General features: G+C 38.5%; 209 protein-coding genes, 4 tRNA genes and 1 pseudogene. 83 read left to right on the top strand and 131 right to left on the bottom strand.

The genetic code is table 11. The features are described from left to right. The first annotated feature begins 109 nt into the window (after window positions 1–109). The 3 genes from EHQ49_RS09470 (at window position 110) to EHQ49_RS09460 (ending at window position 2,160) form a co-directional block, all read left to right on the top strand. Window positions 110–673 (top strand): DUF4256 domain-containing protein, encoded by a 564-nt coding sequence (locus EHQ49_RS09470; RefSeq protein WP_135578743.1) that lies wholly within the window; start codon window positions 110–112, stop codon window positions 671–673. Window positions 674–897: 224 nt separating this feature from the next. After that, window positions 898–1,440 (top strand): SOS response-associated peptidase family protein, encoded by a 543-nt coding sequence (locus EHQ49_RS09465; protein ID WP_244241424.1) that lies wholly within the window; start codon window positions 898–900, stop codon window positions 1,438–1,440. Between the two features lie 96 nt (window positions 1,441–1,536). Beyond that, a complete protein-coding gene (locus EHQ49_RS09460; RefSeq protein WP_135578739.1) occupies window positions 1,537–2,160 on the top strand; it encodes a class I SAM-dependent methyltransferase in 624 nt (207 codons plus the stop codon). A gap of 219 nt (window positions 2,161–2,379) precedes the next feature. Here the strand turns inward: EHQ49_RS09460 and EHQ49_RS09455 are convergent, their stop codons facing one another. The 3 genes from EHQ49_RS09455 to EHQ49_RS09445 form a co-directional block, all read right to left on the bottom strand. Beyond that, window positions 2,380–2,850, bottom strand: coding sequence for an SRPBCC family protein (locus EHQ49_RS09455; RefSeq protein ID WP_135578737.1), 471 nt, complete (start codon window positions 2,848–2,850; stop codon window positions 2,380–2,382). Between the two features lie 65 nt (window positions 2,851–2,915). After that, window positions 2,916–3,374: an SRPBCC family protein gene (locus tag EHQ49_RS09450; protein WP_135578735.1), complete on the bottom strand. Its 459-nt coding sequence runs from the start codon at window positions 3,372–3,374 to the stop codon at window positions 2,916–2,918. Further along, complete coding sequence (locus EHQ49_RS09445; protein WP_135578733.1) at window positions 3,337–3,717, bottom strand: ArsR/SmtB family transcription factor; 381 nt, start codon at window positions 3,715–3,717, stop codon at window positions 3,337–3,339. Before EHQ49_RS09445 ends, EHQ49_RS09450 begins: the two co-directional genes overlap by 38 nt. Before the next feature lie 195 nt (window positions 3,718–3,912). Between EHQ49_RS09445 and EHQ49_RS09440 the strand changes: the two genes are divergently transcribed. The 4 genes from EHQ49_RS09440 (at window position 3,913) to EHQ49_RS09425 (ending at window position 6,999) form a co-directional block, all read left to right on the top strand. Then, complete coding sequence (locus EHQ49_RS09440; protein WP_135578731.1) at window positions 3,913–4,239, top strand: DMT family transporter; 327 nt, start codon at window positions 3,913–3,915, stop codon at window positions 4,237–4,239. Between the two features lie 20 nt (window positions 4,240–4,259). Next, window positions 4,260–4,793, top strand: coding sequence for a MepB family protein (locus EHQ49_RS09435; RefSeq protein WP_135578729.1), 534 nt, complete (start codon window positions 4,260–4,262; stop codon window positions 4,791–4,793). A 76-nt stretch (window positions 4,794–4,869) separates the two neighbouring features. Further along, window positions 4,870–6,084: an adenylate/guanylate cyclase domain-containing protein gene (locus EHQ49_RS09430; RefSeq protein WP_244241423.1), complete on the top strand. Its 1,215-nt coding sequence runs from the start codon at window positions 4,870–4,872 to the stop codon at window positions 6,082–6,084. Between the two features lie 84 nt (window positions 6,085–6,168). Further along, complete coding sequence (locus EHQ49_RS09425; protein WP_135578725.1) at window positions 6,169–6,999, top strand: acyl-[acyl-carrier-protein] thioesterase; 831 nt, start codon at window positions 6,169–6,171, stop codon at window positions 6,997–6,999. Here the strand turns inward: EHQ49_RS09425 and EHQ49_RS09420 are convergent. Continuing rightward, window positions 6,989–7,720 (bottom strand): pseudouridine synthase, encoded by a 732-nt coding sequence (locus tag EHQ49_RS09420; protein WP_135578723.1) that lies wholly within the window; start codon window positions 7,718–7,720, stop codon window positions 6,989–6,991. The two genes, EHQ49_RS09425 and EHQ49_RS09420, sit on opposite strands and share 11 nt — an antisense overlap. A 139-nt stretch (window positions 7,721–7,859) precedes the next feature. Here EHQ49_RS09420 and EHQ49_RS09415 point away from each other — a divergent pair, with 139 nt between their 5' ends. From EHQ49_RS09415 to EHQ49_RS09405, 4 genes and pseudogenes are all read left to right on the top strand, one after another. Beyond that, window positions 7,860–9,638, top strand: a complete 1,779-nt coding sequence (locus tag EHQ49_RS09415; RefSeq protein ID WP_244241422.1) for an ABC transporter ATP-binding protein — start codon at window positions 7,860–7,862, stop codon at window positions 9,636–9,638. Window positions 9,639–9,697: 59 nt separating this feature from the next. Next, window positions 9,698–9,958, top strand: a pseudogene (locus EHQ49_RS18880) (methyl-accepting chemotaxis protein); the annotation flags it as partial. 48 nt (window positions 9,959–10,006) lie between these two features. Then, window positions 10,007–10,822 carry a cache domain-containing protein gene (locus EHQ49_RS18830; protein ID WP_482793345.1) on the top strand — a complete coding sequence of 272 codons (816 nt, stop codon included), beginning with the start codon at window positions 10,007–10,009 and terminating at the stop codon, window positions 10,820–10,822. A 71-nt stretch (window positions 10,823–10,893) separates the two neighbouring features. Beyond that, a complete protein-coding gene (locus EHQ49_RS09405; RefSeq protein WP_135578719.1) occupies window positions 10,894–12,414 on the top strand; it encodes an SDR family oxidoreductase in 1,521 nt (506 codons plus the stop codon). Here the strand turns inward: EHQ49_RS09405 and EHQ49_RS09400 are convergent. Beyond that, window positions 12,393–14,153: an alkyl sulfatase dimerization domain-containing protein gene (locus tag EHQ49_RS09400; protein ID WP_135578717.1), complete on the bottom strand. Its 1,761-nt coding sequence runs from the start codon at window positions 14,151–14,153 to the stop codon at window positions 12,393–12,395. The genes EHQ49_RS09405 and EHQ49_RS09400 overlap by 22 nt on opposite strands. Before the next feature lie 429 nt (window positions 14,154–14,582). Between EHQ49_RS09400 and EHQ49_RS09395 the strand changes: the two genes are divergently transcribed. Beyond that, window positions 14,583–15,695 (top strand): hypothetical protein, encoded by a 1,113-nt coding sequence (locus tag EHQ49_RS09395; RefSeq protein ID WP_135578715.1) that lies wholly within the window; start codon window positions 14,583–14,585, stop codon window positions 15,693–15,695. A 34-nt stretch (window positions 15,696–15,729) separates the two neighbouring features. Here EHQ49_RS09395 and EHQ49_RS09390 read toward each other — a convergent pair whose 3' ends face one another. From EHQ49_RS09390 to EHQ49_RS09375, 4 genes are all read right to left on the bottom strand, one after another. Next, window positions 15,730–16,776 (bottom strand): MBL fold metallo-hydrolase, encoded by a 1,047-nt coding sequence (locus tag EHQ49_RS09390; protein ID WP_135578713.1) that lies wholly within the window; start codon window positions 16,774–16,776, stop codon window positions 15,730–15,732. Then, complete coding sequence (locus EHQ49_RS09385; RefSeq protein WP_167483000.1) at window positions 16,773–17,621, bottom strand: SUMF1/EgtB/PvdO family nonheme iron enzyme; 849 nt, start codon at window positions 17,619–17,621, stop codon at window positions 16,773–16,775. Before EHQ49_RS09385 ends, EHQ49_RS09390 begins: the two co-directional genes overlap by 4 nt. Before the next feature lie 142 nt (window positions 17,622–17,763). Then, entirely contained in the window at window positions 17,764–19,425 is a 1,662-nt protein-coding gene (locus tag EHQ49_RS09380) for a sulfatase-like hydrolase/transferase (RefSeq protein WP_135578711.1), read from the bottom strand. A gap of 167 nt (window positions 19,426–19,592) precedes the next feature. Beyond that, the gene (locus EHQ49_RS09375; RefSeq protein ID WP_135578709.1) at window positions 19,593–20,102 is read right to left on the bottom strand and encodes a DinB family protein; all 510 of its coding nucleotides are present in this window, start codon (window positions 20,100–20,102) and stop codon (window positions 19,593–19,595) included. Window positions 20,103–20,381: 279 nt separating this feature from the next. Here EHQ49_RS09375 and EHQ49_RS09370 point away from each other — a divergent pair, with 279 nt between their 5' ends. From EHQ49_RS09370 to EHQ49_RS09355, 4 genes are read left to right on the top strand one after another with little or no spacing between them, the layout of a single operon-like run. Beyond that, on the top strand, window positions 20,382–21,989 hold the full coding sequence (locus EHQ49_RS09370) for an ArnT family glycosyltransferase (protein ID WP_135578707.1): 1,608 nt from the start codon (window positions 20,382–20,384) through the stop codon (window positions 21,987–21,989). After that, window positions 21,986–22,300 carry a hypothetical protein gene (locus EHQ49_RS09365; RefSeq protein ID WP_135578705.1) on the top strand — a complete coding sequence of 105 codons (315 nt, stop codon included), beginning with the start codon at window positions 21,986–21,988 and terminating at the stop codon, window positions 22,298–22,300. Before EHQ49_RS09370 ends, EHQ49_RS09365 begins: the two co-directional genes overlap by 4 nt. Before the next feature lie 26 nt (window positions 22,301–22,326). Beyond that, the gene (locus tag EHQ49_RS09360) at window positions 22,327–23,085 is read left to right on the top strand and encodes a polyprenol monophosphomannose synthase (RefSeq protein WP_135578702.1); all 759 of its coding nucleotides are present in this window, start codon (window positions 22,327–22,329) and stop codon (window positions 23,083–23,085) included. A 37-nt stretch (window positions 23,086–23,122) separates the two neighbouring features. After that, window positions 23,123–23,500, top strand: coding sequence for an STAS domain-containing protein (locus EHQ49_RS09355; protein WP_244241421.1), 378 nt, complete (start codon window positions 23,123–23,125; stop codon window positions 23,498–23,500). On the opposite strand, the gene EHQ49_RS09350 is transcribed toward EHQ49_RS09355, so the two are convergent. Next, complete coding sequence (locus EHQ49_RS09350) at window positions 23,489–25,108, bottom strand: alpha-glucosidase (RefSeq protein WP_244241420.1); 1,620 nt, start codon at window positions 25,106–25,108, stop codon at window positions 23,489–23,491. The genes EHQ49_RS09355 and EHQ49_RS09350 overlap by 12 nt on opposite strands. 93 nt (window positions 25,109–25,201) lie before the next feature. Here EHQ49_RS09350 and speD point away from each other — a divergent pair, with 93 nt between their 5' ends. Continuing rightward, entirely contained in the window at window positions 25,202–25,963 is a 762-nt protein-coding gene (gene speD / locus EHQ49_RS09345; RefSeq protein ID WP_135578698.1) for an adenosylmethionine decarboxylase, read from the top strand. 6 nt (window positions 25,964–25,969) lie between these two features. On the opposite strand, the gene EHQ49_RS09340 is transcribed toward speD, so the two are convergent. After that, on the bottom strand, window positions 25,970–26,533 hold the full coding sequence (locus tag EHQ49_RS09340) for a hypothetical protein (RefSeq protein WP_167482999.1): 564 nt from the start codon (window positions 26,531–26,533) through the stop codon (window positions 25,970–25,972). Further along, window positions 26,520–28,049 (bottom strand): methyl-accepting chemotaxis protein, encoded by a 1,530-nt coding sequence (locus tag EHQ49_RS09335; RefSeq protein ID WP_135578696.1) that lies wholly within the window; start codon window positions 28,047–28,049, stop codon window positions 26,520–26,522. The genes EHQ49_RS09340 and EHQ49_RS09335 overlap by 14 nt, the downstream gene beginning before the upstream one ends. Window positions 28,050–28,293: 244 nt before the next feature. On the opposite strand from EHQ49_RS09335, the gene EHQ49_RS09330 reads away from it, so the two are divergent. The 3 genes from EHQ49_RS09330 to ileS all read left to right on the top strand — a co-directional run bounded on the left by EHQ49_RS09330 (window position 28,294) and on the right by ileS (window position 33,918). Further along, window positions 28,294–30,465 (top strand): hypothetical protein, encoded by a 2,172-nt coding sequence (locus tag EHQ49_RS09330; protein WP_135578694.1) that lies wholly within the window; start codon window positions 28,294–28,296, stop codon window positions 30,463–30,465. 13 nt (window positions 30,466–30,478) lie between these two features. Further along, window positions 30,479–31,108, top strand: a complete 630-nt coding sequence (locus tag EHQ49_RS09325) for a leucine-rich repeat domain-containing protein (RefSeq protein ID WP_135578692.1) — start codon at window positions 30,479–30,481, stop codon at window positions 31,106–31,108. A gap of 62 nt (window positions 31,109–31,170) precedes the next feature. Next, entirely contained in the window at window positions 31,171–33,918 is a 2,748-nt protein-coding gene (gene ileS / locus EHQ49_RS09320; protein ID WP_135578690.1) for an isoleucine--tRNA ligase, read from the top strand. 192 nt (window positions 33,919–34,110) lie between these two features. Here ileS and murJ read toward each other — a convergent pair whose 3' ends face one another. Genes murJ through lipB form a run of 4 tightly spaced genes read right to left on the bottom strand, consistent with a single transcriptional unit; the run spans window position 34,111 to window position 38,333 of the window. Beyond that, window positions 34,111–35,742 carry a murein biosynthesis integral membrane protein MurJ gene (gene murJ / locus EHQ49_RS09315; protein ID WP_135578688.1) on the bottom strand — a complete coding sequence of 544 codons (1,632 nt, stop codon included), beginning with the start codon at window positions 35,740–35,742 and terminating at the stop codon, window positions 34,111–34,113. A gap of 11 nt (window positions 35,743–35,753) precedes the next feature. Beyond that, on the bottom strand, window positions 35,754–36,614 hold the full coding sequence (locus EHQ49_RS09310; protein ID WP_135578686.1) for an STAS domain-containing protein: 861 nt from the start codon (window positions 36,612–36,614) through the stop codon (window positions 35,754–35,756). A gap of 3 nt (window positions 36,615–36,617) precedes the next feature. Next, a complete protein-coding gene (locus tag EHQ49_RS09305) occupies window positions 36,618–37,613 on the bottom strand; it encodes an LIC_12071 family protein (protein WP_135578684.1) in 996 nt (331 codons plus the stop codon). Window positions 37,614–37,673: 60 nt separating this feature from the next. Next, window positions 37,674–38,333 carry a lipoyl(octanoyl) transferase LipB gene (gene lipB, locus EHQ49_RS09300; RefSeq protein WP_135578682.1) on the bottom strand — a complete coding sequence of 220 codons (660 nt, stop codon included), beginning with the start codon at window positions 38,331–38,333 and terminating at the stop codon, window positions 37,674–37,676. On the opposite strand from lipB, the gene EHQ49_RS09295 reads away from it, so the two are divergent. From EHQ49_RS09295 to EHQ49_RS09285, 3 genes are all read left to right on the top strand, one after another. After that, window positions 38,316–38,849 (top strand): type II toxin-antitoxin system antitoxin SocA domain-containing protein, encoded by a 534-nt coding sequence (locus EHQ49_RS09295; protein WP_135578680.1) that lies wholly within the window; start codon window positions 38,316–38,318, stop codon window positions 38,847–38,849. The two genes, lipB and EHQ49_RS09295, sit on opposite strands and share 18 nt — an antisense overlap. Then, window positions 38,846–39,202 (top strand): aspartate 1-decarboxylase, encoded by a 357-nt coding sequence (panD, locus tag EHQ49_RS09290; RefSeq protein WP_135578678.1) that lies wholly within the window; start codon window positions 38,846–38,848, stop codon window positions 39,200–39,202. The genes EHQ49_RS09295 and panD overlap by 4 nt, the downstream gene beginning before the upstream one ends. A gap of 65 nt (window positions 39,203–39,267) precedes the next feature. Then, a complete protein-coding gene (locus tag EHQ49_RS09285; protein ID WP_135578676.1) occupies window positions 39,268–40,119 on the top strand; it encodes a hypothetical protein in 852 nt (283 codons plus the stop codon). Between the two features lie 69 nt (window positions 40,120–40,188). On the opposite strand, the gene EHQ49_RS09280 is transcribed toward EHQ49_RS09285, so the two are convergent. Beyond that, on the bottom strand, window positions 40,189–40,401 hold the full coding sequence (locus EHQ49_RS09280) for a hypothetical protein (protein WP_135578674.1): 213 nt from the start codon (window positions 40,399–40,401) through the stop codon (window positions 40,189–40,191). A gap of 86 nt (window positions 40,402–40,487) precedes the next feature. Here EHQ49_RS09280 and EHQ49_RS09275 point away from each other — a divergent pair, with 86 nt between their 5' ends. The 4 genes from EHQ49_RS09275 (at window position 40,488) to EHQ49_RS09260 (ending at window position 45,036) form a co-directional block, all read left to right on the top strand. Further along, window positions 40,488–41,297, top strand: coding sequence for a hypothetical protein (locus EHQ49_RS09275; protein ID WP_135578672.1), 810 nt, complete (start codon window positions 40,488–40,490; stop codon window positions 41,295–41,297). 73 nt (window positions 41,298–41,370) lie between these two features. Further along, on the top strand, window positions 41,371–41,682 hold the full coding sequence (gene trxA / locus EHQ49_RS09270) for a thioredoxin (RefSeq protein ID WP_004786415.1): 312 nt from the start codon (window positions 41,371–41,373) through the stop codon (window positions 41,680–41,682). Between the two features lie 18 nt (window positions 41,683–41,700). After that, entirely contained in the window at window positions 41,701–43,854 is a 2,154-nt protein-coding gene (locus EHQ49_RS09265; RefSeq protein ID WP_135578670.1) for a cAMP/cGMP-dependent 3',5'-cyclic-AMP/GMP phosphodiesterase, read from the top strand. Between the two features lie 51 nt (window positions 43,855–43,905). After that, the gene (locus tag EHQ49_RS09260; RefSeq protein WP_135578668.1) at window positions 43,906–45,036 is read left to right on the top strand and encodes an acyl-CoA dehydrogenase family protein; all 1,131 of its coding nucleotides are present in this window, start codon (window positions 43,906–43,908) and stop codon (window positions 45,034–45,036) included. A 158-nt stretch (window positions 45,037–45,194) separates the two neighbouring features. On the opposite strand, the gene thiC is transcribed toward EHQ49_RS09260, so the two are convergent. Both thiC and EHQ49_RS09250 read right to left on the bottom strand, forming a co-directional pair. Next, window positions 45,195–46,706, bottom strand: a complete 1,512-nt coding sequence (gene thiC, locus EHQ49_RS09255) for a phosphomethylpyrimidine synthase ThiC (protein WP_135578666.1) — start codon at window positions 46,704–46,706, stop codon at window positions 45,195–45,197. A 263-nt stretch (window positions 46,707–46,969) separates the two neighbouring features. Then, window positions 46,970–47,341: a PilZ domain-containing protein gene (locus EHQ49_RS09250; RefSeq protein WP_135578664.1), complete on the bottom strand. Its 372-nt coding sequence runs from the start codon at window positions 47,339–47,341 to the stop codon at window positions 46,970–46,972. A gap of 108 nt (window positions 47,342–47,449) precedes the next feature. On the opposite strand from EHQ49_RS09250, the gene EHQ49_RS09245 reads away from it, so the two are divergent. Then, window positions 47,450–48,607 (top strand): Lsa36 family surface (lipo)protein, encoded by a 1,158-nt coding sequence (locus EHQ49_RS09245; protein WP_135578662.1) that lies wholly within the window; start codon window positions 47,450–47,452, stop codon window positions 48,605–48,607. Window positions 48,608–48,729: 122 nt separating this feature from the next. Continuing rightward, complete coding sequence (locus tag EHQ49_RS09240) at window positions 48,730–49,353, top strand: hypothetical protein (protein ID WP_135578660.1); 624 nt, start codon at window positions 48,730–48,732, stop codon at window positions 49,351–49,353. On the opposite strand, the gene EHQ49_RS09235 is transcribed toward EHQ49_RS09240, so the two are convergent. From EHQ49_RS09235 to EHQ49_RS09215, 5 genes are all read right to left on the bottom strand, one after another. Beyond that, window positions 49,350–50,630 carry an MFS transporter gene (locus EHQ49_RS09235; RefSeq protein WP_135578658.1) on the bottom strand — a complete coding sequence of 427 codons (1,281 nt, stop codon included), beginning with the start codon at window positions 50,628–50,630 and terminating at the stop codon, window positions 49,350–49,352. The genes EHQ49_RS09240 and EHQ49_RS09235 overlap by 4 nt on opposite strands. Window positions 50,631–50,713: 83 nt before the next feature. Further along, entirely contained in the window at window positions 50,714–51,079 is a 366-nt protein-coding gene (locus EHQ49_RS09230; RefSeq protein ID WP_135578656.1) for a phasin-related domain-containing protein, read from the bottom strand. 130 nt (window positions 51,080–51,209) lie between these two features. Then, window positions 51,210–51,785 carry a bifunctional nuclease family protein gene (locus EHQ49_RS09225; RefSeq protein ID WP_135578654.1) on the bottom strand — a complete coding sequence of 192 codons (576 nt, stop codon included), beginning with the start codon at window positions 51,783–51,785 and terminating at the stop codon, window positions 51,210–51,212. A 26-nt stretch (window positions 51,786–51,811) separates the two neighbouring features. Further along, a tRNA-Ile gene (locus tag EHQ49_RS09220) sits at window positions 51,812–51,885 on the bottom strand. A gap of 61 nt (window positions 51,886–51,946) precedes the next feature. Then, the gene (locus EHQ49_RS09215; protein ID WP_135578768.1) at window positions 51,947–52,429 is read right to left on the bottom strand and encodes a hypothetical protein; all 483 of its coding nucleotides are present in this window, start codon (window positions 52,427–52,429) and stop codon (window positions 51,947–51,949) included. Between the two features lie 4 nt (window positions 52,430–52,433). On the opposite strand from EHQ49_RS09215, the gene hemW reads away from it, so the two are divergent. The 4 genes from hemW (at window position 52,434) to EHQ49_RS09195 (ending at window position 54,351) form a co-directional block, all read left to right on the top strand. Continuing rightward, window positions 52,434–53,606, top strand: coding sequence for a radical SAM family heme chaperone HemW (gene hemW, locus EHQ49_RS09210; RefSeq protein WP_135578652.1), 1,173 nt, complete (start codon window positions 52,434–52,436; stop codon window positions 53,604–53,606). 80 nt (window positions 53,607–53,686) lie between these two features. Further along, window positions 53,687–53,760, top strand: a tRNA-Ile gene (locus EHQ49_RS09205). Window positions 53,761–53,769: 9 nt separating this feature from the next. After that, a tRNA-Ala gene (locus EHQ49_RS09200) sits at window positions 53,770–53,842 on the top strand. 77 nt (window positions 53,843–53,919) lie between these two features. After that, on the top strand, window positions 53,920–54,351 hold the full coding sequence (locus EHQ49_RS09195; RefSeq protein ID WP_135578651.1) for a CBS domain-containing protein: 432 nt from the start codon (window positions 53,920–53,922) through the stop codon (window positions 54,349–54,351). Here the strand turns inward: EHQ49_RS09195 and EHQ49_RS09190 are convergent. Both EHQ49_RS09190 and EHQ49_RS09185 read right to left on the bottom strand, forming a co-directional pair. After that, window positions 54,348–55,106, bottom strand: a complete 759-nt coding sequence (locus EHQ49_RS09190) for a ribonuclease H-like domain-containing protein (protein WP_135578766.1) — start codon at window positions 55,104–55,106, stop codon at window positions 54,348–54,350. The two genes, EHQ49_RS09195 and EHQ49_RS09190, sit on opposite strands and share 4 nt — an antisense overlap. Beyond that, a complete protein-coding gene (locus tag EHQ49_RS09185) occupies window positions 55,088–56,176 on the bottom strand; it encodes a pyridoxal phosphate-dependent aminotransferase (protein ID WP_135578649.1) in 1,089 nt (362 codons plus the stop codon). Before EHQ49_RS09185 ends, EHQ49_RS09190 begins: the two co-directional genes overlap by 19 nt. 46 nt (window positions 56,177–56,222) lie before the next feature. On the opposite strand from EHQ49_RS09185, the gene EHQ49_RS09180 reads away from it, so the two are divergent. Genes EHQ49_RS09180 through EHQ49_RS09165 form a run of 4 tightly spaced genes read left to right on the top strand, consistent with a single transcriptional unit; the run spans window position 56,223 to window position 60,693 of the window. Next, window positions 56,223–57,977, top strand: coding sequence for a phospho-sugar mutase (locus tag EHQ49_RS09180; RefSeq protein ID WP_135578647.1), 1,755 nt, complete (start codon window positions 56,223–56,225; stop codon window positions 57,975–57,977). After that, window positions 57,974–59,191, top strand: coding sequence for an aspartate aminotransferase family protein (locus tag EHQ49_RS09175; protein WP_135578645.1), 1,218 nt, complete (start codon window positions 57,974–57,976; stop codon window positions 59,189–59,191). Before EHQ49_RS09180 ends, EHQ49_RS09175 begins: the two co-directional genes overlap by 4 nt. Next, window positions 59,188–60,267 (top strand): 3-isopropylmalate dehydrogenase, encoded by a 1,080-nt coding sequence (leuB, locus tag EHQ49_RS09170; RefSeq protein WP_135578642.1) that lies wholly within the window; start codon window positions 59,188–59,190, stop codon window positions 60,265–60,267. Before EHQ49_RS09175 ends, leuB begins: the two co-directional genes overlap by 4 nt. Before the next feature lie 15 nt (window positions 60,268–60,282). Beyond that, a complete protein-coding gene (locus EHQ49_RS09165; RefSeq protein WP_135578640.1) occupies window positions 60,283–60,693 on the top strand; it encodes a response regulator in 411 nt (136 codons plus the stop codon). Here EHQ49_RS09165 and EHQ49_RS09160 read toward each other — a convergent pair. Genes EHQ49_RS09160 through EHQ49_RS09145 form a run of 4 tightly spaced genes read right to left on the bottom strand, consistent with a single transcriptional unit; the run spans window position 60,674 to window position 65,916 of the window. Continuing rightward, the gene (locus EHQ49_RS09160; protein WP_135578638.1) at window positions 60,674–61,414 is read right to left on the bottom strand and encodes a purine nucleoside phosphorylase YfiH/LACC1 family protein; all 741 of its coding nucleotides are present in this window, start codon (window positions 61,412–61,414) and stop codon (window positions 60,674–60,676) included. The genes EHQ49_RS09165 and EHQ49_RS09160 overlap by 20 nt on opposite strands. Beyond that, entirely contained in the window at window positions 61,414–62,973 is a 1,560-nt protein-coding gene (locus EHQ49_RS09155; protein ID WP_135578636.1) for a hypothetical protein, read from the bottom strand. The genes EHQ49_RS09160 and EHQ49_RS09155 overlap by 1 nt, the downstream gene beginning before the upstream one ends. Window positions 62,974–62,976: 3 nt before the next feature. Continuing rightward, window positions 62,977–64,038, bottom strand: a complete 1,062-nt coding sequence (locus tag EHQ49_RS09150; protein ID WP_244241427.1) for a hypothetical protein — start codon at window positions 64,036–64,038, stop codon at window positions 62,977–62,979. 30 nt (window positions 64,039–64,068) lie between these two features. After that, on the bottom strand, window positions 64,069–65,916 hold the full coding sequence (locus EHQ49_RS09145; protein WP_425269844.1) for an extracellular solute-binding protein: 1,848 nt from the start codon (window positions 65,914–65,916) through the stop codon (window positions 64,069–64,071). Between the two features lie 66 nt (window positions 65,917–65,982). Between EHQ49_RS09145 and EHQ49_RS09140 the strand changes: the two genes are divergently transcribed. Continuing rightward, entirely contained in the window at window positions 65,983–67,299 is a 1,317-nt protein-coding gene (locus EHQ49_RS09140) for an alpha-amylase family protein (protein ID WP_341867073.1), read from the top strand. On the opposite strand, the gene EHQ49_RS09135 is transcribed toward EHQ49_RS09140, so the two are convergent. The 7 genes from EHQ49_RS09135 to EHQ49_RS09105 form a co-directional block, all read right to left on the bottom strand. Further along, the gene (locus EHQ49_RS09135; RefSeq protein WP_135578629.1) at window positions 67,289–69,343 is read right to left on the bottom strand and encodes a RelA/SpoT family protein; all 2,055 of its coding nucleotides are present in this window, start codon (window positions 69,341–69,343) and stop codon (window positions 67,289–67,291) included. The two genes, EHQ49_RS09140 and EHQ49_RS09135, sit on opposite strands and share 11 nt — an antisense overlap. After that, window positions 69,343–70,206, bottom strand: coding sequence for a carboxylating nicotinate-nucleotide diphosphorylase (gene nadC / locus EHQ49_RS09130; RefSeq protein WP_135578627.1), 864 nt, complete (start codon window positions 70,204–70,206; stop codon window positions 69,343–69,345). Before nadC ends, EHQ49_RS09135 begins: the two co-directional genes overlap by 1 nt. 71 nt (window positions 70,207–70,277) lie before the next feature. After that, window positions 70,278–71,687, bottom strand: a complete 1,410-nt coding sequence (locus tag EHQ49_RS09125; RefSeq protein WP_135578625.1) for a lipoprotein LipL71 — start codon at window positions 71,685–71,687, stop codon at window positions 70,278–70,280. A 64-nt stretch (window positions 71,688–71,751) separates the two neighbouring features. Further along, window positions 71,752–72,087, bottom strand: coding sequence for an STAS domain-containing protein (locus EHQ49_RS09120; RefSeq protein WP_002975418.1), 336 nt, complete (start codon window positions 72,085–72,087; stop codon window positions 71,752–71,754). A gap of 93 nt (window positions 72,088–72,180) precedes the next feature. Next, a complete protein-coding gene (gene tgt / locus EHQ49_RS09115; RefSeq protein WP_135578622.1) occupies window positions 72,181–73,296 on the bottom strand; it encodes a tRNA guanosine(34) transglycosylase Tgt in 1,116 nt (371 codons plus the stop codon). After that, window positions 73,296–73,733 (bottom strand): Fur family transcriptional regulator, encoded by a 438-nt coding sequence (locus tag EHQ49_RS09110; protein WP_232374076.1) that lies wholly within the window; start codon window positions 73,731–73,733, stop codon window positions 73,296–73,298. The genes tgt and EHQ49_RS09110 overlap by 1 nt, the downstream gene beginning before the upstream one ends. Before the next feature lie 65 nt (window positions 73,734–73,798). Further along, entirely contained in the window at window positions 73,799–74,350 is a 552-nt protein-coding gene (locus tag EHQ49_RS09105) for an LPS assembly lipoprotein LptE (protein WP_135578618.1), read from the bottom strand. A 123-nt stretch (window positions 74,351–74,473) separates the two neighbouring features. Between EHQ49_RS09105 and EHQ49_RS09100 the strand changes: the two genes are divergently transcribed. Further along, a complete protein-coding gene (locus EHQ49_RS09100; RefSeq protein ID WP_135578616.1) occupies window positions 74,474–76,285 on the top strand; it encodes a M23 family peptidase in 1,812 nt (603 codons plus the stop codon). On the opposite strand, the gene greA is transcribed toward EHQ49_RS09100, so the two are convergent. The 5 genes from greA to EHQ49_RS09075 all read right to left on the bottom strand — a co-directional run bounded on the left by greA (window position 76,258) and on the right by EHQ49_RS09075 (window position 81,824). Then, window positions 76,258–79,023: a transcription elongation factor GreA gene (gene greA, locus EHQ49_RS09095; protein ID WP_135578614.1), complete on the bottom strand. Its 2,766-nt coding sequence runs from the start codon at window positions 79,021–79,023 to the stop codon at window positions 76,258–76,260. The two genes, EHQ49_RS09100 and greA, sit on opposite strands and share 28 nt — an antisense overlap. Before the next feature lie 209 nt (window positions 79,024–79,232). Then, the gene (gene flaA1 / locus EHQ49_RS09090) at window positions 79,233–80,219 is read right to left on the bottom strand and encodes a flagellar filament outer layer protein FlaA1 (protein WP_135578612.1); all 987 of its coding nucleotides are present in this window, start codon (window positions 80,217–80,219) and stop codon (window positions 79,233–79,235) included. 16 nt (window positions 80,220–80,235) lie between these two features. Continuing rightward, window positions 80,236–80,952, bottom strand: a complete 717-nt coding sequence (flaA2, locus tag EHQ49_RS09085; RefSeq protein WP_135578610.1) for a flagellar filament outer layer protein FlaA2 — start codon at window positions 80,950–80,952, stop codon at window positions 80,236–80,238. Window positions 80,953–80,963: 11 nt separating this feature from the next. Then, entirely contained in the window at window positions 80,964–81,200 is a 237-nt protein-coding gene (locus EHQ49_RS09080) for a DNA-binding protein (protein ID WP_002975368.1), read from the bottom strand. A gap of 153 nt (window positions 81,201–81,353) precedes the next feature. Further along, a complete protein-coding gene (locus tag EHQ49_RS09075) occupies window positions 81,354–81,824 on the bottom strand; it encodes a cyclic nucleotide-binding domain-containing protein (RefSeq protein WP_135578608.1) in 471 nt (156 codons plus the stop codon). 187 nt (window positions 81,825–82,011) lie between these two features. Here EHQ49_RS09075 and EHQ49_RS09070 point away from each other — a divergent pair, with 187 nt between their 5' ends. Continuing rightward, window positions 82,012–82,632 carry a response regulator transcription factor gene (locus tag EHQ49_RS09070; protein ID WP_135578607.1) on the top strand — a complete coding sequence of 207 codons (621 nt, stop codon included), beginning with the start codon at window positions 82,012–82,014 and terminating at the stop codon, window positions 82,630–82,632. Here EHQ49_RS09070 and EHQ49_RS09065 read toward each other — a convergent pair. Beyond that, window positions 82,629–85,040 carry a hybrid sensor histidine kinase/response regulator gene (locus EHQ49_RS09065; RefSeq protein WP_135578605.1) on the bottom strand — a complete coding sequence of 804 codons (2,412 nt, stop codon included), beginning with the start codon at window positions 85,038–85,040 and terminating at the stop codon, window positions 82,629–82,631. The two genes, EHQ49_RS09070 and EHQ49_RS09065, sit on opposite strands and share 4 nt — an antisense overlap. 170 nt (window positions 85,041–85,210) lie before the next feature. On the opposite strand from EHQ49_RS09065, the gene EHQ49_RS09060 reads away from it, so the two are divergent. From EHQ49_RS09060 to groL, 3 genes are all read left to right on the top strand, one after another. Then, complete coding sequence (locus EHQ49_RS09060) at window positions 85,211–86,794, top strand: helicase HerA-like domain-containing protein (RefSeq protein ID WP_135578603.1); 1,584 nt, start codon at window positions 85,211–85,213, stop codon at window positions 86,792–86,794. A 137-nt stretch (window positions 86,795–86,931) separates the two neighbouring features. Further along, window positions 86,932–87,222 carry a co-chaperone GroES gene (gene groES / locus EHQ49_RS09055; protein WP_004784852.1) on the top strand — a complete coding sequence of 97 codons (291 nt, stop codon included), beginning with the start codon at window positions 86,932–86,934 and terminating at the stop codon, window positions 87,220–87,222. 22 nt (window positions 87,223–87,244) lie between these two features. Beyond that, window positions 87,245–88,891, top strand: coding sequence for a chaperonin GroEL (gene groL, locus EHQ49_RS09050; protein ID WP_135578601.1), 1,647 nt, complete (start codon window positions 87,245–87,247; stop codon window positions 88,889–88,891). Between the two features lie 76 nt (window positions 88,892–88,967). Here groL and EHQ49_RS09045 read toward each other — a convergent pair whose 3' ends face one another. From EHQ49_RS09045 to EHQ49_RS09020, 6 genes are read right to left on the bottom strand one after another with little or no spacing between them, the layout of a single operon-like run. Next, window positions 88,968–90,893, bottom strand: coding sequence for a PP2C family protein-serine/threonine phosphatase (locus EHQ49_RS09045; protein ID WP_135578599.1), 1,926 nt, complete (start codon window positions 90,891–90,893; stop codon window positions 88,968–88,970). Then, window positions 90,875–91,261, bottom strand: a complete 387-nt coding sequence (locus EHQ49_RS09040) for a peptide chain release factor family protein (RefSeq protein ID WP_135578597.1) — start codon at window positions 91,259–91,261, stop codon at window positions 90,875–90,877. Before EHQ49_RS09040 ends, EHQ49_RS09045 begins: the two co-directional genes overlap by 19 nt. Before the next feature lie 50 nt (window positions 91,262–91,311). Next, window positions 91,312–92,004: a hypothetical protein gene (locus EHQ49_RS09035; RefSeq protein ID WP_135578595.1), complete on the bottom strand. Its 693-nt coding sequence runs from the start codon at window positions 92,002–92,004 to the stop codon at window positions 91,312–91,314. Between the two features lie 47 nt (window positions 92,005–92,051). Continuing rightward, complete coding sequence (locus tag EHQ49_RS09030; protein ID WP_135578593.1) at window positions 92,052–93,104, bottom strand: Mrp/NBP35 family ATP-binding protein; 1,053 nt, start codon at window positions 93,102–93,104, stop codon at window positions 92,052–92,054. 9 nt (window positions 93,105–93,113) lie between these two features. Continuing rightward, window positions 93,114–93,977: a metallophosphoesterase family protein gene (locus EHQ49_RS09025; RefSeq protein ID WP_135578592.1), complete on the bottom strand. Its 864-nt coding sequence runs from the start codon at window positions 93,975–93,977 to the stop codon at window positions 93,114–93,116. Further along, window positions 93,974–94,216 (bottom strand): lipoyl domain-containing protein, encoded by a 243-nt coding sequence (locus tag EHQ49_RS09020; protein WP_135578590.1) that lies wholly within the window; start codon window positions 94,214–94,216, stop codon window positions 93,974–93,976. The genes EHQ49_RS09025 and EHQ49_RS09020 overlap by 4 nt, the downstream gene beginning before the upstream one ends. Window positions 94,217–94,303: 87 nt before the next feature. Here EHQ49_RS09020 and EHQ49_RS09015 point away from each other — a divergent pair, with 87 nt between their 5' ends. Both EHQ49_RS09015 and EHQ49_RS09010 read left to right on the top strand, forming a co-directional pair. Then, window positions 94,304–95,140 carry a hypothetical protein gene (locus tag EHQ49_RS09015; RefSeq protein ID WP_135578588.1) on the top strand — a complete coding sequence of 279 codons (837 nt, stop codon included), beginning with the start codon at window positions 94,304–94,306 and terminating at the stop codon, window positions 95,138–95,140. Between the two features lie 14 nt (window positions 95,141–95,154). After that, entirely contained in the window at window positions 95,155–96,999 is a 1,845-nt protein-coding gene (locus tag EHQ49_RS09010) for a bifunctional chorismate-binding protein/class IV aminotransferase (RefSeq protein WP_135578586.1), read from the top strand. 44 nt (window positions 97,000–97,043) lie between these two features. Here EHQ49_RS09010 and hslU read toward each other — a convergent pair whose 3' ends face one another. Genes hslU through xerD form a run of 4 tightly spaced genes read right to left on the bottom strand, consistent with a single transcriptional unit; the run spans window position 97,044 to window position 100,383 of the window. Beyond that, window positions 97,044–98,462, bottom strand: coding sequence for an ATP-dependent protease ATPase subunit HslU (hslU, locus tag EHQ49_RS09005; protein WP_135578584.1), 1,419 nt, complete (start codon window positions 98,460–98,462; stop codon window positions 97,044–97,046). 1 nt (window position 98,463) lies between these two features. Continuing rightward, window positions 98,464–98,997, bottom strand: coding sequence for an ATP-dependent protease subunit HslV (hslV, locus tag EHQ49_RS09000; RefSeq protein ID WP_135578582.1), 534 nt, complete (start codon window positions 98,995–98,997; stop codon window positions 98,464–98,466). Window positions 98,998–99,043: 46 nt separating this feature from the next. After that, the gene (locus EHQ49_RS08995) at window positions 99,044–99,475 is read right to left on the bottom strand and encodes an ATP-binding protein (protein WP_135578580.1); all 432 of its coding nucleotides are present in this window, start codon (window positions 99,473–99,475) and stop codon (window positions 99,044–99,046) included. After that, a complete protein-coding gene (gene xerD / locus EHQ49_RS08990; protein WP_135578578.1) occupies window positions 99,475–100,383 on the bottom strand; it encodes a site-specific tyrosine recombinase XerD in 909 nt (302 codons plus the stop codon). Before xerD ends, EHQ49_RS08995 begins: the two co-directional genes overlap by 1 nt. 97 nt (window positions 100,384–100,480) lie before the next feature. Between xerD and EHQ49_RS08985 the strand changes: the two genes are divergently transcribed. Beyond that, complete coding sequence (locus EHQ49_RS08985; RefSeq protein ID WP_135578576.1) at window positions 100,481–101,002, top strand: tetratricopeptide repeat protein; 522 nt, start codon at window positions 100,481–100,483, stop codon at window positions 101,000–101,002. A 60-nt stretch (window positions 101,003–101,062) separates the two neighbouring features. After that, window positions 101,063–102,004, top strand: a complete 942-nt coding sequence (trxB, locus tag EHQ49_RS08980) for a thioredoxin-disulfide reductase (RefSeq protein ID WP_135578574.1) — start codon at window positions 101,063–101,065, stop codon at window positions 102,002–102,004. Here trxB and EHQ49_RS08975 read toward each other — a convergent pair. The 3 genes from EHQ49_RS08975 to ilvB all read right to left on the bottom strand — a co-directional run bounded on the left by EHQ49_RS08975 (window position 102,001) and on the right by ilvB (window position 106,010). Continuing rightward, window positions 102,001–103,752 (bottom strand): peptidase MA family protein, encoded by a 1,752-nt coding sequence (locus tag EHQ49_RS08975; RefSeq protein WP_135578572.1) that lies wholly within the window; start codon window positions 103,750–103,752, stop codon window positions 102,001–102,003. The two genes, trxB and EHQ49_RS08975, sit on opposite strands and share 4 nt — an antisense overlap. Before the next feature lie 66 nt (window positions 103,753–103,818). Continuing rightward, window positions 103,819–104,307 carry an acetolactate synthase small subunit gene (gene ilvN, locus EHQ49_RS08970; RefSeq protein ID WP_135578570.1) on the bottom strand — a complete coding sequence of 163 codons (489 nt, stop codon included), beginning with the start codon at window positions 104,305–104,307 and terminating at the stop codon, window positions 103,819–103,821. Then, window positions 104,304–106,010, bottom strand: coding sequence for a biosynthetic-type acetolactate synthase large subunit (ilvB, locus tag EHQ49_RS08965; protein ID WP_167482998.1), 1,707 nt, complete (start codon window positions 106,008–106,010; stop codon window positions 104,304–104,306). The genes ilvN and ilvB overlap by 4 nt, the downstream gene beginning before the upstream one ends. A 111-nt stretch (window positions 106,011–106,121) precedes the next feature. Between ilvB and EHQ49_RS08960 the strand changes: the two genes are divergently transcribed. Further along, the gene (locus EHQ49_RS08960; protein WP_135578566.1) at window positions 106,122–107,228 is read left to right on the top strand and encodes a tetratricopeptide repeat protein; all 1,107 of its coding nucleotides are present in this window, start codon (window positions 106,122–106,124) and stop codon (window positions 107,226–107,228) included. 100 nt (window positions 107,229–107,328) lie between these two features. Here the strand turns inward: EHQ49_RS08960 and EHQ49_RS08955 are convergent, their stop codons facing one another. Both EHQ49_RS08955 and EHQ49_RS08950 read right to left on the bottom strand, forming a co-directional pair. Further along, a complete protein-coding gene (locus tag EHQ49_RS08955) occupies window positions 107,329–107,904 on the bottom strand; it encodes a hypothetical protein (RefSeq protein ID WP_135578564.1) in 576 nt (191 codons plus the stop codon). Window positions 107,905–108,018: 114 nt separating this feature from the next. Further along, on the bottom strand, window positions 108,019–109,686 hold the full coding sequence (locus EHQ49_RS08950) for a P83/100 family protein (protein ID WP_135578562.1): 1,668 nt from the start codon (window positions 109,684–109,686) through the stop codon (window positions 108,019–108,021). Between the two features lie 124 nt (window positions 109,687–109,810). Between EHQ49_RS08950 and serC the strand changes: the two genes are divergently transcribed. The 4 genes from serC (at window position 109,811) to EHQ49_RS08930 (ending at window position 113,652) form a co-directional block, all read left to right on the top strand. Continuing rightward, complete coding sequence (gene serC / locus EHQ49_RS08945; RefSeq protein ID WP_135578560.1) at window positions 109,811–110,908, top strand: 3-phosphoserine/phosphohydroxythreonine transaminase; 1,098 nt, start codon at window positions 109,811–109,813, stop codon at window positions 110,906–110,908. Next, entirely contained in the window at window positions 110,901–111,557 is a 657-nt protein-coding gene (locus tag EHQ49_RS08940; protein ID WP_135578558.1) for a hypothetical protein, read from the top strand. The genes serC and EHQ49_RS08940 overlap by 8 nt, the downstream gene beginning before the upstream one ends. After that, window positions 111,554–111,991 (top strand): ribose 5-phosphate isomerase B, encoded by a 438-nt coding sequence (gene rpiB, locus EHQ49_RS08935; protein ID WP_135578556.1) that lies wholly within the window; start codon window positions 111,554–111,556, stop codon window positions 111,989–111,991. Before EHQ49_RS08940 ends, rpiB begins: the two co-directional genes overlap by 4 nt. A gap of 89 nt (window positions 111,992–112,080) precedes the next feature. Further along, entirely contained in the window at window positions 112,081–113,652 is a 1,572-nt protein-coding gene (locus EHQ49_RS08930) for a concanavalin A-like lectin/glucanase (protein WP_135578554.1), read from the top strand. Here EHQ49_RS08930 and EHQ49_RS08925 read toward each other — a convergent pair. Genes EHQ49_RS08925 through EHQ49_RS08910 form a run of 4 tightly spaced genes read right to left on the bottom strand, consistent with a single transcriptional unit; the run spans window position 113,614 to window position 117,545 of the window. Then, complete coding sequence (locus EHQ49_RS08925; RefSeq protein WP_135578552.1) at window positions 113,614–114,003, bottom strand: hypothetical protein; 390 nt, start codon at window positions 114,001–114,003, stop codon at window positions 113,614–113,616. The genes EHQ49_RS08930 and EHQ49_RS08925 overlap by 39 nt on opposite strands. Next, window positions 114,000–114,191: a CopG family transcriptional regulator gene (locus tag EHQ49_RS08920; protein WP_135578550.1), complete on the bottom strand. Its 192-nt coding sequence runs from the start codon at window positions 114,189–114,191 to the stop codon at window positions 114,000–114,002. Before EHQ49_RS08920 ends, EHQ49_RS08925 begins: the two co-directional genes overlap by 4 nt. Beyond that, window positions 114,191–114,799: a tetratricopeptide repeat protein gene (locus tag EHQ49_RS08915; RefSeq protein ID WP_135578548.1), complete on the bottom strand. Its 609-nt coding sequence runs from the start codon at window positions 114,797–114,799 to the stop codon at window positions 114,191–114,193. Before EHQ49_RS08915 ends, EHQ49_RS08920 begins: the two co-directional genes overlap by 1 nt. Next, window positions 114,771–117,545 carry a hypothetical protein gene (locus tag EHQ49_RS08910; protein ID WP_135578546.1) on the bottom strand — a complete coding sequence of 925 codons (2,775 nt, stop codon included), beginning with the start codon at window positions 117,543–117,545 and terminating at the stop codon, window positions 114,771–114,773. The genes EHQ49_RS08915 and EHQ49_RS08910 overlap by 29 nt, the downstream gene beginning before the upstream one ends. A 50-nt stretch (window positions 117,546–117,595) precedes the next feature. On the opposite strand from EHQ49_RS08910, the gene EHQ49_RS08905 reads away from it, so the two are divergent. After that, the gene (locus EHQ49_RS08905) at window positions 117,596–118,570 is read left to right on the top strand and encodes an alkaline phosphatase family protein (RefSeq protein WP_135578544.1); all 975 of its coding nucleotides are present in this window, start codon (window positions 117,596–117,598) and stop codon (window positions 118,568–118,570) included. On the opposite strand, the gene EHQ49_RS08900 is transcribed toward EHQ49_RS08905, so the two are convergent. Further along, entirely contained in the window at window positions 118,567–119,736 is a 1,170-nt protein-coding gene (locus tag EHQ49_RS08900; RefSeq protein WP_135578542.1) for a tetratricopeptide repeat protein, read from the bottom strand. The genes EHQ49_RS08905 and EHQ49_RS08900 overlap by 4 nt on opposite strands. Beyond that, window positions 119,733–121,415, bottom strand: a complete 1,683-nt coding sequence (locus EHQ49_RS08895; protein ID WP_135578540.1) for a tetratricopeptide repeat protein — start codon at window positions 121,413–121,415, stop codon at window positions 119,733–119,735. The genes EHQ49_RS08900 and EHQ49_RS08895 overlap by 4 nt, the downstream gene beginning before the upstream one ends. A gap of 80 nt (window positions 121,416–121,495) precedes the next feature. Here EHQ49_RS08895 and EHQ49_RS08890 point away from each other — a divergent pair, with 80 nt between their 5' ends. The 7 genes from EHQ49_RS08890 to EHQ49_RS08860 all read left to right on the top strand — a co-directional run bounded on the left by EHQ49_RS08890 (window position 121,496) and on the right by EHQ49_RS08860 (window position 127,994). Beyond that, complete coding sequence (locus tag EHQ49_RS08890) at window positions 121,496–122,155, top strand: class I SAM-dependent methyltransferase (protein WP_135578538.1); 660 nt, start codon at window positions 121,496–121,498, stop codon at window positions 122,153–122,155. Between the two features lie 46 nt (window positions 122,156–122,201). After that, window positions 122,202–123,485: a UvrD-helicase domain-containing protein gene (locus EHQ49_RS08885; protein WP_135578536.1), complete on the top strand. Its 1,284-nt coding sequence runs from the start codon at window positions 122,202–122,204 to the stop codon at window positions 123,483–123,485. A gap of 14 nt (window positions 123,486–123,499) precedes the next feature. Continuing rightward, window positions 123,500–123,573 (top strand) — tRNA-Val (locus EHQ49_RS08880). Window positions 123,574–123,666: 93 nt separating this feature from the next. Beyond that, window positions 123,667–124,347 (top strand): DUF6989 domain-containing protein, encoded by a 681-nt coding sequence (locus EHQ49_RS08875; protein WP_135578534.1) that lies wholly within the window; start codon window positions 123,667–123,669, stop codon window positions 124,345–124,347. After that, complete coding sequence (locus tag EHQ49_RS08870; RefSeq protein ID WP_208732192.1) at window positions 124,331–125,281, top strand: LA_2486 family SGNH/GDSL-type esterase; 951 nt, start codon at window positions 124,331–124,333, stop codon at window positions 125,279–125,281. The genes EHQ49_RS08875 and EHQ49_RS08870 overlap by 17 nt, the downstream gene beginning before the upstream one ends. 42 nt (window positions 125,282–125,323) lie before the next feature. Further along, window positions 125,324–126,562 carry an LA_2490 family SGNH/GDSL-type esterase gene (locus EHQ49_RS08865; protein ID WP_135578532.1) on the top strand — a complete coding sequence of 413 codons (1,239 nt, stop codon included), beginning with the start codon at window positions 125,324–125,326 and terminating at the stop codon, window positions 126,560–126,562. 1 nt (window position 126,563) lies between these two features. Continuing rightward, on the top strand, window positions 126,564–127,994 hold the full coding sequence (locus EHQ49_RS08860; protein ID WP_135578530.1) for an MBOAT family O-acyltransferase: 1,431 nt from the start codon (window positions 126,564–126,566) through the stop codon (window positions 127,992–127,994). Window positions 127,995–128,127: 133 nt separating this feature from the next. On the opposite strand, the gene EHQ49_RS08855 is transcribed toward EHQ49_RS08860, so the two are convergent. From EHQ49_RS08855 to EHQ49_RS08760, 20 genes are all read right to left on the bottom strand, one after another. Continuing rightward, on the bottom strand, window positions 128,128–128,718 hold the full coding sequence (locus EHQ49_RS08855; RefSeq protein WP_135578528.1) for a LemA family protein: 591 nt from the start codon (window positions 128,716–128,718) through the stop codon (window positions 128,128–128,130). A gap of 54 nt (window positions 128,719–128,772) precedes the next feature. After that, on the bottom strand, window positions 128,773–129,930 hold the full coding sequence (locus tag EHQ49_RS08850) for a DUF1343 domain-containing protein (protein WP_135578526.1): 1,158 nt from the start codon (window positions 129,928–129,930) through the stop codon (window positions 128,773–128,775). Continuing rightward, the gene (locus EHQ49_RS08845) at window positions 129,927–130,820 is read right to left on the bottom strand and encodes a prephenate dehydrogenase (RefSeq protein ID WP_135578524.1); all 894 of its coding nucleotides are present in this window, start codon (window positions 130,818–130,820) and stop codon (window positions 129,927–129,929) included. The genes EHQ49_RS08850 and EHQ49_RS08845 overlap by 4 nt, the downstream gene beginning before the upstream one ends. After that, entirely contained in the window at window positions 130,817–131,908 is a 1,092-nt protein-coding gene (gene pheA, locus EHQ49_RS08840) for a prephenate dehydratase (RefSeq protein WP_135578522.1), read from the bottom strand. Before pheA ends, EHQ49_RS08845 begins: the two co-directional genes overlap by 4 nt. A gap of 1 nt (window position 131,909) precedes the next feature. Beyond that, window positions 131,910–132,539, bottom strand: coding sequence for an SMC-Scp complex subunit ScpB (gene scpB / locus EHQ49_RS08835; RefSeq protein WP_135578520.1), 630 nt, complete (start codon window positions 132,537–132,539; stop codon window positions 131,910–131,912). A 6-nt stretch (window positions 132,540–132,545) separates the two neighbouring features. Next, window positions 132,546–133,289 (bottom strand): segregation and condensation protein A, encoded by a 744-nt coding sequence (locus EHQ49_RS08830; protein ID WP_135578518.1) that lies wholly within the window; start codon window positions 133,287–133,289, stop codon window positions 132,546–132,548. A 3-nt stretch (window positions 133,290–133,292) separates the two neighbouring features. Further along, window positions 133,293–133,655 carry a response regulator gene (locus EHQ49_RS08825; protein ID WP_002975323.1) on the bottom strand — a complete coding sequence of 121 codons (363 nt, stop codon included), beginning with the start codon at window positions 133,653–133,655 and terminating at the stop codon, window positions 133,293–133,295. A 1-nt stretch (window position 133,656) separates the two neighbouring features. Further along, window positions 133,657–134,724, bottom strand: coding sequence for a protein-glutamate methylesterase/protein-glutamine glutaminase (locus EHQ49_RS08820; protein WP_135578517.1), 1,068 nt, complete (start codon window positions 134,722–134,724; stop codon window positions 133,657–133,659). Further along, the gene (locus tag EHQ49_RS08815; protein WP_135578515.1) at window positions 134,721–137,933 is read right to left on the bottom strand and encodes a chemotaxis protein CheW; all 3,213 of its coding nucleotides are present in this window, start codon (window positions 137,931–137,933) and stop codon (window positions 134,721–134,723) included. The genes EHQ49_RS08820 and EHQ49_RS08815 overlap by 4 nt, the downstream gene beginning before the upstream one ends. A gap of 18 nt (window positions 137,934–137,951) precedes the next feature. Continuing rightward, window positions 137,952–138,455: a chemotaxis protein CheW gene (locus tag EHQ49_RS08810; protein ID WP_135578512.1), complete on the bottom strand. Its 504-nt coding sequence runs from the start codon at window positions 138,453–138,455 to the stop codon at window positions 137,952–137,954. 37 nt (window positions 138,456–138,492) lie between these two features. Continuing rightward, window positions 138,493–139,077 (bottom strand): 5-formyltetrahydrofolate cyclo-ligase, encoded by a 585-nt coding sequence (locus tag EHQ49_RS08805; RefSeq protein WP_135578510.1) that lies wholly within the window; start codon window positions 139,075–139,077, stop codon window positions 138,493–138,495. Continuing rightward, the gene (locus tag EHQ49_RS08800; protein ID WP_135578508.1) at window positions 139,074–139,391 is read right to left on the bottom strand and encodes a cell division protein ZapA; all 318 of its coding nucleotides are present in this window, start codon (window positions 139,389–139,391) and stop codon (window positions 139,074–139,076) included. The genes EHQ49_RS08805 and EHQ49_RS08800 overlap by 4 nt, the downstream gene beginning before the upstream one ends. A 5-nt stretch (window positions 139,392–139,396) precedes the next feature. Next, a complete protein-coding gene (locus EHQ49_RS08795; protein ID WP_135578506.1) occupies window positions 139,397–140,038 on the bottom strand; it encodes a hypothetical protein in 642 nt (213 codons plus the stop codon). Between the two features lie 57 nt (window positions 140,039–140,095). After that, on the bottom strand, window positions 140,096–140,449 hold the full coding sequence (rplT, locus tag EHQ49_RS08790) for a 50S ribosomal protein L20 (protein WP_002975326.1): 354 nt from the start codon (window positions 140,447–140,449) through the stop codon (window positions 140,096–140,098). A gap of 3 nt (window positions 140,450–140,452) precedes the next feature. Beyond that, complete coding sequence (gene rpmI, locus EHQ49_RS08785) at window positions 140,453–140,653, bottom strand: 50S ribosomal protein L35 (RefSeq protein ID WP_002988170.1); 201 nt, start codon at window positions 140,651–140,653, stop codon at window positions 140,453–140,455. 8 nt (window positions 140,654–140,661) lie between these two features. After that, window positions 140,662–141,225: a translation initiation factor IF-3 gene (gene infC / locus EHQ49_RS08780; RefSeq protein ID WP_012389351.1), complete on the bottom strand. Its 564-nt coding sequence runs from the start codon at window positions 141,223–141,225 to the stop codon at window positions 140,662–140,664. An 89-nt stretch (window positions 141,226–141,314) separates the two neighbouring features. Further along, window positions 141,315–142,196: a hypothetical protein gene (locus EHQ49_RS08775; protein WP_135578504.1), complete on the bottom strand. Its 882-nt coding sequence runs from the start codon at window positions 142,194–142,196 to the stop codon at window positions 141,315–141,317. A 48-nt stretch (window positions 142,197–142,244) separates the two neighbouring features. Further along, window positions 142,245–144,158: a threonine--tRNA ligase gene (gene thrS / locus EHQ49_RS08770; protein ID WP_135578502.1), complete on the bottom strand. Its 1,914-nt coding sequence runs from the start codon at window positions 144,156–144,158 to the stop codon at window positions 142,245–142,247. 49 nt (window positions 144,159–144,207) lie between these two features. Continuing rightward, window positions 144,208–144,801 (bottom strand): TetR/AcrR family transcriptional regulator, encoded by a 594-nt coding sequence (locus tag EHQ49_RS08765; protein ID WP_135578500.1) that lies wholly within the window; start codon window positions 144,799–144,801, stop codon window positions 144,208–144,210. After that, a complete protein-coding gene (locus EHQ49_RS08760) occupies window positions 144,786–145,676 on the bottom strand; it encodes an alpha/beta fold hydrolase (RefSeq protein WP_135578498.1) in 891 nt (296 codons plus the stop codon). The genes EHQ49_RS08765 and EHQ49_RS08760 overlap by 16 nt, the downstream gene beginning before the upstream one ends. A gap of 155 nt (window positions 145,677–145,831) precedes the next feature. Between EHQ49_RS08760 and EHQ49_RS08755 the strand changes: the two genes are divergently transcribed. Next, window positions 145,832–147,184, top strand: a complete 1,353-nt coding sequence (locus EHQ49_RS08755) for an adenylate/guanylate cyclase domain-containing protein (RefSeq protein ID WP_135578496.1) — start codon at window positions 145,832–145,834, stop codon at window positions 147,182–147,184. Window positions 147,185–147,358: 174 nt separating this feature from the next. On the opposite strand, the gene EHQ49_RS08750 is transcribed toward EHQ49_RS08755, so the two are convergent. Beyond that, the gene (locus EHQ49_RS08750) at window positions 147,359–147,703 is read right to left on the bottom strand and encodes a P-II family nitrogen regulator (RefSeq protein ID WP_004786287.1); all 345 of its coding nucleotides are present in this window, start codon (window positions 147,701–147,703) and stop codon (window positions 147,359–147,361) included. A gap of 21 nt (window positions 147,704–147,724) precedes the next feature. After that, a complete protein-coding gene (locus EHQ49_RS08745; protein WP_135578494.1) occupies window positions 147,725–149,113 on the bottom strand; it encodes an ammonium transporter in 1,389 nt (462 codons plus the stop codon). Window positions 149,114–149,407: 294 nt separating this feature from the next. Between EHQ49_RS08745 and EHQ49_RS08740 the strand changes: the two genes are divergently transcribed. Beyond that, complete coding sequence (locus tag EHQ49_RS08740) at window positions 149,408–150,898, top strand: deoxyribodipyrimidine photolyase (protein WP_208732190.1); 1,491 nt, start codon at window positions 149,408–149,410, stop codon at window positions 150,896–150,898. Continuing rightward, window positions 150,895–151,179 (top strand): ATP-dependent Clp protease adaptor ClpS, encoded by a 285-nt coding sequence (locus EHQ49_RS08735; protein WP_135578492.1) that lies wholly within the window; start codon window positions 150,895–150,897, stop codon window positions 151,177–151,179. The genes EHQ49_RS08740 and EHQ49_RS08735 overlap by 4 nt, the downstream gene beginning before the upstream one ends. Window positions 151,180–151,181: 2 nt before the next feature. Here the strand turns inward: EHQ49_RS08735 and EHQ49_RS08730 are convergent, their stop codons facing one another. Next, window positions 151,182–152,387: a site-2 protease family protein gene (locus EHQ49_RS08730; RefSeq protein WP_135578490.1), complete on the bottom strand. Its 1,206-nt coding sequence runs from the start codon at window positions 152,385–152,387 to the stop codon at window positions 151,182–151,184. A gap of 47 nt (window positions 152,388–152,434) precedes the next feature. Further along, entirely contained in the window at window positions 152,435–154,495 is a 2,061-nt protein-coding gene (locus EHQ49_RS08725; RefSeq protein ID WP_135578758.1) for an adenylate/guanylate cyclase domain-containing protein, read from the bottom strand. A gap of 46 nt (window positions 154,496–154,541) precedes the next feature. Here EHQ49_RS08725 and EHQ49_RS08720 point away from each other — a divergent pair, with 46 nt between their 5' ends. The 3 genes from EHQ49_RS08720 to EHQ49_RS08710 all read left to right on the top strand — a co-directional run bounded on the left by EHQ49_RS08720 (window position 154,542) and on the right by EHQ49_RS08710 (window position 157,948). Beyond that, complete coding sequence (locus EHQ49_RS08720) at window positions 154,542–155,861, top strand: class I SAM-dependent RNA methyltransferase (RefSeq protein ID WP_135578488.1); 1,320 nt, start codon at window positions 154,542–154,544, stop codon at window positions 155,859–155,861. A gap of 49 nt (window positions 155,862–155,910) precedes the next feature. Continuing rightward, the gene (locus tag EHQ49_RS08715; protein WP_135578486.1) at window positions 155,911–157,038 is read left to right on the top strand and encodes a SpoIID/LytB domain-containing protein; all 1,128 of its coding nucleotides are present in this window, start codon (window positions 155,911–155,913) and stop codon (window positions 157,036–157,038) included. Window positions 157,039–157,105: 67 nt separating this feature from the next. Further along, entirely contained in the window at window positions 157,106–157,948 is an 843-nt protein-coding gene (locus EHQ49_RS08710) for an HDOD domain-containing protein (protein WP_135578484.1), read from the top strand. Between the two features lie 27 nt (window positions 157,949–157,975). Here EHQ49_RS08710 and EHQ49_RS08705 read toward each other — a convergent pair whose 3' ends face one another. The 8 genes from EHQ49_RS08705 to EHQ49_RS08670 are packed head-to-tail and all read right to left on the bottom strand — an operon-like array spanning window position 157,976 to window position 166,229. Further along, a complete protein-coding gene (locus EHQ49_RS08705; RefSeq protein ID WP_135578482.1) occupies window positions 157,976–159,208 on the bottom strand; it encodes an adenylate/guanylate cyclase domain-containing protein in 1,233 nt (410 codons plus the stop codon). Between the two features lie 5 nt (window positions 159,209–159,213). After that, window positions 159,214–160,032: an NADH-quinone oxidoreductase subunit B family protein gene (locus EHQ49_RS08700; protein ID WP_135578480.1), complete on the bottom strand. Its 819-nt coding sequence runs from the start codon at window positions 160,030–160,032 to the stop codon at window positions 159,214–159,216. Further along, a complete protein-coding gene (locus tag EHQ49_RS08695; RefSeq protein ID WP_135578478.1) occupies window positions 160,029–161,459 on the bottom strand; it encodes a hydrogenase large subunit in 1,431 nt (476 codons plus the stop codon). The genes EHQ49_RS08700 and EHQ49_RS08695 overlap by 4 nt, the downstream gene beginning before the upstream one ends. Continuing rightward, window positions 161,447–162,664 carry a proton-conducting transporter transmembrane domain-containing protein gene (locus EHQ49_RS08690; RefSeq protein WP_135578476.1) on the bottom strand — a complete coding sequence of 406 codons (1,218 nt, stop codon included), beginning with the start codon at window positions 162,662–162,664 and terminating at the stop codon, window positions 161,447–161,449. Before EHQ49_RS08690 ends, EHQ49_RS08695 begins: the two co-directional genes overlap by 13 nt. Next, the gene (locus EHQ49_RS08685) at window positions 162,661–163,272 is read right to left on the bottom strand and encodes a formate hydrogenase (protein WP_135578474.1); all 612 of its coding nucleotides are present in this window, start codon (window positions 163,270–163,272) and stop codon (window positions 162,661–162,663) included. The genes EHQ49_RS08690 and EHQ49_RS08685 overlap by 4 nt, the downstream gene beginning before the upstream one ends. 8 nt (window positions 163,273–163,280) lie before the next feature. Beyond that, window positions 163,281–164,159, bottom strand: a complete 879-nt coding sequence (locus EHQ49_RS08680) for an NADH-quinone oxidoreductase subunit H (protein WP_135578472.1) — start codon at window positions 164,157–164,159, stop codon at window positions 163,281–163,283. Continuing rightward, the gene (locus EHQ49_RS08675) at window positions 164,160–165,905 is read right to left on the bottom strand and encodes a proton-conducting transporter transmembrane domain-containing protein (RefSeq protein WP_135578470.1); all 1,746 of its coding nucleotides are present in this window, start codon (window positions 165,903–165,905) and stop codon (window positions 164,160–164,162) included. A 39-nt stretch (window positions 165,906–165,944) separates the two neighbouring features. Further along, window positions 165,945–166,229 carry a hypothetical protein gene (locus tag EHQ49_RS08670; protein ID WP_135578468.1) on the bottom strand — a complete coding sequence of 95 codons (285 nt, stop codon included), beginning with the start codon at window positions 166,227–166,229 and terminating at the stop codon, window positions 165,945–165,947. A 58-nt stretch (window positions 166,230–166,287) separates the two neighbouring features. Here EHQ49_RS08670 and EHQ49_RS08665 point away from each other — a divergent pair, with 58 nt between their 5' ends. The 3 genes from EHQ49_RS08665 to EHQ49_RS08655 are packed head-to-tail and all read left to right on the top strand — an operon-like array spanning window position 166,288 to window position 170,394. Next, complete coding sequence (locus EHQ49_RS08665; RefSeq protein WP_135578466.1) at window positions 166,288–166,992, top strand: ABC transporter ATP-binding protein; 705 nt, start codon at window positions 166,288–166,290, stop codon at window positions 166,990–166,992. Next, window positions 166,989–169,448 carry an ABC transporter permease gene (locus tag EHQ49_RS08660; protein WP_135578464.1) on the top strand — a complete coding sequence of 820 codons (2,460 nt, stop codon included), beginning with the start codon at window positions 166,989–166,991 and terminating at the stop codon, window positions 169,446–169,448. The genes EHQ49_RS08665 and EHQ49_RS08660 overlap by 4 nt, the downstream gene beginning before the upstream one ends. Window positions 169,449–169,485: 37 nt before the next feature. Beyond that, on the top strand, window positions 169,486–170,394 hold the full coding sequence (locus EHQ49_RS08655) for a hypothetical protein (protein ID WP_135578462.1): 909 nt from the start codon (window positions 169,486–169,488) through the stop codon (window positions 170,392–170,394). A 9-nt stretch (window positions 170,395–170,403) separates the two neighbouring features. Here EHQ49_RS08655 and EHQ49_RS08650 read toward each other — a convergent pair whose 3' ends face one another. Then, window positions 170,404–171,153 carry a hypothetical protein gene (locus tag EHQ49_RS08650; RefSeq protein WP_135578460.1) on the bottom strand — a complete coding sequence of 250 codons (750 nt, stop codon included), beginning with the start codon at window positions 171,151–171,153 and terminating at the stop codon, window positions 170,404–170,406. Continuing rightward, the gene (pyrE, locus tag EHQ49_RS08645) at window positions 171,150–171,710 is read right to left on the bottom strand and encodes an orotate phosphoribosyltransferase (protein ID WP_135578458.1); all 561 of its coding nucleotides are present in this window, start codon (window positions 171,708–171,710) and stop codon (window positions 171,150–171,152) included. The genes EHQ49_RS08650 and pyrE overlap by 4 nt, the downstream gene beginning before the upstream one ends. Before the next feature lie 260 nt (window positions 171,711–171,970). On the opposite strand from pyrE, the gene EHQ49_RS08640 reads away from it, so the two are divergent. Beyond that, window positions 171,971–172,612 carry a TetR/AcrR family transcriptional regulator gene (locus EHQ49_RS08640; RefSeq protein WP_135578456.1) on the top strand — a complete coding sequence of 214 codons (642 nt, stop codon included), beginning with the start codon at window positions 171,971–171,973 and terminating at the stop codon, window positions 172,610–172,612. A 5-nt stretch (window positions 172,613–172,617) separates the two neighbouring features. Here EHQ49_RS08640 and EHQ49_RS08635 read toward each other — a convergent pair whose 3' ends face one another. After that, the gene (locus tag EHQ49_RS08635) at window positions 172,618–173,604 is read right to left on the bottom strand and encodes a cytochrome-c peroxidase (protein WP_135578454.1); all 987 of its coding nucleotides are present in this window, start codon (window positions 173,602–173,604) and stop codon (window positions 172,618–172,620) included. A gap of 279 nt (window positions 173,605–173,883) precedes the next feature. On the opposite strand from EHQ49_RS08635, the gene EHQ49_RS08630 reads away from it, so the two are divergent. Further along, window positions 173,884–174,231 (top strand): LEPBI_I2431 family sigma-54 regulated protein, encoded by a 348-nt coding sequence (locus EHQ49_RS08630; RefSeq protein ID WP_135578452.1) that lies wholly within the window; start codon window positions 173,884–173,886, stop codon window positions 174,229–174,231. Window positions 174,232–174,316: 85 nt separating this feature from the next. Then, complete coding sequence (locus EHQ49_RS08625) at window positions 174,317–175,249, top strand: ornithine carbamoyltransferase (protein WP_135578450.1); 933 nt, start codon at window positions 174,317–174,319, stop codon at window positions 175,247–175,249. Between the two features lie 62 nt (window positions 175,250–175,311). Here EHQ49_RS08625 and EHQ49_RS08620 read toward each other — a convergent pair whose 3' ends face one another. Both EHQ49_RS08620 and EHQ49_RS08615 read right to left on the bottom strand, forming a co-directional pair. Beyond that, window positions 175,312–176,037, bottom strand: a complete 726-nt coding sequence (locus EHQ49_RS08620) for a hypothetical protein (RefSeq protein ID WP_208732189.1) — start codon at window positions 176,035–176,037, stop codon at window positions 175,312–175,314. 129 nt (window positions 176,038–176,166) lie between these two features. Beyond that, a complete protein-coding gene (locus tag EHQ49_RS08615) occupies window positions 176,167–176,601 on the bottom strand; it encodes a globin domain-containing protein (protein WP_135578448.1) in 435 nt (144 codons plus the stop codon). A gap of 263 nt (window positions 176,602–176,864) precedes the next feature. Between EHQ49_RS08615 and EHQ49_RS08610 the strand changes: the two genes are divergently transcribed. Then, window positions 176,865–177,857, top strand: a complete 993-nt coding sequence (locus tag EHQ49_RS08610; protein ID WP_135578446.1) for an HpcH/HpaI aldolase/citrate lyase family protein — start codon at window positions 176,865–176,867, stop codon at window positions 177,855–177,857. Window positions 177,858–178,343: 486 nt separating this feature from the next. Next, window positions 178,344–180,161 carry an alginate export family protein gene (locus EHQ49_RS08605; protein ID WP_135578444.1) on the top strand — a complete coding sequence of 606 codons (1,818 nt, stop codon included), beginning with the start codon at window positions 178,344–178,346 and terminating at the stop codon, window positions 180,159–180,161. A gap of 72 nt (window positions 180,162–180,233) precedes the next feature. Here EHQ49_RS08605 and EHQ49_RS08600 read toward each other — a convergent pair whose 3' ends face one another. The 3 genes from EHQ49_RS08600 to EHQ49_RS08590 form a co-directional block, all read right to left on the bottom strand. Then, the gene (locus EHQ49_RS08600) at window positions 180,234–182,306 is read right to left on the bottom strand and encodes a methyl-accepting chemotaxis protein (protein WP_135578442.1); all 2,073 of its coding nucleotides are present in this window, start codon (window positions 182,304–182,306) and stop codon (window positions 180,234–180,236) included. A gap of 374 nt (window positions 182,307–182,680) precedes the next feature. Continuing rightward, on the bottom strand, window positions 182,681–183,814 hold the full coding sequence (locus EHQ49_RS08595; RefSeq protein WP_135578440.1) for a FecR family protein: 1,134 nt from the start codon (window positions 183,812–183,814) through the stop codon (window positions 182,681–182,683). 328 nt (window positions 183,815–184,142) lie between these two features. After that, complete coding sequence (locus EHQ49_RS08590) at window positions 184,143–185,438, bottom strand: chloride channel protein (protein WP_135578438.1); 1,296 nt, start codon at window positions 185,436–185,438, stop codon at window positions 184,143–184,145. A gap of 112 nt (window positions 185,439–185,550) precedes the next feature. On the opposite strand from EHQ49_RS08590, the gene EHQ49_RS08585 reads away from it, so the two are divergent. Beyond that, the gene (locus tag EHQ49_RS08585) at window positions 185,551–185,892 is read left to right on the top strand and encodes an ArsR/SmtB family transcription factor (RefSeq protein WP_135578436.1); all 342 of its coding nucleotides are present in this window, start codon (window positions 185,551–185,553) and stop codon (window positions 185,890–185,892) included. After that, window positions 185,885–186,373, top strand: coding sequence for an SRPBCC family protein (locus tag EHQ49_RS08580; RefSeq protein WP_135578434.1), 489 nt, complete (start codon window positions 185,885–185,887; stop codon window positions 186,371–186,373). Before EHQ49_RS08585 ends, EHQ49_RS08580 begins: the two co-directional genes overlap by 8 nt. A gap of 24 nt (window positions 186,374–186,397) precedes the next feature. On the opposite strand, the gene EHQ49_RS08575 is transcribed toward EHQ49_RS08580, so the two are convergent. From EHQ49_RS08575 to xerA, 5 genes are all read right to left on the bottom strand, one after another. Then, window positions 186,398–187,180 (bottom strand): 1-acyl-sn-glycerol-3-phosphate acyltransferase, encoded by a 783-nt coding sequence (locus EHQ49_RS08575; RefSeq protein WP_135578432.1) that lies wholly within the window; start codon window positions 187,178–187,180, stop codon window positions 186,398–186,400. Between the two features lie 94 nt (window positions 187,181–187,274). Next, window positions 187,275–189,431: a PAS domain S-box protein gene (locus EHQ49_RS08570; RefSeq protein WP_135578430.1), complete on the bottom strand. Its 2,157-nt coding sequence runs from the start codon at window positions 189,429–189,431 to the stop codon at window positions 187,275–187,277. Between the two features lie 144 nt (window positions 189,432–189,575). Beyond that, window positions 189,576–191,018 carry a nitrilase-related carbon-nitrogen hydrolase gene (locus tag EHQ49_RS08565; RefSeq protein ID WP_135578755.1) on the bottom strand — a complete coding sequence of 481 codons (1,443 nt, stop codon included), beginning with the start codon at window positions 191,016–191,018 and terminating at the stop codon, window positions 189,576–189,578. 49 nt (window positions 191,019–191,067) lie between these two features. After that, window positions 191,068–191,751: a TetR/AcrR family transcriptional regulator gene (locus tag EHQ49_RS08560; protein WP_135578427.1), complete on the bottom strand. Its 684-nt coding sequence runs from the start codon at window positions 191,749–191,751 to the stop codon at window positions 191,068–191,070. Between the two features lie 214 nt (window positions 191,752–191,965). Continuing rightward, window positions 191,966–192,901: a site-specific tyrosine recombinase/integron integrase gene (gene xerA / locus EHQ49_RS08555; RefSeq protein ID WP_135578425.1), complete on the bottom strand. Its 936-nt coding sequence runs from the start codon at window positions 192,899–192,901 to the stop codon at window positions 191,966–191,968. A 303-nt stretch (window positions 192,902–193,204) separates the two neighbouring features. Here xerA and recA point away from each other — a divergent pair, with 303 nt between their 5' ends. Both recA and EHQ49_RS08545 read left to right on the top strand, forming a co-directional pair. Then, on the top strand, window positions 193,205–194,368 hold the full coding sequence (gene recA / locus EHQ49_RS08550; protein WP_135578422.1) for a recombinase RecA: 1,164 nt from the start codon (window positions 193,205–193,207) through the stop codon (window positions 194,366–194,368). Between the two features lie 178 nt (window positions 194,369–194,546). After that, window positions 194,547–195,590, top strand: a complete 1,044-nt coding sequence (locus EHQ49_RS08545) for a hypothetical protein (protein WP_135578420.1) — start codon at window positions 194,547–194,549, stop codon at window positions 195,588–195,590. A 20-nt stretch (window positions 195,591–195,610) separates the two neighbouring features. Here EHQ49_RS08545 and EHQ49_RS08540 read toward each other — a convergent pair whose 3' ends face one another. Beyond that, a complete protein-coding gene (locus EHQ49_RS08540) occupies window positions 195,611–196,438 on the bottom strand; it encodes an aldo/keto reductase (RefSeq protein WP_135578418.1) in 828 nt (275 codons plus the stop codon). A 75-nt stretch (window positions 196,439–196,513) separates the two neighbouring features. Then, a complete protein-coding gene (locus tag EHQ49_RS08535; protein ID WP_135578416.1) occupies window positions 196,514–198,901 on the bottom strand; it encodes an ATP-dependent Clp protease ATP-binding subunit in 2,388 nt (795 codons plus the stop codon). A gap of 116 nt (window positions 198,902–199,017) precedes the next feature. On the opposite strand from EHQ49_RS08535, the gene EHQ49_RS08530 reads away from it, so the two are divergent. Beyond that, window positions 199,018–201,135 (top strand): SpoIIE family protein phosphatase, encoded by a 2,118-nt coding sequence (locus EHQ49_RS08530; protein ID WP_244241412.1) that lies wholly within the window; start codon window positions 199,018–199,020, stop codon window positions 201,133–201,135. Here EHQ49_RS08530 and EHQ49_RS08525 read toward each other — a convergent pair. From EHQ49_RS08525 to EHQ49_RS08510, 4 genes are all read right to left on the bottom strand, one after another. Beyond that, window positions 201,132–203,186, bottom strand: coding sequence for a hybrid sensor histidine kinase/response regulator (locus EHQ49_RS08525; protein ID WP_244241411.1), 2,055 nt, complete (start codon window positions 203,184–203,186; stop codon window positions 201,132–201,134). The two genes, EHQ49_RS08530 and EHQ49_RS08525, sit on opposite strands and share 4 nt — an antisense overlap. Window positions 203,187–203,347: 161 nt before the next feature. Then, window positions 203,348–205,273, bottom strand: coding sequence for a hybrid sensor histidine kinase/response regulator (locus EHQ49_RS08520; RefSeq protein WP_135578412.1), 1,926 nt, complete (start codon window positions 205,271–205,273; stop codon window positions 203,348–203,350). A gap of 9 nt (window positions 205,274–205,282) precedes the next feature. Next, window positions 205,283–206,149, bottom strand: a complete 867-nt coding sequence (locus EHQ49_RS08515; RefSeq protein WP_135578409.1) for a patatin-like phospholipase family protein — start codon at window positions 206,147–206,149, stop codon at window positions 205,283–205,285. 37 nt (window positions 206,150–206,186) lie between these two features. After that, window positions 206,187–208,697, bottom strand: coding sequence for a cation-translocating P-type ATPase (locus tag EHQ49_RS08510; RefSeq protein WP_135578407.1), 2,511 nt, complete (start codon window positions 208,695–208,697; stop codon window positions 206,187–206,189). 54 nt (window positions 208,698–208,751) lie between these two features. On the opposite strand from EHQ49_RS08510, the gene EHQ49_RS08505 reads away from it, so the two are divergent. Further along, window positions 208,752–210,113: a C69 family dipeptidase gene (locus tag EHQ49_RS08505; protein WP_135578405.1), complete on the top strand. Its 1,362-nt coding sequence runs from the start codon at window positions 208,752–208,754 to the stop codon at window positions 210,111–210,113. Here the strand turns inward: EHQ49_RS08505 and EHQ49_RS08500 are convergent. From EHQ49_RS08500 to EHQ49_RS08475, 6 genes are all read right to left on the bottom strand, one after another. Beyond that, complete coding sequence (locus tag EHQ49_RS08500; protein ID WP_135578403.1) at window positions 210,078–211,265, bottom strand: glycerate kinase type-2 family protein; 1,188 nt, start codon at window positions 211,263–211,265, stop codon at window positions 210,078–210,080. The genes EHQ49_RS08505 and EHQ49_RS08500 overlap by 36 nt on opposite strands. 9 nt (window positions 211,266–211,274) lie before the next feature. Further along, on the bottom strand, window positions 211,275–213,527 hold the full coding sequence (locus EHQ49_RS08495) for an NAD(P)-binding domain-containing protein (RefSeq protein WP_135578401.1): 2,253 nt from the start codon (window positions 213,525–213,527) through the stop codon (window positions 211,275–211,277). A gap of 40 nt (window positions 213,528–213,567) precedes the next feature. Then, window positions 213,568–214,872 carry a sensor histidine kinase gene (locus EHQ49_RS08490; protein WP_135578399.1) on the bottom strand — a complete coding sequence of 435 codons (1,305 nt, stop codon included), beginning with the start codon at window positions 214,870–214,872 and terminating at the stop codon, window positions 213,568–213,570. Beyond that, window positions 214,869–216,755 (bottom strand): PP2C family protein-serine/threonine phosphatase, encoded by a 1,887-nt coding sequence (locus EHQ49_RS08485; protein WP_135578396.1) that lies wholly within the window; start codon window positions 216,753–216,755, stop codon window positions 214,869–214,871. The genes EHQ49_RS08490 and EHQ49_RS08485 overlap by 4 nt, the downstream gene beginning before the upstream one ends. A 182-nt stretch (window positions 216,756–216,937) precedes the next feature. After that, entirely contained in the window at window positions 216,938–218,365 is a 1,428-nt protein-coding gene (locus tag EHQ49_RS08480; RefSeq protein ID WP_135578394.1) for a catalase, read from the bottom strand. Beyond that, window positions 218,362–218,910 (bottom strand): ankyrin repeat domain-containing protein, encoded by a 549-nt coding sequence (locus tag EHQ49_RS08475; protein WP_135578391.1) that lies wholly within the window; start codon window positions 218,908–218,910, stop codon window positions 218,362–218,364. Before EHQ49_RS08475 ends, EHQ49_RS08480 begins: the two co-directional genes overlap by 4 nt. 135 nt (window positions 218,911–219,045) lie before the next feature. Between EHQ49_RS08475 and perRA the strand changes: the two genes are divergently transcribed. Beyond that, on the top strand, window positions 219,046–219,474 hold the full coding sequence (gene perRA, locus EHQ49_RS08470; RefSeq protein ID WP_135578389.1) for a peroxide-responsive transcriptional repressor PerRA: 429 nt from the start codon (window positions 219,046–219,048) through the stop codon (window positions 219,472–219,474). A gap of 52 nt (window positions 219,475–219,526) precedes the next feature. On the opposite strand, the gene EHQ49_RS08465 is transcribed toward perRA, so the two are convergent. Beyond that, a complete protein-coding gene (locus EHQ49_RS08465; protein ID WP_167483001.1) occupies window positions 219,527–219,898 on the bottom strand; it encodes an LIC11742 family lipoprotein in 372 nt (123 codons plus the stop codon). 105 nt (window positions 219,899–220,003) lie between these two features. Here EHQ49_RS08465 and EHQ49_RS08460 point away from each other — a divergent pair, with 105 nt between their 5' ends. Next, on the top strand, window positions 220,004–220,987 hold the full coding sequence (locus EHQ49_RS08460; protein ID WP_135578386.1) for a ketopantoate reductase family protein: 984 nt from the start codon (window positions 220,004–220,006) through the stop codon (window positions 220,985–220,987). Between the two features lie 13 nt (window positions 220,988–221,000). On the opposite strand, the gene EHQ49_RS08455 is transcribed toward EHQ49_RS08460, so the two are convergent. From EHQ49_RS08455 to EHQ49_RS08415, 9 genes are all read right to left on the bottom strand, one after another. After that, a complete protein-coding gene (locus EHQ49_RS08455; RefSeq protein ID WP_135578384.1) occupies window positions 221,001–221,315 on the bottom strand; it encodes an ArsR family transcriptional regulator in 315 nt (104 codons plus the stop codon). A 53-nt stretch (window positions 221,316–221,368) separates the two neighbouring features. After that, entirely contained in the window at window positions 221,369–221,761 is a 393-nt protein-coding gene (locus EHQ49_RS08450) for a DoxX family protein (RefSeq protein WP_208732188.1), read from the bottom strand. Window positions 221,762–221,913: 152 nt separating this feature from the next. Further along, window positions 221,914–223,122 (bottom strand): Crp/Fnr family transcriptional regulator, encoded by a 1,209-nt coding sequence (locus EHQ49_RS08445; RefSeq protein ID WP_135578379.1) that lies wholly within the window; start codon window positions 223,120–223,122, stop codon window positions 221,914–221,916. Window positions 223,123–223,169: 47 nt separating this feature from the next. Beyond that, on the bottom strand, window positions 223,170–224,561 hold the full coding sequence (locus EHQ49_RS08440; protein ID WP_135578377.1) for an alkaline phosphatase family protein: 1,392 nt from the start codon (window positions 224,559–224,561) through the stop codon (window positions 223,170–223,172). Window positions 224,562–224,564: 3 nt separating this feature from the next. Beyond that, window positions 224,565–225,782, bottom strand: coding sequence for a metabolite traffic protein EboE (eboE, locus tag EHQ49_RS08435; RefSeq protein ID WP_135578375.1), 1,218 nt, complete (start codon window positions 225,780–225,782; stop codon window positions 224,565–224,567). Next, window positions 225,779–226,942 (bottom strand): 3-dehydroquinate synthase, encoded by a 1,164-nt coding sequence (locus EHQ49_RS08430; RefSeq protein ID WP_135578372.1) that lies wholly within the window; start codon window positions 226,940–226,942, stop codon window positions 225,779–225,781. The genes eboE and EHQ49_RS08430 overlap by 4 nt, the downstream gene beginning before the upstream one ends. 9 nt (window positions 226,943–226,951) lie before the next feature. Continuing rightward, a complete protein-coding gene (gene eboC / locus EHQ49_RS08425; protein WP_135578369.1) occupies window positions 226,952–227,818 on the bottom strand; it encodes a UbiA-like protein EboC in 867 nt (288 codons plus the stop codon). Continuing rightward, window positions 227,819–228,847 (bottom strand): TatD family hydrolase, encoded by a 1,029-nt coding sequence (locus EHQ49_RS08420; RefSeq protein WP_135578367.1) that lies wholly within the window; start codon window positions 228,845–228,847, stop codon window positions 227,819–227,821. It lies immediately after the preceding gene. 6 nt (window positions 228,848–228,853) lie between these two features. Further along, entirely contained in the window at window positions 228,854–229,708 is an 855-nt protein-coding gene (locus EHQ49_RS08415; protein ID WP_135578365.1) for an EboA domain-containing protein, read from the bottom strand. Window positions 229,709–229,917: 209 nt separating this feature from the next. Here EHQ49_RS08415 and EHQ49_RS08410 point away from each other — a divergent pair, with 209 nt between their 5' ends. Beyond that, window positions 229,918–230,475 (top strand): DUF1415 domain-containing protein, encoded by a 558-nt coding sequence (locus EHQ49_RS08410; RefSeq protein ID WP_135578363.1) that lies wholly within the window; start codon window positions 229,918–229,920, stop codon window positions 230,473–230,475. Window positions 230,476–230,686: the final 211 nt, after the last annotated feature.

The following is a 230,686-nucleotide window of genomic DNA, read 5'->3' as shown; positions in this document are numbered from 1 at the left end:
TTTCAAATTTACTTTACGAAAATTTTGAACCTTGTTAGAATTTTAAAACAAAATAGTTTAAATATTCTGCATATCACTGTATCGAATTCATCACAGGAATTACTATAGCATGAGTAATACAAAGAAATTATCACAAAAACAATCAGATGAACTACTCCAAGAATTAAAAATCCGTTTTGAAAAGAACAAAAGTCGCCATAAAGATTTAGATTGGGCAAAAGTACAAAGTAAGTTAGAAGCAAATGCACAAAAGTTATGGTCTCTCAGTGAAATGGAAAAAACCGGAGGAGAACCAGACGTCATTGGATACGATAAAAAAACAGGGGAATATATCTTCTACGATTGTTGCGAAGAAACTCCCAAGGATCGTCGCAGCGTCTGTTACGACAGGAAAGCCTTAGATGCAAGAAAAGAACATAAACCCAAAAATTGTGCAATCGATATGGCAAATGCAATGGGTATCGAGTTACTCACAGAAGAACAATACAGGGAATTACAAACCTTAGGTCAATTTGATAAAAAAACTTCCAGTTGGATCCAAACTCCTACGAACATCAGAAACTTAGGTGGGGCTTTGTTTGCAGACTTTCGTTATGGGAATGTTTTTATCTATCACAACGGAGCAGATTCTTATTATGCTGTTAGGGGATTTCGTGGATCACTACGAGTTTGAAAACCTATCAATACTGCAATTGATACTATGAATTCTAACAAGATACGACTCAAAGAAAATCCGTAAAACCTAACATCCGAAAAGAATTAACCTATTAGTTCATTAAACTACCAATGTCAAATTTATTCACAAACAGGCTGGTTTCTCAAAAAAAATACCAAAATCGGTGGAGGAATTTTTCCGCTCAAGACAACAATTATGAAATAGATAGCCAGAAATATATGATGAATGGGTTAGCAGTAAAACCGAATAGTCTATTTTGGTATATTAAAAATCTTGAAGACAAAATAGTAATTTCTCCTGGTATTTGGGGAACAAAACAACCTTGGGCTAATCGTCTTATTACGACAACCCAATCGGAACATATATTTACTTCTACCTTTTGGAAAAATTATTCAACAAATCGATGTTTAATTCCAGTATTATCATACTTCGAATGGCAAACCCAACTCAATGGAGAAAAACATAAATTCAAAATTGAATTTAAAGATAAAGATTCCTACTTTGGTGGAATTTGGGGTTTGTATCCTGACAATACAACCTGGGTTACAATCGTAACACAAGTTGCAAACAAAAGAACGGCAGAAATCCATAACTTCGGTCCCAACAAACATAGACAACCTATAGTCATTGGAAAGGAGAATCAAGATCGTTGGCTTGATCCGAAAACCAATTCGGAATCAGAAGTGAATCACCTCATCACCCAATTCCAACCAGAGGATATCATTACAGAAGATCTCGATTACGAACAAACATTATTCGGTTAAGGTATAACTTAAAAACTACAGGCAGAATTCTTTAATTCTAAAATCCCACTAGATTAATAGTGGAAAATCTAAGTCCTAAATTTTTCATATATGATTATGAACGATGCCTGGACCAAAAGATGGGATGAACGATACAGTAAAGAAGAGTTTGCTTATGGCGAATCGCCAAATCTGTATTTAAAGGAACAACTCGACAAACTCAAAGCAGGTAGTATTCTTTTTCCCGCAGAGGGAGAAGGAAGAAATGCGGTGTATGCAGCAAAAATCGGATGGAAAAGTTTTGCATTTGATATCAGTATAGAAGGGCAAAAAAAAGCAAAACAACTAGCAGAAAAAAATAAAGTATCGGTTGATTATCAAATAGGTGGAATCGAATCTATAAACTACCAACCGAACCAATTTGATGCCATTGCACTTATCTATGCACATTTTCCTGCTGCAATCAAATCAAAATACCATAAGGCTTTAGATCATTTACTCAAACCCAATGGGTATATAATCTTTGAAGCATTTAGCAAACGGCATATTGACTATCTGCAAAGAGATGAGAAGATGGGAGGTCCAAAAGAAATTGATATGTTATATTCTATTGAAGAAATTCAAAGCGACTTCGCAAACTATCATACGATAGAACTAAAAGAAACGGAAATTCAGCTGAAAGAAGGTGCGTTTCATAATGGAACAGGTTCCGTCATTCGATTTGTAGGCCAAAAGAAATAAGATTACTAAGAAAGAGTCTCTATAATTTCATTCTGGAAAAAACAGGTCAAACTACGCGGCTCTTTATTTACATTTTGGAAGTTTCATCTAGAATAAATCGGATCACTATCATCAATTACCAAGTGTATGTTCTCGTTCTTTAATACGAAAACATACACACCTTGGTTACTCCATTTTTGACAAATGGAAGTTTAAAACATCATTCCAGGCAACAATATCTCAATTCATATCGTCAATTTTAATATCACCAGGTGCCGGTCGTCCAACTCCCACTTCGACAAGACTCTTCAAACTGAGTAGAAAAGTGGCCCATTTCATACTACAGTGAGCTGTGAATTCAGATTCCTTTTTCCAATCTTTGTGTCGGAAATAAATGATTGTCATTTTACTACCATCAGGTGCCTTTCCTGAATTCAGCTGAAAGTCTATATGAGAACCTACCCAATCTTCTGGACCAGAAACACATTCACATAACACTCGTTTGGGATCTGATTCTTGTACTTTCATCTCAAAAGCATTTCCATGCCCAAATCCAAACTGAATCGATTCACCCACTGCTGAAACACCCGAAGTAAAACTTCCTTCGACCTCATTCGTCCACCAATTGGCTAATCCCGCTTTTGTTGTCAGCGCATTGATCACTGCATTTGATTCAGCCCTAATTCCTACTTTGTGGTATATCCCGTTCATACAACACTCCTTTTTTAATTCTATTCATTCATTTATTTTTCTTAATTTATGATCGTAACTCGACCCTAATCAATCCATTGGCTCAAACTTTCAAGAATACTTGTCCAACCATGATTATGCATTTTAATTTGTATGTCGTTGATTAGCTGTTCGTGGGTCAAAGTTACCAACGTTTGTGGCTTTTGTTTCGAACTGGTAACAACAGTTGTATCTGTTATTTTTACAAATGTTACAGTAACAAGTGTATCTTGATTTTCTGTAGCATGAGAACGCCAAGTAAATACAAGTTTATTTGGCGAATCGATGGTAATATATTCACCTTCATGCGGAAATATTTTCCCATCCATTGTCATATTAATAATGAATTTTCCCCCAGGTCTCGGATCCATATGAACAGACTCGATCCCAATACCTTCACCTGACAAAAACCACTGGGCAAAATCTTCAGAGTTCAACCAGGCCTGGAAAATTCGGAGTGGATCTGCATTAATTCTTTTTTCTACTTTTAGGATTTGTGGGTTCATGTTCTTTCTCCTCTAAAAAGGCTTCGAGCCTTGCAAGTTTGTTTGTCCAAAACTCTTGATGGTAAGCGATCCAGTTAGTTGCTTCAGAAAGAGTTTGATTCTGTAATTCCAATCGAAAACTGCGACCATCCTCAGGGGCTCTTACCTTTCTTATGAGTTCTGCATCAGCAAGTACTTCAATATGTTTGGCAACTCCTGCAAAAGACATAGCGAAAGGTTCGGCAAGTTCAGAAATGCTTAATGAACCCTTACGAAGTCTGGCCAACATTTGTCTCCGTGAATGGTCTGCGAGAGCCGCAAACACTCGGTCCAAAATTTGTTCTTTTTTCCTTAATTCAACCATTTGGTTGAATATAAGATTCGGTATTTTTTTAGTCAATTATTAAACCATTTAGTTGAATAATTTCTTCTAATTAAAACAAAAAGGCTAAAATAGCTACATATAAGTTATACCGATTTTTCCTAGTCCCAATTGTTTGCCTGATATAGGATTTACTTTTCCTGATTAAGAAAAAAATCTATCCTCTAGAGAGTGCGTATGAACTGGATTTTACTTTTTATAGCCGGTCTTTTTGAAGTAATGTTTGCTGCTTGTTTAGGAAAAGCAAAGGAAACGACAGGGAATGAAGCATATTTATGGTACTTCGGATTTTTTGTATCCTTAACCATTAGTATGTTATTACTTATTAAAGTAACACAAGTTTTACCAATCGGCACAAGTTATGCGATTTGGACAGGAATTGGTGCCGTGGGAACTGTTCTTATCGGGATCTTTTTATTTAAAGAACCAGCCGATTTCTGGAGAATATTTTTCCTTTCCACACTCATCCTTTCGATTGTCGGATTAAAGTCAGTTTCTCACTAATTAAGAAGTATCGAAACCTTATGAACCGTAGTTTTACTGCAATTGATCCGATTCCTCCTTCTTTAAAAATTATCAAAGAAAGAATATTTGATCGCCTCAGTTTACCTATCACAAATATCGAATTTGAAGAAGAAAGTTCTGAGTATGACGCTTGTTATATTCAAACTCCCGATAGAAAAATACGATTTCGAAAAGCAAAAATTACTCCTAAAAAAATTGGACAATTTGTAACTTTATGGAAACGAAGTAAACGAGGCCCAATAGAACCTTTTCACGTTAAAGATGATATCGATTTTTATATTATCGCAACCAATAACAAAACTCGAATAGGTTGTTTTTTATTCACAAAACAAATTTTAGGTGAAAAAGGAATTCTAACGAACAAAAGAGAAGGAAAACGAGGATTTCGCGTTTATCCTGCTTGGGACAAACCAATCAACAAACAAGGATCCACAACGCAAAACTGGCAACTCCCTTTCTTTGTAGAATGCACCGGAACCGAAGGGAATTTGGATTTGATTGTTAAACTTTTAGAGATTCATCAGAAGGTGTAAAAATAAGAACATAATTTTCTCATTGACGTAATGTTTAAATCAGAGTTCCATTCCTGAAATGAAATTCCTAAAGCAAATGTGGACAAATACCCTAAACATTGGTATTACAAAAGATCTAGATGAAAAGGATGCAAAATTCATACGTTTGACCAATGCTCTGGCCATCATTGTTGGTATTTGGTTATTCTCTATTATTCCTTCTCTTCTACCCTACTACCCTTCCAGCCAATTCATTATTTATAATTCTCTACTCTTTCCTGTGCTTTGGTTGTTTGTTTTATATTGTAACCATAAAGGTTGGTATACATTTGCAAAATTATTTTTTTCCTACACAACTATGGCCTGCGTCGTTTTCAATTCCTTACAAGCAGGGAGAGAATCGGACAATCATTTATTTTTACTTTTAATCAGTGTTATGGCATTTTATACTTACCCTCCAAGGCAGCTTAAGTATATTTCACGTGTATCTTTATCGGCACTGATTCTGTTTGTCGCTGTGGAAGTATATTTAACAAATAAAGGTCCCATCATCCAAGCACCACCAGAATTCTTTCAGCTTGGAAGGCTAATTACACTCGTTGCATTTTGTATATTGGTTTATATCGTTACTCTATTTAATTACAAAACATTACATAAAGCACAAGACATGCTTGAAATAGAACATCAAAAATCAGAAAGCCTTCTTCTGAATATCCTCCCACCTGTCATTGCAGACCGACTCAAATCAAAAACTGAAATCATTGCAGATAAAACTAACGAAGCAACCATACTTTTTGCTGATATCGTAGACTTTACTGTCTTATCACAAACTATGGAACCGGAAAAAATTGTTTCTCTTTTAAACGATATTTTTTCCGAATTTGACACAATCATCAAATCCCACAATTTAGAAAAAATCAAAACTATCGGTGATGCATATATGGTAGCTTCAGGAATCCCTGAACCCAGAGAAGATCATTGTGAAGCGGTAGCATTATGCGCAATTGACATGTTATCATCTATTAAAAATGGAATCTCTGATGATTCAAAAAACTTTAAAATCAGAATTGGAATCCATACTGGCCCAGTTGTTGCCGGCGTAATTGGTAAAAGTAAGTTTATTTATGATTTATGGGGTGATAGTGTAAATACAGCCAGTCGTATGGAATCCCATGGGGCTGAAGGAAAGATCCATGTTTCCAAAGAAGTTTACAAAAAACTAAAATCCAAATTTTCATTTGAAGAGAAACGAGAAATTCAAGTGAAAGGAAAAGGTATGATGGAAACCTACTTCCTAATTCAAAAAATCTAAGATTGTTTATCAAAGCAAGGTATGAAAAGAGATAATTCCTCGAATTCTACTTTACCGACTACTTACGACTAGGAAAAAAGTGCAATGAGTCAAATTTTTCGTAAAACCTTAACTACCCACCACTTTGATTTGGACTGGAATCGTCACGTCACGAGTAGGACCTATGAAAGGTTTGGTTATGATGCAAGATGCGAAATCCTAAAGGAATTCGGTTATTCCATAGAACGAATGCTAGACGAAAATTACACCTATCAGCCTGGATCGACCTATGTTCGATTTTTAGACCAACAATTTGCTGGTGCCGAAATGACTGTAGAGTCACAAGTATTTCGAATGCAGAGTGGACTTCTCTTATGGAAACAAAGTATTTTGGGGCCTGGTGGAAAAAAAGCCTGTGAATTAGAGACAACATCTAGCCTAGTCCAAGATGGAAAAATCATTACTATTTCAAGCATTCCAGAAATCAATATAACTCCTTATAAATTCACCATTCATCCGAAACCCAGCAAACAGAATACAGTTGAACATGATTATTATATTCCTTATAGTGATATGAATTGTTTTTGGATGTTACCATCAGATTCAATATGGAAAATTTTTGAAGAAGGTCGGTTTTTATTTTTTAAAGAAATTGTAGATTTAAATTTAATTAAGGAAACCGATGCGACAACCTTCTTTATGGGAGGTGAAATCATCATTCACAAAAAACCCGAACCGGGATCACATGTTAAAATTTTAAGTTGGATAGAAAGTTTCGAAAAGATCAGGTTTTATTTTAGACAAGACGTTATTGATTCAAACGGAAATTTATTAGCTAGCATGAAAGACGAACAACTATTTGTTTCTCTATCAAAAGCTCGCCCAAGGAGGGCACCAGAAGCTTTTTTTGAGAAAATAGAAAGATTCATTGAATGATCGATGTTTTTTGTCTGAGTAGGATTTCCTCGTCCGCAGACAATTCCCGATAACTTCCAAGTGAAAGTGTCGGATCTAATGTCAAGTTTCCCATCTTCATTCGTTTTAGGTAAGTGACTTCCTTACCTAAACTTTGAAACATCCTACGGATTTGTCTATATTTCCCTTCCTTCAACCATACAGTGACTATCTTTTTTTGGTGCGGGTCTGGTATGGCAAGCCTTGCTGGTAGAGTTCTGTAACCATCATCCAATACAACCCCTGATTCAAATGCAAGGATGTCTTCATCGGTCACTTCATCAGAAATTTCTGCATAGTATTCTTTTTCTACAAAATGCTTAGGAGATGTATAATAATGAGCAAGGACACCGTCCGTTGTAAAAAGAAGTAAACCTTCCGTTTCTTTATCCAACCTACCCACTGGGAACAAATTCATGTTCGCATGTCTTTCGCTTAAATAATCCATCACTGTTTTTTCACGAGAGTCTTCTGTTGCAGTGATACAATCAGGCGCCTTATTCATCATAAAATAATAGAACTCTTTTCGAATAAGGGTCTCTTCATAATAGATAACTTCATCAGTTAGAGCAACTTTAAAACCAGGATCCTTAGTCACAACACCATTGACTTTGACAAGTCCTTGGTGAATCTCCTTCTTAACATCGGAACGCGAACCAAGTCCAAAATTTCCGAGAACTTTATCAAGACGATCTTTTGACATATCCTATCATCCTTACAATTCAAAAGGAATATTACAATCAGGAATTTCATTACGTAATGTTGAATTGAATCAAAAAAAGGTATCGAAAACAAATGCCAAAAACAATCTAACTAGTATGTTCGATACCTTTTTAAGGATTTTGAAAACTTCACGAATCGCCTTTGATTTGTCTTACAAAAGTTCCCCAGGTTTAACCGCTCTTATCTCCATTCTGACCATTGCCAACGGTTTGTTTCCTTCCTTTCTTGTATGGATTGGAAAACTAATCATCGATTCCATCCTCCAAAGCCAATCCAAATCCGAGTTGTGGATGGATTTGTTACAATCAGATGCTGTAAGTTTAGTTTATGTCGAAGGGATTTTAACCATTCTCTATTTCGGATCGCAGAAGTTATACAATATCGCTTACACGTTACTACGCATTCGTTTGGGCCAAGAAGTGAACGAAAGGATTCTCTCCAAAGCCATTCGTTTAGAACTTACACAATTTGAAGATTCAGAAACCTACGACAAAATGACACAGGCCAGAACAGAGGCATCTTCAAAACCTTTATCTATGGTCACAAGATTTTTCACCATTGCTCAATCATCCATCACGATCGTCAGTTTTTTTGGGCTTCTCATCAAACTCTCCCCACTCGCATCATTTATTTTAGTCATCGCAGCCATTCCTTCTTTTATCGCTGAGACAAAGTTTTCGAATCATAGTTTCCGATTGTTTCGATGGAAAGCAAAAGAAACTAGAGAACAAGTTTACCTAGAAACTTTGATGGCCAGAGAAGACAATGCAAAAGAAATTTTACTTTTTAACTTAGGAAAAGAATTTCTAAATAGATATAAAAACAACTTTCAAAGAATTTATATCGAGGACAAAAAACTAACCATAACCAAAGGAATCTTTAGTTTTCTCCTCGGATTACTTAGCCAGTTTGCTTTTTACGGTTCTTATATATGGATTGTATGTTTAGCCCTGTTACACAAAATTTCATTAGGTGAAATGACAATGTATCTTGTCATTTTTAGACAAGGCCAAGGTACATTTTCCAATGCCCTTTCTGCCTTTGGCGGAATCTATGAAGATCATTTATATATCGAAAATCTTATGGAGTTTTTGGACCTAAAAATCCTCAAACAATATGGAAATAAAAAAGGAAATCACCAAAGATTAGGAATTGTTTTTGATTCCGTTTCTTTTCAATATCCAGGAGCCAAACAACCTTCTCTTTCTAATGTCAGTTTTGAATTAAAACCAGAAGAGAAACTTGCAATTGTTGGAGAGAATGGATCAGGCAAAACAACTCTTATCAAACTTCTCACTCGTTTATATTCTCCAACGTCCGGGAAAATTTATTTAGATGGAATTCATTTAGAAGATTGGGATGAAGAAACTTTACGTAAGAGGTTCGGAGTTATCTTTCAAAACTTTGTTCAATACCAATTCAAAGTAGGAGAGAATATTGGAATGGGTGATGTACAAAAAGTGCAATCGGAAGCAGAATGGATTCCAGCAGCCAAACTCGGAATGGCACATGATTTTGTTACCAATTTAGAACACGGATATGCAACAAGGCTTGGAAAGTGGTTCCAAGATGGACGTGAATTATCAGGAGGGCAATGGCAAAAGGTGGCACTTGCTCGAGCTTTTATGCGAACCAGTGCAGACATTCTTATCTTAGATGAACCTACATCTGCCATTGATGCGGAAGCAGAAATGAAAGTATTCGAACATTTCAGAGAACATACTCAAGGTAAAACCGTGATCCTAATTTCTCATAGATTTTCTACGGTAAGAATGGCTGATCAAATTTTAGTACTCGAACAAGGTAAAAAAACAGAATGGGGAAGCCATGAAGAACTCCTTTTGAACAAAGGAAAATACGAAAAACTATTTCGCTTACAACAAGCCGGATATCAATAGCTAGGTCATAAAATCCGATAATGAAATTAATGGAAAAGAATATATGAGGAGGATAAAACATGGATGATAGTTATTCTAATTCAGGTATGAGAAAACTTAAAGATCTTATCGATTCCTTCGGTGAAAGGTCAAAAGAAATTGGTTCTGTTGCGGGTTCAATCCAACAAGTAGCAAAACAGACCAACTTACTTGCTTTAAATGCTTCTATCGAAGCGGCTCGGGCAGGAGAACATGGTCGGGGTTTTGAAATTGTTGCAAATGAAGTAACAAAATTATCTTTCCAAACTTCCGAAGCTACAAAAAAAATCTCAGAAATTTTATCTCGCATTAATTTAGAAAATTCATCTGCAAATGTTGACGTCCTTGAGATGGAAAAACAATCCATTTTAGATTACGCGGAACTTTGGACAAACAATATTGCCAAAGAACTCGAATCCAAATTCTACATTATGGCAACATCTCTCTATGGTTTAAAATTTTTGATTCAAAGTTTGGTTCATGCAAACATTGGAATGAAACGAGAACACTTACTTCTCATCTTACAAGAATACTTGATACAAAATGAACAACAACTCGCTTATGCCATTTGTTGTGAACCAAATGCAATTGATCTGATGGACCAAGAATACAAATCCAAGGAAGGTCACGATGCCAACGGAAGGTTTGTCCCCTACTGCCATAGACATACAGGAAGGATTTCCATTGAACCTTTACAAGGTTATGACAAACCAGGAGAGGATGAATGGTACACTCTTCCTCGTGATTTAGGAGAGGACATCATGATGGAACCTTATGATTATCCAATCGAAGGGAAAACAGTCAAAATGACGAGCCTCATGACTAATTTATTTTTACACTCTAAATTTGCGGGAATCCTCGGTGCCGATTTTTCTTTGGAGCAGTTACAATCAGAACTCTCCCCGAAAAAAATATTCGGTATCGGTAAAACATCCCTCATCACTTACAACGGTAATTACGCATCCAATCCAGACATTGAATCTTTAGGTATTGTGGCCGACTTACTCACCGAAGAAGCGAAAAGAGCCGTCCAGAAAGGAGAAAGTTATACCTTTATCGACAAATCCAATAACGCAAGAATACTTAAACCTGTGCGCGTAGGCCAAAGCAAAAGGCCATGGAGTATACTTGTTGAATTCAATTTGATTGCCGTTCTAAAAAAATAATTCACCTATTTTCACTACATAACTTATGATTAGATACTTGCTTACCCTTCCCTAAAAAAAACTCTGGTTCTATGGACATCGATTCCTTGTTACAGGATTTAAAATCTCTTTTGGATTCTCCTAAAGACCTTGTAACCATTTCCGAAGAAAAACGATTGGAACTGATGATCCTTTGTGGCAAAATTTCTCGCCCAGACCGCAACGAGGTTCGCAAAAGAAATCGTACTGTCCGTGTCGAAAAAAAACAAACTCTAAAGATCCAAGAAAAACAAAAAACTGCTCTAACCGGAATCAGGCGAGCAAGAGAAACATCTGTTTTCAAAGCACCTTTACAGATTTCCAACACAGCCGGATGGTCTTGGGACAAAGCGGAAGAACTTTCCAACCCGAAACCATGTTATATTTGTAAAACCCCCTTCAACAAGTTACATTTTTTTTATGACTCTATGTGTCCGAACTGTGCGGAACTCAACTACTCCAAAAGGTTCCAAACAACAGATCTTAGAGGAACAGTGGCTGTCATTACAGGATCTCGTTTAAAGATTGGGTATCAAGCAACCTTACTTTTGTTACGTGCTGGTGCCAGAGTCATTGCTACCACTCGATTTCCAAATGATTCTGCAATCCGTTTCTCTAAAGAAATTGATTTTCACTTATGGAAGGACCGTTTACAAATTTTTGGTTTGGACTTGAGACATACTCCAAGTGTGGAAATCTTCTGTAAATTTTTAGAGAACCATTTGGAAAGATTGGACATTCTAATTAATAATGCTGCACAAACTGTCAGGCGCCCTCCTGGTTTTTATAGCCATCTACTAGACATAGAAAAATTAACAATCTCCGAATTATCACCAGAAGCGCAAAAGTTACTTAGTTTTTACCAACATTGTAAACAAGAATTAGATTCTTACCGATCCGATTCGGAAATGAAAGATACGGCAACCGCCCTTGCCGTCAGTTGGAATCACAAAACACCAGGCGTCGGAATCCGCTCCTCAGCAGCCCTTTCTCAAATTCCCTACTCCCATGATAATTCCCATGAATTGGAAGCAGTTTTTCCCGAGGGACAACTAGATGCCGATTTACAACAAGTTGATCTTCGCAAAACCAATAGTTGGCGATTAAGACTCGGAGAAATTAATACTTCAGAAATGTTAGAAGTACAACTAGTGAATGCTGTGGCACCGTTTGTACTTTGTAATCGCCTTGTTGGTTTGATGAGAAAGGACAATACAGGAAAAAAACATATCATCAATGTTTCTGCCATGGAAGGGAAATTTCATAGATTCAAAAAAGAAGACCGCCACCCACATACCAATATGGCAAAAGCAGCACTCAATATGATGACTCATACTTCGGCAGAGGACTTCGCAAAAGACGGAATCTTTATGAATGCAGTGGATACGGGTTGGGTCACGGATGAAGATCCGGTGGAACTTGCAAAAAGAAAACAAGATCTACATGATTTCCAACCACCCTTAGATATCGTAGATGGTGCAGCGCGAGTCGTTGATCCCCTGTTTGATGGTGTCAACACAGGGAAACACTGGATTGGAAAATTTCTAAAAGATTATTTTCCTATAGATTGGTAAGCCGGAATTTGTGAAGACAGAATTTGTTCCTTTGGTGAAAACTTTTTCAAAAACTGAACAAAAGAGATCAAATTCCCTTTTTTAAACTTAAACTTAAGCACTGTTGTCGCAGGATTTTTCAATCGAACCAACATCTCCTTCCAATCCTGGGAATCAAGTTCAACAACCAATTTAGCATCGTCTAGTAAACCAGGGATCACTTCCGCCACAGCTTTTCGTAAGTGGATGGTGTAAGATTCTTTCGTGTCAGAAAATACAAATCCAACTTTCTCATCAGAATCAAAACTTAAATTTGGATCCAAATTGGTAACAAAACTACTTAAGATCACTTTTACCGGATAACGTCGAAGTAATGCAGGGCTTGGCTTTACTTTGATTTTAGCAACAAACTTCTTTCTTAATTCTAAAGCTTCCGTAAGATAATAATGTTTTGCATTGGCATTCGATTCTGATTGACCGAGTTTTTCCAAAGCTTCAATGCGTAAGGAAACTACTTCAGAAAAGTTTGGATCATTTCGGAGAAGATATCCAGACAAAGTCAAAACGGCTTGGTATTCTTTCGATTGTAACTTACTTTTTGTATATTTTAATAGATTTTCTTTTCCTCCCGCAAGATCCACAATCAAATCAGCATAGGCCTTCCGATCCAGTGGTTGTAACTCTGCCGAGTCACCACTAAACCAACCCAAATTACCGGTAAATGCAGAACGAACCGACCAAGAAACCTTTCCATACACTTCTTGTAAGTATGGTGATTTTTTTAAATGATCGGGAAGTTTTACAAACTCAACTAAATCGTCTGGGTGGTATCCAGCATTAATCCCTCGGAGGGACTGGTCGTGTACAAATTGTACGGCATCTCGATAATCAGTCACAATATCAAAAATATATGTTTTACCCGTTACTGGTTTCCCATGACTAGGAATGAGGTATTCTGGTTTTAAATTTCTAATGATATCAAGGGACTGATACCAATTTTTCAAACTTCGAAACCATGTTCCGCGAATGGTATACAAATTAGGAAAAGCTTTATAAAAATTATCACCTACAAACAATATATTTTTCTCTGAATAATATATATAAATTTGATCGTCAGTTTCACCACGAGCATGAATTAACTTCAACCGAATTCCGGAAATATCAATTTCCAAAGTATCACGAAAAGTTTTTGTAGGTGGAACAAAATCTAATTTTGTATCTGCATTGTATCCTTGATAAGGCCCAATCCCTACATTTACCAAATCACTTTTTTCCAAATAATTTCCAAACATACGAGCACTCCTGGTTCCAATGATTGGAGTGGTTTCACTTGCAAGTTTCTGAACCGCTGGTAATAGACTCTCATGAGCATAAACTTCAGGTGATTGACCATCGACAAACGATTGAGAACCGAAAATATGATCAGGATGGCTATGGGTATAAATGATCGCTTTGATAGGTAAATTTGATATCTTTCTAAATTCTTCTAAAACTTGTTTGGAAGCTTGTATCTCATCCAAAGTATCTATGATAATGAGTCCGTCTTTTCCAACGATTAACATCGAATTAGCAATTCCATATCCGACTGCGGAATAAACACCAGGAACCACTTCATATATTTTTTTTTCAAACTCTGTGTTAAAATTTTCCAGATGAACTTTCTGCGAATTAACTAGTTCTTCTTTTGGTTTGGTCGAATGACAAGCGCTGAATTGCAGTAAAAAAATAAATAGAGTGAGAAAGTTAAGATTCAATTTCATAGATGATTCTATACACAAAAAAGTCAGATAGATGAAAACCTAGTTTTATCGTAAATGAAAGGGAACTTTTCAATTCAACCTACTAGATTGTACGAATTGTATAATCCATAAGCCTTTAACAGGGAGAAAGATTTTCAATCAGGTATACCGAAGTTTATTGGTAAAAAACCTTGGTTTCAAATGCGAAGTCCTTCCCTTGCGAATTAGAATTCTTATCTCACTTAAAAAACGTTAAAAACGACTACCATCTAACGTCAATTACCTGACCTTTTGATTGAATTCAAACGTAACAAAAAAAATACTCCCATCTTAAACCGGGAATTGAACACAAAATACAGTATATTGGATTAATTTCTGTGATAACAGATTTCGGTCTATCGCGGTAGTCTCTTAAGAGAACAGTGTCCAAAAACACTACTGAGAGACCCGATGAAACAAATTCTATGGAGCCTATCCTTCTACCTTCTCGCTTTTTCTCCTCTTTTAGCACAATCTACGACAAAAGATGGGGTCACCTTACCTAAGGCAAACGAAGCTACAACAAGTCCGGTTCTCCCTGGTGAGGAGAAATCGGACAAAGAAAGGTGGAGGTTTCTCTTCTACGCTGGTGCGGGGAAGGCAGAAATCCAAACCAATCCCAATATTCCTTTTGCCCATCGAGATCCGAATACGGGACTTGTGGTCAATCCAGGAATTGGAAAAAGAACAGGACTTACGAATGCCGGCACTACCAATTTTCCATCCGAAGGATCAGGAACCAACCAAGGTTCTGTATTTACATTAGCTAACGACAAATGGTTGTTTGCTTATGGATACACATCCATTGATTTAAAAATGTCACCGTCAAATCAGGGAACCGTTCCTTTACGTTCCTTTGATTCTTCTTCGGAACATGTGGTCCGAAACATCCGCGTGGATTATACTCAAAAAATTACAGATGTTTTCTCAACAGTATTCTCTGTTCGCCAATTCTTACGAACAGGAAATTATCAATGGGACAATGTATTAGAAACTACGAATGTAACAAACCATTATGTTGCTTTTCCTAAAATCCAAGTGAATGATAATATGAAAATTAACATCTTTGCATTGGGACTCAAATTTACTTATTTTAAAAATTGGGAAATAGAACCATACTTTCAATACCGTGATGCAAGGTTTTATGCGAACGTATTCTCCACTGTTGGAATTGTACAAAGATCAGATAATTTACTTTTACCTTCAGATCCCACTGCCATTGGAAATGCATGGGCTTACCAAGGACTTGGAAGTGCATACGCTTACCCACTCTACAATGCGATCAATAAAGAATTTGGAAACGTTGGTTTAAGATTACAATACAATCCTTATAAGTTTTTATTTCTGAGAACTGATGTGAGGCGAAATCCTGTTCTTGCAGCTTGGGAAGTGCGTGGATCTGTAACAGTATTTTTTAATAAATATTTTGGAATCACAGCAGGTGGAGTTTATGCAGAAGCAGAAATCAACCCTTTGAGTTTACGTGGTTGGGAAATTGGTCCTACGTTTACTTATTTATTCTAAAGTAGAACCAATTTCGAATCAAAAACTCAATGAATTATGGTAAAGGAATTTCAATTCTTTTGCCATCATGCCCAATGATCAAATCTCCATGAAATACCTTTTGGATGGGATCTTTATAAATAGCCTTGGTTTGGACATATCCTTTGACAAACGGAATCATATGAGTTAAAACTAATGTTTTTACCTTTGCCGATTCTGCCAAATTACCTAATTCTGTAACATCAATATGATACAACTGAATATCTTTCATAATTTTACCGAGTCTTGGATTAGCAATCGATTCATATGCTTTTTCAACTTTCGCTATCATTGATTTGTTCATCACTTCTGAAATTAAATAATCTACACCGAAAGATTGTTTCTTTAGAAATTTCGAATCCGCAGTATCACCAGAAATAACGATGGACTTTCCTTTGAATTCAACACGGTATCCAACAGCTGGTTCCACAGGTTCATGATTCACAAAAAAACCACGAACGACAACTCCATCTTTCTCATAAATAATTTTAGAAGATCCATCCGACTTAGGATAAAATTCATTTGGTTTGGCACCTTTCCACTGAGATGGCATCACAACTTCACCATGGTGTTTCGTGCGATAGTAGTATTCCGATTGATAACTCTTAAGAAATCCATTCACAAGATCCGTAGTCCCTTTGGGTCCGTAAACTGTCAGAGGTTTTTGTCTTCCGAGTAACCAACTTCGATCAATCACCTCACCCAAGTCTGCAAAATGATCCGAATGAAAATGGGTAATGAATACAGCATTGATCTCTGCAACCGGTAAATTTAGTTTCTCCATCGCCATGGCAACCCCATCCCCACTATCAAATAACAAAAACTGACCATTTACAAATATGGCGGTGGAGTTTTGAATGCTTTCCGAAGGAAGTGGGGAACCAGTGCCGGTAAGGACAATGGTTATTTTATCTTTATTCAAAAGTTCTTTGGCAGCTTCAGCTTTTACCGTTGTACTTTCGTTGACACGACTGAGAACAAAACGATCCCAAGAACAAGAGAGAGTGAACAACAAACTAAAAAGAATGCTGTATTGGAGTGGATGGATTTGACTTAACTTCATAGATTTTCCTTCGTATTTTTTTTGAATGTATCGAAACTGGATCGTATTATAGTTCTAAAACCGATATGGCCTGTGGCTAAGTGGTCTTCTTGTGGTTGTTTTGCAGCAGCTCTATAACGTTTGCAGTAGTTTTGCGAACAAAGATAAGAACCACCTTTAATCGTATGGTATTTGGTTTTATCCCATGTTTGAGATACTTTCCAGGGATCAGCAGTATATTCCCAAACATTTCCGATCATATCATAGAGACCAAATCCATTTTTCGCAAAACAACCAACAGGTGAAATTCCAGAAAAGCCGTCTTGTCCTTCATCATGAAAAGGAAATTCACCCTGCCAAGTATTGGCCTCTTTTACCAATAAATTCTGATTGGGTGATTCTTCTGATCCACCACGAGCAGCCCATTCCCATTCCACTTCTGTAGGTAATGAATGACCTTTCCATTTCGCATACATTGACGCATCCTTGAATGTGACCCCAACCACAGGATAGGAACCCCTTCTTTCAATAGAAGAACTAGGCCCTTCTGGATGACGCCAATTGGCTCCAGGAACATATCGCCACCATTCGAGCGGAGAATCTTTTGTATTTAGGTTTGTTGGTTTTTGAAATACCACAGCACCCGGACTATAGATTTTATTGTCTATACCTCCGTCGAGATCGGGATCCTGATTCGTTTCTGCTTCTGTTTTATATCCCGTTTCAAAAACAAACTTAGCAAATTCATCATTTGTGGTTTCCGTTTCATCCATCCAAAAACCAGAAACGGAAGTGGTATAAATCGGCGATTCTTCTGGATAGACATTGTCCCCTTTTTTGAATTTTCCAGAGGGAACCCAAACCATTCCCCAAACTTTTGTTTTCTCATTTGATTTCGAAAAGTCGCAGAACTTATTCTTAGTTTCAAAACCGTTTGAAACCAAATAACAATGACAAAGGCCACAACAAAAAAACAAAACAATTCGTTTTCGAAACAAAAAATACAAATCAATTCACCCAATAGGTATACTCATCTTCCGGTTCCTGCTTTTGATCCAAAGTTTTATCAATCGAAACTGGAAATTCGATAAAGGAAGGCCAAAGCGGTTTTGGCATTTGACCATTATAATTTACTAATAAGTTTTCTAACTGAATGAGTTTCTCAGGAAAAAGAGAGACCACATTTTTTTTCTCAAGTGGATCTGAATCCAAATGAAACAACCATTTCTTTTTGGGTCTTTCGGTCTGAATCAATTTCCATCCATTCGCCTGAACAGTTTGGTAATATCCATCGCTCCAAAAAAGAGGCCTTGCTTTTTGATTTTGTTCTCCCATAAGATATGGCAAAAGATTCACTCCATCAATGGGCCTATCTTCTGGCAAACTCGCACCAGCGGCACTCGCAACGGTAGGAAGGATATCAATATTGGTAATTGCGTTTTGATATTTTGTACCAGGTTTGATATGACCTGGCCACTTTGCCACATAGGGAACTCGAATCCCTCCTTGAAACAAAGTGAGTTTCCATCCCCTAAAAGGTGAGTTTACATCAGGCAAACCAATGTAGTTAGGAGCTCCATTGTCACTGGTAAAAATCACAATGGTATTCTCATCCAATCCTTCTTTTTTCAATGAAGACAAAATTTTTCCCACACTTCTATCTAAAGAACGAATCATACTCAAATACACTCGTTTCCTGTGATCTTTGATATGAGATAAGGCATCATAATCTTCCTTACTCGCTTGTAAGGGAGTGTGAACCGCCCAGTGTGCTAAAAACAAAAAGAAGGGACGATTTTTGTTTGTTTCGATTACTTTAACTGCTTCGTCAGTAAAATAATCCGTCAGATACCGACTCGGTTCAAACCACTTACCACCATTATAACTCACACCAAATCGCATATTGGGCCATAAAAATCGATCTATAGGGTCAAACTCTTGTTTTGAATTATAAACATTGGGATCATCAACTGGTAAATACAACCCACTCTCCATAAACAAAGTTTCGTCAAATCCTTGCTTGTTGGGGCGCATTTCATCTGTACTTCCCAAATGCCATTTTCCAATATGAATGGAATGATATCCTTTTGCCTTTAATACTTCAGCGATTGTAACTTCAGAGGTAGGCATTCCCAACTCATTAAAACTTTTTGATTTTTCCGCCTTTTCTTTATCGATGATGACAGGATACAAACGATCCGGATCAGAATATAAGTCAGCCCCCACTCGAGCAAGAGCTCCAGGAGTAGGAGTGAACTCGACTCCAAATCGAGAAGGGTATCTACCGGTCATTAATGCCGCACGAGACACAGTACAAACAGCGCTACCAGAATATCCCGAATCAAACCTCACTCCATCCTTTGCAATGGAATCAATATGGGGAGTGGAAACACCAAGATCCGCATAACCACCACCATACGTAGTCACATCATTGAATCCCAAATCATCAGCCATGATCACAATGATATTTGGTGGACGATTATTTAATTTGTCTTTTGTTTCGGTTGGCCCAGCGGACCAAGGAACTGGATGGTTGGAATCCCTGGGATGGCGAATATCAGTAATCCAGCCCAAAGAATAACGAAGTAAAAGTAAACGATTTAAATAGAGAATACCAAATACAACAGTTAAAACCAAAAAAGTAGAGAGCAGAATTTTGAGAAGTTTCATAGAAAACCTAAAGTCTTTTGAATAAAGGTATTCGTTACCTAAAAACGGCGCAAAGAGTTAAGTTGAAGGTTCCTCTAGTAAAAAAGAAAAAAGAAAGAATCCATCCAGTCCAATGCCGAATCGACCAATGAATTAAACAACATCATTGCTTCCAGAAATAGGGATGATTATATTTTAAGATCTGTTGTTGCTTTGGCAAACAAAGTAGCGGGAGAAAAACCAAATCCATTTGGTAAGGTTCCACCATCTAACTTCACCAATATGGAGACAATCGCGTAATGATGAACTGTATGGGAAACAAGAAATTTGAGTTCTCGGTTTATAGAACTCGGAATCATTGGGACAGATTCCCATGGATTATAATTTTGTGAAATGACTACGGACTCTGAAGAAAAAGTTTCCTTTTGAAATTTGGATGTACAATCTAGAAGTGAACTGATGGCATACAAACGATCTGTTTCCAGTTTTGGATTTCGTTTTCTGTTATCGTAGTCTATATGACCTGTTTTTAAACCCTCCCAAAACAAATCGTAATGTTCTAAGATATGGCGAAAGTGTCCTCCAATCGAGGCATCCATAACCTCAAATTTCCGTTCATAACTTTCGTTCGAAATAGACTCTAAAAGTAAAATTCCTTGTTCCAAAATTTGACAGTTTTCTGAGGAATACGGATTCATACAATGGATCTTAGACTCTAGTTTTGTAGTAAGTTTTGTGCAAGATTCAAGTATTTTGACCGAAAATTCTTAGATTTTTAGGTAGAAGTTCAAATTTGCCTTTGTTTTTCGACTCACAGCCAATTGGCCCGGAACATTGTTCTAAACCACTGACCAACAAATCAAAAACTCCGACCAAATAAACATATCTTTTTCTTAGAAAAATTCCATTCACCATTTTTAGATTAAACACATTGACTGACTAGTCAGTATCTTTGTTTATGGATAAAAGGGGTAGAAATGTTTATTGTTCTAATCATCTTTCTTTCTGCAATCTTTGCTACGACCCTTGGGATTCCTGATGCCTCCTTTCCTCAAGGTGACGAAATCATGCACATTCGTTCCATTCGCGAAAGTTTAGAGTTAGGGAGTTATACCCTTCCCGTTCTATCGGGACTACCGAATCCCTACAAACCCCCACTTCTATTTTGGATGGGAATGTTCTTTGATAAAATTTTTGGTGTTGGTTACTTTTCAGAACGATTGGTATCTTTTATATTTGGACTCGGAACTTTAACTTTGTTCTACAAACTTTATCATTCCATCAGCAAATCACCAAAAGAAACAAAGTTAGCTACCTTAACCTTTTTTTTCTCTTTTCTTTCTCTGAAGTTCTTTGGACTTCTCATGATGGAAGGAGCTATGGTATTTTTTACCTTACTCTATATATTTTTATTCTACGAATCCAAAAGAACCAAAAACTTAAGTTACGTAGCTTGGGGTAGTTTTCTCGTAGGATTTGGTTATTTACTCAAAGGACCTATCCTTCATATCTATATTGGATTATTTTTACTCAGTTATCTTTATATCCAAATGATACGAGTGCGAAAAGGAAAATTCCTGATCTCTTTTTCTCCACTAAAAAACGAAAAACCAACCCTGCTACTCTTTGGCCTTTCACTTCTCATTCCTATTTTTTGGATTTCTTATCTGTATTTATTTACAAGTTCAGGTAAAGAATTGTTACGATTCTTCTTTATCACAGAAAATATGGGGAAATTCTATGCGGCCAATCAATCAGGCCTTCGCATTTGGGGAGGTTGGCTTCTCTACACCATCCCATTCACTATCCCTCTCCTTCACATAGGATTTCTCACTATAAAAAATCGATCTAACCATAAAAACCAAATCTTAGCGATGGTAGTGTTGGTGTTTTTATCGCTCGTAACAATCTTTCACCTAATGCCTAATAGGAAAGATCCTTACTATGTAACTCCATTTATTGTTTTTCTATTTTTGTTACCTGCAATGAGAAGAGTAAGTTGGGAAAACCTAATCCTTTCAAAATACAATCGATATACCATTCCTTTGGTTTATTTTGTATTTGTAACTTTGTCTATTGTCCTAAGATTGCCGGTTCTATTTGCGTTCTCTCTTTTGGGAATCTTAATCACACTTGGTGCCAACTTTTCTTTTCCGGAAAACAAATTTCGTTTTTATGGAATTTTTATCCCTCAGCTTCTAGTTGTGCCGATGACAATGATTTTTCTTTTAAGACCGATGGCCGATCCAGATATCACCAAACAACTAATTGGTGCTGAAGGAAAAGAGATTTGTGTGATTGCAGAAAATCCTTGGACAGCGATGGACATCCAAAACAGATTAAAAGATTCTAAAGTAAGTTTTGCTCTTCCTCTTACTTATCAAGAAACCTGCCCGAAGGCTGAAACTCTCGTAGTCTTTCGAGAAGCGACTCTCAGTTCGGATTGGAAGAAAGTGAACTCTTGGTTCCAATGGAAACAACATTTGAATTTAGATTCAAGTCAGATTTTAAGAGCCTTACTCAAGATGGACAAACGTTCCTTCCAGTCGGAAGTCAGCGTTTGGGAACGAGGAGAAAACCAATGAAAAAATATGGAATCCTCCTTCTCCTTTTGGCGCTCGTTACTCTTTGGGATTTCTCCAAAGACAACGCTCCTAAATTTGGAGTAAAAGCCAAGGTAAACCAGTCTTCTGAATGCAAATTACTTTGTGAAAAAGCAAGTCTTTGTTTAAAAGAAGACCAAAAGAAACTACAAGATCCCAAGATGTATCAGTTTGCTTGTGAAATTCTTTGCACCAAACAATACCAATTGTTTTCCGGATGTTCCAAAGCCATTGGAGAGTCTTGCTCCAGTGGTGAGTTATGTATCAAAAATCAAACAAAGGGGCTTTTTTAAAAACAAAAGAAGTTAAATGACCAGTCATGCAACATAAAACAAGCATTATACTCCCAACCTATAACGAAGCCGGTAATATCAAAAACTGCGCCGAAACCATCTCGCAAATTCTTGAAAAGGAGTCCATGGACTTTGAAATCGTGATTGTAGATGACAACTCACCAGATGGAACCTATGAGGTGGCCAAAGTTTTAGCTCAATATGACAAAAGGATCAAACCTTTTGTTCGGACAACGGAAAGAGGACTTAGTTCGGCAGTGACTTATGGGTATGGAAAAGCAGAAGGTGAAAATTTAGTTGTCGTCGATGCCGATTTCCAACACGACTATACGAAAATCCCGGATGTCATTCGCCTTCTTAATGAAAACGACATCGTTGTTGCCACACGCAGAAGTTCAGATGGTGGTTATGGAAACTTTCCCATCTTACGGAAGTTAGCAAGTCAGTTTGCCACAAAAATTTCAGAGTGGTTGTTTCCGGTTCCTATTTCCGATCCAATGAGCGGATTTTTTGGAATTAGAAAATCAGTGTATCTGGAAACAAAAGGAAAACTCCACCCAAGAGGTTACAAAATTCTTTTTGAAATTTTAGGATCGGTTCGAACAGAAAAAATTGCTGAAGTCGGTTATACCTTTGGCCTTCGTACCTGGGGACAATCAAAACTAGACTCAGGAGTTATCTTTTATTTTATCTGGGATTTGATTTCCATCAAATGGAGTCAGTGGAGATCCTCCCACTCCTTCCAATTCAGATCGAAAAGAAGGAATTCCCATATCCATCCGTAAACAAAACTTTAGAGTATGAATCAAAAACTAATGGAAATTGAATAAAAAAATTCCCTCTTTTTTATTCATCAACTCTAAGGTATTTTTTCCTTTTACCGTTCTTTGTTTTGTGAGGGACAACATGGTTGCAAAAACGGCAGAGGAAAATTGTTATCGAATCGAATCCAATCAATTGGATGTATATTCTGCAGCCGGTCTGGAAGAAGACATGACAAGTATCTTTCAAAAAGGGGTAACTTCTCTCTACTTAGATTTTTCTAACGTAGAGGAAGTATCGTCTTCTGTCCTAGGCCTTCTTTTATACAAAAAAATGATCTATAGAAAACAAGGAGTGAGTTTGTATCTTATCAATGTAAATCCACAAATTCAAAAGATCTTAAAAATTCTAAATCTAAACGGATACTTACTTCTTTAAACGAATTTCAAAAACAGCTCCCGAATGTCCAGTGAGTTGGAGTTTGTCCCCTAAAACTTCTGCTCCGCCGAATGAATACAATAACTTTGAACCTTTCGAAACTGTTTCTTTAATTTCTTTCTCCCCAAAATTCAAATAGACAATCACTACTATTTTCCCGAGGGTTCTTTCAAAACAAAGGACATCGGCATGATGACTTAGTTTGGTTTTGATATTCCCTTCTTTTAAAACAGAAGAAGTTTTTCTTAAATGGAATAAGGATCTGTAATGATTCCATAAAGAATCATTTTTCGTTTTTTGGTAAACAACTGTATCTTCAGTTTGGAACTGACCTACCGGTAACCAAGGTTTCCCTTTCGAAAATCCTGCTTGTTCAGTGGTGTCCCATAACATCGGCAGACGACAATTATCTCTATTGATATAAATCCCAAGAAGATTACACAAAAACAAAGGAACAAAACGATTCATTTTGGCAATGGGATCTTTTCCAAAAAAATTAGGAATCCGACCTTCTTTTCTACCAATTTCATCTCCGTAATAAACAACAGGAATTCCCCTTGCTAAAAACTGAAATGCAGAAAGAACTTTTGCTTTCCGAACATCCCCACCTAACCTGTCAATAAAACGTCTCTGGTCATGATTTCCCAAAACATAAGTGGGTGTGTAGGGCGCCGGAAATTCTCGTTCATTTTTTTCCAAAAGATCTTTGAAAAACTGAGCTTTGTAATCGAAGTGAATGAGTTCAAACTGAAAAACAAGATTGAGTCCGTCTGCCTTTTCTCCTAAAAAGGATTTTAAAATTTTGTCTGAACCACTTACCTCTCCGATGAGAAATGGTTTTTGTTTGTATTTCGATATATGTTTTCGAACTTCTTTGGCAAACTGAAAGGATTCCGGTAAATTCAGGTTGTATTGTTTCTTTTGAAAGAACGCCTCATCATGGTTATCTGGTGTAGGGAAATATCGAAAACTAGATGGATTATCCCGAAAACCTTCGTCCTTATAAATTGAATTGAAGATATCGAGCCGAAACCCGTCCACTCCCTTATTAAGCCAAAAATCAAGAACACCAAACATTGATTTTTTGACTTTGGGATTACGGTAATTTAAGTCGGGTTGGAAGGATAAAAAATTACTGTAATAGGATTCGTCCGTAGTTTCGTCATAGTTCCAACCAGAAGTCCCTACCATAGAAATCCAGTTGTTAGGAACTTTCTTTTCTCCTTTGTGCCAAATATAAAAATCTCTTTTCGGATTCTCTTTTGAGGATTTGGATTCCAAAAACCATGGATGTTTGTCTGAGGTATGATTCATCACCATATCGAGTACTACTTTCATTTTTCGTTTGTGGATTTCTCGGATGAGTTTGTCACAGTCATCCATGGTGCCAAACCGCGGATCGATGGAAGTGTAGTCGGAAATATCATATCCAAAATCTTCACCGGGGCTTTTGTAAAAAGGAGAGAACCAAATGGTTTCCACACCCAAATCCCGAATTTGATCCAAACGGGTTAGAATCCCTGGTAAATCACCAATTCCGTCCCCGTTAGAGTCCTGAAAGGACCAAGGGTAAATTTGGTAAATTGAAGTTTGTTTCCACCATTCCATTTTGTTTTCCATGACTTTTCTAAAACTTTGTCGTTATTTCAGTTGCCTCTAACCGAAAATCCAAATTTCTGTTCTTTATACAAGCAGGTAGCAATGGATAAAGAAAAAATCAAACTTTCCGGTTTCAACAATCTGACAAAAGTTTTGAGTTTTAACCTCTACGATTTTTGCATCACTTTGGATGACGAACAAAAGAGTAGATACGTAAGTTATATCCACGACAAATACAACGCTAGCAAAATTACAGAAATTTCTAAAGAGGTTGTCAAACGAATTGATGCCAATATTCTTTCTGTCTCAGCACAAGACTACGATCCTGTAGGTGCTTCTGCTATGGTTCTTATGAGTGATGTCAAAGGCGGAGGAAATCCCATCCCTTCAACCCAAGTCAGTATGCACTTAGACAAATCACATATCACCGTACACACCTATCCCGATGCTGCTGATCCTGATGGAATTTGTTCTTTCCGAGTCGACATTGATATCTCTACTTGTGGAGAGATCATTCCACTGGACTCTATTAACTTTTTATTTGAAGCTTTCGAGTGTGATGTTGTATATATTGATTATGTAGTTCGCGGATACACTCGTTTGGCAGATGGTAGAAAGATTTATAACGACCACCACTTTAACTCAATTTTGGATTTCGTAAAACCGGAACTTAAAAGAAACTATACTTATCTTTCCGATATCAATATGCCACAAGACAATACTTGGCAAACCAAAATGATGATTAAGGAACTCGGACCTGAGAATTATTTACTGAACCCTGAAGATATATCTCACCCAGACGTTCCTAACAAAATGAAACTACTTAGAGAGGAAATGAAAGAAGTTTATCATATGATCCACTAATTAGTATTAGTAGGTTATTGAATCAATTTCATTTCGAATTTCGATCCATTCCTTCTCCCCCAATTTCGGCAAAAGATACATACTTTTGCGATTGGGTGGGACTAAAAAAAACTGAGTTCCATGTTCATCTCGACTTTTTAGCGAAGGATGAACAGGCAAATAAGCACCTAACTTACGATAGAAACGAATTTCTTCTTCCGATTCTGGTTTTAATGCTTGGATGGATAAACTCTTTCGGTAATAAGCCAAATAGGACTGGATATCCTCTTCGGATTCAGAGGGATCTGTCACCAAAAAATAAAACGAAGACTTTACCTCGGGAAACCTTTCCTGAAATCGACGAAGGGCTTCCAAAGCTAAAGGACATTTTTTACCACAGCCCACAAGCCCCGGATAAATCCAAATCCAAGTACCGTTTGGTTCTTTTGAAAATTTTTCCAAACAAAAAGGACAATCTACATACCGAGTTTTGCCACTATAGTAACTAATGCCAAAACTGAGTGAGATGAGTAAACCACTCATCAAAAACAAAATGCTGAAGTTTCGAAAGATAATTTTAGGATTTACCATGACCAATCATAGCAGCTAAAGTTTCCACAGAACCTTTAAGTCCATGAAAAATCACATTCCCCTTTTCAATGAGAGAAATCATATGGGAACTAGTTCCCAAATTGGTTTGGGTTTTAACATTCAAGTCAATGATAGAATTGGAAATCTCATCCATACTTGTGGATTGTTCTTTACTTGAAACTTGCATTTCTTGTGCAATTTGATCCAAGGTAGCAAGGGCGTTTTCTTGCCTTTCGAAAGCCGAAAGAGTTCCTGTAATCTGAGCAGTGAGCTCCCCCATCCCCACTTCTGAAGAAAGAATGGACTTTACAAAACTTTGAACTGTTTGGTTGATTTGATTGGATTGTTTGAAGCTAACTTGAATCGCCGATTTGATCTTTCCTGAAATTGAAGAAATATTCTTTGTAGCTTCGGCAGTGGAGTCCGCTAGTTTAGAAATCTCCGAAGCAACAACGGCAAAACCGCGACCGGCATCTCCGGCACGAGCCGCTTCAATCGATGCATTTAACGACAATAAGTTGACTTTTTCTGCAATATCAGAGATGAGTTCCAAAATTTCTTCCATCTTTTCCGAATCATCCACAGCTACTTCCATCGATTGGTAAAGGCCAGTGAATTCGGATTCTGTTTTTTTGACACTGTCAGCAGATTCTTGAATTTTGGACCGCATCACATCCAAGGAAGTTACAAATCCTTGGCTCAAAGTAAATAGGTTGTGGTTTAATTCCTCTACTGATTTGACTTCTTTGATTTGTCTGTTCGATCCTTCCAAAATCAATTGACTAGATGCTGCTGTTTCTTCTGTAGCAGCAGAGATAGCTTCAATGGAAGAGGACTGATTCTTAAACGAAGTTTCAAATTCACGGACTTTTTGAGAAATGAGTTCTGAGTTTTCCACAAAGGATTGTGTTCTTAAAGAGGCTTCATCGATCGCAGTGGTGACCCCAGCAATGACTGTTTCTAAATTACTTTGGGTTTCGATTTGTTTCTTTAGTTCCAAAACAGAACGATAAGAAAAATAGATCAGAATTCCTGTTTCAAAAACAACAAATAAAGCATGGGTAAGAACAATCTCAAGACCTGTTCCATAACTATACACCATTACCTTGGTTCCGAAAATGACAGTACCAAATTCTTGAATATAATTTCCAACTAAGTGATGTATGGCGATCGTAAGTGCAGCAACAAAAAGAACTCTCCAATCTTCATAAACAAATAGAATGGCAAGAGCACTAAATACATGGAAATGCATCTCAATCCGGCCAAATTGCGCCTGAATCAAAATGGCACTGAACATCATAAGGGTTGCACCGTTCCAAGCTCTTAAAAGGAAGGAACCTCGGCCCAAACGGTAAAATACAAAAGAAACAAAAGACAAAACAACTGCCGATAGAGTAACAACCGTAGTTCCACCATAACCTAAAGAGAGAAAAAAAACAAGAGGAGTGTGAGCAAGGATTGCCCAGAGAAAAAAAGTATCTACTTTCTTTTGGCGTTCTAATAGAACCGCTGCCAATTTTTTATCCATATGATAGTAGACGAAAGAAATGGATAGAAGTTGAATCAAAGAATGGTGTGAAGATAAAATTGAATCACTTGATGCCACAGATTCAACATCATTACGATATCAATTCAGAATCTGCCCTTGGGATCTATACCCATTTGAAATTACTTTTCGACCCTAAGGATGTCCGGAAACCAAACTTTCTCTCTTGATTTGCGGAAAATAGGTTTTGATACTTGTTTGCAGAAGGTATATTTTGGAACAATTCTCGGAACCCACAGATTCAGAAACACCACTCACTGGTGAACCGGCGGATCCAACTTTTTTCATTCCATTACCCAAAAATATAGCGAGTTATTCTATGACCTCGCAGGCAATTTTGGAAGAACTCCGAGTACGCCATAGACGACTCGAAATGCATGGAAGTGCTGAGATCACCCCGTCCCTACTGTTAACTGTCGATTCCATTCCGGAATTACTCTCAAGGCAAGTTCAACTCACAGAAGTACATAAATCGGGAGCTGCCATCGCAGAAGCCTTCAAAGAACTAGCAGGACTTACAGAACACAACCGAGAAGCCGTAGTTTATTTTTATCCTTTCTTTCTATCGGTAGACCAAAAACTCACCATGCGAGTGAGTATGATTGCACCACAAAACAGAGAAAAGACGGACATTGTCCCTTTTCGTAGAGCTTGTTTCAAATACAGTATCGATTTGATCGATCAACTATTCAAAAATAGAGCCGGTCGCGAGTTTATTTTAGATGAGGAAAATCCAGGATCAGGACTTGTTCGTTCTGATCAAAAAGGAAATGTTTATTTTTTTCCCACCAAACTCAGTTATGAAAGTGAATTAGAAGCAATAATTCGCAAAACAATGGAGTCTTTTGGTTATATTCCCATGAAAGACTTTATTTTGGATGTAATCACAAGAGGAAAAGAAACAGCAAAACTTGTAGAGATTATCCCTGGTTACCATTTGATTTTGCCAAATGGTTCACATAACCCAGAATATGCACGCCATCTTGCCGTACAACTAGATGGACTAAAGATCTTTTCCTTTCCTTATCTCAAACGTTATGCAACAGAGAACAAATATTCAGGATTTTTAGAAAAACTAAATGAATTAGAAATAAATTTTCCCAAACGAACCGAAGACTTAATCAAAACAGGAGTGAGCCTAGTTCCAAACATCACTTCTCTCCTTGAGGAATTTCCTTTTGATAAAATTACAACTGATGAAGGGAAACGAGTGGGAAACTCGATAAGGGAAAGTCTTTTTATTTTAGACAAACTAAACAAACGTCTCAAAGAACAAAAAAAAGAAGATGCAGAGGATGCAATTACAGCACTCACCAAACTTTTAGGAACCAAAATCGAAGACAATACGACAAACACACTCACTCTCACAAAACTAGACTTAAACGCTGAAGTGAAAGTCCTCGGACTCAAAAATGAATCAGACAATTCCAAAGCCATTTCTAAAATTATAAATTCACTTTCCGAAGTTTACGGATGTTTGGAAATGAAAGAAGACAAATTCCATGTCCTATTTGCTCTAGATCAAAAAAGTCTTTCGAAAGTCGAAGCCAATACTTTGGCACTAGCAAAAACTGATTCCAATTACCGAAATGAACTTCCCATTCTTGATCAAATCCGAGTGATCCTAAAAAACAGATCCGATGAAAATATAGACAAAGAAGAGATTCCTGAAATTTTCCCGGAAGATATTACAAACTCAAATACCCAAGTTTCCAAAGAACCACGAATTTCCTTTTCGGCCCTCCAAGAAAAATTCCATGTTCCCATTGGTGTGTTTAGTTTTTTAGCACTGGCTTCTTTAACCACAGTGGTTTCTTTACTCTTAGGATCTTTAGAATACATTGTCAGCGGTTTTTGTATCAGCTTTTTTGTAGGCCTCACATTGGGTTATCTCTACCGGTCAGATGGAAAACAAAAACTAACTGTAGAAAAACAACTATCCGCTAGTCCCAAAGAAAATAGATCTCTTGGTATAGCCAAGGTTGCAGAAGGATTCATTTATCCAAAAAAATTCAATAGTATTGCGGAAAAAGTTTATGATTCCAAACGACTCCGAAATCATATCGAAGATTGTGTAGAAGATATCAAAATCCAACTCCCAAGTTCAGATCAAAAAAAAGAATCAAACAAAATTGTAGCAGAGATTGAACATGCGATCTTACAAATTTCAGTTGTTATGAAAATTCCAGAAGCCATACAATTAAAAAACAGGCCAAAAGAACTAATACTATCCAAAGCAGACTTTCGTACGATTCTATTTCGAACGCAATTGGCCGAGTATTACAGAAAGGAAGCAAGTATATACAAATCAGATCGTGACCAGATGGACTACATTCAGTTTATCATCCGAGAATTAGAATTTGGCTATAATAAATATTTGAAATGATAAATCTGGTTCTATGAAGTCTTTTGTATACACGACAATTACGATTTTTTTTCTTACATCCTTACTCTTACAATGTAAAAAGGATGTTGTCAATGCAGAGGAATGGTTCGAGAACCATAAAGAAGACCGGGTTCTAAACCTTTCCAACAAAGAAGTGGGAGTCCTTCCAACCTCTATTGGAAATTTAAACAAGGTGGAGGAACTGACTCTCCAATACGATTCCCTAAAAGAACTCCCTAAAGAAATCGGAAACCTCAAACAACTTAAAATCCTAAATCTCTTTGGAAATCCGATTAGAACCTTACCAGAAGAAATTGGTAATTTAGAAAACCTAGAAATCCTACTTCTTGGCAGAACCGAACTGAATGAAATTCCCGCCGTTATCGGTCGTTTGCAGAAATTAAAAACTCTCGCTCTGGACGAAACTAAAGTCCAACTAACAGAAGCTGATGTGGAAGTGATTGCGAGTCTTCCTAATTTAGAAATTCTTGATCTAACACTGATGCGAGAATACAAAACACTTCCGAAAAACCTCTCCAAATTAAACTCCCTAAAACATCTCGTTTTACAAAAGACCCTACTCGAAAAATCGGATGTTGCCCGGCTTCGGGACGAATTGCCCAAGGTTCGAGTCAAACTCTAAGAACTAAGGAATATTTTTTTTCCGTTTTCTCTTTGGCCTAGACCCCAAAAATTGGTCTTAATATGGCCAAACCAGAAACGGAAAATCCTTATTCTAAAACGGTTCTCCTCCCGCAGACCAACTTCCCCATGAAAGCCGACCTGGCAAATCGTGAGCCTGGTCAAATTAAGATTTGGAAAGAAAAAAAAGTCTTCCAAACCATGAAGGAAATTCGTAAATCCAAACCTTCGTTTGTACTACACGATGGGCCTCCTTACGCCAATGGAAATTTCCATGTAGGTCACTCACTCAATAAAATTTTAAAAGATATCATTGTTAAATCTAAAACCTTAGCCGGTTTTCAAACCGATATGATTCCTGGTTGGGATTGCCATGGACTTCCTATCGAAGTACAGGTGTTAAAGAATCTAGGCAAAGAAGCAAGAAACACCAGCCCAAGTGAACTTAGAAAAAAATGCCGTGAGTATGCTACAGAATTTGTAGGTAAACAAGGTGAAGACCTAAGTCGTTTTTTATGTTTTTGGGAAGAAGATAGAAAATATCTTACCATGGCCCCTGAATTTGAAGCAAGAATTGTAGAAGTATTTGGATCACTTTTCGAAAAAGGATATATCTATAAAGGAAAAAAACCAGTGTATTGGTGTATTGATCTGGCTACGGCTCATGCAGAAGCAGAAATCGAATACCAAAACCATGTTTCTCCTTCTATCTACGTAAAGTTCGCTGTAAAAAGCGAAAAAGATACCTATTGTTTGATTTGGACGACCACTCCTTGGACATTACCGGCAAACCTTGCGATTTGTTTTAACCAAGATTTAGATTATTCACTTTTCCAATCCGATAGCCATGGAAGGCTCATCCTTGCTGATGGATTAAAAGAAGCTGTAGAACAAAAAACAGGAATCACACTTACAAAGATTAAATCTTTATCCAGTGTAGATCTTGGAAAAATGACCTTCTTACATCCGTTTATCGAGAGAGATTCCATCCCCCTTTTCGGAAACCATGTCACACTAGATGCAGGAACGGGTTGTGTTCATACGGCACCAGGCCACGGAACAGATGACTACCGTGTGGGAACTGCTGCAGGCCTTCCTCCACTTTCGCCAGTAGACGATTACGGCCGTTATACGGACGAATTTGAAATGATGAAGGGAATCAAAATTTGGGATGCCAATCCTAAAATTGTAGATCTTCTCAGAGAAAAAAATGCCTTAGTTCACTACTCCGAATTTACTCACTCGTATCCACATAGTTGGAGGAGTAAAAAACCTCTAATCTTTCGGGCCACACCTCAATGGTTTTTTTCCATAGACCACGCCGGCCTTAGAGAAGATTCTCTGAAGGCTATCGATAAAGTGCAGTGGATCCCTGATTGGGGGATCACAAGGATCCGTTCCATGGTGGAATCTAGACCTGACTGGTGTTTGTCGAGGCAAAGGAACTGGGGAGTTCCTATTCCCTCTTTTACTTGCAAATCTTGTGGATTCACTCATCTAGATGATAAAACCATAGGACACTTCATTCAAATTGTGAAAAAAGAAGGAATCGAAGTTTGGTATGAAAGAGAAGCCAAAGACCTACTTCCCGAAGGCACAAAATGTACAAAATGTGGATCAGATGATTTAAAACAAGATAAAGATATTTTGGATGTTTGGTTTGATTCTGGTGTTTCCAGTTTTGCTGTGTTTGGTGATTCACTAGAGCGCGAACCAGCGGACTTATATTTGGAAGGTTCTGACCAACATAGAGGTTGGTTTCAATCTTCTCTTTGGCCGTCAATGGCGATCAGAAAAAAACCACCATATAAATCCGTTCTCACTCACGGTTATGTTTTAGATGAAAAAGGCCACGCAATGTCCAAATCTCTTGGCAACGTGATCAATCCTACAACGGACATCATCAACCAATATGGTGCGGATATCCTAAGACTTTGGGTATCCACTCAAGATTTCCGTGACGACGTCAAAATCGGAAAAGACTCTATCAAAACGGTAGCCGAAGCCTATCGCAAGATTCGCAACACATTCCGTTATCTTTTAGGTAATACAAGTGCAGAAACTCTTCAATGGAATCTAAAGAAAAATGATTTAGAAGAAATCGACAGATACTATTTACATAAACTTGCAAAACTGAATGAGGATGTAAAAAAACTCTACGAGAACTACCACTTTCACCAAGTATACCATCGGGTTTTGGTATTTTGTACAGTCGATCTTTCTCAAGATTATTTTGAAATCATTCGGGACAGAATGTACTGTGACGCAAAAGAATCAAAAACAAGAAAATCTTCTGAATATGTCCTTGCTTTGATTTTAGAAACTCTAACAAAAATATTAGCACCCATCTTATCTTTCACAACAGAAGAAGTATGGAATGAATTTGGTGCAAAAGACTCTGTTTTCTATTCAGACTTTTCCGACTTAACCTCTTGGTTCGATTCCGATTTAGAATCCAAACTAACTCCAGTTTTTCAAACCAAAGAACTGGTACAAAAAGCATTGGAGGAAGCAAGAAAACTAGGAAAACTAGGAAAATCTTTGGAAGCAGAAGTATTTGTTACTGGTGATTCATTAAAGTCCACCGGATTTACTAACGAAGAATTGAGTTTATTCTTTGTGGTTTCCGAAGTAAGTTTTGATACTTCCGAAATCAGAGAAGTATTCTCTGAATGGAAAGGAGAAAAAGACTCGATCCAAATCCGTAAACCTCGTCACCACGAATGTCCTAGATGTTGGCGCCATGTCGCAGAAAAAGAAGGAACTCTTTGTGTTCGCTGCGAAGGAGTTGTTTCTAAACTTTCAAGTTAAGGTTACAAACAAAATCGTAAGTATAATTTACAAATTGTATGTTATACTTATGATCCTTCTCTTTCACAAAAAAATACTGACCTAATTTAAATCTATCAAACAAAATAAAACTAGATCAGACCAAAAGAGCACAGAATATTCCGTCGGAACGTCGGTATCTTTCAAATCAAAACCATCCAAATCCCGATTCGATTATGATTGAATCGATTTCTTCCTAATTTTCTTAAGGAATCTTCCAAGGATAATTTCTGATTCTGGAATCCTGATCAAACTTGCGGTAACAAAATAAATCACCACGGCAGGAAGGATCGAAACCACAAGGCAAATCCGACTCACATTGGCAAATCCAAGCCCCCATTCACTCGTCAAATAATTCACTAATACTGGTTTTGCGACCCATTCAGAAATTATTAACCAGAGAAGTAATCCTAGAAGTGCTGGCATCATTTTAAAAACACGAAGCCAAACTGTGGAAAATGGAATTTTTACTTGGTGCGATTTTAAGTAAAATAATAAAAGTGAAGAAGTTACTGAAGCACTAAGAGCCGATGCCAAAGCAATGGCAGAATGTTTTAAAAAATACATAAGGCCGATACTAACCACGATACTCAAAAAAAAGGAAACTAATTGGATTCGAAGTGGAGTTTTTGTATCCGAAAAAGCATAATAAGAAGATACCAAAACTTTATTAATGCTATAAAATGGAATGGCAAAAGAATAAAAAACCAAAGGATAAAAAGCCGTCATCGTTGCTAAATGATCCCAACGCCCTCCGTAATAAATAGAATCCAAAACGGTTTCTCCTAGAACCGCTAAACCGATGCTTGCCGGTAGAGTCAAAAAGAAAGCAAAAGACAAAACATCAGCAATTTCTTTTGGAACATTTTCTTCCCTACCCTCACGAAGGTCTTTCAAAAGTGAAGGAAGGATAGTTGTTGCTAGGGCCACTCCGATGATTCCTGTAGGCAGTTGGACAAGTCTTTGGGAATAATCTAAACTCACAACCGCCCCGAGGCCTGGGTTTTGGTTTTGAATGTAGTTGGCAAGAAAGATGTCCACGAGTAGTCCAATTTGGTAGAAACTTCCACCAAGTGCGGCAGGTAACATGAGTTTAAAAATTTTACGAATGGCAGGATGTTTCAAATTCAATCGAAAGATCGGACCATATCCATTTTTATAAACATACCACCCTTGAACGAGAAGTTGTAAAATTCCTCCCGTAACAATCCCATAAGCCAATACAAATACTTTGTCTCTGATCTCATGGTAAAAAGGAAATACAAAAATAAAAACAATCAAATAACTGAAGTTAAGGATGATGGGAGAAAGAGAAGGAACAAAATAATTATGGTGGGAGTTGGAAATCGACATAAAAATCGAAGACAAACTTGCCGTCATGATGAGAAAAAATAAAACTAATGAAAGTTCTACGACAAGTGTTCCGTATTCCGGAGATCCACCCACAAGAGCTGGTAAAAAACCTGCTGCAAAAAACCAAAAAAGAGCCACGAAGATCGATAAACAAAGAAATAAAAAACTAAGTACGGTCCCGGACATCACTCGCGCTTCATGAACACCCATCTTTTCGTATTCCGAAAAAATAGGCATAAAGGATTGGCTAAGAGTCCCTTCTGCCAAAAGATTACGGAACATATTAGGAAGTCGATACGCCACACTAAACGCAGAGGCAACCATTCCAGTTCCAAAACTAACAGCCATAAAATGGTCACGAATGAGACCTAAAATACGAGATAAAAAGGTGTAAAAAGAAAGGGCAAGTGAACGCCTGGTGCTTGACTCACTTCCCTTGGCTTGTTTTGTCATAAGACCAGACTTTAGAGTGGATTCAATTTTTCAAGAAAACGGATAGATCCACTTGGGCTCATTTGGAATTGAGTGGAACAACCCGGACATTCATGTTTGCCAAATTTATGAAGTCTGAGCCTTGTCCCACAGACTTCACATTGGATGATCCGCTCAACCGTCTCTAATTGTTTGGTTTTGGATTGGATGTAACTTGGGATTGTCACCGGTTTTTCTTCTAATCCAGGAGATGTTTTATAAACAGAAAATCTTCTTTCCAATTCATGGTTCAAGGTCTCTTTGATTTCTAACCGGAGGCTATTCAGTTTTTCTTCCAAAACAGATTCCATCGGAGAGGTGGGCGTTTTAGAAACAACAGCCGCTTCGTCCGTATCTGCAAAAGATTCCAATCGAGAGACGGGTTCTTTGGTCCTGGAGCCAGACTCCCTATCTTTAGATTTTCCTGTAAAATAAAAACGGATTCGGTTATCGTTTGTTGGACTCGCCTGGGACGTAGTTTCCGTAACGGAAGGTTTTGATTCTGCTACTACCGGTTGTACCGGATCCATTTGTAAAAGAAAGGATTCCGCTTGGGTATGACCCCGAAAGATAGGAAGGCGATCAAAAAGGCCAACGAGACTCAATACATCTTCTACTTCCTGTTTCACACCATAGATGGCATAAACGGCCCCGGTCTTCGTGATCTGTTTATGAATTTTAACAAGGATGCTGATTCCATTTGATGTGATAAAATCCAAAGCACCAAATTGGAATAAAAACTTTCTGTATCCTTTTCCTAGTTGGGATTCAAAGTAACGATAAAAATCTTCGGCACTGGTTCCGTCCAAACCACCTTTCAACTGGATTGAAAATACTTTGTCTTTGGGTTCCATAATCTATCCTAAAAAGATCGCATCGCGAATCGGTGTTTGGTGGGAATCAGGAGAAAGAGAAGAAACAAGAGGGCCTTCTGATAAAATTTCCACTTCGCTCCCGGCTCTAGCAGTTGCCGCAACACCATGGTTTGTCTCTTCCGTTAAATCAAGAACAGGTTCTACTTGGCTCACCTTTGGTTCCAAGGTTTCTACAGTTTTTTTCTCAAAAAGTGGAAGGTTACGAGATTCTTTAGGAGTGATCAATGAATCTCTTGCAACTAACATAGTATAAGCAACAAAAGCACCTGTAAGAATCAAACTCACAACAAAAGCAAATAATATATAATTAAAAACCATCCATTCCACTAGTTTCCATTGGTTTTCAAAAAGTAACCCTAAGTTCCCTCTTTCATAAACCAAAATCACAAGGCCTGATACATCGAGTGTTCCTGGTTTGTAAAGAGGAGAAGTCAGTCTCACTGTATTTGACTTTGCTAATGGCAAAAAAGTAAGAACCCATTCAAATCCGGAACGAACTTTGGGATCTCGTTTGGAATTCAAAATAGGATTTTCTCCGTTTTCTGGTTCCGACCATTCCCATTTTTTCATCCGAATTCCTTTTTTAAAAAAAGTGGAATGTTTGAGTGTTTCGTCTGGAGTTCTTTTTTTTAATTCATCCGGTGTATAAATGGTATCAGTGGAAACAAGGAGAGTGGCATCCGAAGAATACAAACTGATCTTTTGGATACGAAACTCTTCCGGATCATTTTTGGATTGTTCTACATAACGGTGAAACATTTTTTCAAGTTCCACATAACCTTCGTTCTGTAGTCTTTGTTCCGAACTTTTTGCAAGTGCTAGTGTTAAATCGCGAGCTCTATGGTCAGAAACAAACTGCTCTTGGGTGAGAGCGTTTTGTAATGACTCATAAAAGGTCCAAACCACAGCACTCAATGCCAAAGTTTCACAGAGGAAAAAGAAAAGGATAAAGGATAGAAAAAAACGTGAATATTTCATAGATCCCCCTTATACTTTTCGGTCGAATCTTCGAATTTACCCAGGAAAATACGGAGGAAATTAAGAGAGTGAGTCTATAAATGTCCTGGCAAAAACCTCTACAAATTCCTTTCGTTTCTTCAAAAAATCCGTATCTTTCCCCAACCGAAGCAGTGATGTCATATCTTCCGACTTCGCACCACAAGGGTTGATCAGAGAAAAGGTAGATAGGTTGTTCACACCGTTCAAAGCAAATCCAAAACTAGTAAAATAGGACTTCGCATAGATTCCTTCCGAAACAAGTTTTAATTTGGGTTCTTCGGCAGTATACAAACCCGGTGCTTTGGGATTTTCCTCGAGTGTTAATCCCCAAATTTCACGAATGGACTCCACCAAACTTTTGTTTAAAGCCCGTAAAAAATCACCCAAACTTAAATTCCTTTTTTTCAAATCAATATGTAAGTAACCTACAATTTGCCCCGGCTCATGGGCGGTAAAGTCCCCCCCTCTTTGCAAAGTGACAAGTTCCACTCCCAGAGAAGAGAGTGTCTCTGGGGAAACCAAAAGATTTTCCGCTTTCGCACCTATGCCCCCTGTTAAACATGGACTGTGTTCTAAAAAGAGCATGGATTCCCTTCGATTTTTCCTGGAATTTTCCTGGAATTTCACGTATCTTAAGTACGGAACAATCGAAGGAAACAGGTAAGAAGGAAGTCCTTTTCGATGGAGAAACTTTATCATGCGATCCTTTGGATCCTCGAAAAATCACCCAATGGTAGAGCCCGCCTTGATTTGGCGAAACTCCTCTACTATTCGGATGGTGTTCACTTCCAAAAACATGCGGAGATGATCACAAGAGGAGACTATATCCACTTAGAAGACTCCCCTTACCCCGTCAAACTGAACGAAGCCCTTTTATTTTTGAAAGACAAAGGCCATATCGATGCCATTCCCAAAATCGAAGGAAATGGAATCCAAGGATTCACTTTACGATTTCTTAGACCCTTGGAAGGACTCATTCTTTCCCGGGAAGAAAAAAGGGTGATGATGAAAGTTGTGGAAGCATTCCGGGGCCGGGTGGTGGATGAAAATCGCCATTACCCCAACCTATATGAAAACTACGTAGTCACCCCACTTTTCGAGGCCATCCCCTTTTCTGTGGAAAGGATCAATACGAAAATCCATGTTCTCGTACAAAAAAGCCTTTTGAATCTATCGGGCAAAATGTTTAGGGTTTTATTTGAGAGGTCAGAATGATCATCACTGTTTGCAAAGGCAAAATTCACAGGGCCGTCGTTACTGAGGCCGAACTCCACTACGAAGGTAGCCTCACCGTTGACCAAGACCTTATGGATTTGGCCGGAATGAGACCCTATGAACAAGTTTCCGTGGTGAACGTAAATAACGGGGCTCGGTTCGAAACTTACCTGATTGTAGGAGAACGCGGTTCGGGAACCATTTGTTTGAATGGAGCAGCGGCCAGGCTCGGGATGAAAGGTGACAAGGTCATCATCATCACCTACGGCCAAGTGGTAGAAAAAGAGCTTCCCACAGATTACAAACCTAAGGTAGTCTTTGTGGACGAGAACAATCGCCCGAAAAAAGCCTAATTTCCCTAATTTTTCCGGGGCATTTCTTCGATACTAACTGTATAAACCAAATTGGTAGTCGGAACATGAACAAAACAATATTCGCCATTTCATTCACCCTACTCACTTGTGCCCTATTCGCACAAGAAACAGGGAATACGCAAGGGACACAAAACACAGCTGCCTCCAAAGACAACCGTGATCTGTATCCACTTTCTATGTATGATACAAGGATCCGCCTAAAAGGTGTAAACTTTGTTAGACGACATGCTGATACAGGAAAAGGCGAATTTCTAGATGTCCAAGTAGAACTAGAATCTAGAGTTCCAGAGAACAATGAATATGCCATTTATGTTCTTGCTGGATTTGAGGGAGACAGAAGTAATCCAGATGAAAGAAGACTCATCCCTTATCCTGCATGGAGAAAGTCAGATCCGGAAAAAGACGAAAAAACATTATACTTTTCCAATGTAATGCCAACACCAGTGACTGCCAAAGAAATTTGGGGTGAAGAAACTTATGCAAAGAAAAAAGCGGAAGTAGAGAAAAGACACTACTCAGGATTTGAAGCAGAAATGCCAGAACCTACATTTACAGAAGTAGTGGATTATCTATGCAAAAATAATGCAAAGGCACTTCCGTTTACATTATTTGGTGAAACAGGTCCTACAAAAGAAAAACAAGTAATGTATAACTATGTGGCACAAACGGAAGATGAGAAAAAACGCCAAGTGCATGAAACTCTTCCAAAACACACTTATACCATTTACAATAACAAGTATCGCACAAACATTACAAGTCACCACTACACCCAATACCGACCAAACTTTCTTACTTTTAACAAAGTAGCAGTTCTTGTGTTTGATACAAAGAAACCTACCAATAGCCTTCTTTTTAGAAAGTTTATTGATATTTCTGATTTAAAGATTACTTACTAATTGGTAAATCCAAGACCAGGTTTGGTCTTGGAATCTAGGTGCCTTGACCTAAAGAAAAATCCAAAAGGATTAGTGGTCAGTGCCTTCCGGGCGGATGGGGGGGAATTGTTCCGAAGCCCTCACCCTCCACTCGTCTTCCGGATGGTTCAAATGCAACCAACCGTTCGCAAAATCCCAACGACCGTCTAAATCCAAAAAATCCCAGAAAATTGCCTGGTTCATGTATTTGTAGGTATCGAGAAGATCGAGTAGATCCCTTTGTTTCCTGGGAGAATTGTCCATTCTATTCCAGTTTCGGCAAGTTGTCCCCCGGGTCGATGTTTTTTATGGACAAAAGGAATCGAATCTGCCGAAAATGATACCAGACCATGGCAATCACAAAGGAAAAAAAGGCAGACTTCAACGACAAACTAGTAGATTTCAAAAACTACCTGGAGGAATTAAAAAAAGAAGCCAATATCTTCAAGGTCCAAGCCAAAAAAAGTAAGGACATGGAACCTTATTTCAATATCTCCCTTGCCATCAACTCTATCAAAACCATTAACACCTGTATTGTGATTAATGAACTCTCCACTGCTATTTTAGAAATCAACAACAACAACTATTTAGAAACTGCTAGAAAAGAAATTTATAACGCAATCTCTTATATCGAAAAAACGGTGGGAAACAACGTAGATGGTTCTCTTTCCGAAAACAAAGAACAATTAGCAAAAATAGAAAGGTTCACACCTACACAAAGACTGAATCTCGTGAAGGGATTAATGCAAGCCATGAAGAAAACCACTGCTGCATTTGGTACCAACTCAAAGTGGAAATGGTCTTGGCCTGACATCAATTTCCGAGTTGCGGCATGTACCAAAAACCTTTTTGATTTCATTGCTTACGAAAGAGAACAAGACCTCGAAAATCCGTATTACTACATTCGCAAAGAACACTTCAACCTTGTCATAGAACTTGCTAACCAAGCCGCCCAGGATTATAGGACAAAATTTGAAATGTCTACACAAGATTCCACAGATTTGAAACATTCTGTGGAAATGTTGGAAATGAACCGTAAAATTTTCCAAATTACAGGCGAAAATGAAGATTTGGAAAAAACCAAAACACTCATTGAATCCTTTCAACAAAAGATTACGGATCTCGAATCCGACGATAAAAAGAAAAAAAAGAAACAATAATCGACGTTTTTCCCTAGAATCCCCAGTCTAGTTTATAGAAAGGGCAATACTTTTCAAAAGGAGATTTCGAAATATGGCACTTACGGAAGTCACTGACGCCAATTTCAAAGCAGAAACTGCTAAAGGCGTTGTACTCGTGGATTGTTGGGCGGAATGGTGCGGACCTTGTCGAATGGTGGCTCCTGTTCTTGATGAATTATCGCAAGAAATGGCTGATATCAAAATTACAAAACTAAATGTTGATTTCAATCAGAAGACAGCGCAGGAATTGGGAATCCAATCGATCCCGACTCTTCTTCTCTATAAAGACGGAGTTTTAGTGGATAAAGCAATTGGTGCTTTACCAAAACCGCAAATTAAAAAATTTATAGAAAATCACAAGTAGGAAATAAATTATCCCCTAATGGTCAGTTCTGAACCGAATGGTTTTACCGCTCTCCCTAGAGGGGGATATTTAGTCGATACATCCGAAGGGTATATCCAAATTGGATCCCCTCCGGAAACAATTAAAGACACCATGGGGTTGGAAAAGAAAACCCCTCTGGTGTTTGTTCTTCCCAATAAATTCTTCCATGTCGAAAAAGGGATCTCCATTGCGGAGTTAGAATTCCCCATTTACTTCAATTTCTTCTTTCGTGGTGGCAAAAAAACATTTATTGTTTGTTCTCCCGAACAAAAAGAACAGCTAACTATTGTTCTCGGGGAATCTCTTATGGGGCCACAAGAACTGAACCTAGCTTCTGAGTTTATTGATGGAACGGAAAGTTTTGGTTTCCCTGATATCAAGGCCGAGATGGCACATTTCCGTAGTTACAAAACTATGGAGGAAGTGGTTGAATTTGTTTTATTCGACGAAAACCACAAAGCCCAATTCGGAAAAATCACAATTGAACAACTCCCCTCCAATGAATTTCTCATTGTGGATGGAGATAAAAAAATCAAAACTCCTGGAGAGGTCGACTTCCATGTGAAGTATGATATTGGAAAAAGGTTAGAAGAACCTTTCCAACCTCCTCTCATCGGAATCACTTGCCTTGGACCTTCTCATGGTTTTGATCCGACAGACAACACTTCTGGTTTTATCATTTGGTTGAACGGCCAAGGAATTATGGTGGATCCACCGGTGAACTCCACTGAGTGGTTACGGGAATCCAATGTAAATCCCAAGTTCATCAACTCCATCATTCTCACTCACTGTCATGCTGATCATGATGCAGGAACCTTCCAAAAGATTTTAGAAGAATCCAAAATCACCATCTATGCCACAGCAACTGTGATGGAATCATTCCTTAAAAAATACTGTAGTCTAACAAAGATTCCACGCCGTGAAATCACAGACCTATTTGATTTTATTCCCGTTGTTATCGGAAGGCCGACAATCATCAACGGTGGTGAATTTTATTTTCATTATGCCCTCCATTCCATTCCTTCCGTGGGATTCGAATTTTTTTTCCAAGACCAGTCTTTCTATTATACCTCTGACCACTTAAATGACCCCGATGCCTTTGAGGAAATGTACAAAAAAGGTGTATTTACTGAAACCAGATACCAGTTTTTGAAAGATTTCCCTTGGGATCGTAAAATCATTTATCACGAAGCCGGTGTCCCTCCTCTGCATACAAAGATTAGTTACCTTGCCTCACTACCGGAAGAAGTGCAAAAACGAATCACAGTATACCATATTGCTGCCAAAGATATGCCTGAAGGAAACCACCTTACGCTTGCTAAATTTGGAATTGAAAATACGTTATATCCAGAAATCACTCCGCCCAAACACCAAGAGGCTTTCCAACTTTTAGAAATCCTTTCTCAAATTGATATTTTCTCTGGATTCCCAATTGAGAAGGCCAAAGAATTTTTACAAATCGTAAAAGAAGAAAAATTCCGTCGTGGCGAACAAATCATCAAAAAGGGAACTCACGGAGACAGATTTTTTATCATTGCTTCCGGGAATGTTCGTTTTGAAGGACTATCTGGTGATCCTACTGCCGTCAAAAGGTATGGAACTTACGAATACTTTGGCGAAGCCTCCCTGATTTTGGATACGGTTCGTCAAGCGGATGTATTTGCTGAGACAGATGTTGTCGCCCTCACCATTGAAAAAACTAGGTTCTTTCAGTTCATACGCGGATCCAAACTCCACGAAAACCTAACCAAACTCAATAGCATCCGAGAAACCAATACCTGGAAAACACTCACAGAATCCCAAACCTTCCGGGGACTCACCAGTTACCAAGTCACCCAACTTGAACTCATCTTAAAACTAGAAACTGTAAAAAAAGAAGCAGCTCTGATTGAAGAAGGCCAAACCTTTCACAATGCCTTTATTGTTAGGTCCGGAACCGTTGTGGTGATGCAAAATCACAAAACCATTCGAGAACTGGGTGCTGGTGACTTTGTTGGGGAAATCTACTCCCTCACCAAAAACCTCCCTTCTAATTTCAGTTTCATTGCCTGGCCGGGCACGGAATTGTATGTTCTTTCCGAAGAAGATGCGATTCAGTACATCAAGAAAAATCCCGGTGTCTACATGAAGCTGAACACTGTTTATAATTGACCTCAATTCGCCATTTTTGTAACATTTCCATATCAAGGAGTCACAAATCATATGGAGCGTATCCTCCCCTTTACTGAAGAACACCATCAATTCCGCGAGATGGCTCGGAAATTTTTTGAAACAGAAGTAAAACCACACCACGAAGAATGGGAAAAAAACCATATCGTACCCAAAGAAGTTTGGAGAAAAGCGGGCGAAAATGGCCTACTCTGCCCCGATGTTCCCACAGAATACGGCGGTTCTGGTGCCGACTTCCTTTATAACATCATCATCATCGAAGAATCTTCTCGCGTGGGAAATAGTGGTTTTTTTATCTCCCTTCATAATGACGTGATTGCTCCCTACATCTCTACTTATGCCAGTGATGAACAAAAGAAACGTTGGCTTCCGAAATGTGCTTCGGGGGAATCCATCCTTGCCGTAGCAATGACTGAACCCGGAGCCGGATCTGACCTTAAATCCTTACGTACAAGTGCTGTTGATATGGGTGATCATTTTGTGGTGAATGGACAAAAGACATTTATCTCAAACGGACAACTAGCTGACCTTATCATCACTGCCGTCAAACACGACAACGGAACTATTTCCCTTGTGATGATTGAAGAAGGAATGAAAGGTTTTGAAAGAGGACGTAATTTAGATAAAATCGGACTCAAAGCCCAAGACACTTCTGAATTGTATTTCAACGATGTAATTGTTCCGAAAACAAATCTTATCGGTAAACAAGGACAAGGTTTTCGTTACCTCATGCAAAAGTTAGCACAAGAACGATTGGTGCTTTCAGTGGCTGCAGTGGAGGCAACAAGACTTGTCCAATCCTTAACCCTCCAATACATCAAAGAAAGAAAAGCCTTTGGTCAAAAGATCGGATCTTTCCAAAATACAAAATTCAAAATGGCGGAAATGGCAACAGAACTAGAAATGGCACAAGTGTTCTGCGACAAAGTTGTGATGGAACATATGAAAGGTGAAAACACAACAGCCGAAGCTTCTATGTGTAAATGGTACACAACAGAAATGCAAAAACGCCATACTGATGAGTGTTTACAATTCTTTGGTGGATACGGTTATATGATGGAATATCCAATTGCCAGAGCTTACCTCGATGCAAGGATCCAAACCATCTATGCGGGAACCACAGAGATCATGAAAGAAATCATTGGTCGTAGTTTGGGACTTTAGTCTCAAACTGATTCAAGATTTTTTACCTTCAAAACATAGATTACAAAAGTTTTATCGAAAACCCGGCGCATTTGGCCGGGTTTTTTCGTTACTGCGAATCGAATCACTCATAGATCAAATCACGAATCAGATGCAACCAATGAGTGGGAACAAACCAACTAAACTTCAGAGCCGTCCACTGCACCCGCTCCTATCGTTTCCTTTCGTAAATCCGTTGTGAGACGCATGGAACAAAAATGAGGTCCACACATCGAACAAAAATGGGCCTTTTTCATTCCATCTTGTGGAAGGGATTCATCATGGTACGAGCGAGCGAGTTCAGGATCAAGAGAGAGGGCAAACTGGTCTTCCCAACGAAATTCAAACCGAGCCTTACTTAACAAATCGTCTCTTTCTTTGGCACCAGGATGTCCTTTGGCAAGATCGGCAGCATGAGCCGCAATTTTATAAGCAATCACACCATCCTTTACATCTTGTTTATTCGGAAGGCCTAAATGTTCTTTTGGTGTCACATAACAAAGCATAGCGGTTCCATACCAAGCAATCATGGCAGCACCAATGGCAGAAGTGATATGGTCATAACCTGGGGCAATGTCTGTGACAAGTGGCCCGAGGGTATAAAAAGGAGCTTCCATACAAATCTCTTCTTGGAGACGAACATTTTCCTGGATGAGATGCATCGGAACATGTCCTGGACCCTCCACCATCACTTGGACATCATCGGCCCAGGCGCGTTTTGTCAATTCTCCCAAAGTTTTTAGTTCCGCAAATTGAGCTTCGTCATTGGCATCATTGATACAACCAGGCCGGAGCCCATCTCCCAAAGAATACGAAACACCGTATTTTTGCATGACCTTAGTAATGGCATCAAAATGTTCATAAAGAAAGTTTTCTTTTTTATGGTGGTTACACCACTTGGCAAGGATCGAACCTCCCCGAGACACAATCCCTGTGATTCGTTTGTTTGTTAGGTGGATATAATCCCGAAGAACACCAGCATGGATGGTAAAATAATCCACACCTTGTTCCGCTTGTTCTTCTAAAGTTTCTAAAAATACATCGATATTTAGGTCTTCGACTTTTCCTTTTACCTTCTCCAATGTTTGGTAAAGAGGAACAGTTCCAATCGGAACGGGAGAATTCCGAATGATCCATTCTCTGGTTTCGTGGATATTTTTTCCTGTAGAGAGATCCATCACCGTGTCAGCCCCCCAATGTAAAGACCAACGAAGTTTTTCCACTTCATCATCAATGGATGATAAAATAGCCGAGTTACCTATATTGGCGTTGATTTTTACCAAAAACTTCTTACCAATGATCATTGGTTCTAATTCTGTATGACGTTTGTTTGATGGTATAATGGCCCGACCAATTTTCACTTCATTCAAAACAAACTCAGGACTCATTCCTTCCCTTTTAGCCACATATATCATCTCTTCTGTGATGATATCTCTTTTGGCATAATAGAGTTGGGAAAAATTTCTGTCCCCTCTTACCTCCCGAGTTTGGATCCAAGACTCTCTGAGTTTAGGAATCCCTTTTTTATAATCGTATTCGTTTTCATGAATACAAAACATTCCTTCTGTTCGGTAAGATTGAAACTTGGTATTGTCAGAAAGTGTGATGGTATTTTCTGGGATCGCGATAGGATGGTTGGGATTTGTTTCCATGTTCAGTTTTCCTTGGCCGGAACTGATCCATCAGAAATTAGCGGGAAAACAAAAAAGGGTAATTCTAGAAATTAAGGATTCTATATCCTTACACAAGACTTAGCACTTTTCTCGTTTCCCTTCGCAAGCATTACCAGGATCAGGTTCAAAAGGGTATTTCTCAGCCGATTCCTAACACATCCAGTCCTAGGAAACAAGCACCCCTAACGGTTACCTATCATTTCAAATGGTTGTATTTTTTTGACAACCATTATCAAAATATCCTATTTTAATTCACGGCCTTGTCTGACCATTCGGTTGACATAAACTTGTAGGTCTTGTTTGCCTTTGGGACCAATTTCTGTAAATTGTACCCCATAAACTCCTGTTTCCTTAGATTTTTTGCCAATCTGTTTGATCACTCCTCGTGCAAGAAAGTCTTCCAAATCCCCTGGAAGGGCCACAAGGATTTCCACCGTTTCGTTCATATCCCATTCATCAAAGTGGTTCGGAGCAATGACTCCGACCCCGCCAACACTTATGTCGCTCGCTTTTAAGACATCCAAAAGGGCAGTTCCCATCAGATGAATCTCGACTGGATCATTTTCCAGTGGTTGTACGCGTACATATTTCCTTTTTTCTTGGATGGGTGCCATGGCCTCATATTCCACAGAAATTCTAACTTGTAAACTAGGAAATAGAACCACCTCCATTTGTTAAGAAAACATAGACCAATCTCCGATATTTGGTATAATAGGGGCGACATGAAATTCCGTATTGGTGTTCTTTTACTTACAATCAGTTCAAGCCTCCTTGTGAATGTTTCCTTACAGGCAAAAGTGACTTGTACGGGAGATGCTTGTACCATCCTCCCCACTACCATCCAATCACAGATCAATAGCGTTGATACGGCACTACAACTGCAATATACAGACAAAGTGCTCGCCACCATGTCTGAAGCTGCGGTGATTTCCAATATCAACTCTTCCCTTATGGGGCCAGGAATTGTGAACCGGTTTCAAGTCGGTGCAGGACTGACTGTTGCTGGCCAACAAAAAGAAGATATCAATGTCGCTTACCAAAGTTTGAGTTTTCAAAAACTCCCGAACGTAGGAGCCTCCCTGGCACCTAACTTTGTTGTTGCGGTAAACTTAGGTTGGCTTATGGGAGGTGGACCCTCCGATACGGAACCTGAACTCAAAACCTTTCTCCACAGATTCAATTTATACCTTCATGGATTCAAATTCAACTTTGCCCAAGGTGATGTACAAAAAGCCATCGAAGCACAAAACAAAAACGTGGAACTTGGTGGAGACATTACTAACGGTGGTTTTACTTTACGATTTCATATTATCGAAAATTATTCTGATGGAATCGGACTATTTGAATTTTCAGGAATCTCTATGGGCCTCGGACTCCATTACCAAAGGCAAGTCATTGACGTTACCTATAATGATAACAAATCACAGACATTGGCTCTAGGTCCGGCCATCGGAACTTGGGGTGGTTCTACTACGTTTAACTATTCCAGTACGGTCACAAGTATTCCTTTGGACATTCGTACGGGATTTCGAATGTTCTATTTCTTTACGATCTTTGCCGGAGCCGGAACTTCCATGAACTTCGGTAGTTCCACTCTCAATTTATCTCGGTCCGGCCCCTTAACTTTAGCCTTGGATTCTTCGGCTATTTCCGCTTCCCTTTCTCCAGAAATTGCGGCCCTCATTCCGGCATCCGCACTTGGACAGACCAAAACCGGAACTCTCACTATGGATCTAAGTGGGAAGGCACAGGCACCTAACACGACTAATTTTCTTATCGCAGGGATCGAAATCAATGCTCTCATCACCAAACTCACTGTAGAAGCAGTAGTGGCCCAGAATGTCCAATCAGTGATGCTCGGAGCAAAATTTTCCTTCTAACGAACACTTGGCACCTTTTTTGCAAATTCGTTAGAGAACGGCTATATTAGAACCGATTCGGGGATTTCCTAGAATCGTTTGTTTAAGTTCTAAGCAGAATGCCGATTTTAAGGGAGAGCTCTATGGCGCAAATTATGCAAGAAATCAAAAAACCCATCCTACATGTTTCTTGTGTCCCAAGAAAAGATACAACCCTACTCAAAATTTCCCTTTCCCAAGATGATTTGGGAATTCTCTACCGAGTCACCTCTGTGCTCTACAATCATGGTTGGGACATTTTAGAAGCGGTGGCAGAAACGGCGAGTGACGGACATGTCCAAGATCTATTTGTGATTCGTAGTTGGGAAGGAGGAGAAATGACAGAAGAACTTCTTTCTCAAATCCGAACTGATCTCTACGCTTTGTTTTACGAAGGAAAAACAGTAGCTATGTACTTACGTGAGAATGCAAAGGAAGAAGTTTTAGTACGTAAAATTGGAGATTCCGAAGCCACCCTAAAACTTTACAATCCCATTTCTTCTGACTTTACTGTAATGGATTTACGAATGAAAGACACTCCGGGAATTTTATTTCAAATCACGGAATCTCTTTTCCACTTAGGAATTGATATCATTAGTTTTACAGCGAATAGTTTTGACGGAAAAATTCGAGATAGTTTTTTACTCCGCACTTCCCTCACAGGAGAGAAGTTGGATGAAAAAGTAATGTTTCCGATGCTTCGTGCGAAGTTGGAATCTTTTCTTTAAGTTGTTTTTTCTTTTTGTGTAAAGAGTAAAATTCCAAATCCAATGAGAAGGACGAAGGACACAAAAAAAGCCAAACTAGGACCTTTTTGAAAGTATAACAAAGAAAATACGACTGGTGATACGGCTCTTCCGAGGGAACCAAAACTTCGGAAGAGACCAAGAGACCTACCCAAATCCCCTCTCCCACTCTCTAATGAAGCAAATGAAGATAATCCAGGATTCACAAGGGCACTTCCAAAAGCCAAAAAGAATAAAGATACAAATAGTCCTGCAAAACTTGTTCCCAAACTAACAAGTAGGCCCATCCCAATCACAACAAGTAAGGCACCATAAAGAGAAATTCTTTTTTCCGAAATTTTTCCAGAAAGTCTACGAACCACTCCACCTTGCACCAGTATAATGATGATCCCTATGTATAAAAAGGTAAACCCAATCTCTTTGGGAGAAAAATGAAAACTATCAGAAAGAAAAAAATTAACAACAAATTCAAATCCAGAAAAACTAAGAACAAAGAGTAAATTCAAAAGTGAAATTCGAACCAAATTACGAGATTCAATTTTTCCTAAAGAAAGAAAGGGATGGATTTCCTTTTCTGGAATTACTTCTGGTTTGTTCTGTGGTAAAAATATATAAACAAGGATGACTGTAAGAAGCGAAACTAAAATCGCAAAAAATGCGGAAGCAGGGAAAACAACGACACTTCCTTCTTGGTGTAAAAAATCTAAAAAAGTCCACTGGGAACTGATTCCCCCAAGGAGTGGGCCCATCACAAATCCGAGACCAATACCGGCACCAAGAAACCCCATCCCTGCTGCTCTTGATTTTTCATCCGTTTGGTCAGCCATGGCCGCCGATGCCACAGATAAATTTCCGCCCATCATTCCTGTAATGACACGACTGAGCACAAACATCCAAAACTGAGAAGAAAACAACCAAAGGATGTACCCAATAGTATTTCCAAGAGTTGTGAAAATTAAAATGGCACGTCGTCCTGAATGATCAGACAATCTCCCCCAAATCGGAGCTGCTATAAATTGTAAAAAACTATAAATACTACCAAGGATTCCACCAAACAATACAAAGGTATACTTTGTATCTCCTCCAAAGGACAGAAGGTTCGCGGCAGAATAGAACATTCTGAACAGAACATCATCTCCTTTGAATAAGAAGAATTCTAAAGTTTTAGGAAATAAAGGAAACAATAGGGAAAAACCCATCATGTCCGTAAACACTATCAGAAAAAGTATGAATTTGATTCGTTTGGGGGACGTACTCATCTAGGCTACTCTCCCAAAACAAATAAAAAAAGCCACAGAAATCTCTGTGGCTTTTTCTTAAATTTCACTAAGAAACTCTAGTCTTATTTCGATTTTGCTTTATCAATCAAAACTTTCAGTTCATCTAACGTTTGTTTTAACTTTTCCTTCACTTGAGGAGGGATTGCCGTATCAATTTGTTGGTAAATGGATTGGTAATTAGCTTGAAGTTTTGCCAACACCTCATCATAACTTGCGTTAGTTTTACCAATAGCACCTTGAGCGTCTGCAATTGTTTTACTGAGAAGGTCACGAATCTTTTGAGACTCGACCGATTTATCCAATTCCCCTTTTGACTTTAGATCATTGTAAACTTTTTCTAAATCAACAACAGCAGTTTTTAACTTTTCTTCGCCAGAACGAAACAGAGCGATTCCAGCATTGACAACATCCATAACCAATTTTTCCATACAACTTTCCTGTAAAGGGTAAACATCCCTATTTTTGGATTCCAAGTGTATGTAAGAAAAGGTGGGATTACAATTAAAAAATTCGAATGTACCGATTTTCTATGAGACATAGTTAAGAGGAGGATTCGTCTTAACTGTTTTCGATGAGTTTTTTGATTTGGTCTCTAATTTTGGCAGCAGTTTCATAGTCTTCGGTTTTCAATGCGTTTTCCAAAGTTTCTTCTAAAATCTGTAAATTCGACTTAGGTAGGGCTTGGATTTTTTTCTCCGAAGATATATTCTCCCCTTGCATCTCCTCGTCCTTCATAATGATCCCTGTTTCATCTAACACAGACTTGGCGATAAAAATAGGAGCATTGGCTCTTAAGGCCAGAGCAATTGAGTCGGATGGCCTTGCATCCAAAGTGATAATCTCATCCTCTTTTTGGAGTTGGATTTTCGCGTAAAAAGTACTGTCTATGATCTCTTCAATTGTAATTTTTAAAACCGTAGCCCCAAGCGAAGTCAACATGTACAACATAAGATCATGTGTCATTGGTCTCGGAGGTTTGGTTCCGTCAATGACTGTGGTTATGGAATGGGTTTCTAAGGGTCCAATAAAGATAGGAACCACACGTTTGTCTTCTGAATCCTTCGGACGGAGGAAAACAGCAAAGCCTACATTGGTCAGGCTGATATCAGAGATTTTTACTTCATAAAACTCCATATAATATCGATTCCTTTCCTGTTTTGTGGGCCCAGAAGGGCTCGAACCTTCGACCCGCAGATTATGAGTCTGCTGCTCTAACCAACTGAGCTATAGGCCCCACTGACTTCCAATCTTTCGGGGAAATAAGTAGAGACAAGCATAAAACAAAAGATTAGACGTTAAAGCGGAAGAAACAGGTTGGATTCAAAGAATTCGGTGAGGTCTTTACGATCACTCTTCCATTGGATCCAGATCCATAAAGCCGGTTTTGATTCCAAACCAATCCATACTTGGTTCCGAAGAGCATTTTGGTTTCGAACTTGATCTGCCTGAAAAATTTGGAAGTTTTGATTTCCCAGTGACTTTTGGAACTGTTTGGGTTCGATCGCCTTCGTAAATACAGAATCCTTCCAAAGAGTTTTGTCGTCTAAGGGTTCATTCCAAGGAAGAGTTCTTACGACCATAAAAAACCCATCACGTTTGGCAGGATAAACGGTAAGTTTTTTACTCGATGTGCTTTCCCACTTTACCACTACGGTTTCAGGAAAGACAAAAGAAAAACTTTCCCAAACAAAGTTTTGGTTTGGTTCTACAAGTGTCTGTGAAAGGATCGGAGTAGCAGAGATTCCTAAAAAAAACAGAATCGATACAAACCCTCTCATACTCATGGAATTATTAGACAAACAATCCATCTGGCAAGTCCGAAATTCTTATTTGGGAGTCTATGTCCACTTTCCCTATTGTTTTAAAAAATGTGATTATTGTGATTTTTATTCAGAAGGGATTGGAGCGGCACCAGCTAACGATGAGAAGTCTCTATTCAAATCCTACCAAAAGGAAATTTCTGAAAGGGTTATTCATTTCCCAGAAATCAAAAATCGCACCATTGATACGGTATTTTTCGGTGGAGGCACTCCTTCCAAGGCTTCTTCTAAGAGTTGGAAGGAACTCCTCGATTTTTTACGTTCGGAATTCTCCTTCGCAAGTGACACAGAAATTTCCATTGAAGTGAATCCTGAAGATTTAAACGCAAAACTATTGGAAGAGTATCATTCGATAGGAATCAACCGTGTAAATGTGGGTGTTCAAACCTTAGAGCCAAAGGGATTGGAATTTCTGGGTCGTCACTATGACGCAGACCGTTACAACTCTCTTGTCGATGTTCTAACCAGCTCCCCCATAAAACGAGTGGGAATCGATTTGATGTATGGAATTCCTGGAGTCACAAAAGACTCTTTTTATAGAGATTTAAATCTTTTTTTAGAGGCAGACCTACCTCATTTGAGTTTGTATTCCTTAACTTTAGAAAAGGGAACTCAGTATTCTCGTGATGTCACAGATCACAAAAAAAGAGAACCAGAAGAGAACATTCAATCAGAGATCCTCATCCAATTGCCAGAGTTACTAAAAAAGTTTGGGTACAATTGGTATGAAGTTTCGAATTATGCAAAACCAGGATTTGAATCTAGACACAACCTCAAGTATTGGACTTATGAACCCTACTTAGGTATTGGACCCGGTGCTCATGGAATGATCGCTGGCCACAGATATGGCAATCCGAGAAATGCTAGTCTCTATCAGAAAAAAGAAACATCAACTAAGTATGAAAGGATTGATCCATCTACGGAACTAAGCCTTACATTATTTCGATTGTTTTCCCCTTTTCGGTATTTGGATTTTATAGAAACCTATTTGGATTCAGAAACCAAAATAAAATATATAAGAACCATTGAGGGTTGGGAAAAAAAGGGTTACTGTTCCATCGAGGCAGGTGTGTTCCAATGGAAATCTACGGCATTACTCTTGTTAGATGATCTAATCTTAGAAATTTCACTCTAATTTTTCCTGATGACTTTCTTAAAATAATCTTAAAAAAAGATTGCCCAGGCACCCCTGTCGAAAAATACTGTTCGTATCCCGGGCCTGTAGCTCAGTTGGTTAGAGCACTCGCTTGATAAGCGAGGGGTCACAAGTTCAAATCTTGTCAGGCCCATAAAGATACGGGGCGTTAGCTCAGCTGGGAGAGCATCTGATTTGCATTCAGAAGGTCATCGGTTCGATCCCGATACGCTCCAAAAACCCGTGTCTTTCCTCGCACTCCTCCTAAAAATTTCTTGCTATCTCTCTCAATTCCTATAAACCGATAGGAGTCATGTCCGTAAAAGATATTTTAAAAGACAAAGCGTCCTCCGTTCTTTCCATCGAAGAAGATAGAAATGTATTGGAAGCCACCCAAATGATGGTTGGTGCCAAAGTCGGATCTCTCATTGTTACCTTCCAAGGAAAACTTGTGGGAATCTTTACGGAAAGAGATTTGATGCGTGTGGTTGCCAAAGACCATGTGAATCTTGACAAAATCAAACTGAAAGATGTGATGACCACTCAACTCACAGTCGCCGGGCCCGATGAAGATGTGGATGACATTCTAAACAATATGATCACAAAACGTTTCCGTCATATGCCCGTTCTTGATGGGGACAAAATCATTGGCCTTATCTCGATTGGAGATGCTGTCAAAACAAAACTAACTAGAACCCAAGCCGAGATGAGTATACTCAGAGAGTATATGTACGGACCACATTAAAACAAACGGTTTTCTGTAAGCCTATCGATTGTTTTTTCTAATACAATTTCCAAGTTTTTAGTATCTTCTTTATTATAAGCGATTAGTTTTTCCAAGGCTTCTTTGTTATTCGTTCTTTGGTATTCGAACCATAATAGAGGGGCTTGCCTTCCATCCATTCCTGCTATCTCTTCGGGACGAACAAGACCAAGTAATACTTCTGATTTCTTCAAACCGCCTTTGATTCCAATAGAATGTAAAAGATTCATCAAATCTAGTTGGGGATTTTTCACCCGGTAATGAAATTCCCTTTCTAAAAAAGGAACATCAAACCGTTTTCCGTTATACGTTACAAGAATGTCTTCGGGAGAAATAGAATCAAAAAGAAACTCGAGATCTTTTCCTCTCTCAAACGTTAACATTCGTTTGTTTTGATAGAGACTCACCACAGTGGTCACGGAAGAGTCGGAAATTCCCGTGGTTTCAATGTCTAAAAAACAAAATTTTTCGGGGAAGTTTTGCCACAATCTCCAATATTCGAGACTAGGAAGTTCCGTTGTAAAAAATGGAAAATTTGCTTCCGAAAGTTCGTGATCTAATTCGTCTAGGCGTTCTTCTAAAATAGAAACGGCAGGAAGGAGGGGATCGTTTTTTTGTTTTTGGTATTGGATGAGAGATTCCCAATCATAGACACCAACACCAAACAGTTGTTTTTCTTTTCGTTCCCCTATGCCGGGAAATAATTGGAGACTTGATTTTAAATGAGATCCGTACATTCTTTCCATCGAAGGAGACCCTCATTCATTCTTTCCTCTCTTTCACCAAATCCAATTCTTAAAAAACCTTCTTCTTCAAAATTGATTCCAGGCAAAACAAAAACACCAGTTTTTTCGAACAGTTTGTCCGCATAGTCTTCCGAAGAAATTCCTGGTTTTAATTTTAGCCATCCCACAAGCCCACCGGCAGGTGTTGTGAAGGACTCAGTGTAGGGAAGTTCCTTCCATACAGAATCGAAACTTTGGATGTTTTTTCTGACTCGTGATTGGATTTTCGGAAGGAAGGATTCTTTTGCATTTAAAAGCCCGAGAGCAATGCGTTCGGAGATGGGAGAAACAGTATGAGTTAAGTAGTCTTTAAAAGACCTTGCCCTTTTCAGAAAAGATTCCTCTGCCACAAGCCAACCCACCCTAAGACCTGTTACGCCAAAACATTTCGTAAAAGATCCTGTTCCATAAAAAGAATGGTTGGTATCCACACCGGTTCTTCCTATAAAACCTTCACCTGGTAAAAACCGGTAATGTTCATCAAATAGAACTTGCCTCTTTTTTTCCCGAAACTCGGTGATGAGGGAATTCCATTCCCAATCCGAAAAAGTTTTGCCCGTGGGATTGTGAGGGTGGTTTAAAATATAAAGATCGGCATCAATCTCACTCCACGTGGATGCGAGAAATGCTTTTTCATGGGGAACTTTGATGATCTCCGCTCCGAGCATTTTGGGAATTTCATAAAGAGCTTGGAAGGCAGGCCAAATGAGTGCCACTTTTGTTTGGGGCTTAAGCGCCATATGAAATGCCAAGTACAATGCCTCACCTGTTCCCGTTGTCACAAGGACCTGTTCAGGTGAAACTCCAGGATAAAGAGCGGCGATGGTACGGCGAAGTTCCAGGGAACCTTGGTTCGGTGCATCATTCATAGGAATGTCGGCAAGGTCAGAAAATGAAATTTTTGCCATCTCTAAAACTTCTTCCAAACGGAAATGGCCAAGCCCACTCTCCCCTAAATTGCAAAATGCCTTTAGGCGAAACCGTTCCAACCGGTCTTCTATGAAAAATTCTCTAGGTTCCAAAATTGATTTCCAGACAACTTAGCTTCAAAAGATTAGTATGTAAGCTATGTTGAAACCAGAAGACAATATCCTATCTTGGACGAAATCACCTTTTTCATCGGAAATCCAGAATGAAGCCAAAAAGGCTTACGAAGATTGGAAAGCTGGGATCAGTTCGGAACTCGTTGATGCCTATGCCTCTCCTCTCAGCTTTGGAACTGGCGGGATTCGGGGTAAGATAGGAAACGGGATCGGCAAAATGAACCTCTACACTGTAGGTCGTGCCGCGCTTGGTTTCATCAGTTATTTAAGAGATACCAGAAAAAATGCGTCTATTGTCATTGCTTATGATTCAAGAAGACTCTCTAAAGAATTTGCAGAACTCTCCGCTGGCATTGCCGCCAAACTTGGAGTTAAAGTATATATTTTTCCTAAGGTAACACCGACTCCTCTTCTCTCTTATGCCATCCGTTATTACAAAGCGAGTGGTGGGATTGTGATCACTGCATCACACAATCCACCGGAATACAATGGATTCAAAGCTTATCTTGAGGATGGGGGGCAACTTGTTCCCCCAGATGATTCTCTCATCATCAAAAGAATTAGTGAAATTAACGATTGGTCTACCATCCCTCTCGTAAATAAAACCGACAAAGATTACAAAAAATTCGTAAAACCTGTTGGACCAATCGTTTTCAAAACTTATTTAAAGGAATTAAAACAAGCAGGGATTCTATCTTCCGTAAAACCAAAATCTAGGGCTGAGTTAGGAATCGTTTACTCACCGTTACATGGAACTGGCGGTGATTATATGAAAGAAATGTTAAATTTCTTTGGTTATAAGTCTGTATTTCTTGTTCCTGAACAAAAAAAACCAGATGGTGAATTTCCAACTGTCAAATACCCTAACCCAGAAGAAAAAGAAGCCCTCGCCTTATGTGAGTTTTATGCCAAAAAGAAAAAAGCTGCTACCTTCATTGCAACAGACCCCGATGCTGATAGACTTGGTGTAGGAGTTCGCCGTTTAGATGGTGAGTATGAATACCTAAATGGAAACCAAATTGGTTCTATCATGGCAGCTTACCTATCGGAAAGAAAAAAATCTAAAACCAAAACTTATCATTTGGTAAAAACCATTGTAACCACTGATTTACAGGAAGCAATTGCGAAAAAAAACGGAATCAAAATCAAAAATGTTCTTACAGGTTTTAAATTCATCGCAGAAGAGATGAAACAAATTGAATCAAAGAAGAATCATGTATTTTTGTTTGGTGGTGAGGAGTCTTATGGATATTTACCCGTATCCTTCGTCCGCGACAAAGATTCTCTTTCGAGTGCCTTACTTTTTGTAGAGATACTCGCCGAAAAAGGTGATCTACTTTCTTATTTAGAAGCCATCTATTTGAAATATGGTCTTTATCGTGAAAGTTTATATTCTTTGACTCTCGAAGGAAGTTCAGGACAAGACAAAATTAAAAAAGCAATCGAATCACTGAGAGCAGAGAACTTAATTGGGAAATCCATTGGTGGGCGAAAGGTTGTGGGAGTGCTGGATTATGAAACACAAAAAGCAGATGGAAAAGCCAAAGCGACAGTGTTCAAAGGCATGCCAAAATCCAATGTCATTCAAGTGGAACTAGAAGGAAATGCAAAACTCACCATTCGCCCTTCAGGTACAGAACCTAAGGTAAAAGTTTATTCCAGCTTTGCTTCCCTCAAAAAACCAAAAAAACAATCGGAGATTCCAAACCTTTGGGAATCTCTCGGGAAAGAAATTTCCCTGGCAGAAACAGAATTTTTACAACTTGCAGGACTAAAATGAGTAACGAAACCAAAACCAAATTTGAAGAAATCAAAAAACTTTCTGATAAATATTTACTAAACACATACAATCGCTACCCCGTTGCTTTTGAATACGGAGTTGGTGAGATGATTTTTGACCAAGATAACAAAGGTTATATTGATTTTTTAGCAGGGATTGCTGTATCCAACTTGGGTCACGGGGAAGCGGATCTCATTGAAGCCATGCGAAACCAAATGGACAAAATCCTTCATTCCTCCAATCTCTACTACTCGGAAGAACAAGCAAAACTTGCGGAAGTCATAATCGAAAATAGTATTCCTGGAAAAGTATTTTTATGTAATTCGGGAACCGAAGCCAACGAAGCAGCTTTCAAACTTATGCGTAGACATGGAGTGAAAAAAAATATCGATAAACCGGTCATTCTTGCCCTCCACTCCAGTTTTCACGGAAGAACACTTTCTGCGATGACTATGACTGGGAATGAATCGGTTCGTTCTGGATTTGGTGAACTTGCCTCAGATGTTTACTTTGTCGAAGCCAATAACGAAGATTCTCTCATTCAAGCTTTCGAACAGTACGGTGATTCCATTGCCGGAATCATTATGGAACTTATCATGGGGGAAGGTGGTGTCGTACCACTCACCCAATCGTTCGTAAACTTAGCGCGTAAACTCACAGAAGAAACAAACTCTCTTCTTGTTTTCGATGAGATTCAAACGGGAATGGGAAGAACAGGAAAGATGTTTTGTTTTGAACATTACGGAATGTATCCTGATGCTTTCACCCTTGCAAAAGCACTTGGTTCAGGATTTCCTATTGGTGCTCTAGTTGTTGCGAAAGAATATGAAACAGTTTTAGAACGAGGGATGCATGGATCCACATTTGGTGGAAACCATTTAGCTTGTGTGGCAGCATACGAAACATTCAAAATCATTTTATCACGTAACCTGTTAGATCATGTTGCAACTATCTCGGAGCAAATGTTTGCAAGGTTAAAATCCATGATGGAATCAACAGGAAAAATCAAACAAGTGCGAGGACGTGGTTTACACATTGGTGTGGAATTGTATTCCGAATCAAGACCTGTTGTCGAAGAATGTCTGAAACGAGGCCTTGTTGTGAATAGCACAGCAGGGAATGTCATTAGAATTATACCTCCACTCATCTTAAGCATCGAAAAAGCAACAGAAGGATTGGATATTTTAGAATCAGTATTAAAGGATATGAAATGAAAAAAGTAGCAGTACTCGCCGGAGATGGAATCGGGCCAGAAGTAATGGATGTGGCCCTATCAGTGGTCAAAAAAACATTAGGAAATAAATCTTCTGAATTTACCTTTGAACATGCATTAGTTGGTGGTGCAGCCATTGATGCTACAGGATTTCCTCTTCCTGATGAAACCCTGAAACTTTGTGAATCAGCAAGTGCTATCTTTTTTGGATCTGTGGGTGGGCCTAAATGGGAAACACTTCCTCCAGAGAGACAACCAGAACGTGGAGCTTTATTACCACTACGCAAACATTTTGATTTATTTGCGAACCTTAGACCTGCAATCATCTACCCTGAACTCAAAAAAGCAAGTCCCATCCGTGGAGACATCATCGGAGATGGACTCGATATTTTAATCCTCAGAGAATTAACTTCAGGAATTTACTTTGGAAAACCAAAAGGTAGAGAAGGAAGTGGGCCAGAAGAATTTGCTTTTGACACCATGCGGTATTCTCGTCGTGAGATTGAACGCATCGCACGTACAGCCTTTGATGCAGCAAGAAAACGAAATAAAAAAGTAACTAGCATTGATAAGGCAAATGTTTTAACAACATCCGTGTTGTGGAGAGAGGTGGTAGTTGCCCTTCATAAAGCTGAATACTCTGATTGTGTTTTAGAACACCTTTACGTAGACAATGCAGCGATGCAACTCATCGTAAAACCAAAACAATTTGATGTGATGCTTTGCGAAAATATGTTCGGTGATATTCTTTCGGATGAAGCATCCATCATTACAGGATCCATTGGAATGTTACCATCCGCTTCCCTCTCTGAATCCGGATTTGGACTTTATGAACCATCTGGCGGGTCTGCCCCAGACATTGCTGGGAAAGGAATCGCAAACCCCATCGCACAAATCTTATCAGGAGCCCTTATGCTCCGTTACTCTTTCGGATTGGAAACAGAGGCAGTGGCCATCGAAAATGCAATCAGAACCGTTCTAAAGAAGGGATTTCGCACAAGAGACATCGCCGAAGAAGGCACAACTGTCCTCGGTACGAAAGAAATTGGTGTTGAAATCGAAAAGGCACTTGGATAAACTACGGAGAACATCATGCAAGCAGGCATCGGACCGACAGGCAGACCTTATCAAATTCTCATTGCTGAGAATTCCAAATTTCAATCCAAACAACTCCAACAGATTTTGGAATCGGAAGGTTTCAAAATCATAGGAATTGCCGAAACGGGAAAAGAACTTTTACAAATGTACAAAGACAATCGCCAACAGATTGACCTTGTTACTGTTGAAATTTTCCTTCCTGAGGTCGATGGGTATGCTGCTTTCTGGGATATGAAAGAAATGGGAGTACTTCCAAGGGTTCTTTTTATCTCCGAAGAAAATACCCCTTCGGTGATCAAAGCCCTTCTCGAAAATGGGGCAATGGACTACATCGTAAAACCAATCAAACGAGAAAAGATCCTCGAAAAAATCAAAGAAACCTTACTTAAGATTCCCAAAGTATAAAGTTTAAATTTCGGCCCTCTTCTTTGGCTCTATGGCTAAAGTACAGAGGGCTCTGGAAAACATTCGTGTGAGAGTTTTTGATCGCAACCGAAGTTCCAAATCGCTCCCTGACACGCATTTCAATCGCAACTCCCACATCCAATAAAAACTTCCCGTTGGTTTTTGGCCGGCAAACACTATCCCCCAAAGGAAGAAAATGAGTGGCAACATCTTCCCCCACTTCATAATCGTCACTTTGAATATAAGGTCCTAGTTCCATCTGAAGTTCCTCTAGTTTGTAACCCGAACGGAGAACCTCATCTAATAACCTTTCCGTAATTCCAAGATTAGTTCCTTTCCAACCTGAATGAACCACAGCAACAAACGGCTGTTTGTTGGAAAAAACAAATACAGGTACACAGTCAGCTGTGCGAACTACGAGTGCGGTATTTGGTAATTCTGTATACAAACCATCACCTTCGAGGATTAGGTCCTCAATCTTTGTTTTAGGGAACGAGGAAACGGAATGAATGGTATTTCCGTGAACTTGATTTAACGATGCAACTTGAATGAATGCATTTTTCCATTCCCTAAAGATCCAACGATTTGTATATTCCATCCATCCTTCAGGAGTATTTGGATAGAATGGAAACTCAGCCGACGAACTACCCAATTCCTGTTTAGCGGCTGTCCCATATTTAATTTTCCCAAAATTTGTAGATATAACACGTAAAAAATCCATTAATTGTTTCCAAAAGATTTTGTTTGATTAAAATCCCAATGATTTGTTTGAAAGGTTTGGAATAAATCGGCGCAACTCCAATCTGTCCTAACACAAAGTTTTCCAAATTTTTTAGGATCATATGACAAAACATAAAAACGAACGGGAACGGTTCGCCAAGTGTATTGAATGTATGGTAAAGTTGTCCCATGAAGGCGATTGTCGAGAAGGATCTCTATGTTACGTTCTAACAAATCTTTCTTTTCTAGTTCACTCTCATGCCCAATCCTTCCACGGTTAACAATTTTCTTTTTTGCAAATTCCCGATCTGTAAGACCTGACTCCGCTTCAAAGGCAAAAGATGGTCTTAAATAATAAATAAAATGTGCCTGAGCTCCAAAAAAAGCGACTCGAAAGTTGGCAAGAGCATCCTCATCATAACCATTCGTTCGAACCAGGTGATCTTCATAAAACATCCGTTCCTCGACAATTCCATGCCAATCGGGAATTCGCGAACCTTTCAACTTCAAAGGATCGGTATATACTGCCGAAGACAAAATAAAGAAAAAGGAAATAAGAAGTCGGTTTTTGGTATAAAGCTTAGAAAAAAAATTAGACTCGTTGGAATGAACCTGAGAATTCATATCCCACTCATGGATTTTCAAAAACGCAAGGTAAGATAAATAAGGTAAAATAGGAATCCAAAATCGATTTCCCATAAAATCTCCACCCACATACAAAACATACAAAATGTATATTAATACAGAAGAGATAAGAAACCGAAGTTCCTTTCGATAACGAATGGATTTATAAATTTGAATTCCCGCAATAAACAATACCAAAAGATAAAGCGGATATGACTTAATTAAGTAGAGAAAGTAATAGAATCCCTGTAAAAAGTAAGCACCTTTATTTCCCTTGGCATAAAAAGTATTGGGTAGTATGTCCTGATAGTATAAGTAACGGAACCCCAAAAACGATACGAAGAGAAAGCCAATGAGAATGGGTTGCCAGTACTTTCGACGGAAGATCCAATCCAGGGAAGCCACAAACAAAAAGAGAGCCCCTTCCGGACGTACTAGAGCGGAAAGAAATAAAATGGGAAAAAGTAAGTCACTTTCTTTTTCCCATAACAATAAACCGAAACTGATTAAAAAAGTAAATAGAGAGGTTTCGAGTCCAGAAGTAGCAAAAATGTAAAGATGATAGAACAAACTTAAGTGTACAACCAGAAGAGGATACACTTTCCCAAGAGAGATTCGATTTTCTTCCCGAAAAAAAACAAACAGAGTAGATAGATAAAAGAAAAGTCCAAGACCGATGGAGAGAGTTTGTGGCTTAATGTGACTGGCAAATCCTAAAGAAAGGAGAATGGTCCATAAAAAATTGGTATAACCCTCTACTCGCTCTCCCCAATGGAAAACAAGACCTAAACCTTCATAAAAATTTCTAGCATAAATAAAACTAATATAAGCATCATCGCAGATCCATTTCCATGTATAGGCTTGGTAAAACCCAAAGAGGAAAAAGAAGGCAGAAAGAATATAAAAGGACAAAAGATTTTTTTTTAGAAACAACATATATCAATCCAATTCAAATGATTTGATAAACTCTTCAATGATTTGGATATGGTCCATCTCAGGTGTAGGATTTTCTTCTGAGGGTTCATACAAATAGTCATCAAACACATGATAATCGAATATTTTCAATTCAAAATCGGGAAGCGTAATAATGATATTTTCGGCATGTATATCAAAGATCAATTTTTCTTCTTCTGCCAAAAATTTGGTAACTTGAATCACACGATTGAAATCAACGGCAATTTTTTTTAGTTTAGATTTAGAGATCACTCCAAACCGATGAGAATCAAAATTCAATTTCCATTTTGGGAATAGTTTATCCAAGATTGGATTTTGATCCAATTTTTCATTTCGTATCGTAAATTCTTTTAAATGTTTCCCTGCAAGTAGTGGTTGTTGGTCACAAGGAGTGAGTGTTACGTTAGGAATCCCAAACGGATTTTTCCTCACTCGCATACCCATAAAAAAGCGCGTAGGAACAACCAAATCGGGAATTAAAGATTTTAATTTCCAATAATGTAATCTTTCCAAACCCAAACGTTTGAATTTAAAATCAATTTCGTCTTTTTTTGAATCTCTGGATGTTTGGGCTTTTAAATAATCACGTAATTCGATTTCTTCTGGTTTTAAAAATCGTGTTAGATCGCGCCCTACTTCTTTAAAAAGGGTTCCAAAAATCGCATCGGAAGGTAATTTTGACTTTCCAATTTTGACAACTTGGTTCCAAGGGAGTTTGTAAACAAACTTATATGAACCTCTGCCAATATATCCGTCTTTAGACAATGGCATAAAGTTGTCTAAAAATTCACGTTCATATCTATAGGTGATTCGAAATACATGGGAAACAGGGAAAAGTTTTTCGTAGAGATTACGGAAGAAACCAGATTTTCTTAAAACTTCATCAACAGGAAGGTCTTCAAGTGGGATTGGGATTTCTTTTTTATCAGGATCAACAAACAGCTCTTTGTCGAGCCCCTTCTCCAGTAACTCCAAAAACTGAGGAATTTTTCCCCAGCTTGGATATTGGTTCCAGAGTTGGCTGATCTTATCTCGAATCCCCTTGATCGGACCTTTTTTCTCTTGCACTTCTAAATTCTACTTCCAACGAACAATAGCTTCGTAATCGGTGAATTTTTCCTTTTTAGATAAAGCATCGGACAACATTTTATCTTTTTCTTCATCATACCACCAGTAGTCAGAAGAAAAACTTTCATCTCCATATTTACCAAGAGGTAAACTCGGCACTCCATATTTTTGCCAATAAAGAAGACGAGTGCTAGGCAAGTGCCATAACAAAACATAAGGATATTCTTTATAAACAATTCGATCAATTTGTTTCAAAATTTCATTTCTTTTAGAAACAGAAAATTCCGTTTTTTGTTTTTCAATGAGTTTGTCTACTTCACTCTGTTTGAATCCAGGTAAATTTGGTTGTCCTTCTTCGTTTGCATATTTAGAAAGCCATTGTGATTCTGGATCTTTAAATACACCTGATCCCCAAGCAGCCCAAGTCATATCAAAATCATATTTATCCACTCGTTCGCTCCAAGCAGCCAAATCTAAAGTATCAATCGATGCTCTGATTCCTACTTCTTTCGCTTTCTCTAAAAAAACAGTGAAATACTTTTCTGTTTTTTTATCACGATCTAAGATAGAGAATTGAAACGGTTTTCCATCCTTTTCCAAAACTCCTTCTGCATTTGGTTTCCAACCGGCTTCCGCAAGTAACTTCCTTGCTTTTTCAATATTGAATTCTGTAGGTTGGTTTGGATTTTTTTCACCACCTAAATAAAAATCAGGATAGTAACTGTTTGTTGGATCATATTCACCATATGCAAGTTTATCGATCATCAGTTTTCGATCCACAAGTAAGTTCATTGCTTCTCTCACTCGTTTATCAGAAAATATGGAACGCCTAGAGTTCATCGCCCAACCTTGAAATCCAATAGGTTTTAGATTAAAAATTCTTTGTTTGGCAATCCAATTTTTATCAAAAGGTTCACCCTTCGCTTCTTCAATCCAAACAAAGGCCGAATATACAGGATAAATGTCGATGTCTCCCTTTTTAAAAGCTTGGAGAGCTACAGCTTCTTCGTTATAAACTTTATAAACAATTTGATCAAAATTGTTACGGCCCGCATTAAAAGGATATGCCCTTTGCCACCAGTCTCCTCTTCTTTCCAACTTGATATAACGATTCTTTTTTACTTCTGTAATTTTATATGGGCCTGAAACAACAGGAAATTCCATATTTTCTTTATTGAAATCTTTTCCTTCAAAATGGTGTTTCGGCAGAATGAAAATGGAAGAAGCAATATCATTAAAGTTATTCCAATGTACTTCTTTTGCTTCAAAGACAACCGTTAAGTTATCTAATTTCACAGGTTTTAAAAAACGAGACAAAGAAACTCGGAACACCGCAGTTCCGTTTTTTGGATTCATGATTGTATCATAGGTAAAAATAACATCATCTGCTGTAACAGGTTTGTCATCCGACCAACGAGCGTTTGGATCCAAGTAAAAAGTGAACTTTCTCTTATCTGGAGAAATTTTCCAGTCTCTTGCTAAATGAGGAATGGTTTCCAAGGTAAGTGGGTGATAACCGGTAAGAGGTTCATATAAACTGGTAAAAATACGAGCTGTGGTTGTAAACTGATCCAAATAATAATTTAAAGACTTTGGAAACTGGTGAGAATAAATTCTGATCTTCCCACCTTTTTTGGCTTTTGGGTCAGCTACAGGATTTTTCAAACGAAGAGCATTTGGAATCGAAGCCACATCTCCCTGCCAAGGAATATCATTTACCTTGGATATGGATTCTTTCGTATCTTCTTCAGAACAATTCTGGAAGAAAGCCATTGACAAAAGTCCTGTCAAACCAACCAAAACTATCTTGCGCCAGGAGGAACTATACTTGAGTAATTGAACTTTGTTATGAAACATCCCTTCCATCAAATCCATTTGTACGAGATAGGCTCAAGGCTTTTTTGTGCAAAAATGAAGGAACCATTGGAATCTCTGATCCCTAACCTAAAAAAATCCCCAACCTTCCAATGGGCCGATGAAATTTGGCTGATGGGAGTCTGGAAAAATAGCCCCAAATCCCAATCCATTGCGCGAACAATGCCAGAACTCCAAAGAAGTTACCAAACCGTTAAACATCCAATACATTCAGAGGATATTTACGGATCTCCTTATTCGATTTTTGCTTATTCACCTGACCCACTTGTTGTAAGAGAGAAAGATTTAACAAAGATTCACCATATGATCCAAGATCTCGGAAAAAAGCTAATCCTCGACTTTGTACCGAATCATATGGCCATTGATTCTCCTTTAATTGAGGCCAATCCCGATTTGTTTTTAATCGCAGATGAATCGGTCTCTTCAAAAAACGCATTTTTACATCCGAATGGAAATGAGTATGTCCATGGAAGAGATCCTTACTTTGATGGCTGGACCGATACCATCCAATGGGATTTTGCAAATCCGAATGTTGAAGTCAAACATATTGAAATCTTAAAAAACATCGCAAAACAATCTGATGGTGTTCGTTGTGACATGGCAATGTTACTTCTTCCGAATGTCTTCGAAAAAACTCACAAGAGAAAATCTAATTATGATTGGAGTCGAGTCATCAAATCAATAAAAGAAGAATTCCCAAATTTTAAATTTTACGCAGAAGTTTATTGGGGGTTGGAAGAAGAACTTCTAAGTTTGGGATTTGATGCTAGTTACGATAAGTCTCTGTATGATGCTTTCAAAAGTCAAAATTTTGACTTTGTTTCCGAAAACTTAAGAAAAAAATATAGTCCAAAAAAAATTCAATTTTTAGAAAATCATGACGAACAAAGGGCAAAACAACAATTTGGTGAAAAATCAAAAAGTTATTTTGCCCTTCTTGCAACATCTGAATGCACTTTATTATTTCATGCAGGACAAGAATTAGGACTTAACAAAAAAATTCCTGTCCAAATGATCCAAACAGATGAAGAAGATGGTGATGTAACGATAAAAGAATTTTATTCACGAGCATTTGCTACAATTGCAGCAAGAAAACATGATAGTTTCGTTTTGTGGCCGGATTATAAAGAATTTAATGGCAACTCTGTTTTTATCAAATCGATCCAAAGTGAAAATCAAACAGAGATCATTCTATGGAATGAACAAACTTTCGAAGTGTCTGGTTGGATTCCCTTCCAAGAAAAAATCCAGTTCCAGGTAAGTTTAACAGATCTGATAACTGGTGATCACTATCCACAAACGAAGTCTGAACAAGGAATATACTTTAGATTAAAACCCAACCAAGTGCAATGGTTTATTTTTTAACCCTCTCAGCAAAAACCACTCCCTGAATCATTCTTAAATTTTCCAAAATTTCCTTTAATTGATCCAAATGATCAACTTCTAACATAAATTTGGCGGTAAGCGTTCCATTAGGGTGAGAAGAAGCACCTGCCTCCAGGATATTCGTTTCGGTGCTAGAAATGGATTCCACCATAGATAAATAAATCCCTTGTACATCCTTAGCACGCACTTCAATTTGAATCGGGATAGGTTCCCCTGGCCCTTCCCAACGAACAGGAATGGTTTTCATCCACTCAAGTTGTTTGGTTGCAGTGGTACAATCTTTTTTATGAACACTCACACCCCTTCCTCTTGTGATAAAACCGATGATTTCATCTCCAGGAATGGGAGTACAACAAGATGCTACTCTCACTGGAACATCATTCCAACCGGCAACAGAGATTCCGAATTCTTTGGATTCTTCTTGGTGAGGATGTGCCTTGTTAGGTTTTTTGATTTTTACTTTTTTAATTTCTTTAATGGTATTTTCATCAATAACCTGTGATGAAGTTTCCAATACAGAACCAATCGATTCTTTTTGTGAGTCTTCCTGTAATTTCCTAAAATAAGCACGTAACTTTTGTCTTGCGCCTGATGTTTTTACAATTCGTAGCCAAATCGGAGATGGTTTGGAATTTTTTTCGGTGATGATCTCAACTTGATCCCCAGATTTGAGTTCCGTACGCAGTGTAACCATCCGCCCATTGACCTTTCCACCCCGAGCATGAAGGCCTACGTCTGTATGAATCCGAAAAGCATAATCAAGAACCGTGGCACCTTTTGGCATTTCGATGATCTCACCCTTCGGGGTGAAAACAAAAACTTCATCTTCATGGAGATCATACTGAAGTTCTTCCATAAATTCTTTCGAATCTAAACTTGGATCTTGCCAGGATTTCAAGATTTCCAACCATTTCATTCGAAATGCGTTTTCTACACCATTCTGCAAAATAACTGAAGTTTTAGTAAGGTTGGTGGATTCTTTATAAGCCCAGTGTGCTGCCACACCATTTTCGGCAATGGCATTCATATCTTTGGTTCGAATCTGCACTTCCATCGGACGTCCATCAGGTCCGAATACAGTTGTATGTAATGATTGGTATAAGTTTGTTTTAGGAGTGGCTATATAGTCTTTAAATCTGCCAGGAATCGGTGTCCAAAGGGTATGTACAATCCCAAGTACACCATAACAATCTTTGATTTCATTGGTGATAATCCGAACAGCACGAAGATCGAAAATTTCTGAAAAGGATTTTTCCTTAGTGACCATCTTACGATAGATGGAATAAAAATGTTTTGCCCTACCGTCGATCCGAGCATCAATACTAATCTCTGCCAATCTTTGTTTGAGTATGATTTTTATTTTTTCGATGTATTCATCACGTTCGGACTTTTTTGCTGATACACGTTTTTTGATTTCTTGGTATTCTTCTGGATGTAGAGATTGAAAAGCCAAATCTTCTAATTCAAATTTAACTTTATAAACACCCAACCTTCCCGCAATGGGGGCGTATAACGATAATACTTCTTTTGCAATTCGTTTTTGTTTTTCTTCCGGTTGGAACTTCAAGGTGCGGACATTATGGGTTTTATCCGCTAATTTAATCAACATAACCCGAACATCTTTGATGGTCGCAAGTAACATCTTTCGAATGTTTTCAGCTGCTTCTGTTTCTTTGGACTGTGATTTGATTTCGGAAATTTTTGTTACACCCTCTACGAGGGCCGCAATGTCTTCCCCAAATTCACGAGTCATATCCTCTTTGTTATAACTTGTATCTTCTACGACATCGTGCAAAAGCCCTGCAGCAATAGCCCTTTCATCTAGACCCAGTTCATCCAAAACAGAGGCAACATTCATAGGATGAATGATATATGGCTCTCCAGACAAACGTTTTTGTCCTTCGTGCATTTTGTCCGCTATATTATATGCTTTTTCTATAAAACTAGCTTTTTCGGGACCCAACCTTTTTTGAACAGCGTCAAATAACTCCTGTTTGTCTTTTATGTCCTGATACAAGCCCATTATTTGATATCCAAACTTATATCTAAAAACTTAACCGTATGAGTTAAGTAACCCATACTCACACCAATGTCTTGGAAACGAGAAAGAAACTTTAACTTTTCAGGAGTGATCCCTCCAGAACATTCAATACGAATTTGTGGAGAATTTGTTTTGATTTTTTGAATTGCTTGTTCGGTGTCTAAATCAGAAAAATTATCTAACAAAATGATATCAGGATTTGACTGCATAGCTTCATCCAATTGAGAGAGACCATCAATTTCTAGTTCTATTTTTTTCCCTGGGTTAGCATTTCGAACAATTTGCACAGCTGACTGGATAGATCCGACTTTTGCTACATGGTTGTCTTTCAGCATTGCCATTTCGGACAAATTTAACCTGTGGTTTGCACCACCTCCCGTATAAACTGCGTATTTAGCTAACTTTCTATAACCGGGTAATGTTTTTCTTGTATCTAAGATCAGAAGGTTTGGAAACTCCCTTACCACCTTATTTGCGTTTGTTGCAATCCCAGATAGGTATTGAATAAAATTCAAGAGAACCCTTTCCATTTTCAGAACAGAAATCAGAGATCCTTCCAAGGAACCGATGATAGTTCCCCGAGAAAGAGGAGCACCATCACTAAGAATGGGTTTCCAAATTACATTGGCATTTGTTTTTCGTATGAGGCAAGGCAAAACAGCAAGTCCACACAAAACACCCTCTTCTTTTGCAAGAAGGTCTGCCTTACAAATTTCATCGGATTCAAAAAGAGTGTCTGTTGTAATATCGCCTGCCGGTAAATCTTCTTCGAGGGCAAGAGTTACCAGTGAGTCAAAGTCTTTTTCCGAAATTTCCGTAACAGGTGTTGTATATCCTCTTATCATATGATCCTATTCTTTAGACAAAAAAAAAGCTGTCCTTACGACAGCTTTTTTTCAGATCACCTAAACATTGTTTACTGTTTAGGGGCACTTCCGATTTTCCCTGTTTTAGGAGGGATATTCAATCTTTGTTTTGGATAAATCAGATTTTTGTTACGAATCGACTTACGATTGGCTTCAAAAATTCTTGGCCAAAGTTTTGCGTCGTTATAAATGTCTTCTCTATCCGCAATTCTCCAAAGGCAATCTGCCGGATTTGATTTCTCAACAGTATATCTTTTCCAACCACCAGAAAGTTCCTCTACCTGAGCAGACGCAGCTTTATCTCCGTTTGTTTCTGTTGTAGTGGAAGTTTTGGTATCAGCTTGAGGCTCTACTGCCGTACGATCTTTTTTAGCAACAGTCGTTTTTCCTTTTAAAGTTTCTACTTGGTCAATAGAAATTTCAGCCAAACGAATGGCTTCTTCCGACTGTGCGATTGAATCATCATATTTTTCTTGTTCCAAAAGGTTTCCGGATGCTTGAAGGGATTCATTGGAAGCACCTAAATTTTCTTGTGTGCTTGCGTAGGATTCCTTTGCATTGGACTTAAGGTAGTTCTCTGCATTCAACTCACCAAAACGAGCATTTGCATCTTCCACAACCTCGCGTGCTTGACCATTGCGATTTTTAGCGTGATCCTTTATAGAACCTTGTAACAATGATGCAGATGCTAATCGAGCAGTTTTAATTTTCTCATCAGCAGTCTTCAAACGACCAGCAGCAATGTCTTCGCGAGCAGAAGCCACACGAGCTTTTTCCTCATCGATGGCTGGATTTCCACCTTTAGAATATGTATAAGCTTTTTCTAATACTGCATCCACTTCATCTGCCGATTGGCGAATCGAACCAGAACGGTCTAGGGCTACTTTTTTTGCCGATTCACTAAACTTAGTAGCTTCTAAAAAATGATTGTGAGCGTCTTCGTATTCTTGTAGGGCAACAGTGCGTTTTAATTCTTTTGCTGTTTCGTCTTTGTCTTCACGTAAGTAAGAAGCAAGACTTGCATCTGCCTGAGCCAATTTAGTTTCACCGGCATCACGTGCAGTCACTGCATTTTTAAATTCTTCTGGAGTATATTCTGAAGCGTACGCTTCGTCCGCAGCATCAATTGCAGTCACTGCTTCTTCACGAGACTTTGCAGCAAGTTTCGGTAGAGTTTTTTCCAAAGCATCGTAAGCTTTAGAAATGGCATAATCTGCACTCTTTTTAGAATCAGATGCATTTTCTTGTGATGCAAATTCGTTAGCAGAGATGAGGCTTTTTTTTGCTTCTGAATATTCTTCTGGAGCATATTCCTCAGCAGAAAGTCTTTCGGCTCTTTCAACTTGTGTTTTTGCAAGTAATAGTTCTTTCACCGGCATTTCTTGGGCACAATTAACAAATCCAATGGAAAACAATACCAATCCAGAGAGAAAGACGGCTGTCTTTTCCTTTCTTAACATAACAAACTCCTTAATTTTTCTTCGGGGGATTTTGTAAGAGAGAAGCGCAAATACGCTTCCCTGTTTACTTGAAAGCTGTGACGGCTTCGTCTTCGCTGTCGAAAATTTCAAAAAATGAAGTCAACTTAGTCAGTTCAAATACCTTACGAACGGAACCGGCTACGTTGATGATTTTAAGCCCACCTTGGTATTTCTTCAAGTTGGACAAACTTGAAATTAATGCTCCAATTCCGGAAGAGTCGATGTAGGATACCTTCTCGAGATTGATGACGATGCAATACTTTTGTTCTTCGATCAATTTGGCAATTACATCCTTGATCTCAGGCGCGTTATAAAGGTCGATTTCCCCGTTAATATCGAGGACTACGATTTTATCTTTTTCCCTTCTGGTGATTTCCATGTGTGTCTAGAGACTCCTCAATGAAGCTACAATCAATGTAGAAATGACGGTACAATTGCATTCAAAAAAAAGAGATACGTCAACCTAATAATTTTAGCTACCAAACAAATTTTTCCAATGGTCATAAAAACCCTGAAAATTGCCTATTTTTATGGACTTTCGCATCTTTTCCATGAAGCTCTGCATAAAATATAAGTTATGATACGTTGAGAGCGAGAATGCAGTCAGCTCCTTTACCTTATGTAAGTGGCGAATGTAGCCAAGACTATATGTTGTGCATACCTTACACCCACATTCCGGGTCAATAGGTCCATCAGCCAATCGATGGCTTTCATTTCTTAAGTTGAGTTTGCCAAAAGAAGTGAACACTTGGCCATTTCTAGCGTTCCTTGTTGGCAACACACAGTCAAACATGTCCACACCATTCTTAACTCCTTCCAGGATATCAACAACGGTTCCCACACCCATAAGATAACGAGGTCGCGCCTGGTCAAAATAAGGTGCCATACATTCTAAAATACGAATGTATTCTGGCCGGGGTTCCCCCACACTTAAGCCTCCAATGGCAATTCCGGGAAAATTTATATTTTGTAATGTATCTAAACTTCGTTTTCTAAGGGATTCATTGACTCCCCCCTGAACTATGGGGAAAACATTCTGACCATTGGGTCTTTCCATCCAATATTCATAAGATTCTTTGGCCCATCGGTGCGTTCTGTCCAGAGCCAACTCCAATCGTCTCAGATCACTCCCATAAGGTGCACAATCATCAAGGACCATCATAATATCGGAACCAATCGAACGTTGCATATCAATGACAGAGGCAGGTGTGAACTTATGATGGCTCCCATCAATATGGGATTGGAACCGAACTCCATCTTCTTCAAATTTAAAAAGACTAGCGAGGCTAAAAACCTGGAACCCACCGGAATCTGTGAGTAAGGCCCTTTTATAAGACATGAAATTTTTTAGACCATGAAAATGATCTAAGACTTCCTTTCCAGGTTTTAGATATAGGTGGTAGGTATTGGCAAGAATTAGATGATAACCCAGTTCATCAATATCCGAGGAAGAAAGAGACTTGATACTTCCACGTGTTCCCACCGGCATAAAGATGGGTGTTTCGATTTGGATTCCATTTAGGTGGAGAGTTCCGGTTCTTGCATAAGAGCCGGGGTCTTTTGAACTTTCTTTAAAAATAGAAGACACTATTTTTTGATTTTGTGTTCACAATTTGCAAAATTCAAACAATTACCAAAAATATTCAAACTATGCCCAGTGATGGTAAAACCATTTTCAGAAGCCGCTTTGTTTTGTAGTTCTTCAATCCGTTCATCAACAAACTCAACGATGCGACCACATTGCATACAAATGATATGGTCATGATGTTCGTGGCCAATGATATGTTCGTAGTATTTATAATCTTTACCAAAATCATGTTCTTCTAATAATCCAGCCTCTACCATAATCGCAAGGATTCTGTAGATAGTTGCTTTAGAGATACGATCCTTATTGTCCTTTAATTCATCCAAAAGACCTTCTGCGGTAAAATGGTTATGTGAAGAAAAAATCTTTTGTGCAACTAACAAACGTTGATTGGTAATTTTCAGTCCTTTTTCTTTTAGATACTCTTCAAATGCGAGCATCTCTTTTTTTGTGTCGTCGCTGGAAATAGGATCGTTTTGCAAGGTTTATCTCCTGATGATTCAACTTAATTCAATGTTCCAGAAAGAGAATAATACCATGCTCTTTCCGCTTCTTCTGCTATTCGAAGTGCCATCACCCTAAGTAGGCGGTTCTGCGCTTCCAATTCTGATTCCCGAAATCCAATTTGAGTAGAAAAATGAACTCGTCCAGGAATTTCACTGCGTTCCATAGGAATTTTGTTTCCCGTCTCCGCTTCAATGATTTCCACGCGGGTGACCACAAATAATTCCGAGGTAATTTGTCTATCCGCAAGATCCATAAGATCCCCGACTTGTTGGTAGTGAACAATCTCCGAATACAACCGGTATTTCGCGAGAGTTTTTTCTCTCGTTGTGATAAACCTTCCACGTCTGTCAATTTCTTCCATAATCATCTGGGTAAGACGAGTGTGCATACCGGGAGAATAGGTATTGTTTCTTACGTTCTGGATGTAGATCAGCCGTTTGGAATCGGGAATCGGAACCCCATCTATTTTAGGAGGTCTGCCCGGTTCCTTGGATAAAAAGGCACAACCAGAAAAGGCGAAAATGAGGAAGAAAACGATGCCTTGTTTCATACGGAAATGTTCCCTGTCATCTTAGGTCCCAAGTCTAGTTTGTCAAGGGAATCGAAATGATGGGAAATTCTCTCAGTTTCGGGAAAGACATGACAAAGGAAGTGGGAGGATTCTGATTCTCCCATGGAGATCTCTCTTCTTCGTAGTTTTCTACTCCTGCTTTGTTTTTTACCGGCAGCACTAATCGCCGAGTCTAAAATTCCCGATATCCCCGCAAATGAGGTAGGTTTTCCCCTTCCCTACTATTCTCCTGTTTCCGGAACCTTTGCCGAAATTCGAAACCACAACTTACATTTGGGTTCTGACTTTAAATCTTATGGTCTCAATGGTCATAGCATCTTAGCTACGTTTGATGGGTATATTGAAGAAATCAGTTATTCTAAAACAGGGTATGGACTTTCCCTCAATCTTTACAATCCCAAATACAAATTGAAATCAAAATACGCCCACTTACATTCCTTTGGTGGAAGTTTGTATGATTTAGAACTCCTCAGAAGAGCCATTTTACTTATGGGGGATCCGAGTGGATTTCAGCTAAAACTCACTCCAGGATTATTTTCTGCAAAAAAAGGAACTGCACTTGGTAAAACAGGAGAATCGGGATCAGGTATTTCTCATCTCCATCTCGAGTTTCGATCGGAAAAAGGGATCATCAATCCACTCTACTTTCCAGAAATCCACCAAAAAGATACAACACCTCCCACAATCCTTTCTCTGTATTTAGAAGGAGATCATTTAGAAAGTCCGATTCTTCTTACAGCCAAAGAAAAAGCAAAAGGTCGGTATGAACTTTTTACGGATACGGGAGAAGTTTTTGAAACAATTTCTCTCACAGGAAAATTTCGCATCCGTTTGAGTGGTTATGATTTCATTCGTTCTAGAAACAAAAACAATGTTTATGGTATGGATTTGGCTGTAAATGGGGAGCCCGTCTTCAGTCGCAACTTTGACTTTTTAGCATTTGAAGATGGTTCCAAAAAACACCAGTTCTACGACATCAACAGATCTTCTTTGTCACCACCGGTTTATTTCTACCATATATATGAGCAGTCTAAAAACTTTAAAGAAGAAGGGTATTCCTTAGATTTAGATGGATACAAACCAAAGGAAAAATTACCGTTAGAAGTTTCTCTCCGCGACGCCACAGGAAACAAATCCTCTGTATTTTTTACAGTCATTCACGATAAAAATGAAACTGATAGTTCTCGGTTCGCAAAAAAGCAGAAGAATGGAAATAAATTCAATTCTGCTGATGGCAAAGTGAGTGTTGATTTATCTAAAGCTGAAGTTTCTGGTGAAGGAAGTTTACTCATTACTGAGATAAACGAAAAAGATATCCCTTTTAAAATTCCAACAGGTCTTCCACTCAAAGGTAAAATTTACCAATTGGATACAAAAAAAATGAGTTGGAAAGGCGAAGGAATGGGTGAATGGAACTTAAGTTATACGACGTCCACAAAAGAATCTCTATATTTTTATGATACTTCCATTGGGAAATTTCAATCCATCACTCAAAAAAGAAAACCAAATGGTTTTAGTTTTAAACTCACCAAACTAGGGTTTGTGATGGTGTTATCGGATGAAACTCCACCTACAATTTTTCCAATGACTTCCCTTGCTCGTTACATTGAACTTCCAGAAGTCAGGAACCATTGTTTTGAAGAAAGATTTTATGTTATTGGTGATACGGGGAGTGGATTTCGAACCAGTGTAGAACTGACAATTGACGGACAAACATATCCCTATGAATACGATCCCGATAGACGTGCAATTCGGGTATTGATTCCGAAAAGCCTACAAAAAGAAAGGCCTTACCTTCTTTTGGAAGCTAAGGCCTTTGACTTTGCCGGAAATGTTTCCGAACCGTTTGTCGATTTAATATCTACTCGCGGTTGGGCAGAGGAACTTCAGGCCTCTTGCCCTGTCATGGAATAACGAGCAATATCCAAAACTTCGTAAACAGTTTCTGTAGATCCGAAAACTAGGGTAGCTTCGTTTCCTGTGTGTTTTCCAAGAAGGGATTTCGCAAGTGGAGATTGGTAAGAAATGATATTCTTTTCTGTATCCGCATCCCAAGCACCAAGAATAGAGTAAGTCACAACTTCACCAGTTTGTTTGTTTTTCAAACGTACTGTCGTTCCGATTCCCACTTTCTCTGTTTTAACATCACTTAAGTCAAGGATCCTTGCACTTTTCAGCTCTGCTTCCAAACGTTTGATTGCTGCTTGTAACTGAGATTGTTTTTCCATAGCAGCTTTGTATTCTGCGTTTTCTCGTAAGTCCCCTTTCTCTTGGGCCTCTCCGATATCACGAGAGTTCTCAGCCATCTCTACGTTCACAAGGTGTTCAAACTCTTGTTTTTTGGAATTAAAAGCACGGCGAGTTACTAGAACCACATCACTAGGAAGGTTTGCTAAAGGATCATCATCAGCGTCTTCTTCTGAATCGTATTCGTCCCAAACAATGTTTGGTTTGAGTTCGTTGATGAGGGCATACAATTGGTCTTTTTCTAAATCAGTTACATACGGAACTTCTTTAAATAGAGCAAAGAGTTTACGAACATACTCATCGTCTGCGTTGGTTAGGATATCCCGAAGAAGGCTATTGTCCTTTCCAAAAAGAATGTCCATCGCTTGGTTTTTAAGTTTAGTTCCTTTGTCTTCAATCTTCGCAAGGGGCTTTAGGATACGGAACACACGAAGAACTAAATCTTCTTCGCTGACTTTCAACCAATCAAACTTCCAAGTATGAGATAAGATAGACTTTGCCACCCAAAGAAAAACTTCTGGGTTTTCTTTCGATTTGTTAGAAACAGTTTCTACAAATAAATTGAGTTCTGCAAACTTTTCATCCGCTACTAAGTTTTGAAAAACGGAACGATTTACCTTTACCGGAACTTCAAACAAAAGCCCAATCAGGATATTGATTGCTTCTGGATGGTAAGACCGAATGAGATCTTTAAATCCCTTTTTGATATCTGTGTTTTCCAATGCTTTGGAAATTTTCAAAGCTTCGTCTTTCGAGAATGATTGGATAAGTGCCGTTAATTCCTGCTCACGAATTTTATGAGAGAACTCTTCAGTCGGCCAAGCTTTGCTTGCCTCTTCCAAATACAAATAAGCCGAAAGTCTACGAACGGAATCCTTTGCTGATTCTTCTTCACCGTAATGAGAGATAAAAAAATCACCAGCTTCAGCGGCTTCATCTGCATCTCTCACCGCTTCCATTGCAATTTCTAATTTTTTGTTCGTATCAGTTGTTGCTTGGAATTTCTGAGTGAGAGTTTCAGCATGAGTGATCGGTTTTTCATGGTAAACCACTTCATCCTTTTTCTTAGGATTCATACCGATGTTCGCTTCTTTTTTTAGAACCGACTTCACCTTCGCCCACCATTTAGACCATTCGTCAGCTTTTAAGAAGGTTCCGATAAGTTCGTTCTTCATATCACCAATGATCATTCGATTGTCGTATGATGTCAGAAGTTGTTTTAAAAACTCAGGTAAGTTCTCGGCAAACATTGTGTTGATGGCTTGTTTGTCTTCGTAATGTTGCACCCAGATATGATCCTTCTTTAAAGGTTTTAAAGAAGTGATAGCCATTTGGATGGAAAGTTTGTGATCTTTCTTTTCTTCAAAATCAACAAAAATAGAATCTCCTGTTTGGGAGATGGATGTAATTTTACCTACACCCCAGTTCCTATGCATAACATAGTTACCAGTATCAAATACGATATTTCTTTCGAAATTTGTGATACAAAGTTTTACCGGTTTGCGGTTGTTACCAAGTTCACTCATCTTGAGGAAGTCTTCGAGGAGTGAGTGCGCTGTGTATTTTTGTTTGTAAGCGCGGATAAGTTCGTTTCTTGCTTTTTGAGAAGCAGGTTCATGTTCTAAAATCTTTTTTAAGAAGTAGATGACATGATCCCAATCTTCCATTGCCTTAAAAGGTTCAACGATTGGGTAAAGAAGACCAACGAGACGAGTTTTTTCTCTTTGGCCAAGAAGGATACGTTCAATTTTATCAAAGAAAGAAACATCCTCGTAATTGTTTTGAACGATGGTAGGCCAAATTTCCTCCATCTGAACGTATTCTTTATTTTTTGCATACATCTCAACAGCAAGTTTGAGATAGGAGATCGCTTTTGGTTTGTCCTCTTCCATAATGGAAAAACCATACTTCTTTGCAATCTCTGGGTTTTTACGATCTTGTTTGGCAAGTTTTTCAAGAACCACTTTCAGTTCTTTGTTTTTCTTGAGTTTGTCGAGTGCTTCCGCTTTCACACGAAGTGCAAGTCTATGATCGCCAAATCGTAAAATAGAATCAGTAATGTATTCGATGATAGTCCATTTTGCGTGAGCTTTGAAAGAATCCAAAATGCTCTTCACCAAATTAGCATCTCCCATGGAATCTTCCATGAAAGAAATAATCATTAACATATATTTGGCGGAGATAGACTCAGGATGTTCTTTGAAATGGTCTTCAATTTTTTGTTTAGCTTCTGCTAAACGATTTTCTGCCTTATATGCATCAATGACATCGTCAAAGATTTTGAATTTGGAAACGGGAACCGTTCCAGCATCAGCACGTACATAAATCTCCTCATTAAAGAGAGGTGTTAGTTTGTCGTTGTCGGCGATTTTGTTTGATTTGTCTTCGGTAATAGTATCAGGCATGAAAAGAATCTCCCTCTTCGTATTTCCAATAAAGGGTGTTCATTGTTCCTATAAAGTTGTTACGGTAAATTTAGCGATGAATCCGCGAAAAGAACAGTCCTAGAGTTCATTTTTCAGGTCCGTTCGATTCTGTAAAGCCAAAAAACCCAGCCGATTGGCTGGGTTTTCTAGGTTCCCAAAGGGAATCCCCTTGGAGTGAGTGAGGATTCCTATTTGTTTTGGGAAGAACCGTTACTTCCACCACAATCGCGTATTTTCGCACCTGTGGAGATAGCTCCGGACTTCTGAAGCATTTGCTCCATCTTAACTTTGCTTTTACAATCTTCTTCATCAAAGTCTAGGTTTGCCCCATCGAAGTGAACTTCGAAGGTATCAGCAAGAACTCGGAGCTCGTCAAAGAAAAGGTAAACTGTTTCAGGCCCTGTATTGACTCTGGAACGAATTTTGAACTGTTTGAAGATTAGGTTTCTTGTCGCAGGGAAGGCATTTGCCTCTTGCGGGATTCCTGGAGGAATGAGGATGTGGAGAGGTCTCCAACCAACAAAGTCCAAGGATCCGAATGGGAAAATATGGCTATTGCCATTATAGTCTTCCAACCAACCTTCTAAATCGTATTCGTTACCACGGCCAAGAACCCAAACAGAAATGGCTTTCACATTTCCTGGAGCTTCGATTCCATAAACCTTTTCGATTTTCTTTTTGTTGTCAGCATCAATATAAGGTCTTGCACGAGTGACTTCGTACTCCGGAGCACGCGGAGGGCGAACCGTCACAACGTTATTTCCAGGAAAAGTAAATTGAAACTTCACTGCTAAAACTTTTGCGTTTCCAGCATCTACGTTTTTTACGTCGCCAGGTTTTCCTGGAACTAGTTTTACTTCCCTCATCACAAGAGGCGATTTTGCAGGGTCGTTGAGAACAGCTGAATATTTGTTGTTCTCATCGTATTTCATGTCTCCCGTACCATCTTTGTTCACACCATCTTTATCAGTGAACACTTCCCATCCATAAGGAGCAGAAGAAACTGGGTTGTCCCAAGATTCGATAGTAATGGCTTTGAGTTCTAGAGCTCCAATATCGTTTCCAACTGGTGTTGCCACCCCATTAGATACTTTGTATTGCGCTTGTGCAAAACCAATCAAAGCGATGGACATTAGGGCCACTAAAGTTAGGATTTTTGTTTTGTTGTTTTCCATTGTTCCTTTCTCCCGCTTACCAATTGTCCTTAATTTCAGATCCAGGGTATTTTGCTTCGGATCTGTCGGTTCTCACTTGGAGGTCGTCTACATAAAAGTAAAAGTCCCCTGCTACTTCATGAACATCAGATGTCACGAAAAGAGAAACGAAGTGAAGGTTTTTATCTAAAAGTGCAAATCTTGTACTTTGTGGAATAAACCCAGGGATTGTAGCCGTTAGTTTTCTCCATCCGAAGAAATCCAACCGACCCAAACGGATATTATGTGTTACGTCTTTATAATCTCTAAATTTTGCAAATAGTGTATGTCTGAACTTTCTACCAAGAACCCAAACAGATATTTGTCTTACTTTTCCTTTGATGATGTATTCATGTGGAGGATAAAGTTCCACACGATCCAACCCTTTAGCAGCAAAATGTGTTTTGACTCCTAAAATATGGTTTTTTTCGAGTTTATCACCGCCATCTTCTGGAACAGTTTTTTCATCGAATACATCTTTGATAAGCCCGCGTTGAACGAGTTTCAAAGTTCTTGTTTCTCCGAGGGGAGTGGTAGCTTTTACTCTCCAGTCCTCAGCCTCTTCAAAATCATCTAAAACGATTTTTCTAAGAGGGCTATCCTCATCATTTGCAGTGTTAGCTGTATTTTGTCCGCCAGTATCTGCCTGTGCGTACAACATTCCTATTGAAAGGAAGAGGCCTAACAACAGTTTGGTCAATCCTAATTTCCCCATGAAACTCACTCCTAAAAGGCTCCTAACTCCGGGTCTTTCGTATTCTCATTATCGGATATCCGGCTTTTAAATTGATTCAAGATTTCGATCATTCGATCGATTCCTTCTGCCGGTAGAAAGATCGAGGACTTTTTGCTATTCGACCACTCCGATACTTTCAGGTAGAATCCAGCCTGGTTCTTCTTCAAATCCACCAAGAAGGTCTTATTTTGTGTTACGATCTTCTCGGTTAGGATTTCGGGGTCCACCATGCATTCCTTCTCCCTGCCTACGTAAATAGTATCGGATTCCGAAACCCATTCCTTAGCTGTAATAGGAAGAAACTGAGGAATGGAAAAGGTTTTTTCGAAAGCAGTCGATAAAAAATCCCGATTTGTTTGAATTTTGTCTCTTTTTGGCTTTTACGCGAAACGTTTCCTAAGTTCCCGAGCATATGCCAAGTCGTGGGTTAACTTTCGGAGTCTACGGATGTAATAATGCGTCACTTCCTTGTAAAATTTGAGCTCCATTTCTTTGTTTTTGGAAAACATATCGTGCAAATCAGAATAGCGAAGTTCGTATAATTCAGAATTTTCTTTGGCTTCCACTTTCGCGGAACGTTTTTCATCATCAAAAAAAGGCAATTCCCCAAAATGATCCCCTTCTCCGAGAGTGATGAGATTCACATCATCCCCGTCGCTTGTAGCTGTGGAAATTTGAAGGGTTCCGTACTTGATGATGTACATAGATTCCGCTTCCTCACCCATATCATACAAAACATTTCTAGGAGGCAGGTGGACTTCCCGGATCTTCTCGGCAATGTGTAACAATTCGTCTTGGTTTAACTTTTGGAAGAGATATATTTTTTTGAGACTCTCTACTTTAGTATTCATTCATACTCCTAGGATTTCTCTGAAAATGGGGGAAATTCGCCAATTTGCAAGAGAAAATTAAGTAGATTGACTCATGATTTTTTATGGACAAATGGAACGGAATAGTACTAATATTTGCAGTTCTCCTCGTCTACTAGGGGGAAACGCTAGGAACAAAAGGTTCCTGATTCCAAACAAAGGGAAATATATGACACCTAAAAAGAAGGTATTACTGGTTGAAGACCACGCTGTGACTCGAGTCGGGGTCAAACATGTAGTGAACTCATCGGCAGATTTTGAAGTTGTAGGAGAAGCGGAACATTCTTCTCAAATTGTAGGCCTTTTGACCGAAACCAGACCTGACTTTGTCCTCTTAGATTTAAGAATTCCGGGAGAGAACGTTCTCAATATGGTAAAGGATTGGAAAAAAGAACATCCTAACCTAAAGGTAGTCACACTCACGATGCTTGATGAACAACCAATTGTTCATTCTGCCATTGAAGCTGGTGTGGATGGATATCTCTTAAAAAGTGACGATCTCAGTAGCCTAACAAAGAATCTAAATGAAATTGCAGCAGGTAAGACGGTTTATTCCAAAAACCTAAAACTCAGTTTCAATCGCAAACCCCAAGATGGGAAAGTGGCAAACAAAAAGGAAAAACAAATTTTGACCCTTCTTGGACATGGAAAAACCTACCAAGAAATTGGAACAGAGATTGGTTTATCCAAAAGAACCGTGGAGTATCATGTCGGTAGACTCAAAGACCGATTTAACGCAAAAACAGTAGCGGAACTCATCGGACGTGCCAAAGAACAAATGTTAATCTAGGTTTCTAGATCTAACAATCGTTTTACTAGTTCTACCAACTTTGTATCAGGAGATGTTTTTGTAAGGAAAGCATCTCCACCAATTTCAATCACAGTTGCTTCTAATTTGTATCCAGTGTTTGGATCGGTATGAGAACTAGAAACCAATAGAGAACGGATTTCTTCCATTTCAGAATTGGAATATAGATCCCTTAAAAAATCGATTCCTGTCCTCTCTGGCATAGAAAAGTCTACAATGATTAGGTCTGGTTTCAAACGACCCACAGACAGAAGTGCATGATCAGGATATTCCTCTTCCCAAAGAATACAAGGTAGATCCTTTAACACCTTACGAATTTGTTTTCTGTATCCCGGGTTGTCATCCAGAACGAGAACAATCTTTTCAAAATTAGGAAGTAGGAGTTGGACAGAACTGCCCTTGTCTTCTTCGGAATGAACCGTGAGAAGAGCTCCATGACGTTCCGCCACTTCTTTACAAAAGGCAAGACCAACACCAGCACCCATCTCATCGGCAGTTCCTTTACGAACAAAAAGAAATCCTTCTTCCAAAATATGTTCGGCCCAATAAGGAGGCATTCCAATCCCTGTATCAACCACCTTCAAATTCCAATATTTGTCTTTTTCCGTTAAAGAGATTTCAACAGTTCCTGATTCTTTAGTAAACTTCACAGCATTTGTAAGTAAGTTCCAAATCAAATGTTCAATTAAGTTGGGATCACCAATTCCTATGGAGGATTCTTCTATATGAGTGATGATGGAAATGTTTTTTGGTTTTGCCATTTCCTGGACTCGTTCGATGAGTTGGTCTGTGACTTGACGAAAATCAAAAAGTTGGTAATCGGGAAAAACGGAGGCATTTTGGAACCGTGAATATTTGATTAGTTCTTCGACCATACTTAAGATATTTTTTAGTCCTGTGGATGCCTCACCTAATACCTGCTTTGCCCTTTCCGGAGAAAGAGAGGGAGGTGATTCTGTAAGTAAATTGAATACAGAAGAAATTCCAAAAAGTGGAGAGCGAATGTCATGCGAAACGATAGAGATAAATTTATCCTTCAGTTCCCCTGTTTTTTCAGCCTTTTCCTTTTCTTTCTTTAGTTCTAATGTTTTCCATTCCACTTCTTTGCGTAAATTGAGTGTTAGGTATTCGGCGGTTTCCCAAGTATGTGCATTTTGTTTGGAAATCACAATGGCAAGACACATACAAAAGATAGCAAATCCGAGTTCCGTAAGCATTGGTAAGTCCCAACGTTTGAAGAACACAATAGAGTCATAAATGGTCGCAGAGAAAATAACTGCGGTACCAAATAAAATCATACTGCCGATAAATCTAGTTTCTCTTTGAAAACAAGACCGGAAAGCTGCCACCATTGCAACCATAAGAATGACTGCCATATAAGCCTGACTGAAAATTAAAAGTTTTGTGTACACAGCGTACGGTGTTGTGGCGATGATCAAAAATTCCAAAAGGATGGGTATTAATAAATACCGTTTGAACTTCCCCGGTAGGAAGTTCTTTTGATTTTGAAAGAAAAACAAAAGGCTAAAAACTTGGATCCCACAAAATGCCATGTATTCCAAACGAATCTGGAGCATCTCTAACCAATCGGAGGCAACAAACCAATCTCTCGACACTCGGTCAAAAAGCAAAATGCGAACAAGCCATGATAGACAAAGTAAGGAAAACCAAAGGGGTGATTTGTCCTTTCTGCGATGGATGAATAAAAACAAATGAGAGATGGCAAGAACCAAAAATGTGGCAAAGAAAAATGCTTTTTTCCGTTCTTTGAAACGAAGATACAAAAGAGTTTTCCCCACTTCACCGAGTACGGGTGAGTAGTATGGGCCACCTCTCGAATACAGATAATTAGAAATTTGTAGATAAAGAACGGTAGAGGTAGTAGCGCGGAAAGACCGAGCCGTTTCCAAATAATAACCAACAGAGCCTTCTTTGGTTTTGGAAACCTTACCTGCCGATCCCAGTAACACAAGCCCCCTTTCTACATTCAGATAATAAGCCCTGTAAGCCGAGGAAGTTTCTCGGAGGTAGAACATTAGGTTCAAAGGTTCGTTTACTTTTAGCTTCAAACGATAGGTTACAAATCCATGGGCCGGGAGATTTTGGTTCACCCAATAAGCAGGAACAGCCAGTTTCACCGGTTCCTTTTTGTCTAGGGCTCTAAACTCTTCTTCAGTTTCTGGAAGTTCGCCCGGGAAAGCTTCCCACTCTCCGGCTAGAGGAAAGGGATCCAGAGTTTTCGGATCTTCCTTCGAAAGGTCTAGAATTCCCCCCTGGATGGTTTTGGCCGGTGCTAAGGTAGGTATGGAGCGATTGCATTGGATCAAAACGGAGATGGTGATAGAGAAAAGAACCAGTTTAGAAAGAGACAAAAATTGGAAACGTGCCACGTCCTAACATTAAAAAGAATTTCTAAAAACTCAAACCATATTAGTACGAGTACGAGAAATTTATTCTTGGGATTCTACATCCCGATCCATCAGGATCGTTTCCATTCTGATAGAAAACATTGACTTGGGTACGAAAACCAAAAGAAATAGAGGATTCAAAGAGGAAGGCAATGGCTAAAAAATCAGATGTATTTGTTTCTAAAATAAACGAAGGATATCCCTCCAAAGGGTCTCTCTATCTTGGTGCAGGGATCTTCGATGGAGAAACACATAAAGACGCTTCTGTTTCAATTCCCCTTTCGACTCTCAACCGACATGGCCTGATCGCTGGTGCTACGGGAACCGGTAAAACCAAAACCCTCCAACTCCTGACAGAATCATTATCGGAAGCAGGGGTGCCCGTAGTGCTTATGGACATCAAGGGAGATCTTTCGGGCCTTGCAGAACCTGGGGAAGAAAATGATAAAATCAAAGAAAGAACGAAAGCCCTTGGAATTGATTGGAAAGCCGCGTCGTATCCGGTAGAATTTTTGTCCCTCTCTCAAGAACCAGGAGTGCGCCTTCGTGCCACCATTGCTGAATTTGGCCCTGTCCTTATCTCTCGCATTTTAGAATTGAATGATACACAAGCCAGTGTGGTTTCCCTTGTTTTCAAATATTGTGATGATTTGGGTCTTCCGATCCTCGATACAAAAGATTTTAAAAAAGCCCTCCAATACATCAATGATGCAGGCAAAGAAGAATTGGAAAAAGAATATGGAACCGTTTCTTCACAAAGTATCTCCATCATTTTACGAAAACTCATCGAACTAGAAGGGCAAGGTGGCGAAGATTTTTTTGGGGAACCATCCTTTGATGTGAATGATTTGACGCATACAGAATCCAAAAAAGGAAATGTATCCATCATTCGTTTGACAGACATCCAAACCAAACCTCGACTTTTCTCTACTTTTATGTTGTCTCTTCTCACAGAAATTTATGCGACCTTTCCAGAAGAAGGAGATTTGGAAAAACCAAAACTGGTATTATTCATTGATGAAGCCCACTTAGTGTTTGATGAAGCATCGAATGACTTACTCAAACAAATGGAAACGATGGTAAGACTCATTCGTTCGAAAGGTGTGGGTATTATCTTTTGTACTCAATCACCAACCGATCTGCCAAAAGAAATATTAGGACAACTAGGGCTCAAAATCCAACATGCACTCCGAGCTTTTACAGCAAACGACCGCAAGGCGATAAAAACCGCTTCAGAAAATTATCCGGAAACAGAATTTTATGATACCAAAGAAGCAATCACCACACTTGGAATTGGTGAAGCTTTCATTACGGCCCTTAACCCGAAAGGAACCCCCACTCCCCTAGTCCATACCTTACTGGCACCACCGGCATCCCGAATGGGAATTTTAAAACCAGAGGAGCTGGATTCTAAAATCAAAAAATCGGACTTAGTCAAAAAATACCAAACCACACTCGATCGGGAAAGTGCCCACGAAATGCTTTCCAAAAAAATGGAAACGATTGCCGACGAAACCGAAGTCGCCGAAGAGGAGTCAGGTGAGAAACGTAAACCGTCGAAACGCACCAAAGAAAAAGAAGATCCGAGTTTTGTGGAAACTCTTTCCAAAAACCCTCTGGCTCGAGAAGTGGGCCGCACGGTTGCCAAAGAAGTCACTCGGGGACTTCTCGGAATGCTTGGAGTGACTCCGAAACGTGGCTCTAAACGCAAAAAAACGGGACTTTTTGGGTTCTAGCAGCGAATTAGCACTCTTTGGTCCTAAGTGCTTGACGATTCCTTGACCGAATTATTTTATGGTTCTTGAGTTTAGCACTCTTTTCGGATTGTTGCTAAACTCGGAATCATTAGTAGATTGCATACAAGGAGTTACTCATGGCATCAATCAAACCTTTAGGCGACCGAGTGGTCGTAGAGCCAAAGAATGAGTCAGAAGAAAAAATCGGATCCATCATCGTTCCGGATACTGCGAAAGAAAAACCACAAGAAGGGAAAGTTATCGCTGTCGGACAAGGTCGTTATGAAGACGGAAAACTCGTTCCTTTAGAAGTAAAGGTAGGAGATACAGTTCTATACGGAAAATATTCCGGAACTGAAATCAAACAAGGCGGACGTGACCTACTCATCATCCGTGAAAGCGACATCCTCGGTGTTGTTACAAACTAATAATAGAAGGAAATAATCAATCATGGCTAAAACAATTGAATTTGATGAAACAGCACGTAGAAAACTTCTTAGCGGAGTGAACAAACTTGCTAACGCAGTAAAGGTAACTCTTGGACCAAAAGGTCGTAACGTAGTTATCGATAAAAAATTTGGAGCACCTACTATCACTAAAGACGGTGTGACTGTTGCGAAAGAAATCGAACTAGAAGACGCAATCGAAAACATGGGCGCACAAATGGTGAAGGAAGTTTCTACAAAAACTAACGACATCGCTGGTGATGGAACAACTACTGCAACCATCCTTGCACAAGCAATCATCAATGAAGGTTTGAAAAACGTTACTGCGGGCGCAAACCCAATGGCACTCAAACACGGAATTGACAAAGCAGTTCTTTCTGCTGTAGAAGAAATCAAAAAACACGCTATCAAAATCAATAGCAAAGCAGAATACGCAAACGTTGCAACTATCTCTGCAAACAATGATCCTGAAATCGGTAACCTAATTGCTCAAGCTTTTGACAAAGTAGGTAAAGAAGGTGTGATCACTGTTGATGAAGCAAAATCAATTGAAACCACTCTTGATATCGTAGAAGGTATGCAATTTGATCGTGGATACGTATCACCTTATATGGTAACTGATCCAGAAGCAATGATCGCAACTTTTAACGATCCATTCATCTTAATTTACGACAAAAAAATTGCGTCTATGAAAGACCTTCTTCCTGTGTTAGAAAAAATTGCACAAGCGGGAAGACCTCTTGTCATCATCGCAGAAGAAGTGGAAGGGGAAGCTCTTGCAACTATCGTTGTAAACACTCTTCGTAAAACAATTCAGTGTGTAGCTGTAAAAGCTCCTGGTTTTGGTGATAGAAGAAAAGCAATGCTCGAAGACATCGCAATCTTAACTGGTGGACAAGTGATTTCTGAAGACCTCGGAATGAAATTGGAAAACGCTGATGTGAAGATGCTTGGTCGTGCGAAAAAAGTGGTAGTAGACAAAGAAAACACAACTATCATCGAAGGTGCTGGTGCTTCTAAAGACATCCAAGGTCGCGTAAACCAAATCAAAAAACAAATCGAAGATACTACATCTGATTACGATCGTGAAAAACTCCAAGAACGCCTTGCAAAACTTGCTGGTGGTGTGGCGGTGATTCATGTTGGTGCAGCAACTGAAGTAGAAATGAAAGAGAAAAAAGCTCGTGTAGAAGATGCTCTTTCTGCAACTCGTGCCGCTGTTGAAGAAGGAATCGTTCCTGGTGGTGGACTCACACTACTTCGTGCACAAGATGCTGTAAAAGCTCTTAAACTAAGTGGTGACGAACAAACTGGTGCGAACATCATCTTACGTGCATTAGAAGAACCTATCCGTATGATCACTTCCAATGCTGGTCTTGAAGGATCTGTGATTGTAGAACAAGCTCGTGCCCGTAAAGGAAACGAAGGATTCAACGCACTCACTATGGTTTGGGAAGACCTAATCAAAGCAGGTGTTGTTGACCCAGCGAAAGTGGTTCGTTCTGCTCTTCAAAATGCAGCTTCTATTGGAGCAATGATCCTCACAACTGAAGTAACCATTACTGACAAACCAGAACCGAAAGATGCAGGTGCTGGCATGGGCGGTATGGGAGGAATGGGTGGTATGGGAGGAATGGGCGGCATGATGTAAATCATCCCCGATTCGCCATAGGAAAAGATTTTCTTTTCCTACACCAAAGCCTTGGACTTACCATCCAAGGCTTTTTTTATACCTTCACATGCAAATGAATGATGGTGATATCGTCATGGGGAGCCCCTGACAAACCCGTAAAGTAATGGAAGTTTTCTAACATATTCGCCATAGGATCGATTGATTGTTTGGCGATCGTTTCCAAAAATGATTTAGCGAGACGTTTTTCGCCGTATTCCAATCTATCAGCATTTTCTTCTTCTGTAAGACCATCTGTATAAAACAAAAACTGGTCTCCTTTCTTAAAAGAATACTCTTCTTCTCCATAAGTAAGCCCCGGTAAGATACCGAGAGGTTTACCTTTGGGTTTAATTTCAACAAGTTCTTTGGAATCTGCTTTCCAATGAAAAAAGGAAGGATGGCCAGCACTCGAAACCATAAATTTCTGAGATTCCAAATCGATATGAAAGTAGGTAGCGGTTGTAAAACGACCAAAAGATTTTTTGACCAAATCTTCGTTCATTGCAGAGAGTAAAAAGGAGGGATTCGACCAATGTTTGTAATGTTGAAAAAAAGCAAACTTGGAAAGTGAGGCTATGATAGATGCTCCGAGTCCATGCCCTACTACATCAGCGATGAGTATTCCAAACTTTCGACCACCTAATGCTTGAAAATCGTAAAAGTCTCCTCCAACTTCATGGGATGGTTGGTAATAAACATGAATGTCCATTGGTTCCCAACGAGGTGGGGATGGCGGTAAAATAGCACTTTGAATTCTCGCAGCAGTCACAATTTCTTTTTGTAAAGTACCAAACTTGATTTCGGAATTTCGAAACAAGTTTTCACCATAAAGTGTAAGACAAATTACAAAAATAAAAAATCCCCAATGAGAAGACCTTGGTACCGAGTCCAAAATCCCCAGTGAAGAAAGAATATCATGTGCATTGAGGATAAAAAGAGCAGAAGCACCGATGACAAGTAAGATGGCTTTTGGTTTTTTTGCCACCATTTGGCTCCAAGCAACAATGATTTGAATGACTAACGTTGGCAAACACAACCAAATGAATGTAACAAGAGCGATGGTCATCGAAATGGTTTCTGTAAATGCCAAAGTCAAAATAACAACAGAAAACAAAACATGAAACTGCCATAACATCCGAATGACATTCCAACGATTGGATCCAATCAATTGATCAAAAAAATATAAACAACTGATTGGTATTAAGAATAATGTAAAAATAAAAATAACGAAACTGGGAAGAATAGAATCATAATAAAATAATCCAAAAAATCCAGATTGTGACAAAAAATGAACACCCGATATAGAAGAAAACCAGGTAAACGCAAGTAGTTGTTTTTTCTTTCTCCTTTCAAAGAGATAAAAAGAAAAAAGTCCTAAAATCAAAAATAAAAAACCTAGAGAGGCAAAGGACTGGGTCCTGTTAGCGATGGCTTTATGATGGTGTGTGGGATCACCATACAAGGGAGGTTCAGAAAAACCCAAAGGCAGAATCCCTTCGGAAAAAAATACAATGTAGATATTCCTTCCTAAACATTCTTTCGGAAGTTGTAAAATCGGTATAAAATTTCTATTGTAGGTGATGGTCCCCTCCACTTTTGAAGGATCCGATGGAGGTGTATAAAAAAACTCAGACTGCAATTTTACATCCCCACAATAAGCATCAAAAAAAGTAACAAGACCCCGAAGAAGGAGGGAAGATTCTTTGTATCCCAAGGGATCTCGAAATCGAATCCGAGCCGAAAGGAATTTTGGCATCGGTTTTTCTAAACTAACATAGGGAATGTGATACGGTTGATAATCTAAGGAAAGGTCTTCGATCGCTGGTTGAAAATAAGGAATCTCCTCTTCTGTGAGAAACCGATATTCCCAACCATTGGACCACTTAACAGATTTATAAGGTAAAAGGGAGTCAAAACAAGATCCAAAACAAAACAATGGGAAAAGGACGAAAAGAATTCGTTTTACATAGGATCGTTCCATTCTGGTTTTTCTTTCTCCAATTTCTTCTTCACGGATTTACGATGTTTGTCTTGTTTCTTCTTTCGAAGTTTTTGCAAGGCATCATCCGTACGTTTGGGATTCAATTCCCGTTCCAACTCCAAACACAACAAATCTCTCGCTTTATAACGATTGAGACCTTGAGTTCTATAGACGGAACATTTGATTTGTTTCCCCGATGGTTTGTGAATCAAATGCACCGCAGTGGAAACTTTATTTACGTTTTGTCCACCCTTTCCGCCGGACTGAATGAATCGTTCGCTTAGATCTTTTTCAGAAATTCCTAGTACTTCCATCCGTCTCTGTAGTGAATGATTTTTTTCAACAGAAACAGGAAATGATAAGGGCATTTGAGGATAGACTTTAGATAGAATTGGTCAAGAAATTTTTTTCCTAAAACTTAAGGAGAAGAGGACTCAATTTCTAAAATGCGTTTTCGCAAATCAGAAGCTGTTTCATAATTTTCGATTTGGATGGCATTGAACTTTTGAATGTACAATCCGACTAGTTCATCTCCCATCTTTCCTGGCACAGACAATGCCTTTTTAAAATTATCAATATCAAGGGCCGGATGGTTGTTATGGAAGTAATCCACAATCCGCTCCATCTTAAGCCTAGTAGCTTCACGAGCAATCCCTGAAGTATTTCTAAATTCTAGGGATAAACTCGCTAATGTTTCTAAAGGTTCGCTGACCTGTTCGAGATGTTCTGTTAAGCTTGTGGTTTGTGTTTTCTTTTCTTTGGCCTTACAAAATTCCACATAACGCATGACCATCGAGTTAAACTGTTCCATTCTTTCTTGGATGTATTGGTTTGCCGATTCTTTGTTCTCAGGCATTTGAAAGTCTGGGAGTTGTACTACATCATAAAGATGAATATTGTCCGAGAGGATCTTCATGAGTTCTTCTTTCGAAGGCAATGCTACCGGTGGAAAGGTAACCACTGGGTAGTTGTCCCCAATTTTTAAAAAACTCACCACCACATTGGATGCTATGATTTTGCCACCGGGCGCAATCGGGTTCTCACCGAATACATGGCAATATGCGATTAAGTTACCGGTAGGGTTGGGTTTGGAACCGCGTTCAAAATTCATAACGTATCCTTTAGACTAAGAAAAAGCCCTGAAGAAACAAGTGATTTTTAATCTTCCCACTCTGCGATTTGGTTTTCCAAATTTTTTGCAATGCGGAAATAGGCTTCTTTTAAAGCAGACTCACCGGCGTCAAGTAGGGCAGGCTTTCCGGTCTCCCCGGAACTCATTACGTCCAATGTCAGCGGAACCGAGCCAAGCTCCGGAACTCCGACTTGTTTGGAGAGTTTTTCCCCTCCCCCTTTCGAGAAAACATCTGTTACATGACCACATTTGGGACAAGCAAATCCAGACATATTCTCAACAATTCCAAGAATAGGTACTTTTACTTGTTTGAACATGGCTGCAGCGCGACCTGCGTCTAGGACTGCCACTTCTTGAGGAGTTGTCACAATCACGGCCCCGTCCAAATCAATCAGCTGCGCCAATGAAAGTTGTACATCACCCGTTCCCGGAGGTAAGTCTATAAAAAGGTAATCCAACTCTCCCCAAACAACATCATATAAAAACTGTTCGATAGCTTTTCCAAGCATGGGTCCACGCCAAACAACAGGTTGGTCTTCTGTTACAAGGAAAGAAAAAGAAATGAGTTTGATTCCATGTTTTTCGATAGGATAAATTTTATCCTCTTCCGACTTTAATGCCACACGACCATTGATTCCAAACATCTTACCAAGAGAAGGTCCGTAGATATCGGCATCTAGAATTCCCACCTTCTTTCCGTTACGTGCCAAAGTTGAGGCAAGGTTTGCAGTAACAGTGGATTTACCCACCCCACCTTTTCCAGACCCAACGGCAATTACCTTTTTAACACCAAAAATGCGGTTCCCATCTTCCATTTTTAGGTTTTGGTCCACTTCAAATTTAATTTTGACCTTACCTGCACCTTCAATTTTGGAGATGAGTTGTCTTGTTTGTGCTTCAAGCCCAATTTGTAATCGTCTGTCGGCGTTCGGAGTTTTAATTAAAATTTCAATCCCATCATCTGTGGGTGTCACTGCGGCAACCATTCCCAAACTTACGATGTCTTTTTTTAACTCAGGATGTTTCACCTGCATAAGTTGTCTTTGGATGGTTGTTAAATCGATTTTTGAATTAGCCATATTTGTCCTTTAGATGACTCCTTCCGATTCTTCGTAAAAAATCGGATTCGTCTCAATGAATTTGTCTTCTGAATAAATAAAACGACGGTATTGGACAGACTTCTCTATTTCAATGATGTGAAATCCACATTCATGGCTTCTATCGGAGAGTCTTGTACTGGATGCAGAATTCACAATGGCAAACGGTGCATCTTTGCCTGGAAGTTTGACCCAGTTGGTATGAGTATGCCCATGTAAATAAAGGAAAGGTGGGTTGGTTTTTAACTGTTTTACCACTTCTCCACGGTTTGCCATCCAGTGACCTTTGGATTCTATTTCATTGGTTGGATTCCATAAAGGATGATGGCAAACAAGAACGTAAGGTTCTTTCACCAAACCGAGAGTTTTTTGAACAACTTCTGGTGCAACATATCCTGTGGCCGTGATTCTAGGGATTGCAAAGTTGGAGTCCCAACCAATAAAAAGTTTTCCACCAATGTTTTTAGAACGAATATATAAATTCGAATCTAGAGAGTTTCCAATCCATTCTCCGAAAGTTTTTTCAAATAAGGGATTTGGACCAATTGCCCTTTTTTGGTAGCGGTCATGGTTACCAGGAATGATGAACGTTTTGTCCGTAAGTAAGGGACTTAAAATTTCTTTTGCATTTTCAAATTCACGAGGATGAGAAACATTTGTCAAATCCCCAGAGATAACAAGAGCATCATATTCTAATTTACTAATTGCTTCAATCATCGCAGAAATCAATACGAGTGGGTGTTTTGATTTGCGTCTCAATCTGTAATTGAGGTATCCAACCAATGCCTTTCCACGAAGAGAAAACAAAGAAAGTTTCTTCGGGAAATGTAAGTCGGAAATGTGTAGGATTTTCATTCGTTAATATCCATGATTCCGAGGATATCTCCTTTTTTCACTACAGATCCTTCTGGAATTAAGATTTTTTTTAAGGTTCCAGCATAGGGAGATTCTACGGGAAATGCCGCTTTATCCGTGACAAGTTCGATCATTTCGTCCCCCACTGTAACGGAATCACCCACCTTTCGGAGCCAACGAACCAATTCTATCTTTTCTGTATCACCTAAATCAGGAGTTTTTAAAAGGAATTCTTTCATGGACACAATCCTTTGTCACGGGAATGAAAACTGGTTTACAAAACCGTCTTTTCCCGTTTTTTTAACATAAAAGTTTAGCGAAGCTCAATGGGAAACGAGAAAATCAAATATAAAGGCACTGAAATCATCGAAAACTTGGACCTACTGATTCAAAAGGACTATTTCCATTTTGAACTAAAGGGACTCACCAAGTCGACAAGGGATATCGTCAATGAAGTGGTTCAAGGAATCTTAAACCGAGTTGGAGCAAACCCACTCACTTCATTTCATTTGTTTAGCGGTCTCATGGAAGCCCTCTTAAATGCAGTAAAAGCAAACACGCGTTTTGTGATATTTCAAGATGAACTGTTAAATAAACTCACAGCACAGGGACAAACTCCAGAAGAAGAAGCAGAAGAGTTACTCGACATTATTTTAGAAACAGAACCATTACGCGATGCTATGCAACGTTATATTGTTCCAAACAAAATCAAAAAAGTAGTTCAAAAAATTCTAACTTTGTCTGACAAAAGAAAATCAAAAAAACATAACCTTTCCATCGATGAAAAAAACTTCTTAACTATCGTTAGAGAAAAGGTAAAAAAGTACGACCTCAAAATTTCTATGAAAATAGAACTTAGACCTACTTCTGTTTACATTAGGATTCGGAACGATTCCCCAATCATGGGAATGGATCTTAATCGAATTCGCAAAAGTCGGGAGAGGCATGCGGAACTTGCAAAACAAGGAAACTCTGCTGAGTTTTTTAGGCCAGACTTTTTGGATGAAAAAGAAAGTGCCGGTTTTGGAATTGCAATGATTGATGAAGGTTTTTACAACTTAGGTCTTGATCCTCTCGATTGTTTTGATATTCAAACCAGTAAAAAAACTACAACGGTTTACCTCAACTATCCGTTAGAGGCTCTCCAAAAGATGGAGTTTTGATACAGACAAATCCAATGACTTGGGAATCTTTCGAAGAAGAATACCGAAACATCGGTGGTCTTCTTTTCGAAGATTCCCTAACGACACCAGGTTATACGATCTCCGATTGGTACTTTGATTTAAAAGAAGAAGTCCAAATCACTTATTCAAAACAAAAACCAATTTCCGAAACAATCACAGAAAGTTTATTCAAGTTAGATAAATTAAGAGAGGAAGGTTATTATCCTTGTGGGACTTTTTTTTTCGAACTAGGATTTTTCTTCATCGAAGGAATGGATCTCAAATCCTCAGGTCTGAGGGATGGAACTCCCCTCCTCCAGTATTCTATTTTCAAACAAAAAAAAAGAATCCAATACCCAAACCCGACTCTAATCGAACCACTGGAAACAAACCTAAAAAAGGTAGAGGTATTATGGAACAAAGAAACCTATAAGGAGAGATGGGAAAAAACAAGAGAAGCACTTCTACTTGGTGAAAGTTATGAATTGAATCTTTGTTTCCCTATATCCTTATCCATAGAGGGAGATTTGTTTTTATACTACCAATCATTAAAATCAAAACAAAAAACAAAATACTCTGCTTACTTTCCATTCCAAGATTCGAGAATCCTTTCTTTTTCTCCTGAACTTTTTTTCGAAGTTTCGGGAGATAAGATCCAAACAGAACCAATGAAAGGAACGATTCTTCGTGGAAATAGTTCGGTGAAGGATGCAGAAAACAAATCCATTCTACAATCCTCTGCAAAAGAACGAGCCGAAAACGTAATGATCACAGATCTCTATCGAAATGATTTAGGAAGGATCGCCAAACAAGGAACGGTGCAAGTCACAGAACTTTTTTTAATTAAGGGCCTTATCACAGTTTGGCAAATGGTTTCAAAAGTGGAAGCGAAACTCAAAGAACCTTTTCTATGGTTCACCATCCTAAAAGCTCTGTTTCCCTCCGGATCAGTCATTGGTGCGCCCAAACGTAGGTCTTTTGAACTTTTGCGAAGTTTAGAAAATAGTGATAGAGGACTTTATACAGGGGCTCTATTCGTATCAGAAATGTTAGATGGAAATCCTTGGATTCGTTCGAGTGTCACAATTCGTACTATGAACTTAAAAAACGAAGGTAAAGTTTGGACTGGGATTTACGGAGTGGGAAGTGGGATCACCGTACTTTCGGATGCAGAGGCAGAGTATGAGGAATGTCTCTCCAAATTAAAATTCGTCACCAATCCCAATTTTCCTCAATTTGAAATCTTAGAAACATTAAGATTCCATAATGGACATTATTTCTTGAAAAATCTACATCTAAGAAGAATGGAAGAATCTGCCAATCGCCTTGGGTATCCATTTATAAAAGAAAATGCTGAAGCAACTTTAAAAACTTTATCCGATGTTTCCAAAGGCCTTCTTCGAGTTCGTTTGTTATTGAATGGAAGGGGGGAATTTCGTGGAGAAACCTTTGCTTTTACCAAAGGAAAAAAAAGACATACCATTCGACTTGGTTTTGCAAACCATCCAGTGGATTCCAAAGATTTATTTTTGTATCACAAAACCACAAATCGGACTTACTACAATGAACAATTAGAAGATTGTAAAACCAAAGGAATCGATGACTGTATTTTGTTTGATACGAACGGGCAAATCCTAGAAACAAATATCCGAAATCTTTTTCTCCGCAAAGGAAAAGTTTGGTTCACACCAACTCTGGAAACAGGGGGGCTCCCTGGAGTCTTTCGAGAAGCACTGATTCAAAAAGGTTGGGTAAAAGAAACGATCCTTTTTAAATCTGATTTAGAAACGGCAGACGAAATCCTTGTCGGAAATTCGCTTCGCGGTTTTGAAAGAGTGGAACTCGTTACAAACAAATAAAAACAAACAGGGAAAATTATATTTCGCCTGTTTGTTCTCATTCCTTACAGAATGAAGCGACTTAAATCTTTATCTTCTACAATTCCTTTTAGTTTGGATGACACATAACCTTCATTAATGACAATTTGTTTTTGGTCCGGCGGAAGGTCCGGAGCATCAAAACTTGTATCTTCCAAAAGTTTTTCCATAATGGTATTGAGTCTTCTGGCCCCAATGTTTTCATTTTTTTCATTCATCTGAAATGCTAGTTTAGCGATCTCAGCGATTCCATCGGTTGTGTATTCAATCTTGACACCTTCCGTAGCAAGAAGGGCTTCATATTGTTTGGTGAGAGAAGATTTAGGAGTGGTTAATATTTTAATAAAATCTGACTCGGTTAATGTTTCCAACTCCACACGAATCGGGAATCGTCCTTGGAGTTCGGGAATGAGGTCTGATGGTTTTGTCATATGAAAGGCACCAGCAGCAATAAAAAGAATATGATCTGTTTTGATCGGCCCAATCTTTGTATTGACTGTTGATCCTTCAACGATGGGAAGTAAGTCTCTTTGGACCCCTTCTCTAGACACATCAGCGCCTTGCCTTCCTTCACGGCCTGCAATTTTATCAATTTCATCTAAAAAGATAATCCCCATCTCTTCCACACGACGTACTGCCTCTGATTGGATTTTGTCCGCATCGATTAGTTTTTCTGCTTCCGATTCGGTGAGAAGTTTCCCAGCATCCGATACTTTTACCTTTCGTTTGCCTGATTTTTTAGGCATCAAATCCCCAAGCAAACTTTGTAATTGGTTGTCCATATCTTCCATATTTCCAGCACCAAACACTTGCAACATGGGCATCCCAGAGGGTGCCGAAGGTTTCGGAATATCAATTTCGATTTCTTGTTCATTCAAAATCCCTTTACGGAGTTTTTCTCTGAACTTTTCTCTAGACTCTTTATAACTGGTTTGTCTTTCCTTTTCTTCTGGGTTTAGATCTTCTTCCTTTTTATGAAAGATGGGAGGTAAAATTGCATCGAGAATAATTTCTTCCGCTTTTTCAATGGCTTTGTCTTTAACTCGGTCACGAAATTCTGCTTTGACCAAATTAAGAGCACCCATAGCCAAATCACGAATCATTGATTCTACATCACGACCTACATAACCTACTTCTGTATACTTAGTCGCTTCTACTTTTAAAAAAGGAGCTCCACATAACTTAGACAGACGACGAGCAATTTCGGTTTTCCCTACACCCGTCGGCCCAATCATAATGATATTTTTTGGATAAATTTCTTCTCGAAGTGACTCATCAAGTTTACGACGTCTCGAACGATTGCGAAGGGCCACTGCCACAGCTCGTTTGGCTTTGGTTTGACCAATGATATGTTCATCTAATTTTTCTACAATTTGACGAGGAGTTAACTCCTCTGCTTGGTTTGGCGAACCAACAGCTTCTGCAAGAATGGTTGGGTATGTCATTTTATAATTCCTCAATCACCAAATTATGGTTAGTGTATATACATATATCTGCAGTGATTTGCATTGCTTTTGTTATAATATCTCTCGGATCCATATCTGTATTTTGCACAAGGGCACGAGCTGCCGAAAGGGCAAAATTCCCACCAGATCCAATGGCAAGAACTCCGTCATCGGGTGAAATCACATCTCCCGTTCCAGAAATTAAAAACGATTCATTGGCATCACAAACAATGAGGAGTGCTTCAAGCCTTCGGAGCATCCGGTCCATCCTCCACTCCCGAGCAAGTTCCACTGCTGCCCGAGACACAGACCCACCATGTTCGATTAATTTTTTTTCAAAAAGTTCAAAAAGAGTAAATGCATCGGCAGCACTCCCGGCAAATCCAGCGATCACCTTACCGTTGTAAAGTCTTCGGACTTTTTTTGCGGTATGTTTCATCACGGTATTTCCCATGGAAACTTGCCCGTCTCCCCCTACCGCAATTTTACCGTTTTTACGAACCGAAAGGATGGTCGTTGCATGAATTGTTTCCATACGGATAAACTTACAAATCAGGGATAGTTGTCGAGAAAAATGGAGGTTACTTTCTTTTGATTAGAACCATTTGGTTCCCAACTTCAAAAGACTGGTCTAAAAAATAATAATCGGTGAGTTCCTTAATCATAAAAAGCCCAATCCCATGTTCGCGGTAGTCACTTAGATCAAAACTACGAAGGTCTTTGGGTTCTACTTTTTTCCCGTAGTCTCTGAGTTTAATTTCAACTCTGTCCTTATCAAATTGCATTTCAATAAAAATGGGTTTACCTGTTTGACCAGCATAAGCATGGCGAATGATATTTACCACTGCTTCGCCAATCACAAGTTTTAAATCCATGGAATCAAAAAGAGAAAATCCATGTTCTAAACAAAGATTAAAAAAATAATTACGGGTGTGGGAAACGAATCGAGGGTTGGATGGGATTTGGATACGGACTACTTTACTGTAGTCCGTGGGTTTCTTTTGGTTCGACATTATCCTCTCGGATGGAATTTCTTATGAACTTCCTTCAGAGTTTTATTTGCCATATGAGTGTAAATTTGAGTCGTCGAAATATCGATATGACCCAAAAGTTCTTGAACCGATTTTAGATCTGCGTGGTTCTCGAGAAGGTGAGTAGCAAATGAGTGGCGAAGTGTGTGTGGTGTTACTTTTTTCTTTATTTTTGTGCGTTTGATGTAATGATTCAAAAGGCGCCATACCGACTTACGGTTGATATACGATCCTTTTTTAGAAACAAAAACAAATTCACAGGTTCTTTTTTTCAAAATTTCTGTGCGACTTTCAACTAAATACTTTTTCAAAATTTCTAAAGATTTTTCACCAAAAGGAACTAGGCGTTGTCTTCCACCTTTTCCCTCTACAGTGATCGTCATGTTTTCCATGTCGATATCCGTCATTTTTAAGTTACATGCTTCTGAGATTCGAAGGCCAGAAGAATAAAGAAGTTCAAAGATACATTTGTCACGGAGTTCGTACAAATTGTCCTCTTTGATATTACGAAAAAGTTCATCAATTTCGGTTTGTGTTAAATAATCAGGAATGGTTCTTGCGACTTCCGGAGTTTCAATCTTTTCGGTTGGATTGGAATCCAATCGTTTTTCATCGCGGAGATATTTATAAAACTGCCTGATTGCCACGACTTCACGAGCCAGCGTTTTTGCAGAGATTTTACGTTCTCTTTCTTCTTCGAGAAAACGCATGATGTCGTTTGCTTTTACTTCTAAGAAGTTGATGTGTTCCTTTTCCAAGAAGATCGCAAACTTATTGAGATCATATCCGTAGGAATATATCGAATTATCGCTCAGTCCTTTTTCTACGGACAGGTACTCTTGGAATGTTTGTAAAAGCTGATTTTGAGAAACTGGCAATTTGGAACCCATCTTTACTCTCTTATGTTACTTAAAGAGTCGGACAAAAAGCTTAAAGAGACTTATTATTTTTTTTGCCACAAATGGCTATGTCAGGAAAAAAGGAGATGTGGTTCATAGAAACTCCCTTATTTTTTTACTCACGTTTGGACTATTGTTAGTCGTTAATTGCGGCCGAAAGGAACGGTCCCTTTTTGAAGAGGGGAAAAAATGGGAAATGGTAGGAGAGAAAACCAAAGCCCTCTACTACTACGAACTTTCACTCCGTGAAAACCCTGATTATGATCCCGTTCTAAAACGCAACGGTTTACTTCTTGCAGAAAGTAACCAATCCATCGCCACAGCCATTTTTTATTTGGAAAAATATCACAAACAAAAAAAAGACGACACAGAAGTACAACGTGAACTCTTCCGGCTCTATCTTACCACAGGATACGAAAAGGAAGCGCTTGAAATTTTAGAAGAAATTCGTTTCCAAGGGAAAAAAGAAACTTTGGAGTTTTTTGAAACCACCTACCTTTGCCTTACTAGAGGGTTCAAACAAAAGGATTACCTACTGACCCTAGAAAAAAGCCCTCTCGCAGGGGACCCTTACTATGCACCATGGGTCCGGGCTTGTGAAACAAAATAGACAGGAATCCTGGAAATCCCGTCTAAACAATAAAGAACAAGATACAGAATAGGAGAAATTATGAACCATAAAGTTGTCATCATCGGATCCGGTCCCGCAGGACATACAGCGGCCATTTACGCAGCCAGAGCCAATCTAAACCCGGTGATGTATGAAGGATTTATGGCAGGGGGAGTCGCTGCTGGTGGACAGCTCACCACCACAACGGAAGTGGAAAACTTCCCTGGTTTCCCAGAAGGAATCGATGGCACCAAACTCACCCAACTTTTCCGCGAACAATCCATAAAATACGGAACCACCATCCACACCCAAACCATCACCAAAGTGGATTTTTCCAAACGCCCTTTTACTATCTGGTCAGACGACGAAGAAATCAAAGCAGAATCAGTGATCATCGCCACTGGTGCCACTGCCAAACGTATGTTTGTCCCGGGAGAAGAAACTTATTGGCAACGTGGGATTTCTGCCTGCGCCGTTTGTGACGGTGCCCTCCCGATCTACCGTAACAAAGCTCTCGCTGTTGTGGGTGGCGGTGACTCTGCTGTGGAAGAAGCAAACCATCTCACTAAATTTGCATCCAAAGTGTATTTGGTCGTACGACGTGACCAACTCCGTGCGTCCCAAATCATGCAAAAACGTGCGATGGAACATCCCAAAATTGAAATCCTTTGGAGCCAAACGGTTGTGGAAGCCAAAGGTGGGGCCGGCGGACTTACATCGATCGTTCTAGAAAGTACAAAAGATAAATCCAAAAAGGATTTAGAAGTGGGTGGTCTTTTTTATGCAATTGGACATGTTCCCAATACAGAAGTTTTTAAAGGACAATTGGATTTAGATGAAACAGGTTATATCATCACAAAACCAGGAACCACACAAACCAATGTAGAAGGTGTGTTTGCCGCAGGTGATGTACAGGACAAAGTGTACCGCCAAGCCATCACAGCAGCAGGTAGCGGTTGTATGTCAGCACTAGAAGCAGAACGTTGGTTAGAAGGTCACTAAGGAGTGACCTGTTTACCATCTGCATCCTTATAGGATTTAGATTCCAAACTAAAAAATATCACCGAATCTCCTTTCGGTGATATATATTGTTTTTTCCCGTCTTCCCATTCAATGAGAGTATAATTCGATCCACGGAATAATATCTGGTTTCCAGGAAATACGTTCGCTTCCCAAGAGTCTCCAGCCCAACGGTAATTCCCTTTTTTCCAAAGATAAAAATAACTAGATCCCAATCCCAGAAATTCTCCTTCCATTTTACCAGAAAAAGAATCCACTGAAGCCAGAAAGATTTTTTGTAAACTCGGCAACTGGGCATAAGATTTGATCTCCAAGGCAGATTCGGGAAGAGAAAACCCTTTTTCTAAGAAGGATTGATACTCAGTCGGGAATTTTGCATTCATGATAGTATAACCAGCTAACTGTAGTTTTTTGCTATCTCGGAGAATCGAATCTTTGTCTTTTTCAAACCTTAGTAAACTATCTTTTAGAATTTGATCAGGTGAAACTCCCGTCGCATTTTGGAGAGCCAGTGCCGGTGTCGTTCCCACACATGTGTCTCTTTGATAAGCAACGATAGCCTCTTTGCCGTAGGTTTCATGAATGTGTTTGATCATCAGTGGTCCGATGGAGTACGGAATCAAATCCTTATATTTAGCATCTAACAAAGATTTGAAGGTTTTTGGGACTTTGTTTTCCCGGATTAACTTTTCTGCATCATTGTAAATATGGAACTGTCTTCGTTCATAGAATTTTGCCTCTACATAGTTGGCAAGACCCTCCTCAAACCAAGGATCCAAAATATCTGTCTGTGGAAATTTTCCTGTTTCTGATTGAATCTTTAAACAAGAGATTTGTTCTAAATTATGAACGGCTTCGTGGTAAAATACTCCGAAGTGGAAACGCCTCAAAGCATCCGCATCAAATTCCGGATTGCCAGTGGCTTGGGGCATTTTTTCCCCACAACACATAGTGATGGAATCCCTTCCCCCAAACCCACCTTCTTCTGCCCCACCAGGAATATCGGCTCCGATGTATTCTTTGATATCCTCATACTTATCAAATAACAAAACAGGAACCTTCCCTCTATTCTCTAGTTGAAATTCAGATTTCACATAGTTTAAGAAGGGTTTGATTTTGAAATGTCCAACAAAACCCCGTAAATACTCAGACCATTTTTCGGATCCATACAGTATATAATTTCCAAATTCTAACTTTGTTTTCCCAAATGTTGTTTCATTTACGAGAAGGTAGTTTTCAAAATTCAGTGGTTTTTGATAGGTATAATCATATTCTTTTCTATGGTTCGACCAATACTTAGTGATTTTAGTTAAATCAGGATAATTCCAAATATTTGTCGGCGAACATCCATTACAGGATCCGGGTACAGAAGTGAATCCAACTCCAGAAGGAAAATCCAACTTAAAAGTTCCATTCGCCCATTCCGTATAAACACTCCCATCAGCTCGTTTCCACTGGTAATGGTTTTTGGCCCATTGGTAAACTTCACCTCCGTCGGGTCCATTGTAATAACCGGGGGCTGGTTCTAAAAATCCTAATTTTAAATCTTCTAATTTGGGTTCTTGCAGTCTTTCGACAGAGAGAAATGTTGTGGGAGCAGTCTCCCCAAAATCAAAATACAATACATCGGAGCTTGGTCCTCGTTTGAGGGGGACCGTGTTACGTTCTGTTTCTGTATAGATAACAGTAGTTAGGAGAAAAAAACATAAAATGACAATTTTTCGAAACATGGGGACAGACTAAGCTCACTTAAGGCCCCAATACTCTCCGAAAATTGAAGCACTGTCAAGTGGATTCTAAACGGAGTTTTGGTTCCTATAGGCAATCGCAATTTGGCCTGTGCGAGATATTTCGCGAATTCCAAATGGTTTGATCACTGATATCACATTAGTCACTTGTCTCGAATTTCCCGAAAATTCGATGAGCAGGGAATCTTCCGTCATTTCTAAAATTTTCACATCAAACCCATTACAAATGGTAAGAGCTTCACTTCGATTGTTTTCTGTGATTGAAAAAGAAACGAGAACCAGTTCCCTTTGGACAGAACTCGCATAAGCCATGTCTTGGACTTTTAAAACATCGGGTAATTTGAGGAGTTGGTTTTTCACCTGCCCTACAATAAAATCATCCCCATTCAAAACAATAGTCATGGAGGATACATCCACATTGTCAGTCACACCAACAGCTATCGAATCAATATTGTAACCACGACGAGTGAATAGACCAGAAACATGACTCATCACACCTGGATGGTTATTTACTAAAATACTTAGAGTGTGTTTCATTTTTTCAATTTCCCCAAGTCTTTAAATTCGATTAGATCTTGTTGAGATTTTCCTGCAGGAATCATAGGGAATACTTTTTCCTCAGCAGGGATCATCACTTCAATAAGAGCAGACCCACTGTCTTTCAGGAAAAAATCCACACCCTTTTCAATTTCAGATTTGTGCTCGATCTTCATTGCTGGAATGCCATAAGCTTCAGCAAGTTTCACAAAGTTGGGATTGTAAGTCCATTGGGACTCACTAAACCTTTCTTCATAAAATAATTCCTGCCATTGTCGAACCATTCCAAGGAAGTTGTTATTAAAAAGTAAAATCTTTACACCTAACTTAGATTGCGCGATAGTAGCGAGTTCTTGAATACACATTTGAAAAGAACCATCCCCGGTCACACAAATTACAGTTTTATCAGGGTTTCCAAATTTTGCACCAATAGCAGCAGGAAGTCCATACCCCATAGTTCCCAGTCCCCCGGAGGTTAACCAAGTGTTTGGTCTATCGAAAAGATAATACTGAGCCGCCCACATTTGGTGTTGTCCCACGTCAGTGGAAACAATAGCTTCCCCTTTGGTTTTTGTATACACTCTATGAAGGAAGTCTTGTGGTTTGATACTGTCCCCACTGTTATCAAAATCAAGTGGATGGTTTTTCTTTAAAGTCTGGATGTTCTCAATCCAAGAAGTTCTTTCTCCCCCTTTAACAAAAGGAAGGATTTCTCGAATAGCGTCTTTGAGATCACCATGTAAAATATAGTCAACATTGATCCGTTTGTTAAATTCTGCGGCATCAATGTCCACATGGGCACGTACTGCATTCGGCGCAAAGTCTTGGTATTTGGCAACTCGGTCATCAAACCTTGCACCTAAATTTAAAATATAATCACATTCTAACACTGCTTTGTTGGCATAAGCAGTTCCATGCATCCCAAGCATCCCCACCGAAAGCGGATGTGTTCCTGGAAAAGCGCCAAGACCCATAAGAGTTGTTGTTACAGGAGCATTTGCTTTTTCAGCCAAAGCTTTGATTTCGGCAGAAGCAAAAGAATTAATGGCACCACCACCAACATAAAGTAACGGGCGTTTGGCTTGATTTAAAGCTTCCGCAAATTCTTGTGGATCCCCTTTGACCTTTGGTCTTTCATAATGATGAGGAGCAATTTTTAAAGAAGATGCCTTTCTAACTGATGTTTTTTCCAACTGAACATCTTTTGGAAAATCGAGTAATACAGGCCCTGGTCGTCCTCCCATCGCAATTTTTATGGCTTCTTCAAAATGACGAGCAAGGTCATCTGCCTTTTTAATCAGTGCATTGTATTTAGTAATGGGGATGGTGATTCCAAAAATATCCGCTTCTTGGAAGGCATCGGTTCCAATGGCATCTGTCGCAACTTGTCCCGTTATGGCAAGAATGGGAATGGAATCTAATTTGGCATCGGTAAGTCCGGTGATTAAATTGGTAGCACCAGGACCAGAAGTGGCGATACAAACACCTAACTTACCTGTCGAACGCGCATACCCTTCTGCCATATGGACGGCACCTTGTTCATGACGAACGAGGATATGTTTAATTTTTTTACTATGATAGAGTTCGTCATAGAATGGGAGGATAGCACCGCCAGGGTATCCGAAGACGATCTCCACACCCGCTTCTTCCAATAGTTCGACCATAAGCCGGCCGCCAGTAATTGCTTCGGTTGTAGATGACATACGTTTCCCCCCTATTGTCATTTCTGCAAAAAAGAGCCTGTTGTCAATGTTCTCACGTTTTTGAGTCGATTTTTACTGTCTAAAAAGGAATGCTGAAAATTGGACGAGAATATGGAAAATACAGATACTGAAAAGCCACAAGAAGATGAAAAGTTCACAAAAATAAAAGCCCTTGCAAAAGAGGCGTATCGTTTTCTTGATCAGGGACGTTTCAAAGAAGCCAAAGAACGATTAGACATATTACTTGATGAGGATCCATCCAATACATACGGGCTCGTAGGCCTTGGCGATTATTATGCCAAAACGAAACAACCAGAACAAGCCATCCAATACTACAGAAAATGTTTGGCAGGTGATACAACGAATAAATTTTCCCTAATGGGACTTATGAATGCATATAGAGACCTGAATAGTCTCAAAAGAATCATAGAAGTAGCAGAAGAGTTTCACCACATAACGATCACAGATGCAAGTATCCTTTCTCGTGTGGCAGACGCACATAGAAAACTAAAGAACTTCAAAGAATCAGAAGTTTATTATATGGAAGCTTTACAAATCAATCCTCACGACCAGTATGTGATAGTTGGGCTTGGACATTTATACTTTGCCTGCCAAAGATATGTGGATGCTATCCAATGGTGGGAAAAATTACTTTCTAGCCAACCGAACAATATCAAAATCCTAACTGAAATTGGAAATAGTTACCGCAAAATTAAGGACTTTGATAAAGCGGTTCTTTATTATGAAAGAGCCAAAGAACTGGATCCAAAAAACTTTTTCGCCCTTTATGGCCTTGCCGAATCTTTTCGTGGGAAAAAAGATTTCAAAACTGCTATTACTTTTTGGGAAAAAATCCTCGAGTCCGATCCTGATAATAAACTCATCATCAACAGATATGCCGATTCTCTTCGTGGACTTGGAAACTATGACAAGGCGCTAGAATGTTTTAATAAAATTCTTGCCAGTGGTGACGATTACTTCGCCCTCCTAGGAAAGGCAGCCGCATTACGCCTCATTGGTGACTTGGAAAAAGCAGAAGAAATTTATTTAGGGCTTCTCTCTAAGTCTCCAAGTGACCCAAGGCCTGCTCTCGAACTTTCTGATCTTTGGGACATTATGGGGAAAAAAGTCCAAGCCATTAAACTTCTCGAAGATTTGGCTAAGAAAAACCCTTCCAACGAATCCATTCGCGAAAGGATTGAATACCTAAAAGATTAAAGGTCCGCGACTTCGAATTGAATCGATCGAACCTCCCCTTCTACCAGATAATGAATCGGAAAAGAAAGGGAGAGTCTAGTTTTTAAGTTAAACTGTATTGTTATTTCAAAATACCTTTAGCATTTGCTTCAACTAATACTGAATTGATCAAATCCTTTTGGCATTGAGCCAATTCCGATGGTAAGGATTTAAATGGGAAAACAAAAATTAGAGTTAGGTGACTCCAAGTGGAGATAGAGTCTCTTTTTTGAATTTTTGCAATTTCCTTTCCACTTTTATTCTTAAAAGTAGCATCCACTACAAATTCGTCAGTAGCAGAGGAAGGAAATAAATACAAAGTCAAACCGGTAAGCATCGATAGTCCCGGGTTAAATCGGCCATTGTTTTGGATATTGATGTCAACGGAAAGATCCGTAGATTTCTCATTATTTTTAACTGCAGAAAACAATGAAGAGGAAGTGAATTCTTCTTTCACTACATTGGCCCAACTCCCGAGTGCATTTGCGTTTTGTGGAACCGGTTCATTTGTATTCAATTTCACTTGTCCAGTGACAACGAAGGAAATACTTTTTTTGGCTGTAGTGGAAGGCTCAATCTGTTGGTAACTTACATTTCCCTCACGAAATGTAGCACAGGAAAGTGCCAACCCAAAACAAATTACAAAAACTAACTTCATAAAATTTTTCATAAACAAACAGGTGTTTATTAAATATAAAAAGCAAGGTTTTTTTTCTAAACCTTGCTAATAATTCCAAGATGTTACAAAATGTAACATAAGAAACCATTCTCCTTACGGAGCGATGGTTTTGAGTAGGCTCAAATCTTCTTTTTTAAATACCTTAATTGTAGTTTTATCACCTTCTTTTGGTTTACCGGTCACATAGACCTTATCCCCAAAAAATGTAAGTTCTGAGTTTTCTTCTACAGGTTCTTCTGTCCTTTTTTCAAAGGTTAAGTCAGACTTAAATCTTGCAACATGGTATTTGTCTTTTACCTTTTCAATCACGTAAATTTTGTCTTCCCGATTGATCATTGGTGTTCTCCAGAAAATATCTGCAGAATCACTTGTTTTTTTCACCCCTAATTTATCTGGATCCAGTAACACAAGTTTGTGTTTACGAGTTTCTACTTTTTCTCCGTCATAACCAAGCACAAGAACTCCTTGGTTTGCGATTTCTTTAAATTCCTTAGAACAAATATTATTGTACGGACTTTTAAAAAGAGCATCGTCTTTTGCAGGATCAATAGCCCAAAGTTCATTAGAATAATGACCATCCGTGTCATATTTGATAAACTTCATAAAAAGGATTTTGTTGTTCACAACATTATCACTTTGTTCTTCTTTTTTCTTCAGTTCTTCTTTGGTTTGAGCAAGTTCTGTTTTTAGTTCTTCCACTTTTGCTTCAACTTTTTGAACAGTGTCTTCTTTTTTCGCTGTGTCACCACCAGTGCGAGCTTCTTCTTTTTTGGCGATTTGTTCTTCTTTTTTACTGAGTTCTTCTTTCTTTGCTTCTACAGCTTCCGATTTTTTCTCAGTGTCTTTTTTCTCTTGTTCGATTTTTTTAATGTCTTCGGTTTTCTTTTCAATCTCTGCTTTGTTTTTCACAGGATCTTTTTTTAACTCATTGAGACTCGCAACCGTTTCTGATTCCTGTTTTTTGAGTGCGTCTTTTTTGTCTTGGAGTTGTTTTTGTTCGTCAGCGACTTCTTGTTTTTTATCTTGCAAAACCTTTTTTTCATCTTTCAGTTTATCGGTTTGCAACTTATCCATTTTTTTGGCTTCGTCTTCCATCTTCTGTTTGGTGGCAGGATCTTTTTCTTTATCCTTCACCGTTTTATTTACGTCTTTTTCTAACTCATCCGTTGTGACATCTTTTCCATTATCTTTTAAGATATTTCCTTCAATCGGAATGATGATTTGTGTTTTACCAGGCCAATTTTTATAAACAGTATCAATTCCTAATTTGTCCGAAGAAGTAGCCGCAATAACTCCTTCCGTATATTTTTTGGTGAAAAACTTTGAATCTTTTCTGTGAGTTGCATTGTAATAGAGGACGTACTGCGCCAAAGTCTCAGCATTTCCGGCTTTGTATTGGAACGATTTTTCCACATACGAGGCGATGATCCGAGCAATGGAATTGACATGATCAAAACTTTGAGACTCAGAAAGATAAAGGATGTCAGCACCCAGTTTTCCATCTGCTCCAGGAAGCACTCTTTGGATTTTGACTCCATCCACAGTTGCCGTATTTTCTTTGGCCAAGGTTTCGGCGAGTTTACGACCAATTTCGGTATTTTCTTGAATAATGTCATCAGATGCCTTACGTAAGGAGCGGTTGATGAATTCGATTTTTTTGGAACCCTTGATTTCGGACTCACCGAGTGGGGCTTTGGACTGTGCGGTCAAGGAAAGACCGACTACAAATAGGCAAATGATGATGGAACGAGAAATTCTCATTGTTTCCTCACGAAAATTGGGGTAAAGATGCCCACAAGATTAACAACCTTTCCGATTCTGCAAAGCAAGTTTTAGAATAAAAATCTATTTACCGGGGGGTGGATATTCAAAATTCTGTGGGAGGATGCCAACGTTTACACACAGAATCTTCAATTTTAATGCCGGTCCTGCCATGTTACCAACTGAGGTCATGGAAGAAGCAAAGTCTGAGTTCCTAAACTACAGAGGAACCGGAATGTCTGTTATGGAAATGAGCCATAGAGAGAAACATTTCCAAAATATTCTGGATGAATCACTCGCGGACTTACGAGAACTTCTAGACCTGCCATCGCGTTATGCGGTTGTTTACTTTCCTGGTGGGGCTACCTTACAATTTTCGGCCATCCCTTTCAATTATTTGGCAGCAGGAGAATCTGCAGATTTTGCTGTCACAGGTGTTTGGGCAAGGAAAGCCCACGAGGAAGCAAAAAAATTCTATCCCAATGTAAAATCCATTTTTAATGGAGCAGACTCTCAGTATTTGGAGTTACCAACCATTACGGATGATAACGTCAATGAGGGAGCTAAGTATGTTTATATCACTTCCAACAATACTATTTTTGGAACCCGTTACAATACCTTCCCGAAATTAAAGAAGGCTCCACTTTTTGCGGACATGACCAGCGAACTCTTAAGCCGTAAACTTCCCATTGAAGATTTTTCTGTGATCTTTGCGGGGGCTCAAAAAAACATTGGGCCTTCTGGACTCACTCTTGTGATTTACGACAAAGAAAAATTGCCTACACAATCTCATCCCATACCGAACCTAATGAACTATGCTCTTATGGAAAAAAATGGATCCCTCTACAACACTCCACCTACTTACTCCATCTACATAGCAGGTCTCGTTTTCAAATATTTAAAATCAAAAGGTGGGCTTTCTGTAATGGAAACCATCAATGAAAGAAAGGCAAAAAAGTTATATGATGCTTTAGATGCCTCTTCCTTATTCTATGCTCCCGTACCTGAGGCATTTCGTTCCGCAATGAATGTAACATTCAGAAGTCATAACAATAGTTTGGATTCCCAATTTTTGTCACTGGCAGAAGAACAAGGATTTGCTGGTCTCAAAGGATACAGGGAAGCTGGCGGATTTCGGGCAAGTATTTATAATGCTATGCCTGAAGAAGGTGTAGATTCCCTCATTTCTTTTATCAAAGAATTTGAAAGGACCCATGGGTAAATTCAGTCCAATTTACCTAGTTTTCTTTTTACTCATCCAAGGCTCACTTTCCGCCCATTCCCTTTGGATTCCCGAGGGGAATCTAGGATGGGAAGAAGCTAACTCTTGTTATCAGTCCTTAAAAAAAGAAATTCCTCCTGGTGCTTTAAGCCCAAACATACTCAATTTGGATCGAATCCGGATGGAAGAATATGCTAAAGAGTCAGCAGAAAAACGTCTGGCTTCCCTAGAATGTTTTCGAGAGAAAATAATCAAAAACCTTCCCGATGATCCTCTTGCAGAAGATTTAGGTGAATATTTCAAAACATCCATCCTTTCGGGAAAAGAAAAAGAAGAAGTTTATTTTTCTTATGAATGGCGAATTCTACTTTCAGACAATCGTCCTTATCCACTCACACCGGGCGAAATTAACCTCGCCAAACAATGGTTTGAGTCTCATACCGAAATCAAAACAGAGATCACAATACTCACCACCGAATTTCTTTCTGAAAAAAATCCGAAAGAAAAATACTCACGTTATTTAGATTTATTTACAGGTTATTATGGAAGTCTACTTCGCGAGAGAGATAAATTTTTACTCTCGATCTCGGTAGAATCCTATAAGTCTTACACCGATGCCCTAAAACAGAGAAAGGAGAAAGCCGAATGAAAGAAAAAATTGGAATTGCGTCTGACCATGGAGGATTTGCTCTCAAAGAAATCCTTAGGAAAAGTCTCGAGGAAACTTACGAAATTGTCGATTACGGTACTAAGAGCGAAGAGTCCGTCGACTACCCTACCATCATTGGAGATGCCTGCCGAAAGGTTCTTTCCGGTGAAGTTCCCAGACTCATTGCTCTTTGCGGAACAGGCATTGGAGCCTCCATTGCCGCCAACCGTTTCAAAGGCATTCGAGCGGCTCTTTGCCATGATGAGTTTACGGCGGAAATGTCCAAACGCCATAACAATGCCAACGTACTCGTTTTAGGGGGAAGGGTTCTCGGAACAGATTTAGCACAGAGAATCGTAAAAAAATGGATAGAAACAGAATTCGAAGGTGGGCGGCACCAAAAACGATTGGGACTGATCGAAGAACAGTCGTAACCTTATTCCTTGTTTGGGGCCTACCCTTATTTGGATGGGAAGTCCCAAAACAAGAAACACTCAACCTTAGCCTTTGGAAAAAAATCGGAGTGGTTCAAAATTCGGAACCTGGTAAAAAGAACTTTCTAAAACCCAAAGAAAACACCCCGAAACATGGTGAACTCTTCTTCGACTTTGAAGGAGAGGTTGCAGAACCACAAATCACAGAAACCGGAATCCCCTTTAAATCCAAATCGATATCCATAGTTTCTTCTTCTTATTTAGTGAATGATCAAACCTATTTTTTTGGCAAAAAGTCAGCTTACTTTTCTGGGAGAAGGAACCAAATCCATCTATCTGTTTCCGGCAATTCCCTTTTCGGAACCCATCCCGACCCTTTTACAATCACCATTCCCATTTGGATGGGTGAACAAGGTGCCGGTTCTGTCATTTTAGATCGAACTGTATTTGTGAAGGGAAAAAAATACGGCATCTCACTCGAGTTAAACGAAAGTAAACCAACTCTTTACGTCAACAATCTACTCCAAAAAACGGATGGCAGAACCACTAGTTTCATTTTAGAATCACCAGTAAAAATCAAAAGAAAGTCTTGGGAAGTGATCTCACTTTATTTTGATACACTAAATCATCGTTATGTACTATATCAAAATGGAATTGAAACAGCTGAATATGAAAATCACCAAGCAGATACCATAGGTTTTGGATTTCCTGAAAATGATTCCACTCCTCTTGTACTCGGGAAATCTTTTTATGGAAACTTAGATGGTTTTCACATCCATAAAGGAGAACCCGAAATTGAATACACAAAGTTTGAAGCCGTTCGTTATGATGATGAAACTAAAACTGGATTTATGGAAGGGAACACTGCCCTTTCTCCCGTTTTAGAAACTAAGTATAGTAACTCCTCGTTAACCAAAATCCATTGGAATGTAGAACAACCAAAAGATACGATGCTCGAACTTTACTTCCGAGGGTCGAATCAAAAGTTCGTAGACTCAAATACAAACCTACTTTGGACAAGAATCAAATCTCTTGAGAAAGAACTTCCGAAAAACAAATTTAAGTACTACCAGTGGAAGTTATGGTTTCGTCCAGACCCTATGGGTAAAACAGTTCCAAACGTTCAAACGTTATCCTTTGAATATACAGAACAAACACCTCCGGATCTTCCCACACGTTTTCGTTTGGATGAGAATCTAAAGACAGGACAACCTCTTTGTTTTTTATGGAATTCAAATCATGAAAAAGAAGTTCAAAATGGTGGTGGTTATATCATTCACTATGGTCTTCTTCCCAATCGGATGTTAGGTTCTGTATTTGTCAAAAAAGATAAAATGGGTGGCTTAGCTAAAATTGACGGAAACGAAGAAAATAGCAGTTTTCAAAACAAACGATTTTGTATCACAGAAGAAACACTGGTTCAAAATATTTATATCCCAGAAGGAGAACTGGGGGGTGACGAATTTCGTCCTCTCGCTGACCAAGTAGATACTTCCAGAAAAGAGAAAAAGGGACTTTTATTCCAACCTGGTTTAACATACTACTTTAGAATATCAGCTTACAACCGCTATTTGAATGAATGGGATTCAAAGGACCAACGAAGTCCCCTCTCTCCTCCTATTTCATTTAGTTTCCCCAAAGAAGTTTCGCACCAAAAGTAATGGAAGGGAGTTGATCTCCCTTTCCAGATCCACGATGACAACATCCATACCTTCTTTCAAAGCGATTGCCATTTCGATATCGCATGATTCTGACATAAATAACTGAGTGCGAATGCCTTCTGTATCCAAATCAAAAATGGAATCAGTCAGGTCTTCTAAGTAACGTAAGATTTGTTTCTTTTTCTCAACATCTAATTCACCTAAAAGTTGGAATAATAAAAAAATAGAAAGTGAGGATGTAAAAAATCTTTCATGAGAGTCCAAAGATTCTAAAAGAAGTTTCTGGATCTTGTTTTTTCGAGAAGAACGAACCAAACCAAATAAAACAGAAGAAGTCAAATAAAGTTTCAATCCAGTAACTCCGTAAGAGATACAATAGCTTGTCTCCTTAAAAGTTCTGACTTTTGAATGATTTCATTTTTTAGAGCCATTCGAATGAGTTCTCCGCCGGAGATCCCTCTTCTCGATGCTTCATTTTTTAATAAAATTTGTTCCTCCTCCGAAAGCAGGATTTGGAAACGTTTATCAATTTTTGCCATTAGTCTTCTTCTTCCAGTTCTTTTTCAGCCTTTTCGAATTTACGCCAATACAAATTGGCATCTTGCCACTGCCCGAGTGACTCATAAAGAGAGGCGATATTATAATAAGATTCGGTCAAACGATAGTCTAACTTCACTGCCTTTTGAAATAGTTTGATCGACTTCTCCTTGTTATCCGAATACCATTCGCTGAATGCCCAAAGGTAATACCATCGACCCAAATTGGGATCCCTTGGTCGGACTTTTTCCAAATGTAAAACATTTTCTTGAAATAGTTTGGAGGATAAATTGTAGTTTTTTTGAATTAGTTTTGCTTTATTGATTCGGTCTTCTGCCGGTTCATCTGGCCTTGGAACTGACAAATCATTTCGATACAGGAGAGCTTTTGCATAAAGAAGTTTAAAATACAATTCATTTTGACTTAAGTCGAGGTAACGTTCCAAATAAGGAATGGAAGATGTTTCTTCATCTAGTTTGTGTAGATTGTAAATTTGTTTTCTTAGAGCAGTGGTTTCTTCTTTTTTTTTACTACCACCAGCCCAGAGAGTTTGGACAAAAACAAAAAAGATACAAACTAGTTTAGAAGTATAAGTAAAAGTTTTGTCCATCGTCAGGGAATTTCATCGATTTGATTTCATGGCGGAATGGTAGTTCCTGTAATTTTTGAATCACAGAAAGATACAAATCTTTTGCCGTTACAATCAATATTGAATTGGGTGATGTTTCAATCAATCGATCTTTACTTTCCAAATAACTTTGTATAGAGTCCACAAAATGTCTTTTGGATCGTTCCCATTCTGGGGATGGATGGTATTCGGGCCACTGAATCCGAAGGACCGATGTAGCTCTTTTCCCACCAAAGGTGGCTTGCATAAAAGAGCGGATCATCCAGGACAAACTATCCTTTAAAAATTCGGGTTTTCGTTCTTCTTTTTCTACAAGGACATGAAGGGCCGGTATCACTTGGCGAAGTTTATCCTGAATCATTCGTTTGTGGGAATCGAGAAATTTACTTCTTTCTTCTTTGCTGAGAAGAACCAAAAATATTCCAGGGAAACCCAGGGACTCCATATGAAAGGCGATAATGGCTTCCGTTTGTAATAAAATTTCCCAGGAGAATTTTTTAGCAATGAACCGATCAAGTCTTACTGCATCATCCACATCGAGAAGTGCAAATCCTGATTCATCAAAAGGTAAATAGGGGTCATGATGTAAAAAAATGAGATTTGAACGTGTGTTATAGTCAAGGCCTGAGGAAATTTGATTGTGAAAGGAGCCAAGCGAATCGTTCAAAAAAAGATAAGAAAATCGAGGAGAGCCAAGCCTTGAAATAAAGTTTTTTGTATAACCAACAATTCCATCATAAGAGATTTCATTCTCTCTATAAATTTTATCGAGTAAACTATACTCAAAACGTTTTTCTTCCGGAATCATGGTTAAAAAACTTTCAGGTGATGGTCCCTTCTCTTGTGTCTCTGTTTTTTTTGTAACGGAGTGAACAAGTTTTTCTAACTCAGGATTAAAAATAGTTTCTCGTTTTTTTTGTACTGCATCTAAAATAGCGACTCGTTTCCAAGTGGCTGGTGGTAGTATTTTGAAACTAGTTTTTTTCACAGGATTTGTATAGTTTATACGGGGTTCCACTTTTGTTTCAATTCCTTCTTTAGGAAACTCTGATTTTTTTATCTCTGCCTCTACTATAGGTGACTCTTTGCTCACCAAAAGGGATTCCCCTAACACCGGAGGATGATTCTGTTCCCACTTACGTTTGATATTCGCCCATAACACAAAGAAGATCCAAGGCCCTACGAATAAAAATCCAAAACTAAAAAGATAAGGAGGAAAAGATGAGTAACGATAGACGGATAAACCTGATAAAAATCCTGGTTTTCCATGTTCTTTTGCAACATAATAAGAATGAAATTTATGATTCAAAAAACCAACGGATTGTTTTTTAGATTCCAGATGGACAAACTTAGAACTATCTTCTCCTCTCCAAGCTCTTGGATTGAATAGAACCTGTTCCTTACTTTTGTTATCTGAAAGTTTTGCAGAAACTAATGGAAAATAAAATTCATCTCGATCTTTTTCTTTTTTTGCCTGTAGAAGATTGGAATCAAGAACAGCAACAAGAATAGAAATAGAACCATCTTTATCATTTCTTTTAGGAATGAGATACACTAAATCAAACTCAGATTCAAGTAAGATAGTGATTGGATGGTTTTCTATCCTTTGAAACAAACCAAAAATCTCTGTTCCAAATCGATTTTGAATGGATGAAGAATCTACCTGTCCTCTTTTCCAAAGATAAAGTTCAGAAACAATTCTTTCCGTTTCGCCGAGATTCCCACCTTCTCCCAAACCTTCTCTCTGTAGATTTTTTTCCAAAACAGAAAGAGTTTCTTCAAATTGGATTAATCGATGTTTAGCCCAAGGTTTATAATACCGGTAATCAGGAAAAAGTTCGAAGCTTTTTTGATAGAACAAAAGTAAAATAAGATAAGCTGATACCGGTAAAAGCATTCGCCTCTTAAATTGAAATCCACGGGAATGAGTTACAATCCAAACAAAACGAATATAAAATAATCCAGTAAAAGTAAGAAGAAAAACAATAAAACAACCAAACCGAATTTCATCAACTTCTGAATCTGATTGTCTGAGTAAATAAACAGAGAAACTATCGGTGGTTTCTAAAATGAGTTTAGAGTCTTCACCGTCTAACTGCCATGTAATGGTTTGTCCCTCTTTACCAGAAAAAAGTCCAAGAAGTTGGTTACTCTCTCGATCACCCGTTAAAATTGATTCATCATTGGTATATAATATCTTTTGTGATTCAGGATCAAAGGCCCAATAAAGATACCCATATTCCAAGTTGGCATTTTGGATTTGAGCTGGCAGAGGTGGGCCCGGCGGAAACACTACAAAGAACTTTCCGGTTAGATTACGATACACGTAATCACCACTCGCAAGTGTTCGAAGTTTTCCTTCTAAAAGTCCTGACGGGTCTTGTCTTAACTCTTCCTGAAAGATTTCATTTGTTGCGTTTGTGCTATGGATGAGTCGGAGGGAATCATCATACAAACGTACATAATTTAACCCTAAAGTTTCTTTGATACGAGTTGTGACCTGAGAGGCTCGATAAGGAAGCGCCGATTCACGAAAAAAGAACTCAAGTGTATTTAAATACTCTTTGGTTCTGTCTTCATCAAAACGTTGCAAAGCTGAAATCAAATTGGATTTCATCCGCAATGGCCGAATCCATTCAAAATACCCGAATAAAACGGAAGTAACGAGGATGGAAACCACCAAGTATCCAAAAAGAATAGACAGGTTTCCGAAATTCCGTTTCATCATTCTAATTATCGGGTTGTCATTGGCAAAAACCAATCAGTCCAAGGAAAGGAATGATTTTTTATGTATTTTTGGACGGGGTGGGAATCGCAAATTACGATCCCAAATCCAATCCATTTAGCCGATTTGCCAAAGGTTTTTTAGCACCCGTAGGAGGGATCCCGGTAGCAGATGCCGACATACCTCACCTACCTTCTCCACTGCACTATATCAAAACGGATGCTCATATGGGTGTTCCGGGTCTACCCCAATCGGCTACAGGACAAACGGCGCTTTGGACAGGAATTCCTGGACCCAAGGTGCTCGATCGTCATGTGAGTGGGTTTCCAACCATCACCCTCCGTAAAATCATAGCAAAGTATTCCCTTATCAAAGTTTTAAATGAACACGGTCATTTGAGTGATTTTCTAAACTGTTTTTCACCACCTTATCTCAAACATGTAGAAGAAAAACCGAAACTTGTTTCCGCTTCCACCTTAGTCCAGTTAGCAAGTGGCCGTCCCTTAAAGAACTTTGATGACCTTCGGAATGAGAGGGGTCTATATATGGACTTAACTCATGAAATTATGGGAACTATGGGAATTGATATGTTAAAAAAGGGAGATCCGCTCCTAGAAAAACGAGATCCCTACTTACTTGGTAAACAATCCATGACACGTTTTGCCAATTACCAATTGGCTTTGTATGAATACTTTCTCACTGATAAAGTAGGACATGCAATGGATTGGGAAAAGGCAGAACATATCATCCGAAATTTAGAAGAATTCTTTCGTGGAGTCCTTGAAACTCTCGATCCGGAAAAAGATTTACTCATTGTTTCGAGTGATCATGGGAATATGGAAGACCTAAGCCAGAAAAATCATACGGAAAACCCGGCGGCCACCATTCTCTATGGTAAGAATGCTGACCGCTTCGCTGAAAATATACATTCGCTTGCAGACATTGTTCCGGAAATTTACAAAACTTTCGGAATGGAGGAAGCCCTCCAGAATACAAAGACGAATGAATTTCTAGTTAAGTCCGACTAAAACTCTAAATCACTTCCCGAATCTGGTCGGTTAGAAACCGAACTTGGTTTAGGTGAATCAGAATCAGACGTTACATCTGAACCATCAAGATCGTTATGATCTGTAAACTGATCGAGTGATTCTTTTTTCCATGCAATCGCCTTGTCGGTAATCTGGTTTTTAGGGTATTTATCTACAATGGTCTGAAAGATACCTGCTGCTTTTTCAAACTTACCTTGTCGGAAATAAATGGTTCCTTTTTTGTATAAAGCCGCTTGGTCGAGAGAATAGTCACTGTTATTCAAAACCTTATTGATGTAAGTGAGAGATTCAATTTGTTTTCCTAACGCATCATAAGACAATGCAATATAATACAAAGCTTCCTCTTCTTTTTTAGGCGCTGGATTGACAGTAATTACTTTCTGAAACAGTTCAATTGCTTTAACATAATTTTTCTTAGTATAATTGTCTTTAGCATCTTTTAGAACTGAATCTTTGTATTCCCCTACCACTTTTTCGTCAGCACCTGCTAACTGGTCAGCAGTTTCAATATATTCATCGAATACATCAAACGAAGCCCAATCTTTACCAAGTTTACGAAGGGATCTTCCCCAGCCAATTCTCGATTCTGTATTGTTCGGATCTTCTTGTAAGGCCAAAGTATAATTTTTACGTGCGGTTTCAAAATGACCTGTTTTATAATAATAGTCACCGAGAGACAAAAAAGACTTAGATCTTAATTTATTATCAGAACTTTGTTGCAAAACAGATTCTAAATGAGCCTTCCCTTCCGACTCATTTCCTATTTTTAAAAGTAAATTACCAAGAGAATAACTCAAACGTTCCTTTTCTTCCGATTTTAGATTAGGACTCTTTTTAAGATCTTTATAAATATCAAGAGCTGGATAAAAATCTGAGTTCTTTTCTAGAGCTCTTGCTTGGTTGTATTTAATTTGAAATTCATATTTTTCTAAACCACGTTTCCCAGCTAACTCAGAAAAAATGGCAATGGCTTTTTCTTTACTTTGAGGGTTAGATTGTTTTAAATACTCTTCCCCTTCGGCAATTTTTTCCAAAACAGCCTGAGATTGATCTTCTTTTGCAGAAATATTCGTTTGGTAGTATGCTGTAGAAAGACCCGCAACAATAAATAAAAAACCTGCTAAGGTTACAATGATTCGATTCATAAATTCCCTCTACCCGCCTGACTCAGGGTTTGATTCGTCCAAAATTCCACTCGAGTTGGTGAATAGGATTTTGTTTCCCTTCTCAAAAAACATTTTAACGCTTTTTTTGTATCACCAGTTTTCAACGCACTCACCCCAAGAAAGAACATAGCCTTCCCACGTAGGTATACATTGGATTCATATTTCAAATATTCTTCCAACCGATACACAGCTGTTTCATATTTTTTTCTAATGACTGTTTCTTTAATGATTTGATTGAGATCCGTTTGACCCAAATCATAATTAACCGTTGCAGAAGTTTCTTCTTTAAAATCATTTACCTGCTCAGGTTCTTTTGGAGGCAAAGAATCAGACGGAGTCACAGCATGTTCATTTTTATAAACTTCATTTTTTTCTGGTTCTCTTTTCGGATGAGACTCAGCAACAACATTGGGTTCTTCCGGAGGAGTTATATCTTTCGAAAAATCATATTTAAAATAAGAAACATTTTCTTTCAATTGATAGTCTTCAGGAATACCACTTGATTTAGCAGTTACACCAAAATAGAGTTCATCGATTTCTTTTAATTCTTTGATAAAAAAATTTGTTTTGGGATGAACAACAGTTGCTACTTTTACGACAGAACCTTGCCCAAAGGAAGAAGCTCCTTGGTTTAAGGGTTTTACGGAAGCATACAAACTATAGATTGTCGTCTCATCAGCAGCTTCTGGACTAATCCAACTGATCACAGCACCTTTTCCTACACGTTCATAACCGAGACCCCGAACGTGCATAGAACCACCCAAGTCTGTGTGTGTGTCGTTAGAGGCAACTTCTTGTTTTGGTTTTTTAGGAGAATCTTCCACAATGACTTCTGCATTGTTTTTTTCCGTTTGTTTGATATAAAACACGCGTAAAGTAGACTTTTTATCTTCCAAAGGAAGAGTTTCTTCACCTCCCACTTGTTTCACGGAAACTCCATAATATAATGTTTGCGATTTATCCAAATCTTGATCTAAAAAAGAATTCACAGGATGAGTGACTTCTGCCAGTTTTTCTGCTTTTTGCATCAGAGGTAAACTTGTAAGAGGAGAGTTAGAACGATAAACTGTGTATTGAGTCCTTCCCGCAGTAGCTCCGTTTGGTGGTGTCCAATTCAAACGAACATACTTCCTTTCGATACTCGCAGTAATTCCGGAAACCCCACCCACCATAGATTGAATCCCCGCATCGGCAGGGAACGCAGGGAAATCAGGATTTTGTCCTACAACAGGGGTTCCATTTTCTTCCGCAATGTGAACTGGAATCACGGTAAAATTTTGGTTCGAAAACAGTTTCACTTCGCGGCGGCGAACATCCGCTACCATCACAACTGCGTAATAATAATTTCCAGGTTTCAGATTGTAATCAAAATACAGACGAGTGGCATTCGCACCAGAAGCCTTGTATCTGCCAAGAGAATCCGCAATGTATAATTTTTCCGGACTATCAATCATGACAGAGGAACGGGCAACAATCACTTCTCCCTCTTGTTTGGGCGGATCCCAATCCAATCGAATCGATTTTTTATCAGGTAGAAGGCTAACATGGATTGCCTTTGCTATGGTAGGATAACGACTTTCCTCAAACCCAGAGTCTGCCGAAATCGGAACTAGCGACAATACCAGTACAACCGTCCAAAGTTGAATCGAGAACTTCATACTTAGATTTTCGGTGGTAAAGGTCCCCTAATTGAATTTTTCGTTTGTACTTTCCCAGCTTTTCTCTGAGAATTGTCATTATGTCCGAAACGGAATACTACCGTTCCCAAAGTTATCAGGAATACTTGCTCTCTAGCCATAGAAGGGAGGTCTGTCCTCCTGAGGATGTATATGCTTTTTTCAATTGGAAGGGCCTGAACAATCTAGTCGACTTTGGGAGTGGGCTCGGGTTTTACTTCCAAGAGTTTCGGAAGTGGTTTCCTCATGTCTGGATCTGGGCTGCAGAATGCCAACAAGAGATCATCGATATGATTTTACGACGTAAACTAATGGAAGGGATTGAACAACTGACCCCTTTTCATATGGACCAGTCCGACCACCCTCTCCTCCCGGAATGGGTCCCCGTTCCAGAAATCATTTTTGCCTCTCTCTCTCTTTCTACTTTTCCAAACCCTGGTTTGGCGATGGATGGGCTCATTCGTTCCATGAAATCAGGTGGAAGACTTTTCATCATCGATTGGTCAAAAACAGAATCAGGTTTCGGCCCGAAAATTAATGAAAAGATATCCATGGACAAAATGAAATTCCTTGCAGAGGAATACAAATTAGAAGTTACCAAATCAGGTAGGATTTCTGAACATTTTTATGGGATGGAAGTGAAAGCAAGTTCAAACTTTATTTATGGATACTATGATTTAAAAGAAGAGGAAGATGAAGACTCGGCCGTCTTCAAACAATAGTTTTAAAAAATAGAACCAAACTTTCGTCTGTTGCACCCACTGATATATGTGGAGTGAAGAACAAAAATCCATCATCGATTCACATCATTCCATCAAACAAGTAATTGCTGGAGCTGGTTCAGGTAAAACAGCCACTATGATCGGGCTTTTAGAAGAAAGCGAAAAAGAAAATACGATCCTTCCTGAAAACACCCTCATTGTTACTTTTACAAAAAAAGCAACAAATGAATTTAAAGAACGTTGTCACAAAAAAGGACTCTCCCCTCACTACCATATTTCCACCTTTCATGCGTTTTGTTATCATACATTAAAAAGATACGATAACACAAAAAACTGGTCTCGTTATAAACTCCTTGGCGAATCCAAAAAATGGGAAATCACCAAGGAAATCCTTTTTCCATTACGATATACGATCGGCGGAATTCCTTTCCCCATACTTTTCAAAAATAATGGAAAGCATTTCAGAAAACTTTCTTTGGAAGGTTACGAATCTTATCTGTTGTCGTTTCGATCTTGGAAAATAGAAAACAATTATTTCGAGTTTGATGATTTGATTGTTGATTTCCTTCAATTTTTGGAAAGGGAGTCCTCGGCTCCTGTAAAAGAAAAATGGAAAGCTCTCATCATTGATGAGTTTCAAGATACCGATGAAACCCAACTCCAGATCATACAAAAGATGAATTTTAAATCCATCACTGTTGTAGGTGATGATTGGCAGGCCATTTATGGATTTCGCGGTGCCACACCAAAACCATTTTTAGAATTTCCAAACCATTTTCCGGGTGTGGTGCAATACTTTCTATCAACTAACTATCGCTCCAAGGATTCCATCATCCAAGCCTCATTACTTGCCTTAAAACCAAACAAAGACAAAATTGCAAAACAAGTACAAACCTTCCGGAAAGAAAAAGGAGTTTTTCTAAAAGTAAGAATCAAAGAACAAGAAACAAAACCAATTGAGATTTGGAAAGAATGGCTAACAAAAGATCCCACAAGTGTTTTACTCACTCGCAGCAATTTTCGGAAAAGCGAATGGATTGCATTAGGTGTTCCTTCTTCACAAGTGATGACAATTCATAGTGCAAAGGGTTTAGAGTTCAGAACCGTCCTCCTTGACCTAGTTCTCGGTTGGAGTGAAGACGGAGTTGAGGTCAATGAAGCCGAAGAAAGAAGGATTCTTTACGTAGGCCTTTCTCGAGCAAAAGACAATTTGGTTCTTTTAATCCCTGACAAAACCAAACCAAAACGTCTTGCCGATCGGATGAGTGGCGATTATTCAATCAGGAACCGATTTAGAAATCGTACTTTACGGTGGGCTCGGCTCTGGTGAAGTGGTTTTACCTTGGGGGATTAGCTCAGTTGGTTAGAGCGCTACCTTGACATGGTAGAGGTCACTGGTTCGAACCCAGTATCTCCCAAGATTCTTCGTTCCCCTCGTCTTTTCATTTTTAAAATCAATTTCATTCAGTTTCGGCTTGCATCCCATTCGCTTGGCTTTAAGATTCGAACCGATGAAACCTAAGTTCCTTGCAGAAGAATTCTTACTGGCTTTGTATTTTTTAGTATTTGGTATTGTTTCCGGACTTGTTTTGTATTTAGGTAGAGCAGAGGCGGGAGTCCAACTGGCCTCACTCACACTTCTATTCCATATAAGTTTTGCGAGCCTCTGCAAAGTCTTTCGGTGGCATACACCATTCCGCATTTGGAAATTCCTCGTTCCTTTGTCTATTTTTATGATATTTCCAGACTGGTTTCTTTCTGCCGCATTACAGATATTAGTATTTCCTGAAGATGGATTTTTAAAGATTGGAACAGTTTCAGGTTATATGGCAGGACTTTGGACTATTCCATTATTTATCTGTGTGTATACGGGAATCAAACTAGAAGAAATGTCTGTATCCATCATAGGAACCTGTCTTTGGGTAGGAATCGTTGCCTTACTAATCTTTGGAACTTCGGAAGCCACTATGTGGGTACTCGGATCTTGGTATCCACAAAATGTAAAGATGTGGGGAAAAGTAGCCTACTATGTGTTAGTTCCTGAGATGATTCTGGGAATCACGACTTATCTTGCCTACCAAGGATTTTCCTATTCAGCCTATATCTTCCAGATGGCTATAGGGTTTTTAGTAATGATTCTTTATATCGGAAATCTTGCTTTCTTTTACCTCCTCATTGAAAAAATCCTTTAAAATTTTATTTTATCTAACGATTACCCTTCTCTTAAGTTTATCTCTAGGAGAAGTTTTCTTTCGCTTTCAAAATGGAACCGATACAGAAGAAATTCGTTATAAAAAATTCCATTGTTTGTATGGATTCGATTTAATTCGCCTTTGTTCCAATAGAAAGGAAACGTTTACAAGAGTGGATGGTAAAACTTGGGACATCCAAACCAATTCTATTGGAGAACGAATCCTTTCCGAAGAAACAAATCCAAAAGATCTATGGCTCGTTGGTGACTCGATGGCAATGGGTTATGGTTTACCAACAAACGAAACACCAGCCTCTTATTTAAAATCCAAATACAAATTAGAGGTGCGAGTCATTGCGGTTGATGCCATTGGAACCAATGGAATTTTGAACCTTTTAAAAGAGGCATTCACTTCCACAAATTCAAAAGACCAACCCAAACAAATCTATTGGATTTGGAATCCATCTGACTTTATCGATGACGAAAGGGAAAAAAAGGGAATCAAAAAATACCTATATCCTATCCACTACCATCTCATCCGAAATTCCTATATTTATCAAAACCTCCTACCTTCTCAGAAGGCAAATGTGTACACTTCGTCCGGAATTCCGATCCTATATCCCAAAAACCATATCACCTATTCCAACCTATATAAGTTTTTAAATGATCCAACACTACCCATAGAGAAACTAAACATCCTTTTCAGTTGGGGGATGTCAAAAGTTGGAAAACCCGATACGAAGGATCCCAACTATGAAGAGGCAAAAAAGTTTTTTACAGACCAAGGTATCAAACCCATCGACCTTAGAACCAAAACAGAAATCTTGTTTCAAGAACAAAAACAAGTCTATATCCCTGGAGATGGCCACCCAGGACCTGCGCTTGCTGAACTTTTTGCCGATGCGATTGCTAAGGACTTCTTAAATTTGCCTTAGAAATGCTTGATTCCCAGCCGGAATTCTAAAGTTTAGAGGGATATGATTCAAAACTGGAAACGATGGGGAGCCATTGTCCTATTTTTCCCGTTGGCGTTACTTACATTGGAATTGATTTTACGCACTTCCAATCCGCCTGCATTACGTTACTACCGCGATGTCAAACTTTTACATGCCTACCATCCTGAATATGGGGTGACCCTAGAACCAAACGAAAGCCGTTTTGTCCGCCACTACGCTGATCTTTGGCAAGGTCAGTTCACCACCAATTCACTGGGCCTTCGCGGATTAGAAGAGCCAATAGCAGGAAAACAAAAACTTGTTTGTCTTGGTGATAGTTTGGTTATGGGATTTGGTGTTTCTGATGAAGATACTTTTTGTTCGATCCTCGGAGGATCTGCACAAAACGGAAAAAATTACCAAAGCCTAAATTTGGGTGTAGATGCTTACGGGTCTCTTGGTTCCTACAAACGCCTAAAAGATATGTCAGGTAAAATTGATAATATCAAAACAGTTTTATTTTTTATATCACCAAATGATTTTACTATGCCCGAGGAATTACGCGCACAAGGAATTCTTCCGGATGATGAAAATGATGCTCTCCATGAAAACGATCCAGTTTGGAAAAAAAACTTCCGCATTCAATTTGAACTGACAAGGCTCTCCTACCTTCTACAGGCCTTAAAACTTGCTTACGAACAAACTAAAGTCAAATTTTCACAAACAAAATATTTAGTCAGTGCCGACACAAAGCTTCTTACCTCTTCGCCACTCGTTTATTTACGAGAAACATTTATTCTTCCCATCAAACATCAGAAATGCGAAGAAAAGGATGAATTCATTTGTCCCACTCCTCTCCAAAATTTAAATGTGATTTGTTCCGATTCCCCAATTGATCCAAACTCTTTAGAACCATTACCCGAAACAACAACAAGGGCCTATGATTTAATGATTACTCTTTCTAAAGAAAAAGGATATAAGTTTGTGCCAGTCATTCTTCCTATGCAAATCGAAGAAGTGTATTGTCGCCAGGTAGGAAAGTACAATGCTCTTGGAAGTTATGCCATTCGTGCCAAAAAATATTTAGATTCAAAAGGAATCCAAACTCTTGATGTCCTTCCTTATACGGACAAAATGTGTGGCCGTGAATTTACTTTAAACGGAAAAACAAAAAAAGCAGGAATCCAAGACTATTACATTCCTGGTGATGGCCACCTAACAAAATTAGGTAACTTATGGGCCGCAGAATCCATTGCCCATGCCTTAAAGGAAATCAAATAATATGCTTTTTAATTCTGTTCACTATTTGATCTTTGCGCCGGTTGTTATTCTTGTTTATTTTTTAATCCCCAAACGATTCCAAGGCCTCTGGTTATTCATTGTTAGTTTGTATTTTTATGCGATCTTCAGAATCCCTTTTCTCATTTTACTCGTATTCTCCTTTGTAGTCACAAAACTTGCTGTCGACTACATGGAAGCCACTTCCTCTAAACCAAAAAAATTGTTTTGGCTAAATGTGGCAGTCTGGAGTAATTTAAGTTTACTATTTGTTTTTAAGTATTTGGATTTTTCCATAACTGTTTGGAACCAAACCTTTTCACTCACTCCTTGTGATCCAGAATTTGTACAGAAGTCAGGGATCCTCCTTCCAATGGGGATTAGTTTTTTCACCTTACAGGCTGTATCCTATGCTGTAGATGTGTATCGAGGTGTGGTAGAAAGAGCCAAATCCATTTTCCATTTCGGACTTTTTTTGGCGTTTTTTCCACAACTGGTAGCAGGTCCCATCTTACGCGCAAGTGATGTCCTTCACCAATTTTTAGATTCCAAAGACTTTACAAAAGAAAATTTAAAACAAGGCCTCAAACAACTATTCTGGGGTATTTTTAAAAAAACCTTCATTGCCGACCCTGTTTCATACGTGATTGATCCCATGTATGCCAATCCTACGGAATACAATTGGATTGCGATGTGGATTGCCGCCTTTTTATTTGCAGTTCAAATCTATTGTGATTTTTCAGGATATTCTGATATTGCGATTGGAACCGCAAGGATACTCGGATTCCATATTCCTAAAAACTTTGACCGTCCGTTTTTATCGGGAACACTAACAGAACTTTGGCGACGTTGGCATATTTCCTTTAGTTCTTGGTTACGTGACTATGTGTACATCACTCTTGGTGGAAACAGACGCGGCGAGATTATGGCTTATGTAAATCTTTTTATCACCACTTTTGTTTCTGGAATTTGGCATGGTGCCGACTGGACCTTTGTTTTATGGGGGACACTTCACTCCTCTATGATGGTCATAGAAAAATTTGTATTCAAATTCGAAACCATGCGTAAAGCCTGGAACCGAGTACCTAGAGCCATCCAACCGTTATATCCAGTAGGTGTTTTCGTATTGTCTTGTTTTTTCTTCAGAGCTAAAGCCACTCCGGAAGTTCCGACAGGTATGGGCATCACCAAAATCATGTTGGAACGTGCCTTCACTGGTGCGAGTGGAATTTTTCCTCAGATGAGCGTGAGTTTGGTGATTCTAGTTGGATTTTTGTTTTTGGTAGACATTCTCCAAGATAAAAATGAAGATAGATTTGCCTTTATCACGGACAATTTATACTTTCTCATTCCTACCTGTATCTTACTCTATATTACTTCCTTCATCATTTATAGTGTAACAGTATCCAGTCCTTTTCTCTACTTTCAATTCTAAATAAAAAAGCCGGCAATCACTTACCGGCTTCATATTAAATTTTCAAATCAATCCGTTCAGATTGAATCTAAGTAGCTCTTATTTAGATTCAAGGTTGTGTTCATTTGAATTTCTTAATATATTTATTTTCTATTTAGAATTCTACTTTCGGAGCATTCTCAATGGCTTTCTGATCTTCAACGGTGAAAGTCGCTTTCGATTCATAACCAAAAGCTTTTGCAGTTAGCACCGCAGGGAACTGACGGATATACACATTGAATTCCTTAGTTGATTTGATGAATCGGTTTCTAGCAACTGTAATTCGATTTTCTGTTCCTTCTAACTGTGCCATTAGATCAGAAAAGTGTTGGTCTGATTTTAATTGCGGGTAGTTTTCTTGAATCATAAGAAGTCTTGATAGTGCTGAACCCAATTGACCTTGCGCTTGGTCAAATTGTTTCAGACTCTCCGGATTGTTCACGAGCTCTGGTGTAGCTTGGATAGAACCAATTTTAGCACGTGCTTCTGCAATCCCTTTCATAATGTCTTTCTCTTGGTTCGCAAATCCTTTTACGGCAGAAACCAAATTGGGAACTAAATCAGATCTTCTTTTGTATTGGTTGAGAACTTCTGCCCAAGAAGCAGTCACTTCTTCATCCAACTCTTGGATGCGGTTATAACCGCAGTTGGTTAATAAGGTTGCCATTAAGGAAACCAGAAAAACGGTTCGAAACATTCTTGTCATGGTCATTGTATACCTAGTCTTTAGTCGGTCTGCAACACCAATTTGTTAAAAAAATTAATATCGAAATGGTTTTGTGAGCTTAATCCAACGACGTTCTGATTGATCTAAATACTCACTGAGCTCAGATTCCGATAATTTGCCGTATAAATAATCAAGTAAAGTAGAATCACCCGCAAGGAGTTCAATCGCTGGTCGATCGGAACGAAACTCATACACCCCTTTTAAGTATTCGAATTCTTTGGGAAATAACTCGCCGAGTTGTTTCAGAAAGTACAATATAAAATAAAGAGAATGAAACTGTTTTGGTTTTAAAACCATGAGTTGGTATCCTTCACAAATAATACCAGTATACTTATGAAAGGTAGGTAAAAAACGTAAAGGTCGCAAACGAAAGTCATCGGACTGATGTAAGTCCATTCGTTTGTCCAATTCTTCTTTTGCCTTGCCTACTAAATAAGGTGCTCCAAAAGTTTCAAAGGGTTTTGTTGTCCCCCTTCCTTCTGAAAGGTTCGTTCCTTCCAAAAGGCACATCCCAGGATACACCAAACATGTACTTTGTGTGGGAATATTAGGAGACGGAGGTACCCATTCAAATTGGGAAATAGACTTTGGATGGAACACACCCACAGGCACCACAACAACATCCACCTTCAGCTGAAAGGTTTCATTATAATAGGTTAATAATCCCCCAGGGGTAAGCCCATGCCTATGTAATACAGAAGTGACACCTACAAAGGATTCAAATTCTTTTTGGAGTGGAGTCCCTTCTACTTTTTTACCAATGGGATTTGGTGAATCGATCACTAAAAATATCGGAGCTTTACCGGTTTCTTTTTTTAGGCGAGAGAGTTCTAAAAGAATATAATAAGCTGTGGTTAAAAAAGTATAATAACGAGAGCCCACATCTTTAATATCAATGATGATGACATCCACTCCTGTCAGACTTTCTTTGGGTGGAACAAGGCTCTTTTCTTCTTTTCCATAGAGGTTTACAATCTGCATATCTCCAAAAAGATATTTGAGTTCATCCCCACTCACCTGGTCTTGTAATTCAGCAAAAAGCCCATGTTCCGGTAAAAATATCGTTTTAAGATCAAAAATTTCTGCATAGGTTTGGAAGTGGTATTTTCCATTAAAACCAAAAGCACTTTGGTTGGTGAGAATGGCCGCCTTACAGCCGCTTAACTTGTTTATGTTTTTTAAAAACTTCATTTGATCTTTCGAATTTCTTCTTTATTGACCAGAGCCAATTCCCAAATTTTACGAATTTTATCTTCTTCAAAAGAACCATTGGAACCAAATAAATCCCGAAACTCTAACAATTGTTTGATCAGATCATCAATCGACTTTCGTAAAAAAACTTGGTTTTCTTTAAAGATCGAAATCCACATATCCGGATTGGATCCGGCAATTCTTGACATATCCCGAAACCCACCGCCAGTGATTGGTTTGGAAGATCCTGCGATTTCTTTTTTGGTTGCAGGATTGGCTCCCGCCACATTCACAAGTAAGGTAGAGATCACATGTGGCAAGTGAGAAAGATAAGCCAATGTTTCATCATGTGACTTTGAATCCATCTCCATGGTCCAAGAACCAATTTTTTCCCAAAACAAACGAACAGATTCTAAACTCGTGTTAGATGCCGACTTAGGAGAAGTAAGAATACATAGTTTATCCACGTATAAATCGAAAACCGCAGCATCCGGGCCTACTTGTTCGGATCCACACATAGGATGGGTCGAAATATAATGATGAGTGGTATCTGCATAATGAGATTCCACAGCAGAAACAATGGTTTCTTTGGTAGATCCTAAATCGATAAAGATTGTATTCCCCGATTTAGGAAGTGTAGGAATGATTTTCAAAATGGACGCAACAGGAGTGCTAAAGACTACCAAATCATACTGATTCCAGTTGGGAGAAGTAAACTCTGATTCTAAAAAAAATTGATCGCTTAAGTTTTTCGTACGGATTGTATTTTTACTTTTTTCAGAACGAACCACTGCGGTGATCTCTGCATCTGAAAATTTCTCTCGAATGGCAAGGGCCAAGGATCCACCCATAAGCCCCATCCCATAAATCAAAACTCTAGATAACTTCATGTCGGAAAAGATCCGGCAGTCGGATAGGAACCCAAAAGTTTAAACAAGGTACATTGTGATTTTACTTTTTCGAGTAGTTCGGCAATTTTTGGATCATCTTTATGACCAATAAAATCGACAAAAAAATGGTATTCCCATAAGTTTCGTTTCAAAGGTCTTGATTCAATCTTTGTCAGATTCACAGGTATTTCATTAAAAGTTTTTAAAATAGCAAACAAAGAACCCGTTTGGTTCGGAATCGAAAACACGATGGATGTTTTATCTTCCTTTGTTTTAGGCGATTCTGTTTTACCGATCACCAAAAATCTAGTGGTGTTTCCAGAATAATCTTCAATTCCTTCAGCAATTACATTTAAATTATAAATCTCACCTGCAATTTTAGATGCGATGGCAAGCCCGTCTTTTCGTTCCGAAACTAATTTTGCCGCCATGGCTGTAGAGGACGTATCTACTACTTCCGCATTCGGCAGGTTAGCCGAAATCCAATTACGACACTGTTCATTCCCAATCCGAATCCCGTAGATTTTTTTCACAGCAGAAAGATCAGTTTCAAATCCGAGTAAAGAAAAAGAAATCCTTTGGTATAACTCAGAATAAACGAATAGATCCGTTTCTAAAAACATATCTAAGGTAGAACTGACTTGGCCTTCCGTAGAATTTTCTACAGGAACCACTCCGTAGTCCAACTTTCCCTCTTCTACCATTCGAAATACATCAGGGATCGAAGTTTGCGGAACCGCTTCAATAGAAGTTCCAAATTTGGCACGTAATGCAGAATGAGAAAAACTTCCCTCTGGTCCTAAAAATCCAATCTTTAACGGATGTTCTAAGGCGATGGTTCCCGACATCATTTCTCTATAGATGGCACGAATCACAGAAGATGGAAGTGGCCCACCTGATAATTTAGTTACTTTTTCATATACATCTTTTTCACGATCAGGACGGTAAATTGGGCCACCGGATTCTTTTTTAACACGACCAATCTCTTGCGCAAAACCAGCCCGTTTTTGAATGAGTGCGATGATTTCAGTGTCTAATGAATCGATACCAGCACGGAGTTTTTTTAATTCTTCTTCTGCACTACTCATTTCATGCCTCTTCTTGTAATTCTTCCGGTAGTGTGCTTGTATCAAAATCAGGATTCATTTCTGTTTCATCAGTAACAATGATAGATTCTGGTGTGAATTCATCAAACTTAAGTTCTTTCACTTCCACAGGCGTAGGAAGGTCAGTAAGTTTACTGAGACCAAAGTGTAACAAGAATTCGCCTGTGGTTCCATACAAAGTAGGCCTACCAGGAACTTCTTTTTGGCCCACAGCTTTTACCAGTTTTTTAGACATGAGACTTGCGACCATAGCTCGAGAGGACACTCCTCGAATTTCATCTAGTTCCGTCAGAGTGATGGGTTGTTTGTAAGCAATGATGGCAAGAGTGTCCAAGGTTCCACGAGAGAGAGTTTCTCTTTTTTTATCTTTAAAGATATGGGCCAGGACTTCGCTGTATTTTTGGTTTGTGATGAATTGGTATCCACCGGCGATTTCTCTAAGTAAAAATCCGCCTTCTTTTTCTTGGTAATCGAGGATAAGTTCGTCTAGGAGTTCCCGGGCTTCTGTTTTTTCGATCCCGGCAGACTTGGCAAGTGCAGACAATTTGACCGGATCCGAAGATAAAAAGAGAAGTGCCTCAAGAAGGCCCTTAGTATAAGTTCTTTCTTCCAAATTGGTCTAAACCTTGACTATTTTGATTTCACCGAAAACTGCATGTTGGACAACTTTGCAAACTCGGATTTTAACAACTTCTAATACGGCAAGGAAGGCAGCGACGATTTCTTTTTTTTCCGGTTTTTCTGTTTCGAACAAATCCATAAAGTGGATTTCCCCGGTTTTTTCCAAAAGATTTTGTAAATAGGCCATTTTATCTTCTACGGAGTATTGTGCCACACCTTCGTAGATGGGAAGAAGATCTTCCATTTCGTTGGAACTCTCTTGTTCCAAAATCGAATTGAAGGCAGAGATTAAATCCACGAGACTTACATCCAACCAAACTTCAGTTTCATCCAATACTTGATTGGTTTCCCGAGTGAACATACCTGCGGTCAACCTATCCAGTTCCGCTAGACGTTGTCCGGCCATTTGAAACTTCTTGTGTTCGAGTAATTTATCTACAAGTTCTTTCGGAAGAGGAGGATTGTAGTCCTCTTCTTCAAAACCAGGATCAGGCAATAAAGCTTTTGATTTTAAATATACTAAGTGAGCTGCCATCACGGCAAACTCAGAAGTAAGTTCAATCGATAGGGACTGACTCGTTCTCAGAAATTGAATGAAATCGGATGTGATACGCGAAAGGGAGACTTCAAAAATATCAACCTTATAACTATCAATCAGAGACCATAGAACCGTTAAAGGTCCTTCTGTCAATCCTCCGTCCTGGTTCTGCCACCGGACGATAAACTCCGGGGTTTGGGACACGGGTTATAAACCTAATGCTTTTGCTGCTGCTTGTTGCAATCTTTCTGGTGGAAAAGGTTTTACCACAAAATCCTTCACACCCATCTTAATTGCTTTCGCAAGTAAGTCTTCTTGACCAAGAGCCGTTACCATAATGATTTTAGCAGAAGCATCAAACTTAATGATTTCCTTTGTTGCTTCGATACCATCTTTTTCACGCATGGTAATGTCCATTGTTACTAAGTCTGGTTTGAGGTTTTTGTATTGTTCCACCGCAATATTACCGTTCTCAGCTTCACCTACGATCTCGTGACCCGCACCAACTAACGCATCTTTTACGAGCGTTCTCATGAATTTTGCATCATCTACAACCAAAATTCTTGCCATATTAATTCCCTCTCGACTTTAATAATTCTATCATCTTTGGTACTAAATCATCCACCGGAAGGACAAAATCAATGCCTCCCAATTCCACTGCAACCCGGTTCATCCCATAGACAACCGATGTTGCTTCATTCTGCGCCAAAGTAATACCTCCCTTGGCGTGAATGTTGGTGATTGCTTGTGATCCATCTTTTCCCATACCTGTCATGATCATGGATAAAAGATGATCTCCACCATAAGCTTCCACCAAACTATCAAACAATACTTCAATGGATGGTCTATGCCCATTGACCTGCCCTGCATGGGTGAGTTCAATGACACGATCCTTTCCCTTAGTGATCACCTTCATTTGATAATCACCAGGAGCAATGTAAGCGGTTCCTGATTGCACGAGATCCCCTTGTTCTGCTTCCTTCACTTGTATTTTAGACAAGGAATTCAATCGATCCGCAAATGCCTTCGTAAACCCCGCCGGCATGTGTTGCACCACAAAGATAGGCTTCGCAAAATCTTCCGGAATGCTAGCGAAGACAGTCTGTAAGGCTTTTGGTCCCCCCGTCGAGGTCCCTATTCCGATAGCGTCTACTTTGATCGGTTTTTGAAAACTTTTATTTAATTGGCGTTCGGTCCGTTCCGGCCTTGGTTGGATTTCTGGACTCGGCAACCTAGAATCAGAAAACCCTTTAATTTTTGCAGATAAAACTGCTGCAACATCTTCTGGTGAAAACTGATTTCCACTGGACGGTTTCGGAATGAAGTCAACGGCACCAAGCTCTAATGCTTTAAAAGTAGCATCAGCCCCATGTTGGGTGAGTACCGAAAGCATAATGACATGTGTATTGAGTTTGAGTTTTTTGATTTCTGCAAGGGCAGTGAGACCATCCATAATCGGCATCTCAATGTCCAAAACGATAAAGTCAGGTTTTAATTTTTCCGCTAAATCAATACAATCCATTCCGGTTTTACCGGTGGCAATGACTTGTACTTCATCTTTTTTGGTGAGGACATCACTTAGGATATTCCTCACAAGCAGTGAGTCGTCAATGATAACAACGGTAGGTTTTTTATTCATGATTTATGGATCAAATCTACCAGTTCGTCAAAATCAGGTAAGAAGATTAAAACACCAATTAGGTTACTTCCTTGGTGATTAAATTCTGTATGCATGGACAAAAACTTGGTTCGTTCTGGTTTCACAATGTCGATCACATCCATAAAACTACCTGTAATCATTTCTGGAACCGAAGGTAACACTTCTTTTTTTAATTTGTTAGAAAGTGAGTTCATCACACTCGAACAAACAATATTGGAAATCTCAGAGAGAACGGAAACCATATCTTCTGAAAGTTTATGTGTGCTTCCTTCAGCATATTTAGCATCTTCCGAACCAAGTAATTCTTTGGCAATTTCAGACCCATTGTCTTCAGAAAACATCATCAGAAGGTTTCCGTTCAGATCTCCAGTCATACGAATTTTCATTCCAAAGAACTGGTCCATAGAATAACGAAACTCTTTTGCTAATCCTTCACGATCAGTGAGTTTGATTTCAGGAATAAAAAGTTCAACTTCTTTACCAACTAACTGAGACAAAACAACACCGGCATTCATCATACCTGTATTGACAATGTTCTCTAATTTTTTGATATCTTTAGAAGACATGATTTCGTTGATCGCGTTTGAATTCAATGCAGCCACTTGGTTCAATCGTTCTTCTTTTTGTTCGACAAACCCTTTTATGATTTCCGCGGCTTGTTCTCTTTCCGTAAGTTTAACGTTTTCTATTTTTGCAACATCTGCCAAACGATGAATTTCGTCTGTTTTGTGATCAATCACAAGAGTCGACGTAGAGGAATGCGACGATTCCCCTGAATCCCCATTCACAACAGTTTCCGTTTTGATCACTTCTGTTGTGATTTTAAGATTGGTTGCTGGTTCTTCGGCAAATACTTCTTCTTTTGGAACAATGACATGTTTTTCGATCTTATGTTTATCTTTTTTAACACGCGATTTATCTTTCGCACGTAATTCGATCAACTTCGCGTTATACCGGTTAGTTGGGTGATTGGATTTAAACATATACTCGGAATCCGACATTTCGAGAGAGCGAATCGTGGAGGCACGTTTCATCATATCACCTGCCACCAATTTATCAGACCAATCCACTTTGTCGGCGGCAATTTCTACAAGGCCAGGAATGTCCAATACAAGAATGATGGTTCCATCACCCATAATGGTCGCACCGGTCAAACCCTGGATGTCTTTGAAGTTCTTACCAAGAGATTTAATTACGGTTTCGTGTTTTCCAATTAAATCATCTACCATAAACCCGAGTTTTCTCGTTTTGTAATTCACGATGACGACCGGCACTTCCACCATCTCTTGTTTGTCGGCAAGACCAAGGATACGATTCAAACGGTAGATCGGTAATACCTCACCACGTAAGTTAATGATTTCGTGTCCCTCAAGAGTTGTGATTTGATCCAAATTTACTTTGATCGTTTCGGATACTTCTGAAAGTGGGAAAGCATACACTTCCTCTTCCATAATCACAAGAATGGAAGGAATGATGGCCAATGCTTGTGGGAAAGAAAGTGTAAAAGAAGAACCTTTTCCTTCTTCTGAATGAATGAGGATTTTGCCCTTAAACTCTTCAATGAGTTTGTTGACAACGTTCATCCCTACACCACGCCCAGAAATATCGGAAATTTTATCCGCAGTGGAAAATCCAGGAGCAAAGATAAATTGAAAGATGTCCGACTCTGATAGGTTTTGTGCATCCGTATCGCTAACAAGTCCGCGTTCGATGGCTTTTTTAAGGATTTTATCTTTGTTCAAACCCTTTCCATCATCTCGAATTTCTACAAGGATATTCGACCCACCTTGGTAAGCATTGAGTTCTACAGTACCTTCTTCCGGTTTGCCAGAAGCCCTTCTCTCCGAAGGAGATTCAATTCCATGATCCACAGAATTTCGAATGAGATGGATGAGTGGTTCACCAATGGCATCGATTACTTTTTTATCGAGTTCTGTGTTTTCACCACGTAAAACAAGATTTACTTGTTTTCCTGTTTCTAAAGAGAGATCCCGAATGAGTCTTGTAAAACGATTGAATACGGATCCAATTGGAACCATTCGGATATTCATAATTCCAGTTTGTAAGTCTTTAGAAATTCGATTGATCTGATCGATTTTTCCTTTGAGTTCATTGAATAAAGAATCTTCACCAAACTGTGCGACTAAATCATCATATATCTTCTGGAATCCAGAATTGGTAATAACAAGTTCCCCAACGTTATTCATGAGTTGGTCTAATTTGTCAGATGATACTTTGATGGTTCGCATCACCACCTTGGAATCAGTTACCGCTTTATCAAAATTAGCTGAACCTTTAACAGCATGTTTCTCTTCTGAATCAGACTGCCCCAAAGCAGAACTTCCCGCAATGTCAGAGGATGCCCCTTCTGATCTTTTTTCGAGAGCTTCCATTTCTGTTTCAGGAAGTTCGATTTCTTCCACAGAAAGACTATCAACCATATCAATATTACATTGAACATGTAACTCGTGTTGGTTGTTTTTGGTTACAGTAATAAAAGAAAGTGCAAAACTACCTTGACCATTGTCCAAAGCATCTTCAGTGGGATTACATTTGATGATAGCACCAGATTGTTTTACTGACTGTAAAATAAGCAGAAGTCTTAGATTCTGCATCGGCGTATCATCCTTCAACTTTAAGTTAACGGAAAATGCAGAAAGCCCACTATCTTCTTTTAAGGATTGGCGAATTTCTGAAATTTCATCTTCGGTCAAACTAAGGGAAGAACTAGAACTATCTGCAGACTTTGCCGGGCCACTCGGATTTGATTTAGTAGCACTGGAACCACCACCAGATTGTGTCGGTTGCGCCTCATAGTCCTGCAGTTTTTTAATCATGTCAGTAAAAGGTGTTTCCACTTTTACACCGTTGGCGACACCTTCGATCACTTGTTTGATGAGATCAAAACATTCAAATAATAGATTTACCAACTTAACGTTGATTTCCAAACTCCCTTCTCTGATTTTTTGGAGAAGGTTTTCCATTGTGTGGGACAGATCCGAAAGATTGTATAATCCAACGAAAGCAGAAGAACTTTTTAATGAGTGTGCTGCACGAAAAATATCATTGATGATTTCTGGGTTTTCATGGTCTTTTTCTAGTTTCACCAAATTGGAATTTAATTCCTCAATTTGATCCTCAGATTCTTCCAGGAAAACTTCTGTGTATTCGCCTAAAATTCCAGCCAATGTCGTATCCCTTTTTCTTTACTTTGCGGAAGAAACAAAATCAACAATTTGTTCCAAATCCAAATTCAAAATCAAATGGTCTTCGTGTCTAGATACGGATTCAACCATCTTACTATAGTTTAACGACAAGTCATCAGTTGTATAACTGATAAAATCCTTTTGGATTTTTACAACTTGTTTGACTTCATCAACAAGGACTCCAATACGTTTCTCGTCTAACATAATAACTATGATGCGAGAGATAGGAAATATTTCAGAATCAGTTTCGTGGAATCTTTTTTTCAAATCTAAAATAGGAATGATCTCACCTCGAAGGTTGATCACACCTAAAATATAATCATCCACATTAGGAATTCTTGTGATTAAAACTGGTTTTAAAATTTCATGCACCAACAACAAACGAATCCCAAAGAATTCTTTATCGATGGTAAATGTAAGGAACTGTTCCAAGTCTCCCAGATCGGACTCTTGTTCCATTTTGGTTTTTTCCGCAAGGGATGTGAGTAATGTTTCTTGGTCCATATGCTTACCTGGAATCGTGTCAGAATCCTACGTGGATTCAATCTAAAAACGAATGAATCTGGATTTCCGTAATCATTTTTCCTATTTTTAGATCGTGGCTCTCTGCAAGGAATGGGACGGGAAAAAGTTTGGAAAAACTAAGTCCAATGGTTTTCTTTTGAAGCGATTCTGAATTTAAAATGCGATCATAATATCCGCCACCGCGCCCCAAACGATAACCTTTTTCATTGAAACCAAGAGCAGGAACTAAAATCAAATCGGCTTCTTCTACGGAGATCTCCTCATCTCCTATCGGTTCAAAAAGTCCAAGTCCGTTCTTTTCAAAGGAATGGGGACGAAGGAAACGCAAAACCTTTCCCTCTTCCATTCGAGGAAAGTACCATTTAGCAGAATGTCTCGCTTCAATAAAACCTGTGGGTCTCGGAAGGGGGCAAGATTCAATGATGGGAAGAACATCGACTTCATAAAGAAGATCAGGCGAATAAGTAATGATTCTGGATTTGCCCTGTAAAATAGGGTATAACCTTCGTAGAATGGCAGCTTCGTGGTCTTCCCGTTCCGGTAAGTTCGGAAGATTTTTTTTTAGAATGTTCCTAGCGTCTTGTTTTGAAATAGAATTCAAAAATGATCCCCAATGATCCCCTCTTCCAATAGAGAAATGATCTTCTTTGTTCGTTCTTCTAATTCAGGGATTTCACTCGCCTTAGCCGAAACTTCCTTCATCTGGAACAGTTCGTCCGCCAAATTGAGTGCACAAAGTACGGCAAGTTTTGTTTTGGATGCTGTTGGAAGTGCTTTTGACAATTCCAACAGTCGTGATTCGACATAATCGGCCACCTCAGAGATGTACCCAGAAGTTGCTTCACCGACAATGGTATAGGTTTCACCAAAGATCTGTTTGGTTATTTTTTGAGGTTGTGGGGCAGACTCTGCCATAAAAATTATTTAGGATCGTCTTCGATAATTAAAAAATCATCGTCGTCGTCAGCATCAAAGACACTGATCGCCTCGTCGTCATCGTCGATAATGATGTCGTCATCTTCGTCGATTTCCACAGTAGGAACCTCTTCTTCTGATTCTACAGCCACTTCTTCTTTTTCAAAGGATGCAGATGCTGGCGGTTTTTCCAAAACTTCTTCTGTTTGGAACTCGGATTCGTCTTCGTCCAGAAGGATGATTTCATCATCTTCGTCTGACGCCGCCAAACTAGTGGCAACTGCCGCAGCACCAGCGGCCGCGATTGGTTCTACTGGAGAGGAATCGGGGCTTTGCGTTTTCGGAGCGGAACTTCCGGTAGTGGGAAGTCCATCCAAACGACCGAGGAGTTGATGGACTTTGGATTCCAAAAGTCCTTCTCTTTCGCGGAGTTGGTTTAACTCATCGTTTGCGTCTTGGAGCTGAGTGCGAAGTGTTTTTAATTCGCGTTCTTTCTCCTCCATTGCGAGCTTCATTTGGTCATTTTCCGCGCGGAGGGTCTCGTTTTCAGTCTCCAGGCGTGCGTTTTCTGTTCTTAGGTCTTGGATGAGTTCCAAAGCCTTAACAACTTTACTTTCTAGCTCTTCAATGGTTTCGATTTTTAACATGATAACAATCCGATGGAATAGAATAGCCGAGCCATTCTATTCCAATCAAGCACTAATTTACTTAGCGACTTTCGTTTTTTCTACGATGGCGTTGAACACTTCCTTGTGGTTGTAAGCAAGGTCAGCCAAAGTTTTTCTGTCTAAGTTGATTCCGTGTGTTTTGAGTGCATGGATGAATTTAGAATAAGACATTCCATTTTCTCTCACAGCGGCATTGATTCTCGTAATCCAAAGTTTACGGAATTCGGACTTTTTCTTTCTACGGTCACGGTATGCCCATTGACCCGCTTTCATTACAGCCGATTTTGCTGTTCTGAAAAGTTTAGAACGTCCGCCTCTAAAACCTTTTGCTTTAGCGAGAACTTTTTTTCTACGATTCTTATGAATGGTTCCGTTGACTGCGCGTGGCATCGTTTAACCTCCGTAAGGTAGAAGTTTTTCTACACGGTTGTAATCGGTTTCATGGATGAGGTGCATTCCACGGCTTTGGTGTTTCATCTTAGGAGATTTTTTCTCTAAGATATGTCGTCGGAACGCACAACCGCGTTTAATTTTACCAGACTTGGTAAACTTAAAACGTTTGGCTGCTGCCCTGTTTGTTTTTAGTTTATACATAGTTGTTTTTATCCTTTAGGTTTTTCACCAATTGGGTTCATCACGACCACTATCGTCTTTCCGTCGTGTACCGGCATTTTTTCGGGAGAGGCATGCTCTTTTAGGTCCTCGACAAACCGGTTAACAATATTCATTCCAATTTCAGAGTGAACCATCTCTCTGCCTCGGAATCGAAGAGTCACTTTTACTTTATCACCCTTTTGTAAGAATTCTAAAGCATGACGCTTCTTAATCTCGAAGTCATGGTTATCAATCCGCGGGCGGATTTTAATTTCTTTCACCGTGACAACGTGTTGTTTCTTTTTCGCTTCTTTCGTTTTTTTAAGAAGTTCGAATTTGTATTTTCCAAAATCGATCAGCTTACAGACGTGAACATCTTGGTCTCCCGAGACTTCCACCAAATCAAGGTTAGCTTCCTTAGCTCTTCTCAGAGCTTCATCCAGAGTAACGATGTCAGACCCTTCGTCAGAGACGAGTCGGATCGATGCTACATTGGTAATTTGTTCGTTAATTCTGATGTGGGCGAATTTATCTTGGTTTGGGTTCCCTCTAGGGTTGGGCCGTTTCTGCATTCAGTCTCCGAAATTTCTTTCAATTTCCAATTTCGGACGAAAATCCAGGCGAGCAAGTACATTTCTTTCGGAATTAGGACGGAAGTGGATCAGAGGGAACCGGAAGGACCTTCCCAAGCAACAAGTTCCAAGTAAAGAGACTCTGAATCTAAAATTTCCGGTAAAATGGGAACCAGAGAGACCAAATCGCCATGATTTCCCATTCCCATACAAGAACCGCCGTGGCAGAGCCTGCCGTCTTCTGTATAAAGTGCATATTGGATCAAATGATCAAAGGTTTTCGTCTGTGTTTTTGGGGATTGGGACTGGACTAGGGCCACATAAGTCAAACCTTCACTTTGTCTACGTTCCAATCGAATTCGGACCCGGTTTTGTTTGGTAAGGGATTCGCTGGCAAAAAGAAGATCTCCCTTACCTGGATTCCATTTTTGAAAACTATAAGATCCAACCACTCCCCCATCCCGCATCCAATCATATCTGGTTTCTGATTTTGATTTTTGTTTGGAAAGAACTACTGCTTCTTTGGGTCTTGGGTCTTCCCAACCATAAGAAGTGATATTGACGGAGGCTCTGGCAATCTCTGTGATCGGGAAAGGAAACCGACTCCAAAGCCCAGGGACATCATAACTCTCCCAAGGTTGGATGATGTGTTCACAAGTTTGGCTAGCAAGGAGACGACTTTTGGCATCATAAAAAGCAGAGGTAACATACAAAGCCACAGGTGAATCACCTAGGTTTTGTCCCCCAGTGATGACAATATTAGGACAATCAAATTTGAGGTCACGGCCAAGCCCATCCACAAACTGCATAGGGCTTACCTTCCAACCAACCGTGAGTCCATCAGCAAAAGGAAGAAGCTGCATGGGGATGGCATCAAACGCATCACGGGCATCATACGGCGGATGGATAGGAAGATCCAAATAGTATGCAACCGGGTCGACTTGTTTGGTGGTGAGAAGGTTTAGAGACACTGGAGGGAGTGTAAGTCCCCCCAAAGGTTAGTCAAGAAATTTCTTTATTTAAAGATCACCTTTCAGAAGTGAAAGGAATCCATCTCGAGAAACCGTCTCCGTTTTCTCTTCTCCCATACGTCGGAAAGAAATAGAACCCGCTTCTTTTTCCTTATCCCCTAAAATCAAAGTGTAACTGCTTCGTTTTAGGATGGAATCCCTAATTTTACTTCCAATCTTTTCGTTACGAACATCCAACTCGACTCGAAAACCCTGCATCACCAAATCATGGTAAACTTCCTTTGCGTAATCACTGTGGATTTCTGCCACAGTTAAGACACGGATTTGAATTGGATTGAGCCAGAGTGGAAACTTACCTTCAAAGTGTTCGATGAGAATTCCAATGAACCTTTCCAGGGATCCATAGATGGCTCTGTGGATCATCACAGGTGCATGTTTTTTTCCATCAGAGGCAGTGAAGTCGAGTTCAAAACGATTGGGCATAGAAAAATCAATTTGAACCGTACCACATTGCCAAAGCCTACCAAGGGAATCCTTAATATTGAATTCAATTTTTGGGCCATAGAATGCTCCATCCCCTTCTTTGATTCCGTATTCGATTCCCTTTTCTTTTAGTGCATCATATAACGCTTGTGTTGCGAGATTCCAATCTTCATCACTACCTTGAGACTTCTCTGGTCTTGTCGCAATGAAAGTTTTGAATTCGGTAAATCCAAATTTTTTATAAACATCAAAAGTAAAATCGATGATATCCGCTACTTCAGATTCCACTTTTTCGAGTGGAGCATAGATATGGGCATCATCTTGTGTAAAAGCGCGCACACGGAAAAGTCCATGGAGAACTCCTGACATTTCATGCCTGTGTACGTTCCCAAGTTCCATAAACCGGAGAGGGAGTTCCCTGTACGAGTGCATATGGTATTTATAAATCAAACAACACCCAGGACAGTTCATAGGTTTCACTGCAAATTCACTTTCATCGATATCAGTGAAGTACATGTTCTCTTTAAAATTATCCCAGTGACCTGACTTTTTCCAAAGAGAGGAATTGAGGATGGCCGGAGTTTTGATTTCTTGATACCCACGACGAAAACATTCCTCACGAATGTACGAAGCTAGTGTGTTCCAAAGAACAGTACCTTTTGGATGCCAAAAAGGAAAACCCGGAGCTTCATCTTGAAAACTGAAAAGATCAAGTTCCTTCCCGAGTTTTCTATGATCTCTTTTTTTTGCCTCTTCGATGAGAAAGATATATTCATCTAACTGTTTTTTGGTGGGGAATGACACTCCGTAAATACGAGTGAGTTGTTTGTTTTTGGAATCACCTTTCCAGTAAGCTCCCGAGATCGCAGTCAGTTTAAAGGCTTTGAGTTGGCCGGTCCGAACCACGTGTGGTCCGCGACAAAGATCATACCACTCACCTTGTCCGTATAACGAAACCGATTCGGAATCGAATCCTTGGATGAGTTCTACTTTATAAGGTTCATTTTCTTTTTTGAATTTTTCGATCGCTTCCGCTTTAGAAAGTTCCCACCTTTTGACAACGAGATCTTCCTTCACAATTTTTGCCATCTCAGCTTCAATTTTAGGAAGGTCTTCTACCGTAAGAACAGTATCTCCAAAGTCGATATCATAAAAGAAAAAACCAGGACCATTTTCGATAACGGGACCGACAGTCAGGCGAGCCTCTGACCATAACCTTTGTACGGCCATACCGAGTAAGTGAGCAGAAGAATGGTGGAAAACTTCTTTTCCTTCGATGTCATCAAAAGTGAGAAACTTTACCGTGGTGTTCGTCGTAGGAATATAAGAAAGGTCAACGGTGCGACCATCGGACAAAACAACGGCAAGAGCTTTCTCTTTCAAGAAAGGCAGTTGGGCTTGGATGAAATCAGAAAAGGATTTACCGGACTCTAGTTCTTTGGAACTTCCATCTGGTAGTGTGATTGTAAGTGCTGCCATAATTCTTTACCCAGGTTTTCGCACGCACACTCTCCCGAAAAGTAAAGTTTTACCAGAGTCTGCCAGATTCCAATGATTCTGTTATTTTCTTAAAACTTTCCTCCACTGACTCTTTGCGACCAAACCCACCCACCGCCTCAAGGACGATAAATCCATGTAATAGAGACCGTAAAATCCGAATCCTGTGGACTGCTATTTCGTCCAAAGTCTGGAACCTAAAGACTTCCATACAAATGGATAAAATCCTGTCTCCCAAGGGTTTTAGTTCTGGATCGAACTCGGCCGACTCAATGGTTAAGGGATAAACATGAGGATGGGACTTCGCAAAACTTCTGTAAGCATTTAAAAAATCAAGGATTCGTTCATTACCCTGGTTCACATTTTTTAATTTCAGAGAAAGCTTATCACCTAAGACCTGCAAGGATTTCCGTTTTATTTCCCGGCGAACATCCTCTAAGTCTTGGATGTGATTGTAGAGAGAGGGAGTGCGGATACCCAAATTTTCAGCAAGACCCGACAATCGGAATTCCTCAAATCCCACCTCCATAATTAAATCCCAAGCCGCATCCAAAACAAATTCTCTTGTGATCTGGGTTTGGCCTTTTTTTGGTCGGCCCGGTTTGTGTTTTATTTTTTTTGCCATAACAACTGTACATCGGAATAGAATCGGGATGGTTCTTCCACAAAAGGATAGTGACCAACACCTTCATACATTTTTACAGATCCATTTAAAGTTTTGGCAATCCAACGAGCTTCTTCTTCAGGGGAATCAAAGTCAGGATCTTTTGAACCCATAACCACAACAACATTACCTGATGCGAGTGGTAAAGCGGCTTCACATTCCTTTTTGGGTGCTAGGAGCATAGATCTAACTGCAACCATACGACCCTCTTCTTTTAAATTGATTTTTAATTTTTCTGATCTTTCTTTTATATCTTTAGGAGGATTTACGGGAAATAAAGATTCGTAAAAGCTAACCCAAGCACTCGCACCCCAAGGACCTCGGAACACGATATGGATCAATGATTTCATTCCGAAAGACAAAGGTTCTTTATCACGAACAAAGGGACCGGAAAGTAGGAGTCCTAAAACTCTAGTTCTTTCTTTAGAGCGAATATAAACTGCAGAAGCAGCCGTCATAGAATTTCCAATGATATATACATTCTGCAAATCCTTCTCTCGAAGGAAGTCCAAAATATCTTCTGCTGTTTCTTTTGGGCCATAAGAGGAAAAACCAACATCGGACTCACCGGTCCCCCGCAAATCAAAACTATAAACTGAATTGTCCTTTGCAAGAAGCTGAGCCAATTCCGAATAACTTTCCTTTCGATCACCAATCCCAGGTAATAAAATTAGATTTCGTTTGCCCGTCCCTAAATGGGAATAAGCGATTCGACCGCCCATTGTTTGAAAATAGGAAGTTTTCAATGTGGGTTCATTTTCCAAACCTTCTGCATAGAGAAAACTAGAAAACAAAATTAGGAATATCTTAAAAAAACTGTGGTAGATGGTTTTCATAAAACTAATTATATTAGTTTATTTAACTAACGCAATTAGTTTTTTCCAATGATTCTTCCCAAAATTTAATATTTTTCAAAAATTCACAAGTTTTCTGGCTTGCCCTTCCCTTTCTACCCGAGATGATTTCAATAGATAAAACGAATTGGTGATCCATGTTTATAGTAACCTTTGAAGATAAAGAAATTTTTCCCTTAAAAACAGAGAAACCTGGAGCGACCATTTTGGAGACTGCTCTAAAACATGATTTTCCCCTTTACCATCTTTGCGGAGGGAATGCCAAATGTACGACTTGTCGGGTTTTTATCACAGATGGCCTAAACCAACTCAGTGACCGCAACGAAAGAGAACAAACTCTTGCCGATAGAAAGGGTTGGCCTTCGGAAATTCGACTTGCTTGTCAAACAGAGGTGTTTGGGGATGTATCACTTCGGCGAATCATCAAAGACAATAAAGATTTAAAAACCGTAACCAGCGAATCCAAATCTGCCAAAACAGGTGAAGAATGTTATGCGGTGATCCTGTTCCTTGATATCAAAGGATTTACTGCCTTTACGGAAGCAAGTTTACCCTATGATGTTGTATTTGTTTTGAATCGGTTTTTTCAAGAGATGAGTGAACCGGTTCTAAATAACGGTGGAGAAATCGACAAATTTATTGGCGATGGGATTTTGGCATTTTTCCAAATCAAAAACAAAGATCTAATAAGCACAACGACAGAAGAAAGTCTTGTTATCAGAAAAAGTGAGACCATTCGTTCCGCGATTCGAGCCTGCCTTCGTATGTTTGATCAATTGAAAAAATTCAATTTAGAAATGAAAGACAGGTTTAATTTTAGTTTCGACATTCGTATAGGACTTCATGCAGGTAATGTAATTTACGGAGACATTGGACATTCGGAATACAAAAGTCAAACAGTCCTTGGTGATACAGTAAATGTGGCAAGTCGCCTAGAGGCTTTGAATAAAAAAACGAACACTCAGTTTCTGGTATCTGATGAAATTTATAACCAACTTAAGGACTCGCTTGCGATAGACAAAAAAGTAGTTACAAGACTACGTGGGAAATCAGAGAAAATGACGGCATATTCTGTCCTTGGATTTAAAAATTCAGATCCTATTCTACACATTCAAAAGTCATTTGATTTGGTTCTGGCAAATAATCCTCATTGGATTGAAGACTACACAAACAAACTAAAAAGTTTCATCCAAGAAAACTCAGACGGTTCCAATTCTCAGAAAGGATTCACAATCACATCTGATGAGTTTTTGACAGTCATCGAATCCGTAATAGAAAAATTGGGAAATCCGGTCTCTTTAAAAAAAGAAATTTCGAAGTTAGCCGATATTTATGAAGGCATTGGTATTTCCAAAAAAGAATTCCCGAAACTAATCCCGATTTTAATCTCAGCGATCCGAGAAAACCTTCCTTCCGAGTGGGATCAAAATTTAGAATCCATCTGGAATCAGGTCGCAACGGACTTAACGATAGGAACGATTGAATCTTAAAAATTCCTATACCTTATTCTTTGAAAATGGATCAAAAACTCTCAGAGATAGATCCTACAGAAAGTTTTGAACGAATGATAATGGAAGGTTCTATAGGTAAGTAAAAAACGCGGGGCAGTGTTTCACTCCCCCAACGTTTTTCCGATTTTTCCTTTGAATTAAGGAAGTTAAATGTTAAATGGCGCTTTTTCCTTTCTCGCCAGTTCTGATTCGAATCACTTCTTCTAAAGGAGAGATAAAAATCTTTCCGTCTCCGATTTTTCCATCACCACTTTTTGCTGCTTTCAAAATGGCATCAACAGTTGGTTTTACGAATTCATCATTAACTGCGATTTCTAAACGAACTTTTCTGAGTAAGTTAACAGTGTATTCATGTCCACGAAAAACTTCTGTTTTACCTTTTTGTTGTCCGTAACCTTGAACGTCAGAAACTGTGAGACGATAGATTTCGTTTTTAGTCAATTCTGCTTTAACTTCTTCCAACTTATGTGGTTGGATGATTGCAATGATCATTTTCATAATGTTATACTCCTATTCCCCTTAACCACGAGCTCGGATATTGAAATCAGGGTAAGCTTCTGCTCCATGTTCCCCAAGATCCAAACCACTAAGTTCTTCTTCTTCACCCACTCGGATTCCACCAGCCAGTTTCAACACAAACCACAATACAAGAGATACTGTGAATGTAAAACCACCGATTGCGAGGATTCCATAAAGTTGAGTTAAAATAGAAGGAACTTCTACTCCAGCCGGAGCACCTTCGTAACCGAAAATGGCAACTGCTAATGTTCCCCAAATACCACATACTAAGTGAACAGAAGTTGCACCTACCGGGTCATCAATTTTGATTTTGTCAAAGAAAAGAACAGACAATACAACGAGAGCACCTGACACAGCACCAATGATGGCAGCAGATGTTGGGCTAACGATCGCACATGGTGCAGTAATACCAACAAGACCTGCGAGAGTTCCGTTAAGAATCATACCAAGATCAGGTTTTTTCAAAATGATCCAAGCAGTTACAGTGGAAGCAAGAGCTCCAAGGGCAGCAGAAATGTTTGTAGTCACAATCACATGTGCCATAACACTTCCATCACCTACACCCATAGTAGAACCAGGGTTAAACCCAAACCAACCGAGCCAAAGGATAAGAGTTCCTAATGCTGCAGAAGTCATGTTGTGACCAAGGATTGGTTTAATTCTACCATCTGGTAAAAATTTACCCTTTCTTGCTCCAAGTACGATGGCACCAGCAAGAGCGGCCCAACCACCTACGGAGTGTACTACGGTAGATCCTGCGAAGTCATGGAAACCAAGTGCAGAAATCCATCCACCACCCCAAACCCAGTGACCTGTGAATGGATATAGAAACGCGACAAGAATAAAGGAGAAGATAAGGAAGGAATGAAATTTAATTCGTTCTGCCACAGCTCCAGACACGATGGTAGCTGCTGTTGCTGCAAAGACCAATTGGAAGAAAAATTTTGCAAGAAGTGGAACACCAGTCCAATTCATAGAGGAATACACACCTTGGTATGCATCACCAATTGCAGGTGAGTTATCGGCTCCACCTAAAAAGAAAAGACCTTCGGTTGCTAAAAATGGAGAACCGTCACCAAACATCAAACCCCAACCGATTGCCCAGTAGGAGAAAGTTGCTGCTGCAAAAACAATAAAGTTTTTTGCGAGGATGTTCACGGTGTTCTTTGATTGAGCAAAACCCGATTCAACGAGAGCAAAACCGGCATTCATAAAGAATACCAACATACCAGCGACTAGCACCCATAAGGTGTCTAAACCAACGGTTAAAGTTTGGATTGCATTTGCGGTTTCTTGCGCCGGGTTCGCGACGGTTGCAGCATCATCTGCAAAAAGGAACATCGGAACAACCAGGAGCAGGAAGGCGATTGATTTGAAATACTGTTTCATATTGCCATGTTTCCTTTCCATGTTATTTGCTTAGTAACAGTGCAAGATTGGTACCCGATTTGAATTCTTTGCCAGAAGGGCATGAAAAAAATGAATTCATGCCTAGAAACCCTCCATTTTGCATTCATTTCCGAATCAGCGGGGTTGAATTACCAAGAAGAAGAATCACAAAGTTTTAACACTATGCTTCAATAAAAGCCATATGGTATAATAAATAGGCAATTCTCTTAATCCTTTCACCAACCTGTCTGAGAAAAAAACCGCCTGAATCAGGTGATCTCCCCTCTAATAGGGATGAACGAGGAAAGAATCCGTCCCTGCAACCAAAAGCCCATACAAACAAATGGGCAATACATTCTATATTGGATGCAAGCTTACCGCCGGTTCGATTCCAACCATGCATTTGCCTATGCCGTGTCTCTTGCAAAAAAACAAAATAAAGAACTGATAGTGTATGAGGGTTTACGATCTGACTACCCTTGGAATTCAGAAAGGATCCACCGCTTTATTATAGAAGGAATGTACGACAACCAAACAAGAGCAAACGAACTAGGAATTAACTATTGGTCTTTCGTAGAATCAAAATCAAATCCTGCACGAGGGATCTTAAAAGAAATTTCTAAAAATGCAAGTGCCATTGTTACTGATGACTTCCCTTGTTTTATCATACCCGAACAAACAAACAAACTCGCAGGAAAAATAAACTGTGCACTCTTTGCTGTAGATAGTAATTCGATTCTTCCTCTCTCTCGATTTGAAAGGGCGGCGAGTGCTGCAAGAATTCTTAGGATTTGGATTCATAAAGAATTTTTAAAGGGAATGCCGGAAAGAACCAAATCCATTTGGAAAAAAGAAGATTTACTGGGACTCAATCATAACACAAAACCTCCTAAAGGATTTGGCCTTCCCGAAGACTTAAATTCTTTTCTACAAGGTTTGGATTTTAAGGATTTAGTTCTTCCCGCCAAAGGGGTGAAAGGTGGTCGGACGGAAGCGCTGAAAGTATTAAAATCATTTGTCTCTAAAAAATTACAAAAATATGAAACAGGACGTTCCGAACCAAACTCACCAGAAACCACTGCCACAAGCGGCCTTTCACCGTATCTTCATTTCGGGCATATTGGAATCGAAGAAATTTTTCAATCCGTTTTAAACGCAGGGCCTGGAGGGAAATGGAATCCCGAACGATTGAGTCATCAAAAACCAGGAGACCGTGAACATTTTTATTCAGAATCTTCTTCCACCAATCATTTCTTAGATGAACTTATCACGTGGAGAGACATTGGTTATCTTTTCTTTTGGAAAGACAAACCCTACCATATCAATTTAGAAAACCTTCCTGATTGGGTGAAAACGAACTTTAAAAAACACCAATCCGACTCAAGAGAGTATATTTATTCTTTAGAAGAATTTGAATCTGCAAATACTCACGATGAACTTTGGAATGCGGCTCAAACAGAACTAGTCAAAACAGGTAAAATGCATAACTATATGCGAATGTTATGGGGAAAAAAAGTAATCGAATGGACCAACACTTACGAAGAAGCCTTTTCCATCTTGGAACATCTAAATAATAAATATGCATACGATGGAAGAAATCCCAATTCTTATACAGGGATATTATGGTGTTTTGGGTTGTTTGATAGACCTTGGTTTCCGGAACGAAATGTATTTGGGAATGTGCGATTTATGTCTTCCGATTCGACAAAAAAGAAGTTTAAAATGAAATCCTATTTGGAGTATATTGGTGAACTGAGCGGAACCTCCGACTCGTTGTTTCCATGACAGAGCAGAACCAACCTTCCACATTTGAAGAAACACAAACCCATTTTGACTCTGTATACTTTTACTTTGTCATTCTATTCAATGACTCAATCCATGAATTTTCTTACGTTGAAGATTGTTTGATGAAACTTTGTTTTAAAACAAAAAAAGATGCAAAAAAAATTGCAATGGAAACACATACAAACGGAAAAGCAGTTTGTTTCCAAGGTAGTATGGAAGAATGTGAAACTGTGGCTGAAAATATGACCAATGCTAACTTGACAGTAATTTTAGGTGTATGATATCATTCGAAAAAAGTTTCACCAAAAATTGAACCTTTTTCATTGCCCTTAAAAAGTTTATTGAAAATATATAAGGTTTCATTTTTAATCTCGCTCTTATTAAATTTTATTAGATCTTTATACTTTTCAAAGTTACGTAAATCTCTCCTTTCTTGATAAGCAAAACATAAAAAAATATAACTAACAACATTTAAACTTTCACCGAGACTCAATTGATTCATGAGTTTGATGGATTTTTGGAGTACGGAAATCCCTTCTTCGAATTTTTCATTTTTGATCAACACAGATCCATGTGTCGATAAAGCAATGGGATCATTTTTGCTTAACCCTACGGCTAACCGAGAATATTCTTCTCCTTTAGTATCTTCCGTAAACAAAGAGTTATATGCGATTTCGTTATATGCCATCTTTAAATAAAAGTTATTCGGAATTTTAAAATTCAATACACGATACGCAATTTCTGACGATGTTTCAAATTCCAAAAGCATTCTTTTTGCCGAAGATTTTAGCAAATTCAAATAAACATTTTCTGGATATTGATCTAACAAAGGTTTTATTAATTTAATATATTCGTTCGGATCATCTGCAATCTTAACTTTTGGTAGATTCAGCAAGATATATGCATCTTCTTTTATTTCATTTATAAATTGATTCCCCTTTGAGACCAATTTATAAAGTGCCATTCCATCATTGTCAATATTGAAGATACCCCAAGGAACGTTTGCAGGAAGCAAATTCTGAACCACAAAAAATAAATTAATTAGGTAAAAGAACAGAATATAGTTATTAATGTATGGATTCTCATAGAAAAAATTGATAACGAAAAAGACAAAGAAGAAGAAAAAATTTAATAAAATTCCCCCGGAAACATACAATCCGTAATTTAGCTTAGTTAAGTCTTTCATTGAATGATAGTCTAAATATGTAAAACCTCCATCGATCGCATTAGTAACCGATATCGGCGTCTGAAAAACTCTAAAATTAAGTATACTTTTTTTACCATTCCCTATGACAATCCTATCTACCTTGAGATGAGTCAGTTTCGCAAATAGGAGATGGCCAAATTCATGTATATATATTGAAATATATAAAAAAAATAATCCTGCAAAAAAATGAGAAAAAGAAAGTGTATTTATTTTTGTTTTCGCAAAAAAGATTCCAATAAATAAGCCAAAAACTATATAAACAATATATTTAAATTTTCCCATATTTCCTTTGATTCAAAATAAACAAATCATAGAGTAATCCTTTAAAATCAAATCCCAGGTCTTGGTTTTACCTTTGTTACAAAATATACTTTGACCGGTTCTGCTTTTCCTTTCAAAGTCAGTTCTTTGATATCTTCATATTCAATATATTCACTTCCACCCGCCGCAAGAAAAGCCGCCTCTGAAACGGCTACTTTTCCTGGAATTCCATGACTTTCTAAACGGGCGGCTGTGTTGACTGCATCTCCAATCACTGTATAGTCCATTCGTTTCACCGAACCAATGTTACCAACAATGGCTTCCCCGAAATTAACACCAATCCTCAAACGAAAAGTACCAGGAGGGACTCCCAAATCACGGTTGATCTCTTCCATTTTTTTCTGCATATCCACAGCACAAGCAACTGCATGATAAGCGTCCAATTCCGTTTGTTTTGGGGCTCCCCAAAAAGCCATAATGGCATCACCAATGAACTTATCCAAAGTTGCGGAATAATGAAAAATCAAATCGGATAAGGATTCAAAGATAGTGTTTAAACTTTGAAGTACAACACCGGGAGGATTTTGTTCAGCAAATGTTGTAAATCCAACAATATCAGAAAATAAAGTAGCAATATTTTTTTCCTCACCACCTAACTTGATATTATCGGCTACAATGGTTTCCATTACAGCTGGTGAAAAATACCGAGAAAGTCTGTCTTTTTCTTCTCGTTGTTTTTCCACAAGTCTTCTCGAATCGATCATGTTTTTTACAATCGAAAGTGCGACAGAAACAGAAAAAGCTGCGAATGCATAGTCCTTTAAATAGGTGTGGCTTGGATACCATTCCCATTGCATTTCCACAAAGATATCATTTAAGATAAGGGTTACGAAGGCGAAAAATCCAAGAGAAACCGTTCCCATAGAAGGAATTTTTCTTCCGAGAAAGATAATATAAAAAAGGGCACCACCCAATAGAATAGTAACAAAACTCCAGTTAAAAAAGAATTTAGAAAGAAACAAAAGATTTGGAGAAAATAGAACCACAATAATAGACAAAAGCCCTGCAATGTCTATATACCGATTGGTAATTTTGATCCAACCTTGTCTCACATGAGCAAACCGAACAATGAAGTTAAAAAGTAAATGAACAAGTCCAATCCAAGCAACATACTCTATTTTTTTAATCCAAAATCCATCTCCAATTACGGAATATATAATTTGGCTTTGAAACAAAGTATTTAATGCCATAAAAATAGAACCTAACGCAAAATAAATGGTAGCTTCGTCTTCGTTTCGAAACAAAAACTGCCAGTATAAATAAAAACTTCCAAGTAACAGGGTGAGTACGATAACAAATATCTTCTTAAAATCGTTCCAATATTCCGCACGTTCCGAATACTTGACCGAAGATACATAAAATTTATCGTGAGACAATCCCGGACTCAATGGATATTTTGCATACACACGAACAGCAAGAATATTGGGTTCATTGATTTTTAATTGGTCAAAAGGGATTCGATAAAATCGAACTTTATCACTATAGAGAAATTTATCTTCTAACTCAGCTCCCATCTCTGTATCCAAAGAGAGCCCAGTCCCACCAATGAATTTCCCGTTCCAATAAACAGCATCCGCTTGACTGATTTGCCCCAACCGAACCGTTAAATTTCTTGATTTGAATTTAGAACGAATGTCTTCCTCTGAAATTTGAATTTCCGTTCTATACCAAGCATAACCTTGATAAGATTCCATAAATTGTGTGAAATCAGGGAAATACAATTCACCATCCCCATCTCTGACCTTATCCCAAGCCGTTTGGATTTGGAATCCGGAGATCCAACCATTCCTTACCGATTCTCCCAAAATTGGTTGGGCATGGGCAAATCGTATAGCCTTGGTTTGTCCGTTCTCTTCATCTAAGTATAAATCATCTTCCTCGGCTTCCGTGATCACAGGTGAGTCTCCGGGTTTGAAACTCCATTTATGAACCGATTGCCCAAAAGAAGTCTCTGACCTGAGATCCAAAATTTGGTTGGTGAGGAGAACTTGCGCGGAAAGGTTTGAGAGAAATCCCGTAAAAATAAGGAAAATCTGAAATAAACAAAAGAGTCTTTTCGAAAAAACCATGTCGGAAATCGTATAAAAATCAAAAGGAACTGGCAAGTATAAAACATTGGATAAAGTCATTGTTGAAAGTTTAGATTCTGACTTTTCCGGAATCGTCACCGCACCTAACGGAAAAAAGGTGAATGTTTTTTTTGCCTACCCTGGAGACGAACTCCATGTGGAGTATGTCAAACGGAGGCCAAGACAAAGGTCTTTGCGCATTCAAGAAACCATTCGAAATCATGACTGGAAATTGGTAGAATGTGATGTGTTTGGAGAGTGCGGTGGATGCACAGGACAACACATCGATTACAAAAAACAATTAGAACTCAAATTTTCACCCATCCTAGAAGGATTCCAAAAAGATTTAGGAATCAACATCACCCCTCTTCCTTCTGAACAAATTTATGAATACAGGTCTCGGATGGATTTTTCTGTATTTCCGGGGCCGATCATCGGACAAAGGCAAAGGGGAAATTTTAGAAAAGTCGTACCCATCACAACTTGTTCCATCCAATCCGATTGGGCCAACAAAGCTTTAAAAGACGTACAATCTGTACTCAACCAAATGCCAGAAATTATTTGGGATCGAAGGTCTGAAGAAGGAGGATTGAAATACCTCACCATTCGTAAGGCACAAAATACGGAAGATGGAATTTTAATTTTTACCTTTACCGATGGATATGAATCACATCCGAGTATGGATGCATTTCGGAATCTATGTTTGCAGTCTTTATCACAGAACTCTCTACTTTTTTGTTACAACAGGCCTAAGTCAGAAGTTTCCGCCTCAGGTAGGCCAGAAGTTTTACGAGGTAAATCCACTTTTACCGAAATTGTCCTTGGGCAATCCTTTCAAATTCCTTTTGATTCTTTTTTCCAACCAAACCCCAAAGGTTTTTTACCTATTTTATCTTTCATCAAAGATCGATTGCCGAAAGTGGGTTCTAATCTAATTGATTTATTCTGCGGAAACGGCTTCTTTTCTTTGTTATACGGGGAATCTTTTGAAAATGTAGACGGGTATGAACTAACAGAATCATCTATTGCCATTGCTTCTCAAACTTTTGAAGAACGTTATCCAAACCAATCTCACTCTTTCCAAATCGCCAATTTGTTTATGTCCACGGATCTTTTAAAGGCAAAAGAAAATGCAACGCTGATTTTGGACCCTCCTCGAGCGGGGGCAGGAAAACTGGTTTGCCAATGGATTCGCGATTTCGGGCCGGAGTCCATTTTCTATGTCTCCTGTAATCCTTATTCCCAAAAGGAAGATATCGCCATCTTTCAAAGTGAATATGAGTTTGTGGATGGAATCTTAATTGATCCCTACCCACACACTCCTCATACAGAATCCGTGCTTTACTTTCGCAGGAAACCACGATAAATCCCTTCACCAATTTTGGAATTCCTCCGAAATTAGAAACGAGGGTATTATGAAGATTCAAAAATCGATTCTATTTTTGATTATCGCCATCTTAGGGCAAATCGGTTGTGCGAGTGTGATGGTAACCAACTGGGCACCAGAAGAATCTAATTTCAAATCTAAACCTGTTCGTGTTTTACTTGGTTATGCAACAGAGGAAGAAACATTTAAATCAACTGGTGAAATCATAGTGCGTGATGCCAATGATCTAACCATCAAAAAGGTTTACGATTTTTTATCTTTAAATCCAACTCTCCTAAAAGCTCCAATATCCATTCAAAGTAACTCAGAATGGATAGAATACAAAGGAGTGAGTTATCGTGGAACAGTAATCCTCAAACCTATCGATGGAAAAGTTTATATCATTAATTTAGTTCCGATTGAAGCCTACCTCTTGAGTGTAGTTCCTTCTGAGGTGAGTGCCTCATGGCCCAAAGAAGCACTCAAAGCCCAAGCTATTTGTGCTAGAACCTATGTCGTACGTGAGATGTTAAATCGCAAAAAACAAGAGTTTGATGTAGATACATCGACCAACACACAAGTATACAAAGGGAAAAACAAAGAACATAAAAATACAACGGATGCTGTTTTTGAAACGGAAGGCCTCATCCTCATTCATAAAGGACAACCGATTCAAAGTTTTTTCCACTCCAACGCGGGTGGATACACAGAAGACCCTGCCAATGTTTGGGGAAGTCCTGTAGAATATTTAAAACCTGTTCCTTCTGAATACGATAAAGATGGAGACCAATATTCTTGGGAAGAAAAATGGAAACCAGATTTTGTGAACACAAACTTACAATACTTAGGTGTTGGTGAGATCCAAGACATTTTAGTTGCGAGTCGTTTTCCTTCTTCTCGAGTGAATGAAATGGAAATCATCGGAAGTTCAGGATCCAAAAAAATCAAAGCCACAGAGTTTCGAAAAAAATTAGGCGCCACCAAATTAAAATCCACACGATTCGGAATTCGCAAAGAAGAGTCTGGTGATTATTTCGTCAAAGGGTTGGGTTCTGGTCATGGGGTGGGAATGTCCCAGTGGGGCAGTTTTGCAATGGCAAAAAGCCAATTCAGTCACAGGGAAATCCTACAACACTACTTCAAAGGAATCGAATTCGCAAGGATTGTCGCTAGATAGTTTTTCTCGTTTTTTTAAGTTTCCCTTTGTTCCTGGTTTTAGATTCTGACTTTAGGTCCCTAACACTATGGCTACAGTTGAAGAATACCTTTCCCAAATCAAAGACCTGACGATTGTACCGCCGGTCTTACTTTCCGTACTTTCACTAGATGACGACAATGAACTTTCCTTTGGAGAGTTAGAAAAAAAAGTCCAATCCGATCAGGTGCTTGTAGCAAGACTTTTGAAACTTGCCAACTCACCGTTTTTCTCTAGAGGAAATCCTGTGGCCAATATGAAACAGGTCATTACTCGCCTAGGATTTAAAACGGTTCGAAGTATGGTCGCGATGTCGATGACTGACTCACTTTTTAGCCAAGGAAATTATAAAAAATTTCGTGATGAAGTTTGGGACCACTCGGTTGCCAAAGGTATTTTTGCCCAAATCCTCTGTGAAGAAAAGAAATTCAAAAAAGAGGCAGAACTCGCGATCACTTGTGGGCTTATGCAAGACCTTGGGAGAATTGTACTCAATACCATCGACAGAACCAAATACGTAGAAGTGCTCACGGAATTCCAAACTTCCGATTCCACTTTGATTTCTCTCGAGAAAAAATCTTTCGGAGTGGATTCTTACGAGATGGGAAGCGCTGCCGCCAAACTTTGGAAAATGCCAGACATCATCCTTTCGTCTATCGAAGATTTATCCAAACCTGTGGCAGAACAAACTCCCCTTGGCCAAATCATTGGTTTTGCTGGTGTAATTGCAAAGTTAACTGGTCACGGCAAACAAGAACCAGGCACAGTGGAAAAATTTGAAGAATACAAACTTGCCCTTAACCTTGAAATTGAAGACCAAAAAGTGTTTTTGACAGCTAAAGACGAAAAACTGAAAACAAATGAATTGTATCAGTTTTGTAGCACACTTTAAAAGAACAAAACCAACACCAGATGTTTGTTAGAGGGGTTTTACACTGAGAATTCGGTGTAACCCTTCTTTTCCTTTGATTTTTACAGGTTCCAATTCTTCATAACGATATTTATTGGCATAGTCTTCTGGTAGGAAATTATATAAACCTTCCGATACATATACTTGCATCGGTTTTGCAATGGACTCCAATCGGCTTGCCATATTGACGGTATCCCCCACTGCCGTATAAGAAAGTTTTTGGAACGATCCCACATTCCCAACAATGGCCTTTCCCGATGCCAAACCAATTCCAATTTGCGGTGTGAATCCATAAATTTGTTGCCATTTCGGTTGCCAAAGTTCAAACACTTGTACCATTTCTACTGCGCAGTCTAAGGCATTCTGTCTGTGATCCTCTTGGAAAACTGGAGCACCAAACAAACACATAATGGAATCACCAATGTATTTATCGATCATCCCGCCATATCCTAAAATGACTTCTGTCATTGCGGTAAAGTATTCATTGAGAAAAGAGATGACTTGTTCTGGTTTCATTTTTTCAGATAAGGTCGTATAACCTCGAATATCAGAAAACAATACAGATACTTCCTGTTCCTTTCCCTTTTGATCCAAAGAAAGAGTGTTGTTCATCAAACTTTCTACTATGATGGGATCAACATACATTCCGAAAACGTTTTGCATTTTCTTTTTTTCTGTTTCTAAGTTTAATTTTTCTTCGTATTCTTTTTCTAATTCTTTTTTAAACTTTTTCACCATCGTATTCAAATCTTGAATTTCCGATTGGTTCATTCCATATAAATCTTGGAATCGTTTCAGACTATCATCCATTTGAATGGACACTACTTTTTTACGATAGATTTCTCTAAATAAATTTCTAAATCTATGTTCTAGAACATTTTTCTTTAACCGACGTTTGCTGAAATATTCGTTAATTCCCAATTGGAAGGCATGAATGGGTAGTTGTTTTCCTTCGGCTTTGGTAAACACAACCACAGGAAGTTCTGATGGACCAGAGAGATCCATAATCATTTCTAATACAGATTCAAGTGAATCTTCTAATTCAGGAAATTGGATTTCGGTAATCAAAAGATCATATTGATTTTTTTTGATTTCCTCGGCTCCGTTTTCAAAAACGGAGCGCCAAGTGAGTTCGATATAATCTCCAAACCACTCAAGAAGTAGTTGGGAAATCGTATCATACGATTTCCGTTGAGGTTCTAGGACCAGGACACGAACGATTTCTTCTTTTTCTAAATCCACGGGCCTTATTTTTCATTCTCTAAAATTTTGTGAAGCGCCTCTTGAAACCGGAAGGAAAATCTTCCCATTAAAAGACGAAAACCTTGCAAAATCACGTCGGGTCTTGGGGGATCTCCTGAAATAAAGAGGTCTGGTTCCTTAGGAAGTTTCCCTTGCGGAAAAAGTCCCCCACTCACCGCTTCAGTTCCGCATGCAATGAGAGCCTTAGGTTCGGCCATCACTTCCCAAGCAGTGGTCAGTGGTGCCGCCATATTTTTTCCTACAGGACCCGAAAACACAATCGCGTCAGCATGTTTAGGACTGGCCACACAACGAACCCCTTCTCGTTCCGAGTCAAAAACGGAATTGAAGGAAGCATTGAGTTCCGATTCCACAGTGTTATTCCCTGCAGCAGCTACTTCTCTATATAGGAATCCCCGTTTTTTAGTTAATTCTTGGAATCGCTTTTGACTTTCAGTTAATGAAATTGGTAACTCACTTACCTTTTCCATTCTACCGGAAATGTATGTGACTTTCAATTCCTCCCGACTTAAAGCAAAGGTATAGATAAACCCAGAGTCACGGAGTTTGCCATCCGAGTTTTCTGTACAAATTCCGCATTGAAGGCATCTGCCATAATCAAACTGAACTTCGGAATCAGATAGAATCCGGATCGCCTTTGTAGGACAGGCTTCCGCACTTCGAGTTAAAGAACCACTTCCCTCTCGTAACTTTGTCGTAGGAACAGGAATACCACGGCTTGTTGGATGGACAGGTGAGGCAGTATTAAAATTTAATACATTCTTTGGAAAGAAGAAGCTTTTTAACTCATATAGGAAATTCATAAATCAAACCCAACATAACTAAGATTAAACGATTTATTGTTTAGTGGAAAATCACCGACTTGTTCTCCGCGAACTGCCAACTCCAGTGCATGCCAATTGAGAACCGATGGATCCCGAATATAAGAATTTTTTACAAATCCTTCTGCATCAAAATCTAAAGATACTAGGAGTGGGCCACGCCATGCTTCGACAGCGGCCGTATAAATTCCAGGTTTCGGTTTCCATTCTTTCCAACTTTGATTTCCAACAGCAGAATCTTTTTCTGACCATAAAGAGTCCCAATCCAAATCATTCAGATGGGTTTCGATCCAATTTAAGGATTGTTCAATTTCCGTATAACGAATGTACATACGAGCCCAAACATCACCATTATAATGATGGTGTTCTTCTTGTAACGGTAAAGCGGTCCAACCAGGATAATCAGGATGGCCTATTCTTAGATCATCACTAACTCCAGCCATACGTGCAATCATACCTAAAAATCCATTTTTCTGTACATCAAGTTCAGAAATAAAACCACAACCCTGCATCCTTTCCTTAAGAGTGGAAACAGAAAGGGCTCTTAAAATTTGTGGACGAACTCGTTTGAAATAAACTTTTTTTAGATTCAAAAAAGCATCTTTTGCTTGTTTTGCGGTAATTCGTTTATTTGTTCGGACTCTACCTGGGCGGACTGCCACCTTTCCAAACCGATTTCCAGTCCATGTTTCCATAAGACCAAGGGCCGCCCCACGATCTGTCACACAGACTCCATAAAGAGGGTAATAACCTATGTCCTCAGAAATCCCACCTAAATCTCCGATGTGCACAGCGATTCGTTCCAACTCAACAAGAAAGGAACGAAACAAACGGGTATCCTTGGAAACAGGAATACCATACATTTCTTCATAAATTTTGCTAAAAGCAGTTGCATAACCTACACTGGTATCGCCAGAAATCACTTCGGATAAAGGCATAACTTCTGTTATGGATTTCCCAATTAACTTTTCTCGAATGGCTCTGTGTTGAAATCCCAAACGAATGGTAAGATGGCGAATCACCTCACCCTCAACTACAAAACGGAAATGTCCTGGCTCAATAATTCCTGCATGAATAGGACCAACTGCATGGGAATACGTACCTTCATGAAAAGGAACATGTAATCCATGGTAAGCCAAGTCTCGGACAATTCCTGTTTTTTGATGTAAGGAAAGATTTTTTCCTCTATTATCAGATAAGTATTCATCTTCTTTCAACTCAGAATAATCTTCAATTCCTACATCCTGACCAAAAGCATGACGAACAAGCCAAACCGGATATTGGGGATCTAATAGAAAATCAATATTACTTTTTTTAGATACAACTTCTTCCCGAATCATTTTCTGATCTCGGATGACAAACTGGTGATAAACACCATCAAAATTAGTAATGCCTGTTATCTTTTCCATATATGTTCTGCCAATAAATAGGTTAAACCGTAAGTACCAACAAATACGGTGAATAAAAAACTAAACCAAAAGAATACCAAACGGGTTTGTAGAATTCCATAAACACCAGGTTCAAAATTTCGATTTGGTAACCGAACCAAAGGTAATACTTTGTTTAGTGCGATAAAGAAAAAGATAGCTCCGATGATAGGAAACAGGAACAAAAAAAACATCTTTTCATTGATTGCTATCTCAATCACTTTTAAATCCAAAACAAACACCGGAGAAAGTGGAAACACAAAGGCAACTAATAATGCCAATAAATACATATACAATGCTTTATGACTAAGTGATGATGTTTCTAAAATTTGAGAGATATTTCTTTTTCCAGCATCCATTCGCAAAATTCCCATCGAAATAAATACAAGAAGTTTCACAAGAACTGTTGTTGATAAAAGAAAGTAAAACACATCATCCGATACATCTAACCACAAAAACAAGGTCAACATACCTGTATGAAAAAGAGCAACTTTTGCAGAAATCCTTCGGATATCTTCACGGGCAAAGAGTATCAAAGTCGAATAAAGGATGGTCAAAACTCCGATAAAAAGAATTCCGTTCGCTGCATTAATCATATGTGGATTAATTTCACGTTCCAATTGAATCAGAGGACGAATGGCAAGAACAACACTTACTGGCACAAAAGAAGCAATGAGTGAAGAAATTTGACTTGGACTTTCTGCATAGGTATCACCTACCCAATAATGGTTAGGAACAAGGCCGAGTTTTCCACTGTAACCGTAAACAGTAAGTAAAATTCCAGTTTCAATCAAAAGCCCACTTTGACCAACTAACCCCTGTTTCAGAGAATTAAAATCCAAAGTTTCCAAAGGAGTAGATGCAAACAAAAGAATCACAATCCCTAAAAATGCAAGCCCAAGAGCGTATGAGTTGATCAACAAAAACTTCCAACCTACATGAAAGGATCTTTCTGTTCCACTTGAAGAGATTAACAATGCACCAAATAAAGTAGATGCCTCAATTAAAATCCATTTGAGAACAATGTTGTCAGTAAACCAAGAGTAAAATAAAGAACCAAAAAATCCGATCTTCAAAAGACTCCACAACCAAATCCTAGTTTGACCTTTTGTTGGTGCAAACACAGAAACGATGAAAATAACAACAAAGGCAAGAACCCCGGAGAGATAAAACAATTCTTTCATCATAGTTTTCTCTCCTTTGTATGCATATGTGGAGACAATTGTAAGATCCCTCCGGACACAATCACAAGAATGGCATCCAAAAAGGATCCAAACTCTAATCCAACGGGAAGCCCTTTATCCAGAACCATCGTGAGAACAAAAATTCCATTTTCGAATACACAAAATCCTGCAATGAGAGCAAGCCAATTCCGCCTAACAACAAAACAAAGAATACCGACATAAACTAATAAAATTACATATATGAGTCCAATTTTATGAACAGGAATCGAAAGAACAGAAACGCCTTCAGTAATCTTTACTGCCAAAACCAATCCTAAAACCATAAAAAGTAAAGTTGCCAGGTAACCAAAACGAGGAGCCGTACTTTCATTCATTTTAGATTTATTTGCAGTCCAATTCAAAACCCAGGGAGTAAGAATTCCTTTGAACAAAACAACCATAACAATTAACGAAATTGCATGTTTCCAATCTTCCTCATGAGTTTGTAAAACAGGGAAAACCAAAAGGAATCCTTGTGCACTTAGAAAAAAAATAATCCGGCTCAACCGATTTTCTACCAAAACAACAACACCGGTGAGTAATAATAATAAATAGATAAAATCGTATATCATGATAACCCTTAAGACAACTTAACCAAAGTTCCTAGTATCAAAATTGCAATGAAGGTAAGACCCATAAACTCAGGAATCCAAGTCCACTTCCTTCTGACACTATTCGATTCCCAAAATCCTAAAATGATTGCAAGAATGATGACCATTGGTGCAATCATCAATTCACGAGCAAAACTATCTAAAACTTCATTTTTGAATAGTTTAGAATGTTCCAATGCTAACTTCACAAGAAAAACAAGTAATGTAGAAAGTTTGATGGAACTAGCTAAATCAAAAACACCCAACTGCCTTCCCGATGCTTCTAAAATCATAGCTTCATGAACCATAGTTAACTCCAAATGGGTTCTAGGATCATCAAACGGTGGTTTTGCGAGTTCAGCCAAAATAGCAATGAAAGACAATGACAAAAAGAGTAATCCAATAAGAGCTCCTTGGGGGCTTACAGAGATTTCAATGTGGGACTGCGCAGCAAGGATCATTAAAATAAAGGTTGGTTCTGCCATCACAGAAAGTAAGATTTCTCGACCAGAAGCCATGCCTCCAAAAGAGGACGCCCCTTCCATAGCAAAACTCACATATGCAAACCGATAGAGCGCAAGGAAAAACGGGATTAAAATAAAAGGTGCCCATTCAAATAACACAACACTCCAAATCATCAGAGACGAAAACAGTGCCACTCTTGGTGCCAAATGCGTAAACGCAGATAAATTAGTATGGGAAATAGGAGTTTTTCTTAGTGATTTGTCCACTTCCCAGAAAAACTGAAGTAACTTCGGACCACGCCTTCCTTGAGCATAGGCCCGAACTTTTCGAATAATACCCGTTAGTAAAAATGGCATAACAAGAAACAAAACAATTAGATAAAGATAGTATACGATTGAATTCATTTATAGTCCTCCAAAATCGCCTAAAATCAAAAGGGAAAAAATAAAAATCAAAAACATGGAGGAAATCGCAAGGTATTTACTAACGTCTTCATCTTTTGGATGATTTGTCGCAGACATAAACCGGGTCCCCAACCTAAAAATAAAAGTAATAGCCTTTATTAAAAAAGCATCTACCTTTGATTCTCCAGTTTTATTCAAAAAATACCTTCCCAGTGAATTCCTTAAAGGTTCCGAGAACACAGAGGTTGGTATAGAGAGTTCATGGCCACTGTAACCTCCCCCACAATCCCAATTTTTTGTCTTTGGGTTTCCATAACGTTTTAATTGATAACGATCATACAAACGAAAAATAAATACTGCTCCAATTGTTACATAGGACACCAAAGACAATACCCAAAACCAATCAACTAACTGCGAATCAACGAATGGACTAAGCATAGGAAGTTTTACAAAATAAGGCAAAACCAATGGAAAAATATAAATTACCAAAGCTAAACTAAACAATGATATAGTGACCCACTTTCTTTGTACCGGCCCAAAAGGTTGGATGCTGATCTCTTTACTTGGAGTAGATAAAAACAAACTCATAAACAACTTAATATGAGTGAATCCTCCAAGAACAATTCCGAAGAAAATAAATATCATAGAAGGCAAAAGAAAAACGGATCGCCCAATCGGTAAATCCAAGATACGAGCATTTAGATAGAAGTATGTTGCTTCTGATACAAATCCCAAAGTGCCAGGAAGGACTGCATAACTAAAAGTTCCAGCCCCTACAAGCAAAGGTGAAATACCAAGAAGCCTTCCTATACCTTTTAGTTCATCACTAGAACTTGAATTTTTTAACCGGGCCACCATCCCAATGGAAAATAATTGAAATGTTTTTGAAAAACAATGATGGAACAAACTGAGAAAAAACAGAATCCGAAACGAATTACTCAGATTCATAAGTTCCGAATCAACAGAAAACTGAAACATACCGGCGATAATCAAACAAAGCCAGAGAAAATTAATCGACTCCACCGAACTATAAGCTAAGGATATTTTTGGGTCCTTATGAAAGAAACTTGTTATCCCACCAAAAAATATTCCAAGGGCAGCAAGTGGAAACAAAACTTGATAAATGATTGGATCTAATTGATTGGGTAAAACATAACGATAAAAAAGTAAAAGAGGAAATACTTCTAGTACTCCCGCAAAGGAACCGAGAGCATGTGACGGACCACCTTCATTTACCTTAGGAATCCACAAATGAAATCCGGAAAATCCTGATTTGATGAGAAGACCAACAAGTAACAAAATAATTCCAACATTGTCTCCATCAGGTAACATGACCCAGGCGGACAAAAACAACGCCGAAATACCAGAAGCAAGGAGCAAAGAACCTAAACTTTCAATTTGTTTTTTTCCAAACTCAGTGCCGGAATAAATCAAAATTGTCGAAAAGGAAGTCACCTCCAAAGCAATTGGGAGAATAAGTGACTTACCAGATAAATAACAAACTCCGAGGGCAGACCAAAAAATCACATACCCTATGGTGACTTTGTTTTTTTCTTTTGGCTCATACGACTGAACCAACATAAAAGAAGAAAACCCGATATATGCCTGAATGACAAGCCCAACCAAAATGGGAAAGTCTACTGACAAAACATCATAATTAGAAAATAAGAATATACCCAACGGCGAAAGCGCTGATATCCCAACTAAGACCGATCGAAAGATAGAAATTCTTTCATCTTCTAACATTAACTACCTCAAAAATTAAATTTTTAGAGAAAAAATATGTTATGTAAAGTTAGGGGGACCCCGACGTTCAGGGAATTTAAATAAAAGGATATTGGGAATAACAGAGGCAGAGATAGAAAAGAGAAACGAATTAACGATGGAGATATAAACGGGAGAGGTGGAAATAGGGAGAAGATTTTTTTCTTCCCCAGGAGGCTCTTCGAAGTTCTTTTCGCAAGAAAAAATCTCCGCCGACTCGGTAAACTCCGCAAGAGAAATCCAAGACTGTGACTTTCCAATCACTAAAACTGACATGAGTAGGATGAAAAATATACGTGCTACCAATCAGTTATACCTTAATCTTGATATTCACGACTATCTTGCAAATGGGAAGTTATTTTTAATGATAGCAGAAAAAAAAGAATCTGGCACAAAGTCTGTCATCAAATTGGAACACGTAAACAAATCATACAGCCAAGATGAGATTGTTTTTCCGATCTTGAATGATATTTCCTTTGAGATCACTGAGAAAAAACTAGTAACTTTAATGGGGCCCTCAGGAAGTGGGAAGTCCACCTTGCTCAATATACTATCCGCAATCGAGTCTGCTGACTCAGGTAAAATCGAAATTTATGGACACAACTTATCCCAAGCTTCAGAGGGGGAACTTACCATTTATAGACGAAAAACTATTGGAATTGTATTTCAGTTTTTTCACCTATTTCCATATCTATCTGCGATAGAAAATGTCGCCTTACCCCTATATCTTGCAGGAGTTTCAAACTCCGTAGCCAAAACAAAAGCCGAAGAAGTCCTTTCGTTAGTAGATTTAGACCACCGAAAAGCGTTTACTCCAAAAGAAATGTCTGGTGGTGAAAAACAAAGAGTTTCTATCGCGAGGGCTATCGTTCACCAACCAAAACTGATATTTGCCGACGAACCAACAGGCAATTTAGACTCTAAATCTTCGAAAATCATTATGGACCTACTGAGTCGCTGTGTCAAAGATTTAGGTATATCCGTTTTCCTTGTTACTCATAACGAAGAAATTGGACAGTCCGGTGATATCAACTTACATATGTTGGATGGAAAAATCCAAACCAAATGAAAAGAGTTTACTACTATTTTATCTTCGGATATTTCAAAGATCATCTATCGAAGATCAGTTTATCAATTTTAGGTATTAGCTTAGGCATTGCTCTTTTCGTCAGCACACAAATCAATTCCTGGAGAGCTGAACAAACTGTTCTAGACCAAATGCTTGGTTATTCCTCTGAAGATTTTATCGGGAGATATGTAGCCAACAACCAAAACCTCGGAGCTGAAGACCATTTTTTGAAAGTAGTCGAATCTCATTCACACGAAAATCTAAAATTAGAACCAGAATTACAAACAAAAGGGATTCTCAATTTATCTCAAGATCAAATCCTAAGTATCCCTGTTATCGGTAAAGACATCCTGCTATCAAAATCTCTTTTACTATCACTAAACGACAAAAAGAAAATTCCCAAGTATATAATTAGTCAATCACTCGCAGAAAAAATCAGAACAATCAAAAATGATAGACCACTCTCCATTTGCGAAAAAGAACTTCCTCTACAAGAGGAAGAATATCTAATCCTACCTGCAGAAGGAATTTTTCTTGTGATGGATATTACAAGACTCCAATCTATTTGTAATCGAAAAGACCACCTCACATCAATTTGGTTGGTTGAACAAAATGGCACTCACCAAAGACAAACAATAGAACAAGTTACGTCCGAAGAATGGACTTACGAATCAAAGGATCAAATCTTAGAACGAGCAGGCATTGCACTCGGTTCTCTAAAAATAAACCTGACTGTTGTTTCTTTAGTTTCTGTATTAATTTCCTTTTTTATGGTTTCGAACATGTTCACTGGCCTATTTCTTTCAAGAAAACATGAATTTGGAATTTTATTATCCATCGGATCTAGTAAAAAGAATAACTTTATGTTATTTCTAACGCAAGCCATTGTGATCGGATTTTTTGGGGGAATTGTTGGTATCCTTTTAGGGATTTTAATAGCAAACACTAACTTTTTAACAACAGTAAATACCATTACGGATGCAAACCAAATCCAAGCTTATCGGAACCTCCCCCTTTCTATCATTCTTTTAGGTTTTTCTATCTCTATTCTAGGCTCGATACTTGCGTCTATTTACAATTCCTACAAAACCTTTCTCATACTTCCAATTGACCTCATTCGGGAAAGAGATACCGAAAAGAAAAGTTTAATCTTAGGCCTTACGAAGAAAAAGAATTTATACCTCGCGGCACTGTTTATAACCCTAGGAACCGCACTTGGACTTGTCAATTTTCCAAAACAAATTACTCCCGGAATGGTTGGAGTCGGTCTTGTGATACTTGGATTCGTTTTATTAAATTTCTTAAGTATTCCTTTGGCTGTACAAACATTAGACAAATTACTTTCGAAGTTTCAATTTTCACCAAGTATCGAAATTGGACTAAAAGAAATCGGAACCGAACCATGGAAACATGGACTCACAGCATCAACCATTATGTTATCCACTTCACTTGTCCTTACATTAACAAGTTTAACCGATAGTTACGAACAATCATTAGTGCATTGGGTTGATGAAGAAAACAAATCCGACTATTCGCTGATAAACGAAAAAAAGTTAAACACAGGTGAACCAGGGGTTCCCGTTAGTTTATACGAAACAATGGCATCAGACCCTCGTTTCTCAGCTGTAGAGCCCTTCTACGTAGATTCCAAATTCATCGTCAATGGAAAATATTACACCTTACACGTATTAAAATTCAATGAATCTTACAACAAAAGCGAACTAATTGTTTCAAAAAACCTTTGTTTTTTAGATCAAATTTGCACAGGGAATTCTATATCAATTAACACAGAACGGAACTCTCGTGTTTCGATGAAAATCCAAGCGGAAAAAGACCATTTTTTTTCAGAAAGAGGAACCATTATGATGGACTACTCTTACTTCCAGAAAAATTTTCAAGTTAAGTTTTTAAACTCTATCCGGATTTTCAAAAATGAAAACCTATTACCAGAAGAAACAATACAACTACTCCAAAACATAACGAAAGTTCATGGATTAAAATACATAGACCTCATCAGTTTAAAAAAATTATATTTAGAAGGAATGAACCAAGTATTTTCAATCTTAGGTACGTTAAAGATTTCAGCATTAATCATTTCCGTACTTGCCCTAACAACATCTCTGGTTTATTTCATTAAAGAAAAATCACAAGTATTAGCAGGACTCAAAGCAATCGGAATGGATTCATTCCAAATGTTTCAAATGATTTATTACCAAGCATTGTTTCTCGTCTCCTTTGGTATATTTTCAGGAGTCCTCAGTAGCCTGATACTTTCACCAATCGTTATTTTTGGAATCAATCGAAATGCCTTTGGATGGATACTCGAATTCCAATACCCTGGCTCGCTTGTAGCAAAACTCCCGATAGTGATCCCCCTGATCACATTTTTTATCTGCCTCATACCATTTTATTTTTTAAAACAAATGAAAATTTCGAAAGAATTGAAATATGAATAATTCTTTACCGAAAAAGCACTACCATTAACCTCTATTCATGGCTGGAAGTATCAAAGTTTGTTTGGAACTCGCAGATATGATTCGAAAAGAAAACCTCGAATCCAGAGAAAAAATCCCAACATCTGATACACATTTACGGGTTTGGTCCTCTCAACTTTCTAGAACAGAGGAAGACTTAAGAAAATTACTTACTGCCTTGAGAGACAGTCACTTTATTTTCATTGTATCAGTAGTCGCACCCGACCCAAACTTATTCGTTTACGGAGAAGATGCTTACGTCTTTGCCGAACCGTTCATATTGAACGAATTAAAAAGACATTCAGAAGAAAGTTTAGAAAAACTTTACGAAGCAAGTAATTACAAAAGAAAGTCCGCATTTCAAATCACGAGAGAGTTATTTCCTAAAATTAAAGAATTCAATAACACTCCGCTTGGTCGATCTATCAACGTTTCCGTGATGCTTGAAGAATTTCAACGGATGCTCACTGCACAAAGTTACGAGTATACTGACCAATGGAGAAGGAATAAACTCCAAGAAATTTTCAAGGATGAAGTGAATGCTGCGGAAGAATTAGCAAATGCAACTTCGACTCGAGATCTAGACCCAACTAAACGTGCAGTAGACCTATTAAAAGAACAAGGCCCGAAAGAAAAAATTGATCAGAATTGGGTAAAAGCGAAAGAAAACTTTTCTACAGAGTTCCTGTTACGTGTCCACTTTAGAAAATACGAATTCGACATTGTTAAAAAGTTAATCCAAACAGGAAAACTTAAAGAAGAAAAGGATATTAAATATGTCCGTGACACTCTTCAATTAATGGAAAACAGACTAGAACAAGACAATCTTCTAAAAAGATATGCTACTGAAATGGTGGATCTCAGAAGATATGCCCAAGCAAAACTAAATATGCTTAGGCAAAGTGTTGGATCAAAACAAGAAAGCTGACTCTTTGTTTTACTTAAGCCAGCCTGATTTATCTAATTGAATATAAACCTGAAAGAAAAACACCACTAAACTAATAAATATCATTCTTCTTTTCAAGGAAAACTGACTAATTGTGTGATTCTGTTTTTCCGGTAAGTATAATAGGTAAATAATTAGATTTACGTTAAAAAACAAACCTAAAAATTCAGGAGAAAGAATCGGAAATTTTTCTCTTATGAAAGGGATATAGGTGACAACCAAAACCAAAATACTAGGTAAAAAATACAAAGGAGTTTTAAACGTCCACAACCTATCTTCTGTTAAATCAGTAACCCTTTTGATGCCCGATTCTTTTTCCAAAATGGAAACCAATTCTTCTTGAAAGGCAATATTTACGATAGGATGAATTTTTTCTTTTGTTTCCAAAACAATACGATCATAACCACGAAATTTATCTGTTGTGATTTGTTCTAAGTCTTTGATCCGAATGGTAGCACAATTTCCATTGGCATCAAATTGTTTTAAAGATCCACCGTCGAGTTCGATTCTTCCGGAAGAAAGAATCTCTACTTGTTTTAAAAAGTTTTTTCTCAAAAACCAAAAAAACAATGCCAGCAAAGGAAGGAAAATTGTAAAAAACTGAATTCTTCCTTCCTTTGGCACCTGAAGACTGTTATAAGACACGAAAATCAGAAACAAGGCGATGACCACCCATGTTCTTTTCAGTAATTTATTCCTAAACAAATTCACATCGTATAAAAATGTTTTTTGTAGATTCATTTAAAAAACTCACTTTTGCGAAAGATAGACTCCATCTGAATACCAGACTTTTCTAAGTTTTCCGCACCACCCTCTTCTCGATTCAAGATGCAGATCCCTTTGGTAACAGAGATTCCAACTTCTCTTAAAACTTGGACTGCCTTTAGAGTAGATCCTCCAGTAGTAATTACATCATCTACGACCAAACAGTTTTTTATTTCTTTCCAGAACCCTTCAATTTGTTGGCCAGTCCCGTGCCCTTTTGCCTCCTTACGTACGACCAGTGGGTAAACCAGTTTCCCTTTCCTCTGGTAAGACAATGCAATTGAATAAGTTAAAGGATCAGCACCGAGGGTCAATCCCCCAACTGCCTCGAATTCGATACCGAGTTTCGGAATGATTTCTTCGACAAAACAGTCACCAAGGACCGCAAGTCTTTCTGGATGAAGAGTAATCTCTTTACAATTGAAATAATGATGGGACTCAAGCCCACTTGCCAACCGGAAAGGGGCCTCGGAATAACGATAAACATGGGATTTCATCCAGGCAAAGAGCTGGTCACGATAGGTTTGGGACATAGTCCAATTATTTTCTCAATCCTGACTCGGAAACTATATTTTTATCTTGATTGGATTTATTGATAGGCCTAAAAAGGTAAGTGACTTACTTTTTACAGTCACTAACTAAAGTAAGTAGATAGAGAAATTAATTCACTTACTTTAGTAAGTGACTTACTTTATATTGCAACTTTCAAGCTAATTCACCTAAAATTTGGCATTTGCCCTAGCCAAGTTTCAAAGCCGGCGATCCGGAACCAAAAGAAGGAAAGAAAACCTCTATGGACACGATGATACTCAGATTACCATTAAGAGAACGTAAAAAACAAACCATTCAGACAGCTGTTTTGAAAGCGGCCAAAGGATTGTTCCGGGAAAAGGGATACACGGCTGTAACTGTTTCTGATATTGCCGACCAAGCTGATATCTCTGTGAAAACCCTATTTACCTACTTTCGCTCGAAGGAAGACCTTGCCTTCCAAGATGAAATTTTGTTTTGTGATGAACTCATTCGAGCCGTTTTGGGAAGAGCAGAAGAAGAAAGCCTATTTGAAGGATTCAAACGATTCCTGTGGAATTTAATCCAATCAATTGATCCTGAAGTTTTGATCGAATCGCTTCCCGGATTTCATCCTTGGATGGACAGCCCGGAATTAGAACAAAGATATCTATTGCTTTGGGAACATTACGAAGTTAGACTTGCCGATGCACTACAATTGGAAAGTGGAAATGTTACCTTTGATCCAATTTTGAGAGTTATTTCAGGACAGATGGTATCGGTGATTCGCATCTTAGGTTCCAAAACTTTTAAAGAATACTTGCAACCCATACCGATTGCACTTAGACACCGTGCTTTAGAGAAATGGCTCCTTGGATCTCTGGAAATGATATCCGGGATCCAAGGATATGCTAAATTAACTTAGATTCATTAATCAACACGAGTTTTATCAGATAAAGTTCCTAGGAAGAGAACAATTTTTTTAGTTTCTTCATTGGAAAGGTTCAAACCCAACTGATGAAAGGCCATTTTTTGTACGGCTTCATCCAAAGTTTTCACTTGGCCATCATGAAAATATGGACCAGTTAAAGCAATGTTTCGAAGACTAGGGACTTTAAAGAAAAACTTATCCTCTGCTTTTTTTGTTACATTATAAAGCCCAAGATCAGCTGTTTTATATTCGTTAGCTTGACCAATTTTTCTATACGAATTTCCTCCAAGTAAATTACCGGAATGACAAGACGTACAACCTGCAGAAATAAAACTCTTAAAACCTTCTTGTTCTTCTTTTGAAAGTATTTTATGATCTCCATTGATAAAATCATCAAATCGTGATGATGTTACAAGTGTTCTTTCAAAAGCAGCAATGGCTCCTGCTAAATTCTCATAAGTAACAGGCGTTTTATCATTAGGGAATGCTTTTGCAAATAACGTTGGATAGTTGGCGTCTTCATTGATTCGTTTCAAAACTTCTTTTTCGGAAGGCATCGCCATTTCCACCGGATTGAGAATGGGACCTTTTGCTTGTGCTTTTAAATCAGCAGCACGTCCATCCCAAAATTGAACAAAATGAAAACCTGCATTCAGGACTGTTGGAGAATTTCTATCTCCGTTTTTACCGAAAGCACCGGGAGAAGTGGACAGATTATCCACACCGGCACCTTTACCTTCTACATTATGGCAGGAGTTACAAGATTGAGTTTCATTCAAAGATAGCTTTTTCTCAAAATAGAGTTTTTTTCCGAGAGAAACAAGTTCTTGAGTATCGTTTTCCGAACCAGGCATTTTCGCAGGTAAGGCGCCGATGATTTGTTTTGCTTTCACTTGCAAATCTTTGGTCTCAGGGGTTGGACCACAATTTGCGAGTGATACGAATAGAAAGGACAGGAGAAAAGGTGTAAATATTTGTTTGAGCATATCGATCCTCTAACGGATAGTCCCTAAATTTGCCCCGAATCGGCAAGTTAGAAATATTATACATTGAGTCTAAACTTAGAATCATATTAATTGTATCCAAACTAGACAGTTTGATCGGTTCTAAATCGCTTTCTCCCCTCCTCAGACGCAAGAATCAACAATTTAGGGCAAATGGATGTCTTCTCTATTTTACCCGAGTGACAAACACAGGAAAGTAACTCACTTACGATATTGGCACGATTTATGCTTAAAGCTTTTGTAGACCTTTAGGAGCTGTATATGTTGAATACAAGAAGAACTGATCGTATTGAGTCCTTGGAATGGGATGATTTGGTTTTGAAACTTTTTTCAATCAATGAGAACCCGGAGTTCCTTTTAGCGAGGATTGGCAATATTTCAGAACTCGGTGTGAGTGGAAGTTTAGATAAGGACATCCAATTGAAGGATCGTGATCTTGTGACTGGGGTCATTGAAAGCGATTTAACTAGATCTAGAATTTCCTTCAAAGGGAAAATCGCTTGGATCAAAGAAACTGACCAAGGACCACTCTTCGGGATCAAATTTTTGGAAGAATTGATTCTACCTAATTTTATCATTGCGAGATCCATTGCGGAGTCAGCGGCCTAAGGAAAAAAAATCAAGATTCAAAGCCAGTTTCTACTGAGAATCTCTCGATTTAGATCCAATCCAGTCCGATATTAGTGGGGAAGCTATGTCCCAAGTCAAACATTTGATATCTTGGCAAGATTGGAGCGATGGAGAAATCCGGGAACTCCTAGAATTTGCAGTCTATGTAAAGAAAAATCGAGTCTATTTTTCCGGACATATGGCCGGCCGTTCCCTTGCGATGTTGTTTCAGAAAACTTCAACAAGAACGAGAGTTTCCTTCGAAGCGGGGATGACTGAACTTGGTGGACATGCGATTTTTTTGGATTGGATGGCATCCAACTTCCTTCTTTCTGATATCGATTTTGAAGGAAAATACCTATCAAGTAACGTAGCCATCATTATGGCGAGACTCAAACGGCATGAAGATTTACTTGTATTGAAGTCAGGATCTACGGTCCCGGTGATTAATGGATGTTGCAATTTATTCCACCCTTGTCAATCCCTCGCAGATATACTAACAATTGTTATGGATTCGCCAAACGATTGGCAAAAGAAAACCATATGTTACATTGGTGTGCATAATAATGTCGCCAACTCATTGATTGAAATTACGGCAGCTCTTGGAATTCATTTAATTTTAGTTACTCCCATCGCAGCAGAAGAATCAATCGTGAAAGATTCCATTGAAAGAGCGAAGAAAAAAGGAACCATATCCTGGGAAACAGATGTAAAAAAAGCTGTTTCTGTAGCTGACTACGTTTATACAGATACCTGGGTGGACATGGAATACTTCAATGACCCAAAATTCCAAAAAGAGAAAGAAGAAAGAATCCAGTTGATGATGCCTTACCAAGTCAATGCAGAATTACTTAAAAATACAAAAGCAAAAGTAATGCACGACATGCCGATTCATGCGGGTTATGAAATTACCAGAGAGATGGTTCAAAGTGATCGTTCGATCATTTTTACTCAAGCAGAGAACCGTTTAGATGCGCAAAAAGCAGTTATACTAAAACTATTAGAAAATCATAATTAACATTTGTATCAACGAGTGAACAAATAAAAACCCAAGTGCCGGGAGCAATTGGGTTTGATTGGTTAATTTTTGACTAAATAAATCTGAACGGAGGAATTCAATTTAGAATCTCCAGAAGAATCCTTTTCTCCAATAATTGGAAGGATTAAGTCAACATCCAAAGACTCTTTTGCCATCAATGTTTTGATTTCATCGAATCTGCGTTTGAGAAGTCGAATTTGAAAACCAACATCCCCGGTAGTATTGACTTTACCATACAAAACAATTTGCATTTTTTCTTCCGACTTTAGAATCTTCTGGCCCAATGCGGACAACTCGTTCTGAGATTCATCAGTCAGCCTATGATCATCAGGCTCAAAGGAAACTGATTCAATTGGATCCGCACTTCCGACAGATTTCCAAAATGCCAACTTCGATTTCTCAAGGATCCCATCACCTTCCCCAGCTGCTTTCACTGATTTTTCCACTTGGTTCCAAGGACAGGAGAGAATATAGTCCGTAGAAGAATTTAAGGAAAAAAGGAAACCCAGAAATGTAAATCCAATATCCAAAGGTTTTGCATAAGACTTTGTTTCGACCACATAATCATTGTTTGTAATCTCCAAAGTATTTGTGCGATAGAACGGCAAAAGGAAGAGTATACGGAAAGTGCGAATCTCTGTCTCTGATGTTTGACATTCTAGTTTAGAGTTTTGTTTGAGATGAGAGCGAGATTCTAATGGGATACCCCGGCTAGCACAAGACAGAAAAACAAAAAGTAGAATGGAAATAGAAAGTTTTTGAAACATACAAGTCTGGTGGTTCATGAATATGCACCATCACGCCAACCTGCTATCATTTTATACAAGAATTTTTTAGTATTTTTGATTGTTATACGACCAAAGTAATCCAAATCCCAATAACATCTGCTAGAGCAATCAATCCGTAATAGAATCTTTTCGATTGACCATCCACGCACTAAATCCATCAAGAAAGTATAAAAAATCGACTTTGTCATCGTGTTCAAAATCAAACCCTAATAAAGCTTCATCATAACAACGAAACCAAACAGCCCTTTCCTTTTCAGAAATGGGGAACACAAAATGTCTCATTCGCATTCGAGCCGGTCCCCATTTTTCAATGTATAAACTAGGGCCACCTAACACCTGAATCAGAAAATCAGCCTGTTTCTCTTTGGCTAAATCCCAGTCTCCTTTAAACATCCATTGGATTTCAGAAGTGGCAACTAAATCATAAAAGTCAGAGACTAACTTACGAATGGCAACTTCGCCCCATTTTCCAAAAAGAAATTTAACATTAGGACTAGGGGGAGGAGGACCACCAGCTGGGGTGTAAATATCGTTCGGATCCAAATCGATAGTCAGTTTCGCGAAAGGGACAAGAAGGGGAAGTCGAATTTTCGACCGAAGCCGAAGGCGTAGCCCGCAGTGGCCCGGCCCCGAGGAACGAGAGGGTTCGCCCCGGAAAAAGGAAAATCGTTCTACCAGGAAACCCATTCTAAAAAGTAAGTGAGTTTCGGTTTGAATAAGCCTCCTTTCGGATTTTGCTATTATTTCCTGGACGATAGGCAAAATTCACAAAACTTGGTAAAAAAATCCGAAAAAGGTATACTTAAATGGCACTGACTCACCCGCAATCTGCACTCTTTGCAGGAGAAAAACCTTTCCCTATCATCCCTGCTTGTGAACACTTCGCTGGATCTGAAAAACTCATCACAAAAGCTCTCGAGTTACAAAATAAACTCGGTGGACTTTTTGACATCACGATGGACTGCGAAGACGGTGCCCAAACAGGAAAAGAGAAAGAACACGCAGAAATGATTGTTCGAATCCAAAACTCCGAACTTAACAAACACAAAATGAGTGGTGTTCGTATTCACGATTATACGAACGAACATTGGCGTGGTGATGTGGATATTCTTGTTCCAGGTGCAGGAAATGTAATTGCTTATATCACGATTCCAAAACCGACAAAAGTAAGTCAGGTGAAAGAACAAATCACTTACATTCAAGATGCATGTAAAAAAGCTGGAATCAAACGCGAAATTCCGATTCACGTTCTTATCGAAACTCACGGTGCTTTGAATGATGTGTTCGAAATTGCGGCCCTTCCTTGGTTGCAAGTTTTAGACTTTGGTCTTATGGATTTTATTTCCGGCCACCATGGTGCGATTCCGGCATCTTGTATGAAATCACCTGGCCAGTTTGACCACGAACTCCTTCGTCGCGGTAAAGCTAATTTAGTAGCAGCTGCCCTCATGAATGGTGTGATTCCGGCTCATAACGTAACTTTGGACCTTAAAAACATCTACCAAACCTATGCAGATGCAAAACGTGCGCATGATGAATTTGGTTTCTTACGTATGTGGTCCATTTATCCTGCACAAATCCAATCGATTTTAGATGCAATGGCTCCTAACTTTGCAGAAACGCAAACAGCTTGTGACATTCTCATCAAAGCTCAAGACGCAGAATGGGGACCCATCCAACACGATGGAGACTTACATGACCGTGCAACTTACCGCTATTTCTGGGAATTAGTACAAAGAGCGAAACTTACGGGACAAAAACTTCCAGACGAAGTAGAGAAAAGATTTTTTTCTAAGTAGTATAGAAGTTTAAACACTTAATTAAGTAAGTCAGTTACTTTGGTGACTGACTTACTTTTGAAAGTCAGTGTAAAAGGTAAGTGACTTTCCCTTGTTACCGACCTTCCTTATACAACCGTTCACATTCACTCCCTTTCCCGAAATCAACCATATACTTTCTACCTCTAACACCTCCCCCTCTATAACTTTTCCTAATCACTTCTGGCATCTCCTGTCACTTCCCATTCTGATCCAAAAGCAAAAATAAAATCCAAATACTTACGGTACCATGCACCGCAGACGAATGTGTAGAGAAAGAAAAGGATCTGTCCTTAATGCTTTCTCCAGACTTTAGATTATTTCGAGTGGGAAATGAGGTGCAAAACTCCTAGAAAAGGCAGTCAGGCCTAAAAACAACATCCAATTTTCTACTTTTACGGAAATATTGTCCAATATAGCGATTTTTTGTTTGCAATAATGGAATTAGATTGATTACTATCCTAAATTATGAGTAAGCGAATACCAAAATCCCATCCCTTTCTTTCTCTCATTCTTTTCCTTACCTTCGTCGGTTCAGGAACTGCAATTTATGGTCAGACAGAACCAACGACAAATCCTAAGGTCGAAGCAGTCGTTGAGCCCCCTCCTCTTCCTCCACAACCCAAAGAGGAAAAAAAAGAAGGGTATGTGAGTCCGCAGATTGGAAATCTTTCTGGAGAATATTTACGAACTTTGCAAGTGACAGGCAAACAAAGAAAAGCCCTCCAAGAGAATAAAGGACTTTGGTTCGCTGATAAGTTTCGTGTTGGCTTTGGAATTCGTCCAAAAGTGGATTCACTCAATAACACTGACTTTGATAAATCTACTGCAGATAATAGAAACAATGCCCTAACTCAAACTCAATTTTATCTTTTAGGAGATATCAATGAAAATGTTTTATTCAAAATAACATTACAAGATGTACGCCTATGGGGAGGAGAAGTTGTATCAAATGGAACTGCAGATCAGAAGTATGGCGCAATAGCAAATGCCGGGACTACTGTTGATACCAGTAAACAAAAAGATGTTGCATTAAACAATTTCACAGGTCTTAGGGAAGCATTTATAGATCTAAAAACAACAAACCAAAATTTTCGATTACGAACAGGAAGACAGATTTTAGAGTTTGGAGACGGTAGGATTCTTGGATCAAGAAACGATAGTTTAAATGGAAACTCGTTTGATGCACTCAGGTTCACTGGAAAAATTAGTAACCATACATTGGATTTGTTTGGATCGGTGATAGGAGCAGAAAATAATTCTAATAGTATTGTTTCAAACAACTCAACAAAATTAGGTGGTATCGGTGATTCCTATTATGGTGGTGCACATTATAATTGGAAGGTCGCTGACTGGTTGGGCATCGATTTATATAACTATAGTTTATTCAAACAACAAAAAAAGGCTACCGCCCCATCTCCTCTTTCAGAAACAAGAAGTTACCGTGGTGATGACCAATTAAATACCTCAGGTTTTCGTTTAACCAATAGAACTAAAAACAATGCTCTACCAGATGCAACGGGAATCGATTGGATGGTCGAAGCGGCTTGGCAAACAGGATTTACAGGAGAACGAGTTACACCCGATTGGCTGAACCAAAATGGTACCTATTCAACAAACCAAAAAACTGGGGAGCCACCTCCTTTGTCAGAGGCTGTTCGATACAAAGCAAATATAGTAGCCGTTCAACTTGGATACACTCCGGTAAAAGAATTTCGGATTGGCGTACAATATGTCCAAGCATCAGGAGATCCAAATCGTAACGATTCGAGCGTAGGAACTTATAATCCGCTGTTCGCGACAAGACGTATGGCCGGTGGATCGTTGCCTTTTGCAGGAAATGGAAACTCAGGACTTGTTTTTTGGCAAAACATCAAAGATTATTCGTTACATTTGAAATATGAAACTTCTAATTATGGAACTTTTATATTAAACCCACACTGGTATTATAAGGTTAAATTACAAGATGGGTATTATGATAATAATAACTATGTAGCCGGTAGTAAAGCAACGGGAGAAACTGCTTCCACAGAAGATTACTATAATACAGATGCATACAATGTCACCAAACCACACTTAGGAAAACTTGTAGCAACGGAACTAAACTTTATTTATATCATCACGCCATTCGAAAATGTTTCCTTCTGGTTTGGCGCCACTGTGATTCGTGCTGGTGATGCAATTAGGAACCAAAAAAACAATCCAAATGAACCAGATCCACTTCATAGATACGATTTAAGCCCCACGGCAACAATGGCAACATTCCAAACTGTATTTGCGATTTAGGAGATTACTAAAAACATTAGAATCAAGGTCTAAGATTTGACCTTGATTCTGTAAGCAAAATTTGATTTCGATTTATTTGAGTTTGAATCTTTCCACTTGAGTAGAAAGATAGGAAGCCTGGGAAGCAATTTCCGCAGATACAATAGTCAATTGATCTGATCCAGTAGCAACATCTTGGGTTCCGTTAGAAATACTGATAATTGTCTTCGAAATTTCCTCTGTTGCCCTCTTCTGTTCAAAAACAGCATCTTCAATTTGTAAGTTTAGGTTAGTGAGCAGGTTCGAATTTTGAGCGATGTCCCTTGCATTGTTCTCTTGAAGTAATACAGAACCGAGCACCCTAGTTGCAGAAGTTTCAAACTCTTTCACACGACTATTGAGTAGATTCAAAACTTGTGCAGCTTCAGTTACTTTTTTATTTCCATTCTCCACTGCAGAATTTGTTGATATCACAAGATCCCCAATCTCTTTTACTGAAGCACCAGTTTGTAGAGCGAGTTTTCCGATCTCTTCGGCAACTACTGCAAACCCTCTACCAGCTTCCCCTGCTCGAGCAGCCTCAATCGCCGCATTTAACGCAAGCAAATTGGTCTTTTCTGAAATTTCAGTGATGATATCCAATACTTCACTAATTCGTTCTGCTTTTTCACCTATGTCTTCCATGGCCCGTGTAGATTCGTTCATTGCAGTTTCACCAACAACAGCGTGTTCTCTGGATTCCGATGCAAATTTTGCAAGGTATTCCATTTCTTTATTAATATTTTGAACTTCTTCTCTTAAAGTTAACACGGACTTATCAATTTCTTTCATTTTAACAACAGCATCTTCCATCGACTTACCAACGTTTTCTGCCGATGCAGACAACTCTTCCACGGCAGCAGAAGATTCTTCGGCAGCAGAAGCTTGTGTCTGTGAAGTGTCTGATAAATTTTGGGAAGTGGATGCCATCGTATTCGATTGGTTACCCAACTTTTCTACTGTTTGTTTGATATCACCAATGATAGAAACCAAACTATTTTTCATTCGATTCATCGAATGTAACAAACTTCCAATTTCATCTTGATTGATTTCTTCCGCGTTGATAGCGAGGTTTCCATTCGCAATTTGAGAAGAAAAATCCATTGCCTTTTCCAAACGAAGACTGATTTGATTCTTAAATACAAAATTTAAGAAAAATAAAACTACAAACAAAATTGCAACTGATATCAAAGTAGAACTAAGGATAACTTTAGTAATTTGATCACTAAAAATGGAATCAGGAATACTAATCTGAAGCGCCCAAAATTGAGGATCTTTACCAATATGAAACGGGGAAAAATAGTTTGTGTAACCATCATGTTGGATTGTAAACATTTTTCCTAATTTTAAATTTTCTAAATAAAATTTCAAATGATCAGGGTTTTCTATTTTTTTACCAAGTTTGGTTTGATCCTGCCCATACATCACATAAGTTCCATCAGACGAAATAAAGGCAATATGCCCTTGGCCACGAAATGGACGTGTATCCCCAATTTTTTCCTGTAATGTGCTGACATCTAAATCGATACCAGCAGCTCCCATAAATTTCCCCTTAGGATAAATAGGAACCACAAGAGATATCATTTGAATTTTTTTCCCTCCCGCCAAATATTCGTAAGGACCAAAGACCTTTGCTTTATTTGATTTTTTTACTTGGTTATAATAATCACCGGCCCCGTTTGGATTGTCATAGTCGACTAATGGCTCAAAATTGATTTTGCCATCAGCAGTTCTATGTAAATAAGGAATGAACCTACCTGTTTTATCATGGCCTGGTTTGCCGACGAAGGCCGCATCTCTTCCTTCATAAGCGTTCGGTTCATAACATAACCAGATGGCGAATATATCTTCGTTCCTTTCCAAGATTTCTCTCATACTACTGATCATAGATTCTCGAGGCGGGGATGCATAAAACAAGGCAAAACGAAATCCCCGAATCACTCCCATCATTGCATTTAGATGTTCTTGGATTTCATAGGACCATTTTTCAGAAGTGATTTTTGAATTCTCTTTGATTTCGGCATTGAGGTCTGTGATTGTGCGATAGATTTGAAATGTGGTTAGTATCAAAAACCCTATAAATAAAATACCGGCGATGGATAGAGAGACCCTTTGTCGTATACTCATAAGGATCGATCTTATGGTTCATAAAATTTTTGTAAATATATTACCATTTCTACCTTTGAATTCTGGGTTGAAGTTCCCAATTGATTTCGGGCTGAAACGAAGCACGAGAACAAAGAGTTTGGTAGATCTACGAGGGAGATAAAACGAGGGAGAGGTGACCTAAGTGCACTGTGTTCATTTGTCTCATTCAATCGGTCGGCAGGTATGTAAAGCGACAGGAAAACAAACTTCATTGGCAAAACCCCACCGATAATCCACCTTATGACCACTGTTATTTTTTAAAAATGGATCAAAGGCAGAGTCCATTAAGGGATTTACCGCTCTTTCCATTTTTAAGGGGGGTTTCCCAAAGAACCCCCTCGATGGAAATCCTCTTATTTTTTTGTCTTCGTTTTGACTTTGAAGTTTTTGTATTCCACGTATTCAATATCGTTCATTTCTAACTGAAAGACTCCTTTTGTTGAATGAACAATAAAAATATCACCTAACTGAGCGACGACGGCCCCAGAAAGAATTTCCCCATTTGATTTGTGGATGGTTTCTAAAACACTATAATGGTTATGGATCTCTTCCTCATTGTCCAAACCGGTTTTTTCTGCATCAGCAGTGATTTTATTCAATGCTTCAAACCGTTTTTCTTCGTGTTCTTTTGCAATCGTCGTAGTAACAGCCTCTGTAGAATTTGTGTTTTGCGACTCGATTTGTTTTTTTACTGTCTCTGAAGGAATCACAACTAACGTTTCTGCTTCGGCTTTTTCTTGCGGTGTGACAGCACTACCAGCCTTAGACAATCCAGAATCAAAATCGATAAAACCCGATAATTCGTCTCCAGAAAGTGTACCAGCCGCTACCTTAGCATTAATCAAATAAACCAATTCATTTAAGTTAGGATTGACTTCTAAACATTCCCCCGGCTCCAAAACCACTTCGTTCTCTTCCAATGTCTTCACCAAACGATTGTAATTTTCTTTAGAGAGGCCTTCGTTGATTTCTATTAATTTTGGTGAAGTTTTAAAAGCAACGGCTACAGCCCCTTCATAAACTTTCACCTTAGGTACAGACCCTTTCTCTAGTTCAAAAGAAAACACTGTCCCACGAACTCCCGCAACCATAGTAGGTGATGTTACAGAAAGGTTTTGACCCGATTTTAATTTTACTGATTTTACGAGGAGGTTTCCTGCCCACAAATGGATGTCGGTGTTTTGGCGACTTTGTCCAGCGATTTCTCGAAATAAAACATCCGAGTTGTCTTTAATGCGAATCACTTCGCCACGATACGTTTGTAAATCCACCCGCCCTAGTTTTGTGACGATGCGATCTCCCGGACGAATCACGTCCCCCAGTTTGGCCTGAATTTCTTTTCCCTGCGTGCTGATCAGAATGGTACCTTGTAAGAAAGTGATGACGGCACCGGCTGTTTCGTCTTTTGTTTGGTTGGATCCGAACTGAAATCGACTGCATTGAAAGGATAGAAAAAAGATGGTAAAAAGTGTAATAATGGTTTTCATATTTTTTTCCGAATGACCTTGTAAAACAAGAAACAACTCAGATTAACTTCATTTTCAAATTTGTAAAAACAAAATTAGAATTTTAGAAAATTAAATAGGATTTTGCCTAATTCTAGAGATATACATACGGAAATGTCACAAAAGATAAAGTGCAAAGATTAAGAATGAAATTGATCCATTTGATTTTAATCATTTTTTGGATTTCAATCGAAACCAAATGGACACAAAAAAAACAAAATATATCCCCTCGTCTTTGTTATTTGACCAATAAACACGAGTTTATTGCAAAAAAACAAAAAAATACGTAAACGAAAATTTTATTCAAAAACTATTTAAACAAATCGGAAATTTTTTTATTAAGATCAGACGATGGGCTCAGGAACTTGGTACGTCCGATTCTTTGTGAAGTGTAGATACTAATATGGCCGGAACAGACATAGGAAATCCAGGCTGTGACCAAAAAGAAAATTCCAGATTCCCATCCAAATAATTCCATACCCATAATCGCACAAGCAAAGGGAGTATTCGTAGCACCTGCAAATACGGAAATAAAACCGATGCCAACAAACAAAGATAAGTGTGTAGGATCCAAATAACCAAATAGATTCCCCAGGCTTGCTCCAATAAAAAAAAGAGGGGTCACCTCACCACCCCTAAAACCAGACCCAATGGTAATCACAGTGATGAACAATTTAAATAAAAACGTCTCAACGGGCAATGGATCAACAAATGCTGATTGAATGGTAGGAAGACCCAACCCAAAATAAATGGGGTTCAGTCCAATGACAAATAACAAAGCCACTATGATCCCTCCGAAGAAAGGTCGCAAGGGCGGAAAATTAATCCATCTATGAAATAATTCTGAAAGTTTATGGAGAGACCAACTGAATAGTTTAGCAACCAATCCGGAGGAAATGCCGAGAAGGATCAAATAAACAAAAATGATTCCTGTTAAATCAAATGGAATTTGTGGATAGTGGGAATGTTCCACTCCCCAAAACAAGCAGACCCAGTGGGAGAGATAGGCCGTCACTAAAGACGGAACAATCAATCGCAATCGATAACTTCCAATCCGCAAAACCTCAATCGAAAAAACAGCCGCGGCAAAAGGAGTTCCAAAAACAGAAGCAAATCCTGAACTCATTCCGAGTATAATCAATGTTTGTTGTTCTTTGATGTTCAGAGGAATGAAACGAACCAATTGGTGCGCAATCGATCCCCCCATTTGGACAGCAGTCCCTTCCCTTCCAGCAGATCCACCAAATAGATGGGTCACAAGAGTACCCAACAATACAAAAGGAGACATACGGATCGGAATGATAGAAGTCGGAGAATGGATTTCTTCTAAGAGTAAATTATTCCCCTTATTTACATTTTTCCCAAAATGAAAATAAAACCAACCAATGAGAAATCCGGCACAAGGGAGAAAATAGACCAACCATAATTTCGATTCCCGAAACTGAGTTACTTGTTCCAGTGCCATTAAAAAGAAAGCTGAGGCCGAACCCACAAGTAGAGATATAAATCCAAGTATGAACGACCATTTCAAAACATAGGGAAAGGATTTTGAAAGGCGGCGGATTTCTACACTGACTTTCTTTTGTTCGAGATTTGATTTTTTCATCAACTTACCTTTCCCATCAAATGGAATGGATTCCCTTAGAAAACTAACTTTTGTACCATAAAATTAATACTTAGGTGTTGACCTAAGTATTATCATCGAATAAAATGCCTCTATGGTCAAAAGAACCTACAATATAGATGTGGTCTTACACGCCCTCTCAGACCCAACCAGGCGTCAAGTGATCGAGAGATTGGGGATCGGACCGGCCAGTGTCAGCGATTTAGCCGCACCCTTTTCTATGGCTATGCCTTCGTTTATGCAACATTTGGATATATTGGAATCTTCTCAGCTGATCTATACGGAGAAGACGGGAAGGGTACGTGTCTGTTTTCTAAATCCTAATCCATTTTCAGTGATGGAATCTTGGTTGCAGGTTCAAAAATCTTTATGGGAAACAAGGCTGAACCAGTTGGACTCATTCTTATTAAAAACAAAGGGGAAAAAATATGAGTAAAGAATCAAATGAAACATTCAATCCCGAATTGGATTTGGTGTTGGAAAGAATTGTTGAAGTACCAGTGGAGGCAGTTTGGAATGCATGGACAAAACCAGAACAGCTTGTCCATTGGTTTACTCCAGCTCCATGGAAAACCATCGATTGTAAAATTGATTTAAAACCTGGTGGAGAGTTTTATACAATGATGGAGTCACCGGAAGGAAATCAATTTCCAAACACCGGATGTTTTTTGGAAATTGATTATCTAAAGAAACTAGTTTTTACCGATAGTTTACTTCCTGGATACAGACCATCTGGAAATAGTTTTATGACTGCCTTTGTCACCATGGAATCATTAGGTACTTCCACAAAATACAAAGCAGTTGCAAAACACAAAGACCCTGAAACGAGAAAACAACACGAAGAAATGGGATTTTTGGATGGATGGGGTGCCGCCCTCGACCAACTTGTAGCCTACACAAAAACCCTATCTAAATAAAGATCACATAACTATAATTCGTCGTTAGTTTATTGCTACGGCGGATTTTTCTATGGCTTCGATTTCCTTTTTTTTATTTTTCATTAATGTTTCTGCGGCGGATAGATAAGACTCAAATGTGTCGTAGTCCTTTGCTTTAATAGATCCACAAAAATGGAAGTAAACAGTTTTTGATTTTTTAAGATGTGAATATTCTGGTAAACTGGAATAACCCATCATTCCACTCACAACAAATACATCCAAATTCACATGAAATTTATATGCAATTTTCATCACACCCGTTTGAAACGGTTTGATTTCTTCCGTAAAAGTTCGTTCCCCCTCAGGGTATAAAAAAATAGATCTTGTTTTTAAGACTCTAAGCACATCCGTTTTAAAATTTCGAAAGTTTGGTTTTTTTTCAGAATAAATGACTGCTTCTACAATCGTTTTGTGCATCATCAGCGGAATGATTTTGTATCTCTGAATGATATCTCCGCCTAAATATGATAATTTTACATCTTTGGATTTTGATAGATAAGGTAATGAAACAATGAGTGGGACTTCCATTGCATTGGTGTGATTACAAATTAAAAATCGATTATGACCATTGGGATCCCAGTCGCCCAGTTCAAATTGTAACTGTCTTCCCGTAAGAATGAAAAAAGAACGATACCAAAAATAACCTAAGTAGTTATTGATTCGATTGGACGGGCGGTCAAGGCCAGTGATCTTAAAAATATAAGAGAAAGAAAGTCCGATTGGAAATAAAATCGCAAGAACAGGAATTGCATAACATAAAACAACAAAAAATTGAAGTTGGCCCATGTGAGAATAGGAGCCGAAGCCTAAGTATGGTAAACAATAATTCCAAACGAAGAGTTTAAAAATTAAACAAATACCAAGTTGGACTTAGAATGGATCAAACCGCTAACTCTAAAAGAAACTTAGGCGTTGGTTGTCTAACGATGCTAATTTTGCCTTCAATTTGATCGACAAGCATTCCAATCAATTGTAAACCAAATCCAGGTGAATGTTCAAATGATACTGTTTCCGGAACTCCAACTCCATTATCAGAATATTCCAAATATAGTTTTTTTTCTTTGCGAAAGATATTGAGACCAATCTCTGCATTTGAAATTTCATTAAATGCATGTTTCATTGAATTTGTGATAAGTTCGTTCAGGATGATTCCTAAAGAAGAAAGGAGTTTAGCACTTAACTCGATTGGTTCCTCAAGAATGTTCATTTTTACTTCTACGTTCTTTGGAAAAATACAAACAATCTCATTGAAGATGGCTGGAAAATAATCTTGTAGAGAGACGGTATTATCTGTTTCTGAATGATATAATTTATCATAAAGAACAATCATACTTTTAACACGCCCAGCAGCTTCATACAAAATCGTTTGAACAGAACTTTCTGACTGTGATCTTGCCTGAAGAGTTAACAATGTAAAAATGGAACTCATATTATTTTTCACTCGATGGTGAATTTCTTTTAATATATTTTCTTTTTCATGTAATAACTTTTGGATTTTTGATTCTGAATGATTTCGGACGCTCACATCTCGTAAAATTACCGTAAATAATTTTTCCTCTTTTACAGAAATCTGAGAAATAGAAGCTTCAATGGGAAACTCTTCCCCATTGGCTCGAAGTCCGCGGATCTGACCAAGAGCTCCCATGGCTCTTCGACTCACGCCTGTATTCGAAAATGAATCAATATGATTGTCATGTTGGCTACGAAAATCAATGGGAATCAACCGGTCTAATGGTTGACCAATGATATCCAATGATTGGTATCCAAACATTTTTTCAGCAGCTCCATTGAAGAGTATAATTTTTTTGGATTGGTCAATACTGATGATCGCATCCATTGCAGACTCAATGATTTGTGTAAGTTTGGCCTCCGATTCTTTGACTCTCCGAAGAGCATTCAATCTATCGGATATATCTCTACCTACAGCGATATATCCTATTGGTAAATCACTTTCATCATCCAAAAGGACTTGGTTCACTTCAATGTTTCGAATGGTTCCATCCTTTGCATACTGAACCACTTCCCCAATAAAACTACCTTCTAAATTCACCCTTTGAATCACCTGGTCTCTGGAAAGATTGATATAATCTGTTTTGAGAACCTCCATTACGGATTTTCCAATCACTTCTTCCGCTTTCCAAAGATAGATTTTTTCTGCCGCTTTGTTCCAATAGTTAATTTTATGATTAAAATCGGTTCCGATCACTGCATCCAAGACGTTATTGAGCATGTTTGCTTGTTTTGCAATATGGCTTTGAATATTGTATTCAGCAGTGATATCTCTAAAGACAAGGACAACACCTCGAGTATCCCCATTTAAATCTTTGATAGGTGATCCCGAATCAGAAATTTGATATTCTGATCCGTCTCGAGAAAGAAGAACTGTGTGATTGGCGAGTCCAACAATTGAATTCGTTCGCAAAACAATATCTACAGGATTTTCTACTAAAAGGCGAGTTTTAACATTCACAATTTTGAATATTTCATTGATACCGAGACCAACTCCTTCATCGTGAGTCCAACCGGTTAGTTTTTCAGCAATGGGATTCATACGAATGACTTTGCCATCGCCATCAGTAGCAATCACACCGTCACCTATTGAATGTAATACGGTTTCCAGATGTTCTTTTTTACTTTTAGTAAGTTCGTTTGCTTCAAACAGTTTGAACGCCATTTTAATCGAAGCATCGAGAACAGTAAATCCAGAGTTTTTTACTACATAACCATAGGAAGTGATGGTTTCTGTTTTTTTTACAATCTCTCTCTCTGTATGTGAGGAGAGAAAAACAACGGGAATTTCTTTATGATTTAGTATTTCTGTAGCGGTTTGTGTTCCATCGAGACCCTTACCTAAGTCAATGTCCATGAGGATCAAATCGAATGGTTTTTCTTCTCGGATGATGAGTTGGATGGCATTTTCACCATTCGTAACATGCGTTACGTTGTAACCCCCTTGTTCCAGCTGGTTTTTCTCAAACATTGCGAGAACGGCCTCATCTTCGACGAGCAAAATGGATTTATCAGCGACTAAAGTCATCAAACCATCCTTTGTAAATTCCCTCAGGGAATTCAGGAATTCACAGACTACAAATCATGACAAAATTGGAATTTAATTCAATCAAATATTTAGAAAATTTCTAACCAGAAAATCTCTATTTTGAATCGATTCCATATATCCTTGTTAGTTCCTATTTTTAATTCGAATCGCTAAAATGGAAAATCCACAAATGGTAAAATATAAAAAGCCCATACCCACCACCCAATTTCCCAATTGGTTATAGAGAGTTGGGATGGAGGTCGTTTGTACGGATGCAACCAAAACGCCATCATTCTCCTCATAATAATCTAGTGTTCCTTTTGCCCGACCATAAACATCATAAATCCCACTTATAGCACCTCTAGTAGAACGAACAATAGACGTTCCATTTTCGATTCCACGGAGGACAGCCATTTCTGTGTGAAAAGGATTGATTCCTTTCCAATCAGAAGCAGGGATAAAAGTGATTCCTGTTCCTAATTCGGAATGTTTTTGAGTTAGTTGGAGACTATCAAAATCATAACAAATTGCTACAGACATATTTCCCCAATCTGTTTGAATGGCTTGGATCTCAGAAGGGTGCTTTGAGATTGGTTCACCCGGCGGAATGAATTGTTTGAAATAAATCTGGCGTGTGGATCCATCATTACCAACCCAATGCAACTGATTCTCCATAAAGAATTCTTTTTCCTTTAATGGGACTATATAAGCGGCGATCACTTCGATATTTTTTTCTTTCGCCAAGGCTGAAACTTTTTTTAAAAACGAATCCTCTTCTGTTCTATGGACAAGGATAGCTCCTTCATTCCACACAACAACCTTTGCACCTTCCTCGGCGGCCTGTTTGGTTCGATCAAAAACAAGATCGGTATTTTTTTGATTTTGAATAGGGTCTGACCAAATGGTTTGAATTTCCATTTTGGAAGTTACAGTTCCCACTTTGATACTTTTTCCTTCGATGGGAATGGTAAGTCGAACTGTTCCATAAAAGGACAAACCAACGAGGAGTATGGCACAAGTGGATAATAAATATTTGGAAGATTTGGAAATGTTAGATTCAGAAATAAATTCAGATAGAGATTGTTCGATACTTGCATTCACTAGATAAATAAGAAAACTAATTCCAGTGGCTCCAAATATAGAGGCGGATTGGAGTAAAATTATATCATTCACTTGACTATTAGCGATCATTCCCCAAACACCTAATTCGGAACCATAACCACCTATCCATTCAATAATGGTAAATAAAAATGCAAAACTCAAGATAGGAGATATCTGTTTTGGAAATTTAATTCTAAGCTTGTTCCAAATCCAAAGTATAAAAGTGAAAACAATACCACCTTGGATTCCAGAGAGGATCGCTATCCAGAAATGAAATGGCTCTGAGACGATCCGCATGGTAGAAGCAGTTTGAATGACGATAAGCGCCACAAGCAGGGTAAAAATAGAATACCCAAGTCGGACATAACGCAAAAAAGGAACAAGGGCAATCCAGGCAAAAATAGGAATGTTCCAATTCATTCCAGTAAAACCAAGTAAAATCGCACCGACCCATAAAAGTATCCATTTATGATCAAACCACTTCATCATTAACTCCTTATATACTTATATTAAAATGTAATATTTTTATTTTAACTTACACTTTTCCACCAGCGCCCCTCCATAAATAATAGAGAGACTCAAGCCATAATTTTTCTAAATTTTGGTTTAGCTGAAAAGAGAGAATGGGAACTCCGAAAAAACAAGAGGCGATCGACAAAGAAAGGGATTTCCAATCAGTTGAAGCCGGGAGTTCGCCATTTTCGGCCGCGACCGACATTGCTTTTCGAATGATTCCTTCTACCCCAAGTGCTTCCAAGTTTTCAATTCCAACACTATCGGGAAAGAGTAACACTCGTTCGGCTCTTGTAAGTTTTGGTTGAGTTATCGATTTCCGAGTCCTTGCCTGAAAGGATATAATTTCCAAAAGGATTCTAGGATTTTTTTTGGATTCCTTTGCCGTATATCTAAATAAAGCGGAAAGTATTCCGAGTCCAGATCCAGACAATCTTTTCTCATGGACAAAAACAGAGACCTGTAAACTCCAAATTTGAATGTAATGGAGGATCAAATCACCCTTCTCTGGAAAATAATTATAGAAGGTCGGTTCTGAAACCTCAGCAATTTGACAAAGTTCTTTGATTTTGATTTCTTCAAAAGATTTCGATTCTAATTCTTTTAAGAAAGCGAAGGTTAAATTGGTTCTTGTTTTAGCAAATTTTATCTCCTTCAATGGGAAGGAAAGAATTGGATCGAAATGTTTATCTAAACCTTTAGGCACAAATAAATAAAGTCAGCCATATTTTTATAGTCAACTATATTTATCAGAATAAACATTCCTAAATATGAACTTATGGGAAGTTTTTTCAAGGAAGTGGGGGAATTAGTTTCGTAAAAGCTGATTTTGTGGTAGAGAGAAGTTATTGGGCGGCGGGTCTAGTTCCCCTCCCTCAATTCAGGGCGGGGTGATTCTATTCACGCGCGAAAAACCAATCCTATTTCTTCGCATGAGGATGTGCATTCCGATACACTTCCTTTAAACGATCTCTCGATACACTTAAATATACTTGTGTGGAGGATAAAGAAGAATGGCCAAGTAACTCTTGTACGGCGCGAATGTCGGCACCGGCATTCAATAAATCAGTAGCGAAAGTATGACGGAACTTATGAGGAGTGATCGCTTTTTCCATTCCCATCACCGCTCTACGTTCAGAAAGAATATAACGAATCCCACGTGTTGTTAATTTACCACCACGTTGGTTTAAAAAGATTTCCTCAGGCCCTGTTGTGCCTCTCTCTTCTAAATACTCTCTCAGTGCACTTTGTGCCTCTTCACCAATAAACACAAAACGTTCTTTCCGGCGTTTTCCCATTACTTTGAGTGATGTTAATTCGTGATTGAGATCGCTTAACTTGGCATTCACTAACTCAAAAACCCGAAGGCCAGTACTATATAATACTTCGACAATGGCTTTGTCTCTTTTTCCTAAAACTTCCGCTTTTTCCCCATCTTCGTAGTCGAGAATGTCTTCTGTTTCTATTTGTGAAAAATTTTTAGGTAACTTCTTTTTGGTTTTTGGGAAACTCACCTGTAAGATAGGGTTTGCTCCGATTTTTTCTTCTCGAAATAAAAATTTATAAAAGGTTCTTAGAGAAGATAGTTTACGACTCTGTGTTCGTTTGTCTTGTTTTTTGGAAGCTTTTAAGTCAGCAAAATAAGCACGCACATCCAATACATCAACGGTTAAAATATCAATTTCCTCTTTCAGGCAAAACTCAAAGAAAAATTTCAAATCACGTAAATAAGCAAAAAGTGTATGTTCCGAATAGTTTTTTTCAATTTTTAGATACGTTCGATAACTACGAAAAAGTTCAGCCATGGCTTGTGGAAAATGGTCGGGAATTTGGACTTCAAGAGCTGGCAGTGTCATACAGAGAAACTATCGGCAAAGTTTTCTTTCTCCTACGGCAAAAAAATACTATACAAGTACTTACATTTTGTTTAGTGTTGAAAACGGAAAAAAAAGACATAATCCAGAAAAAATTCCCTCCTCCTTCTCATTTGTCCCAGGTCTCATGCATACTGGAACCAATCCGGAAGAGAAAAAGAGTGGAATTCGGGAGGGATGGGTTCATCCTTGAAAGAGTCGGTTCAGAAGATTTTTTTTGAAACCAGCTGACCTAGTCCCCTACCCAGTCTTTCGGAACACCGATTTTAGGAGAACGTTTGATTCATGAAAAAAGAGAAAGCTGACAAGGCTCAAGAAAAAGAAACCGACCAAAGAAAGCAGGCCATTGACGCGGCGCTCGGCCAAATCGAAAAACAATTCGGTAAAGGTTCCATTATGCGCCTTGGGGCAGATACACGTATGGCAGAAATGAGCGTTGTATCCACTGGATCTTTGGATCTAGACATTGCTTTGGGAATAGGCGGATTTCCGTCCGGTAGAATCCTAGAAATTTATGGACCAGAGTCTTCGGGTAAAACAACACTCACCCTTTCTGCCATTGCAGAAACGCAAAAAAAAGGGGGAATTGCCGCTTTTATCGATGCAGAGCATGCTCTCGATCCAGCTTATGCTAAAAAATTAGGGGTCAATGTAGACGACCTACTCGTAGCCCAACCCGACAATGGGGAAGAAGCTCTAGAAATTTGTGAATCCTTGGTTCGCTCCAACGCGATTGATCTTATCGTAATCGACTCGGTTGCAGCCCTAGTTCCAAAAGCCGAAATCGAAGGAGACATGGGAGACTCACATATGGGTTTGCAAGCCCGACTCATGTCCCAAGCCCTTCGTAAACTCACGGGAACCATTTCCAAATCCAATACCACTGTTATTTTTATCAACCAGATCCGTATGAAGATCGGTGTGATGTTTGGAAGTCCAGAAACCACCACTGGTGGGAATGCTTTAAAATTCTATGCATCCATCCGATTGGACATTCGTCGTATCGAAACTCTGAAAGAAAAAGAAGAACCTATCGGGAACCGGGTGCGAGTGAAAGTGGTGAAAAACAAATGCGCTCCACCTTTCCGCCAAGCAGAGTTTGACATCATGTATGCGACAGGAATCAACAAAGAAAGTTCTCTGATCGATCTTGCCGTTCGCCATGACCTTGTTGGAAAAGCGGGATCTTGGTATTCCTATGGTGGAGAAAAAATCGGACAAGGAAAGGAACAAGTTAGAAATTTCTTTCTCGAAAACCCAGATATCGCATTTAAAATTGAGAACCAAGTTCGGGATCTCAATGGACTTCCTCTTGTGGACCAGGCAAAGATCCAAACAAGGGAAGTAAAATCCATTGAAAGGGACCCAAAAGAAACTAAAGAAACAAAATCAAAACAACCAGTTAGTTTCTCAACCGAAGCAGACGGAGATGTTGCAGTCGGAGAATAAACAAATACGGCTTTCTTTTTAGGAACCATTGACCGGTTCGGGGTTTCCCGGGCCGGTTTTTTTTTGCCAAAATCAAAGAAGATCGAATTTACCGTTCATAAAAATCCAAAACTACCAGTGAAAAGGGATGTCTGGAAACAGTCTTCTTACAGATTGTCCCTGATACATTCCGAAACTTATGACAAAAAAAACGATCCTCTTCTTATTGATTTTTTCTCTCCAATGCCAAATCCAAGAGAAGAAAACAGAAACCGCCTTTCAAGAAACGCAAGTTTATGATGAATGGGCTGGCCTTTCCAATCAAGATCCACTCCATAAAAATGAGATGGATCTCAGTTGGAATAAACTAACAAACACTAAAGATACGATTACCCAATATCTTAAAGGAAAAGATTACAACCCTAATGTAAAAACTGTCATTTATCCTTTTAGTGGAATCGACGTTCTGAACTTGTTTTCGTTTTACCCTCAGTCAGAACGTTATATATTATTCGGATTGGAAGATCCAGGTTATCCCAACCAATATTCTTCTCTAACTGATAAAGAGAAACTAATTGTAAAACAAGGCATTCGAAATCTGTCAGACCACTTGGCTGGCAGAAATTATTTCACTTACCGGAAAATGAAGGAAGAGACCAAAAAAAAAGAATTAAATGGAGCCTATCCAGTATTTGTTGCCTTCTTACGTAGAATGGGAAAAGAAATCCTAGATTCAAAAGAAGAAGAGATTATCGGTAAAGGAATTACCTATAAAGGATTCACAATTTTCCTTTATGATACAAAACTAAAGAAAAAAGAAACACTTACATACTTTAAAATATTCTTAATAGGTAATGAAGGTGTGCCAGGCGACGGATTGTATGAATACTTTTCAGAACTAACAAATGTAGGAATCTTTACAAAATCAGCAGAATATTTGTTTCATGGTGAAAAAAGAAGGTTAGTTAGGGACCTGTTCCTAAAGAATGCAGAGTTTGTAGTCCAAGATGAATCGGGGTTTCCTATTCGTTTTTTTCCAGAAGAAACCTGGAAACGCCAAGTTTTTGGTAGGTATGAAAGATCATGGAATCTATCGGGAGCGGTTCTTCCTGAAGTCCAACCAGAACTTAAGAACTTAAGTGTTTTGACAAATGACGAGACTCTCCCCTTCCCATTCGGTTATGGATATTTAGGCACCAAGGACAACAGACAATCTGCCGTCCTTGTTTTTGATAAAAAATAAGCTAAAGATTGGGATATCCATCACTCTACAGTAGTGGGATCCCAACAAGTTCGAAAATCTTCATTCCAACTGGAAATTTCCTTCATATCCGCATCCGATAAAACAAAATCGAAGACATCAGCATTCTCTTTAATGCGATCAGGGTTTTTTGATTTTGGAATGACCACATGACCTGCTTGTAAAGACCACCGAATCAATATTTGTGCATTCGACTTGTGATAACGATTTGCCAATTGAGTGATTTTTGGATCTTCTAATTTTTGCCCATGTGCTAATGGGCTATACGCTTCTAGCAGGATTCCATTTCGAATACAGTATTCTTTTAATTTGGGGTCCTGTAAAAAGGGATGGTATTCCACTTGGTTCATTGCAGGAACCGTCCCAGTTTCTTTTAAGAGTTCTTCCAAATGTGAAACCATAAAATTACTGACTCCGATGGATTTTGTTTTTCCCTCAGCTTTTATTTTTTCCAAGGCCCTCCAAGACTCATTTCGTTTTCCGGAAACAGGAAAATGAATTAAATACATATCCACATAATCGGTTCCTAATTTTTTCAGCGAAACATCTATCGCCTGCAAGGCGGTATCATATCCTTGGTCAGCGTTCCAAAGTTTTGTGACAAGGAAGATATCACTTCGACTCACACCACTTTCCTTAATCGCTGCCCCCACATCCGATTCATTTCCATAAATGGCTGCAGTATCAATATGCCGATAGCCAAAGGATAATGCCGATTTTACAGCTTCAAAACACTCTTTGGGTCGAGACTTCCAAACTCCAAGTCCTAACTGAGGAACTGAAATGGACTGGTTTGACTGTAAGGTGGATGTGATGTTTAAGTTTGACATAAAGTAATCTTTAGACTAAAAAGTCCCAACCATGGTAAAACCATAGCTGGGTTCACTTCAATATTTTTCCAGAAATTAGGATTTGGATCCGGCAAATTCAGGAATGGAAACAAACTGTAATTGTTCTCCGTTCCAATCGGCCCTGTATTTACCCTCCCCCATGGAACCGGAGAGGATCTCTTTGGCCAACGGTCGATTCACAACACGATTAAAAACACTAGCGAGTGGCCTTGCTCCAAATTTTGGATCAAACCCTTGTTCTCGCAGAATATGTTCCGTACTCTCTGAAAGTTCGATTACAATCCCTTTTACCTTCAACCTTTCATTCAACTGGCGGAGTTGTTTTTCGATTAGTTTCTCCATAATCGAAGAATCTAATGAATGATAGGTCAAAATTGCATCTAACCTTCCTAATACTTCTGGTTTGAAGTCTGCTTCTATATTTTTAGAATTAGTTGTCAAAATCAGAATGGTATTCTTGAAGTTAATTGTCCGACCCTTATTGTCTGTCAATCGACCTTCATCTAAAATTTGAAGTAATATATCAGAAAAGTCAGGATGTGCTTTTTCTACTTCATCAAAGAGAACTACGGAATACGGTTTTCTCCGAATAGCTTCTGTTAGGATTCCGCCCTCGTCATAACCTACATACCCGGCCGGTGCACCGATCAGTTTTGCGACAGAATGTTTTTCGGAATATTCACTTAAGTCCAACCGAACCAAATTAGTTTCTTGATCAAACAAAAATTTTGCAATGGCTTTAGCCGTTTCTGTTTTTCCCACACCCGTTGGGCCTTTTAATAAAAAGGAACCGAGCGGTCGTGATTCAGAAGAAATTCCTGCATAGGATGTAAGTAAGGTATCTGCAATTTCGCGAATGGACTCCGTTTGTCCATACACTGCGGTATTGAGATCCTCTTCCAAATGCAGTAGGTGGTCTTGTTTTGTTTTTAAAATCTTTTCAGTTGGAATCCCCGTTTGCCTCGAAATAACAGCCGCTATATGATTTCTTTCCAAAATCCAACTGTTCTGAAAATTATTTAACTCTTTTTCTAACTCCGGAAGGACCGCATATTTTAATCGAGAAGCCTCTGTATAGTCGGCTCTTTGTTGGGCTGCATCCAAATCAAATTTTACCCGATCAATTTTATTTTTGATAGAAGCAATTTGTTTCAAAGAATTGACTTCCTTTTCCCAAATTACTTTTCCTTCTTGGAATTTCTTTTCTAAACCATCGATTTCCTTTAAGATCTCTTCATTTTTCTTTTCTACTTGGGCAAAGATTTTTTTGGAGCGAATTTCGCTTTCTAATTCCACAAGCTCAGTAGGCATAGCTTCCGCAGATAGTTTTAATGCAGAGGCGGCCTCATCTACCAAGTCAATGGCTTTGTCTGGTAAAAATTTATCGGTAATGTATTGGTCTGATAAAAGTACCGAGGCGTAAATAGCTTCATCAGAAATTTTGATTCCATGGTGAATTTCATGTTTATCGCGAATTCCCATAAGGATTTCGATTGCATCTTCCTTACTGGGTTCATTTACAGGAACCGCACGAAACCTTCTTTCCAAAGCTTGATCGCCCAAAATGTATTTTTGAAATTCGTCTTGGGTTGTGGCTCCAATACAGTGTAGTTCCCCTCTTGCCAGAGCTGGTTTTAAAAGATTGGCCGCATCCATAGCTCCATCCGTTTTACCAGCACCTACTAATTGATGAATCTCATCGATAAAGAGAACTGCTTCTCCTGATTGACCTTTGATATAACGAAGCATCGCAGTTAATTTTTCTTCAAACTCACCACGGTATTTTGTTCCCGCCATTAGTTGACCCATATCTAAAGAAAAAATTGTTTTTCCTTTTAATACATCGGGAACCCGGCCTTTAACAATTTGTTCGGCAAGGCCTTCAACGATAGCCGTTTTTCCAACGCCGGCACTACCAACTAACACAGGATTGTTTTTCGATCTTCGTCCCAAAATTTCCATCACAGAACGAATTTCCTTACTCCTACCTATGACAGGATCGAGTTTTCCTTCTCGAGCCAAATCATTCAGATTCACAAGAAAATTAGGAACTTCTTCATCCGTTTCCTTTACTTGCAGATCTTCATAATTGATTTTTAATTCAGGAAGCACCTGAGGTAAAAACTTTAGGAAATCGGCCTCTTTCAACTCATCCCTGCCATTTTCAGCAGCTCGAGAAGAGGCCATAGTAAACCACTGAGCCAATTTTGGAGAAGTGCGTAAGGACTCGAAAGGGATCTCTCCCGAGGCTTTGGCTTGTTTCTTTAAAAAATCATCCACTGTAGATTTATATTTAATTAATGTTTTTCCGGAAACTGAAGTTGGTAGGGTCATAAAACCCCAGACCAAGTGATAGGGAGTGATTTCCGTATTTTGTCTCCTGATCGCTTCGGTTTGCGCAATGTCCAAGGCTCCCTGGACGTTAGAATCATACTGTTTCATCGTGTTTCCCCTGCTTTAGCACTCTTACCATTAGACTGCTAATTCTGCGCTCTTCTTACAAGTTTTTTATTGGAAATTCACTTTCTCTTTCCCATCTCCGTCCTATTATAGTGAAGATGTTTCGAAACTGGCTTTCCTTTTTCTCATTCTCACCCGTTTTTCCGCAAAGAAATCCGAGCCAAACGGCCAAGAACCCAAAGGAAGAAAGTCTCGGAAAAAATGGCTCGAATTTGGGTGGATGGTTTCAAAAGGAATTCATTTTAAGAAAAGAAAGTGCTGTTAGGAAAAAAGAAAAACCTTTCACAAAGAAATTGTTATACCGACTCCTAACTATAGTTAGCATTATTTTTATCAACCAGTCAGTTTGGTCCTTTCCCCTCTCCATAGAAGAATCTAAAAACTACCGTGACATCGGTAAGTATTTTGAATATGTAATTGTACCAGAAAAAGATTCTAGTTTGGATCGAATTTTAAGAGAAGACACAATTTGGCGACCAAATCCAAACGCTACAATATCATTCCCACGTGCAAAAGATCCGTTGTGGTTAAAAATCACACTCATACATTATGGTAACTTACCTCATACATTTTTTTTACACTTCTCTAGCCCTGTCGTAGATGTCTTTGAACTCCATACACAAGTCAAAGGAAATTGGATAACTCAATGGTCGGGAGAACAGGTTCTACAAAGAAACAAACCTATCTATTCACATATCCCAGCTTTTCCGATCACATTATCACCAGATGAAACAAGAACCATCTATGTAAAAATACATTCAGCAAATCCAATCTTTAATTTTGTATCTGTTTACAACTCTAGAAGTTTTATCGCGTTTTCAAAGAAACAAGATATCTTCTTTGCCGCATACTTCGGTGCCGGATTCATGATGTTTCTTTTTAGTTTGTTTTTAGCACATACACTTAGATATCGAAAATTCTTTTTCTACTTCTTTTATTTAGCTACAGTATTACTTATCAATTCATTTTCAACAGGGTTTATGCAATACATTGAGATAGGAAATTCTCATACTTGGAAAAACTACCTTTTCCCTGTTACCATATATTTAACTTCCGTGTTTGGATTATTATTTACAACTGAGTTTTTAGAAACGGAAAAACAATTCCCAAAAACGACAAAACTAACAAAAGGTTTTATCGTTTTATTCATATCTCTAATCTTTTCAATTTTCTTCTTAGAACTTAGAAATTTTATTCAACTAGGTGTCATACTTGTCATCATTCCTATTTTATTAGCTTTATCGATTTCTCTTATGGCAGTATTTAAAAATAAGAAAAAACTAGAAGTCATACTTTTTTTATTTGCATTTGGATCCATCCTTATCGGAGGAGCTTTAAATACTTTAACAGTACAAGGTTGGATTCGACCAGTTCATTTATCTTCTTACTCACTACCACTTGGCTCTGCTATTGAAGTTTTTTTTCTATCGATGGCTTTAGTTTTAAAAGCATCCGACTATAGAAAAGCGACTGAGGACAAACAGGAATTAGACTTACAGTTAAAAATTGCACAAAAACTTCAAAATGGACTTTTACCAAAAAAACTAAGTAATGCGAACGGTCATGCGTTGGGTTTTAGATACTCACCAGCATCTGACATTGGAGGAGATTTTGTTCAAATCATTACTAAAAAAAATGAAATCGGTTTGTTTTTATGCGATGTATCTGGTCATGGAATTCCAGCAGCAATGATTGCCTCCATGACCAAAGTATCCCTACAAATTTGGGATGATTCTTTAAATAGGCCTGCCTACGCTGCAGAAAGAATTCGACTGTCTCTACTAAGCTCTCTTTCTGGACATTTTCTAAGTGCCTTTTTTGTTTACTTAGATCAAAAAAACAAAATAATGAAAATTGCAAATGCCGGACATCATCCGATGATCTATTTAGATCGAAACGGAAACTTGGAACATATTACAAGTAATGGTAGAGCAGTTAATGAATATATAGATTCAGCCTTAGTGGAAAAAACTCTACCTTTACCAGAAACTGGAACTTTAATTTTATTCACGGATGGTGTCATTGAAGCAAGAAATGCTACTGATGGAGAACTTTTCGGAGAAGATCGATTTTATGCTTTGTTACAAACATTAAAAGATTCAGGTCCACAATACATTTGTGACCAAGTAATCACGGAAGTAGAAAAATTTCAAAAATCAAAACGGTCTGACGATGACATTACTATACTTGCCATTTCCTTAGAAAGAAATACTTAAGATCGAATCCAGTGACTTAACTTTTGATACAAATCATTTGGGTAAAAGGGTTTAGATATAAAATCATTCATTCCCACAGAACGAATCTTTTCTTGAGTTTCCAATTGTGCAGATGCGGTTAATGCAATGATAGGAATCCAACTCCAATTTGCATTTTCTCGAATTTGTTTCGTTGCAACGTAACCATCCACATTAGGCATATGTAAGTCCATCAGTATTAAATCTATATTGTCGTTCGCCAACTTCTCCAATACTTCTTCGCCGTCAGATGCCTCGACGGATTCAATCCCCCATCTTTTCAAAAAACGAATTACAATCGAACGATTGATTTCAATGTCATCGGCAACTAAAACTCGTTTTCCAGTTAAATCTTTGGCTTCTTTCAAATTAAGCGCATGATCTTGTGAATTGGGTTTACCGATTTTACAAGTAAATGTAAATGAAAATTTGGACCCTTTTCCAAGTTCTGATTTTAATTCTAGATCACCTTTCATTAAGTCAGCTAGCCCTTTCGAAATAGCAAGCCCGAGGCCGGAACCACCATACTTTCTAGTAGTATCCTGACTAGCTTGAGTGAATTTTTCAAACACATATTGGTGTTTATCAAAAGCAATCCCGATACCAGTGTCTTCAACTTCTAATCGAATCACTACTTGATTTTCTTCTTTTGAAACTAAAAACACACGAAGGGTAATCATTCCTTCTTTTGTAAACTTTATGGCATTTGACAATAGATTATTAACTACCTGTAACATCCGAGTAGGATCAAAACGAATGTGTTCCGGCAAGTTGGGATCAATCTCTTCATGAAATGATAACAATTGTTCCTTGGCTTTGATACTAAAAGATGTAGAAACCGAACTGATAAATTCTTTTAAGCTAAAATCGATTTCCTCAATGATAATCATCCGTTCTTCAATTTTATTAAAATCCAAAATATCATTAATAAGTGTTAAAAGAGTTTCACTAGAAAATCTCAGGTTTTTTAAATATTCGATTTGTTCTGGTTTTGGATTATCTTCCATAAGCCAAATTGAAAGTCCGATGACGGCATTTAAGGGAGTTCTAAGTTCATGACTCATACTAGAAAGAAATTCAGATTTTGCTCGGTTTGCATCTTCTGCACGAACTCGAGACTCAATTAACTCCCTTTCATACAAAACCATTTGAGATATATCGATTAACACAGAACGTGATCGAATCATTTCATTATTTTTAGAATATATGGCAGTAGCCCAAAGGTTTAAAAATAAAGAACTTCCATCTTTACGTAAAGCTTCAAATCTTAAATTATCGATGTGACCTGTCTTTTTAAAAATTGGAAAATATTTTTGGAAAATTTCTTTACTTTCTTCTGTTAATAAATCCATCAATTTCACTTTTCCAATCAATTCTTCTTCAGAATAACCTAACCATCTGCATTCCGTTTGATTGATTTTTACAAAATAACCATTTGCATCTAAACTATGGAAACCTACCGGGGAGTTTTGGTATAAATCATCAATCTCAAATAATCGATCTTCGATTAATTCTTTTTCGATTAATAATTGTGTACTTTTTCTAAAAACAAAAATCATCCATAAGATTAATATGGACAGAAGAAAAAAGAAACCACCTGAGACGGCAACCAAACGAATTGTAAATTTAAGATTTTTTTCTTTTTCAATCTCCTCTCTTATAATTTTTTGATCCAATACAACTTTGACTGCATCTCGAAATACATCCATCCGTCTTTTGCTTTCTATAAAAACTGCTTTGTTTAGTTTTCTTTTGGAGGCAAGTGTTATAAGGCCATTGATAAATTCTAATTTAGAATGATTGGCAATAATGATTGATTCTAAACCATCAAGATATAGTGGTTCACATTCTGCCCGAAGACGATCTTCTATCGCAGTCATCTGAGATAAGGAATTTTGGTAAGGTTCTAAAAACTCTGGTTCGCCAGCTAGGAGGTATCCGCGTACTCCTGTTTCTGCATCTTTCAAATAGGATGCATATTGATTCAAAAGTGCATTCCAGCGACTTTTCTTTTCAAATGTATTTCGATCCATGCGACTATCATACACTTGGTAAAAGAAAAAAAATGAAGAAAAGAAAAGTAATGTAAGTAGTCCCCATAGAAATCCTATATATAGAGATTCAAAGTGCTTTCTAAAGAAAAAACTCATGGAACCATAATTAAATAAAACATTTTAATGGCTTTGTCAATTGATTAAACCATAGTTCTCCATGCAGGAAAATACAAATCAAATTCAGTTCCTTCACCCAAACGAGAATTAGCAATGATCGTACCACCCATTTTCACCATAATTCCATAAATGATTGGCAATCCAAGTCCCGTACCTTTTCCACCTTTTGTAGTAAAAAATGGATCAAAGATCTTTTCAATAATTTCTGATGGAATCCCAGACCCGTTATCTGCAAATCCCAACTTCCAATACTCCATATTCTTCATAAATCCAACATGTAGTAGTTCTGATTTTTCATATGATACTTTAGAAAGGGAAATCGTAATCTTAGGATTTGGATTTTCTTGTAACGCAAAAACAGCATTTTCGTAAAGATTGGATAGGATCTGAAAAATTTGAATAGGATCTGCATTTACGTAAGCCGGTTCATTTCCTAAATCAGTAAACAAAGTAATTTGATTAGACGAAACAGCTCTTACTTCCTGCAAAACTTGTAATAGTTGTTCCCGAAGGTCCAATTGTTTTGAAATAGAATTATCAATTTTAGAATAAGTGAGTATTTGTTGGATTAGATTTCTCGCACGATCTAATGACTTAGAAATTCCTTCGATTGCAGTAAGAGACTTTTTAAATGATTCATCCGTTTCATTTTTTGACCATTCAGAATTCAAATAAGAAACATAAGCTAACATTGGTGTCAGAAGGTTATTAAAATCATGTGCAATTCCACCAGCGAATGTGCCAAGTGCTTCCAACTTTTGTGACTGTGCATAAGCTCTTTCTAATACAATTTTTTCCGTAATATCTTTTGCTTCGAGCACAATGTATATGATTTTTCCGGAAGGGTCTGTCAGCGGATAAAAGTCACAATCAAAGTATTTTTCTCTTCCGTCGGATAAACTATAACTCACGAATACTTCAAAACTTTGGTTCTTTAACGCAAGTTTCATTCCATAAGTCAGTTTTTTAACAGATTCCTGATCAGAATTAGAAAAAACAGATCGTATTAATTCCAAACCTTGAATGTCCGTTTCATCACGTTCAAACGACAACACTGCGTTGCGATTCATTCGAATCACATGACCCTGCAAATCTAAAAGAAAAATTGCTTGCGAAGAATTATTAAAAATGCCCTTAAACAACTGTTCGTTGACCTGAATAGAATGTTCCAATTCCGAAACATCAGATATATCATGAATAGTTCCAAAGATACGGAACCTTGAACCTTCAAATCGTTCCGCCTCCATCCATAAATTAACTTTTTTTCTACCTGATTTGGTATTCAAAGTCACAATCATTTCCTTCGAATGATTGTCTTTTAACAACTCTTCCCAAACTACTTTTAGATGATCCTGTTCTGGTTCATCTAAAAGAGCCCATACTTTTTCCATTAGTGGAATTTCGCCAAAGTCAAAACCTAAAATCCGGTATAATTCCAAAGACCATAGAGTATTTTTTTCAGGGAAAATAACTTCAAAGTGTCCAAGATGTGAAATTTTCTGTGAACGTGTTAAAAGTTCTTCCCCATGAACTAACATATCCCAAGCTTTTTTTTGCGATACTTTCAGTCGGTAAGCTTCTAACTCACGATTCACAACAAATGGAAGTTTGATGATAGAAGATTTAGGTAAAAACTCGGAAGCACCTAAATTTAGAAATTCAGAAGCAGCTTCTTCTGGCAAAAATTCTGTTACGAGAATTACCGGTAAATCAGGATTGATTTCTTTAACCCTGGAAATAACATAACGACCATCAAAATCAGGAAGATAAAAGTCAGAAATAACGATGTCCCAAGTTTCATCAGTGATACGTTGTTCAAACTCTGCTTTCCATTCAGCTCTTTCAGAAAAAATAGAAAACCCAAAATTTTGTAACACAGATACAATTGCTTTATAAGAAGCAAGAGAATCCTCTACAATCAATACATTAAGTTTTTTTTGGATATCCATAACAATTGGTTACTGATTAAAAAAACCAAATACAGGTAACTCTAAATCACCTAAAATTTCAGCTTTATGTCGATAAGCAGTTCCGCGTCCTTCCGCCAGTGCAAACTTTCCTTTTGAAAAATCATTTGGTGATAAATAAGGGGTGTTTGTTTCCAAACGAATGAGTTTTTTTCCTTTTTCCTTAGCAAGTAAGGATTTTAGATCTTCTGCTTCTGACTCAATGATTTGAACAGAAGCATCTAATGCCCTTTTCATCACATTTCGACTAACAGGCCTATGGTTATTTATTTGATGAATTACGATTCGATCTATACTTGGATCTAAAATAAGTTCTTTGATAGGTTCGCCGTCTCCGATTCCACCATCTAAAAATTCCTGACCCTGAAATTCTTGTACTTCATATAAAAAAGGAAAAGCGATGGATGCCATCACTGCATCGAGTACGTTACCTTCGGTAATCAGTTCTCTTTTGTTTTTAGAAAGATTAGAAACAGCGATTCCTAATTTGATGGGTAAATCAGAAAACTTTTGATTTCCTAAATAAGGATATAAAATTTTACGTGTGGCTTTCCCAGTCAAAACACCACTGTAACCGTTTAAACCTTTTCGCAACAACCGACCTAACATAGTGAGAGAATTTCCTTCCCAAAAATCTTTCTTTCTTAATCCCAGAATTAAAGATTCAAATTCCACCATCTCACGACCAGTTGCATACAAGGCGCCAATCATTGCACCAGAACTGGAGCCTGTAACAATCGCAGGTTTGAAACCAATTTCTTGTAACCCACGCACAAAACCCGTATGGGCAAAAAATCCAAAAAAGGCAGATTTTAAACAGAGCGCAGAATACTTTTTGGGAAAGAAGAGTTCGATCATATGTTTTTACTAAGTTTGGAATCAGACTCCTTACATGTCAGCTACGAAGTAATTTAGAAACCAAAACTTTTGTCATATCGTAAAACACTACTCCCACAAATGCAACCAGTATCGCTGCTGAAAATTGCAGAAAATTGAGTGGGACAAATCGGAACATTGTATTCATTCCTGGTAAATACATGGAAAAAACCAATACACTGATGGTTCCGGCAAAAACATAACGAATGACAGGATTAGAAATTCGCATCCGACTCCACATAGACTCATGTAAAGACCGGTTGGCAAGGATTAAGAATAAATTCGAAAATACTAATGTAACAAAGCTAGCCGTACTTACAACCTTGGGAGAAGAATCTCCTTTTAAATACAATTCCATAATCCAGTAGGAAGACACAACAGAGAGTAAAGAAAAAGCCCCCTGAATCAGTGAATTTACAAACAACTCTCGATCCAACAAAGGTTCTTTGGTTTCTCTTGGTTTCCTTTTCATCAAATCTGATTCTGCCGACTCTCTTTCAAATACGATCGTGCAGGTAGGATCAATGACCATCTCCATAAATACAATATGGATGGCAGAAAGCACAATGATGGGCCAATCAAAAATAATGGGCAAAAAAGTAATCCCAACAATAGGGATATGAACTCCGATGATATAACCAAGAGCTTTTTTCAAATTATCAAAAATTTGTCTGCCGATACGAACAGATTCCAATATGGAAGAAAATGAATCGTCTAACAAAACAATATCGGCCGCTTCTCGAGCTACATCTGTTCCCCTTTCACCCATCGCCACACCAATGTTTGCCGTTCGAAGTGCCGGTGCATCATTTACCCCATCTCCCGTCATAGCGACAATTTCGCCATCCGCTTTTAACATCCGAACAATCTTCCATTTATCATCTGGACTAACTCTTGAAAAAATATTACATGTTCGAATGGCGGATTGTATTTCTTCTTCACTAAGACTTGCCAGTTCTTTTCCCGTATATACCAAATGGGATTCCTTTAATCCGATTTGATCTGCTATATTTTTTGCTGTTTCGGGATAATCACCGGTAATCATAATCACTCGAATTCCTGAGTCGTAGGCGGTTTTGACAGCCAAAGGAACAATCTCTCGAATCGGGTCCAAAAAAGCTAAAATGCCATAAAATGTATAATTAACTTCCTTTCTTTCTTCAGGAATTTCTTTTAATAGTGTTTGAGACTTGGCGACTCCAAGAATTCGATATCCTTGTTTCGCTAATTCATTGGTTTTAGCAGTCCAAAAATCCAATTCAGAAGGTTTAAATTTACACAAATCAAAAACTGCTTCAGGTGATCCTTTTGCATAACTTACAAAATCATCCCCTTCTTTTAATATACGAACCATAGTTAAATGATCAGGTGTTAAAGGAAAATCACGAACAGAAAGAAGAGCCGAATCTTTTACCTGATCATATAAAACCAAACAATCCGATATGGCAATGTCCATGGGATCAAAACTCGGATGTTTGGAGGCACAATACGCAATCTGAAGTAAATTTTTTGTTCCTTCTGAAAGACTTAACGCAGGAGTTAAATGAGTCATTTCCGAATGAGTCACGACAATTCCGACTTTCATTTTATTTTGAGTGATGGTTCCTGTTTTATCAGAACATAAAACAGTGGCTGCTCCCAATGTTTCAATGATAGAAGAACGTCTGACCAAAACATTTTTAGTGCTCAAACGAAAAGCACCTAAGGCAAAAAATATGGTCAACACCAAGGGAAGTTCCTCTGGCATAAGTCCGATAGCAAGCGTAAGGCCTGAGAGTAAACCTTGTAACCATTGGTTTTTTGCGATTCCAAAATAAAGAGCAAGTATTACACATAAAGAAGCCGCGACAATAAACAAATTACGAACAAGCCTAGCAACTTCTACTTCTAATAAAGTTTTGCCCACAGCTTCATCAGCAATCTTTCGACCAATTTTTCCAATTTCTGTTTGATTGCCCACTGCTGTCACACGACAAACTCCTTCACCACTAACAACTAACGAACCACAGAATATCAAATCTAATTGGGACTTAGAAACCGGAACTGACTCTCCTGTCAAAAGAGATTCATCACAAGAAAACATTCGATCCGATATGAGTTCGCAATCAGCTGGGACACGATCTCCTTCATTTAAAATCAGTAAATCATCATATACCACATCTTTTCCTTCAAGACGAATGATCTGTTGATCACGAATCACATTCGTCCGTGGGCTTGCAAGAGAACGAAGGGCAGAGATTGCGGTTTCTGTTTTTTTCTCTTGGATGAAAGTAATTGTAATGATTCCAAGAACTGAAAATAACAATAGAAGGGCTTCTCCTTGATCTCCCAAAAGTAAATAGACTATGCTTATGGAAATGAGAAGCAAAATCATCGGTTCAGTTACCACACCGAACAACATTTGAAAGATCCCTTTCCTTTGAGAAGATGTGATTTCATTGGCCCCATACTTGGCCCGGTTTTTCCTAACTTGTTCTTGGGATAACCCCATTCGGATGTATTCTGAAATTTGTTTTGGGATCGACGTCATATTCTTATTTGATTTGGTCTTGTATTTTGAAAGAAATCTGTTTAACATTCTAGAATGTGCGACACCTCCCTTGCCACTGAAAAATTTACCAATACCCAAAAAAGAATCTTCGCCAAAAACTCCGATCGAGAACCAAACGAAGCACAATCCATTCTCCATGTTCCACGTATGGAATATACAAAGGGATCAACATTACGTACAACTTATATAGAAATCCCACAAACGAACGTTACTTATGAGGTTTTTCTCAGTAAACCTTTCCACATGTGGGGAGCAGAAATGGGTGTGAATGAATTTGGACTTTGTATTGGAAATGAAGCTGTTTTCACTAATTTAAAGATAAAAAAACAGAACAACGGTTTGACGGGAATGGATTTAATCCGACTTGCATTAGAAAGGTGTAGATCCGCAAAAGATGGACTTTTCCTCATCACAGAATTACTAGAGACTTACGGTCAAGATGCTTGTGGTGGTTACGAAAACCGTTCCTTTTTCTATCACAACAGTTTTATCATTGCTGATCGCACAGATGGGTATGTATTAGAAACTGTAGACAGGTATTGGGTCGCAAAAAAAATAGATTCTTTCTATGCTATTTCCAATGGCCTCACCATCGGATCTGATTTTGACTATTCCTCCCCCAACTTAATCAACAAACTACGCAAAAAATCCAACAAAGAATTTTCCTTTAAGGATCATTTCAGTGATCACTTTTACACATATATGAGTCATTGTAAAGATAGAAGGATACTACATCAAAAAACGGCAGAAAACTTGGAAAAAGAAAATGCTAGTTATACTACAAAACAAGCGATGGCTGCTCTAAAAACACATGCAATTGAAACAGATGAATTTGAACCGTCATCGTCTTCAATGAAATCGCTTTGTTTACATGCAACTGGTCCAACAACACCCAATCAAACCAACGGAAGCCTAATCGTAGAGTGGGACACATCAGAAACAAATCAAGATCCACTACGTGTTTTTTATACAGGAACATCCACCCCGTGTTTGAGTTTGTTTAAACCGTTCTTTTTTGGAACTAAGAATTTTTTGAATTCTTCTAGTTTATTATCGAATGCAACTTATTCTGAAACCTTATGGTGGTTAAACGAATCGATTGCTAGAAAATCTAATTTTGATTACCAAGCAGTACGTTCTATCCTTGTCCCAGCTTTAATTGGTTTACAGGAATCTGTTTTCAATATTACAAAAGATTTTCTTTCTCCTCCTAAAAAAGAAGAAGTGCAATGGCGTTTTTTAAAAGATCATGTTAATATTCTGAAAAAAGTAGATGAAGAACTGATCGAATCAAAAATTGGAATGAGTCGATGGCAAAATCCGCTCTTTCAAATCTACTGGTCAGGACAAAACAGAAAATTAGGAATCCCTTTCCGAGACAAGAAGAATCAATAAATCGTTAACATTGGTTCCAGTAGCACCTGTAAACAACAAACTGTCTGTATCTTTGAGTACCGGATAGGAATTGGAGTTTAGAAGTTCTGCCTTTGGATCCCAACCTTTCGCTTTCATCTGATTTATACTTTCTGGACCGATCATCCCACCGGCAGCATCGGTAGGACCATCAGTTCCATCCGTGCCACAAGAAAGAAAGATCCATTCTCGATCTCTTTCCATAAATTCAGAAAGAATGGCCATCCTAAGGACGGTTTCTTGGTTTCGACCCCCAAGACCATTTCCGATTACAGGACAAACCAATTCGCCACCAAGTATAATCGCTTGTTTTTTATTATTCTTTTTGGAGTTTATCAATTCTCCAATGATATGTTTTGCAGTTTCTTCACTCGATAGATCCCAAGAATCTGAGATGATTCGCACTTCATATCCCAAAGACTTAGCTTTTTGTTCGATAGCAGCCAAAGACAAAGATAAATTTCCGATCACATAAAACTCACTCCCAGGATAACTCGGAGCCGAAGCAATGACCTCTGGATTATCACCTAATACATCTGATATGGCAAATGTATATACAGAAAGATTTGGATTTAATTTTTTTAATAACTTTCCTCCTTTAACCGCAGAATATTTTTTTCTCTCAGCATTGATTTCGTAAATAGAAAGTCCCTGTTTTAATAAATTTTGATTTAATTGAACGAGATCCTCTAATTCAAAACCTATTTCCGGGATTTCAAATAAACTAGACCCACCTCCAGATAACAAAACAATCAATTGGTGGTCTTCACCTAAAGCGGAAAGATCTGATAGAACTTCCCTCGAATGTTGCTCTGAATTTAAATCTGGAACTGGATGGGAAGCTTCCCGGCATTGCCAAACGCCCATTTGACCTTTGGTTTGTACCTTGGCAGGAAGATGTCCATACTTTGTAAGAATAAAACCTTTATCAACTGGGCAATATTCTTGAAAAGATAAGGCCATCGAATAAGCGGCTTTTCCTAAAGCAAAAACGTAGTTCTTTTTGCCCGGTTGGTTTATACGTTTTAGAAGTTCAGGATTTTTGCTCCAAAATTCTACAAAAAGAAATTGGGGGGTGGCGGCCCGAACCCCTTCCCTAAAAAGTAATTCAACTTCTTCTCTTAAAAAATTCATTATGATTTCTTATTTTGCTTTCAAGAAATCATAATGAATGCCAGACGATTTAATTTGTCCAAATTGTAAAACATCTGTCGGGCAAAGCGAAACACAAGCGGAACATCGTACACATTGTACGCTATCCATAGGAATCCCTCGACTTGCATAACCCATCACATCAATTCCTTGATGGCAATTCTTTGTACAAATATTACAAGATATACATCTTTTTTTATCTGAAAAAATTCGAAAACTACTGAACTTCGCATAAACATGCATAAGAGATGCAAGTGGGCAAAACATACGACACCAAATCCTACCAGAAAAGAGGAAATAGAACCCAACGCCAACGACACCCGCAAGACCAATGTCCACAACGATATCATAAATCCATTTAACAGAATCAGCAATGAATTCACTCATTTCTAAATTTGGATCATATACTTTCCCATAAACTCCCACAAGTTTTAAAACTGTTAAGATCAATGCTAAAGCGAGAATATACTGCCCGGAATGTTCGAATCGATAAGCCCATTTTTCATGAGGCATCTTTTGCCGATGTTCATCACCCAATGTTTCAGCAAGGCCACCACAGGAACAAATCCAACCACAATAGGCACCCTTTCCATACTTATATACTATAAGTGGAATCAATCCAAAACTAAACAAAACGCCATAACCTAACCAAAAATTGGTGATCCCTCCATCGTATAAAACACCCATATTGAGTGGCCAAGCTAAGATAAAACCGTATGCTTTCCAATAGGCATCGTTGGGAAAAATTTCTTTACGGATGTATCCATCAGGACTCCCCAAATATCCCAGGTCCCCTAGTTCAGGCAAAATCAATTCTGGCAAAAGAAACAAAAAGAATATTTGGACAAATATCAGACTAAAAGTTTGATAAAGTATATACTGTGTTCTACGAACTAAAATTCGCCGGATCCCAAATACAAGAATTGTTAAAGAATACAACATTGTATAATGAAAAGATGGATACTTCCCAAACAAGGTATAACCAAAGTAAGTAGCCGATAGATAGACAAAAAGAAAATAGAAAAATAAACTTAATAGATAAGTATTCCGAAACCAAACCCAAGGCTGAATGAAACCAAACCCACCCTTAGATTTCAAATAGGCAAAAAACGACAATGAAAGAATTGATATTACACCAAAGGTTGTTGCCAATGGAGAAAACCAACCAGGCCCATAAAACGAAGCCTTCCCCAAGTAAGCAAGGCAAGCAAAAGAAAATAGAGAAACAAATCCAACCCAATCAGAAAGTGATTTTTGATTTTGAATTTTAATTCCTAATTTTTTCAAAAAAGGGATCGGTGCAGCATTTCCAATCAAAACATAAACTAAATCAGCCCTACGTTTGATAGAAGAACTAGGTGTTTTTAGAAATACATTCTGTTCTGAAATTTCAGACACTTCTGCTTCTAACAGAAGTTTTATTTTTCCATTTTGAACCAAGTCATCCAAACGTTTTCTATTTTCTTGTTTTGGTCTCTGAAATTCCTGTCCCCTATGTATTAAACTCACCTCTTCCGCATAATCAGAACAGGCGATGGCAGCTTCCACAGCACTATCACCACCTCCGACAACCACAACAGATTTACCTTTAGATTCATAAGGATCGAACAAACGATAAAAAACATTCGGGCCAGACTCACCCTTCACACCCAAACGTTTCGGATCCCCTGATTTGCCTATGGCAATCACAACAGAACTAGTTAGATAAGACTCTCCCAGTTCTGTTTGTACAGAGTACAAAGAACCTTGAGTTTGAATGGAAGAAACCCGTTTCCCTGTATGTAACTCGATTGGCTCCTTTTGTAAAAGGCCATTTAAATAATCTAATAATTCTTCTTTTGTTGAATTTTGGATTTTAATTTTGGATTGGAATTCTAAGTTTTTAGGTTCCGCAAAAATAGGTTTTTGTTTTGGATAACTTTGGATGGTTTGAAAGGGAAGATTTGCTTCGAGTACGACATATTTTTTTCCAAGCCTACTTGCTTCATAAGCGCAGGATAAACCCGCAGGCCCTGAACCAATGATCACAACATCCAAAGCTTCTGACTTTATATCTCGAATGTGTTTCCAAACGTTCACTCCACTTTCCGCAGAAAATTTCAACAGAGGAACGCCCGTTAGGTCTCCAATAATAAATACATTAGGAAGATTCGTTTCATAAGAATCAGATATTTCTGGATAAGTTTCTACTGCACCAGTAGGTACAGCTTTGGTTAACCAACGGAAATAAGAAGAAGGCCACATAATAAAAATTGGACTATATGATTAAAAAAAAGAAATGAATTTAATTTATTAATGGAAGTCTGATGATAATTTTTGTTCCAACCTGCGGTTGGCTGAATACTTGAAGTGAACCCCCTTGTTCTTTTAACAATTCCATACAAACAAGAAGCCCAAGACCTGTTCCTTTCTCACCAACTGTTCCAAATCCAGATGCAAATCGTTTACCTTCGATAATTTTTGATAAAAGATCATCCGTCATTCCTACACCATTGTCTTGAAATCGAACTTCCATAAATTGAGAAACAAGTTCAGCTTCTATCGATACTCTTCCATTAGGATGCGAATATTTTATTGCATTCGATAATATATTACGCAGCACTGTTGCAGTCATTCGTTCATCACAATATACGGAGGCAGTCTCCGAAACATTTATTTCCCAAGAGATCCCTTTATCAGTAGCCTGAATGTTTAGTATATCCAATGTATTTTTTAGAATTAAGGAAAGGCTCAAATTCTTTGGATTACATTGCGTTTTTTTAGTTTCGTTCTGAACCCAATCTAAAAGGTTTTCTAAAACCAAATAAGTTTGGTTTGTCGTTTTTTTAAGTTCTTTTAATCCAAAAATCAACTCATCTCTTTCCGGCAAGGAAGTTGTTAAATACCCCAGAAAATTACTCATAGTACCCATAGGGCCCCGTAAATCATGGGCAAGAATAGAAAAGATACGATCCTTATGGTCGTTGATCCGAGTCATTTCCTTTTGTATACGATTGATATTTCTTAAAAAATAAAACATAAACAAAGCTACAAAGGATAAACAAGAAACTACCGAGTTGATACGAAACAATTCCTGTATTTCTTTTCGATACAAAAGAGTCCCTTCTTCAAATTTACCAGGTGTGCCAAAAAATTCGAACCAAATATAAAATCCTGTGTTCATCAAAAACACAAAGAGGATCCACCACTTTTCTTCATAAGAAAAGATTACAAAAGGTACAATTGCAAACATTAAGAAATAATAGTAAAACCCACCAGAACTGCCAAAACTAATAGTAGAAACAAAGAACAAAGGAACAGAAACGGTGAAAACCAAGATGACTCGAGAAAGTGTGTATTTTCCCTTTATATTCAAATAAAGAACAAACACTAGTGAGGTTATGACACAAACATGGATCAAATTCATGATCCGGTAATGCGGAGCACCAGCGATGACAAAAAAAATAGAATATTGGATATTAGAGTAGATCCCTAAAACGGCAATCAAGTTAGAAAGTTGTACACGAACAGAGGATTCCAAACCCAAATGTTCCGTGACTCCTAAATTGAGTAATCGACGAATCCCCAATCGATCTAACAAAACTTTCATTTGATATCGATAGTAAAGTAAGTTACATCATCTGACAAACGAAATGCGAATTTTCGAATATCCTTTTTGATTTTTTCGTTAAGCTCTTTTAAGGGAAGATGTAGGCCTAAGGCCAACTGTTCCTTTAGTCGTAATTCTCCGTACAATTCCCTATTCTTGTCTTGGCTTTCCGTGATCCCATCTGTATAGAAAAAGAAACGATCGCCAGAAACTAATTCTTTGGAAAAAGTTTCGACAAAAACGTCTTTTTTCCAACCCATAATGGGGCCACGCCCCCCAAGAGTTGCCAAAGAATTGGAAACAACATTCATAGAGAAAGGACTCGGATGGCCCATAACCGAATATTTCATTATCGAGTTTTCTAAATCAAAGTGACTTACAACAGCTGTTATATAATTTTTTTCAACAACCGGCAACATTTTAAGATTTAATTCCAAAAGGAATTTAGCGGGATCTTTTTCTTTAGGAGCAATTTCCAAAAAATTAACTTTCAACATACTTGCGATGAGGGCTGCAGCAATTCCATGACCAAGCACATCACATAACAAAAAACTAATGGATCCATCTTCATGAATATAATAATCGAAGTAATCTCCACCTATTTTTTCCATGGGCATAAAAATAGAAGCAACACTAAGAGAGCGATGTTTGAATTCCATTGGAGGAATCAATTTAGATTGTAAACCGGCCGCCATTACCAAATCATCATGTAATAGTTTATATTGTTTATGTAATTCTTGAGTACGAAGTGTAACCAACATCTCCAAAGATTCATTTAAATTACGAAGTTCCCTTCTCGTTCTCGCACTTTGTAAAGCAATAGCAAAAACTCCTGCAAACAGAAAAGTCAAAATTCCATACTGAGTTAGATATCCATTTTTTCCCGTTACAACATCGGTGATGACATCCGCTATTCCAAAAAATGTGGCGACAAGAGCTCCAAGAGAAACCACAATTGCTTCCGCTGATTTTTTATAGTTTCTTGCCAACAACTGAATCAGAATAGGAACCTTGATTGCAAGTAATACATACCAGATATAAACCAAATAAAAACGGCTATCCGGATCCATAGAAAACAATTGAAAAAAAGCAAGTACCGTATCTAAAAAAAATGTAATTACTGCAAGTTTGGTAATACGTCTGTCAAAAAGAGTATGAACAAATAACATAATAAAGACGGGAAAAATAAACTGACAAAAAAACAATAACCGTACGAGAATTTCGGGATGAATCATTAAAAAATGAATTTTATTGAGAACCGGTAACCGCCACCCCACAAAAAAAACTGCGGTTCCTGCTAAATACAATCCAGATTTCGAAGATCGGTTGAGTGCATATCCAATCGCTTGTTGAAGAAAAATCCCAAAGAATAAAGCAGCAATGAGGATTTGGTTTACGTCTTCAAAAACCATTTTATCTTTGATCTGATCTTGTGAACCAAAAATGGGAACAGAACGAAACACACCGCACCTAAACTGAGTTTCACGACATTCTATATCCACAACTAACTCATTTTCACCTTGTTTGAGAAGAGAAATGGGAATCTCATAATACCTGACTTTATGCCAATAAGGATAATACAGAGGAAAAAAACTTCCTGTAGAACCTATAATTTTTCCATTCCAAAAGGTTTGGTCGGCGGAATGAATTCTGTCCATATAAACGGCTTGTGAAGATTCAGGAAGGCTAGGTATAAAAATTGTTAATCGATATTTTCCTTTGATAGGTACCTGATACCCTTGATCGACTAAAGGAACACCAACTAGTACTGGTTTGGCATTGATTTCCCCCTCTAGTTGAAATGTCCAACCTGATTCTAAAGATAGAACCTCTGCGTTCAGTGATCCCATAACAAAAAAAAATAAGAACAAAACGAGTTTCATTGGTTCATCCAAAGAAAGTTCCAATTCCATTGGAGAAAAAATAACAAATCTAGATGTTTCATAGAATCTCCGGAGAACACCGGAAGGATTGAATAAAACATCTAAGGAAGTGCAAGAATTTTTTTAGATGGGTAGGATGTTAGAAAACCCTGTTTATCTTTGGATAAACAGGGTGGTTCGAGCTACAGACCTACCTTTTCGGCGATTTTTTTTCCGTATTCGGGATCACATTTGGCAAAGTGTTCGATGTTCTTTTTCGCCAAATCTTTTGGGATTCCTTTCATAGTTCCCGCAATGACAGAAGTCAACCGATCTCTTTCTTCTGGTTTTAACATACGATACAAATCACCCGCTTGGGAAAAATCGTCGTTCTCCTTATGGCTGTCATAACGATCTACAGCTGAAGATATACGAAGAGGTGGTTCACTGACTCTTATATCCTCTTTTGGCCCAGAAAACCCATTTGGCTCATAATTATCATAAGTAGGATTCTCTTCCGAACGATAACCATCCATTTGATATGTGTTTGTAGGACTTTTTGATCGATTGACAGGTATTAGCTGGTAATTTCCACCCAATCTATATCGTTGTGCATCCGGATAAGCGAACAACCTACCTTGTAACATCTTGTCTGGGGAAACTCCAATGCCTGGAACCAAATTACTTGGACTAAAACCGGCCTGCTCCACTTCAAAGAAGTAGTTTTTCGGATTTTGATTCAACTCAAGTTCACCAACTTCGATCAATGGATAGTCTTTGTGTGACCAAACTTTTGTTAAATCAAATGGATTTACTTTATAGGTTTCTGCATCCTTTTCAGGCATAATTTGAATACAAACCCTCCATTTTGGAAATTCTTTTCTATGGATAGCTTCAAACAAATCTCTGGTTGCATAATCTGGATCTGATCCTGCCAATTCACTTGCTTTTTCAAGAGATAAGTTTTTGATTCCTTGTTTCGATTTAAAGTGAAACTTCACCCAAAAACGTTCGGATTTTTGATTCCAAAAACTAAAAGTATGAGACCCATACCCATTCATAAATCGGTATCCATCAGGGATTCCTCGATCGCTAAATAGAATGGTGATTTGGTGCATAGCTTCCGGAGCTTTTGACCAATAATCCCACATTCTAACTGGGTTTTTATAACCAGTTACAGGATCTCTTTTTTGAGAATGAATGAAGTCAGGGAATTTTAATGGATCCCTTTCAAAAAATACCGGTGTGTTATTTCCAACAACATCCCAAATCCCATCTTCAGTATAAAACTTCACTGCAAATCCACGAGGATCTCTTTCTGTATCAGCCGAACCTTTTTCACCAGCAACAGTAGAAAACCTTAAGAATAGCGGAGTTTCTTTGCCTTTTCCTTGAAATACTTTTGCAATAGTATACTCCGATAAATCTTTTGTTAGGCGAAATACTCCAAAAGCACCTGCTCCTTTCGCATGAACGACTCTCTCTGGAATTCTCTCGCGATTGAAATGAGCTAGTTTTTCAATCAAATGGGTGTCCTGAATAAGGATTGGGCCACGTTCTCCGGCGGTGATACTATGTTGGTTACTAGATACAGGTTGTCCACCTGCCGTCGTTAGTTGGTTATTGCTCATATATGAGCCTCCTTTTTATTTATTAAAAATTTATTTTTTGCGAGCGTATGAAGGTATTTGATCCATAGTTTCCAAGTTTTTCTTTGCGAATGAACTGTTATCCTTCTTAAATAAGAAATGATTTTTTCCCGACCAAACATGGTTGCGAAATCGAGAGCACTGAAGCCTTGTGGATTTCTCAATTCTGGATCTGCACCCCACCTCAAAAGTAACCTAACAATTTCTAGGTGACCTTTAAAAGCCGCACCCATCAAAACAGAATTTCCAGACCGGTCCCTATCATTAGGGTAAGCTCCCTTTTCTAGGAGATAATTCGTGACCACTTCCTGACCATGGTAGGAGGACAGCATTAATAAGGAGTTCCCTCGTTCATCCTTCCATTCGAAGGCCTCTGGAAACGGAGTTTCTTTGGAAAGCGAGGCTAAATCTCCAGCTCGTGCAAAACGAAAGGCAGTTACCTTTTCTGGCGCTTCTCCTTGGATCGTGGCTTGAAATTCCTTCCAAGCGGCCGATTGACTGCCACTTTCTTCTTGTTTTCTGTCCATATCCTTTATCCTAAGATTCTTTTAGAATCACAATAATTAGACTTAGTCTAAATCAATACCAAATCTAATCAAATGATTTTTTAGACTTAGTCTAATTATTGACAAAAAAATGCACACGGAGAACGTGAAACTGAAATGGACTTAAGTTACCAAAAAACTAAGGAACTCCTCGAATCCCACGGGATCCGACCGACTTCACAGAGATTGGAAATGGCTCACTTACTTTTGGAACGCCACCAACACCTCTTTGCAGAAGAAGTGTTCCATCTGGTCAATTCCCACTTTCCTCATGCATCGCGTGCCACAATTTTCAATAACCTCAAACTCTTTGCTGAAAAAGGAATGCTTGGAACTTTGGAGTTAAAAAATGGCGTCACTCATTTTGATTCCAACATTGGGCCTCACCATCACGCTCTCAATGAAGAGACGGGTGAGATTACAGATGTGGAAATGGATGAGGAGTTAGAAAAAGAAGTTCTAAATGAACTCAAAGAGAGTTATTTTAAAAAGACAGGGAAAAAACTAGATAACGTAAAACTTGTGATTACACTTAGAGGGAAATAAACTCCCCCTAAGTTCCATTTCTAGCTAAAGATGTGACCGAAAAATATGACTCTTACTTTTTGATTTTATCTTTGTATTTGATAGCAATTGCAGATGCATTCCAGATCACGCGGTTCCACACAATTAGTAAAATACTCTTTTGACGAACTTCAAAGCGGTAATTGATAATATCGTCCCCACCTTTTTCACGTGTTTGTTTCAGAAGTTCGCTATATCCAGTTTCACCTGTGACTACAAGTAAAAACCAAGATACAAATTCCCCTTGAGTTTCAACAGGTCCAAGGATTTGATAATCCTCTGAAGTCATTACATACTGTGTCATATTGGCCGCAAGACCCGGTGATCGAAGTTCTGTATAAATACAATTCCCGAAGAAAACTCCAACTAACATGAAAATAAATATTCTAAAGAAAAAGTTTTTCATCATTTCCCCCTTTGATGACAACCAGAAGTTTTTTATCAGCAAACAAAGCAACGTCAAGAAAAAAGAGAAGATTTTTACAAAGGAAAGGTTAAACTTCTCCGGTATATGTCAAAAACGTATCCTTCCATTGCGATTAGTGGAATTGGCTCTGTAACAGTAACCATCATTCACGCACTTCATCAAAATGCGGTTCCTTTCCAAATCCTTTGTCGCAATGAAAATAGATTTCAATCTTTAAGTGCATCCCCTATACGTTTCCAAGGCCCTAATGGAAAAAATGTAAGTGTCAATTTAAAAAGCCATCTAACAAAAATCCAAGAAACCAAAGATAAATTTGATTATATTTTAATTGGATGTAAAAACCAAAACATAAAAGAATATCTGGAAGAAACAAAACATTTACTTACACCTAATGGAAAATGGATTCTCATTCAAAACGGAATTCCCGAATCTCAATTTGAAACTTACAAAAATCAAATCATTGGTGGAGTTGTTGGATGGAATACCCAAACACTATCCAATGGAACCTATTACCAATCGAATGTAGGAAGTATCATTCTCGGTGATACTTCCGGGAAGAAACCTGATTCTGTTTGGCTAGAAATGTTACCACCTTATCTGCCGGTAATCCTAACAGACAAACTTGCTGGATACCGCTGGCACAAACTAGCCATTAACTCCATCATCAATGGACTTGCTGCAGCGAAACAAGTAAGTTTAGGTGAATTATTTCTAAACAAGAATTCTAGGCGAGAAGCAATTGATACATTAACAGAGATTAAACAATTAATAAACAAATTAGGAATTGAAGAACGAGTAGTTCCCGGATCCTTCCCCATTCAAAAGTTAGGTGATGGGCCAGGAGCTTTGCCCACGTGGATTCGTCATTTGATACTTTTGATTCTTGGTTTGAAATATTTCAGAATACGCACTTCTATGGTCCAAGATTTAGATCACGGACGAAAGACAGAAATTGATTTTATCAATGGAGAAGTAGTAAAGATGGCAAAAGGTCTACATATCCCAGTGCCTAGAAATGAATGGATTGTTTCGAAAGTGAAAGAATCAGAAAAATTGCGGGTAACCTAACTTCATATTGCGGTTATTTTCCTAACCGCAATAATTCCGAAATTGAGTGTGTTGCCTCCAAAGGATGCCTCAATTTCTGTTCTGTTTGGATTAAATATTGATTCCGGCGTCCATCCTTGCTTTTGTCTAAAATTTGTGCATCTACCAAATCTTTGACAATGGCTTGTACGGCTCTTTCAGTAATCCCAACAAGCAGGGCCACATCTTTCAGCCGCATCTCTGGATCTCTACTCAAACAAATCAAAACATGCGCATGATTGGATAGAAAGGTCCATTGTCCGCCTTTCTTGGAATTTTCTAAGGGTTTTCTTTTTTGCTCTTTTGTCATTCTATATAAAATCTGAATCGGCGATGATCCTAAATCAACCATTCGTCCCAATACTAGGATGGGTAAGTGGGTTCTTCAGTTTCTTTGTAATCTCGAACAAACCAAGCCCAATAGATAAACAAAAACTGAACGGGTAATCGTGCGTATAATGCCCAGATTGGAACACCATAGTCCTTTCCCTCTAAAGCCGTTAGCAACATATTTATGTTAGCTGGATAGATCGCAAGTAACAAAAGAATGATACCAAAACAGACGATCTTTCGCATTCGTTCGTAAAGAACAAGAACACCAAGTGTAATTTCTGCAAGCCCACTCGTTACGTTTAGTAATTCGTGGAACGGTAGGTAATCCGGCATGATTTCTAAATAAAAATCAGGTGAAAAGAAATGATTGGTTCCCGCTATGATATAGAATGCCCCGAGAGAATACACGAGAAATTTTTTCATCACCGAACTAGAACACAATGAGAGAAAAAATCATTACAAATTTTACCGAGAACGAAAAATGACAACGTCCCGTCGGGCGTAAATCCCACTCCCCCTTCCACTTGGATAAAAAATAGGCAAATTTGGCTTATCTTAGGACCCACTCTGAGGTTTTAGGCAACAATCTGCCCTTCTTTGGATTTGTAATGCCCCAATTTCTCTTCCAAACGTTTGCGACTTTTGATAGTAATGCGGTTGGGTTCAATGGTTAGGTTTGTGTCAGCCAGGAACTCTTGGATCGTATCTTGTTTGACCTTGATGATTCCGCACATATTACAAAGTTCTTCCATTTGGATGTAGATAGTATGAGCATTGGCAAGACTTTCATCCAAATTCCTACCCAATCGTATGTCTTGGTCTCGAATGGAATTGTAAAGATATGCGTAAAGTCGAATCACCGGAGTTTTCAATCGCAAAATTACCAAACGCTGGTGCGAGAACCAAATTCGTCTTGCAATACTTTCGAAGATTTTTTGTAACAACGAAGGGCCGACAGATTCAAATAAATTTTCTGCTGTTACACGAAGAATTTTACTTTTAGTTTCTGTAATGGCAGAAGCCATACGAGGTGCATTATCAATAAGAGACATCTCACCAAAAATTTCGCCAGGTCCTAAAACATCGATGACATATTCGTAACCACGAACGATACCAAATAGTTTGACATTTCCTTCTAATACAACATAGATTTCGTTATTCTTTTCGCTTTCAACAAACAGAATCTCACCAGCCTCTACATTACCTTGCATACTATCCCAAACAAAGGGTTTGTAATTAGATCCAATGGCTCTGAGTAAATCAGTAGCTTCCGTTAGGTTTTCCGTGGAGTTGTTTTCTTTAGACCAGTTTAAAAAAGTTTGTAAAGAATAAGCAGCCAAATTTGGTTTTTGCCAAGACAAATATGTCTTCGCATTTAAAACCAATCGTTCGGGATGATAATCCCTGTCGGCTGGTTTGTTGGCTTTGGAAAGATGTTTTTGTAGGGTTCTGAGTTCTCTTGAGTAGAGACCCAAAATTTTCATCGCTAGTTCCTTTCTTTCTTTTAGATATGACCCAAGTAGACGGATGGGAATTTGAACTAACTCAACATCAGTATCTGCAAACAAAGTTACCAAAAATCGGTGTTCGGTGAGGGCAGATACAAGGCCAAAACTATCTCCTGCTTCATAATAAGCAAGTTCATGGTCAACAACGATATGTTCGGAATCAACCGAAACTCGTCCAGACCTAACAATAAAAAAATTTCCAGTATTAATGGAGTTCTGCACAACGATGGCAGCACCTTTGGAATAGTTTACAATTTTGATTTCTTCGACGGACACTGAATCAAAAATATTGTGTTAGAAGGTAACGAGTCAAACATTTAAATCTAAGAAGTCATCTGGGACCAAATCAAATCGTACACTTTATCAGCAGAAATTTCTTTTTTAGGGTATGGTTTGTCTGAAGAAAAAATAGGGTAAAATTCCTTTTTTTTATGAAGAGCCCCATGGGAACCCTTCACCAAACTGGCATCTAAAGGAATCACGTCCATCAGATACCGAAATCCCATTTTTTTACGAAGTATTTTTAGCCCAGCCCGCAAACGAATCCCTGGTTTTTTAGGATCCATAAACATTTCACAAGGATCATATCCAGGTTTTCTGTGAATATCCACCAAACGAGCATAATCTGGAGCCTTTTTGTCATCTAACCAATAGTAGTAAGTGAACCAGGAGTCCCAGTCGGAAACTGCAACAATATCTCCGGAGCGTTTGTGATCGATATGGTATTTTTTTTGCGCTTTTTTATCCAAAATGAGAGAGATACCAGGAACTTTTTTTAAAAGTTCTAAAACCTGATTTTTGACAGTCTCATCCTTACAATAGATATGTGCAATTTGATGATCAGAAACCGCAAATGCTTTAGATGCTCCTGGATCCAAAAGTTCATACCACCTTTCTTTGCGAACAGAAACAAGACCGTTCTCGCGTAAAATTCGATTGATGTGTATGGGGCGATGAACTTCAGTAATTCCATATTCAGATAATAAAATGATCTGGGTGTCTTTACTTTCATAATATTGAATCAATTGTTTTAGGACTGTATCAATCTCACGAAGTTCTTTTTTGATGGTATTCTGCTTTGGCCCAAACTTTTGAAGGCAATAATCGAGATGAGGAAGATACACTAACGTGAGAGTAGGATTGTACTTTTTATCTACCAGGATAGTGGCATCAGCAATCCACTGTGTAGATTTGATATTAGCATTCGGTCCCCAAAAATGAAATAGCGGAAACTGACCAAGCACTGATTGTAACTCGTTCCGAAGTTCCGGTGGTTGCGAATAACAATCGGGGGCTTTGACTCCATCTGCATGATACTGTGGTCTAGGGGTGACGGAATAATCTGCACTTGAGTACATATTGTACCACCAAAACATTTTAGAACAGGTAAAACTTGGATCTATTTTTTTAGCTCGTTCCCAAATCTTTTCTCCATTCACCAGAGGATTGGATTGTTTCCAAAATTTGATTTCCGAATCTTCATGATCATACCAACCATTCCCAACAATTCCATGTTTGTTGGGCCACTGACCAGTCAGATAAGTTGATTGGGAACTAGTTGTCAAAGCAGGAAGCATAGGTTCAATGAGCCGGGTTTGCCTACTTTCCAAATACTTTTTTAGAAACGGAGTAAACTCTCCCACCAAACTAGCGCTAAGCCCTACAACATCAATGACTACCGTTTTTTTAAAATGATTTAATTTTGTTTGTTTCATATTTCAATCCTTAGATTTTTTTCCTATCTCCAAAATCGACTCTACCCATTGAAATTCGCGAATGATGGATTCAACAACGGGAATTTGTAATTCTTTCGGTAATACACCCCAAGTATAGGTTTCTATTTCCAAGGCATTAGTGATCTGAAATTCTTTTTGTAAATTCAAAATTTCGATTAGTTCCCTTTGGGTAGATGCTAAAAGTCCATAGGAATTTAAAAATACGGGAACATGAAAATGAATCCGCCATTCTTCAAATGGTTTTCCGCCAGCCTGGATGGCTTCAGGTAAATCTGGATAGGATTGTATTTTTTGATCAAGGGATTTGACTACCACCTGATGGAGATAAGTTGGTTCATCAAAACCAACAAGTACATCCATTGTTTCCTTTGGTTCATTGGGGAAATTTACCTTCAATGCCGAACTAATTTGGATACGACCAACTTGGATGGAATTTTCTTTCAGTAAACGAATGATGTTTTGGTTGTCTTCGAAACTTACAGCAGAATGACAAACATCCAAACAAAGTCGAATATGTGTTTTTGTCATACCTTCTGCTTTTTCTTTTGTAACCCCCCATTTTGATTGTACTTTAGAAATAGCTGCAGGCAAAAGTAATTTTAAAAACCACTGCACCCAAAGATTAACATTTCCCAAAATTCCGTCGGGTTCTGGTTCTATATCCAAATGCAAAGTTTGTCCTGTTTTTATTTGAATCTCAACTAAATGAATCAGGACATCTACTATCTGTTTGGTGGCATTTTCTGTTCTTCTTTTACGGTCTACATCGTTTGTGTCAAAAAACTGGTAGGACAAAGGAGGTGTGGAAACTCCACCGTCCATTCCTTTGGGTAATAATTGAGAAAGAATCGAAAACAATCGTAAAGTATATTCTAAACGTTCGTTCGTGGCCCAATCTGGATGATACACATTTTCTTTTACAATTCTTTCGTGGAAACTGCCGTAAGGAAATCCATTGATTAAAAAAACATAAAACCCTTCCGTCTCCAACCAAGTTTGAAATTCAATTATCATCTCAGGTTTTATTAATTCTAAAGAGGCTTCGTTTGACAATCGAAGGCCAATACCCATAGGTGCATCCGGAGAAACAATTTTACGAACGAGAGGAAGGTTATTTTTTAGATGAATGAAATGATCTGACCAATATTCACCAGGGTGAATATTGGAACAATACGTTAGCTGGCCATACCGAGTGTTCATTGCACTTCGACCAGGAAATCTACAGAATCTGCGAGTGTTTTTCGATCGATTTCATGAACTTCTTTTGACTGCCCAATGCCACATAACAACATAATGGTGAGTCTCCCACCTAGATGTTCTCTAAATTCCTGCAAACCCAAATATAAATTTGTTTTTTCTCTTTCGGATAACTTAGGATGATAAATTACAAAACCTAGTTTCTTTAGAACCGAAAGGATGCGATTACAATCCTCTTCAGCAAGTAAATTCTTTTGAAATGAATAAACAGTATCGAGGGCCATACCGATGGCAACAGCCTCCCCATGTCTGATAGAAAAATCAGTTAAGTATTCCAATTTATGTGCAGCCCAGTGCCCGAAGTCGAGAGGCCTAGAAGATCCAAACTCAAAAGGATCTCCTTTCGCAATATGATCCATATGAAGTTCAGCGCAACGATGAATTAAATAAGACATCTTCTCTAAGTTACGGTTTTTCAAAGTTTCGACATTCGATTCAATCCAATGAAAAAAATCTTTATCTTTGATGAGCGATACTTTGATTGCTTCAGCCATACCCGAACGCCAATCCCTGTCATCTAAACTTTCTAAAAATAAAAAATCGTTAAATACAGCAACCGGTGGTGCGAAACTTCCTAAAAAATTCTTTTTTCCTTGGTAATTGATCCCATTCTTCACTCCCACTCCAGAATCATTTTGCGAAAGTACAGTTGTCGGTATCCGAACCAAACGAATCCCTCGATGAGAAACTGCCGCAACATATCCGACCAAATCAAGGACGGCCCCTCCGCCAATCGTTATGATATAAGAATGTCTATCTATTCCAAAACGATCCACGGCATTTACCAAAGATTCCCAAAGTTTGGAATTGTTTTTACAATCCTCTCCACCGGGAATCACCATTACATCACTTGTTAGTTGAACAATCGAATCCAAATCTTGAAAGTAGGATTTGATCTCTGCTGTTAAATGGGGATGGTGGGCAACTAAACCCTCATCTAAAACGATAAGAGCTTTTTTTATGATTCCTTCTTTTTGTTCTGATATAAAAAATTTACGCAAACAAGTGTTTTCCGGACGGAAGATTCCTTTCGTAAATTGAACCGTATAACGATAAGGAACTTGGAACTCAGACAAAAGAGGAGGGAGTGAATCTTCAATCATAATACAACTCTAAGTAACAGAAAAATATTTTGCCAAAATCAGAGAAAGTGGTAACAAACAAAGGATAATAAGAGCTACGGACAAAAACCCAAAACTTGCCGCAAAGGAAGCATTGAGAAGGATGAGTGTGATGACACCCATTTTTACCGCCTTACCAATCATAGGTCCAATTGGATTTTGGTAGGCACGAAAAAGCGGAGGGTACACCATCCCACAATGCATAAAGACAAAAGGAATACTTAAAAAGATATTCCCCAATCGAAAAGATAAAAATGAGATAGAGAAAAAAACTAACAGATATAAAATCCCTGCAAAAACAAGGGATCTTTTTTTACCACCATGGACTTCATCTCGACTAATCATTGTGATTGCTGCGATGTATAAAATGGGAAAAATCGAAAGGAAAACTTCAGATAATTTAACATCAGAGACTAAACTCATTCCAAGAATTAAATTACCACCACGACACATTCCCATAAAAATCGGACCAAAAATAGAGTGGTGCTTCGCAAAACGGTTGTAAGTAAGAACTAAAATAACAATAACCGAGGCAATCCAACCACTTTGAATCTGGTATAAAAATGCAAAAACTACTCCCAGTCCCAAAAACAAAACTCCTAATACCAAAGCAGCGTGTTTAGAGACCTTTCCACTGGGAATAGGACGTTCCGGTCTTTCTTTAGTATCAACGGAGAGGTCAAAATAATCATTCAAAACCACACCTCCACCATACAAACCAATGGTGGAGATTAGAAGTAATACGGGTGTTAGGTCATTCCAAATAAAACCAACAATAGACATACCTGCGAGAATGTCAGCAAGTGCCGTAACTAAATTTGCAGGTCGAAGAAGAGTAAAATAAGCTTTTAAATACATCTATTGAATCAGTAGTGAATTTTTATTGATCACGGGTTGTTGACCACCACGAAGGATAGAGTTACCATGAAATTTTGCATTCGGATCTGGTTGGAATTCAGTTTCAAAATCAGTGACATCAATTTGCCCACTTTTTGCAAATGCATCAATCGCATTTTGATAAGTAACCATACGAATCAATTCTAAAGGAATCCCCCTTTGTTTCATTAGAGCGGCTGTTTTAGGAATGGCAAGTGGATCTGAAATTCCCCAATCTGCACTAGAGTTGATCATAATTCTTTCGGAACCATATTTTTCGACTACCGCGACCATACGTTCATTCCCCATTTTAGTAAAGGGATAAATCGTAAATGCTGCCCAGAAACCTTGGTCTAACACTGACTTTACGGTCTCTTCATTATTATGATCTACAACGACAAAGGAGGGATCCAATCCATGTTCTAAAGCGATGGACATACTTCTTTCTGTTCCTCTTTTTTTATCTCTGTGCGGTGTATGGATTTGCACAGGTAATTTGGTTTTTTTAGCAAGTTCCAATTGTAACCGGTAATATTTCTCTTCTAAAGCGGTTTGGTCATCAAAACCAATTTCACCAATCCCAACAACACCTTCTTTATAAGCAAACAAAGGTAATATCTCCATCACCTCTTCCGCCAGACGTTCGTTATTTGCTTCTCTGGAATTTAATCCCATAGTGCAATAATGTTTAATTCCAAATTGAGAAGATCGGAATCTTTCCCAACCCACAAGACTACTATAATAATCCTTAAAACTGGCGAGCCCTGTTCTCGGTTGACCTACCCAAAAAGCAGGTTCGATGATGGCAACAATTCCTGCTTTAGCCATCATCTGGTAATCATCTGTCGTTCTTGATACCATATGGATATGAGGATCAAAAAACCGCATACCATGGATTAGGTTTTGATAATCCTCCCACAATAAATCTCTATGAGTAGGTATCTCTTCTTGTGAATGAGTGGATTCAAAATGGGATGGGTTCGTTGATCGTTCGTTTGGATTCTGACACATAGATGTTTATTCTGGAATGGACTCAAACTTAGACCAATCCAACTCTCCTTTTTGTATCGATAATTCTAAGTCTGGAAACTTTGTGAGTAATGAACGAATCCTGGGTTCAGAAGATTCAGAACAAACAAGTGCAGCTACTTCTTTTTCCGCTTCTGTTCCTGATACCAACAAAGAAAGAAGTTTCGAATCCATCGTAACATCAACAAAAGCAGAGAGCAATCTCCATATTTGTAATGGAACCGTTCTTCCCGCAGCCATACGTTCACTGATAAAATCAGAAATAGCAATTGCAAGTTCTTTGTTTTTACGTCTATCCATTCCATAAATCCAATGAATGGGTTTTCCATTAAAAATTGTTTTTAATACTAATTGGTTCCAAGCAATTTCCGGAAAATAAAGTTCTGGATAAGGATTTTGAAGTGCAATCGCATCAAATACAAATCCCATATTGGAACGAACGGCGTCAGTGGCCCTTGGCAACCATTCCGAAGGATAAGGAAGTAGTGGTAAAACAGAATATAAAGCTACCAACTCGTTTAATTCTGCAGTATCAAATAGGGTTTCGATATTTTTAATGAATTGTTCTTTTGGTTCGATAGGCAAATGCAACAATAACCAAACACGAGCTAATCGAACTAAGTTCCAGCCATCTACTTCAAATCCTGGTAAATGAGGAACCAAATCACCTCTGGTTTTAGAATCATAAGAGATATTTTTTTTAGATAAAAAACGTGGTGTTGCCACAAATCCGGTCATAAGACCTAAATCATTGAACCCAACCTGATCTTCTAACCATTCGCGTTCTTTCTTTGTAGTTTGTTCAAAAAGGAATTGAGTCAAATTTGTAGGGACGTTTGCCATAAGAAACTAGTAATTGAAATCTTCCAATCCCTACACCTCTTCGTAAATCAATTATTCCCTCCCAAACTCTCATTCTCAAACAATTGGCATTTTTTTGGTGATAAATTTTTCGGATATCAAACTTTAGTTTCATAACTTTGATTCCATTCAATTCAGTAGAATAAAACCTGGTAATTCGATATCTGCAAAACAAAAAGGAAATTTTTGGAATGTCCAGAGAAGTGCCTATACCCAAAGAAGAAGAAATTCTAACTCAAATGAAAGATTGGATTTTGAAATCTGTAATTGGCCTGAACCTCTGCCCTTTTGCGAAACCAACCTTTCAATCAAATACAATTCGTTATGTGATTAGTAGTTCGAAAACGAAAAAAGAATTACTCAACCACTTAGAATCTGAATTAAAAATCTTAAAAGAAACAGATCCGCTTGTCACAGAAACAACCCTTCTTATCCATCCCAATGTTCTGGAAGATTTTTTAGACCAAAATGATTTTTTAGATGATACGGATCTTCTTTTGAATCAAATGGATTTGGAAGGATTCATTCAAATTGCAAACTTCCATCCCTTTTTTCAGTTTGCCGGAAAAAAGAAAGACGACATAACCAATTTTGTAGGCCGAGCTCCTTTCCCAACATTACATTTGTTACGTGAAAATAGCATCAGCAAGATTGTTGACTCTCATCCAAATATTGACAGTATTTTTCAAAACAATAGAAAGACTTTAAAAAAATTGGGTCACGAAGGTTGGAAAAAACTCTGGCTTTGAATTTGAACTAAGGTCTTTTTAGGCAATAATTTCTTAACAGAAAAGACTAGGATTCCTACCAAGTATCAAATATAAGATTTGAATGTTGTAACAATCTGTATCCACTGGCTCAAATAAAGGTGGCATCCAATGTACGTTTGTAATACCAGTGAGGATTTAAAATAAATGTCCCCCATTTCGCGGATTCATATTTGATGTGAACAGAATAATC

The sequence above is a fragment of the Leptospira perdikensis genome (assembly GCF_004769575.1).
In the GTDB taxonomy this organism is placed as follows: Bacteria; Spirochaetota; Leptospiria; order Leptospirales; family Leptospiraceae; genus Leptospira_A; species Leptospira_A perdikensis.
The sequence above is the reverse complement of the archived record's forward strand: the minus strand, read 5'-3'. Positions and strand labels throughout refer to the sequence as shown.

Bases quoted from the DNA above. Each gene is read 5' to 3' on its own strand.
- EHQ49_RS09470 (WP_135578743.1), top strand. From the start codon at position 110: ATGAGTAATACAAAGAAATTATCACAAAAACAATCAGATGAACTACTC.
- EHQ49_RS09465 (WP_244241424.1), top strand. From the start codon at position 898: ATGAATGGGTTAGCAGTAAAACCGAATAGTCTATTTTGGTATATTAAA.
- EHQ49_RS09460 (WP_135578739.1), top strand. From the start codon at position 1,537: ATGAACGATGCCTGGACCAAAAGATGGGATGAACGATACAGTAAAGAA.
- EHQ49_RS09455 (WP_135578737.1), bottom strand. From the start codon at position 2,850: ATGAACGGGATATACCACAAAGTAGGAATTAGGGCTGAATCAAATGCA.
- EHQ49_RS09450 (WP_135578735.1), bottom strand. From the start codon at position 3,374: ATGAACCCACAAATCCTAAAAGTAGAAAAAAGAATTAATGCAGATCCA.
- EHQ49_RS09445 (WP_135578733.1), bottom strand. From the start codon at position 3,717: ATGGTTGAATTAAGGAAAAAAGAACAAATTTTGGACCGAGTGTTTGCG.
- EHQ49_RS09440 (WP_135578731.1), top strand. From the start codon at position 3,913: ATGAACTGGATTTTACTTTTTATAGCCGGTCTTTTTGAAGTAATGTTT.
- EHQ49_RS09435 (WP_135578729.1), top strand. From the start codon at position 4,260: ATGAACCGTAGTTTTACTGCAATTGATCCGATTCCTCCTTCTTTAAAA.
- EHQ49_RS09430 (WP_244241423.1), top strand. From the start codon at position 4,870: ATGTGGACAAATACCCTAAACATTGGTATTACAAAAGATCTAGATGAA.
- EHQ49_RS09425 (WP_135578725.1), top strand. From the start codon at position 6,169: ATGAGTCAAATTTTTCGTAAAACCTTAACTACCCACCACTTTGATTTG.
- EHQ49_RS09420 (WP_135578723.1), bottom strand. From the start codon at position 7,720: ATGTCAAAAGATCGTCTTGATAAAGTTCTCGGAAATTTTGGACTTGGT.
- EHQ49_RS18830 (WP_482793345.1), top strand. From the start codon at position 10,007: ATGGAAAAACAATCCATTTTAGATTACGCGGAACTTTGGACAAACAAT.
- EHQ49_RS09405 (WP_135578719.1), top strand. From the start codon at position 10,894: ATGGACATCGATTCCTTGTTACAGGATTTAAAATCTCTTTTGGATTCT.
- EHQ49_RS09400 (WP_135578717.1), bottom strand. From the start codon at position 14,153: ATGAAATTGAATCTTAACTTTCTCACTCTATTTATTTTTTTACTGCAA.
- EHQ49_RS09395 (WP_135578715.1), top strand. From the start codon at position 14,583: ATGAAACAAATTCTATGGAGCCTATCCTTCTACCTTCTCGCTTTTTCT.
- EHQ49_RS09390 (WP_135578713.1), bottom strand. From the start codon at position 16,776: ATGAAGTTAAGTCAAATCCATCCACTCCAATACAGCATTCTTTTTAGT.
- EHQ49_RS09385 (WP_167483000.1), bottom strand. From the start codon at position 17,621: ATGGTTTGGGTTCCCTCTGGAAAATTCAAAAAAGGGGACAATGTCTAT.
- EHQ49_RS09380 (WP_135578711.1), bottom strand. From the start codon at position 19,425: ATGAAACTTCTCAAAATTCTGCTCTCTACTTTTTTGGTTTTAACTGTT.
- EHQ49_RS09375 (WP_135578709.1), bottom strand. From the start codon at position 20,102: ATGAATCCGTATTCCTCAGAAAACTGTCAAATTTTGGAACAAGGAATT.
- EHQ49_RS09370 (WP_135578707.1), top strand. From the start codon at position 20,382: ATGTTTATTGTTCTAATCATCTTTCTTTCTGCAATCTTTGCTACGACC.
- EHQ49_RS09365 (WP_135578705.1), top strand. From the start codon at position 21,986: ATGAAAAAATATGGAATCCTCCTTCTCCTTTTGGCGCTCGTTACTCTT.
- EHQ49_RS09360 (WP_135578702.1), top strand. From the start codon at position 22,327: ATGCAACATAAAACAAGCATTATACTCCCAACCTATAACGAAGCCGGT.
- EHQ49_RS09350 (WP_244241420.1), bottom strand. From the start codon at position 25,108: ATGGAATGGTGGAAACAAACTTCAATTTACCAAATTTACCCTTGGTCC.
- speD (WP_135578698.1), top strand. From the start codon at position 25,202: ATGGATAAAGAAAAAATCAAACTTTCCGGTTTCAACAATCTGACAAAA.
- EHQ49_RS09340 (WP_167482999.1), bottom strand. From the start codon at position 26,533: ATGGTAAATCCTAAAATTATCTTTCGAAACTTCAGCATTTTGTTTTTG.
- EHQ49_RS09325 (WP_135578692.1), top strand. From the start codon at position 30,479: ATGAAGTCTTTTGTATACACGACAATTACGATTTTTTTTCTTACATCC.
- ileS (WP_135578690.1), top strand. From the start codon at position 31,171: ATGGCCAAACCAGAAACGGAAAATCCTTATTCTAAAACGGTTCTCCTC.
- murJ (WP_135578688.1), bottom strand. From the start codon at position 35,742: ATGACAAAACAAGCCAAGGGAAGTGAGTCAAGCACCAGGCGTTCACTT.
- EHQ49_RS09310 (WP_135578686.1), bottom strand. From the start codon at position 36,614: ATGGAACCCAAAGACAAAGTATTTTCAATCCAGTTGAAAGGTGGTTTG.
- EHQ49_RS09305 (WP_135578684.1), bottom strand. From the start codon at position 37,613: ATGAAATATTCACGTTTTTTTCTATCCTTTATCCTTTTCTTTTTCCTC.
- EHQ49_RS09295 (WP_135578680.1), top strand. From the start codon at position 38,316: ATGGAGAAACTTTATCATGCGATCCTTTGGATCCTCGAAAAATCACCC.
- lipB (WP_135578682.1), bottom strand. From the start codon at position 38,333: ATGATAAAGTTTCTCCATCGAAAAGGACTTCCTTCTTACCTGTTTCCT.
- panD (WP_135578678.1), top strand. From the start codon at position 38,846: ATGATCATCACTGTTTGCAAAGGCAAAATTCACAGGGCCGTCGTTACT.
- EHQ49_RS09285 (WP_135578676.1), top strand. From the start codon at position 39,268: ATGAACAAAACAATATTCGCCATTTCATTCACCCTACTCACTTGTGCC.
- EHQ49_RS09280 (WP_135578674.1), bottom strand. From the start codon at position 40,401: ATGGACAATTCTCCCAGGAAACAAAGGGATCTACTCGATCTTCTCGAT.
- EHQ49_RS09275 (WP_135578672.1), top strand. From the start codon at position 40,488: ATGGCAATCACAAAGGAAAAAAAGGCAGACTTCAACGACAAACTAGTA.
- trxA (WP_004786415.1), top strand. From the start codon at position 41,371: ATGGCACTTACGGAAGTCACTGACGCCAATTTCAAAGCAGAAACTGCT.
- EHQ49_RS09265 (WP_135578670.1), top strand. From the start codon at position 41,701: ATGGTCAGTTCTGAACCGAATGGTTTTACCGCTCTCCCTAGAGGGGGA.
- EHQ49_RS09260 (WP_135578668.1), top strand. From the start codon at position 43,906: ATGGAGCGTATCCTCCCCTTTACTGAAGAACACCATCAATTCCGCGAG.
- thiC (WP_135578666.1), bottom strand. From the start codon at position 46,706: ATGGAAACAAATCCCAACCATCCTATCGCGATCCCAGAAAATACCATC.
- EHQ49_RS09250 (WP_135578664.1), bottom strand. From the start codon at position 47,341: ATGGCACCCATCCAAGAAAAAAGGAAATATGTACGCGTACAACCACTG.
- EHQ49_RS09245 (WP_135578662.1), top strand. From the start codon at position 47,450: ATGAAATTCCGTATTGGTGTTCTTTTACTTACAATCAGTTCAAGCCTC.
- EHQ49_RS09240 (WP_135578660.1), top strand. From the start codon at position 48,730: ATGGCGCAAATTATGCAAGAAATCAAAAAACCCATCCTACATGTTTCT.
- EHQ49_RS09235 (WP_135578658.1), bottom strand. From the start codon at position 50,630: ATGAGTACGTCCCCCAAACGAATCAAATTCATACTTTTTCTGATAGTG.
- EHQ49_RS09230 (WP_135578656.1), bottom strand. From the start codon at position 51,079: ATGGAAAAATTGGTTATGGATGTTGTCAATGCTGGAATCGCTCTGTTT.
- EHQ49_RS09225 (WP_135578654.1), bottom strand. From the start codon at position 51,785: ATGGAGTTTTATGAAGTAAAAATCTCTGATATCAGCCTGACCAATGTA.
- EHQ49_RS09215 (WP_135578768.1), bottom strand. From the start codon at position 52,429: ATGAGAGGGTTTGTATCGATTCTGTTTTTTTTAGGAATCTCTGCTACT.
- hemW (WP_135578652.1), top strand. From the start codon at position 52,434: ATGGAATTATTAGACAAACAATCCATCTGGCAAGTCCGAAATTCTTAT.
- EHQ49_RS09195 (WP_135578651.1), top strand. From the start codon at position 53,920: ATGTCCGTAAAAGATATTTTAAAAGACAAAGCGTCCTCCGTTCTTTCC.
- EHQ49_RS09190 (WP_135578766.1), bottom strand. From the start codon at position 55,106: ATGTACGGATCTCATTTAAAATCAAGTCTCCAATTATTTCCCGGCATA.
- EHQ49_RS09180 (WP_135578647.1), top strand. From the start codon at position 56,223: ATGTTGAAACCAGAAGACAATATCCTATCTTGGACGAAATCACCTTTT.
- EHQ49_RS09175 (WP_135578645.1), top strand. From the start codon at position 57,974: ATGAGTAACGAAACCAAAACCAAATTTGAAGAAATCAAAAAACTTTCT.
- leuB (WP_135578642.1), top strand. From the start codon at position 59,188: ATGAAAAAAGTAGCAGTACTCGCCGGAGATGGAATCGGGCCAGAAGTA.
- EHQ49_RS09165 (WP_135578640.1), top strand. From the start codon at position 60,283: ATGCAAGCAGGCATCGGACCGACAGGCAGACCTTATCAAATTCTCATT.
- EHQ49_RS09160 (WP_135578638.1), bottom strand. From the start codon at position 61,414: ATGGATTTTTTACGTGTTATATCTACAAATTTTGGGAAAATTAAATAT.
- EHQ49_RS09155 (WP_135578636.1), bottom strand. From the start codon at position 62,973: ATGTTGTTTCTAAAAAAAAATCTTTTGTCCTTTTATATTCTTTCTGCC.
- EHQ49_RS09145 (WP_425269844.1), bottom strand. From the start codon at position 65,916: ATGTTTCATAACAAAGTTCAATTACTCAAGTATAGTTCCTCCTGGCGC.
- EHQ49_RS09135 (WP_135578629.1), bottom strand. From the start codon at position 69,343: ATGGGCTTGTATCAGGACATAAAAGACAAACAGGAGTTATTTGACGCT.
- nadC (WP_135578627.1), bottom strand. From the start codon at position 70,206: ATGATAAGAGGATATACAACACCTGTTACGGAAATTTCGGAAAAAGAC.
- EHQ49_RS09125 (WP_135578625.1), bottom strand. From the start codon at position 71,687: ATGTTAAGAAAGGAAAAGACAGCCGTCTTTCTCTCTGGATTGGTATTG.
- EHQ49_RS09120 (WP_002975418.1), bottom strand. From the start codon at position 72,087: ATGGAAATCACCAGAAGGGAAAAAGATAAAATCGTAGTCCTCGATATT.
- EHQ49_RS09110 (WP_232374076.1), bottom strand. From the start codon at position 73,733: ATGCTCGCATTTGAAGAGTATCTAAAAGAAAAAGGACTGAAAATTACC.
- EHQ49_RS09105 (WP_135578618.1), bottom strand. From the start codon at position 74,350: ATGAAACAAGGCATCGTTTTCTTCCTCATTTTCGCCTTTTCTGGTTGT.
- EHQ49_RS09100 (WP_135578616.1), top strand. From the start codon at position 74,474: ATGGAGATCTCTCTTCTTCGTAGTTTTCTACTCCTGCTTTGTTTTTTA.
- greA (WP_135578614.1), bottom strand. From the start codon at position 79,023: ATGCCTGATACTATTACCGAAGACAAATCAAACAAAATCGCCGACAAC.
- flaA1 (WP_135578612.1), bottom strand. From the start codon at position 80,219: ATGGAAAACAACAAAACAAAAATCCTAACTTTAGTGGCCCTAATGTCC.
- flaA2 (WP_135578610.1), bottom strand. From the start codon at position 80,952: ATGGGGAAATTAGGATTGACCAAACTGTTGTTAGGCCTCTTCCTTTCA.
- EHQ49_RS09075 (WP_135578608.1), bottom strand. From the start codon at position 81,824: ATGAATACTAAAGTAGAGAGTCTCAAAAAAATATATCTCTTCCAAAAG.
- EHQ49_RS09070 (WP_135578607.1), top strand. From the start codon at position 82,012: ATGACACCTAAAAAGAAGGTATTACTGGTTGAAGACCACGCTGTGACT.
- EHQ49_RS09060 (WP_135578603.1), top strand. From the start codon at position 85,211: ATGGCTAAAAAATCAGATGTATTTGTTTCTAAAATAAACGAAGGATAT.
- groES (WP_004784852.1), top strand. From the start codon at position 86,932: ATGGCATCAATCAAACCTTTAGGCGACCGAGTGGTCGTAGAGCCAAAG.
- groL (WP_135578601.1), top strand. From the start codon at position 87,245: ATGGCTAAAACAATTGAATTTGATGAAACAGCACGTAGAAAACTTCTT.
- EHQ49_RS09045 (WP_135578599.1), bottom strand. From the start codon at position 90,893: ATGGAACGATCCTATGTAAAACGAATTCTTTTCGTCCTTTTCCCATTG.
- EHQ49_RS09040 (WP_135578597.1), bottom strand. From the start codon at position 91,261: ATGCCCTTATCATTTCCTGTTTCTGTTGAAAAAAATCATTCACTACAG.
- EHQ49_RS09035 (WP_135578595.1), bottom strand. From the start codon at position 92,004: ATGAATTTTGAACGCGGTTCCAAACCCAACCCTACCGGTAACTTAATC.
- EHQ49_RS09030 (WP_135578593.1), bottom strand. From the start codon at position 93,104: ATGGCTAATTCAAAAATCGATTTAACAACCATCCAAAGACAACTTATG.
- EHQ49_RS09025 (WP_135578592.1), bottom strand. From the start codon at position 93,977: ATGAAAATCCTACACATTTCCGACTTACATTTCCCGAAGAAACTTTCT.
- EHQ49_RS09020 (WP_135578590.1), bottom strand. From the start codon at position 94,216: ATGAAAGAATTCCTTTTAAAAACTCCTGATTTAGGTGATACAGAAAAG.
- EHQ49_RS09015 (WP_135578588.1), top strand. From the start codon at position 94,304: ATGGGAAACGAGAAAATCAAATATAAAGGCACTGAAATCATCGAAAAC.
- EHQ49_RS09010 (WP_135578586.1), top strand. From the start codon at position 95,155: ATGACTTGGGAATCTTTCGAAGAAGAATACCGAAACATCGGTGGTCTT.
- hslU (WP_135578584.1), bottom strand. From the start codon at position 98,462: ATGACATACCCAACCATTCTTGCAGAAGCTGTTGGTTCGCCAAACCAA.
- hslV (WP_135578582.1), bottom strand. From the start codon at position 98,997: ATGGAAACAATTCATGCAACGACCATCCTTTCGGTTCGTAAAAACGGT.
- EHQ49_RS08995 (WP_135578580.1), bottom strand. From the start codon at position 99,475: ATGTCGAACCAAAAGAAACCCACGGACTACAGTAAAGTAGTCCGTATC.
- xerD (WP_135578578.1), bottom strand. From the start codon at position 100,383: ATGGGTTCCAAATTGCCAGTTTCTCAAAATCAGCTTTTACAAACATTC.
- trxB (WP_135578574.1), top strand. From the start codon at position 101,063: ATGAACCATAAAGTTGTCATCATCGGATCCGGTCCCGCAGGACATACA.
- EHQ49_RS08975 (WP_135578572.1), bottom strand. From the start codon at position 103,752: ATGTTTCGAAAAATTGTCATTTTATGTTTTTTTCTCCTAACTACTGTT.
- ilvN (WP_135578570.1), bottom strand. From the start codon at position 104,307: ATGAAACACACTCTAAGTATTTTAGTAAATAACCATCCAGGTGTGATG.
- ilvB (WP_167482998.1), bottom strand. From the start codon at position 106,010: ATGTCATCTACAACCGAAGCAATTACTGGCGGCCGGCTTATGGTCGAA.
- EHQ49_RS08960 (WP_135578566.1), top strand. From the start codon at position 106,122: ATGGAAAATACAGATACTGAAAAGCCACAAGAAGATGAAAAGTTCACA.
- EHQ49_RS08955 (WP_135578564.1), bottom strand. From the start codon at position 107,904: ATGAAGTTAGTTTTTGTAATTTGTTTTGGGTTGGCACTTTCCTGTGCT.
- EHQ49_RS08950 (WP_135578562.1), bottom strand. From the start codon at position 109,686: ATGAGAATTTCTCGTTCCATCATCATTTGCCTATTTGTAGTCGGTCTT.
- serC (WP_135578560.1), top strand. From the start codon at position 109,811: ATGCCAACGTTTACACACAGAATCTTCAATTTTAATGCCGGTCCTGCC.
- EHQ49_RS08940 (WP_135578558.1), top strand. From the start codon at position 110,901: ATGGGTAAATTCAGTCCAATTTACCTAGTTTTCTTTTTACTCATCCAA.
- rpiB (WP_135578556.1), top strand. From the start codon at position 111,554: ATGAAAGAAAAAATTGGAATTGCGTCTGACCATGGAGGATTTGCTCTC.
- EHQ49_RS08920 (WP_135578550.1), bottom strand. From the start codon at position 114,191: ATGGCAAAAATTGATAAACGTTTCCAAATCCTGCTTTCGGAGGAGGAA.
- EHQ49_RS08915 (WP_135578548.1), bottom strand. From the start codon at position 114,799: ATGGACAAAACTTTTACTTATACTTCTAAACTAGTTTGTATCTTTTTT.
- EHQ49_RS08910 (WP_135578546.1), bottom strand. From the start codon at position 117,545: ATGATGAAACGGAATTTCGGAAACCTGTCTATTCTTTTTGGATACTTG.
- EHQ49_RS08905 (WP_135578544.1), top strand. From the start codon at position 117,596: ATGATTTTTTATGTATTTTTGGACGGGGTGGGAATCGCAAATTACGAT.
- EHQ49_RS08900 (WP_135578542.1), bottom strand. From the start codon at position 119,736: ATGAATCGAATCATTGTAACCTTAGCAGGTTTTTTATTTATTGTTGCG.
- EHQ49_RS08895 (WP_135578540.1), bottom strand. From the start codon at position 121,415: ATGAAGTTCTCGATTCAACTTTGGACGGTTGTACTGGTATTGTCGCTA.
- EHQ49_RS08890 (WP_135578538.1), top strand. From the start codon at position 121,496: ATGTCCGAAACGGAATACTACCGTTCCCAAAGTTATCAGGAATACTTG.
- EHQ49_RS08885 (WP_135578536.1), top strand. From the start codon at position 122,202: ATGTGGAGTGAAGAACAAAAATCCATCATCGATTCACATCATTCCATC.
- EHQ49_RS08875 (WP_135578534.1), top strand. From the start codon at position 123,667: ATGAAACCTAAGTTCCTTGCAGAAGAATTCTTACTGGCTTTGTATTTT.
- EHQ49_RS08865 (WP_135578532.1), top strand. From the start codon at position 125,324: ATGATTCAAAACTGGAAACGATGGGGAGCCATTGTCCTATTTTTCCCG.
- EHQ49_RS08860 (WP_135578530.1), top strand. From the start codon at position 126,564: ATGCTTTTTAATTCTGTTCACTATTTGATCTTTGCGCCGGTTGTTATT.
- EHQ49_RS08855 (WP_135578528.1), bottom strand. From the start codon at position 128,718: ATGACAAGAATGTTTCGAACCGTTTTTCTGGTTTCCTTAATGGCAACC.
- EHQ49_RS08850 (WP_135578526.1), bottom strand. From the start codon at position 129,930: ATGAAGTTTTTAAAAAACATAAACAAGTTAAGCGGCTGTAAGGCGGCC.
- EHQ49_RS08845 (WP_135578524.1), bottom strand. From the start codon at position 130,820: ATGAAGTTATCTAGAGTTTTGATTTATGGGATGGGGCTTATGGGTGGA.
- pheA (WP_135578522.1), bottom strand. From the start codon at position 131,908: ATGAGTAGTGCAGAAGAAGAATTAAAAAAACTCCGTGCTGGTATCGAT.
- EHQ49_RS08825 (WP_002975323.1), bottom strand. From the start codon at position 133,655: ATGGCAAGAATTTTGGTTGTAGATGATGCAAAATTCATGAGAACGCTC.
- EHQ49_RS08820 (WP_135578517.1), bottom strand. From the start codon at position 134,724: ATGAATAAAAAACCTACCGTTGTTATCATTGACGACTCACTGCTTGTG.
- EHQ49_RS08810 (WP_135578512.1), bottom strand. From the start codon at position 138,455: ATGGACCAAGAAACATTACTCACATCCCTTGCGGAAAAAACCAAAATG.
- EHQ49_RS08800 (WP_135578508.1), bottom strand. From the start codon at position 139,391: ATGGCAGAGTCTGCCCCACAACCTCAAAAAATAACCAAACAGATCTTT.
- EHQ49_RS08795 (WP_135578506.1), bottom strand. From the start codon at position 140,038: ATGTTAAAAATCGAAACCATTGAAGAGCTAGAAAGTAAAGTTGTTAAG.
- rplT (WP_002975326.1), bottom strand. From the start codon at position 140,449: ATGCCACGCGCAGTCAACGGAACCATTCATAAGAATCGTAGAAAAAAA.
- rpmI (WP_002988170.1), bottom strand. From the start codon at position 140,653: ATGTATAAACTAAAAACAAACAGGGCAGCAGCCAAACGTTTTAAGTTT.
- infC (WP_012389351.1), bottom strand. From the start codon at position 141,225: ATGCAGAAACGGCCCAACCCTAGAGGGAACCCAAACCAAGATAAATTC.
- thrS (WP_135578502.1), bottom strand. From the start codon at position 144,158: ATGGCAGCACTTACAATCACACTACCAGATGGAAGTTCCAAAGAACTA.
- EHQ49_RS08765 (WP_135578500.1), bottom strand. From the start codon at position 144,801: ATGGCAAAAAAAATAAAACACAAACCGGGCCGACCAAAAAAAGGCCAA.
- EHQ49_RS08760 (WP_135578498.1), bottom strand. From the start codon at position 145,676: ATGAAAACCATCTACCACAGTTTTTTTAAGATATTCCTAATTTTGTTT.
- EHQ49_RS08755 (WP_135578496.1), top strand. From the start codon at position 145,832: ATGTTTATAGTAACCTTTGAAGATAAAGAAATTTTTCCCTTAAAAACA.
- EHQ49_RS08750 (WP_004786287.1), bottom strand. From the start codon at position 147,703: ATGAAAATGATCATTGCAATCATCCAACCACATAAGTTGGAAGAAGTT.
- EHQ49_RS08745 (WP_135578494.1), bottom strand. From the start codon at position 149,113: ATGAAACAGTATTTCAAATCAATCGCCTTCCTGCTCCTGGTTGTTCCG.
- EHQ49_RS08740 (WP_208732190.1), top strand. From the start codon at position 149,408: ATGAACGAGGAAAGAATCCGTCCCTGCAACCAAAAGCCCATACAAACA.
- EHQ49_RS08735 (WP_135578492.1), top strand. From the start codon at position 150,895: ATGACAGAGCAGAACCAACCTTCCACATTTGAAGAAACACAAACCCAT.
- EHQ49_RS08730 (WP_135578490.1), bottom strand. From the start codon at position 152,387: ATGGGAAAATTTAAATATATTGTTTATATAGTTTTTGGCTTATTTATT.
- EHQ49_RS08725 (WP_135578758.1), bottom strand. From the start codon at position 154,495: ATGGTTTTTTCGAAAAGACTCTTTTGTTTATTTCAGATTTTCCTTATT.
- EHQ49_RS08715 (WP_135578486.1), top strand. From the start codon at position 155,911: ATGAAGATTCAAAAATCGATTCTATTTTTGATTATCGCCATCTTAGGG.
- EHQ49_RS08710 (WP_135578484.1), top strand. From the start codon at position 157,106: ATGGCTACAGTTGAAGAATACCTTTCCCAAATCAAAGACCTGACGATT.
- EHQ49_RS08700 (WP_135578480.1), bottom strand. From the start codon at position 160,032: ATGAATTTCCTATATGAGTTAAAAAGCTTCTTCTTTCCAAAGAATGTA.
- EHQ49_RS08695 (WP_135578478.1), bottom strand. From the start codon at position 161,459: ATGGAAAAGATAACAGGCATTACTAATTTTGATGGTGTTTATCACCAG.
- EHQ49_RS08690 (WP_135578476.1), bottom strand. From the start codon at position 162,664: ATGATGAAAGAATTGTTTTATCTCTCCGGGGTTCTTGCCTTTGTTGTT.
- EHQ49_RS08685 (WP_135578474.1), bottom strand. From the start codon at position 163,272: ATGATATACGATTTTATCTATTTATTATTATTACTCACCGGTGTTGTT.
- EHQ49_RS08680 (WP_135578472.1), bottom strand. From the start codon at position 164,159: ATGAATTCAATCGTATACTATCTTTATCTAATTGTTTTGTTTCTTGTT.
- EHQ49_RS08675 (WP_135578470.1), bottom strand. From the start codon at position 165,905: ATGTTAGAAGATGAAAGAATTTCTATCTTTCGATCGGTCTTAGTTGGG.
- EHQ49_RS08665 (WP_135578466.1), top strand. From the start codon at position 166,288: ATGATAGCAGAAAAAAAAGAATCTGGCACAAAGTCTGTCATCAAATTG.
- EHQ49_RS08660 (WP_135578464.1), top strand. From the start codon at position 166,989: ATGAAAAGAGTTTACTACTATTTTATCTTCGGATATTTCAAAGATCAT.
- EHQ49_RS08655 (WP_135578462.1), top strand. From the start codon at position 169,486: ATGGCTGGAAGTATCAAAGTTTGTTTGGAACTCGCAGATATGATTCGA.
- EHQ49_RS08650 (WP_135578460.1), bottom strand. From the start codon at position 171,153: ATGAATCTACAAAAAACATTTTTATACGATGTGAATTTGTTTAGGAAT.
- pyrE (WP_135578458.1), bottom strand. From the start codon at position 171,710: ATGTCCCAAACCTATCGTGACCAGCTCTTTGCCTGGATGAAATCCCAT.
- EHQ49_RS08640 (WP_135578456.1), top strand. From the start codon at position 171,971: ATGGACACGATGATACTCAGATTACCATTAAGAGAACGTAAAAAACAA.
- EHQ49_RS08635 (WP_135578454.1), bottom strand. From the start codon at position 173,604: ATGCTCAAACAAATATTTACACCTTTTCTCCTGTCCTTTCTATTCGTA.
- EHQ49_RS08630 (WP_135578452.1), top strand. From the start codon at position 173,884: ATGTTGAATACAAGAAGAACTGATCGTATTGAGTCCTTGGAATGGGAT.
- EHQ49_RS08625 (WP_135578450.1), top strand. From the start codon at position 174,317: ATGTCCCAAGTCAAACATTTGATATCTTGGCAAGATTGGAGCGATGGA.
- EHQ49_RS08620 (WP_208732189.1), bottom strand. From the start codon at position 176,037: ATGTTTCAAAAACTTTCTATTTCCATTCTACTTTTTGTTTTTCTGTCT.
- EHQ49_RS08610 (WP_135578446.1), top strand. From the start codon at position 176,865: ATGGCACTGACTCACCCGCAATCTGCACTCTTTGCAGGAGAAAAACCT.
- EHQ49_RS08605 (WP_135578444.1), top strand. From the start codon at position 178,344: ATGAGTAAGCGAATACCAAAATCCCATCCCTTTCTTTCTCTCATTCTT.
- EHQ49_RS08600 (WP_135578442.1), bottom strand. From the start codon at position 182,306: ATGAGTATACGACAAAGGGTCTCTCTATCCATCGCCGGTATTTTATTT.
- EHQ49_RS08595 (WP_135578440.1), bottom strand. From the start codon at position 183,814: ATGAAAACCATTATTACACTTTTTACCATCTTTTTTCTATCCTTTCAA.
- EHQ49_RS08590 (WP_135578438.1), bottom strand. From the start codon at position 185,438: ATGAAAAAATCAAATCTCGAACAAAAGAAAGTCAGTGTAGAAATCCGC.
- EHQ49_RS08585 (WP_135578436.1), top strand. From the start codon at position 185,551: ATGGTCAAAAGAACCTACAATATAGATGTGGTCTTACACGCCCTCTCA.
- EHQ49_RS08580 (WP_135578434.1), top strand. From the start codon at position 185,885: ATGAGTAAAGAATCAAATGAAACATTCAATCCCGAATTGGATTTGGTG.
- EHQ49_RS08575 (WP_135578432.1), bottom strand. From the start codon at position 187,180: ATGGGCCAACTTCAATTTTTTGTTGTTTTATGTTATGCAATTCCTGTT.
- EHQ49_RS08570 (WP_135578430.1), bottom strand. From the start codon at position 189,431: ATGACTTTAGTCGCTGATAAATCCATTTTGCTCGTCGAAGATGAGGCC.
- EHQ49_RS08565 (WP_135578755.1), bottom strand. From the start codon at position 191,018: ATGAAGTGGTTTGATCATAAATGGATACTTTTATGGGTCGGTGCGATT.
- xerA (WP_135578425.1), bottom strand. From the start codon at position 192,901: ATGACACTGCCAGCTCTTGAAGTCCAAATTCCCGACCATTTTCCACAA.
- recA (WP_135578422.1), top strand. From the start codon at position 193,205: ATGAAAAAAGAGAAAGCTGACAAGGCTCAAGAAAAAGAAACCGACCAA.
- EHQ49_RS08545 (WP_135578420.1), top strand. From the start codon at position 194,547: ATGACAAAAAAAACGATCCTCTTCTTATTGATTTTTTCTCTCCAATGC.
- EHQ49_RS08540 (WP_135578418.1), bottom strand. From the start codon at position 196,438: ATGTCAAACTTAAACATCACATCCACCTTACAGTCAAACCAGTCCATT.
- EHQ49_RS08535 (WP_135578416.1), bottom strand. From the start codon at position 198,901: ATGAAACAGTATGATTCTAACGTCCAGGGAGCCTTGGACATTGCGCAA.
- EHQ49_RS08530 (WP_244241412.1), top strand. From the start codon at position 199,018: ATGTTTCGAAACTGGCTTTCCTTTTTCTCATTCTCACCCGTTTTTCCG.
- EHQ49_RS08525 (WP_244241411.1), bottom strand. From the start codon at position 203,186: ATGGATCGAAATACATTTGAAAAGAAAAGTCGCTGGAATGCACTTTTG.
- EHQ49_RS08520 (WP_135578412.1), bottom strand. From the start codon at position 205,273: ATGGATATCCAAAAAAAACTTAATGTATTGATTGTAGAGGATTCTCTT.
- EHQ49_RS08515 (WP_135578409.1), bottom strand. From the start codon at position 206,149: ATGATCGAACTCTTCTTTCCCAAAAAGTATTCTGCGCTCTGTTTAAAA.
- EHQ49_RS08510 (WP_135578407.1), bottom strand. From the start codon at position 208,697: ATGACGTCGATCCCAAAACAAATTTCAGAATACATCCGAATGGGGTTA.
- EHQ49_RS08505 (WP_135578405.1), top strand. From the start codon at position 208,752: ATGTGCGACACCTCCCTTGCCACTGAAAAATTTACCAATACCCAAAAA.
- EHQ49_RS08500 (WP_135578403.1), bottom strand. From the start codon at position 211,265: ATGAATTTTTTAAGAGAAGAAGTTGAATTACTTTTTAGGGAAGGGGTT.
- EHQ49_RS08495 (WP_135578401.1), bottom strand. From the start codon at position 213,527: ATGTGGCCTTCTTCTTATTTCCGTTGGTTAACCAAAGCTGTACCTACT.
- EHQ49_RS08490 (WP_135578399.1), bottom strand. From the start codon at position 214,872: ATGAAAGTTTTGTTAGATCGATTGGGGATTCGTCGATTACTCAATTTA.
- EHQ49_RS08485 (WP_135578396.1), bottom strand. From the start codon at position 216,755: ATGAAACTCGTTTTGTTCTTATTTTTTTTTGTTATGGGATCACTGAAC.
- EHQ49_RS08480 (WP_135578394.1), bottom strand. From the start codon at position 218,365: ATGAGCAATAACCAACTAACGACGGCAGGTGGACAACCTGTATCTAGT.
- EHQ49_RS08475 (WP_135578391.1), bottom strand. From the start codon at position 218,910: ATGGACAGAAAACAAGAAGAAAGTGGCAGTCAATCGGCCGCTTGGAAG.
- perRA (WP_135578389.1), top strand. From the start codon at position 219,046: ATGGACTTAAGTTACCAAAAAACTAAGGAACTCCTCGAATCCCACGGG.
- EHQ49_RS08465 (WP_167483001.1), bottom strand. From the start codon at position 219,898: ATGAAAAACTTTTTCTTTAGAATATTTATTTTCATGTTAGTTGGAGTT.
- EHQ49_RS08460 (WP_135578386.1), top strand. From the start codon at position 220,004: ATGTCAAAAACGTATCCTTCCATTGCGATTAGTGGAATTGGCTCTGTA.
- EHQ49_RS08455 (WP_135578384.1), bottom strand. From the start codon at position 221,315: ATGACAAAAGAGCAAAAAAGAAAACCCTTAGAAAATTCCAAGAAAGGC.
- EHQ49_RS08450 (WP_208732188.1), bottom strand. From the start codon at position 221,761: ATGAAAAAATTTCTCGTGTATTCTCTCGGGGCATTCTATATCATAGCG.
- EHQ49_RS08440 (WP_135578377.1), bottom strand. From the start codon at position 224,561: ATGAAACAAACAAAATTAAATCATTTTAAAAAAACGGTAGTCATTGAT.
- eboE (WP_135578375.1), bottom strand. From the start codon at position 225,782: ATGAACACTCGGTATGGCCAGCTAACGTATTGTTCCAATATTCACCCT.
- EHQ49_RS08430 (WP_135578372.1), bottom strand. From the start codon at position 226,942: ATGATTGAAGATTCACTCCCTCCTCTTTTGTCTGAGTTCCAAGTTCCT.
- eboC (WP_135578369.1), bottom strand. From the start codon at position 227,818: ATGTATTTAAAAGCTTATTTTACTCTTCTTCGACCTGCAAATTTAGTT.
- EHQ49_RS08420 (WP_135578367.1), bottom strand. From the start codon at position 228,847: ATGTGTCAGAATCCAAACGAACGATCAACGAACCCATCCCATTTTGAA.
- EHQ49_RS08415 (WP_135578365.1), bottom strand. From the start codon at position 229,708: ATGGCAAACGTCCCTACAAATTTGACTCAATTCCTTTTTGAACAAACT.
- EHQ49_RS08410 (WP_135578363.1), top strand. From the start codon at position 229,918: ATGTCCAGAGAAGTGCCTATACCCAAAGAAGAAGAAATTCTAACTCAA.